General features: G+C 58.9%; 207 protein-coding genes, 5 tRNA genes, 3 rRNA genes, 1 other RNA gene and 8 pseudogenes (2 of these 224 running past the window's edge). 99 read left to right on the top strand and 125 right to left on the bottom strand.

Annotation, left to right across the window (positions count from 1 at the left end; all coding sequences use genetic code 11):
* The 9 genes from RHP75_RS11415 to RHP75_RS11455 form a co-directional block, all read right to left on the bottom strand.
* On the bottom strand, positions 1 to 730 hold the 5' portion of the coding sequence (locus RHP75_RS11415; protein ID WP_311088295.1) for a DUF4892 domain-containing protein. It extends 83 nt beyond the left edge of the window; the window shows 730 of its 813 coding nt (coding positions 1-730); the start codon lies at positions 728 to 730; its stop codon lies beyond the left edge, outside the window.
* A complete protein-coding gene (locus tag RHP75_RS11420) occupies positions 727 to 1389 on the bottom strand; it encodes a glutathione S-transferase N-terminal domain-containing protein (protein WP_311088296.1) in 663 nt (220 codons plus the stop codon). The genes RHP75_RS11415 and RHP75_RS11420 overlap by 4 nt, the downstream gene beginning before the upstream one ends.
* A 51-nt stretch (positions 1390 to 1440) precedes the next feature.
* Positions 1441 to 2304, bottom strand: coding sequence for an alpha/beta fold hydrolase (locus RHP75_RS11425; protein WP_311088297.1), 864 nt, complete (start codon positions 2302 to 2304; stop codon positions 1441 to 1443).
* Positions 2301 to 3110, bottom strand: coding sequence for an alpha/beta hydrolase (locus tag RHP75_RS11430; protein ID WP_311088298.1), 810 nt, complete (start codon positions 3108 to 3110; stop codon positions 2301 to 2303). The genes RHP75_RS11425 and RHP75_RS11430 overlap by 4 nt, the downstream gene beginning before the upstream one ends.
* Positions 3111 to 3256: 146 nt before the next feature.
* On the bottom strand, positions 3257 to 3703 hold the full coding sequence (locus RHP75_RS11435; RefSeq protein ID WP_311088299.1) for a hotdog fold thioesterase: 447 nt from the start codon (positions 3701 to 3703) through the stop codon (positions 3257 to 3259).
* A 67-nt stretch (positions 3704 to 3770) separates the two neighbouring features.
* Complete coding sequence (locus tag RHP75_RS11440; RefSeq protein WP_311088300.1) at positions 3771 to 5438, bottom strand: AMP-binding protein; 1668 nt, start codon at positions 5436 to 5438, stop codon at positions 3771 to 3773.
* Positions 5439 to 5552: 114 nt separating this feature from the next.
* Entirely contained in the window at positions 5553 to 6017 is a 465-nt protein-coding gene (gene sixA, locus RHP75_RS11445; protein WP_311088301.1) for a phosphohistidine phosphatase SixA, read from the bottom strand.
* Between the two features lie 25 nt (positions 6018 to 6042).
* The gene (locus tag RHP75_RS11450; protein ID WP_311088302.1) at positions 6043 to 6390 is read right to left on the bottom strand and encodes a DUF4389 domain-containing protein; all 348 of its coding nucleotides are present in this window, start codon (positions 6388 to 6390) and stop codon (positions 6043 to 6045) included.
* Between the two features lie 34 nt (positions 6391 to 6424).
* Positions 6425 to 7447 carry an NAD(P)H-dependent glycerol-3-phosphate dehydrogenase gene (locus RHP75_RS11455; protein WP_311088303.1) on the bottom strand — a complete coding sequence of 341 codons (1023 nt, stop codon included), beginning with the start codon at positions 7445 to 7447 and terminating at the stop codon, positions 6425 to 6427.
* 250 nt (positions 7448 to 7697) lie between these two features.
* Here RHP75_RS11455 and RHP75_RS11460 point away from each other — a divergent pair, with 250 nt between their 5' ends.
* The 3 genes from RHP75_RS11460 to fabB all read left to right on the top strand — a co-directional run bounded on the left by RHP75_RS11460 (position 7698) and on the right by fabB (position 11542).
* On the top strand, positions 7698 to 9620 hold the full coding sequence (locus RHP75_RS11460) for a response regulator (protein ID WP_311088304.1): 1923 nt from the start codon (positions 7698 to 7700) through the stop codon (positions 9618 to 9620).
* A gap of 173 nt (positions 9621 to 9793) precedes the next feature.
* Complete coding sequence (fabA, locus tag RHP75_RS11465; protein WP_233685071.1) at positions 9794 to 10309, top strand: 3-hydroxyacyl-[acyl-carrier-protein] dehydratase FabA; 516 nt, start codon at positions 9794 to 9796, stop codon at positions 10307 to 10309.
* A gap of 12 nt (positions 10310 to 10321) precedes the next feature.
* Positions 10322 to 11542 carry a beta-ketoacyl-ACP synthase I gene (fabB, locus tag RHP75_RS11470; protein WP_160087208.1) on the top strand — a complete coding sequence of 407 codons (1221 nt, stop codon included), beginning with the start codon at positions 10322 to 10324 and terminating at the stop codon, positions 11540 to 11542.
* Positions 11543 to 11619: 77 nt separating this feature from the next.
* Here the strand turns inward: fabB and RHP75_RS11475 are convergent, their stop codons facing one another.
* The 3 genes from RHP75_RS11475 to RHP75_RS11485 form a co-directional block, all read right to left on the bottom strand.
* A complete protein-coding gene (locus tag RHP75_RS11475; protein WP_311088305.1) occupies positions 11620 to 13245 on the bottom strand; it encodes a methyl-accepting chemotaxis protein in 1626 nt (541 codons plus the stop codon).
* Positions 13246 to 13432: 187 nt separating this feature from the next.
* On the bottom strand, positions 13433 to 13897 hold the full coding sequence (locus RHP75_RS11480; protein WP_311088306.1) for a DUF3859 domain-containing protein: 465 nt from the start codon (positions 13895 to 13897) through the stop codon (positions 13433 to 13435).
* Positions 13898 to 13959: 62 nt separating this feature from the next.
* Complete coding sequence (locus RHP75_RS11485) at positions 13960 to 14982, bottom strand: amidohydrolase family protein (RefSeq protein WP_311088307.1); 1023 nt, start codon at positions 14980 to 14982, stop codon at positions 13960 to 13962.
* Positions 14983 to 15058: 76 nt separating this feature from the next.
* On the opposite strand from RHP75_RS11485, the gene RHP75_RS11490 reads away from it, so the two are divergent.
* The 6 genes from RHP75_RS11490 (at position 15059) to RHP75_RS11515 (ending at position 19508) form a co-directional block, all read left to right on the top strand.
* Positions 15059 to 15958, top strand: coding sequence for a transporter substrate-binding domain-containing protein (locus RHP75_RS11490; RefSeq protein WP_311088308.1), 900 nt, complete (start codon positions 15059 to 15061; stop codon positions 15956 to 15958).
* Entirely contained in the window at positions 15955 to 16356 is a 402-nt protein-coding gene (locus RHP75_RS11495; RefSeq protein WP_310285806.1) for an OsmC family protein, read from the top strand. Before RHP75_RS11490 ends, RHP75_RS11495 begins: the two co-directional genes overlap by 4 nt.
* Positions 16353 to 17213, top strand: coding sequence for a pirin family protein (locus RHP75_RS11500; protein WP_311088309.1), 861 nt, complete (start codon positions 16353 to 16355; stop codon positions 17211 to 17213). The genes RHP75_RS11495 and RHP75_RS11500 overlap by 4 nt, the downstream gene beginning before the upstream one ends.
* Before the next feature lie 90 nt (positions 17214 to 17303).
* Positions 17304 to 17852, top strand: coding sequence for a sigma-70 family RNA polymerase sigma factor (locus RHP75_RS11505; RefSeq protein ID WP_170048813.1), 549 nt, complete (start codon positions 17304 to 17306; stop codon positions 17850 to 17852).
* Positions 17849 to 18562, top strand: coding sequence for an anti-sigma factor domain-containing protein (locus RHP75_RS11510; protein ID WP_311088310.1), 714 nt, complete (start codon positions 17849 to 17851; stop codon positions 18560 to 18562). The genes RHP75_RS11505 and RHP75_RS11510 overlap by 4 nt, the downstream gene beginning before the upstream one ends.
* A 154-nt stretch (positions 18563 to 18716) precedes the next feature.
* Positions 18717 to 19508, top strand: coding sequence for a DUF4394 domain-containing protein (locus RHP75_RS11515; protein ID WP_311088311.1), 792 nt, complete (start codon positions 18717 to 18719; stop codon positions 19506 to 19508).
* 40 nt (positions 19509 to 19548) lie between these two features.
* Here RHP75_RS11515 and RHP75_RS11520 read toward each other — a convergent pair whose 3' ends face one another.
* From RHP75_RS11520 to RHP75_RS11550, 7 genes are all read right to left on the bottom strand, one after another.
* Positions 19549 to 20334 carry a dienelactone hydrolase family protein gene (locus RHP75_RS11520; RefSeq protein WP_311088312.1) on the bottom strand — a complete coding sequence of 262 codons (786 nt, stop codon included), beginning with the start codon at positions 20332 to 20334 and terminating at the stop codon, positions 19549 to 19551.
* Positions 20335 to 20447: 113 nt separating this feature from the next.
* The gene (locus tag RHP75_RS11525) at positions 20448 to 21446 is read right to left on the bottom strand and encodes a two-component system response regulator (RefSeq protein ID WP_289240158.1); all 999 of its coding nucleotides are present in this window, start codon (positions 21444 to 21446) and stop codon (positions 20448 to 20450) included.
* Positions 21443 to 25009: a PAS domain S-box protein gene (locus RHP75_RS11530; RefSeq protein WP_311088313.1), complete on the bottom strand. Its 3567-nt coding sequence runs from the start codon at positions 25007 to 25009 to the stop codon at positions 21443 to 21445. Before RHP75_RS11530 ends, RHP75_RS11525 begins: the two co-directional genes overlap by 4 nt.
* A 250-nt stretch (positions 25010 to 25259) precedes the next feature.
* The gene (gene htpG / locus RHP75_RS11535) at positions 25260 to 27164 is read right to left on the bottom strand and encodes a molecular chaperone HtpG (protein ID WP_090253310.1); all 1905 of its coding nucleotides are present in this window, start codon (positions 27162 to 27164) and stop codon (positions 25260 to 25262) included.
* A gap of 87 nt (positions 27165 to 27251) precedes the next feature.
* Complete coding sequence (locus tag RHP75_RS11540) at positions 27252 to 28505, bottom strand: MFS transporter (RefSeq protein WP_311088314.1); 1254 nt, start codon at positions 28503 to 28505, stop codon at positions 27252 to 27254.
* A 54-nt stretch (positions 28506 to 28559) separates the two neighbouring features.
* Positions 28560 to 29006: a PaaI family thioesterase gene (locus RHP75_RS11545; RefSeq protein WP_311088315.1), complete on the bottom strand. Its 447-nt coding sequence runs from the start codon at positions 29004 to 29006 to the stop codon at positions 28560 to 28562.
* Positions 29003 to 29467 (bottom strand): PaaI family thioesterase, encoded by a 465-nt coding sequence (locus RHP75_RS11550; RefSeq protein ID WP_090253302.1) that lies wholly within the window; start codon positions 29465 to 29467, stop codon positions 29003 to 29005. The genes RHP75_RS11545 and RHP75_RS11550 overlap by 4 nt, the downstream gene beginning before the upstream one ends.
* A gap of 190 nt (positions 29468 to 29657) precedes the next feature.
* Between RHP75_RS11550 and RHP75_RS11555 the strand changes: the two genes are divergently transcribed.
* Positions 29658 to 29948 (top strand): hypothetical protein, encoded by a 291-nt coding sequence (locus RHP75_RS11555; protein ID WP_311088316.1) that lies wholly within the window; start codon positions 29658 to 29660, stop codon positions 29946 to 29948.
* Positions 29949 to 30006: 58 nt separating this feature from the next.
* Here the strand turns inward: RHP75_RS11555 and RHP75_RS11560 are convergent, their stop codons facing one another.
* The 12 genes from RHP75_RS11560 to sdhC form a co-directional block, all read right to left on the bottom strand.
* On the bottom strand, positions 30007 to 30399 hold the full coding sequence (locus tag RHP75_RS11560) for an MAPEG family protein (RefSeq protein ID WP_311088317.1): 393 nt from the start codon (positions 30397 to 30399) through the stop codon (positions 30007 to 30009).
* On the bottom strand, positions 30396 to 31130 hold the full coding sequence (locus tag RHP75_RS11565) for a DUF599 family protein (RefSeq protein WP_311088318.1): 735 nt from the start codon (positions 31128 to 31130) through the stop codon (positions 30396 to 30398). The genes RHP75_RS11560 and RHP75_RS11565 overlap by 4 nt, the downstream gene beginning before the upstream one ends.
* A gap of 114 nt (positions 31131 to 31244) precedes the next feature.
* Positions 31245 to 32558, bottom strand: coding sequence for a branched-chain amino acid transport system II carrier protein (gene brnQ / locus RHP75_RS11570; RefSeq protein ID WP_311088319.1), 1314 nt, complete (start codon positions 32556 to 32558; stop codon positions 31245 to 31247).
* Between the two features lie 295 nt (positions 32559 to 32853).
* On the bottom strand, positions 32854 to 33741 hold the full coding sequence (gene sucD, locus RHP75_RS11575; RefSeq protein WP_311088320.1) for a succinate--CoA ligase subunit alpha: 888 nt from the start codon (positions 33739 to 33741) through the stop codon (positions 32854 to 32856).
* Positions 33741 to 34907: an ADP-forming succinate--CoA ligase subunit beta gene (sucC, locus tag RHP75_RS11580; RefSeq protein ID WP_090253289.1), complete on the bottom strand. Its 1167-nt coding sequence runs from the start codon at positions 34905 to 34907 to the stop codon at positions 33741 to 33743. The genes sucD and sucC overlap by 1 nt, the downstream gene beginning before the upstream one ends.
* Before the next feature lie 208 nt (positions 34908 to 35115).
* Positions 35116 to 36552 carry a dihydrolipoyl dehydrogenase gene (lpdA, locus tag RHP75_RS11585; RefSeq protein ID WP_311088322.1) on the bottom strand — a complete coding sequence of 479 codons (1437 nt, stop codon included), beginning with the start codon at positions 36550 to 36552 and terminating at the stop codon, positions 35116 to 35118.
* A gap of 66 nt (positions 36553 to 36618) precedes the next feature.
* Complete coding sequence (gene odhB, locus RHP75_RS11590; RefSeq protein WP_311088323.1) at positions 36619 to 37842, bottom strand: 2-oxoglutarate dehydrogenase complex dihydrolipoyllysine-residue succinyltransferase; 1224 nt, start codon at positions 37840 to 37842, stop codon at positions 36619 to 36621.
* Positions 37843 to 37911: 69 nt separating this feature from the next.
* The gene (locus RHP75_RS11595; RefSeq protein ID WP_311088324.1) at positions 37912 to 40743 is read right to left on the bottom strand and encodes a 2-oxoglutarate dehydrogenase E1 component; all 2832 of its coding nucleotides are present in this window, start codon (positions 40741 to 40743) and stop codon (positions 37912 to 37914) included.
* 247 nt (positions 40744 to 40990) lie between these two features.
* On the bottom strand, positions 40991 to 41698 hold the full coding sequence (locus tag RHP75_RS11600; RefSeq protein ID WP_311091912.1) for a succinate dehydrogenase iron-sulfur subunit: 708 nt from the start codon (positions 41696 to 41698) through the stop codon (positions 40991 to 40993).
* Positions 41699 to 41724: 26 nt separating this feature from the next.
* Complete coding sequence (gene sdhA / locus RHP75_RS11605; protein WP_311088325.1) at positions 41725 to 43497, bottom strand: succinate dehydrogenase flavoprotein subunit; 1773 nt, start codon at positions 43495 to 43497, stop codon at positions 41725 to 41727.
* 3 nt (positions 43498 to 43500) lie between these two features.
* Positions 43501 to 43869 (bottom strand): succinate dehydrogenase, hydrophobic membrane anchor protein, encoded by a 369-nt coding sequence (gene sdhD / locus RHP75_RS11610; protein ID WP_160087252.1) that lies wholly within the window; start codon positions 43867 to 43869, stop codon positions 43501 to 43503.
* Complete coding sequence (sdhC, locus tag RHP75_RS11615) at positions 43863 to 44237, bottom strand: succinate dehydrogenase, cytochrome b556 subunit (protein ID WP_311088326.1); 375 nt, start codon at positions 44235 to 44237, stop codon at positions 43863 to 43865. Before sdhC ends, sdhD begins: the two co-directional genes overlap by 7 nt.
* A gap of 362 nt (positions 44238 to 44599) precedes the next feature.
* Between sdhC and gltA the strand changes: the two genes are divergently transcribed.
* Positions 44600 to 45874 (top strand): citrate synthase, encoded by a 1275-nt coding sequence (gene gltA / locus RHP75_RS11620; RefSeq protein WP_311088327.1) that lies wholly within the window; start codon positions 44600 to 44602, stop codon positions 45872 to 45874.
* A 67-nt stretch (positions 45875 to 45941) separates the two neighbouring features.
* Here the strand turns inward: gltA and RHP75_RS11625 are convergent, their stop codons facing one another.
* The 5 genes from RHP75_RS11625 to RHP75_RS11645 all read right to left on the bottom strand — a co-directional run bounded on the left by RHP75_RS11625 (position 45942) and on the right by RHP75_RS11645 (position 51997).
* Entirely contained in the window at positions 45942 to 46544 is a 603-nt protein-coding gene (locus RHP75_RS11625) for an START domain-containing protein (RefSeq protein ID WP_311088328.1), read from the bottom strand.
* A gap of 36 nt (positions 46545 to 46580) precedes the next feature.
* On the bottom strand, positions 46581 to 46841 hold the full coding sequence (locus RHP75_RS11630; RefSeq protein ID WP_311088329.1) for a YkgJ family cysteine cluster protein: 261 nt from the start codon (positions 46839 to 46841) through the stop codon (positions 46581 to 46583).
* An 88-nt stretch (positions 46842 to 46929) separates the two neighbouring features.
* Entirely contained in the window at positions 46930 to 48771 is a 1842-nt protein-coding gene (locus tag RHP75_RS11635) for a sensor histidine kinase (RefSeq protein ID WP_311088330.1), read from the bottom strand.
* A gap of 53 nt (positions 48772 to 48824) precedes the next feature.
* Entirely contained in the window at positions 48825 to 51038 is a 2214-nt protein-coding gene (locus RHP75_RS11640; protein WP_311088331.1) for an EAL domain-containing protein, read from the bottom strand.
* 89 nt (positions 51039 to 51127) lie between these two features.
* Positions 51128 to 51997, bottom strand: coding sequence for an NAD(P)-dependent oxidoreductase (locus RHP75_RS11645; protein ID WP_311088332.1), 870 nt, complete (start codon positions 51995 to 51997; stop codon positions 51128 to 51130).
* Between the two features lie 207 nt (positions 51998 to 52204).
* On the opposite strand from RHP75_RS11645, the gene RHP75_RS11650 reads away from it, so the two are divergent.
* From RHP75_RS11650 to rhtA, 3 genes are all read left to right on the top strand, one after another.
* Complete coding sequence (locus RHP75_RS11650) at positions 52205 to 52756, top strand: exonuclease domain-containing protein (protein ID WP_311088333.1); 552 nt, start codon at positions 52205 to 52207, stop codon at positions 52754 to 52756.
* 96 nt (positions 52757 to 52852) lie between these two features.
* Complete coding sequence (locus RHP75_RS11655; protein WP_090253248.1) at positions 52853 to 53134, top strand: pyrimidine/purine nucleoside phosphorylase; 282 nt, start codon at positions 52853 to 52855, stop codon at positions 53132 to 53134.
* A 75-nt stretch (positions 53135 to 53209) separates the two neighbouring features.
* Positions 53210 to 54082, top strand: coding sequence for a threonine/homoserine exporter RhtA (rhtA, locus tag RHP75_RS11660; protein WP_311088334.1), 873 nt, complete (start codon positions 53210 to 53212; stop codon positions 54080 to 54082).
* A gap of 93 nt (positions 54083 to 54175) precedes the next feature.
* On the opposite strand, the gene RHP75_RS11665 is transcribed toward rhtA, so the two are convergent.
* The 5 genes from RHP75_RS11665 to RHP75_RS11685 form a co-directional block, all read right to left on the bottom strand.
* Entirely contained in the window at positions 54176 to 55954 is a 1779-nt protein-coding gene (locus RHP75_RS11665; protein WP_311088335.1) for an ABC transporter transmembrane domain-containing protein, read from the bottom strand.
* A 27-nt stretch (positions 55955 to 55981) separates the two neighbouring features.
* A complete protein-coding gene (locus tag RHP75_RS11670; RefSeq protein ID WP_311088336.1) occupies positions 55982 to 56371 on the bottom strand; it encodes a DoxX-like family protein in 390 nt (129 codons plus the stop codon).
* Positions 56364 to 56798: a thiol-disulfide oxidoreductase DCC family protein gene (locus RHP75_RS11675; RefSeq protein ID WP_311088338.1), complete on the bottom strand. Its 435-nt coding sequence runs from the start codon at positions 56796 to 56798 to the stop codon at positions 56364 to 56366. Before RHP75_RS11675 ends, RHP75_RS11670 begins: the two co-directional genes overlap by 8 nt.
* A gap of 166 nt (positions 56799 to 56964) precedes the next feature.
* Positions 56965 to 57540 carry a DUF1287 domain-containing protein gene (locus RHP75_RS11680; RefSeq protein WP_311088339.1) on the bottom strand — a complete coding sequence of 192 codons (576 nt, stop codon included), beginning with the start codon at positions 57538 to 57540 and terminating at the stop codon, positions 56965 to 56967.
* A 24-nt stretch (positions 57541 to 57564) separates the two neighbouring features.
* The gene (locus RHP75_RS11685; RefSeq protein WP_311088340.1) at positions 57565 to 58680 is read right to left on the bottom strand and encodes an ATP-NAD kinase family protein; all 1116 of its coding nucleotides are present in this window, start codon (positions 58678 to 58680) and stop codon (positions 57565 to 57567) included.
* Positions 58681 to 58832: 152 nt separating this feature from the next.
* Between RHP75_RS11685 and RHP75_RS11690 the strand changes: the two genes are divergently transcribed.
* Positions 58833 to 58994 (top strand): PA1571 family protein, encoded by a 162-nt coding sequence (locus RHP75_RS11690; protein WP_311088341.1) that lies wholly within the window; start codon positions 58833 to 58835, stop codon positions 58992 to 58994.
* Between the two features lie 39 nt (positions 58995 to 59033).
* Here the strand turns inward: RHP75_RS11690 and pdxB are convergent, their stop codons facing one another.
* Complete coding sequence (gene pdxB, locus RHP75_RS11695; RefSeq protein WP_311088342.1) at positions 59034 to 60176, bottom strand: 4-phosphoerythronate dehydrogenase PdxB; 1143 nt, start codon at positions 60174 to 60176, stop codon at positions 59034 to 59036.
* A gap of 179 nt (positions 60177 to 60355) precedes the next feature.
* On the opposite strand from pdxB, the gene RHP75_RS11700 reads away from it, so the two are divergent.
* Together RHP75_RS11700 and RHP75_RS11705 are read left to right on the top strand one after the other, a co-directional pair.
* Positions 60356 to 61735, top strand: coding sequence for an MATE family efflux transporter (locus RHP75_RS11700; protein WP_311088343.1), 1380 nt, complete (start codon positions 60356 to 60358; stop codon positions 61733 to 61735).
* Positions 61735 to 62817 (top strand): DUF3080 family protein, encoded by a 1083-nt coding sequence (locus RHP75_RS11705; protein ID WP_311088344.1) that lies wholly within the window; start codon positions 61735 to 61737, stop codon positions 62815 to 62817. Before RHP75_RS11700 ends, RHP75_RS11705 begins: the two co-directional genes overlap by 1 nt.
* Here the strand turns inward: RHP75_RS11705 and RHP75_RS11710 are convergent.
* On the bottom strand, positions 62775 to 63230 hold the full coding sequence (locus RHP75_RS11710; protein WP_311088345.1) for a gamma-glutamylcyclotransferase family protein: 456 nt from the start codon (positions 63228 to 63230) through the stop codon (positions 62775 to 62777). The genes RHP75_RS11705 and RHP75_RS11710 overlap by 43 nt on opposite strands.
* Positions 63230 to 63481 carry a sulfurtransferase TusA gene (tusA, locus tag RHP75_RS11715; RefSeq protein ID WP_170048792.1) on the bottom strand — a complete coding sequence of 84 codons (252 nt, stop codon included), beginning with the start codon at positions 63479 to 63481 and terminating at the stop codon, positions 63230 to 63232. Before tusA ends, RHP75_RS11710 begins: the two co-directional genes overlap by 1 nt.
* Before the next feature lie 187 nt (positions 63482 to 63668).
* Here tusA and RHP75_RS11720 point away from each other — a divergent pair, with 187 nt between their 5' ends.
* Positions 63669 to 65210 (top strand): CocE/NonD family hydrolase, encoded by a 1542-nt coding sequence (locus RHP75_RS11720; protein ID WP_311088347.1) that lies wholly within the window; start codon positions 63669 to 63671, stop codon positions 65208 to 65210.
* Positions 65211 to 65214: 4 nt separating this feature from the next.
* Here RHP75_RS11720 and rlmM read toward each other — a convergent pair whose 3' ends face one another.
* Complete coding sequence (gene rlmM, locus RHP75_RS11725; RefSeq protein ID WP_311088348.1) at positions 65215 to 66270, bottom strand: 23S rRNA (cytidine(2498)-2'-O)-methyltransferase RlmM; 1056 nt, start codon at positions 66268 to 66270, stop codon at positions 65215 to 65217.
* 261 nt (positions 66271 to 66531) lie between these two features.
* Here rlmM and RHP75_RS11730 point away from each other — a divergent pair, with 261 nt between their 5' ends.
* Positions 66532 to 68097, top strand: coding sequence for a PAS domain-containing methyl-accepting chemotaxis protein (locus RHP75_RS11730; RefSeq protein ID WP_311088349.1), 1566 nt, complete (start codon positions 66532 to 66534; stop codon positions 68095 to 68097).
* 43 nt (positions 68098 to 68140) lie between these two features.
* Here RHP75_RS11730 and RHP75_RS11735 read toward each other — a convergent pair whose 3' ends face one another.
* On the bottom strand, positions 68141 to 70420 hold the full coding sequence (locus tag RHP75_RS11735) for a fatty acid cis/trans isomerase (protein ID WP_409079645.1): 2280 nt from the start codon (positions 70418 to 70420) through the stop codon (positions 68141 to 68143).
* Between the two features lie 162 nt (positions 70421 to 70582).
* Between RHP75_RS11735 and metH the strand changes: the two genes are divergently transcribed.
* Positions 70583 to 74305, top strand: coding sequence for a methionine synthase (gene metH / locus RHP75_RS11740; RefSeq protein WP_311091914.1), 3723 nt, complete (start codon positions 70583 to 70585; stop codon positions 74303 to 74305).
* A gap of 49 nt (positions 74306 to 74354) precedes the next feature.
* Here the strand turns inward: metH and RHP75_RS11745 are convergent, their stop codons facing one another.
* Positions 74355 to 74657, bottom strand: coding sequence for a DUF1883 domain-containing protein (locus RHP75_RS11745; protein ID WP_090256153.1), 303 nt, complete (start codon positions 74655 to 74657; stop codon positions 74355 to 74357).
* A 156-nt stretch (positions 74658 to 74813) separates the two neighbouring features.
* On the opposite strand from RHP75_RS11745, the gene RHP75_RS11750 reads away from it, so the two are divergent.
* Positions 74814 to 75851, top strand: coding sequence for an RNA methyltransferase (locus tag RHP75_RS11750; RefSeq protein WP_311088351.1), 1038 nt, complete (start codon positions 74814 to 74816; stop codon positions 75849 to 75851).
* Positions 75852 to 75947: 96 nt separating this feature from the next.
* Here the strand turns inward: RHP75_RS11750 and nfuA are convergent, their stop codons facing one another.
* Positions 75948 to 76532, bottom strand: a complete 585-nt coding sequence (gene nfuA / locus RHP75_RS11755; protein WP_090256151.1) for a Fe-S biogenesis protein NfuA — start codon at positions 76530 to 76532, stop codon at positions 75948 to 75950.
* A gap of 107 nt (positions 76533 to 76639) precedes the next feature.
* A complete protein-coding gene (locus tag RHP75_RS11760) occupies positions 76640 to 77320 on the bottom strand; it encodes an alpha/beta family hydrolase (RefSeq protein ID WP_311088352.1) in 681 nt (226 codons plus the stop codon).
* A 247-nt stretch (positions 77321 to 77567) separates the two neighbouring features.
* Here RHP75_RS11760 and ccoN (RHP75_RS11765) point away from each other — a divergent pair, with 247 nt between their 5' ends.
* The 15 genes from ccoN (RHP75_RS11765) to hemN all read left to right on the top strand — a co-directional run bounded on the left by ccoN (RHP75_RS11765) (position 77568) and on the right by hemN (position 91599).
* On the top strand, positions 77568 to 79007 hold the full coding sequence (gene ccoN, locus RHP75_RS11765; protein ID WP_311088353.1) for a cytochrome-c oxidase, cbb3-type subunit I: 1440 nt from the start codon (positions 77568 to 77570) through the stop codon (positions 79005 to 79007).
* Positions 79007 to 79615 carry a cytochrome-c oxidase, cbb3-type subunit II gene (gene ccoO, locus RHP75_RS11770; RefSeq protein ID WP_311088354.1) on the top strand — a complete coding sequence of 203 codons (609 nt, stop codon included), beginning with the start codon at positions 79007 to 79009 and terminating at the stop codon, positions 79613 to 79615. Before ccoN (RHP75_RS11765) ends, ccoO (RHP75_RS11770) begins: the two co-directional genes overlap by 1 nt.
* A gap of 3 nt (positions 79616 to 79618) precedes the next feature.
* Positions 79619 to 79819, top strand: coding sequence for a cbb3-type cytochrome c oxidase subunit 3 (locus RHP75_RS11775; protein WP_311088355.1), 201 nt, complete (start codon positions 79619 to 79621; stop codon positions 79817 to 79819).
* Positions 79816 to 80754 (top strand): cytochrome-c oxidase, cbb3-type subunit III, encoded by a 939-nt coding sequence (gene ccoP, locus RHP75_RS11780; protein ID WP_311088356.1) that lies wholly within the window; start codon positions 79816 to 79818, stop codon positions 80752 to 80754. The genes RHP75_RS11775 and ccoP (RHP75_RS11780) overlap by 4 nt, the downstream gene beginning before the upstream one ends.
* 377 nt (positions 80755 to 81131) lie before the next feature.
* A complete protein-coding gene (gene ccoN, locus RHP75_RS11785; RefSeq protein ID WP_257779456.1) occupies positions 81132 to 82574 on the top strand; it encodes a cytochrome-c oxidase, cbb3-type subunit I in 1443 nt (480 codons plus the stop codon).
* Complete coding sequence (gene ccoO, locus RHP75_RS11790; protein ID WP_257779455.1) at positions 82574 to 83182, top strand: cytochrome-c oxidase, cbb3-type subunit II; 609 nt, start codon at positions 82574 to 82576, stop codon at positions 83180 to 83182. Before ccoN (RHP75_RS11785) ends, ccoO (RHP75_RS11790) begins: the two co-directional genes overlap by 1 nt.
* A gap of 6 nt (positions 83183 to 83188) precedes the next feature.
* Positions 83189 to 83374, top strand: a complete 186-nt coding sequence (locus RHP75_RS11795; RefSeq protein WP_090256143.1) for a cbb3-type cytochrome c oxidase subunit 3 — start codon at positions 83189 to 83191, stop codon at positions 83372 to 83374.
* Positions 83371 to 84360 carry a cytochrome-c oxidase, cbb3-type subunit III gene (gene ccoP, locus RHP75_RS11800; protein ID WP_311088357.1) on the top strand — a complete coding sequence of 330 codons (990 nt, stop codon included), beginning with the start codon at positions 83371 to 83373 and terminating at the stop codon, positions 84358 to 84360. Before RHP75_RS11795 ends, ccoP (RHP75_RS11800) begins: the two co-directional genes overlap by 4 nt.
* Before the next feature lie 137 nt (positions 84361 to 84497).
* Complete coding sequence (gene ccoG / locus RHP75_RS11805; RefSeq protein ID WP_311088358.1) at positions 84498 to 85910, top strand: cytochrome c oxidase accessory protein CcoG; 1413 nt, start codon at positions 84498 to 84500, stop codon at positions 85908 to 85910.
* A 12-nt stretch (positions 85911 to 85922) separates the two neighbouring features.
* Positions 85923 to 86447: a FixH family protein gene (locus RHP75_RS11810; RefSeq protein WP_311088359.1), complete on the top strand. Its 525-nt coding sequence runs from the start codon at positions 85923 to 85925 to the stop codon at positions 86445 to 86447.
* An 8-nt stretch (positions 86448 to 86455) separates the two neighbouring features.
* Entirely contained in the window at positions 86456 to 88855 is a 2400-nt protein-coding gene (locus tag RHP75_RS11815) for a heavy metal translocating P-type ATPase (protein ID WP_311088360.1), read from the top strand.
* A 112-nt stretch (positions 88856 to 88967) separates the two neighbouring features.
* The gene (locus RHP75_RS11820; RefSeq protein WP_311088361.1) at positions 88968 to 89234 is read left to right on the top strand and encodes a hypothetical protein; all 267 of its coding nucleotides are present in this window, start codon (positions 88968 to 88970) and stop codon (positions 89232 to 89234) included.
* A gap of 3 nt (positions 89235 to 89237) precedes the next feature.
* The gene (gene ccoS / locus RHP75_RS11825; RefSeq protein ID WP_257779448.1) at positions 89238 to 89456 is read left to right on the top strand and encodes a cbb3-type cytochrome oxidase assembly protein CcoS; all 219 of its coding nucleotides are present in this window, start codon (positions 89238 to 89240) and stop codon (positions 89454 to 89456) included.
* A complete protein-coding gene (locus RHP75_RS11830; protein ID WP_311088362.1) occupies positions 89449 to 90132 on the top strand; it encodes a sulfite exporter TauE/SafE family protein in 684 nt (227 codons plus the stop codon). The genes ccoS and RHP75_RS11830 overlap by 8 nt, the downstream gene beginning before the upstream one ends.
* 84 nt (positions 90133 to 90216) lie before the next feature.
* Positions 90217 to 91599, top strand: coding sequence for an oxygen-independent coproporphyrinogen III oxidase (gene hemN / locus RHP75_RS11835; RefSeq protein ID WP_311088363.1), 1383 nt, complete (start codon positions 90217 to 90219; stop codon positions 91597 to 91599).
* A 26-nt stretch (positions 91600 to 91625) separates the two neighbouring features.
* On the opposite strand, the gene RHP75_RS11840 is transcribed toward hemN, so the two are convergent.
* Complete coding sequence (locus tag RHP75_RS11840; RefSeq protein WP_311088364.1) at positions 91626 to 92090, bottom strand: hypothetical protein; 465 nt, start codon at positions 92088 to 92090, stop codon at positions 91626 to 91628.
* 152 nt (positions 92091 to 92242) lie between these two features.
* Here RHP75_RS11840 and fnr point away from each other — a divergent pair, with 152 nt between their 5' ends.
* From fnr to RHP75_RS11860, 4 genes are all read left to right on the top strand, one after another.
* Positions 92243 to 92977, top strand: coding sequence for a fumarate/nitrate reduction transcriptional regulator Fnr (gene fnr / locus RHP75_RS11845; RefSeq protein WP_160014490.1), 735 nt, complete (start codon positions 92243 to 92245; stop codon positions 92975 to 92977).
* A 25-nt stretch (positions 92978 to 93002) separates the two neighbouring features.
* A complete protein-coding gene (locus RHP75_RS11850) occupies positions 93003 to 93551 on the top strand; it encodes an adenine phosphoribosyltransferase (RefSeq protein WP_311088365.1) in 549 nt (182 codons plus the stop codon).
* A gap of 111 nt (positions 93552 to 93662) precedes the next feature.
* Complete coding sequence (locus tag RHP75_RS11855; protein WP_409079646.1) at positions 93663 to 94463, top strand: ion transporter; 801 nt, start codon at positions 93663 to 93665, stop codon at positions 94461 to 94463.
* Between the two features lie 310 nt (positions 94464 to 94773).
* On the top strand, positions 94774 to 95601 hold the full coding sequence (locus tag RHP75_RS11860; RefSeq protein WP_090256130.1) for a metal-dependent hydrolase: 828 nt from the start codon (positions 94774 to 94776) through the stop codon (positions 95599 to 95601).
* A gap of 23 nt (positions 95602 to 95624) precedes the next feature.
* On the opposite strand, the gene RHP75_RS11865 is transcribed toward RHP75_RS11860, so the two are convergent.
* Both RHP75_RS11865 and RHP75_RS11870 read right to left on the bottom strand, forming a co-directional pair.
* Complete coding sequence (locus RHP75_RS11865) at positions 95625 to 97190, bottom strand: cation:proton antiporter family protein (RefSeq protein WP_311088367.1); 1566 nt, start codon at positions 97188 to 97190, stop codon at positions 95625 to 95627.
* 108 nt (positions 97191 to 97298) lie between these two features.
* A complete protein-coding gene (locus RHP75_RS11870) occupies positions 97299 to 98021 on the bottom strand; it encodes a TetR family transcriptional regulator (protein ID WP_311088368.1) in 723 nt (240 codons plus the stop codon).
* A gap of 115 nt (positions 98022 to 98136) precedes the next feature.
* Between RHP75_RS11870 and RHP75_RS11875 the strand changes: the two genes are divergently transcribed.
* The 5 genes from RHP75_RS11875 to RHP75_RS11895 all read left to right on the top strand — a co-directional run bounded on the left by RHP75_RS11875 (position 98137) and on the right by RHP75_RS11895 (position 103262).
* On the top strand, positions 98137 to 99690 hold the full coding sequence (locus tag RHP75_RS11875) for an NAD(P)/FAD-dependent oxidoreductase (RefSeq protein ID WP_311088369.1): 1554 nt from the start codon (positions 98137 to 98139) through the stop codon (positions 99688 to 99690).
* A complete protein-coding gene (locus RHP75_RS11880; protein ID WP_311088370.1) occupies positions 99687 to 100571 on the top strand; it encodes an SDR family NAD(P)-dependent oxidoreductase in 885 nt (294 codons plus the stop codon). Before RHP75_RS11875 ends, RHP75_RS11880 begins: the two co-directional genes overlap by 4 nt.
* A gap of 228 nt (positions 100572 to 100799) precedes the next feature.
* Entirely contained in the window at positions 100800 to 101249 is a 450-nt protein-coding gene (locus RHP75_RS11885) for a MarR family transcriptional regulator (RefSeq protein WP_311088371.1), read from the top strand.
* Between the two features lie 514 nt (positions 101250 to 101763).
* Positions 101764 to 102192, top strand: a complete 429-nt coding sequence (locus RHP75_RS11890) for an organic hydroperoxide resistance protein (RefSeq protein WP_311088372.1) — start codon at positions 101764 to 101766, stop codon at positions 102190 to 102192.
* A gap of 53 nt (positions 102193 to 102245) precedes the next feature.
* Positions 102246 to 103262, top strand: a complete 1017-nt coding sequence (locus tag RHP75_RS11895) for an alpha/beta hydrolase (RefSeq protein ID WP_311088373.1) — start codon at positions 102246 to 102248, stop codon at positions 103260 to 103262.
* 55 nt (positions 103263 to 103317) lie between these two features.
* Here the strand turns inward: RHP75_RS11895 and RHP75_RS11900 are convergent, their stop codons facing one another.
* Positions 103318 to 103641 carry a putative quinol monooxygenase gene (locus RHP75_RS11900; protein ID WP_409079737.1) on the bottom strand — a complete coding sequence of 108 codons (324 nt, stop codon included), beginning with the start codon at positions 103639 to 103641 and terminating at the stop codon, positions 103318 to 103320.
* A gap of 30 nt (positions 103642 to 103671) precedes the next feature.
* Positions 103672 to 103803, bottom strand: a pseudogene (locus RHP75_RS21300) (oxidoreductase); the annotation flags it as partial.
* A 297-nt stretch (positions 103804 to 104100) separates the two neighbouring features.
* On the opposite strand from RHP75_RS21300, the gene RHP75_RS11905 reads away from it, so the two are divergent.
* Positions 104101 to 105027, top strand: a complete 927-nt coding sequence (locus RHP75_RS11905; protein WP_311088375.1) for an AraC family transcriptional regulator — start codon at positions 104101 to 104103, stop codon at positions 105025 to 105027.
* A 343-nt stretch (positions 105028 to 105370) separates the two neighbouring features.
* Entirely contained in the window at positions 105371 to 105583 is a 213-nt protein-coding gene (locus RHP75_RS11910; RefSeq protein ID WP_069516724.1) for a cold-shock protein, read from the top strand.
* Between the two features lie 72 nt (positions 105584 to 105655).
* Here RHP75_RS11910 and RHP75_RS11915 read toward each other — a convergent pair whose 3' ends face one another.
* From RHP75_RS11915 to dnaX, 4 genes are all read right to left on the bottom strand, one after another.
* The gene (locus RHP75_RS11915) at positions 105656 to 106804 is read right to left on the bottom strand and encodes an acyl-CoA dehydrogenase family protein (RefSeq protein WP_311088376.1); all 1149 of its coding nucleotides are present in this window, start codon (positions 106802 to 106804) and stop codon (positions 105656 to 105658) included.
* Between the two features lie 108 nt (positions 106805 to 106912).
* On the bottom strand, positions 106913 to 107512 hold the full coding sequence (recR, locus tag RHP75_RS11920) for a recombination mediator RecR (protein ID WP_289238368.1): 600 nt from the start codon (positions 107510 to 107512) through the stop codon (positions 106913 to 106915).
* A gap of 140 nt (positions 107513 to 107652) precedes the next feature.
* The gene (locus RHP75_RS11925; protein ID WP_090385942.1) at positions 107653 to 107979 is read right to left on the bottom strand and encodes a YbaB/EbfC family nucleoid-associated protein; all 327 of its coding nucleotides are present in this window, start codon (positions 107977 to 107979) and stop codon (positions 107653 to 107655) included.
* An 18-nt stretch (positions 107980 to 107997) separates the two neighbouring features.
* Complete coding sequence (gene dnaX / locus RHP75_RS11930) at positions 107998 to 110088, bottom strand: DNA polymerase III subunit gamma/tau (RefSeq protein ID WP_311088377.1); 2091 nt, start codon at positions 110086 to 110088, stop codon at positions 107998 to 108000.
* 461 nt (positions 110089 to 110549) lie between these two features.
* Between dnaX and RHP75_RS11935 the strand changes: the two genes are divergently transcribed.
* Together RHP75_RS11935 and RHP75_RS11940 are read left to right on the top strand one after the other, a co-directional pair.
* Positions 110550 to 110771 (top strand): hypothetical protein, encoded by a 222-nt coding sequence (locus RHP75_RS11935; RefSeq protein WP_090256116.1) that lies wholly within the window; start codon positions 110550 to 110552, stop codon positions 110769 to 110771.
* 70 nt (positions 110772 to 110841) lie between these two features.
* Complete coding sequence (locus RHP75_RS11940) at positions 110842 to 111129, top strand: DUF3509 domain-containing protein (RefSeq protein WP_311088378.1); 288 nt, start codon at positions 110842 to 110844, stop codon at positions 111127 to 111129.
* Positions 111130 to 111315: 186 nt separating this feature from the next.
* On the opposite strand, the gene RHP75_RS21305 is transcribed toward RHP75_RS11940, so the two are convergent.
* Together RHP75_RS21305 and ffs are read right to left on the bottom strand one after the other, a co-directional pair.
* Positions 111316 to 111459, bottom strand: a complete 144-nt coding sequence (locus RHP75_RS21305; protein ID WP_409079647.1) for a DUF6538 domain-containing protein — start codon at positions 111457 to 111459, stop codon at positions 111316 to 111318.
* Positions 111460 to 111539: 80 nt separating this feature from the next.
* Positions 111540 to 111636, bottom strand: an RNA gene (gene ffs / locus RHP75_RS11945) — signal recognition particle sRNA small type.
* A gap of 155 nt (positions 111637 to 111791) precedes the next feature.
* Between ffs and RHP75_RS21310 the strand changes: the two genes are divergently transcribed.
* Positions 111792 to 112091: a transposase gene (locus RHP75_RS21310; protein WP_143511578.1), complete on the top strand. Its 300-nt coding sequence runs from the start codon at positions 111792 to 111794 to the stop codon at positions 112089 to 112091.
* 14 nt (positions 112092 to 112105) lie between these two features.
* A complete protein-coding gene (locus tag RHP75_RS11950) occupies positions 112106 to 112693 on the top strand; it encodes an IS3 family transposase (protein ID WP_311088379.1) in 588 nt (195 codons plus the stop codon).
* 53 nt (positions 112694 to 112746) lie between these two features.
* On the opposite strand, the gene RHP75_RS21315 is transcribed toward RHP75_RS11950, so the two are convergent.
* Together RHP75_RS21315 and RHP75_RS21320 are read right to left on the bottom strand one after the other, a co-directional pair.
* Positions 112747 to 113526: a methyl-accepting chemotaxis protein gene (locus RHP75_RS21315; RefSeq protein ID WP_409079738.1), complete on the bottom strand. Its 780-nt coding sequence runs from the start codon at positions 113524 to 113526 to the stop codon at positions 112747 to 112749.
* A gap of 126 nt (positions 113527 to 113652) precedes the next feature.
* Positions 113653 to 114381, bottom strand: a pseudogene (locus tag RHP75_RS21320) (MCP four helix bundle domain-containing protein); the annotation flags it as partial.
* Between the two features lie 160 nt (positions 114382 to 114541).
* Between RHP75_RS21320 and RHP75_RS11960 the strand changes: the two are divergent.
* A complete protein-coding gene (locus RHP75_RS11960) occupies positions 114542 to 114820 on the top strand; it encodes an HU family DNA-binding protein (protein WP_311088381.1) in 279 nt (92 codons plus the stop codon).
* 110 nt (positions 114821 to 114930) lie between these two features.
* Here RHP75_RS11960 and rrf read toward each other — a convergent pair.
* From rrf to RHP75_RS11985, 5 genes are all read right to left on the bottom strand, one after another.
* Positions 114931 to 115046, bottom strand: a 5S ribosomal RNA gene (rrf, locus tag RHP75_RS11965).
* 138 nt (positions 115047 to 115184) lie between these two features.
* Positions 115185 to 118075: ribosomal RNA gene (locus RHP75_RS11970) — 23S ribosomal RNA — on the bottom strand.
* Positions 118076 to 118319: 244 nt separating this feature from the next.
* Positions 118320 to 118395: transfer RNA gene (locus tag RHP75_RS11975), tRNA-Ala, on the bottom strand.
* A 31-nt stretch (positions 118396 to 118426) separates the two neighbouring features.
* Positions 118427 to 118503: transfer RNA gene (locus RHP75_RS11980), tRNA-Ile, on the bottom strand.
* 65 nt (positions 118504 to 118568) lie between these two features.
* Positions 118569 to 120105: ribosomal RNA gene (locus RHP75_RS11985) — 16S ribosomal RNA — on the bottom strand.
* The 16S, 23S and 5S rRNA genes sit together here with 2 tRNA genes alongside, the layout of an rRNA operon.
* Before the next feature lie 79 nt (positions 120106 to 120184).
* On the opposite strand from RHP75_RS11985, the gene RHP75_RS11990 reads away from it, so the two are divergent.
* From RHP75_RS11990 to RHP75_RS12040, 11 genes and pseudogenes are all read left to right on the top strand, one after another.
* On the top strand, positions 120185 to 120805 hold the full coding sequence (locus RHP75_RS11990) for a hypothetical protein (RefSeq protein ID WP_311088382.1): 621 nt from the start codon (positions 120185 to 120187) through the stop codon (positions 120803 to 120805).
* 72 nt (positions 120806 to 120877) lie between these two features.
* Positions 120878 to 121792: a LysR substrate-binding domain-containing protein gene (locus tag RHP75_RS11995; protein ID WP_311088383.1), complete on the top strand. Its 915-nt coding sequence runs from the start codon at positions 120878 to 120880 to the stop codon at positions 121790 to 121792.
* A gap of 268 nt (positions 121793 to 122060) precedes the next feature.
* Entirely contained in the window at positions 122061 to 123251 is a 1191-nt protein-coding gene (locus RHP75_RS12000; RefSeq protein WP_311088384.1) for an SRPBCC family protein, read from the top strand.
* A gap of 10 nt (positions 123252 to 123261) precedes the next feature.
* A complete protein-coding gene (locus tag RHP75_RS12005; RefSeq protein WP_311088385.1) occupies positions 123262 to 124707 on the top strand; it encodes an aldehyde dehydrogenase family protein in 1446 nt (481 codons plus the stop codon).
* Between the two features lie 5 nt (positions 124708 to 124712).
* Positions 124713 to 124877 (top strand): annotated as a pseudogene (locus tag RHP75_RS12010) (rubredoxin); the annotation flags it as partial.
* A complete protein-coding gene (locus RHP75_RS12015) occupies positions 124866 to 126134 on the top strand; it encodes an FAD-dependent oxidoreductase (protein WP_311091915.1) in 1269 nt (422 codons plus the stop codon). The pseudogene RHP75_RS12010 and the gene RHP75_RS12015, both read left to right, overlap by 12 nt.
* Positions 126135 to 126144: 10 nt before the next feature.
* A complete protein-coding gene (locus RHP75_RS12020) occupies positions 126145 to 127476 on the top strand; it encodes an FAD-binding oxidoreductase (RefSeq protein ID WP_311088386.1) in 1332 nt (443 codons plus the stop codon).
* Positions 127473 to 127844: an ethanolamine utilization protein EutQ gene (locus RHP75_RS12025; RefSeq protein WP_311088387.1), complete on the top strand. Its 372-nt coding sequence runs from the start codon at positions 127473 to 127475 to the stop codon at positions 127842 to 127844. Before RHP75_RS12020 ends, RHP75_RS12025 begins: the two co-directional genes overlap by 4 nt.
* Before the next feature lie 120 nt (positions 127845 to 127964).
* The gene (locus RHP75_RS12030) at positions 127965 to 129218 is read left to right on the top strand and encodes an MFS transporter (RefSeq protein ID WP_311091917.1); all 1254 of its coding nucleotides are present in this window, start codon (positions 127965 to 127967) and stop codon (positions 129216 to 129218) included.
* A 434-nt stretch (positions 129219 to 129652) separates the two neighbouring features.
* A complete protein-coding gene (locus RHP75_RS12035; protein ID WP_311088388.1) occupies positions 129653 to 131206 on the top strand; it encodes a BCCT family transporter in 1554 nt (517 codons plus the stop codon).
* A 172-nt stretch (positions 131207 to 131378) separates the two neighbouring features.
* Positions 131379 to 132520 (top strand): IS3 family transposase gene (locus RHP75_RS12040; protein WP_311088389.1). Its coding sequence is split into 2 segments (ribosomal slippage): positions 131379 to 131631 and positions 131631 to 132520, totalling 1143 coding nucleotides; the frame shifts between segments, so codons are not numbered across the junction.
* Positions 132521 to 132632: 112 nt separating this feature from the next.
* On the opposite strand, the pseudogene RHP75_RS12045 reads toward RHP75_RS12040, so the two are convergent.
* From RHP75_RS12045 to RHP75_RS12075, 7 genes and pseudogenes are all read right to left on the bottom strand, one after another.
* A pseudogene (locus tag RHP75_RS12045) lies at positions 132633 to 132815 on the bottom strand (nucleotidyl transferase AbiEii/AbiGii toxin family protein); the annotation flags it as partial.
* The gene (locus RHP75_RS12050) at positions 132799 to 133620 is read right to left on the bottom strand and encodes a type IV toxin-antitoxin system AbiEi family antitoxin domain-containing protein (RefSeq protein WP_311088390.1); all 822 of its coding nucleotides are present in this window, start codon (positions 133618 to 133620) and stop codon (positions 132799 to 132801) included. The pseudogene RHP75_RS12045 and the gene RHP75_RS12050, both read right to left, overlap by 17 nt.
* A 524-nt stretch (positions 133621 to 134144) precedes the next feature.
* Positions 134145 to 135404, bottom strand: a complete 1260-nt coding sequence (locus tag RHP75_RS12055) for a cyanophycinase (RefSeq protein WP_311088391.1) — start codon at positions 135402 to 135404, stop codon at positions 134145 to 134147.
* A 108-nt stretch (positions 135405 to 135512) separates the two neighbouring features.
* On the bottom strand, positions 135513 to 136277 hold the full coding sequence (locus RHP75_RS12060; protein WP_311088392.1) for a transporter substrate-binding domain-containing protein: 765 nt from the start codon (positions 136275 to 136277) through the stop codon (positions 135513 to 135515).
* A 169-nt stretch (positions 136278 to 136446) separates the two neighbouring features.
* Complete coding sequence (locus tag RHP75_RS12065) at positions 136447 to 137730, bottom strand: OprD family porin (protein WP_311088393.1); 1284 nt, start codon at positions 137728 to 137730, stop codon at positions 136447 to 136449.
* A gap of 78 nt (positions 137731 to 137808) precedes the next feature.
* A complete protein-coding gene (locus RHP75_RS12070) occupies positions 137809 to 138132 on the bottom strand; it encodes a hypothetical protein (protein WP_311088394.1) in 324 nt (107 codons plus the stop codon).
* Positions 138133 to 138199: 67 nt separating this feature from the next.
* Entirely contained in the window at positions 138200 to 139969 is a 1770-nt protein-coding gene (locus tag RHP75_RS12075; RefSeq protein WP_311088395.1) for a cyanophycinase, read from the bottom strand.
* A gap of 509 nt (positions 139970 to 140478) precedes the next feature.
* On the opposite strand from RHP75_RS12075, the gene RHP75_RS12080 reads away from it, so the two are divergent.
* The 6 genes from RHP75_RS12080 to RHP75_RS12105 all read left to right on the top strand — a co-directional run bounded on the left by RHP75_RS12080 (position 140479) and on the right by RHP75_RS12105 (position 145735).
* A complete protein-coding gene (locus RHP75_RS12080; protein WP_311088396.1) occupies positions 140479 to 141255 on the top strand; it encodes an ABC transporter substrate-binding protein in 777 nt (258 codons plus the stop codon).
* A 92-nt stretch (positions 141256 to 141347) separates the two neighbouring features.
* Entirely contained in the window at positions 141348 to 142037 is a 690-nt protein-coding gene (locus RHP75_RS12085; protein ID WP_311088397.1) for an ABC transporter permease, read from the top strand.
* A gap of 15 nt (positions 142038 to 142052) precedes the next feature.
* Positions 142053 to 142748: an ABC transporter permease gene (locus RHP75_RS12090; protein WP_311088398.1), complete on the top strand. Its 696-nt coding sequence runs from the start codon at positions 142053 to 142055 to the stop codon at positions 142746 to 142748.
* A gap of 9 nt (positions 142749 to 142757) precedes the next feature.
* Entirely contained in the window at positions 142758 to 143870 is a 1113-nt protein-coding gene (locus RHP75_RS12095; protein ID WP_311088399.1) for a M14 family metallopeptidase, read from the top strand.
* 20 nt (positions 143871 to 143890) lie between these two features.
* Positions 143891 to 144658: an ABC transporter ATP-binding protein gene (locus RHP75_RS12100; RefSeq protein ID WP_311088400.1), complete on the top strand. Its 768-nt coding sequence runs from the start codon at positions 143891 to 143893 to the stop codon at positions 144656 to 144658.
* 132 nt (positions 144659 to 144790) lie between these two features.
* Positions 144791 to 145735 carry a MurR/RpiR family transcriptional regulator gene (locus tag RHP75_RS12105; protein ID WP_311088401.1) on the top strand — a complete coding sequence of 315 codons (945 nt, stop codon included), beginning with the start codon at positions 144791 to 144793 and terminating at the stop codon, positions 145733 to 145735.
* A gap of 183 nt (positions 145736 to 145918) precedes the next feature.
* Here RHP75_RS12105 and RHP75_RS12110 read toward each other — a convergent pair whose 3' ends face one another.
* From RHP75_RS12110 to RHP75_RS12135, 6 genes are all read right to left on the bottom strand, one after another.
* The gene (locus RHP75_RS12110) at positions 145919 to 147403 is read right to left on the bottom strand and encodes a TolC family protein (protein ID WP_311088402.1); all 1485 of its coding nucleotides are present in this window, start codon (positions 147401 to 147403) and stop codon (positions 145919 to 145921) included.
* A 56-nt stretch (positions 147404 to 147459) separates the two neighbouring features.
* The gene (locus RHP75_RS12115; RefSeq protein WP_311088403.1) at positions 147460 to 152550 is read right to left on the bottom strand and encodes a putative Ig domain-containing protein; all 5091 of its coding nucleotides are present in this window, start codon (positions 152548 to 152550) and stop codon (positions 147460 to 147462) included.
* 106 nt (positions 152551 to 152656) lie between these two features.
* Positions 152657 to 154756 carry an HlyD family efflux transporter periplasmic adaptor subunit gene (locus RHP75_RS12120; protein WP_311088404.1) on the bottom strand — a complete coding sequence of 700 codons (2100 nt, stop codon included), beginning with the start codon at positions 154754 to 154756 and terminating at the stop codon, positions 152657 to 152659.
* Complete coding sequence (locus RHP75_RS12125; RefSeq protein WP_311088405.1) at positions 154757 to 156076, bottom strand: HlyD family efflux transporter periplasmic adaptor subunit; 1320 nt, start codon at positions 156074 to 156076, stop codon at positions 154757 to 154759.
* Positions 156073 to 156840 carry an efflux RND transporter periplasmic adaptor subunit gene (locus RHP75_RS12130; RefSeq protein WP_311088406.1) on the bottom strand — a complete coding sequence of 256 codons (768 nt, stop codon included), beginning with the start codon at positions 156838 to 156840 and terminating at the stop codon, positions 156073 to 156075. The genes RHP75_RS12125 and RHP75_RS12130 overlap by 4 nt, the downstream gene beginning before the upstream one ends.
* Before the next feature lie 544 nt (positions 156841 to 157384).
* Positions 157385 to 158683 (bottom strand): hypothetical protein, encoded by a 1299-nt coding sequence (locus RHP75_RS12135; RefSeq protein WP_311088407.1) that lies wholly within the window; start codon positions 158681 to 158683, stop codon positions 157385 to 157387.
* Between the two features lie 198 nt (positions 158684 to 158881).
* Between RHP75_RS12135 and RHP75_RS12140 the strand changes: the two genes are divergently transcribed.
* Together RHP75_RS12140 and RHP75_RS12145 are read left to right on the top strand one after the other, a co-directional pair.
* Positions 158882 to 159292 (top strand): hypothetical protein, encoded by a 411-nt coding sequence (locus RHP75_RS12140; protein WP_311088408.1) that lies wholly within the window; start codon positions 158882 to 158884, stop codon positions 159290 to 159292.
* Positions 159178 to 159666, top strand: a pseudogene (locus RHP75_RS12145) (site-specific integrase); the annotation flags it as partial. The gene RHP75_RS12140 and the pseudogene RHP75_RS12145, both read left to right, overlap by 115 nt.
* Before the next feature lie 31 nt (positions 159667 to 159697).
* On the opposite strand, the gene RHP75_RS12150 reads toward RHP75_RS12145, so the two are convergent.
* A protein-coding gene (locus tag RHP75_RS12150; RefSeq protein WP_311088409.1) for an IS3 family transposase occupies positions 159698 to 160839 on the bottom strand; the annotation gives its coding sequence in 2 pieces (ribosomal slippage) (positions 159698 to 160587 and positions 160587 to 160839; 1143 coding nt in all).
* A 70-nt stretch (positions 160840 to 160909) separates the two neighbouring features.
* Between RHP75_RS12150 and RHP75_RS12155 the strand changes: the two are divergent.
* Positions 160910 to 161611, top strand: a pseudogene (locus tag RHP75_RS12155) (tyrosine-type recombinase/integrase); the annotation flags it as partial.
* A 73-nt stretch (positions 161612 to 161684) separates the two neighbouring features.
* Here RHP75_RS12155 and RHP75_RS12160 read toward each other — a convergent pair.
* The 10 genes from RHP75_RS12160 to RHP75_RS12205 all read right to left on the bottom strand — a co-directional run bounded on the left by RHP75_RS12160 (position 161685) and on the right by RHP75_RS12205 (position 169458).
* Positions 161685 to 161761: transfer RNA gene (locus RHP75_RS12160), tRNA-Pro, on the bottom strand.
* A gap of 89 nt (positions 161762 to 161850) precedes the next feature.
* Positions 161851 to 162207 (bottom strand): MerR family transcriptional regulator, encoded by a 357-nt coding sequence (locus tag RHP75_RS12165; protein ID WP_090256190.1) that lies wholly within the window; start codon positions 162205 to 162207, stop codon positions 161851 to 161853.
* On the bottom strand, positions 162188 to 162490 hold the full coding sequence (ihfA, locus tag RHP75_RS12170; protein WP_003243414.1) for an integration host factor subunit alpha: 303 nt from the start codon (positions 162488 to 162490) through the stop codon (positions 162188 to 162190). The genes RHP75_RS12165 and ihfA overlap by 20 nt, the downstream gene beginning before the upstream one ends.
* Positions 162491 to 162493: 3 nt before the next feature.
* Positions 162494 to 164872, bottom strand: coding sequence for a phenylalanine--tRNA ligase subunit beta (gene pheT, locus RHP75_RS12175; RefSeq protein ID WP_311088410.1), 2379 nt, complete (start codon positions 164870 to 164872; stop codon positions 162494 to 162496).
* A 45-nt stretch (positions 164873 to 164917) separates the two neighbouring features.
* Positions 164918 to 165934 (bottom strand): phenylalanine--tRNA ligase subunit alpha, encoded by a 1017-nt coding sequence (pheS, locus tag RHP75_RS12180; RefSeq protein WP_090256188.1) that lies wholly within the window; start codon positions 165932 to 165934, stop codon positions 164918 to 164920.
* A gap of 95 nt (positions 165935 to 166029) precedes the next feature.
* On the bottom strand, positions 166030 to 166386 hold the full coding sequence (gene rplT, locus RHP75_RS12185; RefSeq protein ID WP_090505586.1) for a 50S ribosomal protein L20: 357 nt from the start codon (positions 166384 to 166386) through the stop codon (positions 166030 to 166032).
* A 25-nt stretch (positions 166387 to 166411) separates the two neighbouring features.
* Positions 166412 to 166606 carry a 50S ribosomal protein L35 gene (gene rpmI / locus RHP75_RS12190; RefSeq protein ID WP_079202156.1) on the bottom strand — a complete coding sequence of 65 codons (195 nt, stop codon included), beginning with the start codon at positions 166604 to 166606 and terminating at the stop codon, positions 166412 to 166414.
* A gap of 60 nt (positions 166607 to 166666) precedes the next feature.
* Positions 166667 to 167218, bottom strand: a complete 552-nt coding sequence (gene infC / locus RHP75_RS12195) for a translation initiation factor IF-3 (protein WP_169852835.1) — start codon at positions 167216 to 167218, stop codon at positions 166667 to 166669.
* Positions 167218 to 169140: a threonine--tRNA ligase gene (gene thrS / locus RHP75_RS12200; protein ID WP_311088411.1), complete on the bottom strand. Its 1923-nt coding sequence runs from the start codon at positions 169138 to 169140 to the stop codon at positions 167218 to 167220. Before thrS ends, infC begins: the two co-directional genes overlap by 1 nt.
* A 241-nt stretch (positions 169141 to 169381) precedes the next feature.
* A tRNA-Val gene (locus tag RHP75_RS12205) sits at positions 169382 to 169458 on the bottom strand.
* 186 nt (positions 169459 to 169644) lie between these two features.
* Here RHP75_RS12205 and RHP75_RS12210 point away from each other — a divergent pair.
* Positions 169645 to 170928, top strand: coding sequence for an FAD-binding oxidoreductase (locus RHP75_RS12210; RefSeq protein WP_311088412.1), 1284 nt, complete (start codon positions 169645 to 169647; stop codon positions 170926 to 170928).
* Between the two features lie 66 nt (positions 170929 to 170994).
* On the opposite strand, the gene RHP75_RS12215 is transcribed toward RHP75_RS12210, so the two are convergent.
* On the bottom strand, positions 170995 to 171684 hold the full coding sequence (locus tag RHP75_RS12215; protein ID WP_311088413.1) for a PA2778 family cysteine peptidase: 690 nt from the start codon (positions 171682 to 171684) through the stop codon (positions 170995 to 170997).
* A gap of 235 nt (positions 171685 to 171919) precedes the next feature.
* On the opposite strand from RHP75_RS12215, the gene dusA reads away from it, so the two are divergent.
* Positions 171920 to 172930, top strand: coding sequence for a tRNA dihydrouridine(20/20a) synthase DusA (gene dusA, locus RHP75_RS12220; protein WP_311088414.1), 1011 nt, complete (start codon positions 171920 to 171922; stop codon positions 172928 to 172930).
* Between the two features lie 41 nt (positions 172931 to 172971).
* Positions 172972 to 173898 (top strand): transaldolase, encoded by a 927-nt coding sequence (gene tal, locus RHP75_RS12225; protein WP_311088415.1) that lies wholly within the window; start codon positions 172972 to 172974, stop codon positions 173896 to 173898.
* 84 nt (positions 173899 to 173982) lie between these two features.
* Here the strand turns inward: tal and rssC are convergent, their stop codons facing one another.
* Together rssC and rssB are read right to left on the bottom strand one after the other, a co-directional pair.
* The gene (rssC, locus tag RHP75_RS12230) at positions 173983 to 174465 is read right to left on the bottom strand and encodes an anti-sigma factor antagonist RssC (protein WP_311091921.1); all 483 of its coding nucleotides are present in this window, start codon (positions 174463 to 174465) and stop codon (positions 173983 to 173985) included.
* An 8-nt stretch (positions 174466 to 174473) separates the two neighbouring features.
* Positions 174474 to 175658, bottom strand: coding sequence for a two-component system response regulator RssB (gene rssB, locus RHP75_RS12235; protein ID WP_311088416.1), 1185 nt, complete (start codon positions 175656 to 175658; stop codon positions 174474 to 174476).
* 215 nt (positions 175659 to 175873) lie between these two features.
* On the opposite strand from rssB, the gene RHP75_RS12240 reads away from it, so the two are divergent.
* Positions 175874 to 176173, top strand: coding sequence for a PilZ domain-containing protein (locus RHP75_RS12240; protein WP_311088417.1), 300 nt, complete (start codon positions 175874 to 175876; stop codon positions 176171 to 176173).
* A gap of 59 nt (positions 176174 to 176232) precedes the next feature.
* Here RHP75_RS12240 and RHP75_RS12245 read toward each other — a convergent pair whose 3' ends face one another.
* Positions 176233 to 176934 carry a VacJ family lipoprotein gene (locus RHP75_RS12245; protein ID WP_311091922.1) on the bottom strand — a complete coding sequence of 234 codons (702 nt, stop codon included), beginning with the start codon at positions 176932 to 176934 and terminating at the stop codon, positions 176233 to 176235.
* A 235-nt stretch (positions 176935 to 177169) separates the two neighbouring features.
* Between RHP75_RS12245 and RHP75_RS12250 the strand changes: the two genes are divergently transcribed.
* Positions 177170 to 177880, top strand: coding sequence for an HAD family phosphatase (locus RHP75_RS12250; RefSeq protein ID WP_311088418.1), 711 nt, complete (start codon positions 177170 to 177172; stop codon positions 177878 to 177880).
* A gap of 148 nt (positions 177881 to 178028) precedes the next feature.
* Positions 178029 to 178295, top strand: a complete 267-nt coding sequence (locus RHP75_RS12255) for a DUF4404 family protein (protein ID WP_311088419.1) — start codon at positions 178029 to 178031, stop codon at positions 178293 to 178295.
* A 48-nt stretch (positions 178296 to 178343) separates the two neighbouring features.
* Here the strand turns inward: RHP75_RS12255 and queF are convergent, their stop codons facing one another.
* The 3 genes from queF to RHP75_RS12270 all read right to left on the bottom strand — a co-directional run bounded on the left by queF (position 178344) and on the right by RHP75_RS12270 (position 180553).
* A complete protein-coding gene (gene queF / locus RHP75_RS12260; protein ID WP_311088420.1) occupies positions 178344 to 179174 on the bottom strand; it encodes an NADPH-dependent 7-cyano-7-deazaguanine reductase QueF in 831 nt (276 codons plus the stop codon).
* Between the two features lie 93 nt (positions 179175 to 179267).
* The gene (pyrF, locus tag RHP75_RS12265) at positions 179268 to 179966 is read right to left on the bottom strand and encodes an orotidine-5'-phosphate decarboxylase (RefSeq protein ID WP_311088421.1); all 699 of its coding nucleotides are present in this window, start codon (positions 179964 to 179966) and stop codon (positions 179268 to 179270) included.
* A gap of 353 nt (positions 179967 to 180319) precedes the next feature.
* Positions 180320 to 180553, bottom strand: coding sequence for a DUF1127 domain-containing protein (locus RHP75_RS12270; protein WP_311088422.1), 234 nt, complete (start codon positions 180551 to 180553; stop codon positions 180320 to 180322).
* 97 nt (positions 180554 to 180650) lie between these two features.
* On the opposite strand from RHP75_RS12270, the gene RHP75_RS12275 reads away from it, so the two are divergent.
* Positions 180651 to 181505 (top strand): LysR substrate-binding domain-containing protein, encoded by an 855-nt coding sequence (locus RHP75_RS12275; protein WP_311088423.1) that lies wholly within the window; start codon positions 180651 to 180653, stop codon positions 181503 to 181505.
* Here RHP75_RS12275 and RHP75_RS12280 read toward each other — a convergent pair.
* Positions 181495 to 182250, bottom strand: coding sequence for a sulfite exporter TauE/SafE family protein (locus RHP75_RS12280; RefSeq protein ID WP_409079648.1), 756 nt, complete (start codon positions 182248 to 182250; stop codon positions 181495 to 181497). The genes RHP75_RS12275 and RHP75_RS12280 overlap by 11 nt on opposite strands.
* Before the next feature lie 106 nt (positions 182251 to 182356).
* Between RHP75_RS12280 and RHP75_RS12285 the strand changes: the two genes are divergently transcribed.
* Positions 182357 to 183313: a LysR family transcriptional regulator gene (locus RHP75_RS12285; protein ID WP_311088424.1), complete on the top strand. Its 957-nt coding sequence runs from the start codon at positions 182357 to 182359 to the stop codon at positions 183311 to 183313.
* 144 nt (positions 183314 to 183457) lie between these two features.
* On the opposite strand, the gene efp is transcribed toward RHP75_RS12285, so the two are convergent.
* The 6 genes from efp to RHP75_RS12315 form a co-directional block, all read right to left on the bottom strand.
* Positions 183458 to 184030 carry an elongation factor P gene (gene efp / locus RHP75_RS12290; RefSeq protein ID WP_090385560.1) on the bottom strand — a complete coding sequence of 191 codons (573 nt, stop codon included), beginning with the start codon at positions 184028 to 184030 and terminating at the stop codon, positions 183458 to 183460.
* A 46-nt stretch (positions 184031 to 184076) separates the two neighbouring features.
* Complete coding sequence (gene earP, locus RHP75_RS12295) at positions 184077 to 185210, bottom strand: elongation factor P maturation arginine rhamnosyltransferase EarP (protein ID WP_311088425.1); 1134 nt, start codon at positions 185208 to 185210, stop codon at positions 184077 to 184079.
* 580 nt (positions 185211 to 185790) lie between these two features.
* Positions 185791 to 186525, bottom strand: a complete 735-nt coding sequence (locus tag RHP75_RS12300; protein ID WP_311088426.1) for a hypothetical protein — start codon at positions 186523 to 186525, stop codon at positions 185791 to 185793.
* 221 nt (positions 186526 to 186746) lie between these two features.
* Positions 186747 to 187733 carry an RES domain-containing protein gene (locus tag RHP75_RS12305; RefSeq protein WP_311088427.1) on the bottom strand — a complete coding sequence of 329 codons (987 nt, stop codon included), beginning with the start codon at positions 187731 to 187733 and terminating at the stop codon, positions 186747 to 186749.
* 41 nt (positions 187734 to 187774) lie between these two features.
* Complete coding sequence (locus tag RHP75_RS12310; protein WP_311088428.1) at positions 187775 to 188683, bottom strand: sce7725 family protein; 909 nt, start codon at positions 188681 to 188683, stop codon at positions 187775 to 187777.
* The gene (locus tag RHP75_RS12315) at positions 188644 to 189549 is read right to left on the bottom strand and encodes a sce7726 family protein (RefSeq protein ID WP_311088429.1); all 906 of its coding nucleotides are present in this window, start codon (positions 189547 to 189549) and stop codon (positions 188644 to 188646) included. Before RHP75_RS12315 ends, RHP75_RS12310 begins: the two co-directional genes overlap by 40 nt.
* Before the next feature lie 1136 nt (positions 189550 to 190685).
* Between RHP75_RS12315 and RHP75_RS12320 the strand changes: the two genes are divergently transcribed.
* The 3 genes and pseudogenes from RHP75_RS12320 (at position 190686) to RHP75_RS12330 (ending at position 193345) form a co-directional block, all read left to right on the top strand.
* A complete protein-coding gene (locus RHP75_RS12320) occupies positions 190686 to 191264 on the top strand; it encodes a recombinase family protein (protein ID WP_311088430.1) in 579 nt (192 codons plus the stop codon).
* 430 nt (positions 191265 to 191694) lie between these two features.
* Positions 191695 to 192477: a hypothetical protein gene (locus tag RHP75_RS12325; RefSeq protein WP_311088431.1), complete on the top strand. Its 783-nt coding sequence runs from the start codon at positions 191695 to 191697 to the stop codon at positions 192475 to 192477.
* A gap of 368 nt (positions 192478 to 192845) precedes the next feature.
* Positions 192846 to 193345: pseudogene (locus tag RHP75_RS12330) on the top strand (ribonuclease H).
* A gap of 86 nt (positions 193346 to 193431) precedes the next feature.
* On the opposite strand, the gene RHP75_RS12335 reads toward RHP75_RS12330, so the two are convergent.
* A complete protein-coding gene (locus RHP75_RS12335) occupies positions 193432 to 194040 on the bottom strand; it encodes a hypothetical protein (RefSeq protein WP_311088432.1) in 609 nt (202 codons plus the stop codon).
* 133 nt (positions 194041 to 194173) lie between these two features.
* Positions 194174 to 194860 carry an endonuclease I family protein gene (locus RHP75_RS12340; protein WP_311088433.1) on the bottom strand — a complete coding sequence of 229 codons (687 nt, stop codon included), beginning with the start codon at positions 194858 to 194860 and terminating at the stop codon, positions 194174 to 194176.
* A gap of 100 nt (positions 194861 to 194960) precedes the next feature.
* On the opposite strand from RHP75_RS12340, the gene RHP75_RS12345 reads away from it, so the two are divergent.
* Both RHP75_RS12345 and RHP75_RS12350 read left to right on the top strand, forming a co-directional pair.
* The gene (locus RHP75_RS12345; protein WP_311088434.1) at positions 194961 to 195398 is read left to right on the top strand and encodes a S24 family peptidase; all 438 of its coding nucleotides are present in this window, start codon (positions 194961 to 194963) and stop codon (positions 195396 to 195398) included.
* Complete coding sequence (locus RHP75_RS12350; RefSeq protein WP_311091926.1) at positions 195392 to 196663, top strand: Y-family DNA polymerase; 1272 nt, start codon at positions 195392 to 195394, stop codon at positions 196661 to 196663. Before RHP75_RS12345 ends, RHP75_RS12350 begins: the two co-directional genes overlap by 7 nt.
* A 154-nt stretch (positions 196664 to 196817) precedes the next feature.
* Here RHP75_RS12350 and RHP75_RS12355 read toward each other — a convergent pair whose 3' ends face one another.
* Positions 196818 to 198521, bottom strand: a complete 1704-nt coding sequence (locus RHP75_RS12355; protein WP_311088435.1) for a site-specific integrase — start codon at positions 198519 to 198521, stop codon at positions 196818 to 196820.
* A gap of 94 nt (positions 198522 to 198615) precedes the next feature.
* Positions 198616 to 198705 (bottom strand) — tRNA-Ser (locus RHP75_RS12360).
* 293 nt (positions 198706 to 198998) lie between these two features.
* On the opposite strand from RHP75_RS12360, the gene RHP75_RS12365 reads away from it, so the two are divergent.
* The 6 genes and pseudogenes from RHP75_RS12365 (at position 198999) to RHP75_RS12385 (ending at position 204576) form a co-directional block, all read left to right on the top strand.
* Positions 198999 to 199688 carry a crotonase/enoyl-CoA hydratase family protein gene (locus tag RHP75_RS12365; protein ID WP_311088436.1) on the top strand — a complete coding sequence of 230 codons (690 nt, stop codon included), beginning with the start codon at positions 198999 to 199001 and terminating at the stop codon, positions 199686 to 199688.
* A 171-nt stretch (positions 199689 to 199859) separates the two neighbouring features.
* A pseudogene (locus RHP75_RS21325) lies at positions 199860 to 200837 on the top strand (cache domain-containing protein); the annotation flags it as partial.
* A 201-nt stretch (positions 200838 to 201038) separates the two neighbouring features.
* Positions 201039 to 201743: a methyl-accepting chemotaxis protein gene (locus tag RHP75_RS21330; protein WP_409079739.1), complete on the top strand. Its 705-nt coding sequence runs from the start codon at positions 201039 to 201041 to the stop codon at positions 201741 to 201743.
* Between the two features lie 62 nt (positions 201744 to 201805).
* The gene (locus RHP75_RS12375) at positions 201806 to 202666 is read left to right on the top strand and encodes a transporter substrate-binding domain-containing protein (RefSeq protein WP_311088438.1); all 861 of its coding nucleotides are present in this window, start codon (positions 201806 to 201808) and stop codon (positions 202664 to 202666) included.
* Between the two features lie 70 nt (positions 202667 to 202736).
* The gene (locus RHP75_RS12380) at positions 202737 to 203459 is read left to right on the top strand and encodes a 1-acylglycerol-3-phosphate O-acyltransferase (protein WP_311088439.1); all 723 of its coding nucleotides are present in this window, start codon (positions 202737 to 202739) and stop codon (positions 203457 to 203459) included.
* A gap of 145 nt (positions 203460 to 203604) precedes the next feature.
* Positions 203605 to 204576 carry a magnesium and cobalt transport protein CorA gene (locus RHP75_RS12385; RefSeq protein ID WP_311088440.1) on the top strand — a complete coding sequence of 324 codons (972 nt, stop codon included), beginning with the start codon at positions 203605 to 203607 and terminating at the stop codon, positions 204574 to 204576.
* A 105-nt stretch (positions 204577 to 204681) separates the two neighbouring features.
* On the opposite strand, the gene RHP75_RS12390 is transcribed toward RHP75_RS12385, so the two are convergent.
* Entirely contained in the window at positions 204682 to 205410 is a 729-nt protein-coding gene (locus RHP75_RS12390) for an amidotransferase (protein ID WP_305589153.1), read from the bottom strand.
* Between the two features lie 221 nt (positions 205411 to 205631).
* On the opposite strand from RHP75_RS12390, the gene RHP75_RS12395 reads away from it, so the two are divergent.
* Together RHP75_RS12395 and ptrC are read left to right on the top strand one after the other, a co-directional pair.
* Positions 205632 to 205766 (top strand): hypothetical protein, encoded by a 135-nt coding sequence (locus tag RHP75_RS12395; RefSeq protein WP_305589155.1) that lies wholly within the window; start codon positions 205632 to 205634, stop codon positions 205764 to 205766.
* A 26-nt stretch (positions 205767 to 205792) separates the two neighbouring features.
* Positions 205793 to 205990 carry a type III secretion system co-regulatory protein PtrC gene (gene ptrC, locus RHP75_RS12400; protein ID WP_311088441.1) on the top strand — a complete coding sequence of 66 codons (198 nt, stop codon included), beginning with the start codon at positions 205793 to 205795 and terminating at the stop codon, positions 205988 to 205990.
* A 3-nt stretch (positions 205991 to 205993) separates the two neighbouring features.
* Here ptrC and RHP75_RS12405 read toward each other — a convergent pair whose 3' ends face one another.
* The 3 genes from RHP75_RS12405 to RHP75_RS12415 form a co-directional block, all read right to left on the bottom strand.
* A complete protein-coding gene (locus RHP75_RS12405) occupies positions 205994 to 206395 on the bottom strand; it encodes a lysozyme inhibitor LprI family protein (RefSeq protein ID WP_311088442.1) in 402 nt (133 codons plus the stop codon).
* A gap of 147 nt (positions 206396 to 206542) precedes the next feature.
* Positions 206543 to 208687, bottom strand: a complete 2145-nt coding sequence (locus RHP75_RS12410; RefSeq protein WP_311088443.1) for a 3-hydroxyacyl-CoA dehydrogenase NAD-binding domain-containing protein — start codon at positions 208685 to 208687, stop codon at positions 206543 to 206545.
* 16 nt (positions 208688 to 208703) lie between these two features.
* Positions 208704 to 209909, bottom strand: a complete 1206-nt coding sequence (locus RHP75_RS12415; protein WP_311088444.1) for an acetyl-CoA C-acetyltransferase — start codon at positions 209907 to 209909, stop codon at positions 208704 to 208706.
* Between the two features lie 818 nt (positions 209910 to 210727).
* On the opposite strand from RHP75_RS12415, the gene RHP75_RS12420 reads away from it, so the two are divergent.
* A complete protein-coding gene (locus RHP75_RS12420) occupies positions 210728 to 211087 on the top strand; it encodes a rhodanese-like domain-containing protein (protein WP_311088445.1) in 360 nt (119 codons plus the stop codon).
* Positions 211084 to 211896: a cytochrome c gene (locus tag RHP75_RS12425; protein ID WP_311088446.1), complete on the top strand. Its 813-nt coding sequence runs from the start codon at positions 211084 to 211086 to the stop codon at positions 211894 to 211896. The genes RHP75_RS12420 and RHP75_RS12425 overlap by 4 nt, the downstream gene beginning before the upstream one ends.
* Before the next feature lie 669 nt (positions 211897 to 212565).
* Here the strand turns inward: RHP75_RS12425 and RHP75_RS12430 are convergent.
* The 8 genes from RHP75_RS12430 to RHP75_RS12465 all read right to left on the bottom strand — a co-directional run bounded on the left by RHP75_RS12430 (position 212566) and on the right by RHP75_RS12465 (position 220736).
* The gene (locus RHP75_RS12430) at positions 212566 to 213363 is read right to left on the bottom strand and encodes a transglutaminase family protein (protein ID WP_311088447.1); all 798 of its coding nucleotides are present in this window, start codon (positions 213361 to 213363) and stop codon (positions 212566 to 212568) included.
* Positions 213360 to 214310, bottom strand: a complete 951-nt coding sequence (locus RHP75_RS12435; RefSeq protein ID WP_311088448.1) for an alpha-E domain-containing protein — start codon at positions 214308 to 214310, stop codon at positions 213360 to 213362. Before RHP75_RS12435 ends, RHP75_RS12430 begins: the two co-directional genes overlap by 4 nt.
* A 2-nt stretch (positions 214311 to 214312) precedes the next feature.
* The gene (locus RHP75_RS12440; protein WP_311088449.1) at positions 214313 to 215722 is read right to left on the bottom strand and encodes a circularly permuted type 2 ATP-grasp protein; all 1410 of its coding nucleotides are present in this window, start codon (positions 215720 to 215722) and stop codon (positions 214313 to 214315) included.
* A gap of 250 nt (positions 215723 to 215972) precedes the next feature.
* A complete protein-coding gene (locus tag RHP75_RS12445) occupies positions 215973 to 216680 on the bottom strand; it encodes a type 1 glutamine amidotransferase (protein WP_311088450.1) in 708 nt (235 codons plus the stop codon).
* A 254-nt stretch (positions 216681 to 216934) separates the two neighbouring features.
* Positions 216935 to 217270, bottom strand: a complete 336-nt coding sequence (locus RHP75_RS12450; protein WP_108490342.1) for a ribonuclease E inhibitor RraB — start codon at positions 217268 to 217270, stop codon at positions 216935 to 216937.
* A gap of 315 nt (positions 217271 to 217585) precedes the next feature.
* The gene (locus RHP75_RS12455) at positions 217586 to 218347 is read right to left on the bottom strand and encodes an SDR family oxidoreductase (RefSeq protein ID WP_311088451.1); all 762 of its coding nucleotides are present in this window, start codon (positions 218345 to 218347) and stop codon (positions 217586 to 217588) included.
* Entirely contained in the window at positions 218348 to 219277 is a 930-nt protein-coding gene (locus RHP75_RS12460) for an alpha/beta hydrolase (RefSeq protein ID WP_311088452.1), read from the bottom strand.
* On the bottom strand, positions 219261 to 220736 hold the full coding sequence (locus RHP75_RS12465) for an NAD(P)/FAD-dependent oxidoreductase (RefSeq protein ID WP_311088453.1): 1476 nt from the start codon (positions 220734 to 220736) through the stop codon (positions 219261 to 219263). The genes RHP75_RS12460 and RHP75_RS12465 overlap by 17 nt, the downstream gene beginning before the upstream one ends.
* 119 nt (positions 220737 to 220855) lie before the next feature.
* Between RHP75_RS12465 and RHP75_RS12470 the strand changes: the two genes are divergently transcribed.
* The 4 genes from RHP75_RS12470 to RHP75_RS12485 all read left to right on the top strand — a co-directional run bounded on the left by RHP75_RS12470 (position 220856) and on the right by RHP75_RS12485 (position 224935).
* Positions 220856 to 221878 carry an AraC family transcriptional regulator gene (locus tag RHP75_RS12470; protein ID WP_311088454.1) on the top strand — a complete coding sequence of 341 codons (1023 nt, stop codon included), beginning with the start codon at positions 220856 to 220858 and terminating at the stop codon, positions 221876 to 221878.
* Between the two features lie 1032 nt (positions 221879 to 222910).
* Positions 222911 to 223450: a methyl-accepting chemotaxis protein gene (locus RHP75_RS21335; RefSeq protein ID WP_409079740.1), complete on the top strand. Its 540-nt coding sequence runs from the start codon at positions 222911 to 222913 to the stop codon at positions 223448 to 223450.
* Between the two features lie 98 nt (positions 223451 to 223548).
* A complete protein-coding gene (locus tag RHP75_RS12480) occupies positions 223549 to 224433 on the top strand; it encodes a DNA-3-methyladenine glycosylase (protein ID WP_311088456.1) in 885 nt (294 codons plus the stop codon).
* Between the two features lie 4 nt (positions 224434 to 224437).
* The gene (locus RHP75_RS12485) at positions 224438 to 224935 is read left to right on the top strand and encodes a methylated-DNA--[protein]-cysteine S-methyltransferase (protein ID WP_311088457.1); all 498 of its coding nucleotides are present in this window, start codon (positions 224438 to 224440) and stop codon (positions 224933 to 224935) included.
* Between the two features lies 1 nt (position 224936).
* On the opposite strand, the gene RHP75_RS12490 is transcribed toward RHP75_RS12485, so the two are convergent.
* From RHP75_RS12490 to RHP75_RS12505, 4 genes are all read right to left on the bottom strand, one after another.
* Positions 224937 to 225467: a histidine phosphatase family protein gene (locus tag RHP75_RS12490; RefSeq protein WP_311088458.1), complete on the bottom strand. Its 531-nt coding sequence runs from the start codon at positions 225465 to 225467 to the stop codon at positions 224937 to 224939.
* A 26-nt stretch (positions 225468 to 225493) separates the two neighbouring features.
* Positions 225494 to 225685: a PLDc N-terminal domain-containing protein gene (locus RHP75_RS12495; protein ID WP_090385447.1), complete on the bottom strand. Its 192-nt coding sequence runs from the start codon at positions 225683 to 225685 to the stop codon at positions 225494 to 225496.
* Positions 225686 to 225760: 75 nt separating this feature from the next.
* Positions 225761 to 226309 (bottom strand): acireductone dioxygenase, encoded by a 549-nt coding sequence (locus tag RHP75_RS12500; RefSeq protein WP_311088459.1) that lies wholly within the window; start codon positions 226307 to 226309, stop codon positions 225761 to 225763.
* A gap of 40 nt (positions 226310 to 226349) precedes the next feature.
* Positions 226350 to 227199: the 3' portion of an MFS transporter gene (locus RHP75_RS12505; RefSeq protein WP_311088460.1), read on the bottom strand. 302 nt of this gene lie beyond the right edge of the window; the window shows 850 of its 1152 coding nt (coding positions 303-1152); the start codon falls outside the window, past its right edge; the stop codon is at positions 226350 to 226352.

Genomic DNA, 227199 nt, shown 5'->3' on the forward strand with positions numbered 1-227199 from the left:
GCGCATCGCGCCAGGCTTCAGCTTGTGCACCGCTGATGATGACGCGCAGGGTGCTGTCGAGCTTAAGGCTGCGTGCCAGCAGTTCGGCCCAGGCAGCGCTGGGTTCGACCTGCTTGGCCAAGCGCAGTTCACCGGTGCTTTTCAGCTGGCGCTGCAGGGTGGCTGGGGTCGGCAACACTTTCCCCAACGGCGCATTAGCGTTCAGCAACTCGGCATGCAGGTAAGCGCGCTTGTTACCACGAGTGATGCTGTACAGCGCCAACAAGCTGTCCTGACGTGGCTCAGCGAGACGCAGCAATGCGTACGTTTGCTGGTCATCCGAACCGGTCAGGGTAGCGTTATTGAATACCGCGTTAGCCCATAGACTGCTGGAACCGCACTCACGGCCCACGCACCAGTAAAGCAACTCGGCGTCCTGGGCTTGTAAATCACTGCGGGCCTTGGCGAACACTTCATTGGCCGTGTGAGTGCGCGGCAACTCATAGGTCACGGCGGTCAGCTGGCCCTGGGCGGCCACTTCTCGCTCGTAGCGCAGGGTGCCGCTGATACGGCGAATCGCCCCTTGAGGGTAGATGCGTTCCTGTTCGGCAACATCCTTGAAGCTGACAATCTTGCTCCCGGTAAAACGCGGCAGCACGTCCAGGTCCTGACTAGCGGCCACGTCGGCCCAGACAACTGCGCTGCTCAGCAGCAGACTCAGACCGAGGCAATAACGATTAAGGCGGCTCATTTGATCAGCATCGCTTGCGCCGCTTTGACGATTTTTTCGCCGTCTGCTTCACGCTGCGGCACCAGCAAACCACGCTGTATGGCAGGACGCTCAGCCAGCTCAGCCATCCAGCGCTGCAGATGCTCAAGGCCGTCAACAGAGACGCCGGCCCAGTCATGAATACGCACCCATGGGTAGGTGGCAATGTCGGCAATGCTGTAGTCATCAGCCAGGTACTGCGACTCGCCAAGGCGCGTGTCGAGCACTTCATAAAGACGGCGGGTTTCGTGCTGATAACGGTCGATAGGACCCTGCAGCTTTTCCGGAAAATAGCGGAAGAACACATTGGCCTGGCCCTGCATCGGGCCGACCCCGCCCATCTGGAACATCAGCCACTGAATCACCCGCGAGCGACCCTTGGCGTCACTAGGTAGCAGATGCCCGGTTTTCTCGGCGAGATACAGCAGAATGGCGCCGGACTCGAACACCGCGAAGTCATCGTTAGCGCGGTCGACAATCGCCGGAATACGGCCATTGGGATTGATTTTGAGAAAGGCCGCGGCCTTTTGTTCCTGCTTGTCGAAACTCAAAGCCTGCACGGTGTACGGCAGCTGTAACTCTTCCAGTGCGATGGACGCTTTATGGCCGTTGGGGGTGGCGGCGGTATACAGGTCGATCATGCGAATCTCCGTGGCTATCGCCCACACCTTTCCCCAGTTGCCTTTAGCAAGTCAAGGCGCAGCCAGGAATGCTTTGAAACAGTCTGCTACCAAGCGCGCACCCTCGTCATCATCCAGATGCAGATGATGGCCGCCAGGCAGCTGCGCCACCTCGATAGCCAGGCCCTCGACCAGTTGAGTCATACTCGGCTGCGCCAGCAGCATGCCCTGCTGCGCCATCACCAGTTTGGCCGGGCATTGCAGACTGCGCACAAACGCCAGCGCATGGGCCTGAGTCAGGCGCAGCGGCGATGGCAGTGTCAGGCGGCTGTCGGTGCGCCAGGTATAACCACCGGGCACCGGCATCAGGCCACGCTGAGCCAGTAATTCTGCGGCTTCACGGCTGACCGCCCCTACCCCGCGCATACGCGCCTCCACGGCGCGAGCAAACTCGGCATACACCGGTTTGCTCTTACCGGCCAGTGCGAGCTGCGCCTTGAGCGCTTCGCCGAGTTTCTGCGGCGCCGTGTCCGGCTCACCGGTGTAGGGAATCAGCCCATCGATCAGCGCCAGGCGTTCGATGCGTTCCGGCATCGCCCCGGCCAGTAACACCGAAACAATCGCGCCCATGGAATGCCCGAGCAGGGAAAAGCGCTGCCAGCCGAACTGCTCGGCGACCTGCAACACATCATGGGCATAATCCCAAATGGCGTAGCTGCCGCCTGCCGGGCGGTGATCGGAATGGCCGTGGCCGGCAAAATCCAAGGCGACGATGCGCAGCCCCGGCAGCAGTGGCGCAAGACGGGCAAAGCTGGCGGCATTGTCCAGCCAGCCGTGCAGGGCAATCACCGGCACACCGTCTTCGGGTCCATACAGGTGAGCGGCCAGCTCGATATGCGGCAGACGCAGACGGACTTCTTCGAAATTCAGGCTCATGCACTTTGCTCGCTTGCAGGTTGTCCGGCCCAGCGCTGGAACAGCTTTTTCAAGAGCTCAGCGGTGTCCTGCGGACGTTCCAGGGGAAACATATGGCCGCCGGGTAGTGTCAGGTACTCACCCTTCGGCACACGGCGCACCAGATGGGCGTGATGCGGCAGTACCACCCGACTATGACGGCCACGCACCATGGCCAGCGGCACTTTCAATTGTTGCGGCCGCCCCGGGCTGGTGTGCGGCACGCTGCGGTAGATGCTGATTTCCGTGGCCGGATCAAAACGCAGGCGCAGGTTATTGCCCGTTGCTTGCAGACCGTGTTGTACATAGGCATCCAGGCAGTCCGGATCAAAACGGCGGAACAGCCCCTTGCCGGCGAAATAACCACGCGCCTCGGCCAGGTCAACAAACTCCTCACGCCGCCCCAGGGTGCGCCCGGCCGGGGTAATGCGGTCGATAAAGCCAAAGCGTTTGGCCGCGCGAATCACCATTTTGTCCGCCAGGGTCAGCACCGGCGAATCCAGCATCACCACCCCCAGGTACAACTCGGGGCGCAGCAAGGCGGCGTGGTAATGCAGCACGCCGCCCAGGGAATGACCAACGCCCCATACCGGCTGCTGGTTGGCTTCGAGGTGATGGATCAGCTCATCGACCAGGTTGCTCCAGTTGTCGTTCACCGGAAAACGCGGATCATGGCCGTGCTGCTCCAAATGCTGCACCGAATAGTCAGGCGCCAGCGCGGCAAACAACTTGCCGTAAGTGGCCGAGGGAAAGCCGTTGGCATGGGCGAAGAATACGGACTGGGGCATGGCGACAGGCTTATCAGGAAAGTTGCGGATGATTGTCCGGCAGCCCTGGCGATGCGGCAATGACAAAACGGCCAGTGAATGACGGCACTATAGCCAAAGCTGATGGGAGGCCCGCCAGCCGGAGCGGCAATGGCGGGTTTTACGGATTAACGCAGCGCTGGGCCGTTCTCCCCAAGCGGCACAATGGCCATGGTTAGCCGAGAAATGCAGCTGGCCTTGCCATCTTCGCCACTCAGGCGGATATCCCAGACGTGGGTGGTCCGCCCCAGGTGCACCGGACGCGCTACTGCCGTAACCCGCCCATTGCGCAGACCGCGCAGGTGGTTGGCGTTCACTTCCAGACCAACGCAGTAGAACTTGCTGCTGTCGATGCACAGATGACTGGCGGTGGAGCCGAGGGTTTCCGCCAGTACCACCGAAGCGCCGCCATGCAGCAGGCCGTAGGGTTGGTGGGTACGTGCATCGACCACCATGCTGGCGGTCAGCGACTCGTCGTCGAAGGCGTCAAAGCGGATATCCAGTTGCTCGCCAATGGTGTTTTTCAGAAAGCCATTGAGCTGAGCCAGGTTCGGGGTTTGCTGCCAGAGGGCCATAGTCAGTCCTTTAGGGTCGATTCAGCCAGAACGTGGCCGGCGTGCTACATACCGGCCACACACCTGATCACTCGTGCCAGAGCACCGCTTCGCTGCGAGTGGTCCACTCGTCGAAACGTTCGCCATAGGTGCCTTCAACCACCGCACGCTTGATCTTCAGGGTCGGGGTGAGGAAGCCGTTGTCCACCGCCCAGACCTCCTTGACCAGCACCAGGCGTTGCAAGCGCTCATGCTTGTCGAGATTCTGATTAACCTCTTCCAGCAGTTTTTTCAGGCTGTTTTCCAACTCGCCACGAGCACCGTTGAGAGCTTCGCTGCGACCCACATCAGAAAGTACACACAGCGCCATGGGTTGGGCCATGCCATCGCCGACCACACACACCTGTTCAATGCGCGAGTGCTCACCCAGGCGGTTTTCAATCGGCGCCGGGGCAACGTACTTGCCTTTGCTGGTTTTGAAGATTTCCTTGATCCGTCCGGTCAGGCGCAGGTTGCCCTCGGCATCCTGCTCACCCTTATCGCCGGTGCGCAAAAAGCCATCCGGGGTGATAGTTTCCGCAGTCTTTTCCGGATCCTTGTAGTAACCCTGCATGGTCGCACCGCTGCGCACCTGCACTTCGCCATCCTCGGCAATCCGTACTTCGACGCCTGGACTGTTCTGACCGATCCAGCCCTGCTTGAACTTACCCGGCCGACATACGTGCGAGTAACCGCAGTTCTCGGTCATGCCATAGACCTCCAGCACATCCAGGCCCAGGCGCTTGTACCAGTTGAGCAGCGCTTCCGGTACCGGCGCCGCGCCGGACAACGCGTAACGCACGGCATCCAAGCCCAGGCCGACCAGCACCTTTTTGCCGACGATGCGGCCGATGATCGGCAGCTTGAGCAGGAAATCCAGCTTCTCAGCCGGCATCTTGCTGTAGACGCCCATCTGGAACTTGGTCCAGATACGCGGCACGCCGAACATCACCGTCGGGCGCGCGCGTTTGAGGTCTTCAAGGAAGGTGTCCAGGCTTTCGGCGAAGAAAATCGTCTGCCCGGCGTAGATCGACGCCAGCTCGACAAACATGCGCTCGGCCACATGGCACAGCGGCAAGTAAGAAAGCACTCGGTCATTCTCGCCAACGCCAAACAGCTCGGTGGCGTGGCTGGCGGCAAAGCCGAAGTTGCTGAAATGATGCATCACGCCTTTCGGCGTGCCGGTGGTACCGGAGGTATAGATGATGGTGGCGAGCTGATCGGAAGCCGCCTTGGGGTTGTCCTGAATCGGCGTGCAGGCCTGCAGGTCATCCCAGGTAAAGCTGAACTCGCCCTGCGGACGCAACGGCAGGCCAATGGTCGGCACATGCTGCGGCACACCGGGGGCCATGGCCGGCCAATCGTCCAGCTTGCCAACGAACACCAGCGCCGCCTCGGAATGGCGCAGCACCTGGCCGACCGACTCGGCAGTGAGATTGGGATAGAGCGGCACCGAGACGTGCCCGGCCATCCAGATCGCCAGGTCGGTGACGATCCAGTGCGCGCAGTTTTTGGAAATGATTGCAATGCGGCTGCCCTGCGGCAGTTCGCGGCTGCGCAACCAGTTGGCCGCACGGCGCGCCTGCTCGCCGACGTCAGCCCAACTCAGCTCCTGCAGCTGACCGCCCGGCAGCGGCTGCACCATGTAGCGTTTATTCGGGTGCCGAGCCTCGCGCTCATAAAACACCTCAAGCGGCAAACGGATTGCATCAGCCACAGGGCTTCCTCCTTTGTTGTTTTTGTGGAGCCAACCAAGCAATTGCTTGGTTTGACTATTCCACGCACAAAGGCGGCCCGCAAGAGGAGAAATGTTTCGGTGTGTAGTGAGGTGTCAGGAACGGGCTGGATGCTTATGGGCAGACAATTCCATCAACCCAGCGGCCAGGTCGTCGCCTTCCAGCAACGCTAGGCTTGCGGTACTCATCGACAGCGGTTGCTGGCGATGACCGTGAATCAGCAGGCCAGCCAAGGCGCCCACCAGCGGCTGATGGGTAACCAGCAACAGCTCGTCGAACGCATAGCCATCCAGCTCACGCAGCGCCTGGCGCAGATCACTCTCCGGCGTCAACCAGGGCACGGTCTGCCGGATACTGGCAAATGCCAGCACTTCGCAGACCAGATCCGCAGTCTGCTGAGCGCGCACATAGGGACTGACCAGCACGGCCTTTAACGGCCTTCCCTGCATCTGTGCAGCGGCCTCACGCACCTGCTGCCGACCATAGGCAGTCAGGTTGCGTTCGGCATCAGTGCGTGCAGTCGGTTCGGCTTCACCGTGGCGCAATAGCCAGAGCTTCACAGGCTTACCCCGATAAGCCGACGACTCAAAGCTTCGGCTCTTCGTCGCGCACCGGGTGGGCTGCCGGCGGGATGCTGTGCGGGGTCTCACCTTGTGGTGCTTGCGGGATTGGCCAGTCAGCAAACGGCCAAGGCTTTTCATCAGTGTTGAAGGTGCCAAAGCGGCCGATCTGCGCCAGGTACTGGCTCAGGCTGTCACCAAAACCCAGCAGGCCGGCATTTGGCGCGCCATAGAACATGCGATACCCAAGCTGCAGCAACACCACGGAGCCCAGGAGGATTTCCGCCAGTTGCCAGACGATGGTAAAGATCACCATCCAGAGGATGCGCAGCAGAATCGATTCGCGCTGCAGTTCCTGATTGCCATCACTCATGCTCATCTCCTTGCAGGGTCTATAAAGGTAAAACTCAGAAACCGGTTGTAGGGATAAAGTCGACGTCGGTTTTCGGCTCGCCGCTCATCAGTGCGCCGATCACCTGATTCAGCGTGCGCCCCTCGAACAGAATGGCATGCAGACCAGCGACTAACGGCATGTAGACCTGTAACTCTTCGGCCTTGGCCTTCAGCACCTTGATGGTGTTCACCCCTTCCGCCACTTCGCCCAAACGTTCAACCGCATCCTCTAGGCTCAAGCCTTCACCGAGGGCGAAACCGACCTGGTAGTTGCGGCTTTTTGCCGAAGAGCAGGTAACGATCAGATCACCCACCCCTGCAAGACCGAGGAAGGTCATAGGGTTGGCGCCCAGTTTGACCGCAAAGCGGGTCATTTCCGCCAGCGCGCGAGTAATCAGCATGCTTTTGGTGTTTTCACCCATGCCCATGGCTGCGGCCATACCGGCGATGATCGCGTAGACGTTCTTCAGCGCACCGCCCAACTCAACGCCAAAGCGGTCACCACTGGCATACACGCGGAAGGTGCGGCCGTGCAATGCCGACTGCACCTGCAGGCAGAGATCTTCGTCCTCGCTGGCAACGACCGAAGCAGTCAGCGCATGCTCGGCCACTTCACGCGCCAGGTTCGGCCCGGATAGCACGCCAATGCGTGCCTGCGGAGCAATGTCTTCGAGAATCTGGCTCATCAGCAGAAAGCTCTGCGCTTCGATTCCCTTGGTTGTGCTCACCAGCAATTTGCCGCTAAGCAGCTCGGCCACCGGCTGCAAGGCCTGGCGCAAGGCACTGGAGGGCAAGGCCACGAAAATAAGCTGACAGGCCTTCAGGGTCGCGGCCAGATCGGTTACCGGGTCAACGCCTGGGTGAATCTTGATGCCTTTGAGGTAACGCGGATTCTCACGGGTCAGCCGAATCGCCTGGGCCTGCTGTGGGTCGCGCATCCAGTGCAGGACGTGCTGGCCATTCTCGGCCAGCAAATTAGCAATCGCAGTGCCGAAGCTACCGCCGCCAAGCACTGCGATGGGGTGCTGATCAGTCATAAAGCATCCGTGGTAAACCATTGAAAGTGGCGAATCGCTCGCATTATACGGCGACACCTGTATGCAGCCAGCTTTTAGCAGGTTGCCTGGCACTGGCAAAGCCAGGCAGCTCAGTTAACATGCAGCCTTTCAAACGCAAACAAGGTTGTGGCGTGATCTATAGCACCCAAGCCCGGCTTCACCCTGAGGTCGTGAAAAATCGGCCAGTTCTCCAGCGCTCGCAAGGTCTGCGCAGCAGCGGAGTGGCCCGATGATCCTGCGCCGTGGCTGGAATATCCATACCCGCACGCAATTGATCAGTGTCGGCCCCGCCCTACTGCTGACCCTGCTGCTTACCGGGTTCTTCACCTTTGCCCGCTTGCAGGACCTGCGCCAGGAACTCAATCACTACGGACAGTTGATCGCCAGCCAGTTGGCGCCAGCCAGTACCTACGGGGTGATCTCCGGCAACCTCGACGTTCTCGATGCCCTGCTGCAAGCCACGCTGAAGACCCCGCATGTGCGCTTTCTAGAAGTACGCGACCACACCGGCAAGATTCTCGTCTACGTCGAACAGACACCCGGCAGCGGCCACGCCAGTAGCCAGGTTGAGGTATTCCAGGCGCCGATCCATCTGCAAAGCGCAGCATTGAACAATCCCACCCAGCAGACACTGGCCGATGACTACCTGGGTTATGTGGTGGTGGGCATGTCCAACGATGCCTTCAACACCCGCCAGCAGGAAATCCTGTTCAAGGCCACCCTGCTCGCCCTGTTTGCCCTGGCTCTGACCTTTATTCTCGCCCGGCGTTTGGCTCGCCACCTGTCGCAACCGCTGAGCGCCATGGGTGAAGCCGTCAGCGCGATTCAGGCCGGCAACTACCAGACCACCCTGCCCGAAGTCGGTGAAGGGGAATTGCAGGCTCTGGCGCGGCATATCAACAACCTCGCCCACGGTCTGGCCAGCGCCAGTGACGAACAACAACGGGCCATGGCCCTGCTGATTCAGGCCCGCGAGCAGTCCGAGCTGGCCAACCGCGCCAAATCCGATTTCCTGGCGATGATGAGCCACGAGTTGCGCACGCCGATGAATGGCGTACTGGGCATGCTGCAGTTGCTGGAAACCACGGAGATGACCCAGGAGCAGGCGGAATACGCCGCTCTGGCTACCGAATCCACCGAGCACCTGTTGAAAGTCATCAACGATATTCTCGATTTCTCGCGCATCGAACGCGGCGCGCTGGAACTGGAGCGCATCCCTTTCAGCCTACTCGATCTACTGCAAAGCTCGATTCAGGTGTTCCAGCACAGCGCCCAACAGCGCGGCCTGCAATTACTTTTGGAGACGCAGAGCGGTCTGGAGCAGCTGCAGGTACAGGGCGACCCGACGCGGATTCGGCAGATCCTGGTCAACCTGATCGGCAACGCCCTGAAATTCACCGAAACCGGCAGCATCCGCGTACACAGCACCTGGCAGGCGCTGGATAACCAGGTGCTGTGGTTCAGCTGCGCAGTACACGACAGCGGCATCGGTATCTCACCCGAACGGCTGGAACATATGTTCGATGCCTTCCAACAGGCCGACACTTCTATTTCAAGACGTTACGGCGGCACCGGGCTGGGTTTGCCGATTGCCCGCACCCTGGCCGAACGCATGGGCGGCACCCTGCGCGCGGTCAGTCAGGAGGGTCAGGGCTCGGTATTTACTCTGGAAGTGCCACTGCCCTTTTCCCAGCAGGCCGCACCTGCTCTCAGCGACACGCCACCGCCAGCTGACCAGGGTAACGGCCAGCCGGTGCTGCTGGTTGAAGACAATCCGGTCAACCAGACCGTAATTGAGGCCATGCTGCGCAGCCTGGGCTATCGGGTCAGCTTGGTCGGGGATGGCGCCCAGGCCGTGCATCAGGTCAGCCAGCAGCGTTATTCAGCGATTCTGATGGATTGCCGCTTGCCGATCATGGACGGCTACGAGGCCACCCGACAGATCCGTCGCCTGCCCGGCTGCGCCGAATTGCCGATCATCGCCCTGACCGCCAATGCCCTGCAGGGCGACCGCGAGGCCTGCCTGCAATCGGGCATGAATGACTACCTGGCAAAACCCTTCAAACGGGCCGATTTGCAGCGAATCCTGCAACGCTGGCTGCCCCCTCGACCTTCGACGGGTAGTCAAGACGGCTCAACTGCTGCAGGCTAGAGCCATAGGGCTATGACAGGCCAACAAGAGCGGAGTACAACTGTACTCACAAGGCTGTGACTTTCACCACAACGCAACAGTCTATGACTAGGCTGTTGGCAGGCGCAGAGGCTGCGTCGCCAGCCAGGACGATTCGCCCAGCCTTGGCGCATGGGACATATTGAGGAGCTCGCATGACCAAACAAAACGCCTTCACCCGGGAAGAACTGCTCGCTTGCGGTCGCGGCGAACTATTCGGCCCAGGTAATGCGCAACTGCCCGCGCCGAACATGCTGATGATCGATCGCATCACTCACATCAGCGACACCGGCGGCAAGTACGGCAAGGGCGAAATTGTCGCCGAGCTCGATATCACTCCTGACCTGTGGTTCTTCGCCTGCCACTTTGAAGGCGATCCGGTAATGCCAGGCTGCCTTGGCCTAGACGCCATGTGGCAGCTGGTGGGTTTCCACCTCGGCTGGCAGGGCAACCCCGGCCGTGGTCGCGCCCTCGGTTCGGGTGAAGTGAAGTTCTTTGGCCAGGTCCTGCCGACCGCCAAGAAAGTCACCTACAACATTCAGATCAAACGCACCATCGCCCGCTCCCTGGTCCTGGCCATTGCCGACGGCACCGTCAGCGTTGATGGCCGCGAAATCTACAGCGCCGAAGGCCTGCGAGTTGGCCTGTTCACCTCTACCGACAATTTCTAAAGGACTCTCTGCATGCGTCGCGTCGTGATTACCGGCCTGGGCATCGTTTCCTGCCTGGGCAATGACAAAGCCACCGTCTCTGCCAACCTGCGTGCTGGCAAATCAGGCATCCGTTTCAACCCTGCCTATGCCGAAATGGGCCTGCGCAGCCAGGTATCAGGTTCTGTTGACCTGAACCTGGAAGAACTGATTGATCGCAAGGTCTATCGCTTTATGGGTGATGCTGCGGCATTTGCCTACTTGTCCATGGAGCAGGCGATCAAGGATTCGGGCCTCAGCGCAGAAGAAATCTCCAACCCACGTGTGGGCCTGATTGCAGGCTCCGGCGGCGCGTCGACCTTCAACCAGATGGAGGCCATGGACATCCTGCGCGAGAAGGGCGTCAAGCGCGTTGGCCCGTACCGCGTGCCGCGCACCATGGGCAGCACCGTGTCCGCCTGCCTGGCTACACCGTTCAAGATCAAGGGCGTCAACTACTCGATCTCCTCGGCCTGCGCCACCAGCGCCCACTGCATCGGTAATGCCATGGAGCAGATCCAGTTGGGCAAACAGGACGTGGTGTTCGCTGGCGGCGGTGAAGAAGAACATTGGAGCCAGAGCTTCCTGTTCGACGCCATGGGCGCCCTCTCCACCCAATACAACGAAACTCCGGAAAAAGCCTCGCGTGCCTACGACGCCAAGCGTGACGGTTTCGTTATCGCCGGTGGCGGCGGCATGGTGGTGGTCGAAGAACTGGAGCACGCCCTCAAGCGTGGCGCCAAGATTTATGCGGAAATCGTCGGTTATGGCGCGACGTCCGATGGCTACGACATGGTTGCTCCGAGCGGCGAAGGCGCAGTGCGCTGCATGCAGCAGGCTCTGGCTACCGTCGACAGCCCAATCGACTACCTGAACACCCACGGCACCTCGACCCCGGTCGGCGACGTCGCGGAAAGCCGCGCAGTACGCGAAGTGTTCGGTGCCAAGGCGCCGGCCATCAGCTCCACCAAGAGCCTGTCCGGTCACTCCCTGGGCGCCGCCGGCGTACAGGAAGCGATCTACTGCATGCTGATGATGGAAGGCAATTTCATCGCCGGCTCGGTCAACATCGACGAAGTCGACCCGGAAATCGCCGACCTGCCGATCCAGCGCAGCACCGTCGAGAACGCCAAGCTCGACACCGTGATGAGCAACAGCTTCGGCTTCGGTGGCACCAACGCCACCCTGGTGCTCAAGCGCTGGGCAGGCAAATAAGCCTCACCCTGTGCTTGCAACATAAAAAAGGCCATCCCTCGGGATGGCCTTTTTGTTGTGGTTTAGGCCGAGCTCACTCAGATAGAGAAGCGTGCTACCAGCGCATTGAGATCCACCGCCAGACGTGACAACTCCTGGCTGGCCGCACTGGTCTGATTGGCCCCGGCTGAAGATTGCATCGACAGATCTCGGATATTCACCAGGTTGCGATCCACTTCGCGCGCCACCTGAGCCTGCTCTTCCGAAGCACTGGCGATCACCAGGTTACGCTCGTTGATCTGCGAAATCGCGGCCGCAATCTCATCCAGCGCCTGACCCGCAGCTTTGGCCACATCCAGAGTTGAACGGGCCCGGCTGTTGCTGTTCTGCATGGCGTTAACCGCCTTGTCGGTGCCCTGCTGAATGCCGCTGACCATTTGCTCGATTTCACGGGTCGACTGCTGCGTACGATGTGCCAGGGCCCGGACTTCATCGGCCACCACGGCAAAACCGCGACCGGCTTCACCGGCACGCGCGGCTTCAATCGCTGCGTTCAGCGCCAGCAGGTTGGTCTGCTCGGCAATCGAACGGATCACATCCAGTACTTTGCTGATATCGCGCACCTGCCCGGCCAACTGCTCCACTTCGGAAGCGGTATGGGTCACGTCGTCGGCCAGATGACTGATCGACTCAACAGTCTGGCGCACCTGCTCGCGGCCATGCTGGGCCGTACGGTTGGACTCACTGGAAGCCTCAGAGGTGCTGACGGCATTACGCGCGACCTCTTCCACGGCACTGGTCATTTCATTGACCGCTGTAGCCGCCTGCTCAATTTCATTGTTCTGCTGGTGTAAGCCGCGGGTCGAATCCTCGGTCACCGCACTGAGCTCTTCCGACGCCGAAGCCAGCTGCGTGGAGGAATCGGAAATGTTCTGGATGGTGCTGCGCAGGCTCTGCTGCATGCTTTTCAAGGCACCCAGCAAACGTGCAGGTTCATCACTGCCCTGCACCTCGATTGGCTGGGTCAGGTTGCCGCTTGCCACCACTTCTGCCACCCGTACCGCCTCGGCCAGCGGCGCGACGATGCTACGGGTCAGCAGCAGTGCCAGAATTACCGTCAGAGCAAGCGCCAGAGCAATCATCACGATTACCCACAACCGTGCACTTACAAATACTTCATCGGCACTTTTGGCAGCGGCGGTGGCGCCAACCCGGTTCAATTCAGACAGCTCCGCCAGCGCCTTGGCCATGCTGTCTGCGTGGCCGTTGAGCGGACCATTGGCGACCGCCAGTGCCGCGTCCAAGTCGTTTTGCTTTAACGCATCCACGATCTTGCTTTGCTCCTGCAGATAACTGCTCTCAGCCTGCTTGAAGCGCCCGTACAGACTTTTTTCCTCTGCACTAGAAATCAGCTTTTCATATTCGCCTTGGGCTTTATGCAAGAGGCTTCGGAATTCTTCCATCCTGGCGATGTTCTGCTTGGTCATTGACTCATCGCTGTTGAGCATTGAGCGCAGGGTCAATGCCCGTAGCCGCAGCAGATCCTGATTCATCTCTGCTAGGTTCAGGATACTGGGCAGCCAGTTGTCGTTTACCTGCTCCGACTGCCTATCCATTTCGGTCATCTGCAGCAGCGAAAAACTACCGAGCAGCAGAACCAGCAGCGCCACCAGGCCAAAGCCAAGTGATGCTCTGGGCGCAATATTAAGATTTCTTAGGGTCATCACGGCTGTCCTTTAGGGTTTTGAAGCAGCTTGCTAGATAGCATATGGCCATTATCCTTATGAGTTCCTTAAGACCTTCAGCCAATATCTACAGATTCCGTATCGACTCTAGCATCGGATTCTTGACCCCTTGAACATAAAAAACCCGAGCCAGGGCCCGGGTTTAGCGTTACGACTTAAAGTAGCTTTATCGTACGGTAAAGCGCTGTTCCAGCAGCTTGCGATCATCCTGGAACACCATAAAGTGCCACTCTCCAGGCACCACTTCGTGCCTTTCAGTGAATTCAAAGGCCATGACATCCTGCGGCGCGCCGGGGACCAATTTTTGCGTCACCACGAATTTGTCGTGACGCGTGCCTTGCGGGGTGACCACTCCAGGGGTGAGGTACAGCAAGGTCAGCGGCGAGTCTTCAGCCACCTTGCCAACCAATGTGTAACGCATGCCGAACTTGGTGCCGAGCTTGGCAGGAATCACTTCTCCCTGCTCGATCTGCTGGTTACTGCGGGTCAACACCCGCTCACCTTCCTGAAAGTCCTGATAATCGCTGGCGAAAACGCCGTACTCAACCGGGCCTTCTACCCGGACTTCGGCCTGCGCCAGGCTGCTGGTCAACACAAGTGCGGCCAGGGCACTAAAACGGGTGTATTGCATGTCGCGCTCCTTTTTTAGATGGCGCGAGCCTATGACACCCGTGTGACAGATCAATGACAGCCCTAATCCGCCAGATCGGCCTGAACCCGGCGCGGCAGCACCGCGAGGAAGTTATCGCGTGCCACCTGATGCGCGACATCCTCAGGCAAGGCATCAAGAAACGCCTTAAAGCCACTCATATAGTCCGCCAGGCTGGTGAAGCGTCCGACCACATCGGAGCCGAGCATAAAACGCGCCGAGTAACTGCTGACCAGTTTCACCCAGGCAGGATCAGGCTTGCCGTCGGCATCCAGCAGGTACGGCTGGAGCACAGTCCAGGAAAGATCGATATATAGATTGGGGTACTGTTTGAGCATCCGCTCAAGCGTGGGCAGGAGGAAATCCAGTTTCTCCTGATGGCGATGGATTTCCATGCTTGTTCCAGCGTGCGCCCAGATAAACCGCACATGCGGATGGTTACGCAGCGGGTCTTCGATCTCCTGCAAGTAGAGCGGATTGCGCTCACGCTTGGAGGTGATATTGGAGTGCAGCATCACCGGTAGATCGTATTCGGCGGCCAGGTGAAAAACCCGCGCCAGGGCCTCGTTGTTGGCCCGTGGCGCATCACCATGGATCAGCGCGGTGAGGTCGTCATGCCGGGTGAAAATCTCACCTATGCCTTGCCACAGTCCAGGATCGAGTTCGAGCATGCGCCGGATATGCGCATCGGCATTCTTATCATTCGGGTTGAAACCGGAGAGAAACGGATGCAGCCGCTTGCGCTGCTCTGCGGGCACCTGCTTGTAGGCATGCGCCACCAGAACATCGGTAGCGCTGTACCAGTAGGCATTGGCATCGTCACCGGCGTAGTAACGCGGACGCTTGGGCTCGTCCTCATGCCACTTCTTCGCCACCGGAATGCCCGAGAGCATCACGTGCTCGATATTGCCGGCGGCCATCTGTTCGAACAGTTCGGTCATGCCCGCGCTTTCCTGGAAGAAGTCGACGTAGTGCAAATGAGCATCGCTAAAGCGGTAATCGCGCGCCAACGCCAACGGGCTGCAGACAGTGACGAAAACAGCAAGACTCAACGCAAGTCGTTTCAAACCCCAACCCTCCGGAAGACGTGAGCACAATTGACTCACTACACTGAGGTCTAGTTCAGAAACCAGGATTGCAGTAATGGCTTCAGCTTCGACACACCGACCATGCACCTGGCCAAACTACCTGCAGGCATTGCTAGTCCTTGCCCTCCTCTTTCTGCCCACAAGCCAGGCGACGGAGCGCCTGAACTACCCGCTGCACTCAGACGGCATCGATCCCGAAGCCTATGCCCTGGCGCTGCTGACAGCAGCACTGGAGCGCACGCCCGGACGCTACCAGCTGCAGCCCACGCCCGTACCCATGGCACAAAGCCGCGCGTTGCTGGCCATCGAGCACGACAGCAAAAGCGTGCAGGTGATGTGGACCATGACCACCCGCGAGCGTGAAGTCCGCCTGCTGCCAATCCGTATCCCGATCTACCGCGGCCTTATTGGCTGGCGTGTGCTGCTGCAACGCAGCGCAGAAGCCGAGCAGCTGGCCACGGTGCGAAACCTCGATGAGCTCAAGCGTTTCAGCTTCGGTCAACGTCACGACTGGCCGGATACCGCGATCCTGCGTGCCAATGGTCTGAAAGTAGTCACCAGCCAGCACTATCGCGGGTTGTTCCAGATGCTCGCCGCCGGACGCTTCGATCTGTTTCCCCGCGAAGTGGTGGTGGCCTGGCAGGAACAGGTACACGCCTTAGAAAACGGGCTGGCGCTGAGTATCGATAATCACCTGCTGCTGCATTACCCCACCGCGTTCTACTTCTTCACCTCGCGCAACCGTGCGGACCTGGCCGCCGATATCGAACGCGGGCTGGAAGCGATGATTGCCGATGGCAGCTTTCAGCGCCTGTTCGAGCAATACCACGGCGACACACTGCGCCAGGCCAACTTGCATCAGCGGCGTATCATCGAATTGCACAACCCCGACCTACCGCCTGCAACGCCATTTGCCCGCAAGGAATTATGGTTTCAGCCCAAGGAGCTCAAATGATCAGCATCAGCAATGAGAAAGGCCTGCTGCAGCGCATCAGCATCGGCCCGCACACCCTGCACAGCGACGTGTCGGTGGAACTGGGCGGCGAAGGCTCAGCGCCTGAGCCCCATGACCTGTTCGATGCTGCGCTGGGCGCGTGCAAGGCGCTGACCCTCGCGCTGTATGCCAAGCAACGTGGGTTACCGCTGGAAGGGCTCGACGTGAAGCTCAACCGTGACGACAGCCAGGAACGCCAAGGCATCTACCACCTGAACGTCGAGCTGACCCTGCATGGTGCACTGGATGACGCGCAACGCCAGCAGCTGCTGCGCGTCGCCGATAAATGCCCGATTCACAAGCTGATGACCAGCAGCGAGGTTCAGGTCAGCACTCAGCTAAGCGAGGGCATGGAATGAGCGACCTTCTGCTGATCCAGCCGCGCCCGGAAAACCTCGGTGGGCAACCTATCCTGCGCCCCCTGCCCTCAGCCAAGTGCCGCAGCGTCGGGCCGTTCGTGTTCTTCGACCATATTCTGGAAAACACCTACCCGGCTGGCAGCGGCATGAATATCAACCAGCACCCGCATATCGGCCTGTCCACCCTCACCTACCTGTTCAAGGGGCAATTGCAGCACAAGGACAGCCTCGGCTCGAATCAACTGGTCAGCCCCGGCGAGGTCAGCTGGATGACCGCAGGCCGGGCCGTCGCCCATGTCGAGCGCACCCCGCAGACGCTGTGGGAAAGCGGCTCGCACATGCATGGCCTGCAGGTCTGGCTGGCCATGCCCGCCGCCGATGAGCAAGGCGAACCCCACTACAGCCATCACCCCGCCGACAGCCTGCCGCGCAGTACCAGCATGGGCGTGGACATCTGCCTGATTGCCGGCACTGGCTTCTGCCTGCAATCGCCGGTGCCGGTGCTGTCGCCCACTATCTATGCCGAGATCAAGCTGGCCACAGGCAGCGCACTGCAAATCCCCGCCGAGCATGCCGAACGCGCGCTGTACCTGATTGAGGGTGAGGCCACCCTAGATGACCAGCAACTACCGCTGCGTGGCCTGTTGGTACTGCCTGAGGGCGAGACTTACACCCTCAGCGCCTGCAGCGAGAGCCATCTGGTGCTGATTGGCGGCGAGCCGATTGGCCCCCGCCGGATTAACTGGAACTTCGTTGCCAGCGATCCGGCACTGATCGACCAGGCACGCCAACGCTGGGCCGCACAGGACTGGCCAACCGTGCCAGGGGAAACCGATCGCATCGAGCTGCCCCGCTGACGGAGAAAATTTGTTGCACTCCCGAGACATCCAAAGCGCAGGTGCTCGGGTATAACCCTTGGCACGCTCACACATTCAGGAACCCTGTGCATGGCGCAGCCGCTGTTTGATTACGAAAGCCATCTGGAAGCCTGTGCTCAGCAGGATAAACGCGCATTCCAGGCGCTCTACCAACAGGAGGCCGCGCAGATGCTCGGGTTGGCCATTACCCTGCTCGGCCGTCGTGATCAGGCTGAAGACTGTGTGCACGATGCCTTTGTGCAAGTCTGGCGCAACGCCCAGCGCTTTCAGCGGGCACTGGGCAGCGGCCGCGCCTGGATCTACAGCATCCTGCGCTACCGCGCGCTGAATCAGCTGCGCAGCCGTGGCCGTACAGTGGAGATGGATGACGACTTTATCGAGCGCGCGGCCGACGACACCCCACAGGCGGCAGAGTTATTAGAGCAGCAAGGTGAACACCAACAACTGCGTCGCTGCCTGCAAGGCATCGAACGCAATCGCCGCCACCCGATCCTGCTGGCCTTTTACCGCGGCCTGACCCATGAACAAATCGCCAACCGCCTGACCACCCCGCTGGGCACCATCAAGGGCCGTATTCGCGCTGGTCTGCGCGCACTGCAGGAGTGTTTGCAAGCATGATTCCGCAGCAACCTGCCGAACGCCGCGCCTTGATCGGCGAATATGTCCTGGGCTTACTTGATGAGGCCGAAGCCGCTGAAGTGCGCGAGTTGATCGAGCGCGACAGCGAAGCCGCGCAAATGGCTCTGCAGTGGCAACAGCACTTTCTCGAACTGAGCGATCAGCTACCGCCGCAAACACCGTCTACACAATTGTGGCAACGCCTGCAGGACAGCCTCGGCCTGACCCCAACCGTCAGCCGGGTGAATGTCTGGCTGACGTGGTGGCAGAGCCTGGCCACCTGGCGCCTCACCAGTGCTGCACTGGTACTTGCCTTGATCGTCGCGCTGATGCCTAACCTGTGGCACACAGAGATGCCTGGCAACAGCTACACCGTGGTGCTGCAAGCCCCTGGTGAAGCCGCCAAACCCGGCTGGGTAGTGCATGTGGACGGCACAGGCGGCCTGCGTTTGCAGCCGTTGCTGAACGATCAGATCCCAGCCGACCGCTCGGTACAGTTCTGGACGTTGATCGACCCAGCCATTGGCCCACGCTCCCTAGGCCTGGTCGAACCGGGTAAGCCGCTGCAACTGTCTGCCGAACAGATTGGCGCAGTGCAACCCGGCCAGCTGTTCGAACTGACCCTGGAACCGGCCGGCGGCTCGCCGAAGGATCGGCCTACCGGCAAGGTGCTGTATATCGGTCGCGCGGTGATGGCTTCGATCAACTGAAGCCATCAGCAAAAAAACTGAATTTATTTTCAGGCCGCGACATCCAGATGCGTTCTCGTGGGTATAGCTATCAGGTGTTTCATCGAGGCACCTGCAAGGCAGGCCTTAGCCGGCCTTGCATCGATGCTGGATAACCACAGATGAGAGAACGCATATGAACAGCTTCAATACCCTGCTGACCGCTGCCGTTACCACTGCCACCCTCAGCCTCGCCGCCGGCACTGCCAGCGCAGCGACCCTACTGGCCCTGGGCGCCGACGGTCAGCTGTTCAAGATCGACAGCAGCAGCCAGAAAGTCACCGCCACGATGGCAACCAACAGCCCAAGCCCGTTGCGCGGCATTGATGTGCGCCCGGCAAATGGGATGCTCTATGCCTTGAGCAATGACCATCAGCTCCACACCCTGGACCTGGCCACTGGCGCAGCCAGCAAGGTCGCCAGCCTGAACAAGCAACTGCCTGGCAACGGCCAGGCGGTCATCGACTTCAACCCAGTCGCCGACAAGCTGCGCATGCTCGCCGCCGACGGCACCAGCTTTCGCGTCAACGTTGAAACCGGTGAAGTGGTGGTAGACGGTTCAGTGGCTTACGCCGCCGAAGGCCCTTATGCCGGTAAAAGCGCCAAAGTAGTCGCCGGTGCGTATAGCAACGCCTACGCCGGCACTCAGGCCACCGCGCTGTACACCGTGGACCTGGCCAGCAGCAATCTGATGCTGCAAAACCCGCCAAACGATGGCATCCAGCAAGCCGTGGGCAAAATCGTTGATGGCCTGCAGAATGCGGCGCTGGACATCGCCAGCGACGGCAAAGGCGGCAACACCGCGTACCTGCTGACAGGCACCACGCTGCACACCCTGGACCTGGCCACGGGCAAGCCGACCACGCTGGGCGACATCGCCGGCCTGCCGGGCAATATTATTGATATCGCCGTACTGCCAGGCATGTAATCCGCATGCGGGAAGGCCACCCGGCCTTCCCGCTCACGCCTTACTCGGCGAAAGTTTCCGCAAACAGATCATCCATGGCCTTGAACGCTCGCGCGGCCACTACCGGGTGGTACTCATTGCGCCCCGGCACATTGGCCGCCGGGTTGGTAAAGGAATGCACTGCGCCACCGTAGCTGACTAACTGCCAATCGGCTTTCGCAGCTTTCATTTCCGCAATAAAGCCATCGACCTGCGCCTGCGGCACTGCCGGATCATCTGCACCATGCAGCACCAGGACTGGTGCCTTGATGTTCTGCGCATCACTTGGGTTGGGCGTATCCAGGTTGCCGTGGAACGAGACAAAGCCTTTCAAATCAGCGCCGGAACGCGCCAGCTCCAACACCGTACCGCCGCCGAAGCAGAAACCGATCGCCCCCAGTTTGCTGACATCCAGTGCCACCTGCGCAGTTTGCGCCTTGAGCACTTCAACGGCTGCTTGCGCACGTTTGCGCATCAGTGGTCGGTCGCCGCGTACCCGCGTCGCGGCAGCCTTGGCCTCGTCGGCATTGGTCGGACGCACCGCCTTACCGTACATATCGGCCATAAACACCACGTATTTGTCACTAGCAGCACGTGCGGCCTTCTTTGCCGAGTCATCGGTGACGCCTAACCAGTTGGGTACCATCAGCAGGCCTGGACGCGGCGTGGTGACCGTATCGTCGTAGATCAACAACCCTTCGAAGGCTTCGCCATCGATCTCATAGGGCACGGGCTTGAAGACCACTGCAGCTTCAGCAAAACCGATCATGCCGGCGCACAGCAGGGGCAACAGAGACTTGGTGGACATGGCGAGGCTCCTCAGGCGAGTTAAACGCAGCGCTCACCATAGACCGCTGCCACGGGATGACCAAGCACCGGAATCCCCGGCAGCATGCCCAAAGGTTTCAGTCTGTTTCCGCCTCAGCCCTGCTCTGCCCAGCGTTCCTTGATTTCCAGAATCGCCGGCAGCTGCTGGATAAAAAGCTCGACCAGTTGCGGGTCAAAATGCCGGCCACTCTCTTCACGCAGCAAACCGACCGCGGCCTCAACCGTCCAGGCCGCCTTGTAGGGCCGCACGCTGGTCAAGGCGTCGAACACATCGGCAATCGCCACGATGCGTCCTTCCAGCGGAATCTCCTCGCCGCTGAGGCCATTGGGGTAACCGCTGCCGTCCCATTTTTCGTGGTGGGTCAGGGCAATGCGCTGTGCGGTGCGCAGCAGGCCCGAGGCATGCTCACCAATAATCCGCGCGCCAATTTCGACATGCTGGCGCATCACCGCCCACTCCTGCTCATCGAGCTTACCGGGTTTGCGCAGCACCGCATCAGGAATGCCGATTTTGCCGATATCGTGCATGGGCGCAGCATTGAGGAGCTCCTCGGCAGCCGCCTCGCTAAAGCCCGCTGCCAAGGCGAGGACCTTGGAGAAATGGCTCATGCGGATGACATGCAAGCCGGTCTCATTATCTTTGTACTCCGCGGCCATGCCGAGGCGCTGAACAACCTGCAAGCGGGTCTGGCGCAGCTCATCCATACGCACCAGCGACAAATGCGTGCGCACGCGTGCGCGCACGATCGGCGGACTGACGGGCTTGGTGATGTAGTCCACGGCACCTACAGCAAAACCACGGGCTTCATCCTCAACATCAGCCAGCGCGGTGACAAATATCACCGGAATGGCCTCCAGCTCAGGTTGTGCTTTGAGTGCCTGGCACACCTCATAGCCCGTCATGCCCGGCATCATCACATCCAACAGGATCAGATTCGGCCGCTCACGCTCAGCCATTTCCAGGGCCTTGGCACCATCTTTGGCAAACAGCAGGCGGTAATCGTCCTGCAGGATGTGCCGCAGCACTTGTAGGTTCGTGGCTTCATCGTCGACCAACAGGAGCAGCGGACGAGCATCGGCTGGCGTGATCATGGTGTCTGGCTGTCCTCATCGTGCAGCTGATGCAGCAGTTCGTTCAGCGATTGCTGCGCCAGCTCAAAGTCAAAATCATCCAGCGCCTGGCGGATATTGGCCAGGGCCTTTTTCTGCTGCGCGCCTTGCAGTCCTAAAGTCAGGCAGCTCAGCGCCTGATCATCCAGGCCGCCACGACTGATCGCCTGCTGCAAACGCAGCAGTGCATCACGCAATTGCTCACGATCAACCGCCTGGGTCTTTTCAAGCGGCTTCGGCACCTGTGGCAGCGCCTCAGCCACCGCCGCTAAGGCACGGGATAGCTCCTGCAGCAAGCTGCGCAGATGCAAGCCTTCACGCTGATTGAACGCCTGCTCGATCGCTTGGCCAAGCCCCGCCAGGTGGGTAAGCGCCAGATTGTCGGCTGCCCCTCGGAAACGATGCGCCAGGCTGCGCCCCGTATCCCAGTCATTCTTTTCCAGCATGCAGGTGAGGTGTTCAACCAGTGCATCCTGCTCACTGAGGAAACGCTGAATCGCCTGGCTCATTTGTACCGGCCCGCCCCACAGGCTGGCGCCGCGCTGCCAGTCGAACATGCCGCCACTTGCCGTAACAGACTGTTGCAGTTCGCCGCCCTGCTGAGCAGTGCCCAGCAGCCTGGCCATTTCGGCCAGCAGGCCGGGCAGGTCGAGTGGTTTGGAAGCGAAACCATTCATCCCGGCATCAAGCGCCGCCTGACGATCCTGATCTAGCACGCTGGCGGTCAAGGCAATGATCGGCAGGGGCACACGCTGCCCGGCTGCTTCCAGCGCGCGAATACGGCGGGATGCTTCCAGGCCATCGACCAGCGGCATTTGCACATCCATCAGAATCAGGTCAAAGGTGCCGTGGGTAAACGCTTCAACAGCAGCCTGGCCATCCGCCACACAGGTCACCTGATGCCCTAACCGCTGCAAGTTGAGCTGCAGCAATTCCAGGTTTTGCGGCACATCGTCAGCGGCGAGAATGTGCAATGCCGCCAGTTGTGGCAGCGACTGACGCACCTGCGGCGCCAGCCGTTGCCCCGCACGCAGGGGCAACTCGACAATAAAACGACTGCCCTCACCCAGTGTGCTTTCCACCCGCAAACGGCCGCCCATCAGCTCGACCAGCTGGCGCGAGATGGTGGTGCCCAAGCCTGTACCGCCGAACCGCCGACTCATCGACGCATCGGCTTGAGCAAACGGCTCGAAAATCTTCTCAAGGCGGTTAGCCGCAATGCCGATGCCGCTGTCTTCGACGATCAAGCGGATCGCGCCGGGTTCACCCTGCACGTGCAGGCACACTCGGCCTTCACTGGTGAACTTCACCGCATTGCCCAGCAGGTTGGTCAGCACCTGCTGCAGGCGTAAAGCATCGCCCCGGTAGAACTCCAGTAACTGCGCCGGGTAATCGAGCTGCAAGGTAAGGCCTTTGTTCTCTGCGCTCAGACGTTGCGTGGCGCACACCTGTTCGCACAGTTCGCGCAAGGAAAAATCCAGGTCTTCCAGTTCAATCGCGCCCCGGTCCAACTTAGCGGTATCAAGGATGTCATTGAGCAAGCTGAGTAACGAGCGCGAGGCCTGCTGCACAGTCTGTAGATGACGGCGTTGATCATCGGCCAATGGCGTGCCGATCAGCAGCTCAGTGAAGCCAATAATGGCATTCATCGGCGTGCGGATTTCATGGCTCATATTCGCCAGGAAGCTACTGCGCGCAGCGGCAGCGGCTTCAGCACGGTCACGGGCGGCGCGGGTTTCCTGCTCCATGAGCCGGCGCGGCGTCAAATCGGTGGCCAGTTTCACCACTTTGAAGGGTTTGCCATCCGTGTTGAAAATGGGGTTGTACGTGGCCTGAATCCAGACTTCACGCCCGCCGTTACCAATGCGCCGGTACTCTCCGGCGGAGAACAGACCTTTGGCCAGGTCGACCCAGAATTGCCGGTAATCCTCGCTGTCGACATACAAAGGGTCACAGAACAGGCTGTGGTGCTGGCCCAGCACGTCTTCACGCTGGTAGCCAAACAGGTCCAGGGCGTTGTCATTGATCGCCAGCACATGGCCTTGCAGATCAAATTCAATCAGCGCCATGGCTTTGCTGATGGCGTTGACCTTGCCTTCGTACTCGGCGTTACGCAACTTGGTTTCAGTTTGATCAAGCAATACGCCGTCAATCCAACGCGGGATACCCTGTTCGTCGAACACGGCGCTGCCACTCTCCCAGATCCAGTGCTCTTCACCATTGCGATCAAACAGACGGTACTCAACGGTGTAGTTACGCCGCTCCTCGATTGCGGTCATGACCTCATCGGCCACCGGCTGCAGGTCATCCGGGTGGTACAGGCTAGCGATGGCCTTGCGCTTGCTGATGAAGTCATCTGCGCTCCAGCCCGTAAGAGCTTGCACTGCATCGCTGATGAAAATCATGGTCCAGTCGGCATCGAGCAGGCAACGAAATGACACACCCGGGATGTTGCTGATCAACGAGCGATACTGCTGCTCGCGCTCACGCAACGCCTGCTCCATTTCAATCCGCTCACTGATGTCCGTGACGAACACCACGAACAAGGGATGCTGGCCGGAACGAGTCACCCCGATACTGATGCGCACCGGTTTTTCCTGGCCGCTTCGAATAACGCACAGCAACTGCTGCTCAGCATTCGGAAGGCTAACCTGACCGGTTTTCACATACGTGTGTATGTGCTGCTCAAAAATGCGGGCCTCGGCAGGGTTAAGCAGTCTGGCCATCGGCATGCCGACCAGCTCATCCACTGACCAGCCAAACAGGCGCGCGGCGGCGCGGTTGACCGAACGGATCGTGCCGGTGTGGTCAATGGTCAGAATGGAGTCCAGCGCGGTATCGAAGATCGACCGCAGGTGATGCTCGTTGGCACGCAGTTGCTGGCTCAGGTAGCGATAGCGCAGCAGTGCATTGGCAGCTACCACGAACACGGTCAGGGCGACCGTGATCAGTGAAATCGCACTGCCCAGGTACAGGCTATCGACCATGGCAAACGGCTGCGCTGACTCTGCCACTCCAACAAAGCGGGCAGCCGCCATACCGGTGTAATGCATACCGCTGATGGCCAGCCCCATGACCACGGCACTCAACAACAACGCCATGAGCGATGGCAGACGATTCTCCAAGCCAAAACGCACCCACAAGGCAAGAATCGCCAGGGCAACCGCCACCAGAATCGACAGGGCAAACATCCAGGGGTCATAACGCAGCAAAGGCGCCATCTGCATCGCGGCCATGCCGCTGTAATGCATCGCACCGATGCCCGCCCCTACTAATAACCCGCCCACGCAGAGCTGCAACACGCTCAGATTTCGCCGCGCCAGAACGGTCAGCGCAACCCAGGATGCGCCCAGGCTTGGCAACATCGACAACAGGGTTACGCCCAGGTCAAAACGTACTTCGGCACACAGCTGGAACGCCAGCATGCCAATAAAATGCATTGCCCAAATACCGGCTCCCAATGCCAGCGAACCGGTGGCGATCGTGACCTGTCGCCACCAGGCTGAATCACTGTCACGGGCTACGCCGGCCAGTTGCAGAGCCATGCCCGACGTGAACACAGCAATGCACAACGACATGAGTACTAAGAGCGGATCATGATTGCTGAGGACCAGGACACTGGGGTCGGCGTTGACGATAAACAACTGATCAAAAAACGACATATCACCCCAGACTGCATTGGATGCGCACACACCACTGGCGCAATGACAGCATCACAAACGAGCCTGCCCAGCCTGTCAATCAAGCACCGACAAAAAAGCCCGCCAATGGCGGGCTTTTTTATATCCGCTTGGATTAGGCGGAGAGTTCAACCAGTAGCTTGTTTAACCGCTGCACATAAGCGGCTGGATCTTTCAGGTTGTCGCCTGCAGCCAGTGCCGCTTGGTCGAAGAGGATGTGGCTAAGGTCGGCAAAGCGATCTTCATCGGCCTCACCATCGAGCTTCTCGATCAGCGGGTGGCTTGGGTTGAATTCGAAGATCGGCTTGGAGTCCGGCACCTTCTGCCCGCTGGCTTCAAGGATCTGACGCATCTGCAAGCCCAGGTCCTGCTCGCCAATAGCCAGGATGGCGGGCGAGTCGGTCAGGCGATGCGATACGCGCACTTCGGCAACCTGCTCACCCAGCGCAGTTTTCAGACGCTCGACCAGGCCTTCTTTGGCCTTGGCAACTTCTTCCTGGGCCTTCTTGTCTTCTTCCGAATCCAGCTTGCCGAGGTCCAGATCACCGCGCGCCACGTCAACAAACTGCTTGCCGTCGAACTCGGTCAGGTAGCTCATCAGCCACTCATCGATACGGTCGGTGAGCAGCAGCACTTCGATGCCTTTCTTGCGGAACACTTCCAGGTGCGGGCTGTTCTTCACCTGAGCGTAGGATTCGCCAGTCAGGTAGTAGACCTTGTCCTGACCTTCGGCCATGCGCGCGATGTACTCGCCCAGGCCAACGCTCTGCTCGCCATCTTCGGTGCGGGTGGAAGCAAAGCGCAGCAAGCCGGCGATCTTCTCCTTGTTAGCGAAGTCTTCCGCCGGGCCTTCCTTGAGCACCTGGCCGAAGTTCTTCCAGAAGCTCTTGTATTGCTCAGGCTCGTTCTTCGCCAGTTTTTCCAGCATGTCCAGCACGCGCTTGGTCAGCGCCGATTTCATCGAGTCGATGATCGGATCTTTCTGCAGGATCTCACGGGAGACATTCAGCGACAGGTCGTTGGAGTCAACCACACCCTTGATAAAGCGCAGGTACAGCGGCAGGAACGACTCGGCCTGGTCCATGACGAATACGCGCTGCACGTAGAGTTTCAGACCACGCGGTGCTTCACGCTGATACAGATCGAATGGTGCACGCGCCGGGGTGTAAAGCAGCGAGGTGTATTCCAGCTTGCCTTCGACCTTGTTGTGGCTCCAGCTCAGCGGGTTCTCGAAATCGTGGCCGATGTGCTTGTAGAACTCCTGGTATTCCTCGTCCTTGATCTCGGTACGTGGACGGGTCCACAGGGCACTGGCGCGGTTGACGGTTTCCCACTCAACTTCGGCAGGCTTGTCCTTCTCTTCGCCGTGGAATTCCTTCGGCAGCTCGATCGGCAAGGCGATATGGTCGGAGTACTTCTTGATGATATTGCGCAGACGCCAGCCATCGGCGAACTCGTCTTCAGCCGCTTTCAGGTGCAGCACGATGCGGGTACCGCGCTCGGCTTTTTCAACGGTGGCAACTTCGAACTCGCCCTCGCCCTTGCTCGACCAATGGACACCTTCGCTGGCCGGGCTGCCGGCGCGACGACTGAACACTTCAACCTTGTCGGCAACGATAAAGGCCGAGTAGAAGCCCACACCGAACTGACCGATCAGGTGCGAGTCCTTCTTCTGGTCGCCGGAGAGGTTCTTCATAAAGTCGGCGGTGCCCGACTTGGCGATGGTGCCCAAGTGGGTGATCGCATCTTCACGGCTCATGCCGATACCGTTGTCTTCGAGGGTGACGGTCTTGGCGTCTTTGTCGAAGCTGACGCGAATTTTCAGCTCAGCGCCGCCTTCGAGCAGCTCAGGCTTGGCCAGCGCTTCGAAACGCAGCTTGTCGGTGGCATCCGATGCGTTGGAAATCAGCTCACGAAGAAAGATTTCCTTGTTCGAATACAGCGAATGGATCATCAGGTGAAGCAGTTGCTTCACCTCGGTCTGGAAGCCCAGGGTTTCTTTTTGAGTTTCCACACTCATGCTCTCTTACTCCACGTTGTTGACGAAGCCGCAGTACGGCGGATGTCATACAGGTGGGGGCATGTTGTGGGATTTCAAGTGCTTGGCTCAGGGCTCAAGCAACTCGATACGGGTAATCTCTTCCGGCTGCAGGCTGTAGCTGACCTCGCCCTGCCCGCTCATGCGCTGACGCAGGATGATCCGCCCGTCCTGATCAATACCATGGAAACGCCCTTCGGCACTGTTACCACGTTCGGTGGTTGCACGCATGCTGAGGTTTTCATAGCGGTTGGGGCTGCGCAGCAAGCCGTCGAGGCTGAAGCGCACGCGTCGATCCAGAGGCCGACTGACGCGCTCCGGAACAACCGCAGCTGCTACAGCAGGCTTGGCCTCGGCAACAGGCGGCACAACGGCGCTAGGTAACGGCGGAAAACTATCGGCAGCGACCTGCCAGCCACGCTTGTCATGCTTCTGCAGCAGGATCGGCAATTGCTGCAGCTCACCGTTGATCCGCGCCTGGACGTTCAGATCAACCCTCTGCAGTGGAAAATTCAGGTTACCTATTGGCAGCAATTCCACCCGGCGAGTGGCAAAGCGGCGCTCCAAGTAGTCCTGAATCACATGGCTGACGGTATCCACCGAGTCGAACTGGCGATCGACTTTATCGCCCTTATAACGCAGACCATTGCGGAACAGCTCAAGCTTGCCGCTCAGGGTGGTTTTGAACTGCGGCGGCAGTACCAGGTGGAAATCACCGGCCAGCTTGTTCGGTGGCACCGGCTGCAGGTCCAGATGCAAGGTGTAGCCGCGGCTCAAGCGCCGCGCTTCGGGCAACTCCTGCTCAGGCAATAACCAGCTGATTTCCACTTCCGGCAGTATGCCTTCATCGGCCGGCAACACATCGAACCGTACCGGGCCCTTGTCGACTTTCGGCAGACGAATCACCAGCTCGCTCTGGGCGAAGAAATCTTGCCCCTCCCGCAAGCTCAATACGCCATCGAGCAACTCAGCCTGTTGCGGTGCAAATGGCCGTCCGTTCAACTCACCGCGCAGATCAATAGCCAGCTCGGCTGGTGCCTGCACCTCAGGCTTGAGCCACTTGAGGCTGAGGATGGCTTCCAGACGTTGCGCATCATGGCTGGCCAGCAACGTCAGGCCGACCACCAGCGGAATAACCCCCAAACAGGCCAGGGCCAGCGCTGGTCGCGCCGAACGCCAATGGCGCAATACATACAGTAAGGTGAACGGCGGCAGAAAACTGGCCCAGCCCCACAACAGGCTGGTGGCAAAAGCGCGCATCACCAGCCAGACCAGCCCGGCGAGTATCAGCAGCAAGCCACTCAGAATCAGCAGCGCATCCATTCAGTAATCCTTAGCGATGGTTAAACGAGGGGTTATCCGCAGACCCGACTGCCCTCAAGGTTCATCGACCTTAAAGTGCGCCCGCGCCGTGGCAATCGGCTCGGTCTGTTTGGTTTGCCAGGCGGTGATGGCCACGTTGGCGACCCGGCGACCCTGGCGCCACACCTGGCATTGCACGAAGGTGTCACGATAATGGCCGGCGCGAAGGTAATCTATCGAGAAGTCGATGATTTTCGGCAAATGTGGAATGCCCATAAACATCAGCAGGTGAAGCATCGCCGAGTGCTCCATAAAGCCAGCGATCACCCCGCCGTGAAGTGCAGGCAAGGTCGGATTGCCGATATTGTCCTGGTTGGCCGGCAGGCGAAACACCATGTCATCGCCCAGGCGCAGGCACTCGATACCGAGCAACTTGGCGTAGGGAATCAGACTGATCAGTGGGTCGTAGTTATTCTTCTCGTGGGCTTCACGCACCAGCTGGTTGAGGTTCAGCGTGCTCATTGGCCAGCCCCCTTGGCAGTGCGTTGCAGATCGGCAGGTTTACCCATGCGCATAAAAGCCCCCACTACATGGGCAATCGGCTCGTCGGGGTTGTCCTGATAGGCATATCCACGGGTGAAGATGATGTTCTCGGTCACCCGGTAGCACTCGGCAAAACCAAATACATCCTTGTTCGGCTCAGCCGGGCGCATGTAATCAATGCGCAGGTCGAGGGTTGGGCAGATTTCGAACTCTGGCAGCACACATACAGTGGAAATACCGCATGTAGTGTCCATCAGCGTGGTGATCGCACCACCGTGAATCACACCGGTTTCCGGGTTACCAACGATCTGTGGGCTGTAGGGCAAGCGCAAGATCAGCCCCTGCGCATCAGCGCTGTGCACACTGATTCCGAGCACTTGGCAATGACGCAGGACCGACAGAAAACGCTGCGCCCGCGCAACAATAGGAGAATCGCTCATGACTTCAGACTCAGGACAACTGTACAAAGGGTGAGCATGATACTCGCAGACACCAGGCCCGGCACCACGGAGCCGACCTGCTGACGAGAACTGCCAGTAAATTAATAGGGAACTTCGGCGAAACTGCGCTGTTTAATGGCTATGCCCGGGCGACCCGGCATTGATTTCTACATTACAAGGAGTAATAACCGTGCAAAAGCCATTCACCTATGCCCTGCTTCTCGCCGCCATGCTCGGCCTGGCAGCCTGCGAGAAAACCCCGGAAGACAAAGTAGAGTCAGCCAAGGAGTCCGCTGCTGAAGCCATCGAATCCATGGGTGATGCCGTTGAAGAAACCGGCGAAGCCATCGAGCAGAAAGCTGATGAAGTGATGGGCACCGAGCCAACTACTGGCGAGAAAATCGAAGACGCTGCCAATGATGCAGCTGAGGCTATCGAAGATGCTGGCGATGAAGTCAAAGATACTGTTGACGGCCAATAAGCCTTCCAGCTGAAACAAACAGGCCCGCTTAATGCGGGCCTGTTTGTTTATGGCGCAATCAAAGCGCCGGGGTAAGCATGAGCAGCAGGCTACACAGCAGCCCAACCACCCAGACCAGACTGCGCTGCCAGTGCAGGTCGGCCCAGTAGAAAAACAGATAAAGCACCCGCGCCACAACGAAGGTCACGGCCAAGACATCCACCAGAACGCCGTGGCTATTGGTCACATGGGCCATCAGCACACCGACTGCAAACAGCGGAAACGCCTCGAAGCAGTTCAAGTGCGCCGCCAAGGCACGCGCGCCAAAACCGCTCAGACGCGCTTGCTGAGCACGCGGATGGTGGTTGTCATAATGACCGTCCCCCTCCTTCGCCATGGCCTTAGCCACTGGGGCCTTGGCGATAAAAATCAGTAATGCGCTGATAAAGATGCACCAGAACGGGATGCTCATTCGCTTTTCTCCTTGGGCGATTCGAACGCCGGGGTCTGGGTGTAGACCATCACTTCCAGCACATCGGAGTGAAACTCGCGGCGGTACAACACCAATACCACACCTGCGCTGACCAGCATGAAAAACCATGGGTTGATAAACCAGGCCAGGGTTGCCATACCGAAGTAATAGGCACGCAACCCCTGGTTGAACTGGTTGGCGGCCATCGAGATCACCCGCGCGGTACGCTCGGCAAAGGCTTTGCGCTCCTGCTCAGTGACGTGCCGCTCGCCCACCATCGGCGCAGACCCCACCAGCACGGCAGCGAAGTTGTACTGACGCATGCACCAGCTGAAGGTAAAGAAGGCGTAGACAAACACCACCCCCAGGCACAGCAGTTTGACTTCGGACAGTTCACGACTGGCTACCTGGACAAACGGCAGATCGGCCAACAGTGATACAGCGCGATCAGAGGCCCCGAGCACGGTCAGAATACCGGCGAGGATGATCAGCGTACTGGAGGCGAAGAACGAGGCGTTACGCTCCAGGTTGCCGATCACGTTGGCATCGGCGATGCGGTTGTCGCGCAGCAGCATGCGACGCATCCAGTCTTCGCGGTACAGGTGCAGCACGCTGGCCAGGCATGGTGTGGTGCGACCCTTGGCCTGGGCATAACGGGTATAACCGGCCCAGCAGACGACAAACCAGAGAACGGCCAGCAGGTGCGGTAGGTAGTAGTCACTGATTGGCATGCAAACTCCTTGTTAACCTGCGCCGATTATAGACAGGCCTGGCTTTCAGCTGGCCAACAAAAAGGCCGCTCAATGAGCGGCCTGGGGTAAACAACAAAGGCTAAACAGCAGAGCTTAGGCTGCGGCGGTTTTCGGTGCGCCTAGCGCGCGATCCACCACAACAGCCAGGGCCAGGGTCAGTAGCACAGGCAACAGCCAACCGAGGCTCTGGTCCGCCAAAGGCAGTTGGCTGAAGAAGTTCGGGATCAGCGCCTTGCCGCCGGCTGCGGCAATACCGTCAACCAGGCCAAACACCAGAGTCACGGCCATCACCGGGCGGAACACCCGCGCCGGCGAACACCACAGGTCATCCAGCAGGCTCAGCGCCACCAGCACAATGGCCAGCGGGTACAAGCCGACCAGCACCGGAATCGAGAAGCTGATCAACTGGGTCAGGCCCTGATTGGCTACCAACAGACTAAACAGACCGAAGGTGATCACCACTGCACGGTAAGAAACCGGCAACAGGCCGCTGAAGAACTCACCACAGGCCGTCAACAGCCCCACAGCCGTGGTCAAACAAGCCAAGGTAATAACCACGGCCAACAGCAGGCTGCCAGCCGTGCCGAAGGTGTGCTGCACATAGGCGGTAAGAATCTGCACGCCGTTCTGCGCCTCACCGGCAATCCCCTGGCTGGTCGCACCCAGGTAGAACAGCGCCAGATAGACCAGTGACAGGCCGATTGCAGCGATCAAGCCGGCAATCACCGAGTAACGAGTAATCAGCTTGCCGTCGGTCACGCCATGGTCACGAATCGCCGTGGCAATCACGATGCCGAATACCAGTGCGCCGAGGGTATCCATGGTCAGGTAACCCTGCAGAAAACCCTGCACAAAGGGTGCACTCTGATAATCCGCCGATACCTGGCCGATCTCCCCTGCCGGAACCAGCAGCGCCGCGCCACCCAACACCAGCAGCGCCGCCAGCAGCACCGGGGTGATGTACTTGCCGATGCGATCCACCAGTTGCCCGGGATTGAGGGACAGGAACAGCACCGCAGCAAAGTAGGCCAGGGTATAGAGCAGCAACGCCGTGCTGTTATTGCCGCTGAACGGGGCGACGCCCATCTCGAACGACACCACCGCAGTGCGCGGCGTGGCAAACAGAGGGCCGATGGCCAGGTACACCGCCACCGCAAATAACACGCCGGCGCGCTTGCCCAGTGGCGCGGTGAGCAGCGCCATACCACCACCGACGCGCGCCAGGGCGACAATGGTCAACAGCGGCAAACCAACGCCCGTGAGTAGAAAGCCCAGCGCTGCCAGGCCGATGTTCTCACCCGCCGCCATACCAGCGCTGGGCGGAAAGATGATGTTGCCGGCGCCCAGGAACAGGGCAAACGTCATAAAGCCGAGGGCCAGGAGATCCGAGCCTTTCAAACGAGTCATAGAAGGGAATACCACAGGCAGAAGTTGCAAGTTGAAAACCGAAAGTTCCGAGGGTTTCCCGATGGATCGGGGAAACGTCACCCAGCCGGTTAGGCGGAGCCACTGCAGCACCCTGAGCCGCTTGTGGCGGAGCGGGCGCTAATAGTTGCAAGCCTAACGAAATTGGCACGCCAGCGGCACTGGCACAGGTCAGGCTGTCGGACTGGTGAAAAAAGCTGTCGCATCGGCAACAGTTCATCCCTGGCCGCAATAAAAAAGGCCACCCGAAGGTGGCCTTTTCTCAGATCAAAAAGCCTTAGGCTTTTTTCACTTCCCAACCGGTCAGCTCGGCCAGGGCCTTGCCGATGTCAGCCAGGGAACGCACGGTTTTCACACCAGCGTCTTGCAGGGCTGCGAACTTCTCGTCTGCAGTACCCTTGCCGCCGGAGATGATGGCGCCGGCGTGGCCCATACGCTTGCCCGCCGGAGCGGTTACACCAGCGATGTAAGACACGACAGGCTTGGTCACGTTGGCCTTGATGTAAGCAGCGGCTTCTTCTTCAGCCGAACCGCCGATCTCACCGATCATCACGATCGCTTCGGTCTTCGGGTCTTCCTGGAACAGTTTCAGGATGTCGATGAAGTTGGAGCCTGGGATCGGGTCACCGCCGATGCCGACGCAGGTGGACTGACCGAAACCGGCGTCAGTGGTCTGCTTAACAGCTTCGTAGGTCAGGGTGCCGGAACGCGACACGATGCCTACTTTGCCTGGCAAGTGGATGTGGCCCGGCATGATGCCGATTTTGCACTCGCCCGGAGTGATCACGCCTGGGCAGTTCGGGCCGATCAGGACTACGCCCAGCTCGTCACACTTGACCTTGGCTTCGAGCATGTCGATGGTCGCGATGCCTTCGGTGATGCAGACGATCAGCTTGATGCCGCCCATGGCTGCTTCAAGGATCGAGTCCTTGCAGAACGGAGCCGGAACGTAGATCACGCTGGCGGTGGCGCCAGTCTGCTCAACTGCTTCACGCACGGTGTTGAACACCGGCAGATTCAGGTGAGTGGTACCGCCTTTGCCCGGAGTCACGCCGCCAACCATCTGGGTGCCGTAAGCGATGGCTTGTTCGGAGTGGAAAGTACCCTGCGAGCCGGTGAAGCCTTGGCAGATAACTTTGGTGTCTTTATTGATCAGGACGCTCATTATTTGCCCTCCGCAGCTTTGACGACTTGCTGAGCAGCGTCGGTCAGGCTGGTTGCCGCGATGATGTTCAGGCCGCTTTCTGCCAGGACTTTAGCGCCCAGTTCAGCGTTGTTGCCTTCCAGACGGACGACAACCGGGATTTTCACGCCGACTTCTTTCACTGCGCCGATGATGCCTTCGGCAATCATGTCGCAACGAACGATACCGCCGAAGATGTTGACCAGTACGGCAGCCACGTTGCTGTCGGACAGGATGATCTTGAAGGCTTCGGTCACGCGCTCTTTGGTTGCGCCGCCACCTACGTCGAGGAAGTTGGCTGGCTTGCCGCCGTGCAGGTTGACGATGTCCATGGTGCCCATGGCCAGGCCAGCACCGTTGACCATGCAACCGATGTTGCCTTCCAGCGCTACGTAGTTCAGTTCGAACTTGGCAGCGTGGGCTTCACGCGGATCGTCCTGGGACGGATCGTGCATGGCGCGCAGCTTCGGCTGACGGTACATGGCGTTGCTGTCGATGTTGATCTTGGCGTCGAGGCAATGCAGGTTGCCGTCAGCCTTGATTACCAGCGGGTTCACTTCCAGCAGAGCCAGGTCATAGTCCTGGAACAGCTTGGCCAGGCCGACGAAGATCTGGGTGAACTGCTTGATCTGATCACCTTCCAGGCCCAGCTGGAATGCCAGCTCGCGGCCCTGGAACGGCTGAGCGCCGACCAGCGGGTCGATGGTCGCCTTGAGGATCTTCTCAGGGGTATCGTGGGCTACTTTCTCGATGTCCACGCCACCTTCGGTGGAGGCCATGAACACGATGCGACGGCTGGAACGGTCAACGACCGCGCCCAGGTAGAGTTCCTTGGCGATGTCGGTGCAGGACTCGACCAGGATCTTGGTCACTGGCTGACCGTTGGCATCTGTCTGGTAAGTCACCAGACGCTTGCCCAGCCAGTTGGCGGCGAAGGCTTTGGCGTCTTCTTTGTTCTTAACCAGCTTCACGCCGCCCGCTTTACCGCGGCCACCAGCGTGGACTTGAGCCTTGACGACCCACTCGGTGCCACCGATTTTTTCGCAGGCTGCTGCGGCTTCTTCCGGGGTGTCTACCGCGAAGCCCTTGGATACGGGCAGGCCGTATTCAGCGAACAGCTGCTTACCCTGATACTCGTGGAGATTCATGCTTGTCTACCGTCTTCGTTTAGGTATTGCGCATACGGTGCTGCACTTGTGATGCCGCACCACCTGTGACTGCTTCTGGAGCAATCCGGCTAACGTTCCGCGCAGAACCTGAGGTGTACGCGGGCAGTCGGCCGTGGTTCTTCCTGTTGAGCTGCACCTTCACCGGTACACAACGCCGGTGAAGGCATCCGCTCAAACAAACAACGACTTAACGCTTCTTGCGGTTGGCGATGTGGATGGCGTGGCCATTCACTGCCAGAGCAGCTTCATGCAGCGCTTCGGACAGCGTCGGGTGGGAGAACACCATCATCCCCAGATCCTCGGCGCTGGTGCCGAATTCCATACCGATTGCACCCTGCTGCACCAGTTCAGCAGCGCTTGGGCCAATCACGTGTACACCCAGAACGCGGTCGGTGTTGGCGTCGGCGATCACCTTGACCATACCGCCGGTGTCGTTGGCCGCCATGGCACGACCGCTGGCTGCGAAGGGGAAGGTACCGACGTTAACGGCGACGCCTTCGGTCTTCAGCTGCTGCTCGGTTTTACCGACCCATGCGATTTCCGGGTGGGTGTAGATAACCGATGGAATCAGGTCGTAGTTCATCTGGGCCTTATGGCCGGCGATGCGCTCGGCAACCATGATGCCCTCTTCCGAGGCTTTGTGAGCCAGCATCGCGCCGCGCACCACGTCACCAATGGCGTAAACACCCGGTACGCTGGTGGCGCACTGGTCGTCAACGAAGATGAAACCACGCTCGTCCATGTCGACGCCGCTATCGGCCGCCAGCAGGTCGGTGGTCACCGGACGACGGCCGACTGCAACAATCAACTTGTCGAAGACGATCTTCTGCTCGCCTTCGGCGTCGGTGAAGTTGACGGTAACCTGTTTTTTCTTCACTTCCGAACCGGTCACGCGAGCGCCCAGACGGATTTTCAGGCCTTGCTTGGTGAAGGTTTTCAGCGCTTCTTTGGCGATCTGCTCATCGGCAGCCGGGAGGAACTTGTCCAGCGCTTCAAGTACGGTCACTTCAGCACCCAGACGCGCCCACACCGAACCCAGTTCCAGACCGATTACGCCAGCGCCGATCACGCCCAGCTTCTTCGGCACGCTCTGGAATTCCAGGGCGCCAGTCGAATCAACGATCACATCCTGATCAACCGGAGCTGGCGGAATGTCGATCGGTTTGGAGCCAGAGGCCAGAATCACGTTCTCAGCTTCGACGATCTGCGTCTTGCCGTCGGAGCCGGTGACTTCAACCTGCTTGTTCGCCAGCAGCTTGCCGTGACCTTCGAGCAGAGTCACACCATTGGCTTTGAACAGAGTGGCAACGCCGCCAGTGAGATTTTTCACGATGTTGGCCTTACGACCGATCATCGCAGGCACGTCGATGGTTACGCCCTTGGCTTCAATACCGTGAATGGCAAAGCCTTCGTGCGCTTCGTGGTACTTCCAGGAGCTGTCCAGCAGCGCCTTGGACGGAATGCAACCGACGTTCAGGCAAGTACCACCGAGCGCAACCTTGCCCTCTTTATCCTGGTACTTCTCGATGCATGCAGTCTTCAAGCCGAGCTGAGCTGCTTTGATGGCGGCTACATAGCCACCAGGGCCGGCACCGATGACTACCACGTCGAATTTCTGGGTCATAACGTATTCCTTCTCGAATAAACCGGACGGCCCTGATTAGAGGGCCGCCGTGGGAGAAACTGGCTTTTAGATGTCCAGCAGCAGACGCGCCGGGTCTTCCAGCAAGTTCTTGATGGTCACCAGGAAGGTCACGGCTTCCTTACCATCAATCAGGCGGTGGTCGTAGGACAACGCCAGGTACATCATCGGACGGATAACCACCTGACCATTCACGGCCATCGGACGCTGGATGATGTTGTGCATACCCAGAATCGCGGCTTGCGGTGGGTTGACGATCGGCGTCGACATCATCGAACCGAAAGTACCACCATTGGTGATGGTGAAGGTGCCGCCGGTCATTTCTTCGATCGACAGTTTGCCGTCTTTGGCTTTCTTACCGAAGCTAGCAATACCGTTCTCGATTTCAGCCAGGCTCATCAGCTCGGCGTTACGCAGCACAGGGACGACCAGGCCACGGTCGCTGGACACGGCAACACCGATGTCGGCGTAGCCGTGGTAAACGATGTCGGTGCCATCGATCGAGGCGTTGACTGCCGGGAAGCGCTTCAGCGCTTCGGTAGCGGCCTTGACGAAGAACGACATAAAGCCCAGGCGCACGCCGTTGTGGCTCTTCTCGAACAGGTCCTTGTACTTCGAGCGCAGTGCCATGACTTCGGTCATGTCGACTTCGTTGAAAGTGGTCAGCATGGCCATCGAGGACTGAGCCTCAACCAGACGCTCGGCGATCTTGGCGCGCAGACGGGTCATCGGTACACGCTTCTCGGTACGGTCGCCGGTGGCGAATACCGGTGCGGCAGCAGCAGGCGCGGCAGGCTTGGCGGTAGGTGCAGCAGCAGGCGCGTTCTTCTTCGCTTCAACCGCAGCCACCACGTCTTCCTTAGTTACGCGGCCACCTTTGCCGGTGCCGGCGATGCTGTTCGGATCGATACCGTTTTCCTCAGCGATCTTGCGTGCAGCTGGGGACAGGATCTGGTCATCGCCTGCAGCAGCTGGTGCAGCGGCCTGAGCCGGTGCGGCAGCAGCCTGAGCAGCCGGTGCTGGTGCAGCAGCGCCGCCCTCACCCAAGGTGCCGAGCAGTTCGTTGGACAGAACGGTGTCGCCTTCATTCTTGATGATTTGCGCGAGGACGCCGTCGGCCTCGGCCAGCACTTCGATCACTACCTTGTCGGTTTCGATGTCAACGATCAGCTCGTCGCGCTTGACCGCATCGCCCGGCTTCTTGTGCCAAGTGGCCACGGTGCCATCGGCAACCGATTCCGGGAAAGTAGGGGCTTTGATCTCGATAGCCATTGTGTGTGGTTCCTTAAATTCGGTTTCTTCTAACAGGCGACCCAGTTGGCCGCCTGTTGCGCGAAGGCGTTAAACAGTAAAGGCGTCTTGCAGGAGTTTTTCCTGCTGTTCGGCGTGCATCGATGCGTAACCACAGGCTGGTGCGGCAGACGCATCACGACCGGCGTACTCGAGGAACAGCGCTTTCTTGTGCGCTGTCGCCACGCGACGCATGTGATGCTGGCTGCAGTACCAGGCGCCCTGGTTCATCGGCTCTTCCTGACACCAGACGATATGCTTGAGGTTCTTGTACGGGGCAATTGCCTCGGCCAGATCATCTTCCGGGAACGGATAGAGCTGCTCGATACGCACGATGGCGATGTCTTCGCGGCCTTCGTTGCGGCGCTTCTCCAGCAAGTCGTAGTAGACCTTGCCGCTGCACAGAATCAGACGCTCGACTTTCTTCGGATCGATGGCATCGATCTCCGGAATCACGGTCTGGAACGAGCCTTCGGCCAGATCTTCCAGAGTCGAGATGGCCAATTTGTGGCGCAGCAGCGACTTCGGCGTCAATACGACCAATGGCTTGCGCAGCGGGCGAATCACCTGACGACGCAGCAAGTGGTAGATCTGCGCCGGAGTGGTCGGTACGGCAACCTGCATGTTGTGCTCGGCGCACAGCTGCAGATAACGCTCCAGACGCGCCGAGCTGTGCTCTGGCCCCTGCCCTTCATAACCGTGCGGCAGCAGCATGGTCAGACCGCACAGACGGCCCCACTTGTGCTCGCCACTGGAAATGAACTGGTCGAACACCACCTGGGCGCCGTTGGCGAAGTCGCCGAACTGCGCTTCCCAGATCACCAGCGACTGCGGCTGGGTGGTGGCATAGCCGTATTCGAAGGCCAGCACGGCTTCTTCCGAGAGGAAAGAGTCGTACAGGTCAAAACGCGGCTGCCCCTGGTAGAGGTTCTGCAGCGGCAGATGGGTGCCGGCGTCCTTCTGGTTGTGCAGCACCGCGTGACGGTGCGAGAAGGTGCCGCGGCCGATGTCCTGGCCGGTCATACGGATCGGGTGGCCTTCGAACAACAGGGTGGCGTAGGCCATGGTTTCGGCGTAGCCCCAGTTGATCGGCAGCGCACCTGCGCTCATCTTCTGGCGGTCTTCGAGAATTTTCGCGACCTGGCGCTGAACCACAAAGCCTTCCGGAATTTCCAGCAGCTTGTTGGACAGTTCCTGCAGGGTTTTCAGCTCGAAACGCGTGTCGTGACGTGCGGTCCAGGCGTGGCCCAGGTACGGACGCCAATCGACGAACAGCTCCTTGTTCGGCTCTTTGACCAGGCTCTTGACCACGTGCTGACCGTTATCCAGCGCAGTACGGTACTCGTCGATCTTGGCCTGCACCTCATCCGCAGACTGACGCGCCGCAGCGGTCAGCACTTCGGCATACAGCTCGCGGGTGGTGCGCTGCTTGGTGATTTGCTGATACATGATCGGCTGGGTGCCGCTCGGCTCGTCGGCCTCGTTGTGGCCGCGACGGCGGTAGCAGACCAGGTCGATGACCACGTCACGCTTGTACTGCATGCGGTAATCGACAGCCAGCTGGGTGACGAACAGCACCGCTTCCGGATCATCGCCATTCACGTGCAGGATCGGCGCCTGAATCATCTTCGCCACATCAGTGCAGTACTCGGTGGAACGCGAGTCCAGCGGGTTGCTGATAGTGAAGCCGACCTGGTTGTTGATCACGATATGGATGGTGCCGCCCGTCTTGAAGCCGCGAGTCTGCGACATCTGGAAGGTTTCCATAACCACACCCTGACCGGCGAATGCCGCGTCACCGTGCAGGGAAACTGGCAGCACCTTCTCGCCAACAGCGTCATTACGACGGTCCTGACGGGCACGTACCGAACCTTCGACCACTGGGGAAACGATCTCCAGGTGGGACGGGTTGAATGCCATCGCCAGGTGCACTTCGCCACCAGCGGTCATCACGTTGGAAGAGAAACCCTGGTGGTACTTCACGTCACCGGAAGACAGGCCTTCGGTTTTCTTGCCTTCGAACTCGTCGAACAGGTCGCGCGGGTTCTTGCCGAAAGTGTTAACCAGCACGTTGAGGCGACCACGGTGGGCCATGCCGATGACGATTTCCTTGGTGCCGTAGGAACCGGAACGCTGAATCAGCTCATCGAGCAGCGGGATCAGGCTCTCACCACCTTCCAGGCCGAAACGTTTGGTGCCTGGGTACTTGGTGCCCAGGTACTTTTCCAGACCTTCAGCTGCGGTCAGGCGCTCAAGCAGGTGGCTCTGCACCTCAACCGAGAATTGTGGACGACCACGAACGCTTTCCAGACGCTGCTGAAACCAGCTGCGCTGCTCGGAATCAACGATATGGGTAAACTCGGCGCCGATGGTGCGGCAATATGTCTGCTGCAACGCATCGCGAATTTCGCGCAGAGTAGCCTCTTCCTTGCCAATGAACAGCCCACCGGTACGGAAGGTGGTGTCCAGGTCGGCATCGGTCAGACCATAGTGGTTGATTGCCAGATCAGCCGGCACAGGACGCTTCCAGAGGCCAAGCGGATCGAGCTGGGCAGCCTGATGGCCGCGCATGCGATAAGCCTGAATCAGGCGCAGCACTTCGACTTGCTTCTTCTCGTGCTCACTGCTGACGCTACCAGCGGACACCGGTTGGGCGCGGCGCTGATTTTTAGCGAGCAGGACGAAATGATCGCGAATCGTTGAGTGCGATACGTCTGTGGCGGCGCTGCCGTCGGTCGGCAACTTCTGGAAGTAAGTGCGCCACTCTTCTGGCACAGCGTTGGGATCGTGCAGGTAAAGCTCATAGAGCTCTTCCACATAGGCAGCGTTACCACCGGATAGGTGGGCACTGTCCCACATGCGCTGCATCACGCTTTCTTGCATGCTTGGTCACCCTCGGTAAGGGGACACCACCGGCGAAGAAACCGCATGGCTGTCAGTCCTGAAGCAGCGACTGGTAAGCCACTACGGATCCCGCAGATAGTCCGGGCACCAGCCCGGATGCCCCTGCTGGTCGTCATATTTTTCAAATTAAGAACCACCGCTTTGTGAGCAGCAGCCCTGGCTAAAACTACGGCGCTGGGTTGAAAGCAGCGCCGCAGGTGTTACAGGTCTAGCAAACAACCGTGAATCAGGTACCGCTTTGCAGCAACATGTTACGTACGTGGCCGATTGCCTTGGTCGGGTTAAGACCCTTAGGGCAAACGTTCACGCAGTTCATGATGCCGCGGCAACGGAACACACTGAACGGATCATCCAGCGACGCCAGACGCTGTTCGGTCTGGGTATCACGGCTGTCCGCCAGGAAACGATAAGCCTGCAGCAGCGCAGCTGGGCCGAGGAACTTGTCTGGGTTCCACCAGAACGATGGGCAGCTGGTCGAGCAGCACGCGCACAGGATGCACTCGTACAGACCATCCAGCTTCTCACGCTCTTCCGGCGACTGCAGACGCTCGATGGCCGGCGCCGGGGTGTTGTTCTGCAGGTATGGCTGCACCTTCTCGTACTGCTTGTAGAAGATGCTCATATCAACAGCCAGGTCACGAATGACCGGCAGACCAGGCAGCGGGCGAACCACCAGCTTGCCGCCTTTCAGGCCAGCCGCCGAAATCGGCGTGATGCAGGCCAGGCCATTCTTGCCATTGATGTTCATGCCATCGGAACCGCACACGCCTTCACGGCAGGAACGGCGATAGGAGAAACCCTCGTCCTGTTCCTTGATCAGCGCCAGTACGTCAAGAACCATGATGTCCTTGCCGCCGGTGTCGACCTGGAAGTCCTGCATAAACGGCGCAGCATCTTTTTCCGGGTTGTAACGATAAACGCTTACTTGCAACAAATTGGCTTGCGACATATCAGGCACCCTTAATAAGTCCGGACCTTGGGTTCAAACGCTGGAACTGTCTTCGGCGAGAAATTGACCGAACGCTTGCTCACGCGCTTTTCACCTGGCATGTACAGGGAATGGCAGAGCCAGTTTTCGTCGTCACGTTCTTCGAAGTCTTCACGAGCGTGAGCACCGCGGGATTCTTTACGAACCTCGGCAGCGATCGCGGTGGCTTCTGCCACTTCGAGAAGGTTTTGCAGTTCCAATGCTTCGATACGCGCAGTGTTGAATGCCTGGCTCTTGTCCGCGATCTTGACAGTCGCGATCCGCTCACGCAGGTCGGCCAGTTGGGCAATGCCCTTCTGCATGTACTCGCCGGTGCGGAACACACCGAAGTAGTTTTGCATGCAGTTTTGCAGCTCTTTACGCAGTGGCGCGACATCTTCGCCAGTGGTGCGTTCATTGACGCCAGCCAGCCGCTTGAGCGAAAGCTCGATGTCGGTTTCGCTGGCACCACGGACTTCCACGCCTTCTTTCAGCGCTTTTTCCAGGTGAATACCGGCGGCACGACCGAACACCACCAGGTCAAGCAACGAGTTGCCGCCCAGACGGTTGGCGCCGTGTACCGATACGCAGGCCACTTCGCCGACGGCAAACAGACCTTCGATGATCTTGTCGTTGCCGTTGGCATCCTGAGTGATGGCCTGACCGTGAATATTGGTCGGCACGCCGCCCATCATGTAGTGGCAGGTCGGGATCACTGGAACCGGAGCCACCACCGGGTCAACGTGTGCGAAGGTCTTCGACAGTTCGCAGATGCCTGGCAGACGGCTGTGCAGTACGTCCTCGCCGAGGTGATCGAGCTTGAGCAGTACGTGGTCCTTGTCCGGGCCACAGCCGTTGCCGGCGAGTACTTCTTTAACCATGGAACGCGCGACTACGTCACGACCAGCAAGGTCCTTGGCGTTCGGCGCATAACGCTCCATGAAACGCTCGCCATGGGCGTTGATCAGGTAACCACCTTCACCACGGCAACCTTCAGTAACCAGTACACCAGCGCCGGCAATACCGGTCGGGTGGAACTGCCACATTTCAATGTCTTGCACCGGCACGCCAGCACGCAGGGCCATGCCCACACCGTCACCGGTATTGATCAGGGCGTTGGTGGTGGAAGCGTAGATACGACCCGCACCGCCAGTGGCCAGAACCACAGCCTTGGAACGGATATAAACGGTTTCGCCGTTTTCGATGCAAATGGCAATCACACCGACGATAGCGCCGTCCTGGTTTTTCACCAGATCCACGGCGTACCACTCGTTAAGGAACGAGGTACCCGCTTTTAGGTTGGCCTGGTACAGGGTGTGCAGCAGGGCGTGACCGGTACGGTCAGCAGCAGCACAGGTACGCGCAGCCTGAGTCGGGTTGTTCGGGCCTTTGGACTGACCGCCGAATGGACGCTGATAGATGCGACCTTGCTCGGTACGGGAGAACGGCAGACCCATGTGTTCCAGTTCAAATACGGCTTCTGGACCCACGGAACACATGTATTCGATAGCGTCCTGGTCACCGATATAGTCGGAACCCTTGACGGTGTCGTACATGTGCCAGCGCCAATCGTCGTTCGGGTCGGCCGAAGCGATGGCGCAGGTGATGCCACCCTGAGCGGAAACAGTGTGCGAACGGGTCGGGAAGACCTTGGTCACTACTGCCGTTTTATGACCACCCTGAGCCAACTGCAGTGCAGCGCGCATACCCGCGCCGCCGCCACCTACGATGATGGCGTCATAAGAAAGAGTGCGAATGCTTGTCATGGATCAGTTACCCCAAAAAATCTGCACGCCCCAGACGAAGAACGCGAACATGGCAACGCCACACGCAGCCTGGAACAGAAAACGCACGACTGTAGCCCACTTACCCAGGGCCATCGGCGTCAGGTAGTCGGTGGAAATTGTCCACATGCCAACCCAGGCGTGAACGCTGAGCGCTACCAGGGTCAACAGGCTGAAGATACGCATCGCGTTATTGGAGAACAGCGCCTGCCATTCGGCATAACCCAGACCTGGGTTACACACGACAAAGCCAAGCAGAAACAGCACATAAGCCGCGAGGACGACAGCAGATACACGCTGCGCCATCCAGTCATACAGACCCGAACGCGAGAAATTCGTGACGTTGGTTACCATACCCACACCCCCAGCAGCACGATCACGATCGTCGAAACGACGAGAACGATTTTCGAACCCAGCTTGCCGCCTTCCAGCGTCTCACCGATGCCCATGTCCATGATCAAGTGGCGAATACCGGCCACCAGGTGGTACAGCAGAGCGGACAACAGACCCCAAATCACAAACTTGGCCAGCGGGCTGGTCAAGCACTCCTTCACCTCGGCAAAACCTTCTGCAGATGCCAGCGACTTGTCGAGCCCGTACAGCAGCACGGCAATGCCGAAAAACAGAATGATTCCAGAAACACGGTGAAGGAATGACGTAACGCCAGTGATAGGAAGTTTGATCGTCCTAAGGTCGAGGTTTACAGGTCTTTGGCTATTCACGGCTTTTTTATCACACTGAGAGCCCCTAACTATCAGGGCAAAGTTGTCGGGAAGTGCACTGGTCAGGTACCCATCACCCAAGGAGTGACAACTACCAAAAGACAGGCTAAAGCCCTTGGTAGCTGGGCGCAGAGTATAGACAGTTAGGTTACTAATGACAACGCAAAGCCCCCTACCTAAAAGCGCATTGCACACCTCTAATAAATGGCGTAAAGAGCCGCTTTAAAAGCTCGAAAACAACCCGCAAACCCTTCTGCCGCCTGGGTTTTCGCAAATTGACATTCGAATTTATCTCACTATAGTGGTGCGGGCCCTGCGTGGGGGGCAGTCAGATGATTTCAAGCATAACTAGGAGGCCAAACATGGCTGACAAAAAAGCGCAGTTGATCATCGAGGGCGCAGCCCCCGTCGAGCTGCCCATTTTAACCGGCACCGTTGGTCCCGATGTAATTGACGTGCGGGGCTTAACCGCCACGGGCCGTTTCACATTTGATCCTGGCTTTATGTCCACCGCCTCGTGCGAGTCGAAGATCACCTACATCGATGGCGAGCAGGGCATCCTGCTGCACCGCGGCTACCCCATCGAGCAGTTGGCTGAGCAATCCGACTACCTGGAAACCTGCTACCTGCTGCTGAACGGCGAACTGCCGAACGCAGAAGAGAAAGCCAAGTTCGTCAGCACCATCAAGAACCACACCATGGTTCACGAGCAACTGAAGACCTTCTTCAACGGCTTCCGTCGTGACGCTCACCCGATGGCCATCATGTGCGGTGTAGTCGGTGCTCTTTCGGCTTTCTACCACGACTCGCTGGACATCAATAACCCGCATCACCGCGAAGTGTCGGCCATGCGCCTGATCGCCAAGATGCCAACCATCGCCGCCATGACCTACAAGTACTCCATGGGTCAGCCGATGATGTATCCGCGTAATGACCTGAACTACGCAGAAAACTTCCTGCACATGATGTTCAACACCCCGTGCGAGATCAAACCGATCAGCCCGGTGCTGGCCAAGGCCATGGATAAGATATTTATCCTGCACGCCGACCATGAGCAGAATGCCTCCACCTCTACCGTTCGTCTGGCTGGCTCCTCGGGTGCCAACCCGTTCGCCTGTATCGCAGCCGGTATCGCCGCCCTCTGGGGCCCGGCGCATGGCGGCGCCAACGAAGCCGTACTGAGCATGCTGGATGAGATTGGCGATGTTTCCAACATCGACAAATTCATCGCCAAGGCCAAGGACAAGAACGATCCGTTCAAGCTCATGGGCTTCGGTCATCGCGTTTACAAAAACCGCGACCCGCGCGCCACCGTAATGAAGCAGACCTGCGACGAAGTACTGAAAGAGCTGGGCATCAAGAACGATCCACAGCTGGAGCTGGCGATGCGTCTGGAAGAAATCGCCCTGACCGACCCGTACTTCAAAGAACGCAACCTGTACCCGAACGTCGACTTCTACTCGGGTATCATCCTCAAGGCTATCGGTATTCCGACCAGTATGTTCACCGTGATCTTCGCCCTGGCGCGGACCGTCGGCTGGATCTCGCACTGGAAAGAAATGCTCTCCAGCCCGTACAAGATTGGCCGTCCGCGCCAGCTGTACACCGGCTACCCGCAGCGCGACCTGAAGAAGTAATTCAGTTCTCGCCGCACAAAAAAGGCTGCCCAAGGGCAGCCTTTTTATTGCGCTGAACAAGTCAGCTTTACGGCTTTTCAGCCAACTCGCGCAGCCCCTGCAAGGTATTGAACGGCGCATCCACGACAAAGCTGTTGGCCAACCAGGCCGGTACGCTGCCACCCGGTTCAGAATGCACCTCGTAGATCACCTCAATTTCACCTTCGTGCGGTGTGAGGCTCCAGAAGCCTTCAACCTTGCTCACCCGCACAAAACCTTGCTGCAGCGGCAGATAATCGGCAACCCCACGCAGGACCCGGATCACCCGGCCATCGGTATCACGCGTAGTGGTTACCTGCAGGATCGAATCACGCGGCTGCACCGGCCAAGGTGTATGGAAGCGACTGTAGGCCCAGCTTAGGTCGCCCTCATGTTTGAGCAGCTTCTGCTCGCTGCAGGCATGAATCCAGGTGCAGGCCGCGCTGACATCATCCTGCAGGGCCAACAAGCGTGGCATATCCGCTCGTATGCGAGTGACACCGCGAAACGCCTGAAAACTTGAGCCCGGTATCTGCTGCAAATAGACCTGAATACCTGCCTCATCCTTGACCAGGCGCCATTGCGCCGCCTGAGCCCCACTCACCACCAGCAACACGGCAATTCCCAAGAGCAGCCCTGTAAACCGCACCATCACGCCTCCAGCAGCCAATAACGTTGCGCCACAGTATCAAACTGCAACGGTCGTGCTTTGCTCCAGCCAGCCAATCAACTGCAGCGCCTCTGCCGTGGTACTGCCGCATACATACTCGGCAGCATGAAATGCAGAGCACACCGCAGGTCGCTCAGGCCGGCCAAAAATCAGGCAGTAGTTGTTCGCATCCAGCTGCACACAGCGCACACCAGCCGGCTTGCCATCAGGCATACCTGGGATAGGGGAACTGATCGAAGGAGCGATGCAGCAGGCGCCGCAGCCGGCACGGCAATTCATGACAGGGAAACCTCAACATCACAGCACAGAGTACAGGCCGGCGATTCTACGTGGGTACAGATAGCTTGGCAGCCGTCCATCTATAGATTCAGGCAAGCGGTAGGCGCAGGCGAAACTGCGTGCCCTGCCCTGGCGCGCTGCGTACCTGCAGGTCTGCGCCGAGAATATCTACGGCCAACTGATGGGTGATATGCAGGCCAAGCCCGGTGCCGCCGCGCCCGCGCCGGGTGGTGAAGAACGGATCAAAGATTTTCCCCAGCACCTCCTCGCTCATGCCGTCGCCGTTATCGCTGACCTCAATCACGCACTCACGGCGCATTTCATCGTGCTCAACCCTGACCGTCACCACCCCGTTCATGCCCGAATCGAAGGCATGGACCAGTGCATTGTCGATCAGGTTCTGCAGAATCTGCCCCAAAGGCCCCGGATAGCTGTCGAGCATCAGGCTCTGCGGTAGCTCCAGCTGCACCCGATGGTTTGACTGCTTGAGCTTGGGAGTAAACAGCAACATGACCTCACCAACCAACTCGAGCAGATCAAAGCAGCGACGCTCGGTACTCGCACGGTCACTGGCCAGCTGCTTGAAGGCCCGGGTCAGCTGCGCCATACGCGTCAGGCTGTTGAGGATGATCGCCAGGCCTTCATCATTGCGCTGCACGAAGCGCTCCAACGCCGAACGCTGCAACCCTTCAGAGAGGCTCATCTGCAGCCCCTTATTACCCTTATCCAAGGTTGAGGCCGCCATGCTGGCGGCACCAATCGGCGTATTCAGCTCATGCGCCACCCCCGCGACCAACGTACCCAACGAAGAGAGCTTTTCCGCCTGGAGCAAGGCGCCGCGCATGCGCTGCAGCTGATCCACCGTGTCACGCAGCTCCGCATTACGCTGCAACAATGACTGACTACTGACCTCCAGCGCCTGGCGCACCTGATCACGCTCGAACTCCGCCAAGCCGAGGCGCAACACCACCAGCAGCCCAAGAGAAAGCATCACACAGACAAACAGCAATACCTGCCAAAATACTTGCTCGCGCAGCCCCTGAATTTGCTCCAGAGGCAGGTGCGAAACCAGTAACCAGTACTCACCTGTTGTCGCGTCCTGGCCACTGCCCTGGTAGGGATCGAACTTATTAAAGGCCCAATAACCACCACTGTCGCTGAACACGCCATCGTGGGCAGCCTGCATCCGCCGCCAGCTATCCGGAAAGCGGCTGGCCAGCGTTGCATCAGGTTTGCCCAGTGCAAAACCCCAGGCATCCTGCGCATCAGCGGCGAGCATCCAGTAGCCTTCATGGTCGACCAGAGTCAGGTTGTTGCCGTAACTCTTGGAAACTTCGCCCAGACGTTGCAACAGCACTTGCCCAAGGTAATTGAGGATCAGGATGCCGCGGCGCTTGCCCTCACCATCGAAAATCGGCTCGGCAGCTCGCAGAGTGGGCTTGAGTGGTTGTTCGACGCTGCCCAAATCAGCGTTCAGGTCAAAACGTGAGAGGTAGAACGCGCCCTGAGGCAGGTTCATGGTCTCGACGAAGTAATAGTGCTGCGCCTGGTTGTGCAATTGCGCCTGATCACTTGCCAGCGGCTCGCCATTGCGCCAATCAACCCGCACCTGCTCTGCACCGCGCTCATCCAGCCAGCGAATCTGGTCATAAACCATGCTGCTGCGAGCAAACTCGACAAACAGTTGACTCAAAGCGCGCCGGTTATCCGCACTAGGGTTCTGCAGCACCTCAGCCAATAGTGGCTGTTGAGTGAGAAACTGCAGATTGCCACGCAAGGTCGCCAGGTGCCGATTGAGCACGCCGACACCCTCGTTCAGGCTGACCTGCTGATCACGCAACAACGGTTCAAGTCGCGCATCCAACAAGCGCTCGTACAGCAGTGCCATCAGCAGCAGAATCAGCAGCGTCCACGGCACAAATAGCAGCAATAGGTTGCGCCTGACCGGTTGCGACAACAGCCTGTCGCGCCTGGATTGCTGCATCAGGCCATGCGCTCGGGCCAGTCACGCAGCCAGTTGAGTAAATCAGCGCAGGCCATCGGCTTGGCAAACAGATAGCCCTGCGCTTGCCGGCAGCCATGCTTGAGAATCCAGTCGGCCTGCTGTTGGGTTTCGACGCCTTCGGCAATGACCTGCATGCCAACCCGCGCGGCAATCTGAATCACCGCCTCGGCGATCATTTTCTGATCGCTGACTTCGCCGATTTCCAGAACAAAACTGCGGTCGATTTTCAAGCGATCGGCAGGCAACAAACGCAGGTAGCTGAGCGATGAGAAACCAGTGCCAAAGTCATCGATGGCCACCTCTACGCCCATGGCGCGTAGCGCACGGAGCTTTTCACAGACCGTGTCGAAGGTGCGCATGGCCACCGACTCGGTAATTTCCACTTCGATCTGCTCAGGCAATACCCCCGCCGCCTGCAGATGCGAATTAAAGCGCTCGATAAAGTCATGCTGCAGCAGTTGCGGCGCAGAAACGTTGACCGCCACGCGAATCTGCGGATAGCCGGCATCGGCCAGCTGCTTCGCCACCTGCAGGGCCAAACGCATGAGCAGATCACCCAGCGGCAGGATGTAGCCGGTGGCCTCGGCCAGGGGGATAAAACTCAGTGGCGGAACCATCTTGCCGTCGGCCTTGCGCCAACGCGCCAGCGCTTCCACACCGGTAACGCGATGGGTTTGCAGGTCGATCTGCGGCTGCAATTCGACGCTGATCTGCCCGGCGTCCACTGCATCACGCAGGGCCAGCAGCATGCGGTAGGATTCGGCGTGCGCCCCCAGCAGGCGCGGATCATAAACACCATGCTGGTCGTGGCCCAGGCGCTTGGCCTGTTTCAGGGTCAACAGCGCATCCTGCAGGGCCACACTGGCACTGCCGGTAAAGTCAGCCAGGTGCATGGTCACGCTGCTCAGGCTGTGCACCTGGCCCAACTCATATGGCCGTTTATGCCGGCGGAACAATGCCACCACGTCTGCGGCAGTAACCTGGGTTTGCGGGCCGAGGATGGCAAACAGGTCATCACGCACCCGGGCAATCAGCACCTCATGGGTGAAGGCGTCGCGCAGCTTCTTCGCCACCAGACCGAGAATAAAGTCGCCATAACCGGTGCCAAAGGCGGTGTTGGCACCGGAAAAATTGTCGATATCGATAAGCACCAGCACGCGCTGATCCTTGGTCTCGGACTTCAACGTCATGTCCAGCATGCGAATCAGCGCATTGCGATTGGGGATCTTCAGCAAGTCGTCCTGATAGGCCATTTCCTCCAGGCGGCTGAACAGCGCAACGTTATAGAGACCACGGCTGATACTGGCACTGAACACCTTAAGCAGTTCCAGCTCGGTGTCATCCAGCCTCCGCGCACTGTCGATATAGCAGGCGTAATCCGCGCCGGCCTGAAAGCGCGGAAAGAACAAGACCGTGCAATCGCTCAGACGCAGAGTCTGCTGCGCCTGCAGGCATTGGCGCACTGCCGCTGCGACCTGTGGCTGCAACACGTCCAGATTGGCGTCGATACAGTCAAAAAACCGTCCACTGGCGCTGACAATTCGCGCATTGGGTTCAGCCGTGGCGTCCCCCTCATCGGCGCGCACGCAGACAATGCCTTCGGTCTGCAGGTCAAGCAGCGAGGTGATTTCCGAGAGAATCTTGGCCGATAGCTCGCGGGTACTCTTCGAACAGAACAGTGCATTGCTCGATTCGACGATCATCTGCAAACCACGCCGCGCGCTGGCTACAGCCCTGAGCTGTGCATAACCGCGCACCGCTGCGGTGAGTACCGTCAGCAAGCGCTCAGCACTGAGTTCACTCTTGGTCCAATAATCGTTGATGTCGTAATCACGCATCACTTCATGGGCCGGCGCCAGGCCTGGCTCACCGGTGAGCATCACCACGCGGGTTTCGCGATTGCCGATCACCTCACGCAGCGCCTTGATCAGGCGCAAGCCGGCGTCTTCGGTTTCCATCACCACATCGAGCAACACCAGGGCGATGTCGTGATGCTTGGCCAGCAGCATCGAGGCTTCACGGCAGCTGAACGCCTGGATCAGCTCAATACGCCCGCCCAGCAGCTCCAGCTCGCTCAGGGCAAAGGCGGTGGCGCGCTGGAAGTCGGCGTCATCATCAACTGCCAGTACGCGCCATACAGGCTGGCTGGTGGTGCTGGGAAGGTCGTCGCTGAATGCAAATTGATCATCCATGAACAGTGCCCGCATGCCTGAAAAGTGAGAACAGCGCCGAATCCATACTGGCTTTGAACCCAGTATAGACGGCTGCTCTCAGCTGCCAGTTAGCGCTTGCTCAGGCGGGCAAACAGACTGGACGTATCCCAGCGGCCGCCGCCCATACCCTGCACATCGGCGTAAAACTGATCGACCAATGCGGTTACCGGCAACTGCGCACCATTGCTGCGGGCCTCGGCCAGCAGAATCGACAGGTCCTTGCGCATCCAGTCCACGGCAAAACCGTGCTCGAACTCGCCAGCCAGCATGGTCTTGTGGCGATTTTCCAGCTGCCAGGACTGCGCCGCGCCCTTGCTGATCACTTCCATCGCACCATGTGCATCGAGGCCAGCGCGCTCAGCGAAATGCAGCGCCTCGGATAGGCCTTGTACCAGGCCGGCGATGCAGATCTGGTTGACCATTTTGGTCAGCTGACCGCTACCGGCTTCGCCCATCAAGCGGGTCATGCGTGCATAGGCCTGAATAATCGGCTCGGCCTTGGCGTAGGTCGCAGCCTGACCACCGACCATGATGGTCAGCGCGCCGTTCTGCGCGCCGGCCTGACCGCCGGATACCGGTGCATCGAGAAAACCCAGTTGGTGGGCAGCGGCCTGTTCGGCCAGTTCACGTGCAACCTGCGCCGAGGCGGTGGTGTGATCAATCAGCACCGCACCAGCCTGCATGCCGGCAAAGGCGCCCTGCTCGCCCAGTACAACACCGCGCAGATCATCATCATTGCCCACGCAAACCATCACAAACTCGGCACCAGCGGCCGCTTCACGTGGGGTCGGTGCGTGGCTGCCGGCATATTCGGCGGCCCACTGCGCAGCCTTGGCGGCGGTACGGTTGTACACACACACCTGATGCCCGGCGCGCGCCAGATGCCCGGCCATCGGGTAACCCATTACACCCAGCCCGATAAACGCCACCTTTGCCATGCCAACACCTCTACGCTGATTTCAGTTACCGCTCGTACCGCCCAGCGCCGCATTACGCGCCGCTCAGCCCCTAGGCTGCAAGCATGCCCGCCACCTGCGGCCAATACCAGCACAGCCAAAGGGCAAAACTGTATGGATGCAGCCGACAGACAGGCTTTACCCGCAGCCGATTCCGCTTCCATACTCGCCACAGGCAAAGGAGGGCTTATGCAGCATTGGCTGGTAATCGACCTGGAAGCCACCACCGAAGACGGTGGCTGGCCAGTCGCAGAAATGGAAATCATCGAGATCGGCGCCAGCCTGGTGACCCGCGATGGCCATGAGGTTGAGCACTTTCAGCGCTTTGTCCGCCCTACCCGCCGTCCGCATCTGACGCACTTTTGCCGTCAGCTGACCCAGATCAGCCAGGCCGATGTGGATGCGGCCGCTCCGCTTTCAGTAGTCTGGGCGCAGTTCGAACGTTGGCTGCAGAGCCATCAGGCACAACTGGCCGGCTGGGCCAGCTGGGGTGACTATGACCGCCGTCAGTTCGAACAGGAATGGCTGGCCCATGGGCTGGACAGTTACCTGAGCCAACTCCCCCACATCAACCTGAAGAAATGCTTTGCCGAAGCCCGCCAACTGGCCAAGCCGATTGGCCTGAAGATGGCCCTCAACCTCGCGGGCCTGGCCTTCCAGGGTCAACAGCACCGCGCCCTCACCGATGCGCGCAATACTGCCCGGCTGCTGCCACTGGTTTTGCCTGCGCAAAGCAGATGACGAAGAAAAACCGCTTGGGCATACTGGCGGGCCTTTTTCCATGGCCTGCCGCAACTGGCAGCCAGCGCTTTTAATCCCTTTATCGAGGAACTGCAGATGTTCAAGGTCAATGAATACTTCGACGGCACCGTCAAATCCATCGCCTTCGGCATGGCTGAAGGCCCGGCCACTATTGGCGTGATGGCTGCAGGCGAATATGAGTTCGGCACCAACCAGCTGGAAATCATGCACGTGGTCGCCGGCGCCCTGACCGTGAAACTGCCAGGCAGCGACAACTGGGAAACCTTCACCAGCGGCAGCAAGTTCACCGTACCGGCCGACAGCAAGTTTCAGCTCAAGGTAGCGGCCGACACCGCCTACCTGTGTGAATACCGCTAAGCCCCGGCCAGGTGCCTGAAAGCCGGCCTCAGTGGCCGGCTTTTTTATTAACGAACAAAAAACCAAGGAACAGCCATGCCGCGCTCAACGCAATTTTCTCTGGTGATCCTGCCGATCCTGTTGCTGTTGATCGCCATGACCTCGATCCAGAGCGGCGCATCCCTGGCCAAGGGGCTGTTCCCGGAGATTGGCGCCAGCGGTACCACGGCCCTGCGCTTGAGCCTTGGCGCGCTGATCCTGTGCATCCTGATGCGCCCGTGGCAGGCCAAGCTGACGCTGAAGTCCAGCCGTTCGCTGCTGGCGTACGGGCTGTCACTGGGCGGTATGAACCTGCTGTTCTACCTCTCGCTGAAAACCATTCCGCTGGGCATCGCCGTGGCCCTGGAATTCACCGGCCCGCTGGGCCTGGCGCTGTTGTCGTCACGCCGCTTGGTGGATTTCGTCTGGATCGCCCTGGCAGTTTTCGGCCTCTGGCTGCTGCTGCCCACCGGCCAAAGCGAGGTGCCGCTGGACCCGGTCGGCATGGCCCTGGCCTTGGCGGCTGGGCTGTGCTGGGCGCTGTATATCGTTTTCGGACAACAGGCCGGCGCTGAGCACGGCAAACAGACTGTGGCACTCGGCACCATCGTTGCGGCCCTGCTGGTGTTCCCGATTGGCCTGTGGCAAGCCGGCAGCGGCCTTTTTTCCCTGGACCTGCTGCCCGTCGCCCTCGGCGTTGCCGTACTCTCCTCGGCCCTGCCCTACAGCCTGGAAATGGTCGCCCTGACGCGCCTGCCCGCACGCACCTTCAGTATTCTGATGAGCATGGAGCCGGCGATTGCCGCGCTCTCCGGCCTGCTGTTTCTCAGCGAGCGCCTGACCCTCAGCCAATGGTTGGCGATCAGCGCCATCATCCTTGCCTCGGCCGGTGCGGCGGCAACCATCAGGCCGAAAGCCAAGCCGCTTTAAGCTCCAACGCGGGCCTGCTCAAGTGGGAGGGGCTTTAGCCGCGACAAAGCAAAACCGCAGCCCCTAATCGCGGCTAAAGCCCCTCCCACAGCATCAATTAACCGTTTCAGCCTCATTGCTAAATTGCAACTCGGCCAGGCGCGCATACAGCGGACTGCTGCTGACCAGCTCGCTGTGCGTGCCAATCGCGGCCAGTTTGCCGTGCTCGATCACTGCAATGCGGTCAGCACTTTTTACCGTGGCCAGCCGATGGGCGATCACCAAGGTGGTGCGCCCTTCCATCAGCGGCGGCAAGGCTTGTTGAATCAAATGCTCGCTCTCGGCGTCCAGCGCACTGGTCGCCTCATCGAGCAGCAGAATCGGCGCATCCACCAACAATGCCCGAGCAATCGCCAAACGCTGACGCTGCCCGCCGGAAAGCCCCAACCCGGCATCGCCCAAGTGAGTCTGGTAGCCATCCGGCAGCTTCATAATAAATTCGTGGGCATGTGCCGCTTTGGCTGCCGCCTCGACCTCAGCCAGGCTGGCAGTGGTTTTGCCGTAACGGATATTGTCCTCCACCGAGCCGAAGAACAGCGCAGGGTTCTGCGACACCAGGGCAAAGCTACTGCGCAGTTCGCGAGGGTCGAGCTGTTGGATCGGCACGCCATCAATCAGGATGCGGCCCTGCTGCGGGTCGAAAAAGCGCAGCAGCAGATCAAACAGCGTCGATTTACCCGCACCGGACGGCCCGACCAACGCCAGGGTTTCCCCCGCTGCAACCTGCAGATCGATACCGTCCACGGCGAAACTGCCGGGGCGCGACGGGTAGGCGAAGCGCAGCCCTTGCAGTTCGATGCGGCCCTGCACCGGCTGTTGCAGATGCAACGCATCGGACGCCGGCGGGGTGATTTCATTGCGCGCCTGCAACAGCTCGGCGATGCGCTCGGCGGCACCGGCAGCCCGTTGCAGCTCGCCGATTACCTCACTCAGGGTGCCGAAGGCCGAGCCGACAATCAGGCTGTAGAACACGAACGCCGCCAGCTCACCGCCGGAAATCCGCCCCGCGATCACGTCCATACCGCCGACCCAGAGCATCACCCCCACCGCGCCGAGCACCAGCACGATCACCACAGTAATCAGCCAGGCACGCTGGGCAATGCGCTGACGCGCAGTATCGAAGGCCGCCTCGGCGGACAGGCCGAAACGGCGTTTGTCCTCATTCTGGTGGTTGTAGGCTTGTACGGTCTTTATCTGCCCCAGCACCTCGCCAACGTAGCTACCAACATCCGCCACCCGGTCCTGGCTCTTCCGCGACAACGCACGTACACGGCGGCCGAATATCAGAATCGGCGCGACCACCAGTGGCAGCGCCATCAACACGATGCCACTGAGTTTGGCATTGGTCACCACCAGCAGCACGCTGCCGCCAACCAGCATGATCAGGTTGCGCAGCGCCATCGACAGCGACGAGCCGATCACCGATTGCAGCAGCGTGGTATCGGCAGTCAGACGCGACTGAATCTCCGAGCTGCGGTTGCTCTCATAAAAGCCCGGATGCAGTTCGATCAGGTGGTTGAACACGCGCTTGCGGATATCGGCGACAAAGCGCTCGCCAATCCACGACACCAGATAGAAACGGGTAAAAGTACCGATGGCCAGCGCCAATACCAACACAAAGAACAGCCCAATCGACTGCTGCAAGGCCGCCGGCGATTGAGTCGCCAGTCCCTGATCGACCAACAGCTTGATGCCCTGCCCCATCGACAGGGTGATGGCGGCGGTAAACATCAGCGCCAGCAAGGCCCCAAACACGCGACCGCGATACGGCGCAATAAAGCGCCAGGCCATGCGCAGGGCATTGCGCTGACGGGAAGACAGGATCGAAAGCATGAAAGCTCGCTGGGGCGCTGACGCCCGTTAATGAGGAAGCGATTGCGGCGTTTCCGCCCGCCAAGCCAGCCAACACAGCGCCAAAGCAGCAAGGTTGGTCGACAGCGGATTGAACGCCTGCAGCAGTAGATGGGGACTGAATAGCGCCACATCAAGCAGCAGCCCAATCAACAGCAGGCCGGCCAGCAACAAGGGCCAGCGCTGACGCCGCCACAACAGCAATAAACCCAAGATGATTTCCGCCAGACCAGCGATGCGCGCCACCCATTCGGGAGCCGGCAGGTTGTGGACTTGGATCATCGCCAGCTCATCCGGACTTAGCCAGAGAATCTTCGGCACCAGGCCGTGCCAGATAAACACCAGGGCCAGGGCGATACGCGCTAGCCAGGCGATCTGCAGTAAACGGGGATCAGTCATGCAAGAAGCGTCGGGCATGATCAGCGTTTGGTATGAGGCAACTGTCGTAGCGACCAAATAGCCGGTAGCGATTTAGCGCAATACGGTCATAGCACCAGTCACGTATGGGCCGTGGAATCAGCCGCAGCCAGGCCAGCAAGCGCCATGGATTAGGCAGTTGGGCGACGATGCGCAGCACCGCATCCGAACGCAGCAGCATCTGGTCATTCTCGATCAAGGCCATGGTATCGAAACGCTCGGTGGGCAAGCCGCCCCAGGCCAATAGCGCCTGGCCCTCGGCCGATTGCACCGAAGCCAGGCGAAAGCGCTGCTCAGCGTCGTGGCGAATCAGAAACTTCGCCCAGCCGTTGCACAGCTTGCACACCCCGTCGAACAACACCACGCGCTCGCCTGGTTGGATAAGGGGTGGACGTGTTTGCTCCTGCATACCCAACTCCTTCAATGCAGCCCTAAGAGCCTGTTTACGATCTCGCGAGCTAGAGCCAGACAAGGCAAAAACAGCCGAGGAAGCGGAGTTTACTGGTTGTAAATGAGCATTCCGAGGCTGTTTTTAACGCAGGATGGCCGACGCGCAGCAGATCGTAAACAGGCTCTTAGGCGGCCGGGATACGGTAATGGCCGGTGATCTTAAAGCTAAAGAGGATGTCCTCTTCCTGAGTGCCACGGCCGATATTGTGCAGCACCAAGGGTACGCCGTTGCCGGCCTGGCGGTCGCTGATAATGCCGATATGGGTCAGGCCGCCGCCCAGATCCCAGGTGACGATATCGCCAGGACGATAGCGCGCGGTATCCTGGCCAGGCGCCAGTGCCCAGCCCTGGCGTTTGAACCAGGTCATCAGATTCGGCACGCGGCGATGATCGATATTGCTGTCGGGCCGGCTTAGCCCCCAGTTCTTGGGATACAGGCGAAAGTTAGCGCGCATGTCCTGATGCACCGCTTGCTGCAAATCCAGGCCTTGCTGGCGCAGCGCGCGGATCACCACATCGGTGCACACGCCGGTATTGAGCGGTACATCGCCATTGGGGTAGCTCAGGCGGCGGTAGGCAGGGTCATAACTCAGGGTTACACCGACCTGCTCGCGGGCCGCTGTGACCAGGGCATCGGCTTGCAGCGCCCAGACCTGGGCACTTAGCAACATGGCCAATGCAATCAGCAGAATCGCCCGCATAACGCCTCCTTGATCGCCTAGTTGCTACTTGCCCACGGGATAGAGCAGCTCTTCCTTATAACCGGCCCACACCCGTACGACATCGGGAAAGGCATCGTCCAGCGCCACATCGCCGCTGTCCACCAGCAACGGCCGGCCTTCAAGCGTACCGAGCTTACGTTTGGTGGCGACCACCCGCAGATTTTCCAGGCCAATCGCGCGCAACACCCGTGGGCTGATCTGCTGGTTGCCGCGACCGATAATATGGCCCTGGCCACCAATCGCAGTCACCAGCAAACGCGCTGGATGGCCATCAATCAGCTCGAACAGCTGCGCCTCGGTGACATCGAGGGCCAACAGCTGACCATTCTCGATCACATCGACGCCGAGCAAGGTGGTCTGCAAACCGAGGTTCTGCGCCAAGCCATGCAGGGTCGAACCGGGGCCGAACACATAGCGCACATCGGCTTCCCAGCTGTCCTGCAGCCAGTCGGCCAGATCATTCAGCACCAGCTCTTCGGACTCCACACCGCCCTGCTTGACCTGCTGCACATAGCCGCCTTCCTGCGGCACCGTCAGCTCGCCATACCAGCGAGCGGTCACCCGACCTTCACGCAGCGCGCTTTCGTCGATATCGCGCACCTCGCCACTGCTCAGGCGCACCAAGCCGCCTTCGATCAGCCGCGCGGTCAGTTCTCCTGCAGCACGCGGGCTGATGGCATAGACCCCGGACTGAATCTTCACCCCGGCCGGAATCCCCAGCACAGGTTGGCCTTCGCGCACAGCGGCGCAGATATCCCGCGCCGTACCATCGCCACCAGCGAACAGAATCAACGCCACGCCAGCATCCTGCAGCAGCTCAACAGCCTGCCGGGTATCGGCGGCGCTGCTCGGACCAGCCGGTAGCTCACCGACCACGCGATGGGCAAAGCCCATCTCGCTCAGCAGGTCAGCGCCCATGGCGCCGGGAAAGGTGACGAATTCCAGGCGCTCGCGTAGCGGCAACAGCACCTCAAGGGCAGTTTTCGTACGCAGCGCCGACTTGGCCTCAACGCCCAAAGCCAAGGCCTGCTCGGCCACGCCGTCACTGCCCTTGAACCCTGCGGGGCCGCCCAGCCCGGCCAGTGGGTTGATGATCAAACCAATATGGAAAAGCCCCATAACACCCTCTAATTCAATACCTGCTGGCCCTGGCACAGTGCCTGCAATAGCTAACTTGCCCTGTGTCTTGCGGCGGTTTTCTGCCGTCGCAGTTGTCATAGCGCCTTCATCTAACACTCATAAAATCGCGCTAACCGATGAGGAGACCAGCCATGCACAGCCAACAACAGAATTCGCCAAAAGCCCCGACAATGCCGATTGGTGGCTTTGTCATCGACGCCCAGGGCCGCGAAATCCCGATCACCGAAGAGATGATCCAGCAAGCCTGCAACGCACTGGAAAAAGCCCAGCAGCAAACCGCCGAACGTAAGTAAGCGTCCCATCAGGGCAGCATTCGCTGCCCTTCGCTACAGCTAATTCAATCTCGCGCCCAACGCCTGCAACAGGCTGACCAACGCCGGCGCATCACCTTTTACAGAAACCTTAAGCCCGTCGATTTCCCGGCGCATCGGGTAGTGTTTGCGCAGCCCGTCAAACGCCGCACGCCGGCTTGCGGCATCGCCCTGCAGGCTGCGGCGAAAATCCGCATCATCGCGGCGCGGGTCATACACGGCACGGCAGATACTGGCCAGGGCCCAGGCCGGATCAGCGCTCGCATCGATAGTCAGCTCACTCAGCCAGGCGGCCGGCATCAGTTCTGCCAGTTCAACGCTGGGCGCAACACCCAGGTGCTGACACAGCGCCTGATAGATCTGCGCCGTGCCGCGCAGCTTGCCGTCCAGGCTGTAGCCGGCAATATGCGGCGTGGCGATGCGGCACAACGCGGCCAGCTCGACATCGGCCTGCGGCTCGCCTTCCCAAACATCCAGCACCACCTGCAGATCACTGCGCTGGGGCAGCAACTCGCGCAATGCCTGGTTATCCACCACCGCGCCACGGCTTGCGTTGATCAGCCAGCTGCCTGGCTTGAGTGCGGCCAAACGCGCGCGATCGAACAGGTGATAAGTTGAGTGTTCACCCAGACGTTCCAGCGGCGTATGCAGGCTGATCACGTCACATTCATCCAGCACCTGCTGCAAGCTGACGAAATCACCGCCCTCAGCGGCCTGACGCGGTGGATCGCAGACCAGCACACGCCAACCCAGGCCACGCAGCACCTTGAGCAGACGGCTGCCAACCTGCCCCGCGCCGACTATCCCATAGGTGCGCGTCGCCAGATCAACGCCCTGCTGCTCGGCCAATACCAGCAGGCTGCCCAGCACATAATCGACCACGCCACGGGCATTGCAGCCCGGTGCGCTGGCCCAGGTGATGCCAGTCTGCTGAAAGTAGTCGAGGTCCAGATGATCAGTGCCGATGGTGCAGGTGCCGACAAATTTCACCGGCGAGCCATCGAGCAGCGCGCGATCAACCTGGGTCACCGAACGCACCAGCAACAGGTCAGCATCGGCGACCGCAGCCGCATCGATGCTGCGACCGGGCAAGCGGCGAATCTCGCCAAAACCGGCAAAGAACTCGTCAAGCAGGGGGATATTTTCGTCGGCAACGATACGCATAGAGGGTCTGTTCCCGTGCTCCGTAAATCAGGCCGGCATTCTAACCTGCCGGCAGCGCTTGGCTACGCTGACTCGTGTGATGCGCCGATTGCACTGAAACATCGCGCAACAAGGTTTCCTGACCAAGCCGTCAAGGCGTAGACTGCACGGTTTCCTGATATACAGCCGGATACACCTGAATGCTTGCCCAAACCCGCTTGCAACGCGTCAGCACCGAGTTCTACAGCCTGCTGAAGCTGGCAACGCCGATCATCATTGCCCAACTGGCCAACACCGCGATGGGCTTCGTCGACACCGTGATGGCCGGCCGGGTCAGCCCGCAGGATCTGGCTGCGGTGGCGCTGGGCAACTCGATCTGGGTGCCGGTGTTTCTGCTGATGACCGGCATTCTGCTGGCCACCACGCCCAAGGTTGCTCAACGCTTCGGTGCAGGCGCGCATACCGAGATCGGCCCACTGGTGCGCCAGGCCCTGTGGTTGGCCCTGGCGGTGGGCATCGCGGCAGCGCTGATTTTGTGGAACGCGGAAATCATCCTCAGCCTGATGAATGTCGACCCGGCGCTGATCAAGCCCGCCATGGGTTATCTGCGCGCCGTGGCCTGCGGCTTTCCGGCCGTGGCGCTGTACCACGTGCTGCGCTGCTTCAGCGACGGCCTCGGGCATACCCGGCCGAGCATGGTCATCGGCCTGTGCGGCCTGGCACTGAACATCCCTCTCAATTACATCTTTATCTACGGCAAGCTCGGCCTGCCGGCCATGGGCGGCGTCGGCTGCGGCTGGGCCACCGGCCTGGTGATGACATTTATGTTCCTGAGCATGCTCTGGTGGGTGAAGTGGGCGCCGTTCTATCAGCCGAGCAAAATCTTCAGCCACTTTGAATGGCCGCAGTGGCCGGTGCTCAAGCGCCTGCTCTCAGTCGGTCTGCCGATTGGTATCGCGGTCTTTGCCGAGTCGAGCATCTTTGCGGTGATCGCTCTGCTGATCGGCGGCCTGGGCGCCACCGTGGTGGCCGGGCACCAGATCGCCCTGAACTTCAGCTCCATGGTGTTTATGATCCCGTATTCCCTGGGCATGGCTGCAACCGTGCGCGTCGGTCAGGCGCTGGGCCGTGGCGAGCCGCGTGAAGCGCGCTTTGCTGCCGGGGTGAGCATGGCGGCGGCACTAGGTTACGCCTGCCTGTCGGCCAGCCTGATGCTGCTATTGCGCGAAGAGATTGCGCAGATCTATACCCCGGACGGTGCAGTGATTGCGGTGGCCACCACCCTGCTGGTGTATTCGGCGCTGTTTCAGTTCTCCGATGCCATACAGGTAACCGCAGCCGGCGCGCTACGTGGTTACCAGGACACCCGTGTGACCATGATCCTGACCCTGTTTGCCTATTGGGGCATCGGCCTGCCGGTGGGTTATGTGCTCGGCCTGACCGACTGGTTCGGCGAGCCCAGCGGCCCAAGCGGGCTCTGGCAGGGTCTGGTGGTCGGCCTGACCTGCGCCGGCGGCATGCTTGCCGTGCGCTTGGCCGGCAGCGCGCGCAAACGCATTCGAGCCGCTAAGATGGCCTGATGAACGCCCGCCTGCTGCTTCTGCTCACTGCACTTTGCCTGTGCGCCTGTACGCCCGCCGATGACGGCCTAGCGCTGCAGGCTGATTACCTGCAACGATTAAGCAATGCTCTGGACGTCGAACCGGCCAGTGCTTTCGACGCCAGCGAACTGACCCGTTACCGATTACCAGCACGCCGCGAACGGTTGATCGAGATTGCCGAGCTACGCATCAGCCTGCTCGATCTGCTGGTCGATGTGCGTCGCTGCCCGGCACTGCAACAGCAAATCAGCCAGCGCAACAACAGCCTCGGCAAACAACTCACGCCCAGCAGCCGTCTGGCTTATGAAGGCGACCTGCTGCGCGCCCTGGACGCCTGCAGCGCGCACCTGCGCAGCCAGGACCAACAACCCCTGCGCAATACCCTTGAACAAATGGCGCAGGAAAAGCGTGCGCAATTGCCCGGCGTATTCTGGAATGCACTGAATGCCAGCCCGGAAGTCGAACGCTACCTGCGCTTTGCCGAAAAGCCCCTGCCGCCGGATGCCGACGAAGATAACGCGGCGCTGGATGCCCTGGCGCAGCTGGCCGCCATCGGCAGCGCGCTGCCTGATGCGCTGCCACCGAGTGCAGAGCAGCTTGATCCATTGTTCTTTGCCCTGCACGCCAGCGACCAGGGCGGTCAGTTGATCAGCAGCCTGGCCAGCCTGACTCACAGCCTCAACCAGGGCAGCGACATGCTGGACAGCCGCCAACAGGGCCGACCGCTCTGCCCCACGGGCAAGGCCACAGAGCGTGCACGCATCGTGCAAAACATCTTCGTCAAGTATTACGCCGGCAGCCTGCAGCCCTACCTGGCGCGGGTGGACCAACGTGGCCAGACCTGGAGTAGCAGCCTGCGTAGCCTCAGCGGCGTGGCGCAGATACCGCCAGCGACGCGGGTGTATCTGCAGCAATTGAGCAGTGACGAAGCGTCGTTATGGGCGGACTTTCAGCAGGCCACCGCACGGCATGTGCGCAGCTGGCAAACGGTGCTGAACAGCTGCGGCCTGGCGCCTGGTCAGTCGGGATGGACCGACCAGGCCGCCAGCGTCGACCAGTAGGCTTCGGACAACAACTCACGCCCAGCCAGCAGATGGGCCAGGTAATCGGCGCTGGGCAGCAAGCCTTCTTCGCGAAACGCCGGGTTGGCGATATACACCCAGGCCGGTTGCACGCCGTGGGCCGCGACAATCGGCAGGCATTCGCGGCTGTAATAGATTGGCGTGCCTTCGAAGTGATCCAGCTTGGCGATCTCACCAGCGTCGGCCAGGCGATACAGCACACCTTCCACCCGCCCCTCACGCTGATGCCGGATATTGGCGTAGGCCCGACCCGGCGCTCGGTCCGCCGCCCGCTTGTTAAAGCACAGGCTGTAACCGGGAAGATGGCCCGGCAACGCCTCCAGCACCGTCATGCCGCGCGCCTGCATGCGTGCCAGATTCATATTCGAGCCGTAGGCGAAGTACCACTGCATCAGTCGAGCTTCTTGCGAATTAAGTACAGGTAGGTCGCGCCGTCCTCGGCCTGCTCCACCAACTCATGGCCGAGAAACACGCAGAATTTTGGAATGTCGCGGCGGGTCGAGGGATCGGTGGCAATCACCTTGAGTAGGCCGCCGGCCTGCAGGTCGCGCACCTTGTTGTGCAGCATCATCACTGGTTCCGGGCAGTTGAGCCCGGTAGCGTCGAGGGTGGCATCGGGAATGGCAGTGGTTTGCAAAGACATCGGCAGGCTCCAGTAGCAGGCCGCTATTCTCGCGCAAAGCTGACCCAAAGGTCATCTAGCGCCTGATGGAAAACCTCTGCGTAGCGCGATTGGCCCGACAACAGGTCAACACAACCTTGGATGGGCAGGCAGCCACGCCCTGATCAGGCAGGCTGCGCAGCGTCCACCATTCCAATAAGAGCCATTTATGCGCCTTGCCTTGCTACTTGCCACCCTGCTGCTCAGCGGTTGCGCCGCACGCGACCAATTACCGGACTTCAGCGCCACCGCGCAGCAGGATCTACCAGCCACCCACTTTGATGCAGTGATCCATGGTCGCGATGGCACACGGCTGTCGGCCACCGTATTCCAGCCTGCACTGAAGGCTGGCGAGCAGGCTCCGGTCATCGTGCACACCCACGGCTGGGGCGGCTGGCGCGTCACCCGGCCGAACGGCTTCTATGGCACGCAGATGATGTCCGGTCGCGCCGCATTAAAAGCCTGGCAGGCCGGCTACTGGGTAATCAGCTACGACCAGCGCGGCTGGGGCGGCAGCGAGGGCGATATCGAGATGATGGACCCTGAGTACGAGGTGCAGGATGCCCTGGCCGTGATCGACTGGGCCGCCGCCAATCTGCCACGCCTGAGCATGGACGGGCCGAACGATCCGAAAGTCGGCATGCTCGGTGAAAGCTACGGCGGCGCGGTGCAGCTGTTGGCCTCGGCGACCGATCCGCGCATCGACGCGATTGTGCCGATTGCCACCTGGTACGACCTAAGCGAAGCCCTGGCCCCGGACAGCCATCTGAAAATCGGCTGGACCAGCGTGTTGCTCAGCCTGGGCCTGTCCACCGGTTATGACATGGGCAAGTTCATCCAGGCGCCTTACCTGAAAAGCGCCGACGGCCGTATGCGCGAGCCGGTGCGCGACGAACTCAAGGCCCACAGCCTGACCAGCTACTGCGCTCGCGGTCAGCGCCCGCAAGCCGATGCTTTGCTGATCCAAGGCATGCGCGACACCCTGTTCCCACTCAACCAGGGCCTGGCGATTCGCGATTGCCTGCAACAAGGCGCGCGTGATGTGCGCCTGCTCGGCATGCAGGGCGGGCATATCCTGCCGCCACCCATGCAACGCTGGAGCGGCCTGCCGCCGTTCAATAATGAAGCGGTGCTGAACTGCGACGGTCGGGCGATCAACCTCTACCAGAGCATCATCGGTTGGTACGAAGACAAGCTGCGCGGGCGCACAGGCGTGGCAGCGAGCATTCCCGATTTCTGCGTCAGTCTCGATCTGGATCAGGGCGTGGCTCTGCAACAACTACCTGCCAATCAACGGATCGAACTGCCAGCCACCGCAATTCGGCCGCTCAGTAGCGGGCTGCTGCAACCGGCGCGGTTTATCCCGTTGCAACAGGTTCAGACGAGCAGCGCCCTGGTTGGCGTGCCACAGGTGCATCTGGAAAACGCCGAAGGAATGCCGACACTGTTTGCCGCCCTGGTGGTCAAGCGTGCCGATGGCAGCAGTGCAGTGCTCAGTGAACAGGTCACCCCGCTCAACGGGCAAGCCAGCACAGAACTGGCTGCCGTCAGCGCGCAGCTACAAGCGGGTGACACCTTGGGCCTGCGCATCAGCGGCTTTAGCGGCCAATACCTGTTCAACGGCTCCTGGCAGCTCTCCAGCAGCACGCTGCAAGGCAGTGTCGAGTGGCCGCAGTTGCTGCCATTGCAGCCGCAACTGGCCAGGCACTGAGGGGTTATTTACCTAAGCGGCGCAGGTGACAGGTGACTTCTTCACGGTCGTGATACAGCTGCTTGCAGGCGATCGACACCTTGATCTTGCGCGCAGCAAAGCCGTCTTCCAGGCGCTGCAGCAGGCGGCGCACCTCGGCGTAGCGCTGCTTCATCGGCAGCTTGAGGTTGACCACCGCCTCCCGGCAATGACCGTCGCCAATCCAGGTTTCCACCATCGCCGCAGTGCGCGCCGGTTTTTCGACAATATCGCAGACCATCCAGTCCACCGGCTGCTTGGGCGTCCAGGTGAAGCCATCGACCATCAGGTGATTGACCAGGCCGGTGTCCATCAGGCTTTCGGCCATCGGTCCGTTATCGATGGCAGTCACCAGCATGCCGCGCTTGACCAGCTGGTAAGTCCAGCCGCCCGGCGCAGCACCGAGGTCAACCCCGGTCATCTCATCAGACAGGCGCTCATCCCAATGCTCGCGGGGGATAAAGGTGTGCCAGGCCTCCTCCAGCTTGAGGGTCGAACGGCTCGGCGCTTCGCGGGGGAATTTCAGCCGAGGAATACCCATGGGCCAGAGCGCTGAGTTGTTCGCCTCGGCCATGCCGACAAACACTTCGCGACCGCTCTTGAAGGTCAGCAGCAGGCGCGGCTTGCGTGCATCGTCGACCAGCTTGCCGGCCTTGCTCAGGGCATTGCGCAGCGGCGCCTCGAACTTCTTGCAGAAATTCGACAGCTCCTTGCCGTCGTTGGTATCCAGCACCTCCAGCCACAGGCTGCCAAATACCGGAAAATCTGCCAGATGGCCGAGCAGCACGCTGATGCGATCCAGCTCTGGCAAGTTGATAAATACCCCGCGCGCCCACTGCCGCGGGAAGATCAGCTGGTTGAAGCGCACCCCGCGCATCAGGCGCTCGGCACCGTCCTCCTCGGTGCAGATAAATTCCGCGCAGGCGGTACTCGGCTTGGCCTTGGCATAACCGGCAACGTCCAGACGCGCGGCGTGCTCGGCGATTTCCGCGCACACCTCATTTTCAAAACCCGGACGGCAGTGCAACAACAACGTATTCATCAGCGACTCTCCTCAAGGCGCGCATCATAGCCGAGTCACCCGCCTGTGCTTACTTTGCATCGGCCTTTTACTGATCTGCAGGTTAGACTTGCGCCACTGCGCAAGGCTCTGGCCCTGCCAATCGATCATCGGCCGCCCTAGCAAAATAGCGGGGGTAAACGGCCACAACCTGCCTCTTGCCGGTTACGCCTGGATTCACGGGCTAAACTTCCGCCAGCAACGGCCGAAGTACCGGTAACGTTTAAAGGAATAAAGAACGCCATGCGCAATAACCAACCTATTACTCAGCGCGAGCGCACCTTTCCCGCGCAGCAACGACTGATCTCCACCACCGACCTCAAAGGCCAGATCAGTTACTGCAATGACGCCTTTGTCGAGATCAGTGGCTTTAGCCGCGATGAGCTGATTCGTGCGCCACATAACCTGGTGCGTCACCCGGACGTGCCTGCAGCGGTGTTCCAGCATATGTGGGACACCCTGAAAAAAGGCCGACCATGGATGGGTATCGTCAAAAACCGCTGCAAGAACGGTGACCACTATTGGGTTAACGCCTACGTCACGCCGGTGACAGAAAACAACCAGGTCGTGGGCTACGAATCGGTACGGGTCAAACCGACTGCCGAGCAGGTACGTCGCGCCGAAGCCCTGTACCAACGGATCAATAGCGGCAAATCGGCGATTCCCGGCAGTGACCGCTGGCTGCCAATCGTGCAGGACTGGCTGCCATTTATTCTGATCAGCCAGATCGGCTTCCTGATCGGCGCCTGGCTCGACTCCAGCTGGGGCTTTGCCCTGGCAGCGGCGCTCTCGGTGCCGCTCGGTCTGGCCGGCTTGAACTGGCAACAGCGCGGCCTCAAACGCTTACTGCGCCTGGCCGACCAGACCACCTCCGACCCGTTGATCGCGCAGATGTACACCGACAGCCGCGGCGCTCAGGGTCGCCTGGAGATGTCCATCCTCAGCCAGGAAGCCCGTCTGAAAACCTGCCTGACCCGTCTGCAGGACACTGCCGAACAGCTCACCCTGCAGGCCAAACAGGCCGACACCCTGGCGCACAACAGCTCTGCCGGACTTGAACGTCAGCGCAGCGAAACCGACCAGGTCGCGACCGCCATCAACGAAATGGCCGCCACCACCCTGGAAGTGGCGAGCAACGTCGCCCGCACTGCCATCGCCACCCAGGATGCCAACCGCCTGACCAGCGCCGGCCGTGGCATTGCTGCAGAAACCCGTCAGGCCATTCAGCGCCTGTCGCAATCGGTCGGTGATACCGGCGAAACCGTGACCCGCCTGGCCCAGGACAGCAATGAAATCGGCGGCGTGGTCGATGTGATCAAGGGCATCGCCGACCAGACCAACCTGCTCGCCCTCAACGCCGCCATCGAGGCTGCGCGCGCTGGTGAAATGGGCCGTGGTTTTGCTGTGGTCGCCGATGAGGTGCGTTCGCTGGCGCAGCGCACTGCCGAATCCACCGGGCAGATCCATCAGTTGATCGCCAAGCTGCAACGCACTGCCGAAGAAGCAGTGATGACCATGGAAGTAGGCCGCAAACAGGCCGATGAAGGGGTCGAACGCGTGCAGCAGGCCGATGAAGCGCTAGCCGGTATCAGCGACGCGGTGGCCAATATCACCGATATGGCCAACCAGATTGCCGCCGCTGCCGAGGAGCAGAGCGCGGTGGCCGATGAGGTCAATCGCAGCATCACCACCATCGCCGAGCTGGCCGACAAAACCGCTGGTGAAGCGCATGACACTGCTTTGCTCAGCGAGGCCCTGACGGCTACCGCCAATGGACAGTACGCGCTGGTAGAACGTTTCAACCGCTAATCTGTAACCGCGCACTGCTCTGCAGTGCGCGCCTCTCTCTCTGCTACAGGTTCTCGTAGCGATTCATATCCAGCACGCCCGCTTCCAGCGGCTCGGTTTGCTGTATATACGCCGACATATCGTGGAAGTAGCGCCAGAACTCTGGATGCGTACGGCGAATGCCCCAACGCTCGACGACTTTCTCGAAGGCCACTGCATCACGTGCCTGCTCCAGCGCCGCGACAAACTCAGCGGTCTGCTCAACCTGCACATTGAAGATAAAGTTCGGGTAGCTGCTGAGCACCCCCGGATATACCGTCAGGGTATCCAGCGCCGGCTGGTAGCGCAGTTCCTCACCGAGCATAAAGGCCACATTCGTGTGCGCACGATTGCGCAGCAGGCTGTACACCTCACGCTGACCACCGGCCATTTCCACCCGCAGCAAGGTTGCCTCTGGCAGTTGCTCGATCACCTTGAGGGTGCCCGCCGGTTTTGCCGTCAACCGACTCAGAGACTGCTCGGCACGCTGCAACTCGGCTTCCAGCCCTGGTCGATGACAGTGCGCACCCGTACAGCGGTTGATTGGGTCGGGCCGCACATTCAGGCTGCCGTATCGCTCCAGCAGCGTTTCGACAAAGCTGCGTTTGGGATCGCTGCCGGGCAGCCGCAGGGCGCTCGGGCTTTCGCTGTCGATGGCCTGGTAATCCAGCCAGACCTTCAGTTTGCCGCTGCTCTGGTACCAGTCGCTGAGATAGCCCTCGCGCGACGCGGCTGGCATCAAGCGCAGAAAGTTGACCTCGGCGCCGTTGCGGATCAAATCGAAGTACAGCCGCGTTTGCGCCTGGTGCGACACGTTACCGAACACATCGAAATTCACCACCAGCTGGTAGTAGGTGCGCTCCAGCAGCGGAAAGTCCAACCACCAGAGGGTTTGCGGCACCTCACCAATCAAGCCTTTGCGCACGGAGGCGCTGTCGTGCTGACGGAAGATCGACAGCAACGCATTGTCGTTACCGGCCCAGATATGCGACCAGCTCGGCGCAGGCGCATCGGCATAGCGCTGCATGCGCAGGGCTTCGTACTCATTGCGCTTATCGCGGTAGGTGCGCCACAGCCCTAGCAAGTCACTGATGCTGTCCAGTTGCCCAGGCATGGCCAACAACTCCTTGGCCTGCTCGCGGTACTCGGGGTCGGTGATGTACAGGTCGTGCTGCGGGTCCTGGAACACCGCCCAGAAGTTATCGCGAATCACATCCGTGGCGATCTGCCCACGGCACACCGGTCCGCGAATAAAGGTGCGCACGAAGTATTCGGCGTTATCCAGCATAAATTGGTAACGCGCTTGCGCCGGAATCGCGGCAAAGGTCTCGAACGGATTGGCACGGTGCAGCGGGCTATAACCCGGCACCGCGTCCGCCTGCCAGTCGCTGGCGAAAAACAGCTCTTTAACCCGAGCCAGCTTCGCCGCGCTCAATCCATAGGTGATATGGGTCTTATGCACGATCACGCCCTGCACCGGCCTCAGGCGGTAATAGAACTCGTTGCCTGGGTCCTCATTGGGCAAGCGCGTGGCGATGATATCCACCGGCTTACCGCTGGGTGTACGCGAACGCACCATCTGGAAGAAATGACCCGGATCGCCGCCGGCAAAATGCAGATGGGCGAGAAACAGATGCTCGTAAAGCCAGCGTGAAACCAGCGACTCGCGCGCGCCCGGGGCGTTCATAAAGGTTTCCCAGGCGGCGATCTGCTGCGCCTCGGAAGCACTGGCCTGCAGCGCTTGCTGATCGACCGGCGCGCCCTGCTCGATCCAGGCCTGCAGTGTCTGGTAGTCGGCCTCGCTCAAACCGGTCACCGCGAACGGCATGCCGGCTTGCGGGTTCTTGCGGGCAAATTCGTCGAACTCCTGCGGCAGCGGGCATTGGTTGACCCGGTTGATGCTGATATTTAGCTCCGACGGCAGTTTGCTGTTGGCGGCCAATGGCTGCTGATGGCCCAGCTCCAACATGCGCGCCATCAGCGCGGCCTGGCTGCCCTGCTGCTCCAGCACAGAAACAAAGTCCTTGCGCCGCCACGCGGCTTCACCATGGGCATCAACAAACAAGCGCGTGGTGGCCTGCGCCTCGGTGCGTGTGCCGTTGTACACCGTGGCTTTGCTGACGCCACGCTGTACACCTTCGCCACTGCCCAGATTGAGCTGGCAAGCGGCGTCGTAGCAGGCATGGCAGGCCACGCAGTTCTTGGTAAAAATCGGTTGGATATCGCGACTGTAGGAGATGGGTTCGGCCGCCTGTAGTGAGCCGATGAACATTAAACACACGCCAAGCAGTAAGCGGCAGACCATGGGAACATCTCTAAAATGGCTTAAGCGCCGATTCTAGCTGGCGCCGGCTGGCCAATGCCAATCCGCAAACATGAGCCAGATTCATGTAAAAGCGCAGCCCACTGCAAAAGCGTGCAGCTTTGTTATCATCGCGCATCTTTTTTTCACGCGTCCCAGGTAGTTATCTCCATGTCTCTGTCCGATCGCAGCGCCCGCCTTAACGCACTTCAGCAAGCCCTGAAGGAACGTATCCTGATCCTCGACGGCGGCATGGGCACCATGATCCAGAGCTACAAGCTGGAAGAAGAGGACTACCGTGGCGCGCGCTTCGCCGATTGGCCGCAGGATGTCAAAGGCAACAACGACCTGCTGATTTTGAGCCGTCCGGATGTAATCGGCGCCATCGAAAAGGCCTATCTGGATGCTGGCGCCGACATCCTCGAAACCAACACCTTCAACGCCACCCAGGTATCCCAGGCCGACTACGGCATGGAAAGCCTGGTGTATGAGCTGAACGTCGAGGGCGCGCGCCTGGCCCGTAGCGTGGCCGATGCCAAGACCCTGGAAACCCCCGATCGCCCGCGTTTCGTCGCCGGCGTGCTGGGCCCAACCAGCCGCACCTGCTCGATTTCCCCGGACGTGAACAACCCCGGCTACCGCAACGTCACCTTCGACGAGCTGGTGGAAAACTACGTGGAAGCCACCCGCGGCCTGATCGAAGGCGGCGCGGACATGATCCTGATCGAAACCATCTTCGACACCCTCAACGCCAAGGCAGCGATCTTCGCCGTACAGCAGGTGTTTGAGGACGACGGCATTGAACTGCCGATCATGATTTCCGGCACCATCACCGACGCCTCAGGCCGCACCCTGTCCGGCCAGACCACCGAAGCCTTCTGGAACTCGGTGCGCCACGCCAACCCTATCTCTGTGGGCCTGAACTGCGCCCTCGGCGCCAAAGACCTGCGCCCGTACCTGGAAGAGCTGGCAGCCAAGGCCGATACCCACGTGTCTGCCCACCCCAACGCCGGCCTGCCGAACGCCTTTGGTGAATACGACGAAACCCCGGCGGAAATGGCCGTGGTGGTTGAAGAGTTCGCCGCCTCGGGCTTTTTGAACATTGTTGGCGGCTGCTGCGGCACCACGCCGGCGCATATCCAGGCGATTGCCGAAGCGGTGAGCAAATACCCGCCGCGCGCCATCCCGGATATTCCCAAGGCCTGTCGCCTGTCGGGCCTTGAGCCCTTCACCATCGACCGCAACTCGCTGTTTATCAACGTCGGCGAGCGCACCAATATCACCGGTTCGGCCAAGTTCGCCCGCCTGATCCGCGAAGACAACTACACCGAAGCCCTGGAAGTCGCCCTGCAGCAGGTGGAAGCCGGCGCGCAGGTGATCGATATCAACATGGACGAGGGCATGCTCGATTCGCAGAAGGCCATGGTCACCTTCTTGAATCTGATCGCCGGCGAGCCGGACATCTCCCGCGTACCGATCATGATCGACTCCTCCAAGTGGGAAGTGATCGAAGCCGGCCTCAAGTGCATCCAGGGCAAGGGCATCGTCAACTCGATTTCCATGAAGGAAGGCGTCGAGCAGTTCAAGCACCACGCCAAGCTGTGCAAGCGCTACGGCGCCGCCGTAGTGGTGATGGCCTTTGACGAAGCCGGCCAGGCCGACACTGCAGCGCGCAAGCGCGAAATCTGCCAGCGTAGCTACGACATTCTGGTCAATGAAGTGGGCTTCCCGCCGGAAGACATCATCTTCGACCCGAACATCTTCGCCGTGGCCACCGGCATCGAGGAACACAACAACTACGCGGTCGACTTTATCGAAGCCTGCGCTTACATCCGTGACCAACTGCCCTATGCACTGAGCTCAGGCGGCGTGTCCAACGTGTCGTTCTCCTTCCGTGGCAACAACCCGGTGCGTGAAGCGATTCACTCGGTGTTCTTGTACTACGCGATCCAGAACGGCCTGACCATGGGCATCGTCAACGCCGGCCAGCTGGAAATCTACGACGAGATCCCCAAAGAGCTGCGCGACGCCGTGGAAGACGTGGTGCTCAACCGCCATGAAGGTGCCACCGAAGCGTTGCTGGCCATCGCCGACAACTACAAGGGCGACGGCAGCGTCAAGGAAGTCGAAACCGAAGAATGGCGCACCTGGAGCGTGGTTGAGCGGCTCAAGCATGCCTTGGTCAAGGGCGTGACCACGCACATCGTCGAAGACACCGAAGAGTGCCGCCAGCAATGCGCGCGCCCCATCGAAGTGATCGAAGGCCCGCTGATGGCCGGGATGAACGTGGTCGGTGACCTGTTCGGTGCGGGCAAGATGTTCCTGCCGCAGGTGGTCAAATCGGCCCGCGTAATGAAGCAGGCGGTGGCCCACCTGATCCCCTTTATCGAAGCTGAAAAAGGCGACAAGCCCGAAGCCAAGGGCAAGATCCTCATGGCCACGGTCAAAGGCGACGTACACGACATCGGCAAAAACATTGTCGGCGTGGTCTTGGGCTGTAACGGCTACGACATCGTCGACCTGGGCGTGATGGTGCCGGCTGAAAAGATCCTGCAAACCGCCATCGCCGAGAAGTGCGACATCATCGGCCTGTCCGGCCTGATCACCCCGTCGCTGGACGAGATGGTACATGTCGCCCGCGAAATGCAGCGCCAGGGCTTCCACCTGCCGCTGATGATCGGCGGCGCGACCACCTCAAAAGCCCACACCGCGGTGAAGATCGAGCCCAAGTACCAGAACGATGCGGTGGTCTACGTTACCGACGCCTCACGCGCGGTGGGCGTGGCCACTCAGCTGCTATCCAAGGAACTCAAGGCCGACTTTGTCGAACGCACCCGCCTCGACTACATTGAAGTGCGCGAACGCACCGCCAACCGCAGCGCACGCACCGAACGCCTGAGCTACGCCAAGTCGGTGGAAAACAAACCCAAGTTCGACTGGGCAACCTATCAGCCGACCGTGCCGAGCTTTACCGGCGTCAAGGTGCTGGAGAATATCGACCTCAAGGTGCTGGCCGAATATATCGACTGGACCCCGTTCTTTATCTCTTGGGACCTGGCCGGCAAGTTCCCACGCATTCTCACCGATGAGGTAGTCGGCGAAGCTGCCACTGCGCTGTACGCCGACGCTCAGGAGATGCTGAAAAAGCTGATCGATGAGAAGCTGATCAGCGCGCGCGCCGTGTTCGGTTTCTGGCCCGCCAACCAGGTCAACGATGACGACCTGGATGTTTATGGCGACAACGGCGAGAAGCTGGCCACCCTGCACCACCTGCGCCAGCAGACCATCAAACCGGACGGCAAACCGAACTACTCCCTGGCCGACTTTGTCGCGCCGAAAGACAGTGGTGTCACCGACTATGTGGGCGGCTTTATCACCACCGCCGGCATCGGCGCAGAGGAAGTAGCCAAGGCGTACCAAGACGCCGGCGACGACTACAACTCGATCATGGTCAAAGCCCTGGCCGACCGCCTGGCTGAAGCCTGCGCCGAGTGGTTGCACAAAGAGGTGCGCACCACCTATTGGGGCTACGAACCGGACGAGCAGCTGAGCAACGAGGAGCTGATCAAGGAAGCCTACAAAGGCATCCGCCCTGCTCCCGGCTACCCGGCCTGCCCCGATCACACCGAGAAGAAGACCCTGTTCACCTTGCTCGACCCGGCGGCGGAATTCAATAAGGCCGGCACCAGCGGTGTGTTCCTCACCGAGCACTACGCAATGTTCCCGGCCGCTGCCGTATCCGGCTGGTACTTCGCCCACCCGCAGGCGCAGTACTTTGCCGTCGGCAAAATCGACAAAGATCAGGTGGAAAGCTACACCGCGCGCAAAAAGCAGGATCTGAACGTCAGTGAACGTTGGCTGGCGCCTAGTTTGGGGTATGACAACTAAAACCAAAAAGGCCCGCTATTTAGCGGGCCTTTTGGCGAACTTCGATTATTTAGCTCAAACGCGAAGTCGATTTGCGTACGATCTTGATCGAATGCTTGAGCGTCGGCTTGCGTGTAACGCTGATGGCTTTGCGTGAGACCGTATCGATGGTGATATTCCAGAAACCGCTGCTCGGTACGGTGATCTTGGCCGGAAAGGTGTCGAATGCGCCACCGTGGTAGGTGTGCCGGCCACCATTCTTAAAGCTGCGGAAGTTGGCATCGCTCATCAGGCGAATGTTGCAGGTTTGCGAGCACTCGATCACGACGACGTCGTCTTCGTTGAGGTGTTCGCGCTGGTGTATAAATTTCATCTACCGCTCCGCACAGCTGGGTCAGGCCAATCAGGACGCTAGTATGAGTGCCCGGCGCGGCTTGAGCAAAGATTAAGCGGCGTGGTCTGCGCATCCGACGCCTGCCCACCGCCACACATACCACCGCAACCTGGCCGGTGGTAGCATGCGCGCCCCATGCATATTCACGACTTTCACCAACGCCTCACCGATCTCGGTGCCAAGCCCATGCACATCGGGCGGATTACCCGTGCCTGGCTGCGCGGCATGCCGCTGGATACCGGTACGCGCAACCAGAAGACCGAGAACTTCCTGCCGCTGGCGGTACGCAATGCCCTGCCCGAGATAAGCAGCGAACTTGATGGACTGGCGCGCCTCAGCTCTGAACACCCGGCGACGGACGGCTCGGCGCGTTTGCTGGTGGAGTTGGCCGACAAACAGATGGTGGAGAGCGTGCTGCTGCCGCGCGATGGCCTGTGCGTCTCCAGCCAGGTGGGTTGCGCGGTGGGCTGCGTGTTCTGCATGACCGGCAAGAGCGGCCTGCTGCGCCAGCTGAGCACTGCCGAGATCGTCGCCCAAGTGGCCCTGGCCCGGCGCTTTCGAGCGGTAAAGAAAGTGGTGTTTATGGGCATGGGCGAGCCGGCGCATAACCTCGATAACGTGCTCGAAGCGATCAACCTGCTTGGCACCGAGGGCGGTATCGGCCAGCGCAACTTGGTGTTCTCTACCGTCGGCGACCCACGGGTGTTCGAGCGTTTGCCGCAGCAGCAGGTCAAGCCGGCGCTGGCACTGTCGCTGCATACCACCGATGCCGAGCTACGCCAGACGCTACTGCCGCGCGCACCGCGTATCGATCCTGAAGAGTTGGTGGAACTGGGCGAAACCTACGCGCGGCAGATCGATTACCCGATCCAGTACCAGTGGACGCTGCTCAAGGGCATCAACGACAGCCAGGAGGAGATGGACGGCATCCTGCGCCTGCTCAAGGGCAAGTACGCGATCATGAACCTGATCCCCTACAACAGCCTGGAAGCAGACGAGTTTCAGCGCCCCGATGGCGACCGTATCGTGCAGATCGTGCGTTACCTGCACAGCCGTGGCGTGCTGACCAAAGTGCGCAACAGCGCCGGCCAGGACATTGATGGCGGCTGCGGGCAATTGCGTGCACGGGCAACTGAATTGCTCGACCGACGCAAGAAGCGCGCTGAATCCTAATCGCGCGGCACTGCCGCGAATTACCCCCCGCCCACACCCTCAGCTCCAATAAAAATGCCCGCAGAGCGCGGGCATTTTTATTGGAGCGCCTACTGATCAGTAGTAGGCATTTTCCTTGATGCTGTGGTCGGTCACGTCACGCACACCTTTGAGTTCGGGAATGCGCTCAAGCAGGGTTTTCTCGATGCCTTCCTTGAGCGTCAGGTCAACCTGACCGCAGCCCTGGCAGCCGCCACCGAATTTCAGCACGGCAATACCATCTTCGACCACGTCGATCAGGCTGACTTCACCGCCATGGCTGGCTAGACCGGGGTTGATCTCGGTCTGCAGGTAGTAGCTGATGCGCTCGTTGATCGGACTGTCTTCATTGACCATCGGCACTTTGGCGTTCGGCGCCTTGATGGTCAGCTGGCCCCCCATGCGGTCGGTAGCGTAGTCAACCACTGCGTCTTCCAGAAACGGCTCGCTGACGGCGTCGATCCAGGCGGTGAAGCTGGCCAGGCCCAGCGCAGTGTCTTCGGCCTTCTGCTCGCCCGGCTTGCAATAGGCAATGCAGGTTTCGGCGTACTGGGTGCCTGGCTGGGTGATAAATACGCGGATGCCGATGCCCGGGGTGTTCTGCTTGCTCAGCAGGTCAGCCAGATAATCGTGGGCAGCGTCGGTAATGGTAATGGTGCTCATGGCAACTCCTCGCAAACATGGGCGCAGTGTACGCCACTCACCCGCGCCGGCAAAGTCCTAGTGTTTTAGTAGGAATAGCAGTCATTCATAAACGCCAGCCCTGCCGCCTACGCGCAGAGGAACTGCGCAATCGCATCGGCCGCCGTCTGCAGATGCTGCTGATGAGTGAAGCCCGAGCTTTTTAGCGGCTTGAGGTCGTGATCCCCAGCGGTCAGCCAGCACAATTTGATCGTTTCAGAGAGTGTGTAGTCCGCCACTGCCTGGCGATCCCCCAGTGCATCGCGCTCGCCCTGAATGATCAACGTCTGCGTGCACAGCTCGGCTAAGTGCGCGACTCGTGGCTTTTCCGGTTTGCCGACGGCATAAAAGGGATAGCCCAAGCACACCAGCGCATCAGCGCCTAACTCATCGGCCAGCAGGCTGGCCATGCGCCCGCCCATGGACTTGCCGCCAATCGCTAGCGGCCCTGCGACCTGTTGGCGCACCGGGCGGTACACCTCGCGCCACTGTTCGAGCAGTTTGGCCTGGGGGTTAGGGGGGCGTTTCTTGCCGTCCAGACGCCGCGCCGCCATGTAGGCAAACTCGAAGCGCACTACAGCAATCCCACGTGCGGCAAGGCTTTGCGCCATGGTTTGCATGAATTCGCTGTCCATCGGCGCACCGGCGCCATGGGCCAGAATCAAGGTAGCGCGCGTCTCACCAAGCGGACGATCCCACAACCATGCGCTATGACTCTGCCCCTGCACGTATTGATCCCCGTCAATACCTGCCACCTGCCCTTTGCTCATGCTTGCCTCGCTTAAAACCTACTTACGATTTCGCGAGCTAGAGCCATGCAAGACAAAAACAGGCGAGGAAGCGGAGTGTACGAGTTGTACATGAGCATTCCGAGCCTGTTTTTAACGCAGCAGGGCCGACGCGCAGCAGATCGTAAGTAGGTTCTTGAAGAATCCGTTGGACTGCGGTGCAGATCGTACAAGCCCGCAGCCGCTGATTTTCGATGATCTGCCTATAACCGTGGATGGAAGCCCAGACATGAACACAACCAGCAGTTCCGCCTACAACTACAGGGTGGTTCGCCAATTCGCCATCATGACAGTGGTGTGGGGCATTGTCGGGATGGGGCTCGGCGTATTTATCGCCGCGCAACTGGCCTGGCCCGAACTCAACTTCAACCTGCCGTGGACCAGCTTCGGCCGCCTGCGCCCGCTGCATACCAACGCGGTGATCTTCGCCTTTGGCGGTTGCGCGCTATTCGCCACCAGCTATTACGCCGTACAACGCACCTCGCAGGCCACCTTGTTCGCACCCAAGCTTGCCGCCTTCACCTTCTGGGGTTGGCAACTGGTGATCGTGCTGGCGGCCATCAGCCTGCCATTGGGCTGGACCAGCTCGAAAGAATACGCCGAGCTGGAATGGCCGATCGACATTCTGATCACCATTGTCTGGGTCAGCTACGCCGTTGTGTTCTTCGGCACGGTGATGAAGCGCAACGTCAGCCACATTTATGTGGGCAACTGGTTCTTCGGTGGTTTTATCCTCACCGTTGCACTGCTGCACCTGGTCAACAACCTGGAAGTACCGGTCACCCTGACCAAGTCCTACTCGGCCTATGCCGGGGCCACCGATGCGATGATCCAGTGGTGGTACGGCCACAACGCCGTGGGCTTTTTCCTTACCGCAGGCTTTCTGGGGATGATGTATTACTTCGTGCCCAAGCAGGCCGGTCGCCCGGTGTACTCCTACCGGCTGTCCATCGTGCACTTCTGGGCGCTGATTGCCGTGTATATCTGGGCCGGCCCGCATCACCTGCACTACACCGCGCTGCCGGACTGGGCGCAGAGCCTGGGCATGGTGATGTCGCTGATTCTGCTGGCACCCAGCTGGGGCGGCATGATCAACGGCATGATGACCCTCTCAGGTGCCTGGCATAAGCTGCGCACCGACCCGATCCTGCGCTTCCTGGTGGTGTCCCTGGCGTTCTACGGCATGTCGACCTTTGAAGGTCCGATGATGGCGATCAAGACCGTCAACGCCCTGTCCCACTACACCGACTGGACCATCGGCCACGTGCATGCCGGCGCCCTTGGCTGGGTGGCCATGGTGTCCATTGGCTCGCTGTATCACATGCTGCCGAAAGTCTTCGGTCGCGATGAAATGCACAGCACCAGCCTGATCAACGTGCACTTCTGGCTCGCCACCATTGGCACCGTGCTCTATATCGCCTCGATGTGGGTCAACGGTATCGCCCAGGGCCTGATGTGGCGCGCAGTCAACGAAGACGGCACCCTCACCTACTCCTTCGTCGAAGCACTGGAAGCCAGCCACCCCGGTTTTGTGGTGCGGGTGATCGGCGGCGCGATCTTCTTCGCCGGCATGCTGGTGATGGCCTGGAACGTCTGGCAGACCGTGCGTCATACCAAAGCCGCTGAGATGGAAGCCGCCGCGCAGTTTTCGCTTGAGGGAGCCCACTGATGAGACACGAAATACTCGAAAAGAACATCGGCCTGATGGCGCTGATGATGGTGCTGGCGGTGAGTATCGGCGGCCTGACGCAGATTGTTCCGCTGTTCTTCCAGGACGTCACCAATGAACCGGTGGCCGGCCTAAAGCCCTACACCGCGCTGCAACTGGAAGGCCGCGACATCTATATCCGCGAAGGCTGCGTCGGCTGCCACTCGCAGATGATCCGCCCATTCCGCGCCGAAACCGAGCGTTATGGCCATTACTCGGTCGCCGGTGAAAGCGTCTACGACCACCCCTTCCTCTGGGGCTCCAAACGCACCGGGCCGGACCTGGCCCGCGTGGGCGGCCGCTACTCGGATGAATGGCATCGCGCGCACCTCTACAACCCGCGCAACGTGGTGCCGGAGTCGAAGATGCCTTCTTATCCCTGGCTGGTGGAAGGCACTCTGGACGGCCAAGACACCCCGGCCAAGATGAAAGCCCTGCGCCTGCTAGGCGTGCCCTACAGCGATGAAGACATTGCCGGCGCCAGCGCAGCTGTAAAAGGCAAAAGCGAGATGGACGCCATGGTCGCCTACCTGCAAGTGCTCGGCACTGCCGTGAAGAACAAGAGGTAAGCCATGTCATTCGAATTTATTGATATCGGCGCTCTGGATATTGGAACCATACGCGGCATCGGCACGGCACTGGTTCTGCTGTCGTTTGTTTGCGTGACCCTGTGGGCTTACAGCGGCAAACGTCGCGCAGCCTTCGATCAGGCCGCCCTACTGCCCTTTGCCGATGAACCCAAGCTGGCTGCACCTAGGAGCAAGACCCCATGAGCACTTTCTGGAGCTGGTACATCACCCTGCTGACAGTCGGCACCCTGATCGCGCTGTTCTGGCTGATTTTCGCCACCCGCAAGAGCGAAGTTCACAAGAGCCCTACCGATCAGACCATGGGGCATGCCTTCGACGGCATCGAGGAATATGACAACCCGCTGCCCAAGTGGTGGTTCATGCTGTTTCTCGGCACGCTGATCTTCTCGATTGGCTACCTGGTGCTGTATCCCGGCCTGGGCAGCTGGAAAGGCGTACTGCCGGGTTACGAAGGCGGCTGGACCCAGGTCAAGCAATGGCAGCGCGAAGTCGACAAGGCGGACGAACTGTATGGACCGATCTTCGCCAAATATGCAGCCATGCCCCTGGAAGAAGTGGCCAAAGACGAGCAAGCGCTGAAAATGGGCGGCCGCATGTTCGCCACCTATTGCTCGGTTTGCCACGGCTCCGACGCCAAAGGTGCGGTGGGCTTCCCCAACCTGACCGACAGCCACTGGCGCTGGGGCGGCGAACCTAATGTGATCAAGACCAGCATCCTCAATGGTCGCATCGGCGCCATGCCGGCCTGGGCTGCGGTGATTGGCGAAGAAGGCGTGCAGCAGGTCGCAGCTTATGTACGCAAGGATCTGGCCGGTTTGCCATTGCCAGCTGACAAGAGCTTCGACCTGGAAAAAGGCGCCGCCATCTATGCCACCAACTGCCTGGCCTGCCACGGTGCAGAAGGCAAAGGCATGGCCATGCTCGGCGCGCCCGACCTGACCAGCACGGCCGGCTGGATCTATGGCAGCAGCCTGGTGCAGCTGCAACAGACCATCCGTCACGGCCGCAACGGCCAAATGCCGGCGCAAGAGCAGTATCTGGGCAACGACAAAGTGCATCTGCTGGCAGCTTATGTTCTGAGCCTGAGCAAATCGCAGCAGAACGCCGCCGCCCAGTAAGGCGCCTGTAGCACACTGACTGGCGAGCTAGCCTCGCCAGTCAGTACAAAAACCCCACCCCTCGCGCTGGACAGTTGCTCCAGCCATGCGACCCAAGGTCGCACCCTTCCGACCAAGTGCACGCGCGATGTTTGACTTGAGCTAATCTTGTCGACAGTCGCCACCTGTCATAACTCCAAGGCGATTCCCATCTTTCGCGCTACGCCTGTTAGGCGTTTTTTGCTTGCGGCAATACCTTGCATACGCGGCCATGCATGCTTGCCGACAGCCCTGAAAGCCTTATCGCGCCGGCTTGTGTCGTTGCAATGAGCACCTGCTTTCTCCATACTTGCCGCCGATTTTTGCCCCTAAAAAATCCATTAACCGTGGAACCCATAATGAGCACAGCAATCAGTCCGACTGCTTATAACTACAAGGTGGTTCGCCAGTTCGCCGTAATGACGGTGATCTGGGGAGTCATTGGCATGAGCCTGGGTGTTTTCATCGCCGCACAGCTGGTGTGGCCTGAACTTAACCTGGGTATGGAATGGACGAGCTTTGGCCGTCTGCGTCCGCTGCACACCAACGCGGTGATTTTCGCCTTCGGTGGTTGTGCACTGATGGCCACCTCGTTCTACGTGGTGCAACGCACCAGCCAGGCACGCCTGATCTCTGATGGCCTTGCCGCGTTCGTATTCTGGGGCTGGCAAGCCGTGATCGTCGCAGCAGTGATCACTCTGCCGATGGGTTTCACCGGTTCCAAGGAATACGCCGAGCTTGAGTGGCCAATCGATATCCTCCTGGGCATCGTCTGGATCGCTTATGCCGTGGTGTTCTTCGGCACCATCATCAAACGCCAGACCAAGCATATTTATGTAGGTAACTGGTTCTTCGGTGCCTTTATCCTGGTTACCGCGATGCTGCACATCGTTAACAGCGCGGCCGTTCCGGTCAGCCTGTTCAAGTCGTACTCCATGTACGCTGGTGCAACAGACGCGATGATCCAGTGGTGGTACGGCCACAACGCAGTGGGTTTCTTCCTGACCACCGGCTTCCTGGGCATGATGTACTACTTCGTACCCAAGCAGGCTGAGCGTCCGATCTACTCCTACCGCCTGTCCATCGTGCACTTCTGGGCACTGATCACCCTGTACATCTGGGCCGGCCCGCACCACCTGCACTACACCGCGCTGCCAGATTGGGCTCAATCCCTTGGTATGGCCATGTCGATCATCCTGCTGGCGCCAAGCTGGGGCGGCATGATCAACGGCATGATGAGCCTGTCGGGCGCCTGGCATAAGCTGCGTACCGACCCAATCCTGCGTTTCCTGGTGGTATCGCTGGCGTTCTACGGCATGTCGACCTTCGAAGGTCCGATGATGGCGATCAAGACCGTCAACGCCTTGTCCCACTACACCGACTGGACCATCGGCCACGTACACGCCGGCGCGCTCGGCTGGGTAGCGATGATTTCCATCGGTGCGCTGTACCACCTGATCCCGAAAGTCTTCGGTCGCCCGCAGATGCACAGCGTTGGCCTGATCAACGCGCACTTCTGGTTGGCCACCATCGGCACCGTGCTGTACATCGCCTCGATGTGGGTCAACGGCATCACCCAAGGTCTGATGTGGCGTGCGGTCAACGAAGACGGCACCCTCACCTACTCCTTCGTTGAAGCGCTGGAAGCCAGCCACCCGGGCTACGTGGTGCGCATGATCGGCGGCGCCTTCTTCGTCGCGGGCATGCTGCTGATGGCTTACAACACCTACCGCACCGTGCGTGCCGCCAAGGCTTCTGAATACGAAGCCGCTGCACAGATCCCTGCTGGAGTAGCGCACTGATGAAACACGAAATCATTGAGAAGAATATTGGCCTGATGGCGCTGCTGATGGTTCTGGCCGTCAGCATCGGCGGCCTGACTCAAATTGTTCCGCTGTTTTTCCAGGACGTGACCAACGAGCCGGTAGAAGGCCTCAAGCCTTACACCGCGCTGCAACTGGAAGGCCGCGATGTGTACATCGCCAACGGCTGTGTCGGCTGCCACTCGCAGATGATCCGTCCGTTCCGTGCTGAAACCGAACGTTACGGCCACTACTCGGTAGCCGGTGAAAGCGTCTGGGACCACCCGTTCCTGTGGGGTTCCAAGCGTACCGGCCCGGACCTGGCGCGTGTTGGCGGCCGCTACTCGGATGAATGGCAACGTGCGCACCTGTACAACCCGCGCAACGTAGTGCCTGAGTCGAAGATGCCGGCCTACCCCTGGCTGGTCGAGAACAAACTCGACGGCAAGGACACCGCCAAGAAGATGGAAGTCATGCGTGGCTTCGGCATTCCTTACACCGATGAAGACATCGCCGGTGCCAAGGATGCTGTAAAAGGCAAAACCGAAATGGACGCCATCGTTGCGTACCTGCAGGTTCTCGGCACTTCCATCAAGAACAAACGGTAACGCGCGATGGATATCGGGACTATTCGCGGCATAGGTACAGCAGTGGTGTTCATCGCCTTTATCGGCGTTGTGCTCTGGGCCTACAGCAGCAAGCGTAAATCCAGCTTCGACGAGGCCGCTAACCTGCCCTTCGCCGACGATCCCAAACCCAACGAGCGTGACGAGCAATCTTCCAGGAGCAATAACCAATGACCACGTTCTGGAGTTGGTACGTAACCATTCTGTCTCTGGGCACCATCTTTGCCCTGACTTGGCTGATCTTCGGCACCCGCAAGGGCCAGCGCGAAGAAACCACCGAAGAAACTGTCGGCCACTCCTTCGACGGTATCGAAGAGTTCGACAACCCGCTGCCCAAGTGGTGGTTCATGCTGTTCGTCGGCACCATCATCTTTGCTCTCGGTTACCTGGCCCTCTACCCGGGCCTGGGTAACTGGAAAGGTTTGCTGCCGGGCTACGACTACCTCGACACCGAGGCCAAGACGCCGTTTGCCACCAATATCGAAATTGCTGGTGGTTTAGAACGCAACGCAGGCTGGACCGGCGTGCACCAGTGGGAAAAAGAGATGGCCAAGGCTGATGCCCAGTACGGCCCGATCTTTGCCAAGTACGCCGCCATGCCGATCGAACAAGTGGCCCAGGACGAGCAAGCGCTGAAAATGGGCGGTCGCCTGTTTGCCTCCAACTGCTCGGTCTGCCACGGTTCCGACGCCAAGGGTGCCTACGGCTTCCCTAACCTGACCGACAACGACTGGCTGTACGGCGGCGAGCCGGAAACCATCAAGACCACCATCATGGCCGGTCGTCAGGGCATGATGCCTGCGCAGCTCGATGCTCTGGGCGAAGAAGGTATCCGTAACGTGGCTGGCTACATTCGCAGCCTCTCCGGTTTGAAAAACCCGGAAGGTATCGCGGTTGACCTTGCCGCAGGTCAAGACATCTTCGCGACTACTTGTGCAGTCTGTCATGGCGCTGAAGGTAAGGGTCAACATGCCATGGGCGCACCCAACCTGACCGACAAAGTCTGGCTCTACGGCTCCAGCTTTGCTCAGGTGCAACAAACTCTGCGCTACGGCCGTAACGGCAAGATGCCAGCTCAGGCTGATTTCCTGGGCAACGATAAAGTGCATCTACTGGCGGCTTACGTGTACAGCCTGTCGCAAGGTAAAACCGAGAAGTGATTCTCCGGCTCTGGCAGGCGCGACCGCTGGTCGCACCTGCCGAGCAATCGTCAGGCGTACCATAGCGCAAGAGCCCGTATGACTTCGGCCGGCACGTATCGGTTGAAGCAGCCAATCAACCGCCGTGGTACGAACTGATGAGCGCACAGATTCCAGTCAAAGACGTCACCCCTGCCCCGGCCAAGGTCGAAGTTGTCGACCTGTACGCCAACCGCGAAAAAATCTACACCCGCTCCTTCACCGGCATCTTCCGTAACTTGCGCATGCTCGGTGGCGCAGCCCTGTTCCTGTTGTACTTCGGCACCGTATGGTTGAACTGGAATGGTCGTCAGGCCGTCTGGTGGAACCTGCCGGAGCGCAAGTTCTATATCTTCGGCTCAACCTACTGGCCGCAGGATTTCGTCCTGCTCTCGGCGCTGCTGATCATCGCCGCCTTCGGCCTGTTCTTTATCACCGTGTTCGCTGGCCGCGTGTGGTGTGGCTACACCTGCCCGCAGAGCGTGTTCACCTGGGTATTCATGTGGGCGGAGAAAGTCACCGAAGGTGACCGCAACCAGCGTATGAAGCTCGACAAGACCCCCATGAGCACCCAGAAATTCCTGCGCAAGCTGGCCAAACACGGCATCTGGGTCGGCGTTTCGCTGGTCACCGCGATCACCTTCGTCGGCTACTTCACGCCAATTCGCGAGCTGATACCCGAACTGTTCACCCTGGAGGCCAGTGGCTGGGCGCTGTTCTGGGTTGGTTTCTTCACCCTCGCCACCTATGGCAACGCCGGCTACCTGCGTGAGCAGGTGTGCATCTACATGTGCCCCTACGCGCGCTTCCAGAGCGTGATGTTCGACCAGGACACCCTGATCGTCTCCTATGACCCGCGCCGTGGCGAATCCCGTGGCCCGCGCAAGAAGGACGCCGACTACAAGGCCCAAGGCCTGGGTGACTGTATCGACTGCAAGATGTGCGTACACGTCTGCCCTACCGGCATCGATATCCGCGACGGCCTGCAGATCGAATGCATCGGCTGCGCGGCCTGTATCGATGCCTGTGACAGCATCATGGAGAAGATGAACTACCCGAAAGGGCTGATCAGCTACACCACCGAACACAACCTGTCCGGACAGAAAACCAACCTGGTGCGCCCGCGCCTGATTGGTTACGCGGTGGCGCTGACTGCCATGTTCTGCGTGTTCGCCTGGGCCATCGCCGAGCGTTCACTGGTGGAGCTGGATGTGCTCAAGGACCGTGTGCTCTACCGCGAAAACGAAGAGGGCCGGATCGAGAACGTCTACACCCTGAAGATCATGAACAAGGCCCAGCACGACGTGACCTACCTGATCGAAGCCGATGGCCTCGACGGTCTGGTGTACGAAGGCAAGCGCGAGATCAAGGCAATCGCTGGCGAGGTGTTGTCCTTACCGGTCGAGCTGTCCATCGAGCCGGAAAAGCTACCTTCAAGCACCAATGAAATCACTTTCCACCTGCACTCGGTGGATGACCCCAGTATCAAAACCGACGCCGCCAGCCGCTTTATCGGCCCGAGCGTGCGCTGATTAGAGAAGCCCATGTCTGAACCCATTGCTGAAAAGAACGCCGAAATCATCAAGCCCTGGTACAAGCAATTCTGGCCCTGGTTCCTGATTGGCCTGCTGGCCTATTCAGTGGTCCAGGGGTTAACCCTGCTGACCATCGCCACGAAGAACCCGCCAGGGCTGATTTCCGATGACTATTACGACGTCGGCAAGGGCATCAACCAGTCGTTGGAGCGGGAAAACCACGCCATCCGCCTCAAGCTGCACGCCGTTCTGGTGCTGGACGAGGAAACCGGCGTCGCCAGCCTGCAGCTGAGCGGCAACAGCCGGCCGCAGCAACTGGTGCTTAACCTGATCTCGCCGACCCAGCCGGAACGCGACCGTCGGGTGATTCTGCAACCGCAGGCAGATGGCAGTTACAGCGGGCAGATGATTGATGCGGTTGAAGGCCGTCGCTTTGTCGAGCTGATCGGCCAGGAAGGCGGCAAGGACTGGCGGCTGTTCGAAGAGGAAAACGTCAAGAGCGGAAAAACGATCAACCTCGGGGATGCCCAATAAGCACACCGATGGCCAGTCCGACTCCCTGCTATCACTGTGGCCTGCCGGTTCCTGCCGGCAGCCGTTTCCAGACCCAGGTACTGGGTGCAACCCGCGAGATGTGCTGCCCGGGCTGTCAGGCAGTGGCCGAAGCCATTGTCAGCGGCGGTCTGGAGCACTACTACAAGCACCGCAGCGAAAGCGCCGCCAACCCGCAAAGCCTGCCCCAGGCGCTGCCTGACGAGTTGGCGCTGTATGACCGCAGCGACGTGCAGCAGCCCTTTGTCGAACATGACGGCGAACTCAGCGAGACCTGCCTGCTGATCGAAGGCATCAGCTGCGCGGCCTGTGGCTGGTTGATCGAAAAACACCTGCGCAGCCTTCCAGGCGTCAGCGAGGCGCACCTCAACCTGTCCAACCACCGCCTGCAAGTGCGCTGGGCCGACAGCCAACTGCCGCTCAGCAGCCTGCTCAAGGCGCTGCGCAAGATCGGCTACGCTGCCCACCCCTGGCAGGCCGATGCCGCCGCCGAACAGCTGCACCGCGAGAACCGTCGCGCCATGCGCGAGCTGGGCGTGGTCGGCATGCTGTGGATGCAGGTGATGATGGCGACCATGGCCACCTGGCCGGAATTCAACATCGACCTCAGCCCCGAGCTGGACAAGATCCTGCGCTGGGTCAGCCTGTTTCTCACCACACCGATTGTCTTCTACTGCTGCGGCCAGTTCTTCCGTGGCGCGCTGCGCGACCTGCGCACCCGCCACCTGACCATGGATGTATCGGTATCCCTGGCGATTGGCGGCGCCTACATCGCCGGGATCTGGTCAACCGTCACCGGCCAGGGCGAGCTGTATTTCGATGCGGTGGGCATGTTCGCCCTGTTTCTGCTGGCCGGCCGCTATCTGGAGCGCCGCGCCCGCGAACGCACAGCTGCCGCCACCGCGCAGCTGGTCAATCTGCTACCGGCCTCCTGCCTACGCCTGGACGCAGCAGGTCAGAGCCAGCGCATTCTGCTCAATGAACTGCAGGTCGGCGATCAGGTACTGGTGCCGCCCGGCGCCCTGCTGCCCGCCGATGGTTGCATCATCCAGGGTCAGTCGAGCGTGGATGAGTCCGTGCTGACCGGCGAGTACCTGCCACAACCACGCAACGTCGGCGACAGCGTGACCGCCGGCACACTCAATGTCGAAGGGCCGCTGCAAATTGAAGTGCAGGCCCTCGGTGATGCCACGCGACTGTCGGCCATCGTTCGCCTGCTGGAGCGTGCGCAAAGCGACAAACCGCGCCTGGCGGTACTGGCCGATCAGGTTGCGCAGTGGTTCCTGCTGATTGTCCTGGTGGTGGCGGCTGTCGTCGGCCTGGTCTGGTGGCAGCTCGATCCCTCGCGGGCGTTCTGGATTGTCCTGGCCCTGCTGGTCGCCACCTGCCCTTGCGCGCTCGCCCTGGCCACGCCAACAGCACTAACCGCCGCCACGGGTTCTCTGCACAAACTGGGCATGCTGCTGACCCGCGGCCATGTACTCGAAGGGCTCAATCAAATTGACACCCTGGTGCTGGACAAGACCGGCACCCTCACCGAAGGTCGCCTGACCCTCAGCGCCATCCACCCCCTGCGCGAGCTGGATGCCGACACCTGCCTGGCCTTGGCCGCAGCGCTGGAAAACCGCTCAGAACACCCGATTGCCCGCGCCTTCGGCCAGGCCCCTGAGGCCGCCGAAGCGGTCGACAGCCATCCAGGTTTGGGCCTGCAGGGGCGTGTTGGCAAACGGCTGCTGCGTATCGGCGAGGCCAATTTTGTCTGCGCGCTGAGTACACAACCGGCGCCGACGATTAGCGGCGAACACGGCCAATGGCTGTTGCTAGGCGATGAGCAAGGGCCGCTGGCCTGGTTTGTATTGAATGACCGCCTGCGTGACGACGCGCCGCAACTGATCGACATGGCCAAGAGCAAAGGCTGGCAGATCATGCTGCTGTCCGGCGACAGCTCACCGATGGTCGGCGAAGTGGCGCGCCAGCTGGGCATCACAGACGCCCGTGGCGGCCTCACGCCGGATGCCAAGCTGGAGGTGCTCAAGCAGCTGCACAGCCAGGGCCGCCGGGTGCTGATGCTGGGTGACGGGGTTAACGATGTGCCGGTATTGGCCGCCGCCGATATCAGCGTGGCCATGGGCAGCGCCACCGACCTGGCGAAAACCAGCGCCGATGCCGTGCTGCTGTCCAACCGCCTGAGCAGCCTGGTGCAGGCGCTACACATGGCGCAACGAACCCGGCGCATCATCATCGAGAATCTAACCTGGGCCAGCCTGTACAATGGCCTGGTGCTGCCCTTCGCCGCTATCGGCTGGATCACCCCCATCTGGGCCGCGCTGGGCATGTCGGTAAGTTCATTGCTGGTGGTGATCAACGCTCTGCGTCTGACACGCACCTAGGGGGATCACGCTTCACCGCCCCACCACCGCGCCGTCGAGGTGGAAGTAACAACCGACATGCACAGGTCAAACAGTCCACTAATACGCTCGGCGAGGTCCTATGCGAAACAACATGACTGGCAAGGTTGCCGGGTGGGTGCGCTTACTGGCCGTGGTGCTGTTCAGCCTGCAGCTGTTTATGGCGTACCACGTTGCCACCGCGCTGATCAGCCAGCAGGCCACGCTTAGCAGCCTGTTTACTGACAGCCTGCCGGATATCCTGATCATGCTTTTCCTTAATGTTCTGTTTGCCTTCGTCGCGCTGACCGGCCGCAGCCCGGATAGACTCTTCCCAGTTGCCAGCCTCGATCTGCGGCAATTCTTGCGCCGGAGCCACTGAGCCATGCCCGCCCTCTATATCCTGATCCCGGTTGCCATCGCCCTGGTGGCCTTTGCCATCTGGCTGTTCTTCTGGGCGGTGGACAGCGGTCAGTACGACGACCTCGACGGCCCGGCCCACAGCATCCTGTTCGATGACGAAGACCCCAAGCACACTGCCGCCGTAAGCCAGGTTCAACAACTCGACGAATCTCAGCCCGACCAGGACAAGCCCGGTGCTTGAGCTGCTGCCGCTGCTGATCTCGGCACTGATTCTCGGCCTGCTCGGCGGCGGACATTGCCTGGGTATGTGCGGCGGCCTGATGGGCGCGCTGACCCTGGCCATTCCGCCCGAGCGGCGCGCACAGCGCTTTCAGCTGCTGCTGGCCTACAACCTGGGACGCATCTTCAGTTACAGCCTGGCCGGCCTGCTGCTTGGCCTGGCGGGCTGGGCATTAGCCAATAGCCCTTTGGTCATGGGCCTGCGGGTGATTGCGGCGTTGCTGCTGATCGCCATGGGGCTGTATCTGGCCGGCTGGTGGAGTGGCCTGACCCGTATCGAAGCCCTCGGCCATGGCCTCTGGCGGTATATCCAGCCACTGGCCCGGCGTTTTATGCCGGTCACCAGTTTGCCGCATGCCTTGATGCTCGGCGGCCTGTGGGGCTGGCTGCCCTGCGGCCTGGTTTACAGCACCCTGTTGTGGGCCGCCAGCCAAGGCAATGCAGTCGACAGCGCTGCGCTAATGCTTGCCTTTGGCCTCGGCACCTTGCCAGTGCTGCTAGCCACCGGCATCGCCGCCGAACGCCTGACCGCCTTGCTGCGCAAACAGGGTGTGCGCACGGCAGCCGGCATTCTGGTGATCCTCTTCGGCCTGTGGACAATGCCCGGCCCGCACCAGCACTGGCTGATGGGTCACTAGCAGGCCGCTTGATACAGGTCAAAACACCCCAGCCGCAGCGCTCATAGACTGCCCGGTATTGAAAGCCAAACCGGGAATACCCGCATGCTCAACGCCATCCAGTGGGACAGCACCCTGATCCGCCGCTACGACCAGGCCGGCCCGCGCTATACCTCCTATCCGACCGCCGTGCAGTTCCATGAGCGCATCAGCCAGTTCGACCTGCTGCACGCCCTGCGCGAAAGCCGCAAGGCGCTGCGGCCGCTGTCGCTGTATGTGCACATCCCGTTCTGCGCGCACATCTGCTACTACTGCGCCTGCAACAAGGTGATCACCAAGGATCGCGGCCGCGCCCAGCCCTATCTGGAAAAGCTCGAACGCGAAATCGAGATCATCAGCCGCCACCTCGATCCGCAGCAGAAGGTCGAGCAGCTGCACTTCGGCGGCGGCACGCCAACCTTTCTAAGTCACGATGAACTGCGCCACCTGATGGCCCACCTGCGCCAGCATTTCAACCTGCTGGATGACGACAGCGGTGACTACAGCATCGAGATCGACCCGCGCGAAGCCGACTGGTCGACCATGGGCCTGCTCCGCGAGCTGGGTTTCAACCGCGTCAGCCTGGGCGTGCAGGACCTCGACCCGGCCGTGCAACGGGCGGTCAATCGCCTGCAAACCCTGGAAGAAACCCGCGCCATCGTCGAAGCCGCACGCACCCTGCAGTTTCGCTCGGTCAACATCGACCTGATCTACGGCCTGCCGCTGCAAACCCCGGAGCGCTTCGCCCGTACCGTGGCCGAAGTGATTGCCCTGCAGCCCGATCGCCTGTCGCTGTTCAATTACGCCCACCTGCCCGAGCGCTTTATGCCGCAGCGGCGGATCAACACCAGTGACCTGCCCAGCCCCGCCGACAAACTGGCCATGCTGCAGGCCAGCATCGAGCAACTGAGCGCCGCCGGTTACCGCTATATCGGCATGGATCACTTCGCCCTGCCCGACGACGAACTGGCCAGCGCTCAGGAAGACGGCAGCCTGCAGCGCAACTTCCAGGGCTACACCACTCACGGTCATTGCGACCTGATCGGTTTGGGCGTGTCATCGATCAGCCAGATTGGCGACCTCTACTGCCAGAACAGCAGCGATTTGAGCCAATACCAGGAAAGCCTCGACCACAGCGAACTGGCTACCCGGCGCGGCCTGCACTGCGACCCGGACGACCGCTTGCGCCGCGCAGTGATTCAACAGCTGATCTGCCATTTTCAGTTGCGTTTTGCTGATATCGAGCAAGCCTATGCCATCGATTTTCGCAGCTACTTTGCCGATATCTGGCCGCAGTTGCAGCAGATGGCCAGTGATGGCCTGATTGAACTGAACGCTCAGGGCATTGCGGTGCTGCCGGCTGGTCGGCTACTGGTGCGTTCACTGTGCATGCTGTTTGATCGCTACCTGAATGAGCTGAGTCGGCAACGTTTTTCCCGAGTGATCTAGCAGACGGCGGACTGTATGGGCCGGGTTTATTTCATAACCAGGCTGGCCACTTCCTGCATCTGCTGATCGCTCAGATCCTGCTCACGCATAACCTTGATCAGCGTCGCATTGGCGCTGCTCAACGCGCCCTGCAGCGAGGCCAGCTCGCCCTGCAGCATTTCGATCTTCATACGTTTGGCCTCAGGGTCGAGGCTCTGATCCTGCATGACCTCTTTCAGCTCGGCTTTCTTCGCCTCAATCTGCGCCTTGATCTCACGGATTCGCTTAAGCAGATCCTTGACCACATCCGGCAGGCTGCTCTCATCAATATCGCGATTCTTCTCTGCGGCGGCAGAGCGCGCCTTGCCCAGTTCCGACAGGCTCACCCGCAGGCTGTCGCGCAGCGCCTGCTTCTCCTCCTCGCTGCTCGCCACAACGCCATCGGCCGCAGCACTCTTGCGCTCCAGCGCGAGGTTCATGCGGGCGCTCAACTGAGTCGATTCCAGACGCATACTGGTGCTCCTTGCCGATATTGAAAGTCGCCCGCACTATCGGCCACGCCGGCTAAAACTTGAACATTCGATCAGACTTGCGTCTTAGTGGCTCTACCCTGCGCCCTGCTGTAACCTTACGTCTATTGTGTGTTTAGCCAGGATCGCCAGCGATGTCCGAAAGCATCAAGTTGCATACCCCACACCAAGCCCATTGCAAGGATTGCAGCCTGGCGAGTCTGTGCCTGCCGCTGTCCCTGAACCTGGAAGACATGGATGCGCTCGACGAAATCGTCAAACGCGGCCGCCCACTGAAAAAGGGCGAATTCCTGTTCCGCCAGGGCGATGCCTTCAACTCGGTATTTGCCGTGCGCTCCGGCGCCTTGAAAACCTTCAGCCTGAGCGACAGCGGTGATGAGCAGATCACTGGCTTCCACCTGCCCAGCGAACTGGTCGGTCTGTCCGGCATGGACAGCGAAAGTTACCCCGTGTCGGCCATGGCTCTGGAAACCACTTCGGTGTGTGAAATCCCCTTCGAGCGCCTTGACGAGCTGTCGGTGCAATTGCCGCAGCTGCGCCGCCAACTGATGCGCATCATGAGCCGGGAGATCCGCGACGATCAGCAGATGATGCTGTTGCTCTCGAAGAAAACCGCCGATGAACGCATCGCCACCTTCTTGGTCAACCTGTCGGCGCGCTTCCGCGCCCGCGGCTTCTCGGCCAATCAGTTCCGCCTGGCCATGTCGCGCAACGAAATTGGTAACTATTTGGGCCTTGCAGTCGAGACCGTATCGCGGGTATTTACCCGCTTCCAACAGAACAAGCTGCTCGAAGCCGAAGGCAAGGAAGTGCATATCCTCGACCCCATCGAGCTGTGCGCCCTGGCCGGCGGTAACCTCGAGGGCTGATCGACCCGCCCTGAGGACCTAGCCGATGATCTTCGACGAATTCACTATCAAAACCCTGATCCGCCCGGTGGTGGACTTCCCCAAGCCAGGCGTGATCTTTCGCGATATCACCCCGCTGTTCCAGTCGCCACGCGCCCTGCGCATGGTCGCCGACAGTTTTATCCAGCGTTACGTCGAAGCGGATTTCAGCCATATCGGCGCCATGGATGCGCGTGGCTTTCTGATCGGCTCGATCATCGCCTATGAGCTGAACAAGCCGCTGATCCTGTTCCGCAAGCAAGGCAAGCTGCCCGCCGACGTGCTCAGCGAGAGCTACCAGACCGAGTACGGCGAAGCCAAACTGGAAGTGCACGCCGACAGCCTCTGCGAAGGCGATAAAGTGCTGATTTTCGATGACCTGATCGCCACCGGCGGCACCCTGCTGGCCGCCGCACAACTGGTACGGCGCATGGGCGCGAGCATCATCGAAGCCGCCGCGATCATCGATCTGCCCGAACTGGGCGGTTCGCAAAAACTACAGGACAGCGGTATCCCCACCTTTGCCCTGACCAGCTTCGCCCTCAACGACCAATAAATCCGCCTCAAGGCCCTGACGGCAGCGCTGCAGTCAGGGCCAGGCTGCCCCTCGCGAACAGATTCGCTCACCGCTTACACAAGAACCCCACAGACCATGAACGAAACACCCATGAACCCGCCATCCACTCATTGGCGTCTGCGCCTCGGCGCGCTGATGGAAAGCACAGCCATCACCCGCCTGGTCACCGCCCTGATCATTCTCAACGCCGCAATTCTCGGCATCCAGACCTACCCAGGCCTGATGGCCGAGTGGGGCAAATTGCTGCTAACGCTGGATCAGCTGATTCTCGCGGTATTTATCCTGGAGCTGGCACTGCGCTTTGTCGCCCGTGGCCTGGGCCTGCTACGTGACCCCTGGGCGGTCTTCGACTGTCTGGTGGTGGGTGTGGCGCTGGTGCCGGCCAGCGGCCCATTTGCCGTGCTGCGGGCGCTGCGCGTGTTGCGCGTACTGCGACTGATCTCGATCAACCCGAACATGCGCCGGGTGGTCGAAGCACTGTTATCTTCGCTGCCAGGTATGAGCAGTATCGCCATGCTGCTCGGCCTGGTGTTTTACGTAGCGGCGGTGATGGCTACACAGCTGTTCGGCGCAGCCTTCCCCGAGTGGTTCGGCAGCCTCGGTGCCAGCCTCTACACCCTGTTCCAGGTGATGACCCTGGAAAGCTGGTCGATGGGCATCGTGCGCCCGGTGATGGAGCAATTCCCGCTGGCGTGGATGTATTTCCTGCCGTTTATCCTGATTGCCACCTTTATGATGCTCAACCTGTTTATCGCCGTGGTGGTCAATGCCATGCAGACCACCCATGAGCAGGAAGCCAAACTCGCTCCGCCCTCGCCCACCGAGCAATTGCTACTCGATGAACTGCGCGCCCTGCGCACGGAAGTTGCCGAGCTGCGTCAGCAACGCTAAGCCACCCTACAGCATCAATAACCAGCAGCCCTGCCGCGCCTTCCTGGCGCAGCAGGGCTGTATCGAAGCGCCCCGCCCCGACCAGCCCACCCGCTGCTGACTCGCGCCCTTGACGGACCCGAGCCTGACGAACTGTCCGACAACTATCCATAAGTTGGCGCAATTCCGGCCGCCCTGGCCAGGAATGACCTCGCGCCTAAAACGCCCTCGGCTAAAGATTAATCACGGCCCAAGACAGCCCAGCCTGTCGTCCCAAGCCCCATAACAAGAGCGGTCGCGAACGCGATCAATATGCCGAGGAGTCGCCCTTATGACAGCCAAAACCAGCACCCCAACCGCCAGCTTTCCCGTGCGCCGCATGGACTTCACCTTCGATGAAAGCCAGAAGTTCTGGTTTGCCGGCGACCCCTTTATGAGCCACTTCATGAACAACCTGTCGTCGCTGTTTCCCTATGGCGAGAAGTTCTTTGTCGACAGCGTGCGCGCCGTGCGCGAAAAGGTCACCGAGCCGCAGCTGAAGAAGGACATCAGCGCGTTTATCGGCCAGGAAGCCATGCATTCGAAAGAGCACGCGGCCTATAACGACTACGCCGCCGAGCACAACATCGACCTAGAACTGCTGGAACTACGCATCAAGGTGCTGCTGGAGTGGGTGACCAAAATCACCACCAAGAAGCAGCGCCTGGCCGCCACCTGTGCCCTGGAGCACTTCACCGCAACCATGGCCGAGCAACTGCTGCAACGCGAAGACCTGACCACCCAGATGAATGACCCCAAGCTCTATCAACTGTGGATGTGGCACGCGATTGAGGAGAACGAACACAAGGCGGTCTGCTACGACGTGTACCAGAAGGTCTACGGCGGCTACTTCACCCGCGTTGGCATGATGGCGATTTCCACCGTGATCTTCTTCGGTGTGATCGGCTGGTTCCAGCTGCACCTGCTGCGCAAGGACGGCCAACTGTTCAACTGGCGCAGCTGGGGCAAAGGCCTGAAAACCCTGTTCGGCCCACGTAACGGCTTCCTGACCAAACTGATCCTGCCATATCTGGACTACTACCGCCCGGGCTTCCATCCGCTGGACCACGATAGCAAAGCGCTGGAAAAACGCTGGCGCCAGCGTCTGGGCTTCAGCTAAGCCCAACTTGCCGAGGCTGATCGCTAATCCGCGTCAGCCTCGGCACGGCTTTTCAGCGTGCGCAATACATGTTCAGCCAGACCGGCACCCGCCTCGCTCATGGTCAAATAAGTACGGTCGGCACCGGCCTGCTGAATACGCATGGCGATATCCTCGTACAGCGCATGGGACACCACCAAACCGTTAAAACCGCGCTCACGCAGCTTCTGCGTGGCAATCACCTTGGCCTCTTCATCGTTGAGCGCAAGGATCACCGCGTCAATATTGGGCATCTGCAGGTGCTGCCAGAACATCGGGTCCTCACCGTCGGCAAACAGCACGCTACGCCCCACCTTGTTGCTCTGCTCGATCACCACTGGGTCGGAATCCAGGCCCACCACCTGATAGCCCTTCTCCCGCAAGTAGTCATAGGCTGCACGTCCAGTACGCCCCATGCCCATTACCAGCACCTGGGAAAGGCCTAGAGAAACCGGCTGTTCATCCGGATGACGGATATTGCGCTCCAGGGCAGTCAGACGTTTAGCCAGGCGCTCGTATAGCGGATGAACAACCCGATTGAGCGGTGCGGAAATCACAAAGGACAGCGCAACGGTAATCGCCAGGGGAATCATCCACTCCGGCAGTACCACGCTGGCCATGATCAGGCCGAACTCGCTGTAGTTGGTCAGGCTGACACTGCTGAGAAAGGCACTGCGCGCGCGTAGGCGGAACAGCAGAAAGAGAAAGAAGAACAGCACGCCCTTGAGCGGCAACAGCACGGCCATGACCAGGGCAAACTTCAAGGCAGCGGCATCCGGCAGGCCGCCAATGCCGATCTGCAGAAAGAAGCCGACCAGAAAGATTTCCTTGATGCCCCACAGCGAGTTGGCCAGCTCGGTGGCGCGCTTGTGCTTGGCCAGCATGGCACCAAAGGCCAACGCGCCCAGCTCGGAACTCAGCCCCAGTTGCTCGAAGCCGTAACCGCCCAGTACCAGAGCCAGTAGCAGGCCGAGCAGCACCATCAGCTCCTCGTGACCGCTGACATCGAGCAGCTTAAACAGCAACGGCCGCAGCAATGGCAAACCAAACAGCAGCAATGCCCAGGCCGAAGGCACCTTGCCGCTGGCCAGACTCATCACCACTAGGGCAATCAGGTCCTGGATGATCAACACACCAATCGCCACCCGCCCGTGGAAGGCGCGCAGCTCGCGCTTGCCCTCCAGCACCTTGGCCGCCAGCACCGTGCTGGAAAACGACAGGGCAATGGCCAACAGCAACCCCTGCTGCCAGGGCAGCTCCAGCAGCAACAGAATCGCCGGGAGGAAGATCAGACTGGAAATAGCGAAATGCAGCAGACCACCGCCGATCACCTCGCGCCGCACCAGATTGCCGATTTTCAGCTTGAGGCCCACGGTAAACAGCAACAGCAGCACACCTAGATGGGCGATGTGATCCAACGCCACACTGTCACGCGGGCCAACCCCGATATGCTCGCCAAAACCGGCTAGAGCAAAGCCAGCTCCCAGGTAACCTACCAGCGGCGGCAGACCAATCCCCCGCGCCACCAGCCCCATGAAAAAGGCAAAAGCAATCCAGGTGGCTTCAATCATAGGGGGTCCTTAATGGGCAAACGTCGGGACAGCACGGTAGCACTATGCCGATCTAGCATAACGCCCGCAGATGGCACCGCCATTGATTCGCCTCAGTTGTAGCCGCGTTTATTCGGCGGGCAACTTCAACTGCCCCAGACTTTGCAACACGCTGGCCCCGGTAAACAGCATGACTATCTGCTCTTCGGCCAGTGCACAGATCGCTGCTTGCCGTTCAGGCTGCTCGATATAGTCCAGCGACAGCTGGAACAGGTTGCGGCTGATCAGGTTCGACACCTGCCGTACCACTGCCGGGTTGACCATGTCCGGCAGCAGCTTGAAGGCGATAATGTCCTCAGCCATGTCCGCACCAAATTCATCCATCACCTCCTGCAGGGCCGCGCGCAACACCGCAGAAGCACCATGCAGTTCGCGCACGCCGATGATGAAGGCTTCGGGGTTCTGCGCAACGAAATCGAAGAACAGCTGCACGGTTTCATGGCACACCCGCCGACCGCGCTGCAGGTCGATACCAAACAGCATGGGCAGGCTCTTGCCGCTCGTCTGCACGGCCCGCTCGGCGGCTTCACGGCGCAGGTCGCGCAGCGGTTGGCGCAGCTGGGTGGAGATCTGCCGGATCACCGTCAGCCCCAGGTCATCCACATCCTTGAAGTGCCGGTAAAAGGTATTGGGATTGAGCCCCGCCTCACGCGCCAACTCGCGCAAGCCCAGGTTGCTCAGGCTGCGGCTGGTTGAGGTGAGACGTAACGCGGCCTCCAGTAACAGGGTCTTGCCGGGGGCCTCGGTGGCTTTTTCTGCGCCTGGCTGCTGCTCGCTGGCGTCTGCCTGCATGACGAACCCTACCTAAAAGTTGGCTTGTGAGAATGCTGCTTGCTGGCGAGTATACATTTGTCTACCTTGGTATACAGCTGTATACGCCAGCAATAAACATAACAGGAGCTTGGCCATGAATGCACCCGTCTCACCCCCTACTGCCACCCGCCACTGCAAGGTGGCCATTATCGGCACGGGCTTCTCCGGCCTGGGTATGGCCATCCGCCTGAAGCAGGCCGGTGAGCATGACTTTCTGCTGTTCGAGAAAGAAGCTGGTGTCGGCGGTACCTGGCGGGTCAACAACTACCCGGGCTGCGGCTGTGACGTGCAATCGCACCTGTATTCCTTTTCGTTCGAGCAGAACCCCAACTGGACGCGCATGTTTGCCAAGCAGCCAGAAATCCAGGGTTACCTGGAAGGCTGCTGGAACAAGTACCGCCTGCAAAATCACACCCAACTGAACACTGAAATCACCCGCCTGGCCTGGGATGAACAGCAAGAGCTGTGGCAGATCAGCGACAGCGCCGGCAACAGCTATACCGCGCAGTTCGTGGTCTCCGGCATGGGTGCGTTGTCCACCCCATCGATTCCGGCGCTCAAGGGCCTGGGCGATTTCACCGGCAAGATCTTCCACTCGCAGCAGTGGGATCACAGCTATGACCTTACCGGCAAGCGCATTGCGGTAATCGGCACCGGCGCCTCGTCGATTCAGTTCGTGCCGCAGATCCAGAAGCAGGTCAGCCAGCTCGATCTGTACCAGCGCACCGCACCGTGGATCATGCCCAAGCCCGACCGTGCCATCAGCGAGCGCGAGCGCAACCGCTTCAAACGCTTCCCGCTGCTGCAGAAGCTCTGGCGCGGCGCTATCTATGCCCTGCTGGAAAGCCGGGTGATCGGCTTTGCCATGCTGCCCAAGGTGATGACCGTCGCGCAGAAAGTCGGCAAGTGGTACATCAACAAACAGATCAAGGACCCGATCCTGCGCGCCAAAGTCACCCCGGATTACCTGATGGGTTGCAAGCGCGTGCTGATCTCCAACGATTACTTCCCGGCACTGACCCAGCCTAACGTCGACCTGATCACCGACGGCATCGAGGAAATTCGCAGCGGCAGCATCCGCACCGTGGACGGTAAAGAGCGCGAGATTGACGCAATCATCTTCGGCACCGGCTTCACCCCGAGCGACCCACTGCCACGTGGCGTGGTGTTCGGCCGTGGCGGCGCTGACCTGCTCGATACTTGGCCAGAAGGCCCGCAGGCGTACAAAGGCACGCTGACTGCCGGCTTCCCCAACCTGTTCTTCCTGATGGGCCCGAATACCGGCCTGGGCCATAACTCGATGGTCTACATGATCGAGTCGCAGATCCATTACGTACTCGGTGCGCTCAAGCTGGTGGATGAGCAAGAGCTGCAGAGCCTGGAAGTCAAACAAGCGGTGCAGGACAAGTTCAACGGCAAACTGCAGGGCAGCCTGGGCAACACCGTGTGGAATGCCGGCGGCTGCAAGAGCTGGTATCTGCACCCGGTCAGTGGCCGTAACTGCACCGTTTGGCCTGGTTTTACCTGGCGTTTCCGCCTGCTGACGCGCAACTTTGACCCAGCGGCCTATCATTTCAGCCGCAAGCACGCGGCACACCCGGCGCAGAACAGCGCTATCCAGTTGACTGCCCAGGAGGCCAGCGCATGAAGTCGTTTGAAAACAAGGTAGCCGCCATCACTGGCGCAGGTTCCGGTATTGGCCGCGCCCTGGCCTTCGGTCTGGCTCGCCAGGGTTGCCAGCTGGCGCTCTCCGATGTGAATGCCGAAGGGCTGGCGGAAACCGCCGCCCAGGCGCGCAAGCTTGGCGTGCAGGTCAGCGAAACCCTGGTCAACGTCGCCGACCGCGAGGCCGTGCATGCCTGGGCCGATCAGGTAGTGAGCGAGTTCGGCCGAGTCAACGCAATCTTCAATAACGCCGGCGTGGCCCAGGGCGGCACCGTGGAAGGCAACGACTACGCCGACTACGAGTGGATCATGAACATCAACTTCTGGGGCGTGGTCAACGGCACCAAGGCCTTCCTGCCGCATATCAAAGCCAGCGGCCAGGGCCATATCGTCAACGTCTCCAGCGTATTCGGCCTGTTCGCCCAGCCGGGCATGAGCGCCTACAACGCCAGCAAGTTCGCCGTACGCGGCTTCACCGAGTCGCTGCGCCAGGAGCTGGACATGGCCGATTGCGGCGTATCGGCCAGCTGCGTGCACCCCGGCGGGATCAAGACCAATATCGCCAAGACCGCGCGGATGAACGCCAGCCTAAGCAGCGTCACCGGTCAGGATGCCGACAAGGCGCGTCAGCAATTCAACGACCAGTTGCTACGCACCACGCCGGAAAAAGCCGCCCAGGTCATCATCAACGGCGCGCTGGCGAACAAGCGGCGCATCCTGATCGGCCCGGACGCCTACGCCCTGGATGGCATGCAACGCCTATGGCCGGCTTTCTATCAACGCCTGGTAACCGCCTCCATGCGCCTGGCTGCCCGCTTTGCACCGAAAGGCTCAAGCAAGAAAGCCCAGGCGGCCGTGGAGTAATCGACCAGCCCACAAGCCCCAGCGCCGCCGGTGCCTGGGGCTTTTTTATGCCTGCCATCCCTGGCAGCCACCCTGCGGGGCGTCGCTATGCGACGTCAAAAATGGCTCCCGGCCATTTTTAACGCCTAACGTTTGTCTGGCCGGATGAACACCGCACGCATTCAATTGGCATAACAGTAGTTGGCGCGATAAATTGTCGGCACCTGTCCTGTGCCGCTGGAGAACGCCATGACTACGCAAGACCCTTGCGACGAACTGCTACTCGATAACCAGCTGTGCTTTGCCCTGTATTCGACTTCGCTGCTGTTGACCAAGGTCTACAAGCCGCTGCTGCAGGAGCTGGGCCTGACCTACCCGCAATACCTGGCGATGATGGTGCTCTGGGAAGGCGATGGCATCACCGTGGGCGATATCAGCAGCCGTCTGCTCACCGACCCAGGTTCCGTCACCCCGCTGCTCAAACGCCTGGAAGCCGAAGGTCTGCTCAAGCGCACCCGCAGCAGTGTTGACGAGCGTGTGGTCGAGCTGTTCCTCACCGAGAAAGGCCGCAGCCTGCGCGAACAAGCCAAGCGCATCCCCGGTTGCATCCTCACCGCCACTCAGCAATCCGCTGCAGAACTCGGCGCCCTCAAAGCTGAACTGGTCACCCTGCGCAGCAGCCTGCAGCAAGCCGTATAAGTCACCTGGGCGACAGATATGTCGCCCGCCCCAGCGGTCTGGTTAAACAGATCGCGTCACGTAACCCCGTCATTTCCTTGCTCCGTACAATAATTTCGCCCTGCCGCCACGCTCAAAAAATCGCGCAATCGCCCGCCAATCCTCGCTTATGCCCGAACCAAGCAGCACTTATCGCTAAATGATCAAAAAAATATCTTGCGCGCAAAATTAATGCACTCTAGAGTTCGCCCCATGGAACTGATTAGCGCACAAAACATTAGCGCGAAAAGACCACGAAAACCTGCAGTTGTCTTCACCTAACCCAACAACCTGACTGTCGTGGAGAACCGTTATGAAAACCCTGATCGCTTTCACCGCCCTGCTCGCCCTTTCCGCCCCAGTTCTGGCTGAAGACAGCCAGAAAGACGGCAAAGGCCTTTACCCGAACTGGCTGATCACCCACGAAGGTTGATCACCGCCTGACACCGCAACGCCTTAAACAAACCAACCCAAACAGTTCCAGAGGATTACCGCCATGTCGATTCAAACCATTGCTTACCGTGCCTATGCAGAAGCCACCGGCGGCCGTGACGGCCGTGCCATCTCCTCCGACGGCATACTCGACGTCGCCCTGACCACCCCGAAAGAGCTCGGCGGTGCAGGCGGTGCGGGCACCAACCCTGAGCAGCTGTTCGCTGCGGGCTACTCAGCCTGCTTTATCGGCGCGATGAAGTTCGTCGCGGGGCGCGACAAGCTGGCGATGCCTGCGGACGCTTCGATCGAAGGTGTGGTGGGTATCGGCGCAATCCCCAACGGTTTCGGCATCGAAGTCGAATTGCGTATCAGCCTGCCAGGTATGGACCGTGAGCAAGCGCAGACCCTGATTGAGCGTGCGCACATCGTCTGCCCTTACTCCAATGCCACCCGCGGCAATATCGACGTCACCCTGACGCTGCTCGACTAACTCACTACTCATCCGGCCGCTGCCAGTCAGCGGCCCGCCCCAGGAGGCTGCACATGAACATCAAACAAGGTTTGTCGATCGCCGTACTCGCCCTTGCCGTCAACAGCGCGTTTGCCGCTGGTAGCCCCGGGGTGGAGCGTACTACTCAAGGTTTCCTCAATGCCCTCGCCGCTGGCGGTGGCAAGCCCCTCGAACAGCTGAGCCCTAAAGAGGCCCGCGCTGTATTGGTTGGCGCACAGGCTGGGGTCAAGGTCGATGTATCGGGCATCAAGGTGGTCGACAAGACCATCGAGGTCGATGGTCAGTCGATCCAGCTCAAAGTCGTGCGCCCATCCGATGCCAAAGGCACGCTGCCGGTCTTTATGTTCTTCCACGGTGGCGGCTGGGTGCTGGGCGACTACCCGACCCACGAACGCCTGATCCATGACCTGGTGGTGGGCTCCGGCGCGGCAGCGGTGTATGTCGATTACACCCCGTCACCCGAAGCCAAGTACCCGACTGCAATCAACCAGGCCTATGCCGCAACCCAATGGGTGGCACAGAACGGCGCGCAGATTGGTGTCGACGGCAAGCGTCTGGCTGTGGCCGGCAACAGCGTGGGCGGCAATATGGCCGCAGTGGTCAGCCTGATGGCCAAAGACAAAGGCACCCCGGCGATCAAGTTCCAACTGCTGCTGTGGCCGGTGACTGACGCCAACTTCAACAACGCCTCCTATAACCAGTTCGCCGACGGCCACTTCCTCAGCAAGAGCCTGATGCAGTGGTTCTGGGATAACTACACCACCGATCCGAAACAGCGCGCCGAAATCTACGCCTCGCCGTTGCAGGCTTCGGTGGAGCAGCTGAAAGGCTTGCCACCGGCCCTGGTGCAAACCGCCGAGTTCGACGTGCTGCGTGACGAAGGCGAAGCCTATGCACGCAAGCTGGACGCAGCTGGGGTCAACGTCACCTCCGTGCGTTACAACGGCATGATCCATGACTTCGGCTTACTCAATGTGATCAGTCAGATCCCCGGCACGCAAAGCGCCATGCAGCAAGCCGCAGCAGCGCTGAAAGCCAACCTCAAGTAACTTGCGTTACAACAAAACGCCCCGACACGCTCAGCGTGCCGGGGCGTTCTGCTGTTCAAGCGGCCTGACATTGCAGGCTTTGCAGCAGGCCTTGCTGCAAAGCCTGGTCGAGCACCTGCTGCAACAGCGGCGCGGCGAAAAATGCCTGCAACGCCGCCGTCGATTGCCAGCGACTCTGCAGCAGCCACTGCGCCGCATCATCCGGCAGCTGCTGCACCTCAACATCCAGGCACCCGGGAAGGGTCTGCATGGATTCACCCAGGTTGTGCAGACACAACCCCAATTGCTCGGTGCGTCCCGCCCTCGCATGCAGCACTGCGGTATGACTCAGCATCGGTTTGCTCTCCAGCTCAGTAAGGACTCCCGTCAGCCGCACCATCAGCTCGCTGAGATCGATATCCACCGGTTGTTCCAGACGCTCGGTACACCGCACGCCGCGTAACAACCGCGCGCCCTTCTCGGCCAACAAGCGTGCACAAATCTCGCCGATACCGCTGCTGGCGCCGGTGCTCAGAATGGCTTGGTCTTGGATATTCAACACGGCCAAATCCTCTGCAGGTAAGCGACAAAGGCTGCCGTGACAGCAACAGATTCGGCGAAATGATGTACTTGGGGTTAGACGATTTCTGGCGGATTATTGCCTAAAGCTGCAATCACAAAATGAGGCACACCTAACCAGATGAAGCCAACCACCAATTCAGCAATACACTGATAACCGACAGTACTTTGCTGTTTGCCTATTGCTAGCAAATCCTTGCCTGATCCTGCAGCTCTTTATGTTTGGCACAGACTTGCCTGAAAAACCGAGCTAGCCTGCGGCCAGCAACAGGAGCATCTCATGACATCGCTCGTAAACTCCGTAGCCCTCGATGACAACCTTGCCCTGCGCCAGGCAGAGTTGGCCGCCCTGATCCAGCGCCAGTGCCCTGGCGACGGCCTGCACCGCAGCGCCATTAGCGGCCTCGACCTGGCCTGCGCGACTCAGCCCAGCTTGCCCATACCGGTGCTGTACCGGCCATGTCTGGGCATCATTGCCCAGGGCCGCAAGAATGTGCGCCTCGGCGATGAACAGTACACCTATGACCCGCTGAACTATCTGGTCGCCTCCGTGACCCTGCCAGTAACCAGCCAGGTGATCGGTGCAACTCCAGAATTGCCGTACCTGAGTCTGCGCCTGGAGATTGATCCGGTGCTGATCACCAGCCTGATCGCTGAGATCGGCCCGATTGGCGTTCCCAATACCGGCCAGCGCCGGGCGCTGTACCTGGATCGTCTGGACACTCAGTTGCTCGACGCGGTATTGCGCCTGCTGCGTCTACTGGAGACTCCGCGCGATATCGCCATACTTGCGCCGCTGGCGGTGCGCGAAATTTTCTACCGCCTGCTACACAGCCCGCAGGGCCATCGTCTGCACGAAATCGCCATCGCAGATAGCCAGAGCCAGCGCATCAACCGCGCCATCGAATGGCTGAATCTGAATTTCGACCAACCGCTACGCATCGAGGACCTGGCCCGCGAAGTCAACCTCAGCACCTCAACCCTCCATCACCGCTTCAAGGCCGTCACCGCCCTCAGCCCTTTGCAGTATCAGAAACAGCTACGCCTGCAGGAAGCGCGACGCCTAATGCTTTGCGAAGGGCTGGAAGCAGCTTCGGCCAGTTACCGGGTCGGCTATGAAAGCCCTTCGCAGTTCAGCCGTGAATACAGCCGCTTGTTCGGTGCGCCGCCGCTACGCGACCTGGCCCGCCTACGCAGCTCGGCATAACACGGCTAAAAATCTCTGGCGACAGACTGAAAAACAAACGCCCCGACGCTTTTCAAGAGCACCGGGGCGTTTTACATGGGTCAAGCTCACGCTTAAGCAGGCAAAACTGGCCAGAATTCATTATCAGCAACAACATCTGGCAGACGCCCAAATGCCTGCAGCCCAGACTGACAGGGACTTTGCAGGTCATGAGCAGAGAAAAATATGAATAATTAACGTTAAACCCAACACTTCCCGTGAAAACGGCCTATTATGGCTGAGCTGACTTGTAGTTATCAGCAAAACCGCATAGGTGCTATGAGCACTCTGGCACCGCACTTCGTATCGATTTAAGAGACACACCATGGCAAATCGCGAAACTGGCACCGTCAAATGGTTCAACGATGAGAAAGGCTTCGGCTTCATTACCCCGACTAACGGCGGCGATGATCTCTTCGTTCACTTTAAAGCCATCCAAAGCGACGGTTTCAAAAGCCTGAAAGAAGGCCAGACTGTTACCTACGTGGCCGCTCGCGGTCAGAAAGGTATGCAAGCTGAAGAGGTACAGGTGGCCTAAGCCCCTGTCCTGCTTTAAAACAAACCCCGCGCTCGCGGGGTTTGTTTTATCTACCGTTTGTAAACCTAGGCTCTATAAACCCATCTGCTTGCTGATGATCTCGTTCATGATTTCACGCGAGCCACCACCAATCGACAGAATACGGTTATCGCGGTACAGCCGCTCCACCAGGCTTTCGCGCATATAGCCCATGCCACCCATAATCTGCACCGAGTCATAGGTCAGGCGATCGGCAATATCAGTGGCAAAGTTCTTGGCCATGGATATCTCCTTGATCACGCCTTTACCTGCCGCCATCTTCGCCGCTTGCCTATAGGTAAACTCACGCGATACCTCAAGCTGGGTCGCCATCTCCGCCAGACGATGTTTGAGCACCTGAAACTTGCCGATCGGTTTGCCGAACGCTTCGCGCTCTTTGGCCCATTTCAATGCTTCCTCGAGCGATAGCTGCGCAGTCATATTGGCCATGATCGCCAGCGACAACCGCTCGCTCTGGAAATTCGCCATGATGCAGGCAAAGCCCATGTTCTCGGCGCCAATCAGGTTGCCTACCGGCACCTTGCAGTCATCGAAGAACAACTCCGCCGTATCCGATGCCCACCAACCCATTTTCTTCAGCTTGCGCCCTACGGTGAAGCCAGGCGTACCCTTCTCCACCAACAGCAGACTGACACCGCCAAAGCCATCGCCCCCGGTACGCACGGCAACCGTGTAGTAATCCGCGCGCACGCCACTGGTGATAAAGGTTTTACTGCCGCCGACACGATAGAAATCGCCATCACGCACCGCACGGGTTTTCAGATTGGCCACATCCGAACCACCGGACGGCTCGGTCACAGCCAGGGCCATGATCTTTTCGCCTGCGAGCACCTGCGGCACGATGCGCTCGCGCAGCTCCGGCTTGGCCCACTTCACTACAGGCGGCAAACCGATGTCCAGGGAGCCAAGCCCTGCCACCAAGCCGCCAGAACCTGAGCGCATCAACTCCTCGCTAGCCGCAACCTTGGCAAAAACGTCACCCTCATGGCTGCCGCCAAAAGCTTCCGGGTAACCGATGCCAAGAATGCCTGCAGCACCGGCCTTGAGATAGAGCTCGCGAGGAAACTCCTCAGCCTCCTCCCAGTCATTGATATGCGGCAGAATTTCACGCTCGACAAAGCGCCTGACCGAATCGCGCACCATCTGGTGCGATTCGTCGAAGTATTCCTGAAAGGCAGACATGAGGTATTCCCACTGAGGTTTCAGGGAAATTACCAAGCGCTTGCTTGGTTTACAAGAAGAGGATTACGCCATGCACAAGGGCGATCAAGCCGACAGCTAGCCGCGAGCTTAGAGCTGGATAGGTCGGCGCCCGGCAATCGAATGCGCCAGAGTGCCACCGTCCACCAGCTCCAGCTCACCGCCAAGCGGCATACCATGGGCAATGCGCGAGGCAATCAGCCCCTTGCCCGCCAACAGCTGAGCGATGTAGTGCGCGGTGGCCTCACCCTCAACCGTTGGATTTGTGGCCAGAATCACCTCGGTAAAACTGCCTGCTGCGATACGCGCTAACAGCTCAGGAATGCCGATGGCTTCCGGGCCGAGACCGTCAAGCGGCGACAGATGCCCCTTGAGCACAAAGTAACGCCCGCGAAACCCGGTGTGCTCAACCGCATACACATCCATCGGCCCTTCGACCACGCACAGCAGGCTGTCATCACGCCGCGGATCCAGACACAGCTGACACACCTCGTCCTCGCTCAGGCTACGGCACTGTTTGCAGTGGCCAACCCCCTCCATCGCTTGGGTCAGCGCCTGCGCAAGACGCAAGGCGCCGGAGCGATCACGCTCAAGCATCTGCAATGCCATACGCTGTGCAGTCTTCTGCCCAACACCCGGAAGGATGCGTAGAGAGTCGATCAGGTGGCGAATCAGCGGGCTGAAACTCATGGGAAATACTCGATGGCTACTAACGCTTACCAACAAAACCCTACGGGCTATTGAGCCCTGAGAAATCAGGGCTCAGCAGGCGCGGGCTGAGGATACCCACACCTGCCGCAGCGCCGCTATGTGCGCTGATCCGATGCTTTTTAGAACGGCATTTTGAAGCCTGGTGGCAACTGCATACCGGCAGTCATACCGGACATCTTGTCCTGGCTATTCTGCTCGACCTTGCGTACGGCATCGTTTACCGCTGCGGCAATCAGGTCTTCAAGGATTTCCTTGTCTTCCTGCATCAGGCTGTCATCCAGGCTGACACGCTTGACGTCATGACGCCCAGTCATGACCACGCTGACCAGCCCAGCACCGGATTGACCGGTTACCTCGGCGTTCGCCAGCTCTTCCTGCATCTTCTGCATTTTTTCCTGCATCTGCTGAGCCTGCTTCATCAGGCCGGCCATGCCACCTTTCATCATGGTGTAAGTCCTCGGTAATTAGGGGTTAACGGGAGTATCCAGGGGTTCAATGCTGTCCGCGCGGATAACTGCCGCGAACTGCTGAATCATTTGTTGAATAACCGGATCCTGGTGGATCGAGGCCTCAGCTTCACGCTGGCGATTGGCCCGTTTACGCGCAGCCGCCTGAGCCGGCGTCTCCTGCTCAGGTTTGCACAACTCGATCAGCACCTTGAGCTCACGCCCATGAAACTGATTGAGCGCGTCATTCAGGCGCCGTTGCTGGGTCAGGTTGAACAGCGCCGAATGCGCAGGGTCCAGGTGGAGCAACCAGTTATCGCCCTCTGTACTTATCAACGTGCAATTGGCCCCGATGCTGCCGGTCATCCCAGACAAGCCAAGTTTCGGGAACAGTTCCAGCCAGTCAGCCGCCAGCCCGGTCGCCGGCTGCGCCGCTGGCAAGACCTCTGGCTCGACAGATGCTGTGCGCTCTACTGCATCAAAGTCGTAGTCAAACGATTCGGCGTCCATTTCGACATAATCGTAATCGCCCAGCGGCGGCTCATCGTCATCCGAATCGGCGGATGGAACCGGTGGCTCAATCAGTTGCGGCTCAGGCAATACCGCTTGCGGCGGTTCGGCAGTTGTCGTGATGGACGCTGTCGCAGCAACGGCAGGCTCAGCGACTTCTGTAACGGGCTCAGGCGTTTGAGCAACTGGCGCATTAACCTGCTCTTCCCAGGGTAGATCCACCGCAGGCGCGGATGCTTCAGAGGAGACGGCCGTTTCAGTCAGCGAAGGCTGCTCAGCGGGTACGCTGACCGCCTCCGGTGCGGGCAGCACTAATCCCACAACTGCTTCAGGCTCAGCTACCGGCACTACAGGTGCAGCTTCAACTACAGGAGTCGGCAGCATAGGCGGAACAGCAACAGGAATGCTCACCGGTGGCGGTACAGCCGCACCGGCCACTGGGTGAGTCGCGGGATCAGCAGTGGCCTGACTAATCCCCAGCGGCTTTAGCGCCACCCTCGGCGCATCATGGGTATCCGCCGGGCGGAAGGCCAGCATGCGCAACAAAACCATCTCGAAGCCACTGCGCGGTTCAGGAGACAACGGCAGATCGCGGCGCCCGATCAAACCCATCTGATAATAAAACTGCACATCTTCGCTAGGCAGAACCCTGGCCAGTTCAAGTACCCGCTCACGATCACCCTGGCCGTTATCCACCGCCTCGGGCAGCGCCTGGGCAATGGCGACTCGGTGCAGCACATTAAGCATCTCGGACAGCACGCCATTCCAGTCCGGCCCCTGCTCAGCCAGATGCCGCACCGCTTCGATCAAAGCGCGCGCATCGCCCTCCAGCAAAGCGTGCAGCACACCGTAGACCTGACCATGATCGAGGGTGCCAAGCATGGCGCGCACATCGGCGGCCAGCACCTTACCCTCGCCAAAGGCAATCGCCTGATCAGTCAAGCTCATGGCATCGCGCATCGACCCATCGGCCGCGCGGCCGAGCAACCATAACGCGTCATTCTCGAACGGGATGTTCTCCGCAGCCAAAACATGGGTGAGGTGATCAACCACCCGCTCCGGCGGCATGTTCTTCAGTGAAAACTGCAGGCAGCGCGACAACACCGTGACCGGCAGTTTCTGCGGATCCGTGGTAGCCAGGAGAAATTTGACGTGGGGCGGCGGTTCTTCCAGGGTCTTCAGCAGCGCATTGAAGGAGCTGGTTGAGAGCATATGCACTTCGTCGATCAGGTAGACCTTGAAGCGTCCACGGCTAGGCGAATACTGCACGTTGTCGAGCAACTCGCGAGTGTCCTCAACCTTGGTGCGGCTGGCAGCATCGACTTCGATCAAGTCGATAAAACGGCCTTCATCAATCTCTTTACAAATCGAACAGACACCGCAGGGCGTCGAGCTGATGCCGGTCTCGCAATTCAGGCACTTGGCAATAATTCGCGCAATCGTGGTCTTGCCCACACCGCGGGTGCCCGTGAACAGATAGGCATGGTGCAATCGCTGGCTATCGAGCGCATTAATCAGCGCCTTGAGCACATGCGTCTGGCCAACCATTTCGTTGAACGAGCGCGGACGCCACTTGCGTGCAAGAACCTGATAACTCATCGAAACCCGTCACGAGAGGAAAGCAAAAGTGGGGCTAATCCTAACGGAGCATGGGGCAAATTGCATCCGATGCGCAGCCCACTAATGGCCAACCTGCAGCATTGCCTGCAAATAAACTGGCGAAAAATTAACCAGACGGGTATCATCCTCGCCGTTCGTACCACGCTGTAAGTCAATCAGGCCTTTTGGCCCCCTCGATGGTTTCCAGGTAAGAGCGCATCACCCAAGGGTAATGCCGCACAGCTCTAACCCATATCCCAACCTGCTGACTGATCTGGCTGTCCCGCGCAAGCGCTGACTCAAGCCCGCCTCCGACGTACCGACCCGCACACCGTAACCACTATTGGAACTTGTGCGCGCAGTCCAGCTCCTATCTGCACATGCAATCGACACATTAGGTCGACAGCCTGGAGCTCTATTTAGCGCAATGACGCGCCCGATGTTTTAGGAAACACCAAAAAATGAACACTCAACACCAAATTCAGGATGCTATTCGCACCCTTTCAAGTGCATTTGCACCCTTTGATTGCCGCATCCTGGCCGCCCGCAAAGGCAGCTTCAGCTTCACTATTGTCAACGACGCTGGCATCGCCAAACACAGCCAACGCCTGTACCCCGGCCAGTACAGCGGCGCTCACCTGGAACAGGTCATCGAGCGCGCCCGGCAGTCACTGACAGCCTGATTAACGAGGTCCGCGAACCATTGTGCATCTTTGGGGTCTGAAGCTATCACCCTCAGGATGGAGCATGGTCATGGATAACATCAACCGCGAACTCGTTGAACAGCTGTTTGCCCCGCTGCGCGCTACATTCAGCCCACCTCGCCCCGACGGCGGGGTTGTTCTATCTCTACTGGATGCCAGCGACGCCACCGCATACAGCCGCGTACTCAGCTCAGCTCAACGCACAGACCCACAAGCCTTCGCCCAAAGCCTTGAAGACATCCGCCTGGAACTTGCCATGCGCTCCGGCAGCATCCCAGCGGATATGCGCAAAGCCTTGAAGGAGCAGGACAGCGTGCTTAGCTACCACACAAGCTAAGATCGCTCAGCGCCCTGCCAGCCAGCAGGGCAGCTATCCAACACCTGCACAGTTGCCTGCATACAGGAACACCCCACTAGCGAGTCTTTCCCTCCCGCACCACGTAGACGCTCAACCGACGACTTATGTCTTGGAAAGCTTCGGTGAGAAGTCGCTGAACTTGCAGCAAAAGCTCGAGCCCACGCATCAGGGTTCACGTCTGCAGCGGGTCTGAAGGGAGCGCCGTATCTCCCTGCGATGAAACAACGGGCGAATGACGTCAGGCACCACGATTCGGAAGTAATAGACCGAGTGGCGAGATAACAGGAGGTAGGTTGGGACGGTCGACACGGTTGTATCACTCCTTGTACCACCGCGTGGCTTGGAGTGAAAAACCTTTATAAATCAACCAGATAAAATACTGGAGGCAACCCCACCAGCCGCACCTCGGCACACAATGTCACCGCTGCGGCTGCTCCCTTCCAGGCCTGACCGGGTTCACGGCTGATCGTTGCGAGGGGACCGGTAGGGTCACCATAACGCGACTCGCCAGAAGCGAGCCGCGCCATTGTACCGGCTTGGATCGAAGTTACAACCGTTTCAAACACTTAGCCCTGTTGTGGCTCAATGATTCTGGACACCCCGATAGGGCGTTAAGCTTCGCCCAGCAATGAGGTGTTTACGTGACCAGAAGATCTTTCAGTACAGATTTCAAACTCGAAGCAGCCGGCCTGGTTCTGGATCAAGGTTATTCAATTCCCGAAGCATGCAAGTCAATGGGCGTAGGCCCGACGGCATTGCGCCGATGGGTAGAGCAACTGCGCAGTGAGCGTGGTGGCACAACCCCGCCGCGCAGTAAGGCCATGACTCCCGAGCAGAAACGCATACAAGACCTTGAGGCCCAGGTTCGGCGTTTAGAGCGGGAGAAAGAGATCCTAAAAAAGGCTACCGCTCTCTTAATGTCGGACTCCCTCGATCAATAAGCCTGATCGAGGTATTGGGCGAGCGATATCCACGAGCCGAGCTGTGCCGCGTATTTGGCGTACATCGCAGCAGTGTCTACGACGCCTGCAAGCGCCGCCGCCGGATAGATCATCGGCGGATTGTATTGCGCCAGCTGGCCACTGAGCTTCATCTACAAAGTCGAGGCTCAGCTGGGGCAAGAACATTGTCAGCGGCGCTGCGGATACAGGGTGTCGCGGTGGGTCGTTTCCTTGCCGGACGCCTGATGAAAGAGGCCCGGCTGTTCAGTTCGCAATTGCGCAAGCATCGTTATCGGCGGGCTGATGGTGAAAATGCCATCGCGGCGAATGAGCTGGATAGGCAGTTCACAGTGAGCGGCCCCAACCAAGTGTGGTGCGGCGACGTGACCTACATCTGGGCGGGTAATCGCTGGATCTACCTGGCGGCGGTGATGGATCTATATGCGCGCCGCATCGTGGGCTGGGCGTTGTCCAATCGACCAGACTCGCAACTTACGACGCGCGCTTTGCGCGTGGCGTTTGAGTCCCGTGGTTGCCCGCAGCGGCCACACAGCTACAACGGATACAAAACGCCAGTGGAGGCCGAATTACTGGCCGGATAGACCTAAACCCGTGTCCAGAATTCGTTGACCACAACAGCCCATCGAAACGCGCACTACACACGAAACCGACCAACCAACGCGCTCAAACCATGCGACAACTCAGATAGACGCTGACTAGCCTGGGCACTCTGCTCGGAGGTTTGTGCGGCCTCGTTGGAAAGATCACGAATATCGCTGATATTGCGCGCGATTTCCTCGGTAACACTGCTCTGCTCTTCGCAGGCTGTTGCGATCTGCGCAGTCATATCGTTTATGCGCTGCACCGAGTCACTGGTGTCAGTGAGAGCCTGATCCACTCCGGCAGCCTGTTCGACGCTTTGCCTTGCCTTACTGCTCCCCGAATGGGTGGCCTTCACGGCGTTCTGCACTCCAATCTGCAAACGCTCGATCATCACCTGGATGTCCTTGGTCGACTCCTGCGTACGGGCTGCTAATGCACGCACCTCATCAGCCACAACCGCAAAGCCGCGCCCTTGCTCTCCGGCACGCGCAGCCTCAATGGCCGCATTTAGTGCCAGTAGGTTGGTCTGCTCTGCAATGCCTCTAATAACAGCTAATACCGCACCGATATTAGCGGCCTCTTGCTCAAGGGTCTGAATGGTTACCGAAGCACTTTCAACTTCTTGTGCTAACTGGCGAATCGAGTTGATCGTGGCGCCTACCACTTGCGCGCCCTCTCGTGACTGAGCCTCAGCACTACGAGCAGCATCAGCAGCATTCTGCGCATTACGCGCTACTTCATGCACCGCAGAACTCATCTCCGTTGCAGCTGTGCTGACCTGATCGACTGCTGCATGCTCACTGCTAATCAACCGATCATTTGCTGCGGCCATTCCGGCCAGACTTTGCGCAGAACTTTCAACCTCTCCAGTAACGCGTCCAACTTCCTTGATCAGCGGCTGTAATTTATCGAGGAAGCGGTTGAATGCGTGACTGAGTTTACCTAACTCATCATTAGACAAAACGTCCAAGCGCACTCGCAGATCACCATCACCATCAGCTATCTGCTCGATACGATTAAGCAAATTATGCAAAGGCCCGGTGACCAGAATTGGAAAGCCGACCACTAACACAAGGCAAACGCCTAAGCCGATGGCAATAATCACCCCCTGCTGCCAGCTCAAGGTCTCACCCAGCTTAATAGCTGCCACCCCTTCAGCATTAGCCGCCGCATCATCCATTTCACCCAGCTTATCGATAGCAGTACGCATTACCTCAAACTGCTCTTCACTGCCACCAAAGCTCAATAAACTGGCCGCTTGCGGGTCACTAACAGCCAACTGCAAGACCTTTTGTGAAGTGGCCTTCCACCGCTCAAAACCCACATCGAACTGCGCGACTAGCTGCATCGCCTCGCTACCAGGCTGCATATCAGCAAATTTATGTACGCGGTCATAAGCCTGCTGCAAATTTTCTGCATGCGCAGCAACCAAAGATTCAGCATGCACACTCGCCCCTTCATCAAGCAAGCTGCGCTCCGCAACAAAGGCTTGATAAAGATCACGATCGGCATTCAGCAGCAGACTAATGCCTGGCAAGAATCGATTTGTCAGCTTCGTGCTTGAATCTGCCACCTGGGTGATGCCTCGCATCCCCAGAACCCCCATAGAAACCAACAAAACCGCCAGCAGCATAATCGGTAGCGCAATCTTCCAACGAAACCCTAAATCAGCGAAGGCACGAAGCATGCTGGCTCTCCAGGACAATGGCCAAGTAGCATCAGCATAGACTACCGAACGAAGTACTGAATAAAGCCCTACACCGCGGATACGCTTCAGCTCAGCCGCTTATGACACACTTGCAGCACAACCTCTATCGACCTCCATATCCGACCCAAGGAGCAGCATCATGGCGATGACCAAAGACCAACTGATCAGCGATATTGCAGAAGCTATAGACACACCCAAAAGCACTGTACGCGCAGCACTTGAACAACTGAGTGAAATAGTCAGTGATGCACTGGAAAACAGTGACGAAATCACCCTACCAGGGATTGGCAAATTCAAAGTAAGCGAACGACCAGCCCGCACTGGTCGAAACCCTAAAACAGGTCAAGCCCTGCAAATCGCCGCAAAGAAAGTCGTTAAATATGTGCCGGCAAAAGCCTTGAGCGACGCAATCAACTAAGTATTCTGGAGTGATCTTGCAGGCACGTTTTGCTGCAAGATCATTTTTGAATTATCGCGTGCAAAGTAAAACCCCCGATCGTTTTCACGATCGGGGGTTTTGGTATAGGTGCTTGACGATGACCTACTCTCACATGGGGAAACCCCACACTACCATCGGCGATGCATCGTTTCACTTCTGAGTTCGGGATGGGATCAGGTGGTTCCAATGCTCTATGGTCGTCAAGCGATTCAGCTGAGATGTCGCGCTGCTTTCGCGGCTCGCTACCTCGAATTGGGTATGTGATGTGTTTTGTAGTTGTGCAAATTTTCGGCTGTTGCAGTCTTCATAGAGACACACAAACATCAAATTGTTTGGGTGTTATATGGTCAAGCCTCACGGGCAATTAGTATTGGTTAGCTCAACGCCTCACAGCGCTTACACACCCAACCTATCAACGTCGTAGTCTTCGACGGCCCTTTAGGGAACTCAAGGTTCCAGTGAGATCTCATCTCGAGGCAAGTTTCCCGCTTAGATGCTTTCAGCGGTTATCTTTTCCGAACATAGCTACCCGGCAATGCCACTGGCGTGACAACCGGAACACCAGAGGTTCGTCCACTCCGGTCCTCTCGTACTAGGAGCAGCCCCTCTCAAATCTCAAACGTCCACGGCAGATAGGGACCGAACTGTCTCACGACGTTCTAAACCCAGCTCGCGTACCACTTTAAATGGCGAACAGCCATACCCTTGGGACCGGCTTCAGCCCCAGGATGTGATGAGCCGACATCGAGGTGCCAAACACCGCCGTCGATATGAACTCTTGGGCGGTATCAGCCTGTTATCCCCGGAGTACCTTTTATCCGTTGAGCGATGGCCCTTCCATACAGAACCACCGGATCACTAAGACCTACTTTCGTACCTGCTCGACGTGTCTGTCTCGCAGTCAAGCGCGCTTTTGCCTTTATACTCTACGACCGATTTCCGACCGGTCTGAGCGCACCTTCGTACTCCTCCGTTACTCTTTAGGAGGAGACCGCCCCAGTCAAACTACCCACCATACACTGTCCTCGATCCGGATAACGGACCAGAGTTAGAACCTCAAGGTTACCAGGGTGGTATTTCAAGGATGGCTCCACGCGAACTGGCGTCCACGCTTCAAAGCCTCCCACCTATCCTACACAAGTAAACTCAAAGTCCAGTGCAAAGCTATAGTAAAGGTTCACGGGGTCTTTCCGTCTAGCCGCGGATACACTGCATCTTCACAGCGATTTCAATTTCACTGAGTCTCGGGTGGAGACAGCGCCGCCATCGTTACGCCATTCGTGCAGGTCGGAACTTACCCGACAAGGAATTTCGCTACCTTAGGACCGTTATAGTTACGGCCGCCGTTTACCGGGGCTTCGATCAAGAGCTTCGCGTTAGCTAACCCCATCAATTAACCTTCCGGCACCGGGCAGGCGTCACACCCTATACGTCCACTTTCGTGTTTGCAGAGTGCTGTGTTTTTAATAAACAGTCGCAGCGGCCTGGTATCTTCGACCGGCATGGGCTTACGCAGTAAATACTTCACCCTCACCGGCGCACCTTCTCCCGAAGTTACGGTGCCATTTTGCCTAGTTCCTTCACCCGAGTTCTCTCAAGCGCCTTGGTATTCTCTACCTAACCACCTGTGTCGGTTTGGGGTACGGTTCCTAATTACCTGAAGCTTAGAAGCTTTTCCTGGAAGCATGGCATCAACCACTTCGTCATCTAAAAGATAACTCGTCATCAGTTCTCGGCCTTGAACGCCCGGATTTACCTAAGCATTCAGCCTACAACCTTAAACACGGACAACCAACGCCGTGCTGGCCTAGCCTTCTCCGTCCCTCCATCGCAGTAATTAGAAGTACGGGAATATTAACCCGTTTCCCATCGACTACGCATTTCTGCCTCGCCTTAGGGGCCGACTCACCCTGCGTCGATTAACGTTGCGCAGGAAACCTTGGTCTTTCGGCGTGGGAGTTTTTCACTCCCATTGTCGTTACTCATGTCAGCATTCGCACTTCTGATACCTCCAGCAAGCTTCTCAACTCACCTTCACAGGCTTACAGAACGCTCCTCTACCGCTCAACTTACGTTGAACCCGTAGCTTCGGTGTATGGTTTGAGCCCCGTTACATCTTCCGCGCAGGCCGACTCGACTAGTGAGCTATTACGCTTTCTTTAAAGGGTGGCTGCTTCTAAGCCAACCTCCTAGCTGTCTAAGCCTTCCCACATCGTTTCCCACTTAACCATAACTTTGGGACCTTAGCTGACGGTCTGGGTTGTTTCCCTTTTCACGACGGACGTTAGCACCCGCCGTGTGTCTCCCGTGCTGACACTTGCTGGTATTCGGAGTTTGCATCGGTTTGGTAAGTCGGGATGACCCCCTAGCCGAAACAGTGCTCTACCCCCAGCAGTGATACACGAGGCGCTACCTAAATAGCTTTCGAGGAGAACCAGCTATCTCCGAGCTTGATTAGCCTTTCACTCCGATCCACAGGTCATCCGCTAACTTTTCAACGGTAGTCGGTTCGGTCCTCCAGTTAGTGTTACCCAACCTTCAACCTGCCCATGGATAGATCGCCCGGTTTCGGGTCTATACCCAGCGACTAAACGCCCTATTAAGACTCGCTTTCGCTACGCCTCCCCTATTCGGTTAAGCTCGCCACTGAATATAAGTCGCTGACCCATTATACAAAAGGTACGCAGTCACCCAACAAAGTGGGCTCCCACTGCTTGTACGCATACGGTTTCAGGATCTATTTCACTCCCCTCTCCGGGGTTCTTTTCGCCTTTCCCTCACGGTACTAGTTCACTATCGGTCAGTCAGTAGTATTTAGCCTTGGAGGATGGTCCCCCCATATTCAGACAAAGTTTCTCGTGCTCCGTCCTACTCGATTTCATTGATAAGAGAATTTCGTGTACGGGGCTATCACCCACTACGGCGGCACTTTCCAGAGCCTTCCACTATTCTCAAATCAACTTAAGGGCTAGTCCCCGTTCGCTCGCCACTACTAAGGGAATCTCGGTTGATTTCTATTCCTCAGGGTACTTAGATGTTTCAGTTCCCCTGGTTCGCCTTACACACCTATGTATTCAGTGTGTAATAACCAGCTTATGCTGGCTGGGTTCCCCCATTCAGAGATCTCCGGATCAAAGTCTGTTTGCCGACTCCCCGGAGCTTATCGCAGGCTACAACGTCTTTCATCGCCTCTGACTGCCAAGGCATCCACCGTATGCGCTTCTTCACTTGACCATATAACCCCAAGCAATCTGGTTATTGTCTCTAACGTGAAGACGACATTCGCCGAAAATTTGCAATTGAGAACTACAAATTTTACCTTGACCAAATTAATTACCAGTGAAAGTAATCAATCAGTCACTTCTATCACATACCCAAATTTTTAAAGAACGATTTTCTTACTGGTCAAAGACCAGAAATCAACATTCATCTGCTTTAGCAGGAACGCTCATTTCTGAACTCTCAACGAGGCTGTATATGGTGGAGCCAAGCGGGATCGAACCGCTGACCTCCTGCGTGCAAGGCAGGCGCTCTCCCAGCTGAGCTATGGCCCCATATTCTTACAAGGCCAAACCCCACAACAATTGGTGGGTCTGGGCAGATTCGAACTGCCGACCTCACCCTTATCAGGGGTGCGCTCTAACCAACTGAGCTACAGACCCAATCGTCTTTCTCAATGAATCAAGCAATTCGTGTGGGAACTTATGAAGAAGCTGAAGTCTTCGATTAAGGAGGTGATCCAGCCGCAGGTTCCCCTACGGCTACCTTGTTACGACTTCACCCCAGTCATGAATCACACCGTGGTAACCGTCCCCCTTGCGGTTAGACTAGCTACTTCTGGTGCAACCCACTCCCATGGTGTGACGGGCGGTGTGTACAAGGCCCGGGAACGTATTCACCGTGACATTCTGATTCACGATTACTAGCGATTCCGACTTCACGCAGTCGAGTTGCAGACTGCGATCCGGACTACGATCGGTTTTATGGGATTAGCTCCACCTCGCGGCTTGGCAACCCTTTGTACCGACCATTGTAGCACGTGTGTAGCCCTGGCCGTAAGGGCCATGATGACTTGACGTCATCCCCACCTTCCTCCGGTTTGTCACCGGCAGTCTCCTTAGAGTTCCCACCATAACGTGCTGGTAACTAAGGACAAGGGTTGCGCTCGTTACGGGACTTAACCCAACATCTCACGACACGAGCTGACGACAGCCATGCAGCACCTGTGTCTGAGTTCCCGAAGGCACCAATCTATCTCTAGAAAGTTCTCAGCATGTCAAGGCCAGGTAAGGTTCTTCGCGTTGCTTCGAATTAAACCACATGCTCCACCGCTTGTGCGGGCCCCCGTCAATTCATTTGAGTTTTAACCTTGCGGCCGTACTCCCCAGGCGGTCAACTTAATGCGTTAGCTGCGCCACTAAGAGTTCAAGACTCCCAACGGCTAGTTGACATCGTTTACGGCGTGGACTACCAGGGTATCTAATCCTGTTTGCTCCCCACGCTTTCGCACCTCAGTGTCAGTATCAGTCCAGGTGGTCGCCTTCGCCACTGGTGTTCCTTCCTATATCTACGCATTTCACCGCTACACAGGAAATTCCACCACCCTCTACCGTACTCTAGCTCAGCAGTTTTGAAAGCAGTTCCCAGGTTGAGCCCGGGGATTTCACTTCCAACTTACTGAACCACCTACGCGCGCTTTACGCCCAGTAATTCCGATTAACGCTTGCACCCTTCGTATTACCGCGGCTGCTGGCACGAAGTTAGCCGGTGCTTATTCTGTCGGTAACGTCAAAGTAGCAACGTATTAAGTTACTACCCTTCCTCCCAACTTAAAGTGCTTTACAATCCGAAGACCTTCTTCACACACGCGGCATGGCTGGATCAGGCTTTCGCCCATTGTCCAATATTCCCCACTGCTGCCTCCCGTAGGAGTCTGGACCGTGTCTCAGTTCCAGTGTGACTGATCATCCTCTCAGACCAGTTACGGATCGTCGCCTTGGTGAGCCATTACCTCACCAACTAGCTAATCCGACCTAGGCTCATCTAATGGCGCGAGGCCCGAAGGTCCCCCGCTTTCTCCCGTAGGACGTATGCGGTATTAGCGTCCGTTTCCGAACGTTATCCCCCACCACTAGGCAGATTCCTAGGCATTACTCACCCGTCCGCCGCTCTCAAGAAAAGCAAGCTTTTCTCTACCGCTCGACTTGCATGTGTTAGGCCTGCCGCCAGCGTTCAATCTGAGCCATGATCAAACTCTTCAGTTCAATACTGCTTGGGTTTTGAAAAAACCCTAAACTTAGCTCAGCAATCGACAAAAAACTCTCAAATTAACGAGTGTTACTTGTGATGCTGATAATCTTGCGACTAGCAGTCTTACCTCACAAGCACCCACACGAATTGCTTGATTCAGTTGTTAAAGAGCGGGTGGTTAAGTCTTTCGTCTCAACCGAGGCGCGCATTCTACAGCAGCCTCATCTTCCGTCAAGTGATTTCGAAAATTTCTTTTCAATCTCAACCACTTGCGCCTTCGATCAACATCTAGCTTCTCGTCAGCGGGAGGCGAATTCTACAGCGTTTCAAACCGCTGTCAACCGCCTCTTTTTACCGCCTCCGATCATCTCGACCGAACCTCTCCAGACTCAAACACTGCCTCCTGAAGAGGAGGCGCATTCTACGCAGCTTTCGCTGCTTTGCAACCCCTATTTTAAATATAACTTCTTGTTTTATAAGAAGTTTAAGGAGCTGCTTACGCCTGAAGAGGTGCGCATTATAGGGACAAAAAAACCAAGATCAATCGATTGTTATGCTTTTTTTTCAACACCCGCGAACTCACGGGCTGCAGCCACACAAACCACTAGCGCGCCGCCTGCAGAAACGAAAAGGCCCATCGCTGATAGCGCGGTGCTGCTCATTCGGCCACATCACTCTGCCCCCCAGTCTTCTCGCGATTCAATCAGCCTTTGACAGCAAGCGTTGCTGCTGACTGAATAAGTGCAAAGCATCTCTACAACAACAATAAACGACCTTGGTTGCCTGATGAAAATTCATCCACTGCCCCCCTTGAACAGCCTCGTTGCCTTCGAGTCAGCCGCCCGCCACCTGAGTTTTACCCTGGCGGCGCAGGAACTCAGCGTGACTCAGGGAGCCATCAGTCGTCAGGTGCGCTTGCTCGAAGACTATCTGGGCAAATCGCTATTTGAACGAACTACTCGCTCGATGAACCTGAGCCCAACAGGGGCTCAATATTATGAGGTAGTGCGTGAGTCGCTGCTGCAACTGGCCAGCTCAACTGGCGAAATACGCCATTGGCGCGGCGCACAGCAAGTTACCGTGGCGACCAGCACTGCCATGGCCTCACTGTGGTTGCTGCCCAAGGTGGCCGAGTTCCAGCGTGACCATGAAGATGTCGACCTGCGCATCATCGCCTACGACCATGTGAAAGACTTCACTCGCCTGGACTGCGACCTGGCACTGTATTACTGCCGCACACTACCCAAGGACATGCACGTAACACCGCTGTTCACCGAAGAGGTGTTTCCCGTCTGCAGCCCAGGCTACCTGGCAAAACATCCAGAACTCAGCGGCATCAACGATTTCGCCAATTGCACCCTGCTCTGGCTGGAAGACCCCCAGCGTGACTGGATTGGCTGGAACGAGTGGTTCCAGCGTCAGGGACACAAGCTGATTGAGCCGCGTCACCGCATCAACATCAACAGCTACGCCATGCTGCTGCAGTCAGCAATCAGCGGACAGGGAATCGCCCTGGCCTGGTCAAATCTGGTGGGCAACCACCTGCAGACCGGCACCCTGGTCAGGCCAGTGGCTGCGACGCTGAACACAGACGGCCAGTTCTGCTTACTCGAACCCAACAACCGGCCAGCCACGCGGCAAAGCGTAAAGAAATTCCGCGCCTGGTTATTAGGTGAGCTACCCGGCCTCAGTGGCAGCTGAACAACACCGACCTACTCTCACCCGCCTTGCAGCAGCGCTACGCAAGACCAATAGGCCACCTATATTGATGATTTTTAATCATCAATATAGGTGGCATTTCAGACATTTACTCAGAATAAGAACAAAAATTAGTGAGTAAATATCATCAATCTGCCGCCAAAAAATCGTTTGTCGGACAACCCTGACTTTCTCGAAACTCGCAGCCAACGGACCTTGGCTTGCGAGCCTGCCGCATCACGTCATACATGCCCAGCAGGGGAGAAAAACAATGAACAACTCCATCTCTCAATGCATTCCCGTTCAGCAACTGGAAAGCGTACTCAACCCGATTCACGAAGCCACTGGACTCAGTAATGAGTTTTACACCGAACAGCACTATTTCGAGCTAGAGCGCGACCAGGTCATGGGCAAGACCTGGGCCTGCGTCGGTTTCGCCAGTGATCTGACCCAGAATGGTTCGGTCAAACCCGTCGACTTCATGGGCCTGCCTTTGCTGCTGATGCGCAACCGTGAAGGCCTGGTGCAGGTTTTCCACAACGTGTGCAGCCACCGCGGCATGAAGCTGGTGCAGGAAGAAGGCACCGTTCAGGGCGTGATCCGCTGCCCTTACCATTCCTGGACCTATGACCTTAACGGTGGTCTGCGTGGCACTCCGCATATCGGTGGCATCGATCAGCACAAGGATGAACGCTTCGCCTGCGAAAAGCATGGCCTGAAAGCCATCCGCAGCAGCATCTGGATGGACATGGTATTTATCAACCTGTCCGGCGATGCCCAGCCGCTTGAAGCAATGCTTGCGCCACTGACCGAGCGCTGGAGCCAGTTCCTCGGCGCTGATGGCATGGGTTTGCTGCGCCGCCGCCCGCATATGGATGCCACCACCCTGGACATCAACTGCAACTGGAAGCTGGCGGTAGAGAACTACTGCGAGGCCTACCACCTGCCGTGGGTGCACCCGAGCCTGAACACCTATTCGCGCCTGGAAGACCACTACAACATTCTGTTCGCCGAGCACTTCGCTGGTCAGGGTAGCTACGCCTACAACCTGTCCGATGTAGCGGGCACGCATCTGCCGAAATTCCCAGCCTGGCCGCAGGATCGTTTGCGCAATGCCGAGTACGTGGCGTTCTTCCCTAACGTACTGCTCGGTATCCAGGCCGACCATGCCTTTGCCATGCAACTGGAGCCGGTAGCGCCTGGCCGTACTCTTGAGCACTTGCGCGTGTTCTATGTAGGCGATGAAGCGTTGAGTGATGAGTTCGCGGCCTGCCGCAATGCGGTACTCGAATCATGGAAGGTGGTGTTTGCCGAAGACATCAGCTCGGTTGAAGGCATGCAGAAAGGCCGTCACTCGCCTGGCTACAAGGGCGGTGCGTTCTCACCGGAAATGGACATTCCCACGCACTTCTTTCACCAGTGGGCCGCACGCCAACTGTTGAGCGTTGAACAGACTGCCTGAGGACGTTGCCATGTATCCGATTGCCGCCCACTGGTTGAACCATATTGATGGGGAATGGGTAGACAGCACCCAGCACCTAAACATTCATAACCCAGGTACCGCCGCGCACCTGGCCACGATTGCCCAGGCTACCGTGGCAGATGCCGAGCGCGCAGTGCAAGCGGCCAGGCGTTGCGCCGACAGCGGCGCGCTGAGTCGCGTTCGCCCAGCACAACGGGTCACCTGGTTGCTGCGTATTGCCGAAGAGATTCGTGCAGTAGCGGACGAAGGCGCCTGGGTTCTGTGCCAGGAAAATGGCAAGAGCCTGAATGATGCACGCGACGAATTCACTGAAGCTGCGCGCTACTTCGAGTACTACGCCGGTATGGCCGACAAGATCGAGGGTACCTCGATTCCTCTGGGCAATGGCTACATGGACTTCACCGTCTACGACCCTATGGGGGTCTCCGCGCAGATCGTGCCATGGAACTTCCCTGTCTCGATTTGCGCCCGCTCACTGGCACCGGCCCTGGCCGCTGGCAATGCCGTGGTAATCAAGTCGCCAGAACTATCCCCCCTGGGCATGTGTGTGCTGGTACGCGCCATTGCCAAGGCGGGCCTGCCCAAGGGCGCAGTCAACCTGATCTGCGGTCGTGGTCGCGAGGTAGGCAGCCATCTGGTCAGCCACTCAGGGGTTGATCAGATTGTCTTCACTGGGTCGGTGCCGACCGGACAAACCATCCTGCGTGACGCCGCTGCGCATGCCATTCCCAGCGTCATGGAGCTCGGAGGCAAATCAGCGGCAATCGCCTTCGCCGACGCAGATCGCAAGCAATTGCTAGCCAGCGTCAAGAGCGGAATCTTCTTCAATGCCGGACAGGTTTGTTCCGCCATGTCGCGCCTGCTGGTGCAACGCGACATTTATGAGGAAATCGTCCAGGCCGTCGTCCAACTGGCTGAAGGGCTCAGTGTTGGCCACGGCCAGGACAACCCAGACCTCACCCCGGTGGTTAGCGCAGGTCAATTGGCCAGCATCGAGAAATTGTGTCGGCGCGCAATCGATGAAGGTGCAGTTGCGGCCACCGGCGGCGAGGCTTACAGCGACCTGGCAGGGCACTTTATGCGCCCGACGGTATTTCGCGATGTAAGCCCAGAGATGTGCATCGCCCAGGAAGAAGTGTTCGGCCCGGTACTGGCGATCATTCCTTTCGACAGCGAAGAAGAAGCCCTGGCAATCGCCAATGGCACCGCATTTGGCCTGGTAGCTGGTGTATTCACCCAGGACATCAACCGTGCCATGCGCTGCGCACGGCAACTCAAAGCGGGCCAAGTGTTCGTCAACGAATGGTACGCCGGCGGCATCGAAACGCCGTTTGGTGGCGTCGGTTTGTCTGGCTTTGGCCGGGAAAAGGGTCAAGAAGCCTTGTACAGCTACGTGCGCACCAAGAACGTGGCTATTCGCGTGGCTGGGGAGTAAACGACATGTTCAAGACTTGGCTCTGTGTAGTGTGTGGTCTGATATATGACGAGGCACTCGGCTGGCCGCAGGACGGCATCATTGCCGGCACCCGCTGGGAAGATGTTCCTGAAGACTGGAAGTGTCCCGAATGCGGGGTTGGCAAGAGCGACTTCGAGATGCTCGATATCAGCCCCGTAGTCGCTGCAACGGTCAATGCCGCTGATCGCGCACCGCTGCCCGTCCCGCCTGCGCCCTTACCACAACATCTCCCGGAAGCAGCTGTGGCAGGCCAGCCAATCGTCATTATCGGCAGCGGCTATGCCGGTTATGGTCTAGCCCAAGCACTGCGTAAGGCAGACCCCAAGGTTGAAATCCGCGTGCTGACTCAGGAATCTGGCCACCTCTATTCCAAGCCGGCCCTGTCCGTTGGCCTGGCCAATGGTAAGAATGCCGACGCACTGGCGAGTGAAACGCCCCTGGCGATTGAACAGCGCCTGAACATTCGTATCTATCCGCACTGCACCGTTGAACGTATCAATAGTGCAGCACGTCGTTTGATCACCAACTTCGGTGAAATGGAATACGGCCAACTGGTACTGGCCAATGGCGCATCACCGATCAGGCTGAACATTGAGGGCGCAGGCCAGGATGCCATGCTCAGCGTCAACAATCTTCACGACTACCAAGGCTTCCGCCAGCGCCTGCTCGGCGCAAAACGTATCGCGATCCTCGGCGATGGGCTGATCGGCTGCGAGTTCGCCAATGACTTGGCCGTCAGTGGCTTCGACGTCAGCGTCATCGGGCTGGGCCAGTGGCCAATGGCTCGCCTCTTACCTGCAGAAGCAGGTCAACACCTGCAAGCCGCATTGGCCGATCTGGGCGTGCGCTGGCACCTGCAGAGCTCCGTACAGCGCATCGAACAGGGCGCAGATGCCTACCACTTGCAGCTGACCTGCGGTCAACACCTGGAGGCGGACCTGATCCTCAGCGCCATCGGTTTGCGTCCAAACCTGGAGCTGGCGGCAGCGGCCGGGCTGGCGGTAGACCGGGGCATCAAGGTGGATGCCCACCTGCAGACCTCGCAACCCGGAATCTACGCTCTCGGCGACTGCATTGAGATTGAGGGGCAATTGCTGCCCTACCTGGCGCCGATTAACCAAGGCATTCAGGCCCTGAGCCAGACCTTGCTCGGCAAGCCTACGACCGTCAGCTACCCGCTGATGCCAGTAACGGTGAAAACTCCAGCAGCTCCGCTGTGCATCCTGCCACCCATGCCTGGCATTGCTGGGGAATGGCGCTGCACACCAACCGACGACGGTCTCTGCGCCGGATTCTTCACCGCAAACGAGGCACTGGGAGGTTTTGTCCTGCTAGGCCGCCAAGCACAAGTACAACGCAGCAACTGGCTGCAATCCTGCCAGCTTGCTCAACGGGCCGTAGCCTGAGGGCGCCACTATGCATAACAAGAAAATCAATTTGCCATATGACGATGCGACTTGCGGCTGGTACAACGCCTTGCCGCAACAACCAGCCTGCCAGCGCCTGCAAGGCGAACAACGAGCTGACTACGCGGTAATCGGTGCTGGATTTGCCGGGCTGGCTGCCGCCCGCCGACTGGCCGAACACCATCCCGATGCACGTATTCTGCTGGTCGATGCCCAACGTGTAGGCTACGGCGCCTCGGGACGCAATTCGGGCTTCGTTATTGATCTGCCGCACAAGTTTGCTCTGGAGCACCCGGACCCTGCCCATAAGCAGCGTTTGCTAAGCCTCAATCGCGCGGCCATTGGGCAGTTGCAAACCCTGGTGCAACGTCATGGCATCGACTGCCAGTGGTCCCACGCCGGCAAATATCAGGGCGCAGTCGGGCCGCGCGGCATGGCTTACCTTGCCCATTTCGAGAAGCTGATGAGCGACCTCGGAGAACCCTTCCGCCGTGTCGGTTCCGACGAACTGGCCAAGGTGGTCGGTAGCCAGCACTACAGCGGCGCAATCTACACACCTGGTTGCTACCTGATGCAACCTGCCGCCCTGGTCACGGGGCTTGGCCACTCCCTGCCTGGCAATGTCGAGTTGCTAGAAGAGTCGCCCATTGAACGCCTGGAACAGGACAGCCAGGGCGGTTGGATGCTGCACGGCCGCCAAGGCAGTATCCGCACCCCACAGCTGTTGCTCGGCACCAGCATCTTTACCCAGGAATTTGGTTACCTGCGCAACCGCCTACTGCCAGTGATGACCTTCGCCAGCTGGACTCGCCCCTTGAGCGATGCCGAACTGCAAGCCTACGGCGGACAGATCGACTGGGGACTGACCCCAGCCGATCACGCAGGTACCACAGTGCGCATGACTCAGGATCGTCGGCTGATCATCCGCAACACCTATAAGCACGTCCCCAAGTACGGCCAAAGCACCAGCGATGCCATGCGTGCCAGCGTACGCGACGATCACCGCAAAGCATTTCTGACACGCTTTCCGCAATTGGCCGATGTGCCATTCACCCACACCTGGGGCGGGGTCTATGCAATCTCGCGCAACTTCACGAATTTCTTCGGCGAACTGGCGCCAGGTGTACACGCATCTGCTTGCGACAACGGCGTGGGTGCGGCTTGGGGCACAATTTCCGGCACTTTGCTGGCCGACCTCGCAGTAGGCGCAGACTCGGCACAACTGCGTGATATCCAGGCAGTCACGGGCATGCCATCACTGAACCCACCCGAGCCTTTTCTGGGCCTGGGTGTGCGCTCGCGTATCCGCTTGGCGGCATGGAACAGTCGGAGCGAGATATGAGCGAGGTCGTTTCCGGCAATGGGCCGGTGTTACTGGTCGATCACCATGATCTGGATTTTCTCCCACGCGGTGGCCCTCCGGGAGCGGCCTTTGTGGCTCGAGCCATCAGCAATGAGATCTCGCCCAACATCGGCATCGGCTTTGCACGCTGGGAAGGCGCAGAGGTTCACTGGACGCTGCTGTATGACGAAGTGATCTTCGTCATTGAAGGTTGTTTCGAGCTGCAGGCTAACGGCCAGTCGTACCACGTCACACCCGGTCAGCTGCTGTGGATACCCGAAGGTACTGCACTGGTTTATGGCGGTCATGCGTTGTTCGGTTATGTGGTTCACCCCGGCGACTGGAAACAGCGTCATGGAATGGCCTGACACGAAGCCCCCATATGGGCTGCCGCACCAGTACTTGCTCGCACACTATAAAGAGGCAGCACCATGCTGGGCCTGACCAGAACCTTTGGGGCGCTATACCTGGCCAGCCTGCTGATGCAGATGGGCTCAACGTTGCTAATGACTTACCTAGCTCTTCGTTTGAGCGCAGACGGTGTAGCAACGTTCTGGGGCGGAGCCCTGATGGCAGCCAATGCGCTGGGCATGGTGATCGGTGGCAAAGTCGGCCAGATTCTGATCGAGCAGGTTGGGCACATCCGCACCTATGTCGCCAGTGCAGGACTGATCTCCGCTGCCGTACTGGCGCATGAGTTCAGCAATGCCCTGCCCCTCTGGCTGGGCCTGCGCGTGCTGGTCGGCGTAGCCATGATGTGTCAGTTGATCGTACTGGAAAGCTGGCTGAACGACCGCGCCGGCAGCCACGAGCGCGGTAAGGTATTGGGCCTCTACATGCTGGCAACCTACGTGGGCATGGTGCTCGGCCAACTGGCCTTGAGTCTCAATGGCGATCTGGGTATCCACGCGCTGCTGGGTGTCGCTATGGCCTTCGCCCTGTGCATGATCCCTGTAGCCCTGACGCGCAGCATGCACCCGGCGGCGTTGAAACCGGCACGGATGGATATCGGCCTGTTTATCCGCCGTGTTCCGCAGTCGCTGATCACCGTACTGATGGCCGGCATGATCTATAGCGCCTTCTTCGGCCTGGCAGCCATATACAGCAGCCGTCAAGGCCTGAGTACCGCCCAGATAGGGCAGTTCATGGCATTGTCCATCGGCGCAGGGCTGCTCGCACAGTTACCTCTGGGCTGGCTTTCGGATCGGTTGCCACGTGCCAGCCTGATTCGCGGTATCGCCGTGCTGTTGGTCCTGGTCTTTCTTCCCTTGGGTTTCTACCAGACCGTGCCTTTTACTCTTCTACTTTTGCTGGGGGCCTGCATCGGTTTTTTACAGTTTTGCCTATATCCGCTGGGCGTAGCATTAGCCAACGACAATGTTGAACCTGAACTGCGGGTTTCCCTGGCAGGCCTACTGCTGGTGGCCTATGGAGTTGGAGCCTGCATTGGCCCCTTATTGGCCGGCGCGGCAATGGAGCATTTCGGCGCGGCGAGCTTGTACTACTTCTCTGCTGCATGCGCCGCGCTGCTGGCCCTGATGGTTGGACAAAGCAAAGTGACAGGTGCCCACCTGCAAAGTGACGCGCCGCTGCATCACCAGGCGACTCCGATTGGCCTCGCTTGCTCACCACTCACAGTTGCTATCGAGCCCGTCGAGCTTAGTGAAAACTCCGAAGATATAACCGGCAGAGTGTCCGTAAAGGAAGCCACCAATGGCATGCCACCAATCGGCCTGCACTAAGTGAAAACGCCGGAGACCCACCTGCCCGATGAGCTGTAAATACCCCCATTACTTAACGTGTCAGTGGTTATTACACGCCGGTTAAATATTGGCCACCAAAGGCTTTTCTATATAAAAACTCATAAATCCGCCCGCATAAAGCATGCAAGGAAAGGCTTAACGCAAAACGCCAATTTCAATCAAAACACCTATTAAAAATAGCCTTACTCGGCATGCAAAGCATCTGCCGAGCGCTTTTTGTGGGCGTATTAACATCTTATTTTTAATGAGAAAATTTCACTAATACAAGAAATAAAATGGTTTGTCAGGTGCAGGCCGCTAACTGACTATCGAGTCTAGGGACGGTTCCGCCTTTAACTGCCTTGTGGAATGTTTACGCCAGTAAACATTCGCCGGAACCGCCTTCAAATACAAAAACAATATAGCGAGGCTCCATGAAAAACATTGCCGTAGATGGTCCTTCACCCAGCACACTCAATATACGGATGATGGGAATGAACGTTCACCCGATCATTTTTCCCGCATCCGTCCTGATAGTCCTTGCGCTGGTATTGGCAGCGCTTTATGACCCAAGCGAATTTGGTAAAGCTCTGGAAGCGACAAAAGGATGGATACTGCAGAACTGCGACTGGTTCATCATGATAATGGGCAATTTGGCGGTGCTGTTCTGTGCAGGCATCGCTTTGTCGCCATACGGCAAGATTCGCTTGGGCGGAAAAGACGCCAAACCCGAATACAGCACACACTCCTGGTTCTCTATGATGTTTGCTGCCGGCATGGGAGTGGGTCTACTTTACTGGGGGGTCGCCGAACCCGTAGCGCAATACACCGAATGGTGGAAAACCCCACTCAACGTCGCTAAGAACACCCCGGAAGCTGCCCATGCGGCCATGGGTGCAACTATCTTCCATTGGGGCTTCCACCCTTGGGCGATCTACCTGACTACTGCGTTGGTAGTTGGCTTCTTTGCGTTTAACAAGGGTTTGCCGTTCTCCCTGAGTTCTGGTCTCAAACCACTGATTGGCAAAGCGCATGCTGGCGTAACGGGACATATCGTCGACACGTTCACCGTGGTGCTAACCGTGTTCGGCTTAGCCACCTCGATGGGGCTCGGCGCGATGCAGGCAACAGCTGGCATCACCCATGTTCTCGGCATTCCCAATTCGTTTCTGTTCCAACTGGTTTTTCTCGTTACTGTAACGGGGCTGGCAGCCATTTCCCTTTGGCGTGGTATGCACGCTGGGGTCAAGCTGCTTAGCAACATCAACATGCTGCTGGCGCTTGCCCTACTATTGCTTGTGGTATTCGGTGTTGGCGCCGCGAGCTTTTTCTCCGGGGTACTGAGCAGCACACTCGACTACGCCACCTACTTTGCGCCACTCAGCAACTGGGTTAGTCGCCCCGATCAGGACTGGTTCCATGGCTGGACCGTATTCTATTGGGCGTGGTGGTGCACCTGGGGACCGCTAGTGGGTGTATTTGTCGCTCGAGTGTCACGAGGCCGCACGCTGCGTCAGATGGTTGGCGTGGTTATGTTGGTCCCAACACTTGCTACGATTCTTTGGTTCAGCGCGTTTGGCCTGGGCGCCATCGAGCAAGTCATTGCCGGTAGCAGTAGCCTGGCAAAAGGGTTGACCGATGTGAACATGGCGATCTTCCAGTTCCTCGAAGTGCTGCCCCTTCCAGCCATCTCGTCGCTGCTCGTAGTGGCACTACTGGTCATCTTTATGGTGACCTCCGTGGACTCCGGCGCACTGGTTGTAGATAACCTGGCAGCTGGCGGTGACCCGGAAACCTCGCCAGCTCAACGCATCCTTTGGCTCATTCTGATTGCACTGGTGACCATTACCTTATTCGTGATTGGCGGCGACACCGCTCTAAAAGGCATTCAGGCCGGCGCAGTTGCCATGGGGCTGCCGTTCATGGTGCTGATGTTGGCCATGATGATCGGCTTCATCAAAGCACTGGCCAACGAACCAAAAGGCTAATAAGCCCACACGACTGACTGCACATGCCCGTACCTTGCTGTACGGGCATTCTCTTTCTATAAACTCCCTCCAGTAGACATTTCCCGACCACGGTCCTGCAGTATTGTTGTGGCTCAATGATTCTGGACACCCCGATAGGGCGTTAAGCTTCGCCCAGCAATGAGGTGTTTACGTGACCAGAAGATCTTTCAGTACAGATTTCAAACTCGAAGCAGCCGGCCTGGTTCTGGATCAAGGTTATTCAATTCCCGAAGCATGCAAGTCAATGGGCGTAGGCCCGACGGCATTGCGCCGATGGGTAGAGCAACTGCGCAGTGAGCGTGGTGGCACAACCTCGCCGCGCAGTAAGGCCATGACTCCCGAGCAGAAACGCATACAAGACCTTGAGGCCCAGGTTCGGCGTTTAGAGCGGGAGAAAGAGATCCTAAAAAAGGCTACCGCTCTCTTAATGTCGGACTCCCTCGATCAATAAGCCTGATCGAGGTATTGGGCGAGCGATATCCACGAGCCGAGCTGTGCCGCGTATTTGGCGTACATCGCAGCAGTGTCTACGACGCCTGCAAGCGACGCCGCCGGATAGATCATCGGCGGATTGTATTGCGCCAGCTGGCCACTGAGCTTCATCTACAAAGTCGAGGCTCAGCTGGGGCAAGAACATTGTCAGCGGCGCTGCGGATACAGGGTGTCGCGGTGGGTCGTTTCCTTGCCGGACGCCTGATGAAAGAGGCCCGGCTGTTCAGTTCGCAATTGCGCAAGCATCGTTATCGGCGGGCTGATGGTGAAAATGCCATCGCGGCGAATGAGCTGGATAGGCAGTTCACAGTGAGCGGCTCCAACCAAGTGTGGTGCGGCGACGTGACCTACATCTGGGCGGGTAATCGCTGGATCTACCTGGCGGCGGTGATGGATCTGTATGCGCGCCGCATCGTGGGCTGGGCGTTGTCCAATCGACCAGACTCGCAACTTACGACGCGCGCTTTGCGCGTGGCGTTTGAGTCCCGTGGTTGCCCGCAGCAGCTGATGTTTCACTCTGACCAAGGCAGCCATTACACCAGCATCGAGTTCCGCCAGATGCTGTGGCGTTACCAGATCAAACAGAGCATGAGCCGCCGTGGCAACTGCTGGGATAACGCCCCAATGGAACGTTTCTTCAGAAGCCTGAAAACGGAGTGGATGCCGGAGCACGGCTATACCAGTCAAGGCCACGCTGAGGCGGACGTGCTGCGCTATCTGACGGACTACTACAACCATCAACGGCCACACAGCTACAACGGATGCAAAACGCCAGTGGAGGCCGAATTACTGGCCGGATAGACCTAAACCCCTGTCCAGAATTCGTTGACCACAACACCTGAAGATTCAGTGGAGGTGCGCTAAGCAGTTGAGCCAACTGCTGCAAAGCATCTGATATCTGCGTGACGTCCTGAACAAAGTCCTGCACCGGTAGCCAGGTCAGGTCAATGTCTACTGACAGTCTGGGCAGGTCGTGCTCAAAAAGGTTGATTGCGGTGCCACCCTTAAGAGCAAAACGGGTTTCTTTCGCCAGAGTTGGAAGGATATCCACCAGCAACTGAACGCGGTCGGTGTAACGTTTATCCCAGGTGCTCATCCAGATCCCCCGGTAAGGTTATTTGGTAGGTTGGGTTCAAGCGTCCACCCGGAACTAAGCATCGCTTTCCCTTACCGAGATATACGCCATCCAACGAGACATGAGCCAACCAGGCATGCTGGTGACGCTCGGCAAGAGCCAGAAACAACCGTTTGGCCTTTATGCTGGTGCAATGCCGAAGCAGCATGCTGACCCGCAGAGGACGTAACGTATCTGCACCTTGCATTAGCGCATCAACCTCATAGGCAAGTGAGGCATCGGATACGCCATCACAAAGCTCAAGCAGCGCACGCTCCGGCGTAGAAAACACCATGCGGCCAAAGTCACCATCGGCATCGACCCACTCAAGGCCTATTGCTCGTAGAGCCTCGTCTGTCGTCTCTGCATTGAATTTGGGTGATTCCAGATCAAAGGGACTTCTTCCACAAAGCATCACCTTGGCCTTAAGCGGGAGCTTACTCACCCATCCGGGGAGGTATTCAGAACCATAAAGCGTGACGGTCTCGGATTCCCCCAAGCGCAAGTAGTGCTCGTGCCCGTGCCAAGCCAGCGCAAAACGCCCACCTACATGCAGTTGAAGTCCGTCACCGCTCTGTAGTGCCCGCACCACGCCAGCCCAGGTCAGGCGCCCTCCCCGTCGTTGATAAACACCTCGCGCAGGTGAATCCAACCAACCGCTGGCGATATACCTCGATACGAGACTGCTGCTATAGCCGCGCTCCTTTAACCAGGCGGTAGAGACCAGATCTCGGTCACCTAACCCAACTAGCAAAGAGTTTAGCTTTTCTGATTTTTGCGCATTCATAATGAGCAAATTAGACGAAACTTAAACCAGCGGCAAGCATATGGTTTATAGAATCACGAAATTAGAACCCGATGGTGAGCTTTTTTCAGATTCAATAAACCTTACACACCAGGCATACCCATCCATGAGCTTATGGGGCCAGAATCAACACGTGGGAGACGCCTCCCATTTTTGTAACCCTTGAACTACACGCGTACCGGCCATTGAGCCGAATAGAGGCGTTAATCGGCTCATTTCTAACGAATTGCGCAGTTGCCCCCATCTGACCAGTCAGTTGCATCTGTACTGACCACCCACGGATTAAAAAGCCGAATTGACCAGAAGGCTACATCCCGCGATCGGCAGAAAACGGCCAGAAGCGGACGTGCCCGAGGAACCGCCCCTGGCCGGTTGCTGCCCCTGACGATGAGCGGGAACCGGCCAAAAGAAGTCGCTTGCAGGGACTTTCAGTGAATCCAATACAACGTCGCCCCCTGTTTCAGCTGCCACGCATCGCGGCCCATTACATTAGCGCACAATTATTTTCAGTTCGGGCGGAAATCCATCAAAAGACGTAGGTACGAGGTCATGTTCTTGCCTGCGATTGTGCCTTGATAACCGTGGCTATCGAACTGGCTGCTTTTGAACAGGTCGACGCGAAAGCGCGGATTGGTTTCATAAGTACGTCCCAGGGTGCTGGCCACACGGCTGTCGAACAGATCGGCGCTGACTTTGACGAACTCGCGCGGTTTGCGCCGGCCATTCGCGCCACTGTTGTTGGGGCTGCTGAAGATATCGGTGGTCACGGTCATCGCCGAGCTGTAGCGCTCGCGGCCGCGCAGGCTGGACTTGCCGCTGGCGATGACAAACTGACCGGTTACCGGGCGATAGCGATCCCCCGCTGTCAGGTAGCTGCCCAGCACGTCATACAGGGCGTAGCTGCTGCCGGTACCACGCTCTTTGTTACGCAGGTCGAAGATAAACACGCCGTTTTCACCGATGACCTCCATTTCCATCTGACCCAAGGTCGGGTTGTTCTGCACCAGCAAAGCGGTATTTTCATCCACGCCGAAGGCGAATGGCACCTGAGTATAGTCGGCCAGGCGAACAATCCGGCCCTGACGGCCACGCTCGCTGAAGTGGGTATCGAGCAAGCCGTAGTTGAAGAAGCCGAAACCGCCCTGCATGTCGTACGCCAGGTCATCTCCGCTTGGGGTGGTGTAAACGCCATAACGCAGGCCGTCATAGCTTTCACCGCCGGTGACCATTGGCCCTTGCACCATGATCGCAGTGCCGGCGCTGGTACCCGCCAATACCGCACCAGCATTATGCCGCGCACGAATCGCCGCCAATGCCGGGCTGTCGGCACGGGTCGCGGTTTGCAGGGTCTGGGTCAGGCGCGACTGGTCGCCACCGCCGAAAAAGAAGCCGGTCATGCTGTTGATCTGCGCGACCACCTGCGGATTGCTGTTATTGCCGATCTGATCCAGGTCAATGGGGATCCACTGCGCATCAGCCGCGCCATAAGTCTCCAACAGCTGGGCATAGAACTCGCCATTGGCTTTGGAGTTGGCGGCATCGGCAGTGCCGGCATCCGGGTCGTCACTTTCCGGGATCGAGGCGGCGGTGATCACCCCAATCCGCGCCTGACCGTTGCCACCGGCCAGTTGAATCAGGCGCTGATAGATCGCCGTGTTGTCATCCTTGAGGCCGCCGCCAATCAATATCAGCGGGCCGGCGCTGTAGCCGGTGACGGGTAGAAGGGCGAGCAGCAACGCGCTGCACCGCATAAATGATCTGATCATGGTTCGAGTTCTCCGATGTGCGCTCGGCGCACGCTTGTTGTGAGAGTTGTAAAACGGGAACTGCTGCAGATAACGCCGCGTGGCTCTCTGGGTGGCTGACTCCTTCGGCTAATACACCGTGAATTGTTTGAAGTACTGCTTCTCGATGCGCTTGTAGACGCCGTTGCTGAGAATCACGCTGAGGGCTCGGTCCAGCCGCTCACGCAGCACGTGATCGCCCTTGCGCACGGCGATGCCCTGGCCTTTGCCAAAGTGTTTGGGCGCAACCACCTTGTTGCCGACCTGCTCGAAACCCTGGCCCTGGGCCGTGTCGAGAAAGCCGAAATAGCCGGACACCGCGTCATCCAGCACCAGATCGACGCGCCCTGCGCCGAGCGCCTGGTACATGCCCTCGGCGGAATCGAAGCGCAGCACCTCGGTATGCTGCTGGTATTTGTCAGTCAGGAAGCGGTCATAGGTGGTGTCGCGCTGCACGCCCAGGCGTTTGCCGGCAATGCGCCTTGGAGTGATGATCACCTGATTGACCAGGCCCTTGCGGGAGAAGAAGAACGCCGGGGTTTGCGCATATTTGGCGGTGAAATCGACCAGCTCGGCGCGCTGCGCGGTGATCGACATGGACGCCAGAATCAGGTCCGCACGCTGCTCATTGAGCGCCGGAATCAAATCGTCCCAGGCAAACCTGACCAGCTGACAATCGGCCGCCATGGCCTGACACAGGGCCTGGGCGATATCGACATTGAAGCCGCGCAATTGGCCGCTCGCATCGATTTGCTCGAAGGGCGGAAACTGCCCTTCCATGGCGATACGCAGGGGCTGCGCCTGAGCACTGCTTAGCAGCATCAAGCCCAGCATAAATAGGGTTGCTCGTAGCATTTCGGTGCCCCTTGCAAGCGCTGTCAAAGAAACAGCCTGGGGTCAGAGGCCAGGCTCCAAGCCGAGAAAAGAGGCGCCGCACAGGGCGCCTTAAGGCCAAAGGAGCAATGGGAGCTGACCTTGAATAAACAACCGGCCGCTTCACCAGCATGAGCGGCCGGCGACTGCCTTACAGAATGCTCAGCGGGTACTCGACGATCAGGCGTACTTCGTCGAGGTCGCTGTCAAATGCGGTGGAGCGGTGCGTGGCCTGACGCAGGCGCAGGGACAGGTCCTTGGCGGCGCCGGACTGCACCACGTACTTGGCTTCCAGATCGCGCTCCCAATGCTTCTCGTCATCGCCCGCCCAGCCGGCGAAGGCGCCATTCGGATCGGCCTTGGTGCCGTCGATGTCATCACCCTTGATGTAACGCGCCATAAAACTCAGGCCCGGTACGCCGAAGGTCGCCATGTTCAGGTCGTAACGCACCTGCACGGAACGCTCGTTGGGGGCGTTGAAGTCGGAGTACTGCACGGAGTTGGCCAGCCAGATCGAGTCGCCGCCGATGTAGTCGAAGAACTCGTCGCCGTTGACCTTCTGGTACGCCAGGCTGAGCTTGTGCGCGCCGAAGCTGTAGGCGGCTTTCAGCGAGTAGGTCAGGGTATCCAGCTCACCTGCCAGGGCATCGCCCTGGTCATCGGTCTTGTAGGCCACCAGGTCGAAGTTCAGCGCCTGATCGTCAGCCAACGGGATGGTGTAGTAGACGTTGGCGAAGTACTGACGCCAGATGTCTTCGGCTTCGCTGCCGTAGAGCGCCACGCTGAGGTTGTCGGTGAAGTTGTAGGTGCCGCCGACGAAGTCGACACTGCGTGCTTCGACTTCCGCGTATTCACTGGTCAGCTCGCCATCGGAGTTGCTCGAGTTGCGGCGATTGATCGCGGTGAAATGGCCCGCTTCGAGGGAGAGTGCATCGAACTCACTGCTCGACAGCTGGAAGCCAGTTGCGGTTTCCGGCAGCAGGCGCGAGTCGCCAGTGGCGAAAACCGGGGCGGTGGGACGCTGCTCACCGAACTTCAACACAGTGGAGGAAACCCGTAGCTTGACCGCGCCGCCCAGCTCGCCGGTGTTGTCTTCGATGCGGCCATCGCCGTCCACCGGCATGATGCCGTTGCCCACGCTGCCGCGCCCGCCATCGAGCTTGATGCCGCCATAACCATGGGCATCGACACCGAAGCCGACGGTGCCCTGGGTAAAGCCGGACACATAATGCGCCTGGATACCGTGGGCCCACTCATCGCGAATATTGCGTGTGGAGTTACGGTAATCGCGGTGCATCCAGAAATTGCGATTGAGCAGGTTCAGCGTGCTGTCGGCAATAAAGCCCTTGGACTCTTGCTGCTCGCCGGCGACTGCCAGTTGCGAGCTGGCCGCGGCAACTGCCAGGGCGATCAGGCTCAGTTTTACAACGTTCATGGCTTACTCCATTGGTTTTTTATTGAACATTTTGAAAATCCGTCGCCGGGCAGCGACGCATTCCTTCCAGCACTGCCGCTAGGCAAACTGCTCCAGCGACAGCTCGGGCGGACACACGCCCTTGCTGATCACCGCCTCCAGGCACAGGGTCGCTGACGACTCCGCCCAGCAAACGAAATAACCCTTGGCTTTCAGGCGCTTGAGCTTGAATGACCACTCCAGCTCGTGGTTCTGTGGCAACGCCGCGATGCCGGTCGGCAGTTGGATAATCGAGTAGAAGCCGGCGCTGGTTTGCACCCGCTGCAAGACCTGCAGCGCTGGCTGCACGGCAGCCAACTCGGCGCGCTGCAGCGGCTGCAGGAGTTTTTCCAGGGCGAAGGATTCCAGCCTGCTCAGTTGCATACAGGGACTCACGCTCTTCATCGGTGATTGGGGCGCCGCGGATAAGCGCGGCGCTTGGCGGTTTAGCTCAGAGCTTGAGCAAGCCACTGACCTTGGCCAGGGTCTGCGCCACTTCGGCTCGACTGACCGGAGCATCCGGGTTGAAGCGACCCTTCTCGGCCTGCAACCAGCCCTCGCCCACCGTCAGGCTGGCAGAGTCGGCATAGGCTTTATCGACGCCAGCGAGATCCGTCAGCGCAGCGGTTTTCGCCAGGCTGATGCCCTGATAGCGCTCGACCAGTGACTTGCAGGCCAGCGCCCATTCCTTGCGGGTGACCGGCTGGTTACCGGCGAACGCCTCATCGCTGGTCATCCAGCCATTGGAAAGCACCGCATTGAGCTGATCGCGCATCGGATCATCCGCGCCGATGTCGCTGAGCTTGGGCAGCGCGTCCAGCTTGGGCTCGGCGGCCAGGGTCATCTGCAGGGCGTTGGCCAGTTCCAGACGGCTGATCGGCCGTTGCGGCTCGAAGGCGTTCTGCTCATTGAGGGTCATCAGGCCGCGGAAGCTCACGGCGCGAATCGCATCGCCCGCTGCGCCATTGCCAGCATCTTTAGGCGCGCTGCTCGCCGGGTCGCCAAGGGTGGCGTTGACCGGGCGAATATCCAGGCGCACACCGTTGACGCTGTAGTTGGTCAGCGAATCGTAGAACTGGCTGTGGGCACTGAAGTCCGCAGTTTTGCTGAACTCGAAACGATAGCCGTAGTGGTAGCCGTTGAGCGGGTTGTAGCGGGTCATCAGGCCGACCTGACGCATCGCGGTGTTGTCCGCCAGGCCATAGAGCACCGCGCGGCCAATTGCCGAAACGGCCGACAGATCGGTGATCAGCTGGTTGCCCACCAGGTATTCGTTGCCGGCCTCGATGGCGGCTTTGCCTTCGGCAGGCTGCACCTTGCCGTTGGCCAGGTCATAACGGTCGCCGTTGCCGAGCATGGCCAGCCGCACATTGCTCAACTGGGTGCCGTACACACCGAATTTTTTCTCGGCCTGGCTGGCGTCCATCACGGTCAGGTAGCCCTCGCCCAGCACCTGCACCTGGCCCTCGGGGTTTACCCACATGGCGGTGTTGGTATCCAGGCCGAAGCCGCGTGTGGACTTCTGATCGGCGAGGTAGGTAGCCATGCGCGCAGCGCGGCCGGTACTGGTTTCCTCGATCTGGTCGAGGTGCTGATCGATGATGCCACCGCTGAACAGGCCCGAACCTTTCAGCACCGCCGCGCCGCGCTGGTCGGCCTTGCTGGCCACGCCGAAGTCCAGGGTATCCATGACCACGCCATAAGCGGTGGGCATCTGCGCGCCGAGGATGCTGGCACCAGCGCTGGTACCGGCGACCACGCCGCCCTTGTCATACACCTTGCGCACTTCCTGCATCAGCAACGACGGGCTGCCATCGGCATTGAACAGCGCGCGGGCGATACGCGCCTGATCGCCACCGACAAACCACACCGCGCTGGCCTCGCGCAGCGGCTTGACCACGGCAGCATCGTTCATGGTTGTCTGGTAGTTGCTCTTGTCGATACCGACGATGCTGATGCGCTCGGCCGGGATGCCGAGGGCCACCAGCTCGCTCATAAAGCGCTTGCTCGAACCCTGGCTGCCGCTGGCAGTTGGCATGATCACGATGCGCGCATCTTTCTGGCCACCGGCCAGTTCGATGAACTTGGCGTACACCGGCGAGTTGCTCGCGCGCAGCATGCCGCCGACGGCCAATAAATGACCTTCAGCCAGGGCTGCAGAGCTTGCACAGGAAAGGATCAGGGCGGCCACCGCCACGCGCTTGTTCAGCTGCTTTTTCATTCTTATTGCTCTTGTTATGAGAACTCTTGCGAGCCGGTGTTCCGGTCCCGTCAGCGCCTCCCTGCAGCAGGTAAAACACCGTGCCAGTCCTGGCTTTTCGGCTGTGAATTTAAATTTTCACAATCTCGCTTTGTGAAATTTTATATACCAACAGGAAAACCCGATCAAGCCTTTAGCGCCGACAGCTTGTCGCTCCAACAGCGCCAAAAAAATCTTCACCAGCAGCTATCCGCCGTGCTAGAGCGGATTGAGCCATTTATCCGACAGAACGCATTTGACACAAATATTTCTAATAAGTAGCTTTATGAAAATAAACGTGTCACACATATCCACACTCAAACCCCAGGCCAGGCCTACTTAGCCCGGCCGAAACGAACAGAAGCCCACAAGGCTTCAGGTTGTATGCCGCGCCATCTGGCGAGGCCATTGCTGCAGGCAGTACCTGCTGATCGCAGGCCCAGGCATGACGATCAGCGCAAACCCAAACGCCCCATCAAGGAGTCAATAAGATGAACAAGATCGTACTTCTCGGCGCTCTGGCGCTCAGCGCCGTCAGCACATTCAGTGTCGCCAGCCAGGACAACCTACGCATCGGTATCGAGGCGGCCTACCCACCCTTCGCCTTCAAAACCCCGGACGGCAAAATCAGCGGTTTTGACTACGACATCGGCAACGCCCTGTGTGCGGAAATGAAGGTCAAATGTGAGTGGGTCGAACAGGAATTCGACGGCCTGATCCCCTCGCTGAAAGTACGCAAGGTCGACGCCGTGCTGTCGTCCATGTCGATCACCGAAGACCGCCTGAAGTCGGTGGATTTCAGCAAAAAGTACTACCACACCCCCGGCAAGCTGGCGATGAAGGCCGGTAGCGAAATCAAGGACCCACTGGTCGATCTCAAAGGCAAGAAAGTCGGCGTACAGCGCGCCTCCACCTACGATCGCTTTGCCTCGGACCAGTTCGAAGCCGCCGGCATTGAAGTCGTGCGCTACGCCTCGCAGAACGAAGCCTTCCTCGACCTGGCTTCCGGTCGCCTGGACGCCACCCTGGCGGACATCATCAACATCGATGAAGGCTTTATCAAAACCCCAGCCGGCAAGGGTTTCGCCCTGGTCGGCCCGGACTTCAACGACCCGAAATACTTCGGCAAGGGTGCCGGAATCGCGGTACGCAAAGGCGACAGCGAAAACGCCGCCCGTATCAGCGCCGCCATCGACGCAATTCGCGCCAACGGCACGTATCAGGACGTGCAGGCCAAGTACTTCGAGTTCGACATCTACGGCAAGTAAGTACAGCTAATGCCTCATGGGTGCCTCCACTGAGAGGCACCTTTTTCTCGTTGTAGCGCAGGCCATTCGGCCTCTGCGTGAGGAACCCCATCATGCTCCACGGCTACGGCTCAACCATTCTCGAGGGCGCCTGGCTGACCCTCAGTCTGGCCCTGACTTCCATGACCCTGGCAATTGCCCTGGGCCTGGTTGGCGCAGCGTTTCGCCTGTCACCACTGAAATGGCTGGCACTACTCGGCGAAGGCTACGCCACGGTTATTCGCGGCATCCCTGATCTGGTGCTGATTCTGTTGATCTTTTACGGCGGGCAGGACCTGGTAAACCGCGTGGCTCCGCTACTCGGCCATGATCAGTACATCGACATCAACCCCTTTATCGCCGGGATCTGCACCATGGGCTTTATCTTCGGTGCCTACCTCTCGGAAACCTTCCGCGGCGCCTTTATGGCCATCGCTAAAGGTCAGGCCGAAGCCGGTGCGGCCTACGGCATGAGCGGCATGCAGGTGTTCTGGCGGATTCTGGTACCGCAGATGATCCGCTTCGCCATCCCCGGCTTTACCAATAACTGGCTGGTGCTGACCAAGGCCACCGCGCTGATTTCCGTGGTCGGCCTGCAGGACATGATGTTCAAAGCCAAGAACGCCGCCGACGCCACCCGCGAACCCTTCACCTTTTTCCTCGCGGTTGCCGCGCTGTATCTATTGCTCACCACCGTGTCCCTGCTGGCCCTACGCCTGCTGGAAAAACGCTATTCCGTGGGCACCCGCCTGGCCGAACTCTAAGCGAGACCTTCTACCGTGCTCGATTTCCAACTGATTGCCGACAGCCTGCCGCTCTACGGCAGCGGCGTACTGGTGACCTTCAAGCTGCTGTTTATCGCCCTCGCGCTCGGTCTGGCGCTGGCCATTCCATTGGCGCTGCTGCGCGTTTCACGCGCGCCATGGCTCAACGGCCCGGCCTGGCTCTACACCTATGTAATCCGCGGCACGCCAATGCTGGTGCAGCTGTTCCTCATCTATTACGGCCTGGCGCAGTTCGAGGCGGTGCGAGAGAGCGTGCTGTGGCCGTATTTCTCCAGCGCCACCTTCTGCGCCTGCCTGGCATTTGCCATCAACACCAGCGCCTATAGCGCGGAGATCCTCGCCGGCAGCCTTAAGGCGACGCCCCATGGCGAGATCGAAGCCGCTAGAGCCGTGGGCATGTCGCGCTTCACCCTGTACCGCCGCATCCTCCTGCCGTCGGCACTGCGCCGGGCGCTGCCGCAGTACAGCAATGAAGTGATCATGATGCTGCACACCACGTCGCTGGCCTCGATCGTCACCCTGATCGATATCACCGGCGCGGCGCGCACCGTCAGTTCGCGCTACTACATGCCATTCGAGGCCTTTATCACCGCAGGGCTGTTCTATCTGTGCCTGACTTTTATCCTGGTGCGCCTGTTCAAGCTGGCCGAAGGCCGCTGGCTGGCCCACCTGGCCCCGCGCAAGAATTAAGGGAACGCCATGGAACATATTCAGCACCGGTTGCCCTGGAGCACGGCGGGCACGGAACGCCGGCTCTCGGTGTTTCGTTTTGGCAGCGGCCCGCGCAAGGCCTATATCCAGGCTTCCCTGCATGCCGATGAGCTGCCGGGTATGCGCGTGGCGGTGGAGCTCAAACAGCGGCTACTCGAACTGGAACAGCAGGGCCGCCTCAACGGGGTAATCGAACTGGTGCCGGTAGCCAACCCGATTGGCCTGGGGCAGATGTTTCAGGCCACTCATCAGGGCCGCTTCGACCTGGCCAGTGGGCAGAACTTCAACCGCGACTTTCCCGCGCTGGCCGAGCTGATCGCGCCACAACTGGAAGGCCGCCTGGGCGACGACGGGCAAGCCAACGTGACGCTGATTCGCCGCCTGATGCGCGAGGCCATTGCCGAGCTGCCATCCGCCAGATCGGAGCTGGACGGTTTGCGCCACCTACTGCTGCGACAGGCCTGCGACGCTGATCTGGTACTCGACCTGCACTGTGATTTCGAATCGATCATGTTGCTCTACGCCCTGCCCCAGCATTGGCCAAGCCTGCAGCCATTGGCCGCCCGCCTGCGTGCCGGCGCGGTGTTGCTGGCTGAAGACAGCGGCGGCAACTCCTTCGATGAAGCCTGCGCCGTACCCTGGCTGCGCCTGGCCGAGCGCTACCCGCGGGCCCCTATTCCGCTGGCCTGTATGGCTACCACCATCGAGCTGCGCGGCATGGCCGATACCGATCGCACGCAGGCGCAGCACAGTGCCGACGATATTCTCGGCTTTCTCGCAGACCAAGGGCTGATCAGCGGCGACTGGCCCGCCGCGCCTTTCACCTGTTGTGAAGCCACGCCCTTTGCCGGCGCGCAGTACGCCTACGCGCCGCACCCCGGCGTGGTGAGCTTTCTGCAACCGCTAGGCGCGCGGGTAAAGCTCGGCGACCCGCTGTTCGAGGTGATCGACCCGCTGAGCGATCAGCACTCCGTGGTACACGCCACAACCTCAGGAATCCTCTACGCCCGCGAGCGTCTGCGCTATGCCCAACCCGGCCTGTGGCTGGCCAAGGTCGCAGGCGCGCAGCCGATTCGCCAGGGCCGCCTGCTTACCGACTAACAACAAGAGAATCCGCTGCCATGTACACCTTGCAAATCGACAACCTGCACAAACGCTATGGCACCCATGAAGTGCTCAAGGGCGTGTCCCTGACCGCCAAGGCTGGCGATGTCACCAGCATCATCGGCTCCAGCGGCTCGGGCAAAAGCACCTTCCTGCGCTGCATCAACCTGCTGGAGCAGCCGCACAGCGGACGCATCCTGCTTAATAACGAAGAGCTGAAACTGCAACCGAGCCTCGCCACCGGCGCACTTAAGGCCAGCGACGCCAAGCAGCTACAGCGCATGCGCTCGCGCCTGGCCATGGTCTTTCAGCACTTCAACCTGTGGTCGCATATGAGCGCCCTGGACAATGTGATGGAAGCGCCGGTGCATGTACTGGGCATGAACAAGAAAGAAGCCCGCGAGAAAGCCGAACACTACCTGGCGAAAGTCGGCGTCGCCCATCGCAAGGATGCCTACCCCGCGCACATGAGCGGCGGTGAGCAGCAGCGCGTGGCCATCGCCCGCGCCCTGGCGATGGAACCTGAGGTGATGCTGTTCGATGAGCCGACCTCGGCGCTGGACCCGGAGCTGGTCGGTGAGGTGCTCAAGGTCATGCGCGACCTGGCCGAGGAAGGCCGCACCATGGTGGTGGTCACCCACGAAATGGGTTTTGCCCGCGAGGTGTCCAACCAGTTGCTGTTCCTTCATCAGGGCCGCGTCGAAGAAAGCGGCTGTCCGCGCGAAGTTCTGGCCCAGCCCAAGTCTGAGCGTTTGCAGCAGTTTCTCGCGGGTAGCCTTAAATAGACGGCGCCTACAGGCCGACCGTGCGCAATGCCACAGCCGCGGTCGGCTTCGGATACACTTCAGCCGCAACGACCCAGGCCCGCCCCGACCCGGCGTGCACGCCCAACCCTTCAACGTGCTGAAAGCCCATCCATGCCGACTTCTGCCAAGAACGTAACCGTCTACTCCGCCCCGGTGATGCGCAAACTGGCGGAAATCGCCCCGCACCTGCAGCCCTCGCTGCGCAAGGTGGCCGACTTTATCCTGCGCCACCCGTTGAAAGCCGCGACCCTGACCATCGAGGAAATGGCGGTGGAGACCGCCACCTCGGCGGCCGCCGTCAACCGCCTGGCCAAGGCCATCGACCTGGGCGGCTATACCGGGCTGAAAGCCGAACTGGTCAGCACCCTGCAGCAGATGGTGTCGCCGGTGGACAAGCTGCGCAACGAGTTGGCCCATCGTCCAGACGGCGCCTTCGGCCTGCACGAGCAGGTGCAAATCGCCAGCAGCAACCTGGCCACCGCCGGCACCAACAACAGCGCAGACACCTTCGAGGCCTTCGTCAGCTGCCTGACCCAGGCGCGCAAGATCTATATCTTGGGCTTCGGCAACAGCGCCTATATGGCCGGCCTGGCAGCCGCCAACCTGGTGCCGTTCTGCGCCGATGCCACGGCGGTGAGCATGGAAGGTGGCAACGAAAACGCCGCCTATCGCCTGGCGGCAATAACCGAACATGACGTGCTGCTGTCGATCTCCCTGCCGCGCTATTCCCTCGATACCCTGCAGCTGTCGCGCTTTGCCAGCGAACGCGGCGCGACCGTTCTCGCGATCACCGACTCGCCTGCATCTCCGCTGACCACCATCGCCAAACATGCATTGTTCGCCCCTGCAGATCACCCGGTGCTGATCAGTTCCAATACCTCTGTACTGGCATTGATCGAAGGCCTGGTCGCCGGCGTGATGGCGCGCAACAAAGAAGCCGTACAACTGGCCGCTGAGCTGACTGAAAGCGTGATGTCCTATCTGCATGTGCCGAGCAGCGATAAGCCAGAACGCAAGCCAAAGAAACGCCGAACAGTTATACGCCGCGATAAATGAATCTTTACGTAAACAGTGCAGAGAACTAGGAGGCGGTACTGCTTGCTGAAATAATTGATAGCGCGATTTGTGGCCGAGAATCGCCACTAACATCGGGCTCAAATCGGCCAAAAGCAGACGCTTAGGGGCAAACCTCTAATATGAATCTCTGCGAGTTGACTCAACGACGGTTAAGGCTTACAGCTACAGCTCTCCGGCATGCCAGCGGGCCTCTTGGTTAGCTAGCGCCTGTGAAATTGCAATCAGCTCATTTGATGGCAGTTGTTCCGGCAGCGGGTCAAGCCCCGCGCTGGCGAACAGTTGGCCGTAGCTATTGCGCAATTCGGCATATGCCAGGTCACGGCGCAGGTTGGCCTGTAGTGCATTCAGTTCGCCCTGAATCAGCTCCAGTTCGCCAATGTCCTGGGCTTTATAGCGGTTACGCAGTTGCTCGACGATTTGGCTATCGAGCCCGGCCAGTTGTTGGCTGGTCTGGAACTGGCGCTGGGATTCGTTGAAGTTGGCGTTGGCTACATAGAGCTGCGCCAGAATCGCCATGGACATGGCCTGACGGCGTGCTTCGGCTACTTGCTCACCGGCTTTGGCGACATTGATGGAGGCAGGGGCCGACAGCACATTGAACAGGTTCCAGGTGATCTTCACGCCATAGTCGGCCCAGCTCTGGTTAACCAGAAAGCTGTTGCTGTCGTAGTGGCCGCCGGCCGAGAACTCCAGACCTGGCAACAGACGCAGCATCGCCTTGCGTGTTTCTGCGGCGCTGATGCGCGCCTGGTAGTCCTGCTCACGCAGCTCCGGGCGGGTAGCCAGGGCTTCCTGCTCTAGTACGCCAAGGTCGACTTTGAGCTGGGGCACTGGGTAATCATCGCTGGCCGCCAGGCTGACAGTACTGCCGATTGGCAGGTTGATCAGCGTAGCCAGCTCGGTTTTGGCCAGGGATAAGGCGCGGCGCTGATCTTCCAACTGGCGGGTGGCTTCGATCAGCGCGCGTTGATAGCTGAGGGCTTGAATCGGGTCGCCGATGCGTTGCTCACTCAGGCGTTGGCTGTTATCGCGGGCCTGGTTGACCCGCACCATCAGGCTGTCGATCTGGCTGAGCAGGCGCTCTGCCGCCAGGGCTCGCCAATAAGCCGAGCGCACATCTTGGATGATTGTATTGAGCACTTTGCGGCGGCGTTCTTCAACTATCAGGCGTTGATCGCCTTGCTGCTTAGCGCTGACGTAGGCCACGCCAAAGTCCAGCACGTTCCACACCATGGTCAGGTCAGCTACTCCACGGTCGCGATCCTGCGAGGTGGAGGGCTCAAGCGACTGGGTTCCGGTCTGAATGCTCTCACTGCTGGAGGCGCTGACATTGTCGCGCCCAGCGTAGCCTGCAGAGAGCGCCATGCGCGGCAGCATGTCGAAGGTGGCGAGGTCGACCTGGCGCTGCGCCAGGGCTTCTTCCATCACCTTAAGGCGGCTTTCAAGGTTGTACTTGACCGCGCGGGCCATGGCGTCATGCAGGGTCAGCGGGCCATTGAGCGGCTCCTGATCCTTGAACATGTTCTGCAGGTCAGTTTGGGCGCGTTGTTCGCTGACGCTGCGGTCGATGGGCTGACTGGTGACGGCGCAACCGCTGATGGCCAGCGCAAGCAGGCTTACGCCGAGCATTTTTTGGTTTTTATTCATCCTTGGCCGCCCCCTAAAAACGGCTTGAATCTTGTTATTTAATTTTGTCGTCGTATTCAGGCTTGTGCTTGTACGTTCTCAAGCTGACCCAGTGCCTGGGCCAGTTCGCGCACCTGGCGTTGCTCGTCCTCGTGCAGCTCTTGCAGTTGTTGGCTCAGCGTTGGTGCGCCCAATACACCTCTTCCTGTTTGGGCACTGCTTTCAGTGCTGCCCCATTGTTTGCCGTCGAAGACTTCCAATTGCTCAGACTCCTGCATGCTGTCCTGGCCGAATAGGTTGGACAGGCTGCTGGAACCGAAGACTCCGCCATCACCGCCGCCAAAGCCGAGGAAACCGCTTCCCGAACCATCGCCGCCGGCATCGCTGGAGCTACTGGCGAAGACCTGGGCAATAAAGCTCGGCGCCAGGGCGTTCTGGTTGATGAAGATATTGCCCAGGGTCGGAATACCGCTGCCCAGGGTGGGCACCTCGAACAAGGGCGGCGGAATGAGTGGCGAAAGAGTCGGCGCTGGTATCACCAACGGCAGCGTTGGCTGCAGGGGTGCAGCGGGCGGTGTCGGTGGCAGGCTCGGCGTGTTGGTACGGAATTCCGGGTCGCCGGCGACATCGGGCGTTGGCGTTACTGCGGGAATACCTATGGTGTAAGCCTGACCGGTAAAGGCTCCGGCAGTGGCATTGTTGACGCTATCGATGATTGCAGTGCCATTGGCATTGAGGTTCAAGCCCAGGCTGCCAAGCCCGGTAATGGTGTCGACCGTTACTTGATAGGTGCGTGGATCAATCTGTGTCAGCGATTGCAGGTTGGCGCTGACGCTGCCGCTGGTTGCCAGGCTGAAGTCACTGATATCGACACCGCTGACATCTTCAGTGAAAGTCACGGTAAAGGTGACGCTGGATGCATTGGTGGGCGAGGCAGCGTCCAGGCTGATGGCGTTTACTTGCGGAGCAACGGCATCGACCAATACGCCGGTCGTGCTGCCTACTGCGTTCAGCGTGGTGGTGCTGTTGTTGCCAGCCGTATCGCGCAGATTGCCGCCATTGGCATCAATGCTGCTGCCCAGACTGATGCCGTTGCTGTCCATCTGACCGCTAACCACTGTCAGGCGGAAGACCAGTGCGCTTGTGCCTGAGCCCGATAGGTAGCTGGCATAGGCAGTGCCACCGGTATCCAGGGTGATCGCTATGCGGGGCGTGCCCCCGCTGGTATCGACTGTTACGTTCTCCGACAGATTGACGGTGAAGTCCAGGTTGTCGCCCGCTACATAAACGCCATTGGCCGGTACCGATACCGAGCTGACAGTGGCTGCAACCCCATCGATGACAATGGCTTCATTGGCGGCCAGGGAGCCAGCAGTGCCCGGAGTCGGCAGGGTGAGTACGGCATTGTCGGCGGTGATGTTCTGGATGGTCGCGCCATTGAGCGACAGGGCTGCAGTGGACTGGTAGTCCAGGTCGGCGCTGAGGTCGCCGGGTTGCACGGTATAACTGAAGGTCAGTGTGTTGCTGCCGGAGCCGGATACATAGGTCGCGATGCGGTCGGTGAGGCCTGTCTCCAGCAGCAGTGTGGGCGTGCCGCCAGTGGTGTCGACCGTCACTGCCTGGTTGAAGGTGGTGGTGATGGTAATGGTATCGCCCACTTTGTAGCTGCCATCCGGTGTGGAGGCGCTGACATCGGTTATCCGCGGGTTGAGGCTGTTGACCGTGATATTGACGTTATCGGTATCGGTCTGTGTACCACCGCTGCCGCTGCTGCCCAGGTCACTGGTGGTGATAGACAGGACAGCTGCACCGTTGTAGCCGCTGGTAGGCGAGTACGTCAGGGTGGCCAGGGCGGCGTTAATATCGGTAATGCTGCCGCTAAAGACCAGGCTGGAGTCCGCGGTGCCATCGCCAGTGGTGAATGACAGACCAGCGGTGCCGGCGAGTATCAGCACGCCATTGGTGACACTGAGCGTCACTTCGACACTATTGGCGCCAGCATCCACGTCGCCGATGCTGATCTGGTTGCCGTTGCCATTACTGAATACCAGGTTGGCATCCTGGTCAACGCTCTGCGCCGCAGGTATCGAGTTGACCGGGGCATCGTTCACCGCGGTTACATCCAGGGTCAGCGTGGTGCTGTCGGTCAGTGCGCCGCCGCTGCCGGAGTTGCCGCCATCGTTGATCTCGATGGTCAGCGTGACGTCCGAAGTGACGCTGCTGGCGGTGGTGAATACAACGCCAGCAGCCGAGATAAACGTGTTGATGTCGCTGATGCTGCCGGTCAGGGTCATGGCGCTGCTGGTGCCGCCCACGGTGACGCCAGCGGCGCTGGTTGCGCTCAGGCTACCGCTGGGGACCGACAGGGTCACGGTCACCGGCGAAGTGCCGGCGTCGACGTCACTGAAGCTGATGCCGCTCAGGTCGCCCGGCTCATCCTCGAAAATGGCGATGGATGGGGGCGCGCTGATCACTGGCGCATCGTTGACGGCGCTGACCACGATATCGAAGGTGTCGCTAACGTTGCCGCCATTGCCGTCGCTGGCGGTCACTTCAATGCTCAGCGTGCCGGCATCGGCGTTGCCCGGCGTGCCGCTGAAGGTGCGGGTGGCGGCATCGAAACTGAGCCAGGCGGGCAGAGCGCCGCCACCGGCCAGTTGTGCGGTATAGGTCAGCGTGTCGCCGGCATCCACGTCGCTGAAGGTGTTGGCGGCGAATTGGAAGTTGAAGGCCGTGTCTTCGCTGGCATTCTGGTTGGCAATGGCATTGGCCAGTGTGGGGGCATCGTTGGTATTGGCCACGACGATGCCGAAGGTATCGGTAACGCTGCCGCCGTTGCCGTCGTTGGCAATGAGATCGATGCTCAGCGCACCAACATTGGCATTGCTCGGCGTGCCGCTGAAAGTGCGGGTGACTGGGTCGAAGCTGAGCCAGGCGGGTAGGAGGCCGCCACCGGCCAGTTGCGCGGTGTAAGTCAGGGTGGCACCGGCATCCACGTCGCTGAAGGTGTTGGCGGCGAACTGGAAGCTGAAGGCCGTGTCTTCGCTGGCATTCTGATCGGGGGTCGCGTTGGCCACAGTGGGGGCATCGTTGGTATTGGCCACGACGATGTCGAAGGTATCGGTAATGTTTGCGCCGTTGCCGTCGTTGGCGATGACATCGATGCTCAGCGTGCCGACATGGGCGTTGAGTGGCGTGCCGCTGAAGGTGCGGGTCAGTGCATCGAAGCTGAGCCAGGCGGGCAAGGCGCCGCCGCCGGCCAGTTGCGCGGTATAGGTCAGGGCACCGGCATCCACGTCGTTGAAGGTGTTGGTGGCGAACTGGAAATTGAAGGCCGCATCTTCGCTGGCATTCTGGTTGGGAATGGCATTGGCCACAGTTGGGAGGTCGTTGACCGGTGTGACATTCACCGTGACATCGGCATTGCTGCTGGTGCCGCCATCGCCGTCGCTGACGGTGATTCGTACGGTACGCTCTGCGCTACTGGGGTTGTCGTTATTGCTGTTGGAGTAAGTCAGGTTGCGTACCAGCGCCTGAACGGCAGCAGGCGTGGCGTCGCTATCGAGGGTGATGACCAGGTTGCTGCCGGCAGTGCCGCCGCTGAACGTGCCGATCTGGATCCCGCCGTAAGTAATGGCAGCGCCGGATACGCCGATCTGGCCGGCGCCTGTGCCCTGGTTGCGGATGGACAGTACGTCCTCCGCACTCACTCCGTTGCCTGTGATGGATACGGTGACATTGCCCGTGTCGAAGTTGGCCGAGTCGCTGTCGGTCACCGTGGCAAGGGTACTTGTGTCCAACAGCACGGGGCTGCCGCCTTCGGTGAAGGTCACGGAGTCGCTGTTGAGGCCGCTGACTACGGGAGCTGCATTGGAGCTGCCAATCACGACATTGTTGAATCCGTAGTGCATGCCGTTGTTGGCACCGGCATATCCAAAAACGATCTTGTCGGCTGACTGAAAGTCTATGTCGCTGAGTACGTTTGTCTGGTTGATAGTGTAGATGCCGCTAGCGGTGTTCAGCGGTATGAAAAACTCCGCGTAGGCAACCTGTGCTCCATCCCTGTAAGCCGTGACGGTCTGCAGAATGTCATTGCTGGTCCAAGGGGAGCCGGGATAGGAAAACCACTGATGGTCGACGAGGGTGATACTTTCGAAGTTGAATTGACTGCCGTCGGCAGACTCTATGACCATGCGATCAGGACGGGCATTGGCTTGTCCATTCCAGTAGACATCCGATGCAAGCGTAGGTGTTTCAGGATATTGGCCAGGATAGTCGTTTGGATGCCAGCCGATCACGTTGCCAGTGGTGATTCCAGTCGAGTCGATGAAGTAGATGTTTAGATCAAGTCCCGACAGGTTCAGGGTGCCGCCCTCGCCGTCGTTGAATACTGATCCGAAGTTTTGGTCGCCCGTCATGCTGTAGGCAAGTGTGCCGCCGTCGAGCTTTGCCTGATAGGACTCCAGCGACAGCGCTGCCGCTTCCACCCCACCGATGTGCACTTCCAGTTCGCTATCGCCGCCAACGCTGCTTGAGCCTGAGTCATCGTTGCTCGCCGCCACGTCGGTGCCCGTAGCGCTTGCCAGGCGTTGAATGAAGTCGGCGCCCTTATCGCCGCTGGCGACATCGCATCCGTAAAGCAGCAGGTCGCCCTGTTCGCTGAACACGCTTCCGAGCTGGGCCAATACATCGCTGCGGGCATCGAGGGTGCCTGCATCGATCCAGGTGTTGCCAAGCAATAGCTTGCCTGCGCCGCCGTGGCTGAAAATATGGATCGCATCGATGCCTTCACGCCCCTCCAGGTAGTCGGCGATCTGCTGCAAACCATCCTGGCTGCTATCGAGCACGACCACTTCGGTGCCTGGTGCGAGGCCGTCGATCAATTGCTGCTTATTGGTTACCTGGCCATCGATGAACACCACTTCCTGGCGCTGGTCGGCGGTGCCGGCGGTAGGCGTGGCTGCCAGTCCGTCGTGGTTGGAGGCATCGGTGGGGGTGCTTTCCTGAGCGTCGGGAGTCGCGGTGGGCTGATTCGCGGCGGCATCGGCCACGGTGGCAGCCACGGCGCCGTCGAACAGCATGCGTGGTTCGAGGGACAGAGCTAGGGGCGAGCGGCTAGGTGCTGCGTTGGTACTGGTAGAGGCGTTCTTATTCTTGTTCCAGAACATGGCGCAGTTCCCTGTGATTGCATACGGCCACTAAATTAATAAGTAAAGTTCGCTGGCTTACGCCGCTGTTGTCAATGGCCGCGCGCGACCAATCTGACCGAACGGACTAGAAACCGCTTTCGCGCACCCCCAGGGCGGCGACTCGGCGCCAGATGGCGGCGAGGATGGATTCGCGGCGGCCGTCAAGTATGACTATGCCCAGCTGCGGCTGCGCGGGGGCCGTTAGCGCCTGTTGCGGGGCCAGATGCACACCGTACTGGGCCTGTAGTGGCTGCGCGCGTTGCTGCTCGTCGCGACGCACCGCAATTGGCCCGCCGTGATCCGAGGCCAGCGCGGCTTGGTCGAGATAGGCAGCACCGGTGGTGTCCACCTCGCTGAGCGTCACCGCCAGCGCTGGGCGCAACGGGTCGGCACTGGCGATAAAGTGGCCGCTGCTGCCGGGCTCAACACGCCACAATGATTCTTCTGCCAGGTAGCCGCGCAGACGTACCTGCTGAGCGACGACGCGCAGCAGCGGCTGCTGCGGCGACAACCACAGCCCAGAGATCAGCTCTGTCGGCAGGTCACGCACCACGCCGTCGTGCGGCGCGCGCAGTTGCAGGCGTTGGCGCTGAGCGGCGAGCCCGCGGTATTCGGCGACGGCGGTGGCCAGGTTCTGTTCGAGGATGGCGCTATCGGCCGCCGTCTCGCTACGCCCGGCCTGGCGCTTGAGCTGCAACTGGAGAATCTCGATTTCACTGCGGACGATGGCCAGGCGCGACTCAAGGTCAGGGGATTCAAGTTCCAAGAGCAGATCGCCACTGCGCACCGCTTGGCCATTGTTGGCGTGTCGCTGCTTGAGGCGCGCAGCTAGCGGCGCATGTAGCGCACTGACTCGGCTGGCTTCAAGTAACGCTGGAACTTCCACGGCGCTACGCCAGGGCACCAGCAGAATGCCCAGTAACCCCAGCAGTGCTATGCCAAGCAGCAGGCTTTTGCCTGGATGCGCCTGTTCACGGCGTTGCCACCACTCCTGCATCTCACGCCAGATTGGCAGGCCGATAAACCAGGCCAGTTCTACCAGCATCAGGAAGATGCCCAGTAGTTTGAAAAACATGTGGTACACCGCCACGGCGATGCCGATAAACAGCGCGGCGCGCCATAACCAGGAGCCATAGCCCCAGATCAGCAGTTTGCGCTGCATGGCCGGCGACCAGGGTTCTGGCGCGGGTTCGCCGTAGCCGAACAAAGTCTCGCGCAGGTGCCAGCGGCACAAGGCAAAGCCGCGACCTTGCAAGTTGTCTACGTCCCACAGGTCACTGAGCAGGAAATAGCCGTCGAAGCGCATAAAGGGGTTGAGGTTGATCACCAAGGTGGTAATCCAGGTGGCGCTGGCCAGCATAAAGGCCGCTGTACGTGCTGGGCCATCTGGCAGCAGCGACCAGGCAAGCAGGGCGATGCAGGCCAGCAACAGTTCGGCAAGTACGCCACCAGCGCCGATCAGCAGGCGCGAACGACGGTCGTTGACGCGCCATGCGTCGCTGACGTCGGTGTAGAACATCGGCAGCATGACCATAAAGGCCAGCCCCATGCTCTGTACCCGGCAACCGGCGCGCTTGGCCATATAGGCGTGGCCAAACTCGTGGCAGAGCTTGGCAAAGGTCAGGGCGATGGCAAAGGAAACCGCTCCGCCGAGGCTGAACAGGTGCGGGAAGGTGGCGATAAAGCGTTCCCAGTCGCGTGCTGCAAGAAATACCCCCAGGCACAGCAGCACGGGCAACCCATAGCGCAGCAGGCCTGGGCCGTGACGATTGAGCCAGGGCCATGTGCGGTCGAGAAAGGTATCTGGCCGCCACAGCGGAATACGGAAGAACAGATATTGATGCAGCAGCTTCTGCCACAGCCCTTGGTGCTGTTGGGCAGCCTTGCCGGCATAACTCTCCCGTTGTTCGCTGTCGAGGGCGGCAATCAGGTCGTGGCCACGGAGAAACCGCAGCAGCTCCTCCAGTTCGCTGTTTCCCAGCGGCAGGCCGGGCTCGCGATTTGCGGCGTGCAGCACGCGCTCGGTATCGCCCAGTTGCCAGTGCCGCAGCAAGCGCATAGCGACAGCGCCGAGTTTGAAATAACGACCACGCAAGGGGTCGGCGAGGGTCCATTGCGGTGCGCCGTCCAGCGTCGGGCTGGCGGGAGACAATTGCAGATCAGCACGCAGGGCGGGCAGTTGCATTTACAGACCTACCGTCTGGCGCAGCGCGGCAAGCGGACGACGCAATAAATAGAACGCCAGTGGGCCGCGTTCGCCATAGATTTTTGCCGTGCCGCGCAGACCGATCCGCGGTGGAGACTGATCAAACGTGGCATCCAGACGATAGGCAAGCTGGCCGCTGGTTGTCTGCTGCGCTTCGTAAGCACTGCGTTGCAGGCGCGCGGAGTGGCTATGCAGGGGGGCGCTGTCGAGGAATAGATCGATTTCGGTGCCCTGTTGGAAGTCCAGGGCATCGGCCACGGCCAGCTCGATGCGCAGTTCGGCCTGATCAGGAGCGGCGATCTCCATCAGTCGCTCGCCGGTTTGTACCGGCTTGCCGGTCCAGCGCTGGGCATCGGCGAATACTGCAATACCATCGCGTTCGGCGCGTACATCACTGCGTGCCAGCAACTCACGGGCATAGTCGCGCTCGGCACGTTTCTGTTCCACACGGGCGGCGTACAGGTCAATCCGTGCGCTCGAGTCGGCGTCGGTAAAAGCCCGCTGGCTATTGGCTTTTAGCTCCGCCTCGGCAACATTCAGGCTGCGTTCGGCTACATCAGCCTGGGCCTTGATGCTGGTGGCATCGAAGCGCAACAGGATGTCGCCTTTACTCACCGCCTGGTTGGGCTTGACCAGGAACTCGGTAATCACCCCGTCCAGCGGCGCGGCTACCACCTGGCCGCCCAAGGGAACCACTTGCGCCGGGGCCAGGACTGATTGGCGCACCGGTAGTAATAACAGCAGCAAGGTAGCGAGCGTGGCACCTATGACCTTCTTGCGCGGCCAGCGCAAACGCCAGGGTTTACTAGATTGCAATGCCAGCCAGGCATGGCTGTAGGCATCGCCCAATTGCATCAGCAGCGCCTGTTCGGCGTCAGTCCAGGGGGGGTCGCGGGCAATCCACAGCCCGCCATATGGTTGTTGCTGTTTATCCACTAACGGCAACCAGAACACGGCTGCCGCCGACAGGCTCTGCCAGTCAGCCTGGGATTGCGCATCCAATGACTGCGCAGGAATGACCTGCGCCTGTGTCGAGCGCTCCTGTGCAAGAAGCTGACTGGCAGCGTGTTCGACAAAGGCAACAAACGGAGCGTTAGGCTCAACCACGCTGACGCCGGTCAGGGCACGCACCTTGCCGGCAATCAGCAGGGCTGCATGGCGATAGCCGAATAGGCCTTGGGCGTCATTGGCCAGAACATAGGCCAGGCTATCGATGTTCTTTGCCGCGCGGGCCTGGCGTTCGAGTTGCAGGAACTGCGCGAAGACCCGTTCAGCCAGACCTGGTAATGCCGCGCTCATTGAGCCTCCGCAAACTGTGCGCTGCCACTCATGCCGGCGAGCAGACCCTGAGTCTCCGGCGGCAGGCTGCCGATCAGCTGCAGGGTCTGGCTGCCTTCGTCGATGCGTGCTCCCAGACGTTTGATTTCGACCTGTAAGGGCTGACCGGTTTCATCCGGAGTGAACTGAAATGTCGCACCGGGTTTCAGACGGCCGAGCCAACTCGACGGCACCAGCAGATGGACTTCCAGCGTGCGGTTGTCGACGATCTCCAGCAGGGCCGTGCCGCCTGCGACACTTTCGTGGGGTTGCACTCGTCGCTGCACCACGCTGCCATTGAAAGGGGCGGTGACGCTGCAACGTTTGACCTGCACCTGATAAACCTGTGTTTCCGCGAGTGCCTGGGCCTGCTTTGCTTCGGCAAGCGCCACTTCAAAACGGCCAACCGAGTTCAGGGCTGCCAATTGCTTTTTGTGAGCGAGCTCTTCACGCGCGGCCCGGCCCGCCGCTTGGGCAGCATTGAGCTGGGCCTGATAGGCACTGCAGTCAAAGCGCACCAGAACATCACCCTTCTTGAAGTCCTGACCATCGGTGTAGGGCATTTCGATGATGCGTCCGGCCAGCTCGCTGGAGAGCACTGCCTGATCGCGGGCACGTAATACGCCGCGAGCGGCACGCTCTGTACCTACTGAAGTTGAAATGTCGAGCAGAGGGTCATCCAGTGGCTCCTCCGCCCACGCTGAAGTGGCCATTAGGCTTAGCAGTGCCCAAAGCATAATTTTCATACAGACTTCCCTAAAGTCGACGCCTCACGGGAGTTTACTAGAGAACAGCTGAGCAATAGGGACGTAGTTGAGAAGTGAGTCGCCCCTCGCTTTGTAGGTGCATCCGAGTGGCTGCTTTTGGCCGATTCTGTTGAAAAAGTCCCGTCGCGATTTTTGCTCATGAAAGAGCGTTAGAGACGTTGAAATCTGGTTCACTCAGAAGCCGAAGCTGTCTTGGTTTTCACGTAGCAACGTCGAAATCGAGCGATTTTTGAGCTGCCGAAAAGCAGCGCTCTCAAAACCCGACTTTTTCAACAGAATCGGCCGGAAGCAGCCGGTTGCCCGCATCCCCTACTGGCCAGCAGACCGTCCACTGTCCCTGGACAGTGGACGGCGAGCATCGATAATCATCTCCGCGATGAAGTGGCTCACTTCAATCGGCAAACCTAAAACCAGCCAGTTTTAGTCGCGTTGGGAGACTCTCCAAGGCTCGCAGCAACCTCTGCTCAAGAACGGTCATCTCTGACTATGTGGCAGCAACTCAGTCGAATGACTAGCCCCCCGCTCAACGCTCAGTTGGCCCTTTCCAATCCCTCAGCACCCTGACTGCATCCATCTCCCCAATAAGCTCCCGTGCCTGCGCGAGCTTATCCATTGCCAGGCCTCGATCCTCACCTGATAGCCCCGAAACTGATGCCTCCGCATCGCGGAAGAAAGTCTGAATCCGCCTGATTTCATCCCACTGATGAATCACGCTCAACAGATCCGCACGAGCCTGCTTCCTGGCCTCAGTCTGCCGCCTGAGCCTGTCCCTCTCCTCAAGGCGGACCATCTGCTCTTGCCATTCCTGGCGACGGATTCGTGCGAGCTCTTCACCTTCCGCCACCAGGCCAGCAACTACAGGAGCAGCATCTGTGATTTGCTGAACGATATCGTCCAACTGAGTCTGCAGCCGGATCTCTTTGGTTTCCTTCCAACTGCTCGTCCAATCTACATTCGGATAAGGGCAAAAAGCCCTTAAGCACAGGCGTCCCGTGGCGAAATCCATGTGAGTAGTCCAGTTGAGCGTCGGATAGAGTCGACGCAACTGCTTCGCTGGAATCTTGGAAACAGGAATGTAGTCGCCATCGATGTAGCGAGCTTCAAGCTCCTCAGTCATCTCGTACAGGGTCAACCCAATGGCTACCGTACCGACGAACACAACTGTCGGCTTGGAAGGTGACCACAACGCTGGATAACGATGTCGCTGTTTCTTGGGTGGCTGCTCATGCTCATCAAATGGAGCGCGCGAATAAATGCGATCGCTGGGCGCAAACATAACGCGATGACCTGCGGCCTCAAGCTTCTGGAACAGTTTACTCATCAGTTTCAGGGCTGACCTGAGTTGCTGCTTGGTTACCACGACATCAACAAGGCGCTGCTTCCCTGGCTTGAGAAAGCCCTGATCAATCACCCGTCCCTGCTCAAAAACTTCATAAGCGCCCGCAACAACAGGATGGATACCAGAGCGTGACACAGACCGTTTCTGTGGACGCGTCGCACGAAGACTCGGTGCCTTCGGAAGTGGTTGAGAGATAGCTCCCAAGACCACACCACGATGCCAAACCTGCAGATCACCGGGGCCGGCCTCAGGTAATGGCGGCTGGGGACTGTGCTTACCACTCTCCCGCTTCACCCAGTGTCCCCGCGGTGGACGTGGAACATTCATTCGCGTGCAAACACGTGCCATAAAACTTGAGGAGACGCCCAAACGCTCAGCGACTTTGGTCATCGGCCACTGCCAGACCTCTGCATACAACTCTTCACGGGTCACAGGCACGTTTTGCTTTGAATCAGATTGCTTGAACACCTCAACAGACGACATACATCGATCCCTATGTCCTGCATAGCCAACTCCACAACGCCTGCGGTTAGCAAAACAGGCCTGTGCGAGTGGCTACCCAATACAAAAATGGCCATTGTTGTACCAAAACCTCCCCGGCCCTCTCCACTGCGTTGTTTGCCCAGTAGGTAAAAGCCAGCATCTGCAGCATGGACCTGAGCCACAAGTAGGAAGCCCGCCATGCCAGCAACAGCCGAGCAACGCCCTGCCCGTTCGAGTCCTTGTGCGCCACGAATCCTTAGAGCGAATGCGGCCCCCGCCTACCTCGGCATGTGCCGCACCGAGTTCAACAAAACCGTTCGCCCCTACGTGCGGGAATTCCAAATTGGGATACAGGGGGTCGGCTTTGATCGAGAGGAACTGGACGCCTGGGTCGACGCTTACATCGATCGGGCCATCATTGAAAAGGAAGGTGCCAAGGGCGATGATCACTCCCGCAGCGAGCGCCAAGGAGAAAAACCATGGCGCGAAAAACCATTAGCGGCCTCTACCAAAGGAACGGGATCTGGCACATCGACAAGATCTTCAGAGGTCAGCGAATTCAGGAAAGCACTGGATCAAGCGACAGGAAGGAGGCGGAGCAGTACCTGATACACAAGCTGGAAAAACTGCGTGAGCAGCGGATTTATGGCGTACGCAGGATCCGGACCTGGCGGGAAGCGGCAACTCGTTACCTGGTGGAGTACAAGGATCAGCCCTCTATTAGCCTGACTGCCATCCATTTGAAGCAGCTGGACTCATACATTGGGGATATCCCGCTGACTCATATCGATGATGAGACGCTAACTCCGTTCATCAAAGATCGCCTGAAAGCCAGCAGGACGCTATGTGGCAAGGTAAAGCCTGGGGTTTCCTTCAGGACGGTGAACATCGCCCTAGAGCGGGTTATACGTATTCTCAATCTTTGCGCCAGGAAATGGCGTGATGAGCAGAAACGTCCTTGGCTCGACGTAGTACCGATGTTGTGGTCAACGAATTCTGGACAGGGGTTTAGGTCTATCCGGCCAGTAATTCGGCCTCCACTGGCGTTTTGCATCCGTTGTAGCTGTGTGGCCGTTGATGGTTGTAGTAGTCCGTCAGATAGCGCAGCACGTCCGCCTCAGCGTGGCCTTGACTGGTATAGCCGTGCTCCGGCATCCACTCCGTTTTCAGGCTTCTGAAGAAACGTTCCATTGGGGCGTTATCCCAGCAGTTGCCACGGCGGCTCATGCTCTGTTTGATCTGGTAACGCCACAGCATCTGGCGGAACTCGATGCTGGTGTAATGGCTGCCTTGGTCAGAGTGAAACATCAGCTGCTGCGGGCAACCACGGGACTCAAACGCCACGCGCAAAGCGCGCGTCGTAAGTTGCGAGTCTGGTCGATTGGACAACGCCCAGCCCACGATGCGGCGCGCATACAGATCCATCACCGCCGCCAGGTAGATCCAGCGATTACCCGCCCAGATGTAGGTCACGTCGCCGCACCACACTTGGTTGGGGCCGCTCACTGTGAACTGCCTATCCAGCTCATTCGCCGCGATGGCATTTTCACCATCAGCCCGCCGATAACGATGCTTGCGCAATTGCGAACTGAACAGCCGGGCCTCTTTCATCAGGCGTCCGGCAAGGAAACGACCCACCGCGACACCCTGTATCCGCAGCGCCGCTGACAATGTTCTTGCCCCAGCTGAGCCTCGACTTTGTAGATGAAGCTCAGTGGCCAGCTGGCGCAATACAATCCGCCGATGATCTATCCGGCGGCGGCGCTTGCAGGCGTCGTAGACACTGCTGCGATGTACGCCAAATACGCGGCACAGCTCGGCTCGTGGATATCGCTCGCCCAATACCTCGATCAGGCTTATTGATCGAGGGAGTCCGACATTAAGAGAGCGGTAGCCTTTTTTAGGATCTCTTTCTCCCGCTCTAAACGCCGAACCTGGGCCTCAAGGTCTTGTATGCGTTTCTGCTCGGGAGTCATGGCCTTACTGCGCGGCGGGGTTGTGCCACCACGCTCACTGCGCAGTTGCTCTACCCATCGGCGCAATGCCGTCGGGCCTACGCCCATTGACTTGCATGCTTCGGGAATTGAATAACCTTGATCCAGAACCAGGCCGGCTGCTTCGAGTTTGAAATCTGTACTGAAAGATCTTCTGGTCACGTAAACACCTCATTGCTGGGCGAAGCTTAACGCCCTATCGGGGTGTCCAGAATCATTGAGCCACAACACGATGATCACCAAGCTTGAAGAGAAGAAAACGAGTCGATCCCCCTACCCGATGTCTTGGGAGGAACAATCGATTCTTTTCGCCGAGCTACCCGATCATTTGCGTCGCATGGCCCTGTACAAGGTCAACAGCGGCTCTCGCGAGCAGGAAGTCGTAAAACTTCGTTGGGACTGGGAAATACCGGTGCTAGAGCTCAAGACCAGCGTGTTTCTCATACCTGCTGACTTTGGTGGAAGACATGAGAACTCTGGGGTCAAAAATGGCGACGAACGATTGGTGGTGCTCAACAACGTGGCGAGATCTGTCATCGAAGGGCAACGAGGGCTGGACCCCGTCTGGGTATTCCCTTACGGAAAACCCGACGAAGATGGCACAGCGAACCCAGTTCATCGGATGAACGACTCGGCATGGAAGAAAGCCAGGGTTCGAGCGGCTAAGCGGTTTCAGGAGCAGTTCCTGCGCCCCGCTCCCGCTGGCTTCGCCTCGATACGCGTCCACGACCTGAAGCACACCTTCGGGCGCAGGTTAAGGGCTGCTGGGGTCACTGAGGAAGACAGGAAGGCCCTTTTAGGCCACAAAAACGGCAGCATCACCAGCCACTACTCGGGCGCAGAACTGGGCAAGTTGATTGATGAAGCCAACAAGATTTCGGCTACTGACTCACGCGGGCCGGCGCTGACAATACTGAGGAGGAAGGCAGGATGAAAAAAGTCCCGCAAAAGTCCCTGACACAAAAAAGCCTGGTCATCACTGACCAGGCTCTAATGCTTGAATTATATGGTCGGGACGGAGTGATTCGAACACTCGACCCCTAGCACCCCATGCTAGTGCGCTACCGGACTGCGCTACGCCCCGACTAGGCGTGAATCCATTTTCAGAGATCTGAAAACGTCGCGAACTATACATTAAGCTTCTGAAATGTGGAAACTTTTTCAGTAACGAGACTATTTTCTAAGTACTAACAAGACATCTTCAAGCTCAGTAATCATTTGCTTGATCAGCTGTTTGTACTGGGTGCTGTCATCTTTCGCTTCATCACCAGAAAGGCGCTGGCGCGCCCCTCCAATGGTAAAACCCTGATCGTACAAGAGTGCCCGGATCTGCCGAATCATCAGTACATCCTGGCGCTGATAATAGCGGCGGTTACCACGCCGTTTAACCGGGTTGAGTTGTGGAAACTCCTGCTCCCAGTAACGCAACACGTGCGGTTTTACAGCACAGAGTTCACTAACTTCACCAATGGTGAAGTAGCGCTTGCCGGGTATGACGGGCAGTTCGTCGTTATGACTTGGTTCCAGCATACGCCTCGACCCTGGCTTTAAGTTTCTGGCCTGGACGGAAAGTTACGACACGGCGAGCCGTGATCGGAATTTCCTCTCCTGTTTTTGGATTGCGACCGGGGCGCTGACGCTTATCGCGCAGATCAAAGTTACCGAACCCCGAGAGCTTGACCTGTTCGTTGAGCTCCAGCGCTTGGCGGATCTCCTCAAAGAACAGCTCCACCAACTCCTTGGCTTCCCGTTTATTCAGGCCCAGCTCTTCATACAGACGTTCCGCCATCTCAGCTTTCGTCAGAGCCCCCATACGCTACTTCCTTAACGTGGCGTTGAACCTTTGTTCCAGGGAGGTGAGAATATTTTGCGTTGTGGTACTCACCTCATCGTCATTAAGAGTGCGCGATGGATGCTGCCAGGTCAAGCCAACGGCAAGGCTTTTTCTATGAGGATCAATACCTTTACCGTGATACACGTCAAATAGCTTGAGGTCGGTCAGCCACTCACCTGCAGTTTCACGAATCGCACCGAGCAAATCCTGCGCAGGTACGTCCCGATCGACCAGCAAAGCCAGGTCGCGCCGCACCTCTGGGAACTTCGACAGCTCCTGGAACTTCGGCATAACACCCTGAGTGATCTCACCCAGCACCAACTCAAACATAAAAACAGCCTGATCCAGACCCAGCGCCTTCGACAATTCAGGGTGAATGGCGCCGAGGAAACCGACGACACGCCCTTCACGCTCAATGCGCGCCGTTTGCCCAGGATGCAGCGACGGATGCTCGCCCGGTACAAATGCAAAGCTGTCGCCCGCACCTGCACTAGCCAGCAACGCTTCAACATCGGCCTTCACATCATAGAAGTCGACACCATCACGAGCGTGCGCCCAGCCTTCAGGCAAGCGACCACCACAAATAACGCCCGCCAACATCGGCTCTTGCCTCAACCCCTCCAGCTGACCAACAAAGCGCAAGCCGCTCTCGAACAGGCGCACACGCGATTGCTGACGATTCAAGTTGTGCTCAAGCGCTTTGATCAGGCCTGGCCACAGAGACGAACGCATCGCCGCCATATCTGCGGAGATTGGGTTCGCCAGCATCAGCGGCTCAACACCTGGATTGAACAGCTCGAACAACTTAGGATCGATAAAGCTGTAGGTGATCGCCTCCTGATAACCGCGAGCAACCAGCAAACGGCGCAACGCAGGCAGCTCTACTGCGGCTTCAGCCTTGGCCTGCGGAGCCAGACGCGCTTGCGGATAGCGAACCGGCAAACGGTTATAACCATACAAACGAGCGAGCTCTTCGATCAGGTCAACTTCCAAACTGATATCAAAGCGGTGACTTGGCACACCCACCTGCCACTGCCCTTCGCCATCGGCACGAATATCCAAACCCAAAGCCGCCAGCAAACGGACAATTTCCGCATCATCCATCTTCAAGCCGAGCATCTGCTCGATACGCTCAGCACGCAGCGTGACCGGCGCAACGCTCGGCAAGTGCTCTGGATTGACAACTTCGATAACCGGCCCGGCTTCGCCACCGACGATTTCCAGCAACAACGTAGTCGCCCGCTCCATCGCCTCACGCGCCAGCTGCCAGTCCACGCCACGCTCGAAGCGGTGCGACGCATCTGTATGCAAACCATAAGAGCGAGCCTTGCCAGCGATGGCAATAGTGTCGAAGAACGCACTTTCAAGGAACAGATCGCGGGTCTTTTCGTTGACACCGCTGTGCTCGCCACCCATTACACCGGCAATCGCCAAGGCACGGCTGTGATCGGCGATTACAAGCGTATCGCTACGCAGGCTGACCTCCTGACCATCAAGCAGGACAAGTTTCTCGCCCTCCTCGGCCATACGCACACGGATACCACCGTTGATCTCGGCAAGGTCAAACGCATGCATTGGCTGCCCCAGCTCAAGCATCACGTAGTTGGTGATATCGACAGCCGCATCGATACTGCGCACATCGGCGCGACGCAGACGCTCAACCATCCACAGCGGCGTAGGCTTGGACAAATCGACATTGCGTACAACCCGGCCGAGGTAACGCGGGCAGGCTTGCGTAGCCAGAATTTCAACTGGGCGTACTTCATCATGGCTCGGCGTAACTGCAGAAACTACCGGGCGGATGACAGGCGAGGCGTACAAAGCACCGACTTCACGCGCCAGACCAGCCAACGACAGGCAGTCACCACGGTTCGGGGTCAGATCCACCTCGATGCTGGCGTCATCCAGGTCCAGATAGATACGAATATCCTGCCCCACCGGCGCATCAGCCGGCAGCTCCATCAGACCGTCATTTTCTTCACTGATCTGCAGCTCAGAGGCCGAGCAGAGCATGCCGCTGGACTCAACGCCGCGCAGCTTGGCTTTCTTGATCTTGAAGTCGCCGGGCAGTTCGGCACCGATCATGGCGAACGGAATTTTCAGGCCGGGCCGCACATTGGGCGCGCCGCACACTACCTGAAAGGTTTCCGCGCCACTGCTAACCTGGCACACGCGCAGTTTGTCCGCATCGGGGTGCTGCTCGGTGCTCAGCACCTCACCCACCACCACGCCACTGAATACACCAGCGGCCAGCGATACGCTATCGACTTCAAGGCCGGCCATGGACAGGCGGGCAACCAAGTCGTCGCGGGAAACCTGCGGGCTTACCCAGCTACGCAGCCATTGTTCACTGAATTTCATACTGTCTGTTCTCCTGAACCAATTCGATTACGGAATGCGAGGGCGCTAGCGAAATTGCGCCAGGAACCGCAGGTCGTTATCGAAGAACAGCCGTAAATCGTTGACGCCGTAACGCAGCATGGCCAGACGCTCAACCCCCATACCGAAGGCGAAGCCGGAGTATTTTTCCGGATCGATGCCAGACATGCGCAGCACATTCGGGTGCACCATGCCGCAGCCCATGACTTCCAGCCAGCCGGTCTGCTTGCAGACGCGACAGCCCTTGCCGCTGCACATCACGCACTGCATATCGACTTCGGCCGATGGTTCGGTGAAAGGGAAAAACGAAGGACGGAAACGCACACCCAGCGGTTTTTCAAAGAACACCCGAAGGAACTCCTCGATGGTGCCCTTGAGGTCAGCAAAACTCACTCCCTCATCGACCAGCAGGCCTTCTACCTGGTGGAACATCGGCGAGTGCGTGATATCCGAGTCGCAGCGGTAAACGCGGCCGGGGCAAACAATGCGGATCGGCGGCTGCTGCGATTCCATGGTGCGCACCTGAACCGGAGAGGTGTGGGTGCGCAGCAACATATTCGCGTTGAAATAAAAGGTGTCGTGCATCGCCCGAGCCGGATGATGGCCTGGGATATTGAGTGCTTCAAAGTTGTGATAGTCGTTTTCCACTTCCGGGCCTTCGGCAATGCCGTAGCCAATACGGGTGAAAAACTGCTCAACGCGCTCCAGCGTCCGGGTGACTGGATGCAGACCACCAGAAGTCTGACCACGGCCCGGTAGGGTCACGTCGATTTTTTCGGCGGCGAGCTTAGCGCTCAGCGCAGCCTGTTCCAGAGTTGCCTTACGGCTGTTCAGCGCATCCTGAACCTGATCCTTGGCGGCATTGATCAACGCACCGGCTTGCGGGCGCTCTTCTGCCGACAGATTGCCCAGGGTCTTCATCACCTGAGTCAATTCGCCTTTCTTGCCCAGATAGTGAACCCGCAGTTGCTCTAGGGCATTCACATCGTCGGTGTGGCTAACGGCCTCAAGCGCTTGCGAGACCAGCACATCCAGATTTTCCATTTACAGACTCCAGATACGAAATAGGGGAAGAGCTTAAAGGCTCTTCCCCTATTGGTGACGTTTAGCACCGGGCGAGCCCGGTGATTGTCGGGGACTTAAGCCAGTACGGCTTTCGCTTTCTCGACAATCGCAGCAAACGCCGCTTTTTCGTTCACTGCCAGATCAGCCAGAACCTTACGGTCGATCTCAATGGACGCTTTTTTCAGACCGGCAATGAAACGGCTGTAGGACAGACCGTTAACACGAGCACCAGCGTTGATACGAGCGATCCACAGAGCGCGGAACTGACGCTTCCGCTGACGGCGGTCGCGGTAGGCGTACTGGCCTGCCTTGATCACAGCCTGCTTGGCAACGCGGAACACGCGCGAGCGTGCGCCGTAGTAACCTTTAGCGAGTTTCAGAATTTTTTTGTGACGCTTGCGAGCGATAACGCCGCGCTTAACACGAGCCATGAGTAATTTCCTCTATCTTGACCGATTAACGAACGCGCAGCATGCGCGCCACTTTTGCTACGTCAGACGGATGCACCATGGTGCTACCGCGCAGTTGACGCTTACGCTTAGTGGACATCTTGGTCAGGATGTGGCTCTTGAAAGCGTGCTTGTGCTTGAAGCCGTTAGCGGTTTTAAGAAAACGCTTGGCTGCACCACTCTTAGTTTTCATCTTTGGCATGTTCGGATACTCCGCATTCAGTTGATAAACATAACCGCAAGGCCTGCCGTGCCCTGGTGGTTATTTCTTCTTTTTGGGGGCGATGACCATTATCAGCTGGCGTCCTTCCATCTTTGGATGCTGTTCAACGGTGCCGTATTCAGCAAGGTCACCTTCAACCCGCTTCAACAACTCCATGCCCAGTTCCTGATGCGCCATCTCACGACCGCGGAATCGAAGCGATACCTTGGCCCTGTCCCCATCACTAAGGAAACGTACCAGGTTGCGTAGTTTTACCTGGTAATCCCCTTCCTCCGTCCCTGGACGAAACTTGATTTCTTTAACCTGAATCTGCTTCTGGTTTTTCTTTGCAGCAGCAATCTGCTTCTTCTTTTCGAAGATCGATTTGCCGTAGTCCATCAGCTTGCAAACAGGTGGCACTGCATCGGCAGAAATCTCTACCAGATCCAGCTTGGCCTCTTCGGCCTTAAGAAGCGCGTCTTCAATTGACACAATCCCAAGCTGCTCACCTTCAGCGCCAATTAACCGAACCTCGCGTGCCGAGATATTCTCGTTGATCGGGGCCTTCGGTGCAGCTCGTTTATCTTGTCTCATTTCACGCTTAATAATGATTACTCCAAATCTTGGCGACCACGCCGGGAAACCGCCTGCGTAAGAAATTCAGCGAATTGAGTGACGGGCATTGAGCCCAGATCAGCACCTTCACGGGTACGCACGGCGACAGTTTTCGTCTCAACCTCCCGATCTCCGATAACCAAGAGATAAGGAACCTTGAGCAAAGTATGCTCGCGGATTTTAAAGCCTATCTTCTCGTTCCTCAAGTCAGACTTGGCACGAAATCCGCTTTGATTGAGCGTTTTTTCTACTTCGAGGGCAAAATCGGCCTGTTTATCCGTGATATTCATCACCACAGCCTGAGTCGGCGCCAACCACGCCGGGAACGCACCTTCGTAGTGCTCGATTAAAATCCCGATGAAACGCTCGAACGAACCAAGAATCGCGCGATGCAACATGACCGGCACTTTGCGGCTGTTGTCTTCGGAAACGTAGCTCGCCTCCAGACGCTGCGGCATGTTCGGATCGTACTGCAGTGTACCGCACTGCCAAGCGCGACCAAGGCAATCAAGCAGCGTGAACTCGATCTTCGGACCGTAGAATGCACCCTCGCCTGGCAGATACTCCCAAGGCAGACCGGCTTCATTCAGCGCATTGGCCAGCGCCTCTTCGGCACGATCCCAGAACGCATCATCACCTACACGCTTGGCTGGGCGCGTGGAGAGCTTCATCTTGACGTCGCTAAAACCGAAGTCTGCGTAAACCTGCAAGGTCAGCTTGATGAAATCCGCAGCCTCTTTCTTGACCTGCTCTTCCGTGCAGAAGATATGCGCGTCATCCTGAGTGAAGCCACGCACACGCATGATGCCGTGCAGAGCCCCTGAGGCTTCATTGCGGTGACAGGAACCAAATTCAGCCAGACGCAATGGCAGCTCGCGGTAGCTCTTGAGCCCCTGATTGAATATCTGCACGTGGCACGGGCAGTTCATCGGCTTGATCGCGTAATCGCGACTCTCCGACTGAGTGGTGAACATGTTGTCGGCGTAATTGCCCCAGTGCCCGGATTTCTCCCACAGCACACGGTCAACCACCTGCGGCGTGCGCACTTCCTGATAGCCATTCTCGCGCTGCACACCACGCATGTACTGCTCAAGCACCTGATAAATGGTCCAGCCATTCGGGTGCCAGAACACCATGCCCGGCGCTTCTTCCTGTGTATGGAACAAGTCGAGGCGCTTACCGATCTTGCGATGATCGCGCTTCTCGGCCTCTTCAATGCGCTGGATATACGCCGCCAGCTGCTTCTTGTCAGCCCAGGCCGTGCCATACACGCGCTGTAACTGCTCGTTCTTGGCATCGCCGCGCCAGTAAGCACCGGACAATTTGGTCAGCTTGAACGCCTTGAGGAAGCGCGTATTCGGCACGTGCGGACCACGGCACATGTCGACGTATTCTTCGTGGTAGTACAGACCCATAGCCTGCTCGTCCGGCATGTCTTCAACCAGACGCAGTTTGTATTCCTCGCCACGCGCGGTGAACACATCAATAACCTCGGCGCGCGGAGTTACTTTCTTGATGACGTCGTAGTCCTTTTCGATCAGCTGCTGCATGCGCTGCTCGATCGCCGCCACATCATCTAGAGTGAAAGGACGCTCAGAGGCGATGTCGTAGTAAAAACCCTCTTCAATGACCGGACCGATCACCATCTTGGCAGCGGGAAACAGTTGCTTGACCGCATGACCAATCAAATGCGCACAGGAGTGGCGGATGATTTCCAACCCTTCCTGATCTTTTGGCGTAATGATTTGCAGGGTTGCGTCGCTTTCAATCAGATCACAAGCATCAACCAACTTGCCATTGACCTTGCCAGCTACCGTGGCCTTAGCCAGGCCAGCACCAATAGATTGCGCCACCTCGAGTACGGATACCGGGTGATCGAACGAACGCTGACTGCCGTCGGGAAGAGTAATGATGGGCATGGCGCCTCCTCTCCTAGTGGTGACCTCTACCAAAGGCCACATGGGTTGGGATGAGCCAGTAAGCGATTCGGCGGTATACCCGCCATACAGTGGCAGGAGCTTTTCAGCCAACCAAAACCAAACCGGGGTCACTGGAGGTTTTAAACAGCAATTAACCGCAGGAATGCTTGCAGAAAGCCGGGCTTGCTGGCAAGAACCCAATAAAAAAGGGCCGCCTAAGCGACCCTTTTTCTACCAAATCTGGTAGGCACGATTGGACTCGAACCAACGACCCCCACCATGTCAAGGTGGTGCTCTAACCAACTGAGCTACGTGCCTACGATGGGTGCGCATTCTACGGCCGCGCAAAAAACTGTCAACCTATTTTTTGCGCTAACTGCCTGAATAACTGAATTTTTTACTGTTCTGCAGCGCGTTTAATATTTCGCACAGGCCACTAGCCGGGCATTTTCAACTCAGGTAGCATCTGCCCATTCGTAAAAAATAAAGAACAGAGGTTGCAAAATGGCGCACACAGCTTATCCACAATCCTATTACGCGGCCTCCGCCAATCCGGTACCGGAGCGCCCAGAATTGAATGGTGAAGTCGAGACTGACGTGTGCATCGTCGGCGCTGGCTACACCGGCCTGTCTACGGCCATCGCCCTGCTCGAGAATGGCTTTAAAGTCAGCATCGTCGAAGCCGCCAAGGTCGGTTTCGGTGCATCGGGTCGCAACGGCGGGCAGATCGTTAACAGCTATAGCCGCGACATTGATGTGATCGAACGCAGCGTCGGCCCTAAGCAGGCAAAATTGCTGGGAGACATGGCCTTCGAAGGCGGCCGCATCATTCGCGAACGCATCGCCAAGTACAATATCCAGTGCGACCTCAAGGACGGTGGCGTCTTCGCCGCCAATACTCCGAAGCACATGAAACACCTGGAATCGCAGAAAAAGCTTTGGGAACGCTACGGCCATACTCAGTTGGAACTGATGGACGCCAAACGCATCCGTGAGGTGGTGGACAGTGACGTTTACGTGGGCGGCATGCTGGACATGAGCGGCGGCCATATCCACCCGCTCAACCTGGCCCTGGGCGAGGCGGCAGCCGTCGAATCGCTGGGCGGCGTGATTTACGAACAGTCCCCCGCCATCCGCATCGATCGCGGCGCAAGCCCTGTCGTGCACACCCCGAACGGCCGAATCAAAGCCAAGTTCGTGGTCGTCGCCGGCAACGCTTACCTGGGCAACCTGATCCCTGAGCTGTCGGCCAAGTCGATGCCGTGCGGCACCCAGGTGATCACTACCGAACCTCTATCCGCTGAGCTGGCGAAAAGCCTGCTACCGCAGGACTACTGCGTCGAGGACTGCAACTACCTGCTCGACTACTACCGCCTGACCAGCGACAAGCGCCTGATCTTCGGTGGCGGCGTGGTCTACGGCGCCCGTGACCCAGCGAACATCGAAGCCATCATTCGCCCGAAAATGCTCAAGGCCTTCCCGCAGTTGAAGGATGTGAAGATCGACTACGCCTGGACCGGCAACTTCCTGCTGACCCTGTCGCGCCTGCCGCAAGTCGGTCGCTTGGGTGACAACATCTATTACTCGCAAGGCTGCAGCGGCCACGGTGTGACCTATACCCACCTGGCTGGCAAGGTGCTGGCCGAAGCTCTGCGCGGGCAGGCAGAACGCTTCGACGCCTTCGCCGATCTGCCGCACTACCCCTTCCCCGGCGGCCGCCTGTTCCAGGTGCCATTCAGCGCCCTGGGTGCCTGGTACTACACCATGCGTGACAAGCTGGGCGTCTAAAGCACTGCTCGCAAACAGAAACGGCACCTTAATAGGTGCCGTTTTGCATTCTATCTTTCGACGGTTTTACAGCTGCGCATCCGGCCAAAGCTGATGCGCCGTACGCAACGCCCGCTGCGCTGCCGCCGTACGACCTTGATCTTGCAGTTCTTGCGCAGCCGTCATCCACGTCGGTTTTAGCGGCTGCGCCGGCAATTGATTGGTTGGCATGACCAACACCGCCCAACGCCCCGCCTCGCCCCAGGCATCGTCGAAGCTGGCAAAGCTGGTGTACCAACGCCGGGTATTGCCCGAACGCAGCACCAGTGTGCGCTCGCGCTGGTCATAACCGACCAGCAGCGCAAACTGCGAGCCCGGCCCGCCAAACAGACGATCCTGCATCACCAACACCGGATGCCCTGCCGACACCTGTTGCATCAGCGCATCCATATTACCGGGCAAGGGGTAGACCAGCAGATCATAAGAGCGCGCCACCGTTTCAAGCCCGGCTTGCGCGCTTTGCCCCTTGGCTAATTGCTGAATGCGCTCATCCACCAGACCGGGGCTACTGATCACGCCATGATGATTGAGTAACGCCGCCAACGCCGAAGGCCCGCCCTGCGCATCACTGAGCTGAAAAAACGGCACATCGGCCAGCTCGACCCGCTCAGGCAGTCGCTTGGTCTCAGGCAGCAGCTGCGGCCCACTGGAGCAGGCGACGAGCAGAAACGACAGAGCAAACGGCAGAAGTTTTACTACGCGCACAAACTGAAACATCACTCACCCATTGGCTTGTTTATGGCGCAGAGCATAACGATGAAGTGCCGATGACCCAACCTACCTGCGCAAAATGCCCAAACGCCCCAGTGAGCAGCGGCCAAGTCATGTGCAAAACCGAAAACCCTCTCCAGGCTGATAAACTGCCAAGCATTGCACCCAACTCTGCCCGCACCCGCAACAGCCACCGAATTACGACCGCCGCCTGCACCTGCCGTCAAACAGACAGATCCCGATGACCGATAACTCTGCACTTACTGCCAACACGCCCCCAACCACGCTTTCTCGGCGCTTCTCCGTAGCGCCGATGATGGATTGGACAGATCGGCACTGCCGATTTTTCCTGCGCCAATTGTCGCAGCACGCCCTGCTGTATACCGAGATGGTCACTACTGGTGCGATATTGCACGGTGACGCAGCACGCTTTCTGCGCCATAGCGTGGCGGAATATCCGCTAGCCCTGCAGCTGGGTGGTAGCGTGCCAGCGGATATGGCAGCCTGCGCTAAATTGGGCGAAACCGCCGGCTACAGTGAAATAAACCTGAATGTCGGCTGCCCCAGCGATCGGGTGCAGAACAATATGATCGGCGCCTGCCTGATGGGCCATCCGCAACTGGTCGCCGATTGCGTGAAAGCCATGCAGGATGCGGTGGATATCCCGGTAACGGTAAAGCACCGCATTGGTATCAACGGCCGCGACAGCTATGCCGAGCTGTGCGATTTCGTCGGCACGGTGCGCGATGCCGGCTGCCGCAGCTTCACCGTGCATGCGCGCATCGCCATTCTCGAAGGGCTATCGCCCAAGGAGAATCGCGAGGTACCGCCGCTGCGTTATGAGGTGGCGGCGCAGCTTAAGCAAGACTTCCCCGAGCTGGAAATCATCCTCAATGGCGGCATCAAAACCCTAGAAGATTGCCAGCAGCACCTGCAGACCTTCGATGGCGTAATGCTGGGCCGCGAGGCGTACCACAACCCTTACCTGTTGGCGCAGGTTGACCAGCAGTTGTTTGGCTCCCCCCGCACCGTCATGAGCCGCTTCGAGGCCATGCAGAGCATGCGTGGTTATATCGCCGCACACCTCGCTGAAGGCGGCAGCATGCACCACATCACCCGCCATATGCTTGGTCTGGGTCAGGGTTTCAATGGCGCACGGCGCTTTCGCCAGCTGCTCTCGGTGGACATTCACAAGACCAACGAGCCACTGGCGCTGTTCGATCAAGCGGCGCAATTGCTGCAAGGCCGCTGACTCGGGTAAGGTCGGTGCATCTGCAACGACAAGGCTGTGTCATGACCTCCAAGCTGGATCAACTCAAGCAGTTCACCACCGTGGTCGCCGATACCGGCGACCTCGACGCCATCACCCGCCTGAAGCCGGTTGATGCCACCACCAACCCTTCCCTGCTGCTTAAAGCCGCTGCCATGCCGGGTTACAGCGCACTGCTGAAAAGCGCAGTGACTGCCGGCAAAGGCGATCTAGGCCTGGCCAGTGACCATTTTGGCGTCGCTGTGGGCGGTGAAATCCTCAAGATCATCCCCGGGCGCATCTCCACCGAAGTGGATGCACGCCTATCCTTCGACACCCAGGCTACCCTGCGCCGCGCAGAACGCTTGATTGGTCTTTACGAAGAAGCTGGGATAGGTCGTGAGCGCGTGCTGATTAAGATCGCGTCGACCTGGGAAGGTATTCGCGCCGCTGAGCAACTGGAAAAAGCCGGCATTCAGTGCAACCTGACGCTGCTGTTCTCTTTCGCCCAAGCCCAGGCCTGCGCCGATGCCGGGGTATTTCTGATTTCGCCCTTCGTCGGACGCATCTACGACTGGTACAAGAAGGCCGATGGCCGTGATTTTGCCGGCGCAGAAGACCCCGGCGTGCAGTCGGTCACGCGCATCTACAACTACTACAAGGCCAACGCCTACCAGACCGTGGTGATGGGTGCGAGCTTCCGCAACATTGGCCAGATCGAACAACTGGCTGGCTGTGATCGCCTGACCATCAGCCCGGAACTACTGCAACAATTGGCTGATGATCAGCAGCCATTGGCGCGCCTGCTCAGCCCAGGCAAAGCTGCCGAAGCCAAGCAGAGCCTCGGCGAAAGCCAGTTCCGCTGGGCCATGAATGAAGACGCCATGGCCACGGAAAAACTTGCCGAAGGCATTCGCCTGTTTGCCCGCGATCAGGAAAAGCTGGAAAAACTGCTGACCGCTCAAGCCTGAATGGCTTGAGTGACCTAAATGGCTTAAATGACCTAAATGCAAACGGGGCGCTCAATGAGCGCCCCGTTTGTTTAGCCAGACCCATCAATGATGCTCGAGGGCATTGACCAGATCGTGGAAGGCTTCGCGATTGGAGTCGTTCAACCCCATCAGGATGCGATGCGCTTCCAGCACCTTGGCGCGTACCAGCTCTTCCGATTGATCCTGCGACGGCAGATCATCCAGGCAATCCGGGCACGGCACCGGTGTATCGACGATATTGAATACCTGATCAAAACCCATCGACTGCAGCAGCCGAGTGATATCGGCGTGAGTCGTCACCACCGTCGGCAACAGACCAACCTTCTGCCGCGACAGAATCGACAGCTTGGCCAGCAGCCCGAGAGTCGTGCTATCGATACTGCGGGTCTCGGTCAGATCAATCACGATGGCTGAGAAATTCAGCGCGGTGAAGATTTTCTCGATGGTCGAATCTAGGGCCGAACACAGCGTCAGACGCACTTCACCGACAAACTTCAAAATGAAGGTGCCGTCTTGTTCAGCAAACTGGATTCTACCGGGGCTTATCCCAGGGTTCATGCAAGGTTCCTGCTTAACACCAGCAAGGCAATATCATCCGGCATATCCCCCAGATTGGCCAGCCCAAAAGCCTTACGCAGGCCATCAAGGGTGCCACCCGCAGAGCTGATCAGCTGCGGCAACAGGGTTTCCTTGTCTTTCAAGGTATCGCCCGGCAACAGATCGAGAATGCCATCAGAAAGTAGCGTGAGACTGAAGGCCTCTGGCAGCTCCAGCTCCAGGTCGTTGTACTCGGCCTCGACAAACAGCCCAACCGGCAAACCACGACCTTCCAGGTAACGTGCCTGGCCTTCGCTGTAAAGCACCGGCAGCGGTAGATGACCGCCAATGCTGTAGGTCAGACGGTTGTTGGCCTGGTCGATCACACCGCCGAGCATGGTCACGTGCTTGCCCAGCTTGCAGTTGATCAGGCCACGGTTGATATGGCCGAGCACTTCAGAGGGTTTGAAATCTGGCAGGTTGCCACCGCGCCGCGACTCGTACAGCAGGCGTGTGGTCATAAATTTCAGCAGCACGGTGATAAATGCCGAAGAAGCGCCATGCCCGGAAACATCAGCCAGATAAAACGCGATACGACTGTCATCGACACGGAAATAATCGACAAAATCGCCCGATAGATACAGTGAAGGAATGATCTGGTGGGCGAAGTTCAGGCCATCAGCCTGCCACGGCGTTACCGGCAGCATGTTCATCTGCACTTGGCGGCCGGCGTTCTGATCTTCCTGCAGCAGGTGCAGGCTGGCTTGCAGCTCGCGGTTGGCGGTTTCCAGCTCGTCGCGATAGCGCTGGTTTTCCAGGCGCAAATTGGCACGATCCAACGCACGACGCACTGAATGCTCAAGCACGGCGAGATCGGCCAGAGGTTTGATCAGGTAATCGGCTGCGCCCAGACGCAAGGCTTCGACAGCATCGCTCATCACACCAGCACCAGACACCACGATTACCGGGGTTTCCACTTGCAGGGCGTTGATGCGGCGGATCAGCTCGAGACCATCGACTTGCGGCATGCGCAGATCACAGATCACCAGATCCGGCGACTCAGCATGAAAGACTTCCAGCCCCTGCAAGCCATTGGCGGCCTGCAGCACATGAAAACAACTGTCTTCCAGGTAGGCTGCGAGACTCGCGCGCACTACGTCGTCGTCATCGATTATCAGCAGCGTGGCACTGGTTTTGTGCATGAGGTATCCAGGCAAACTGCGCCGGGTATGGGTTGGCTTATGCGTCAGGACAAGCGCCTGGACGCGCGAACTCGGCTTGCTTCAAGGCGCAGACGGTACTCCCATCCGTAACGTGATTCAAGCGCATGCCGGTCGTCGCCGTACGACTTTACACCTCAAATCAGCCAAGGTTATAAGAGCTGCAGGACAGCCCCCATAACAAGAGGAAAAAGCCCATGAGCCAAAATGATCGTGCCTACAGTGAGAAACGCGATTACATCCGCATGCGGCTAGAGGCCCCCGTTACCCTGCACCATGACGGCAAGGAAATTCCTGCACTGTGTCTCGACCTGTCCAGCACAGGCATGCAGCTGGAAGCCGAAAGCGCAGTAAAGATGGGCGACAAGGTACGCGTGCACATCGCGTCTGATCACAACGAATTACGCGGCCTGGATGCCCAAGCCGAAGTGATGCGCGTCAGCACACTGGAAGACGGCCGCCAGGCACTAGGTTTAGCAATTATTTCCATGAGCTGAAATGCTCGGACAACAAAAAAGGCGGCCCGCACGGCCGCCTTTTTGTTTACCCAACAAATTCAGAAATCGTCTTCAACCTCACCGTCACGCACTTTGAATTCGCGATTCTGCAAGTAGGCGTTACGGATAAAGATGTATTTGTCACCGCTGACCATGCGCTCGGCCTTGAGCAAACTGGCCCGCAGGTCAACCGCCTGAACGCCGCGCACCACATTGCGCGTCGGCACATGATCGATAAACGCAGGTGCGGTCAGCATGCTGTCAGGCACCTTGCCGAAGGCATCACGTACGGTGCTTGGCCCCAACAATGGCAGCACAACATAAGGCCCGCTGTTGAGCCCCCAGACGCCCATGGTCTGACCGAAATCTTCATCGCTGCGCTGCAGGCCCATAGCACTGCCAACATCGAAGAAGCCCAGCAGGCCGAAGGTGGTATTGAAGATCAAGCGACCGCCATCAACTCCAGCGTCATGCAACTTGCCTTGTAGCAGGTTGTTGGCCAGGTTGCCGACATCGCCAATGTTGCGAAAGACATTGTGCACGCCATCTTCAAGAAACTGTGGCGTCACCGCCTGATAACCCTTGGCCAACGGCTTGAGGGTATAGGTATCAACGTTATCGTTGACCCGAAACATAAAGCGGTTGTAACCCTGCCAAGGGTCTTCTTCGTTGGCTTGCGCCAGCGCAGGCAGCAACAGCGCGCCGGTACAGGCAATCAACAGGCTCAATCGTTCAATCCAGCTCGCACCGGTCACACGCATCATAGTCGCTCCTTGAAAATACTCAGGCTGCCATAGGCGGCCAAATCAGGCCGCGCAGTATAAGACGGCAGCCCTATAAATAGGCAGCATAGCGGACGAACAAATAGCTGAAAAAATCTTACCGCCTGTTGCCGTACAGCCCAGTGATTGCCGGAGGTGCAGACGGAAATAAAGCCTTCATCTGCCTGTAACCTGAATGCACTAGCCTGGACTAGATCATTTTCAAGGACGGCCCATGCAAACGCCCGCCACCTCGCCCGCCTTCACCGCCATCCTGTTTAGTCTTTCCGGCTGCCTGGTTGATTTCGGTGCACGCACCATCCCGCTGACCCTGCAACGCCTCTACCCAAAGGCAGCCAATCACCAAAGCCTGCAGCAGGCCCTCGGCCGTGAACCCTTAACTGAAGAGTGGCAGGCTTACCAGCAGACCCTCTGCGAAACCGCATGCGAACATGCCGAGGCCACCCATGCCGCCCTGCCCTTGCTTGAACAGCTGCACCAACAGAGCGTGCCCTGCGCCTGGCTGGATGAACTGCCACGCGACGCCAGCATCAGCATGGCCAGCGCACTCCCGGACTGGTTGCCAGGCATATCCAGCCACAGCACGCGCCCATGGCCGGCACCTGACGCCATCTGGCGGAGCCTGATAGAGCTACAGGTTGATCAGCTCGAAGGCTGCGTCCTGGTCAGTGGCGAACCACGCCTGTTGCAGGCGGCGTTAAATGCCGGCATCTGGACCATCGGCCTGGCCATCAGCGGTCCGCTTTGCGGCCTGGCGCCGGCTGACTGGCAAAGTCTGCCGATGAGCGAGCGTGATCGACTGCGTAGCCAGGCCACCCTCAGCCTGTACCGCCTTGGCGTGCATTCGGTGATTGACCAGCTCAGCGACCTGCCCACCTGCCTGGCGGATCTCAGCCTACGTCGGCACAAGGGTGAAAAGCCCTGAGCAAGCGCCAGAATGCCGGCTGAATCCATGCCTCACGCTTGATCCAAAGCAAGCAAAGCCTGCTGGCTTGGATTAATCTGAAGGCATGCAGAACCTTTCGCCCCTGCGTAAGGTCAGTCAATCTGTCGACTACCAAAGGGAGAACTCCATGCCTGCAAGCCGCCTGCAGCAACAACTGCAAGATCTGCGCAACCAACTGGCTGAACAGCCACCGTTGACTGAAGAGGAACGCGCCGAGCTGTTTGTACTGACCCAGGAAATTGAACTACAGCTGGCCCGCCAGGCAGCAGCTGCACCTGACGCAACGCTGATCGACGGGGTTAACCTCGCGGTGGAGCGCTTCGAAGCCAGCCACCCAACCCTCGCCGGCACCCTGCGCAATATCGTGCAGAGCCTGGCCAATATGGGTATTTAAACGCACACAGCACTAACGAAAACCCCAGCACTTAGCTGGGGTTTTGCATTACTGGCGCACCAAACGCTGATTATCTGGGCTGATGGGCCCGCTGCTGCGATAGGGATTGATATCCAACCCACCACGGCGCACATAACGCGCATACACCGTCAGGTGCTCAGGCTTGAGCAGGCGCTGCAGGTCGAGAAAGATCCGCTCCACGCACTGCTCATGAAAATCCGCATGCTGACGAAAGCTCACCAGATAGGCCAACAGACTGGCGTGATCCAGCGCCAGGCCACGGTACTGCACCACCAGCGTGCCCCAATCCGGCTGGCCGGTGACCGGGCAATTAGATTTGAGCAGATGACTGTGCAGGCTTTCCTCGACCACTCGCGCGGCATCACAGCGCAGCAGCTCAGGCTGCGGCTGCTCATAGTTGCTGATGGCTACATCCAGCTCGTCGATACAGACGCCTGGTGCGGCCTGCACACCTTCAGCCGTTACCTCAGCCAGGCTGCGCACGCGCACGCCAACCGGCTTGCCGGCGGCTGCCGAGAGGTCCTGCACCAGTACCGCCACCAGCTCGTCAGCACTGTTGAACACCGACTGATTCAGCGAATTGAGGTACAGCTTGAAGGATTTCGACTCGATGATATTTGGCGAGTCGGCCGGAATGGCGAACTCGCCCATGGCCACCACCGGCTTGCCGGATGGCAACAACCAGGACAGCTCAAAACAGTTCCAGAAATCCACACCCTGATACGGCAGCGTTTCGGCACTCAGGCCCAGCTCGGCCCATTTCGCGGCACGCGGAATGGGGAATAACAAAGACGGGGTGTAGGTCGCGATGTACTCACTGGACTTGCCCAGTGGCGAATCTTCGGCGGCGGGATGCATGGAGAAAACCTGGCTAGTCGAAATACAGCGATTGTATACAGCTCTTCAGACAAATTCAGGCGGCAAGCGCAAAGCCGAGCTTGCCGCGTAGCATCAGGTCAGCTCCGCCACTACAGCAGCCAACGCCTGGCCAGGATCAGCAGCCTGGCTGATCGGTCGACCAATAACCAGATAATCGGAACCGACATCCAACGCCTGACGTGGCGTCAGAATGCGGCGCTGGTCATCCTGAGCGCTGCCGGCCGGACGAATGCCGGGCGTCACCAGTTGCAGCGCCGGGTACGCGGCCTTCAGCGCCTGCGCTTCCTGGGCCGAACACACCAGGCCATCCAGACCGGCCTGTGCGGCCAGCCCGGCCAGACGCAGCACCTGCGCCTGCGGCTCTAGATCCAGACCAACGCCCGCCAGATCTTCGCGCTCCATACTGGTCAGCACGGTTACGCCGATTAGCAGTGGTTTGGTCCCCTCCAGCTTGTCCAGGGTTTCGCGGCAGGCTGCCATCATGCGCAGGCCGCCCGAGCAGTGCACATTGACCATCCACACGCCCATCTCCGCCGCAGCCTTGACGGCCATGGCCGTGGTATTGGGGATGTCGTGGAATTTCAGATCGAGAAACACCTCGAAGCCCCTGCCGGCCAGCACATTGACGATCTCCGGCCCGCAACGGGTGAACAGCTCCTTGCCTACCTTGACCCGGCACAGCCTGGGATCTAGCTGATCAGCCAATGCCAACGCGGCATCACGGGTCGGGAAATCCAGGGCAACGATGATCGGGGTCTGGCAGGCGGACATGGGCGGGCTCTCGGGCAAGACAAATTCGGCGCGCATTGTAGCGGATGCGCCACAGGCTTGCCGCTCCGGTGATCCGCCCGTATCGTTCAGGGTTCAAGCCAAGCCGCAACAACTAAGGCTTACCGCTATTCGTCGGACTCAGACACAAGCGCATGCGGCGCCGCAAACGCCTGGCGATAACAGAACGCCAGACGCCCGACGATCGTCTGCATCAAAGGCCAATGCCCCGTAACCTCCTATGTCGCTCATTGCCCCTGCTTAACCACTCCTGACCACGCTTAAGCATTTCGGCATCAGTGGACTGCTAAATACACCTGACCGGGCATGCAGCTCCGTCGTACATAGTCCGCCAATCAGCGCGCCAACGGGTCATCCCAGAATGAACGTTCGCTTTCTTGGATAACATCCGCACGGCTTAAACCCAGATCCTTCAACGCCGCATCATCAAGCATGGCCAGGCGCCGCCGTTGCTCGGCCAACTGCCACCAGCGGGCAAACTGGCGACCAAGCGCACGCAGTATTTCAGTCGGCCGACGGCTCTTTAAGCGCCCAGCACTGGCTATTGCATAACCTTTTTGACCTTTCATCTCGTCGCCCTCCTTGTGGGGTTGGCGACAGTCTCGCGCTCGACTTATGATCAATCCAACGAATGTTACTTATGCAATGCATCTCGGAGATTGATGTATGGCCAGTTACCCGAGCATCGACAGCGAACTGCTGCGCACCTTTGTCGCGATTGCAGATCACGGGGGTTTTACACGCGCAGCGGAAATGGTCAACCGCACCCAATCAGCGGTCAGCATGCAGATGAAGCGCCTGGAAGAAGACGTGGTGCAGCGTCCACTGTTCATTCGCGACGGCCGCCAGTTCAGTCTTACGGCCGAAGGTCAGTTATTGCTCGGTTATGCCCGTCGCATTCTCAAATTGCACAGTGAGGTGATGAGCAGCATGCGTGCCCCGCATATGGTTGGCACCGTGCGCATTGGCACGCCGGACGATTATGTGATGCGCTTTATGCCAGGCATCCTGTCGCGCTTCGCTCAGGCCTATCCACTGGTGCAGGTCGAGTTGCACTGCGAACCGTCGTTCCAGCTGTTGCAGCGCCAGGACCTTGACCTGACCATCGTCACCCGCGAGCCCGGCACCGAAATTGGCCAACTGCTGCGCCAAGAACGCATTGTCTGGGCCGAAGCCCATGGCTTCAGCCCGCATGAGCAGGAGCCTTTACCACTGGCGATGTTCAATGCCCAGTGCTTCTGCCGCTCCTGGGCCTGCAACGCGCTGGACGCCATGGAGCGCGAATACCGTATCGCCTACACCAGCCCAAGCCTGTCGGCGATCATGGCGGTAGTCAGCGCAGGCCTGGCGGTTACCGCTCAACTGCAAAGCCTGATTACCCCAGATATGCGCATCATCGGCACGGCCGAGGGCCTGCCGGTGATGCCCTCCGCCAGTATCGTACTACTGCGTAACAGCCAAACTCAGTCGCAAGTCACCGAGACCCTGGCCGAACAGATCGTCGAAGGCTTCAGACTTTAAACCCCAGCAGTACTGCGCAGAGCAGCAGAAAGCCGGCAAACAACCCGCGCAACACCCGCTCAGGCAACGCATGGGCGAACTTCACTCCCCAACTGATACTCAGCAAACCGCCTAACGCCAGGGGCGCGCCCAGCAACCAGTCGACGTGATCATGTGTAGCGTAAGTTGCCAGGGTAACAGCCGTGCTTGGGGCCGCCAGCGCCAGAGAGAGCCCCTGCGCAACTACCTGACTGGTGCCAAATACCGTGGTCAACACTGGCGTCGCCAACACTGCGCCGCCCACACCGAACAATCCACCGAGCAAACCGGCGCCACTGCCTAGCAGCGTCAGCCAGGGCCAGGGATAGCGCAGGCCAACCGAGAGCATGGCCGGTTGGCTGTACAACCGAGAGAGGTTGTAGGCCGCCAGCAACACCAGAAAAACCACAAATCCCAGGCGCATGTGCTCGGCATCTACAGTGACTGCCCAGCCCGCGCCCAGCACAGCAAATATCAGGCTAGGCACCGCCAAGGCCAACGCATGGCGCCAGTCGATACGGTTGCGCTGGTGATAACGCCACAGCGCCAACAGCACATTGGGCACCACCATCACCAGCGCCGTACCCTGAGCTAACTGTTGATCCAGGCCAAACAACACGCCAAGCGCAGGAATGGCGATCAGCCCACCGCCAATCCCAAACAGACCGCCCAGAGTGCCGAGGGCCAGTCCGAGCAGAAGGTTCAGGGCAAAATCGAGCAAGGTCATCAGCGGGCTCCGAAGTGATGCCGCACAGCCTAGACATTCGTCACTAGCCGCGAAACGCACAGCAACGCAAAATGGCTATGCATAAACCGCACAGCAGGGCCTGACCATGAACCCCGATAGCCTGACTGACCAACTCAGTTTATTTCTAGACGTACTGGAGACCGGCAGCTTTTCTGCCGCTGCCCGCCGCCACCCACTGACGCCCTCGGCAGTGGCCCGGCGCATTGATGCTCTGGAACGCTCGCTCGGCAGCAGCCTGTTCAGCCGCAGCACCCATGCAGTGCGCGCCACCTCCGCAGGCCTGGCATTTGCCGAACGCGCGCGGCGCATCCTCGCCGAGCTGCACCTGGCTCGCGCCGAAGCCGTATCACTGAGCAGCGCGCCGGAAGGGCTAATCCGCATCGACGCGCCGGCACCCTTCGGTCGGCGGCATCTGGCTCCGGCGATTGCCGAGTTTCTGGCCGCCTATCCCGGGCTGGATGTGCAGTTGCGCCTGATCGACAGCTTCGTCGATCTACATGGCACCCACCTGGGTGAAGTCGACCTAGTGCTGCGCATCGGCCCTCTGGCTGACACCCGTCTGGTCGCCACCGCGCTATCGCCGATGGTTCGGGTCGTCTGCGCCAGCCCCGAATACTTGGCGCGGCGCGGCGTACCGCGCAGCCCTGATGAACTGCTGGAGCATGATGGTCTCGATTGGGACAGCTTGGCCCCGCCCTATGCCTGGCGGTTCGAGCAAGACGGCAAACTGCAACTGTGTCGCCCCAAACGCCTGCGCATGACCGCCAACAACGCCGAAGCACTGCTGTTCAGCGCCCTCGCCGGCTTGGGTATTGCCCATTTGCCAACCTGGCTGATCAGCGACTACCTGCTACGCGGCGAACTGCTGCCGCTGTTCTGCGAAAACGGCCTTCCCGCCCCCGAGCCCAGCGGCATCTACGCCCTGCGCCTGGAACGTGAAACCGACTCGCGCAGCCGCTTGTTGCTGGAGTTCCTCAAGGCCCGTTTCGGCCCGGTAGCACCCTGGGACCTGGCGCTGCAAAGTGGCCTGCAACGTAGCTAGAGGCTGAAACAGCAGGCATAAAGAATAATCGCGCATCATTTTTAGCGTCGCGAGCGACGGCCCTAAGGTAGGCCGCCATGAATGGCGGCCCACAAAAAAGCCCGACTCAAGGTCGGGCTTTTCTTCTCGCCGTTAAAGCCGGTCTTAGACCGGAGCTTTAGCGCGGGATTTGTACTCACCGGTACGAGTGTCGATTTCGATCCAGTCGTCGATGTTGCAGAAATCAGCGACTTTGATCTCAGTACCGTTGCTCAGCTTGGCTGGCTTCATCACTTTGCCGGAAGTGTCGCCACGGGCGGAACCTTCGGTGTAAGTGATCTGGCGAACGATGGTGGTCGGCAGGTCAACCGAAACCACTTTGCCTTCGAAGAATACGGCTTCGCAGACGTCGGTCATGCCATCGACGATGTACGGCATTACGCTTTCCAGATCGTCTTTGTTCAGTTCGTACTGGTTGAATTCAGCGTCCATGAACACGTAGTTCGGCTCGCTGTAGTACGAGTAGGTCACGTCAACGCGGTCCAGAATAACTGGCTCCATTTTGTCGTCGGCCTTGTATACGGTTTCAGTCGAGGAACCGCTCAGCAGGTTCTTCAGCTTCATTTTAACGATGGCGCTGTTACGACCGGACTTGGTGAATTCGGCCTTCTGGATCAGCCAAGGTTGGCCATCAATCAGGGCCACACTGTTGGGCTTCATTTCTTGTGCGGTTTTCATACGAATATCCGGGTTTGGATGGAATTACAAAATTCTTGGCCGCGTATCATAGCCAATTTAGGTAAAACTTCACCAGCGCCTCGGCAAGATCAGCCTGAGAAGCCCGCTGTAGACACCACTTCTCAGCATGTAGCCGCTGTTCTGGCCAGTGATTTAGCAGCTGAATCCAACTTTCTTTGACCGACTGACCGGTATTCCAGGCATGCCATAACTCGACCAAGGCACGCTGCCCATCCACTGATAAGCCTTCCTTATAGAGAGCCAGAAAAGCGTCGAGCTTTTCCAGATGAGCGTTGTCCGCCTGCTCATAGATATGCCAGAGCAATGGCCGCCCGGCCCATTGCGCACGGACGAAGGAATCCTCCCCACGCACCGCATTGAAGTCGCAACTCCATAGCAATCGGTCGTACTGGTCCTGCTGAATAAACGGCAGAACCTGAACATGCAGTTGGCCACGCTGCTGCACATCCCCAGCGCGCATAGCTGTGCAACCCAGCCAAGCCTGCAGATCCGCCAGAATGCGCCCTTCTGGCACCAGTAACTGGCTGGCTTGCGCGTCGACAGCCAGCACATCCAGCCAGCTGGCCAGCGCAGCGTTCTCATAGGCAAACAGGGAGATCAGTCGCGCACCCGGCACCGACGTTACGCCGATGCTGCTCAGAAATTCATCGCGGGCGCCGCTATCCGCCTGAAACGCCCGGCGCTGTTGCAGCAGCTCGCGCTCACGCAATAAGCCGCCGCTGCCTGCAGTAAAGCCGGGAAAGAAGAAGAACTTCGACAAGCCATTGGACTGCAGCGAAGGCAAACCATGGCAGCCCTCAACCCACTCCTCGGCGCTGAGGTACTCCAGATTGAGCCAGAGCACTTTCTGCTTACGCGCCGCCATTGCCGCGATATAAGCGGCCGGCAACTCACAGGCAAACGCCTCGATCACCACATCCGCAGGCTCGATAGCCTGCCACTCGGCCCGCCATAAACAGACCTCAACGCCCTGCTGGATTTGCCGCAGCGCCAGTGCATCTGCCTGCGGACACAGGCGCACAAACGCCCCCAGATCATCGACCCACAGCCGCACCGCCAAACCATGCTCGGCCACCAACTGCCGCGCCAGGCGCCAGGTCACCCCGATATCGCCGTAGTTATCAACAACGCTGCAGAAAATGTCCCAGGTTGCGCGCATGCGCTGCTCCATCAAATCCTAAACACACCATAAAGGCCGCCGAGCCAACCGCAAACGGCAGAAACGAAAAAGCCCGACACTGGGTCGGGCTTTCTCGTGAATCTATCTGGCGGTGAAGGTGGGATTCGAACCCACGAGTCTACATTCGCCGGGACTTCCCCGCTGAAACCCTTATAAATCAAGGGGTTCAAGTCTCCAATGAATTGCAGTCTGTACCAGTGTTCTGTACCAGTCAAGAGCAAGGAGGATCAATCCTACACCCAGCCACAACACACCCAATTACGATGCTGGCTGTGAATAAAGGCTTCATTATGGCAAGCCACAATAAAATGAAGCTGGTGGTGGACCACTGTCATTCAATCGGGCTCTGGGTCTTTTGAAAGACTACGAGGAGACACTACAACGTGCACTCAGCTATCTACGGGACAATGCCAGCTACCCAAGCCAGGTCGTTTGATGGACGTACTGGAGTCGAACCGCCGATACACCAGTCAAACCCTACACTCCAGCTTTCCTGGGCTATAGCTGCCAATAAGCACGCGCAATCTACGACCTTCTTGTGCGACTCATAAGACTTGGATTATCGGGCAATCTTCACCCACTCGTATTGAAGGGAGAGGTTGTCTGCTTTGTGGACTTTGAAGATGTTGCCCTTGATACCGACAACGGTGGGGCTTCCATCGAAGTCGAAGGTGAATTCACGGGAGTCGCTCATGCCAGGAGAGACCTCCTGCCAAGTGAAGTGCAGTTGGCCGCTAAAGTAGCCATCAAAGGCGATGCGCTTCAGATTCTTCACACTGAAAGGTGTCTTGGACTTCACAGGGTAAATGGCTGAGGACTGTTCGCTTGATAGTGATTTAGTCCAGATGGTGCTCATCCCGTTGTGGTTTGAGTTGTCTACGACCCACTCCTTCTTGGAGGAGTTGGTGGTGGACACTCGAACGCCTACGCAGTCACCGTCGGCAATCACGCTCCCTAGACCAGGAAACGATGCTGAAACGCTCTCGGGTTCCCCGCAGAAGTACTTCCAGTCTGGTGTGATGTGAGTCAGTGACAGCTCTCCGGCACCGATATGGGCAGGGAAAGGAATCATCATAGACCCCGGAATCATGAGGTCGGTGTCTTGCTCAATGGCAATCTTCTCGCCCTGTATAAATGCTCCTTCAACGAAGAGGTCTTCTCCGGTCCCAGTGCTTAGGGGTTTGCCTATCGGGGCTGTAAAACTTTGAAAGCTGACCGGGGCCTGCTTCGGGTGCGTTGCCGCGCAGCCTGTGAGGGTGAGAGCAATCCACAGGGTAGCTATGGGGCGAGTCATGAATCATCCTTGTGCTTGGGTATCTATATAATTTTCAACTAGATGTCAGAGATATTGCCATTCGCTGTGGACTGAATAACTTCCAGTTTAGTAGACACTTAGAGCGTTCACTTATGGACGGGAGCTTTCTCTGACCAAGGGCTGCAACTAGCCAAAAACAGAAATAAAAGCAGGGAGAACAGATCTTCCCTCTTTACTCTTGGCTTGAAAAAATCAGCATTTTAGCCCAGCTCATATTCGTGAACAGTCCTGTTAACTATATACATCTTCGGCTTCGCAGGAACTAAAGTATCGCCATCAAAGAACACGAAGTTTTTCCCATTCCCGAATGAGCTGTTGAAAACAAGGCCATCGAATTTTGCTTCACTCTTGATGAACTCACAAAGAAATTGAGTAGGAATATAATCCAAGCTCCCATTTTCCGGCCTGATAGGTTTGGATAGTTCTTCGGAGAACAGCTCAAGAAGCTCAAGGAATCCTAACGCAGCGGATAATTGTTCCTCTTCGAAAGCAGAAGCGGAACACAGTTTACGGGGAGAGGTTAAGTCTAGAACAGAGAGCTCCCGGATTGGTGTAATCTCAGACACATATACACAACTTGAGTTGCTAGGTCTTACTTCGCTAATACAGGTTTGTAACGTGTCGGCAACATAGAGGTAAGGAATCCCAAGTGGATTCGCCCTTCCACCTGTAACCCGCTCGCGTGGTGGACAGCCCATTTGGCTGGCATCCAAAGGAGCTTCAGATATTCTGGCCCTGAAGAAACTTTCTTTCTCATTAACAGGAATTTTTAACTGTTCCAGAAGTTGAAACAGGACCGCTTCTGTGCCGTCGGTAGTTGACCGGCTGAACAGAGATGAGTGAATGGTGGCCTTTGGGAAGAAACGATTTTTATGCTTAAGTTCAAGCTTGAATTCTTCCCACTGATCTGTATATGTTGCAACATTAAAGTCAAGCTGAAATCGCTGGCAAGCCGCTCCATCTCCAAATATATCATTGATTAATGAAATCGGCTGGCGGACTTGTTCGCTAAATAGCCCATAAAACTCAAGAATCTGAGAAAATGGACGTCCATTTTCATCTTCAGATAATCCATAAGTAAACAGTTCTAGCTTATCGGTCAGGATCGCCGGATCTATGCAGGATACTTGGTTTTCACCACAGTAACTGCACCGACTGATCGCTCCTTCGGAAATTATCTTAGCCACAATTACTGAATCTTGAAAGCATCTAGCGCAGCATCTAGGCATCATTCACCCCGAACGAATTCGCAGGTGGTCTCAATGTGGTGTTTCATTGAGTACTTCTTCACTTGCCCTAATCCAGGGAATGGGTTTCCACGAAGATTCAATAACTCGTTAAGCCCTCGGGTCTCAACAAAAACCCCTGGATTTTCAATTATATAGTCGGAAACCTTGTCAAGCGCAGACTTGAATTTACCGCCCGGGTTTGCAGGCGAATCATCATTAAAAGACGAGAAGTGTCGAACATACATCGCATCAAATTCATCATCATCAACATAACTAAGATGAATGGTTACCACATACGCGGGACCGCCAGCCTCACTATATTCCTCACTAAGAATCGTATAGTCGCCAAACCCTATTGCATTCTTATAAGTCCTCCACTCAGTGTGAAGGGAAGAATAAAATGACTTTTCCTTATAGTCAGCATTTCGGACCTTTTTTTCAAAAAAGTCGCCATAAAGCACAACATTATTTAAGCGAGATATTGCACCTGAGTGGGCTTTGTCTTTGTTTACAAGAACGCAGCTCGCTTCTTTTAATTGGCCTAGCAATTCTTTATCAATTCCGCCCTCAATAAAGATCGCACTATCAGACAGAGAAAGCCCAAGCTTGGCCAACAAAGATAAATCTTCAGCGCTTCTTACTTTTATGCAGGGAGTGAAATTCTCTGTGGTTTTAAAAAGCTCAAGCAACCCATCAGAGCCCTTGGCAAAATCACCTATGGTTGGATTAATTATCACCAATGGGACTATCCCCGATTCGGATAGTACTTCGACTGTCTTGATGAGGGGGGCTAGATTACCTCTCACGGGCTCAATCACAGGACGAATAACGTCAGGTTGAATATGTCCCGCCAGTTCCCTTAGAGCTATTAGCTCAAATTGTTTGCCTCGTAGAATCGGGTAGTACATATAGCATCCTTACTAAAGATTTTGTTTAAATTCTCTACAAGCCCACGCCTCTGATCGGTTCGCAGTTTGAACCCTATCCCTGCCATTAATAATGAACGAGGAAGTGAAAGCACATAGTTTTTCTCGACTTTCCTGCTCTGTTTCAACGTGGAGCAAAATGCTTCTCGAACATCTTCTGACCGCGAGCTTTTAAGTATCTTCTCACAGACGGAAAAGATTTCCGTATTGGGGTAATCAATGCTCGCACTAGAGACTTTTGACGCAATCTCCTTGTACTCGTTTACTCGCAAAGAGCGCATTAATACCGGAATATCGACCGGATCTTTAGACGTTTCTGCCTCTCGAATTACGCGAAGGCTTTTTTTAGGTGTTAGCTCGATAATTCCAATATCATCCCGGCAAAGACTTTGTACTTTATCTATGTGGACTTTACCTACAACGACATAAGTTTTATCAAAAATCTTCCGATAAAAGGATAATTGTTCTGGCAGCCTGTCTAAATTATCAAAATCTGACTTTATTTCGTAGCAGGAAGAGCTGCCATTTAGTATCACACAGTCAGCCTTGCTCCGCCCAACCCTGAACTCTGGTAAAACTGTTGCAGTGTTAACTGAGTGCCGCCCAAGCAACAGTCTTTCAGCGACAGTATTCTTATAAAAATACTCGCTTCTGTAATTTTTTGAAATTTCGGCATATGCATTATCAATAACTTCAGCCACCGTGAAACTGTCTTTAAGAGAGTCTCGGTAGAGTGCTGCAATTTCCAATAGATAGGAAAAGTCTCCAGATGCAATCTCAGCAATACGCTTGCTTGAGAAAAGCCTTGCTGCATCCCTTGTGGTTAACAATCTATTAGCCTCATACACTGTTATTGCTGCAGTCTACAACCATGTTCATCATCTCCAAGTACGCCCCGTTGTGTGTCTGTTCAAGTGGGCGAGTAGGCAAAGCTGACGAGAAAGCTAAATGCAAAGCGTGCTGCTTTTCTGATGCAGGCAGCTTTCCCAAAATTGGAATATACCAGCCGAGGCATCACGATGGGCAGGAGCGAGGCCTCTGCCAATTGCAAATTATGTTGAGGCTAGCTTGCTGAAGTGACGCCTAGCAAGGAGTACCAAGCTCCTGCTAAAGGGCACGAATTATTTTCCCTACTCTAAAACGCCCGCTCCTGGCCGATAGCCGTCACACCTGCAAGGCAGCTTCCGGCCAGCAGCAGGCAACGACACGCACCAAGGCAGCGGCCATTAGTTACTAGCGGGAAGTTAGTATCTGGCCTCCAAAGCGATGCGAATCCACCTACGGGCCTGCTGACCTAGCCAAAGCCACTGCTAGAGATGACGCTGGGCTGTTTCCTAGCAAAAAATCTGCATGACCTTTGTATATAGGGACGTCGAGCACCTTCCCCCCTTCCCCCCCCTCAGGCTCATCAGACGGCTGGCATAGACATGACACAGCTACGGCGCACCCCGCCCCGAGATTCACACACTTAGTAGAAACCACGCTCGCGTAGCGATTTGGGTATACCTCAGCGACAACGACAACAGCCGCTTGGCTTGTTTCCGTTTGCAAGGGTGCTGACCATTTTTACGACAACACGCACAGTGACAGGACCTTCACGACAACAGGGAGCTGTCACACATGTTTGTCCGCGCATGCCTAAGGGAGTGTTCGGTCAAGGCTTAAAAATGCGAAAAATCTGAGCGCCACTTAGTAAGTAACGCAGCAGCAATAATCCCCCCCGCCCCCTGGCAGTCCATCCACTAGAACCAACTTGACCGCTACCGCTTGAGGCAGACGAGCAAGGTGCTACACCTGGCTCCTGTTTCGATTGTGGTAAAGCACTCCCGGCCTGGCTCATTAAGTACACCCTGTGAGCCAGGCTGGATGGCTAGCAGCACCCACGGAAGAATGCGGCCCGCAGCATGGCTCACAACTGTTGACAACAATTGAGCCATGCAGCAGCATTGTGACCCAACACAATGAGCCACCCTGGAGCCGTCCTATGCACGCCACCCTTGCCTATACCCGCGTCAGCACCGACGGCCAGACCATCGAGGCACAGCGCCACGCCATCGCCCAGCGCTACAACATCAGCGAGGACGGCTGGTTCACCGACGAAGCCACCAGCGGCACCACCAAGGCACGGGAGCGCAAGGGCTTCGCTGCATTGTTCAGCTTCGCGAGGAAGGGAGACACCGTCATCGTCGCAGCCATCGACCGCTTGGGTCGTAACACCATCGACGTACTGGAAACAGTCGAGGCGCTGAAGGCGAAGGGCGTCACTGTCATATCCATGCGTGAGGGCTTCGACCTTTCTAACCCAACCGGCAAACTGATGCTGACCCTGCTGGCCGGCGTGGCCGAGCTGGAACGGGAGAACATCAAGGCACGGCAGATGGCAGGCATCGAGAAGGCCAAGGCGGACGGTCGCAAGCTAGGTGCACCAAAGCAGCATGACGACGCAGCCATCGCCGCCTGGAGGAAGGAAACCGGCTCCAGCATCGCCACCACTGCCGACCACTGGGGCGTCTCACTGGCCACCGTCAAACGGGCTTGCAAGGCCATGCAGGACAACGCCTAACCGCCACGGCGCGCCTATACGGCCATACCTAGTATGGCTGAGGGCGAACCAACTCAGCGATTTGCCCACAGTCTTCAGACAAACCACACCCTCAACGAAACGACCACAACACCCTGCCCGGAAACCTCCAGGCGGGGCGCTGGCGTTCACCTATCAAAACAAAGGACTTCGATCCAATGAACCACACCCACAAACTGGTGCGCCTCAACCTGCACCTACGGCCCGAACATCTTGACCGACTGACCACACTTGCTATCGCTCTAGGCAAGCGGAAGTGCCGCGACACACGCCTTGCTGAAGCCCTGGAGCTTGCCCTTATTGCGGGGCTGTCTTGGCTTGACCGCGACCTGTTAGACCTTGCAAAGCCTGACAAGGAGGAGCCCCACTGGCTCGTCCTCGGCCCAATCATACGGACGAGGTGAAGCAGGCCATGTTCTATCGCCCCAAGGAAATTGCTTCCCCTGACCAGATGCTATCCGCAGCCCAAATTGCAGCTCTATCAGCAAGGGTCGGCTCGAATGCTGACCGGGCAATCCAAACGTTACTGGCAAAGTCAGGGCAACCTGCGCCCAGAGTGAAGAAGCAGCCCGCCAAGCCTCCTAAGACTACGCGAAGAGGACGGCCAGCTAAGAGGATACTCAACCCGTTCTGCGAACTTCTTGGCCCAACCACCGCCTACGGCCGCTATCCATTCTTCACTCAGGAGATTATCGAGGGTATTGCCCGTCTCGATTGGCACGACCGGCCAATTGGCATGGGAGGCTCATCCAAACCACTATCAGTGCGCTCCCTCATGGTCATCCTAGAGACAGCTGAGGAAGTTACTGCGGATAACGTTGCCGCAATCATCGGGACTCAGACTCGGCAGGCACAGCGCTACGTCAAAGCCATCGAGCTGGCTATGCCCTTCTTGATGAAGTCTCGACCAAAGAGGTTGGTCTTCGAAATGGATCTACCAGAGGACGAATTTGTTAACGCAATCTACCGACAGAAGCTCCGCGAAACTTGTTCGGAGTTGCTGGATGACCTGCCCCCGCCATCACTGGAAGACCTCGCCAAGCTACGCCAAGACCTGGGCGAAGATGCCTTCTATCCAGACCGGGGAATTAACGCCGCATACTATAAAGAAGATGCACCTACTGGTGACCACAGAAGCCGATTGAAGCAACAACTAAGACCACCAAGGGAGGGCGTGGTTCTGGCTGTCGCGTAGCGGCAGTCTGAAGCCGTAGAGCCTGACCAAATCAAAGATATTGAGATGGAATGAATATTTAGGAGTTAGGAGCTGGAGCTCCTACTTCCACGACCACCCTCAGCAATCCTCATTAACCGTTACTGGGCTTGGTCTCTGCGGAAAGCCGACAGCCGCTGCGCGACTGCACGCCTTCCACGACCGCCCTGACCTATATCCCCATGAGATGAGTTGGTCAGTCGCCATAGCGAACCACCTATATCTATGCCGAGAATTGGTCCGCCCTAGCCCAGCGCCCATCGCTTAACCAACCCACTACCTATCACGCGCCCTCGAACCCGAGGCTGCGGGACACCCCACACCCAAAAATCACCTTTAAGGAAAACAACATGACCACGAATACCTATATCGCCTACGTCGACGGTGCTTGCATCAACAACGGCAAGATCAATGCACGAGGGGGCTGGGGAGCGTTAATCCTCAACCCCCAAGAAGCCATCTTAGAAATTGCTGGTCCATTGGAAGGCGAACGCCAGACCAACCAGCGGGCCGAGCTGACAGCCGCCATCATGGCTTTGAAGGCCACCCCTCAACCTGCTCAGTTCGACCTCTACTCCGACAGCCAGTACGTCGTGAAAGGCATCAATGAATGGATGAAGGACTGGAAGGCCCGTGGCTGGAAAACGTCGTCTAAGAAGGCCGTGGAGAACCTGGACCTATGGCTGGAGGTCGAAGCATTGCTGGCCTTCATAAAATCACCGTCACATGGGTGAAAGGCCACAGTGGTCACCCCGGAAACGACAAAGCTGATGCACTGGCGGAGAACGCCGCGATGTTCCAGAAACCCCATCGTTTGTTGACCAGCGCATCGCCGGCCGTGACCGCGTAGTTTAGTTTCCCTGGGGCCCCTGAAGGGGCTCCTTATCCCTGCACCCCTGGTTTTTTCATGCCAGGGTCACGTAGACAGCTAAGTACTTAACGCATCCGCTTTGTAGAGTGGCCATCGTAAATCTTTCCTAAGGCAGATTCCCTTTGGGATTCAAAGTGCCGAAGTTCCGTTTCAAATGCAGAAAGCTGGGCCTGAAACTCTAACGTCTTTTCGCTGAAGTCGGTCGCGACAAATCTACCTGCAATAGCCTTTAGGCTTTGGGCTGTAGCGTAGAGACGGTGCAGTCTCTCACGGACCCTGAGCGCAGCCGTTACTGACCTGTAGTTGAGCAGCGAATGGACCGGAAAATCATCCAGGGTTCTCAGGTTGCGCTCGATGCTCTCCGTCGGAAAGTTGTTTAGGAGAAACCCTATTGAATTCTCGCCTTTGAGCTCCTGCTCGATTTTCCCGAAGGGAGTCAAAGCACCCATTGCGTAGGCGCTGAACGCCCCATAAAACTTCGCAACGTCTTCTTCCTTTTGTCTCGACACCTGAGTAAGCAAATGCCGGTTCTGCCGGCTAGCAATCGCGATAGCCGCAAGAATCGCGACAACGGAGCCAACAGCCTGCGCCCAGCTAGCTATTCCGGAATGGCTATCCATCCAACTCAGAATTGGCGCAATAGCGCTGGAAATGCTGCTGTAAAACTCCGTCATGACACTCACTTGCAAACCTTACTTAATGTGGAGGAAAGCATTTTGCCACGCGTGTTCCGCAATAACGATGCTGTTGAGTTGAGCGTACCCCCTCGCACCACTGGCTGACCAAGCGTGGCCATGTGGGCACTAATTAACGGCACGCCTTCAGGTCAACAGGCCCGACATAACGGTTCCCCTGCCCCGTCACACAGGCAATCTTTTGATTCCTGGCCAACTCCCACTGCTGCACAGGGTAGGTCTTGTTCCATGCGGTATAGAGCTGCTGGTCCTGCTTGGACAGCCTAAGGGCGTACCGTTCGGCCATGTAGAAGTAGGTCCTTGCGACCATCCCACGCACAGCCTTTCGGGGCATCGCCTTACGCGCCTTGAAGTCGACCACCATAGGGCATGCGCCGTACTGGCTAGGCTGTTGCGGAAGCCAACCAAAGCCAAAGTTGCTCCTGTCTCCATTCAACTCCCCGATGCTCGGGATGAGGTTATGCAGGTCAGCTTCAGCACGACGAAACGTGAGGTCAGTCTTGGCACAGTGAGAGCGCCCGCCTTTCCGCCAGCACTGGCGCTGATGCCCGATGGTCCAGGCCGGGACAATGTGCTCCCACTCAATACGAGCGGCACGCTCCGGGTTCTTCCTAGGCACGTACCCGCAGCTATTGAGGTCAACCTTGTTGCCGCTGAATCGGCAGCCGCAGTAGAACTCAACGGGGTTCTTCGCATACAGCTTCCAGGCCACCTTCTTGGCTTCATTGAAGGTCCTGGGGGCGCTTGCATGGGCAAGACTAGTGGTCAGAAGGCATAGCAAAAGCAGGTAGCGGAGCATCAACACATCCCTGTCACGGTTGCAGATTATCGGTTGGGAGTTGCCAGCGAGAACGGCAGGCATATACTGTACATAAATACAGTACAGAGCAACCTGAACCATGTCACTAACCCTCCTTGGCCGCTTAGACCAGCTTCACAAACTTAGCCGCGAGTGCAAGGAACTGCGCATCACAGGCTTCCAAAGCCCCGCCGAAGACGAGAAGGAAAAGACCTTGTCCTTTGACCTAATCGTGGGCCTGGGAAAGCCCCAGGTGTGGGTGTTCAAAGTCGACGACGACAGCCTCCTTCGTTTTGGCCTGTTCCCCGGAGACCGCATTGCTGTCGACAGGTCGATTGACTGCAAGCCCGATTGCCTTGCCGTCGTGCACATGGACGGCGATAGCCAATACCGCCTCCGCCTCCTGACCAAGGATGACAACGGCGAGCGCTTACTGAAAGCACCTGACAAAGAGGTTGCCCCCGTGAATATGCACTCAGGCACGCAGGTAGAAGTATGGGGACAAGCAAAGTGGGTACTCAGCCAGCTTGGATGGTGAAGCGGGTTATTGCGCTAGTCGACTGCAACGCCTTCTATTGCTCCTGCGAACGTGCCACACAGCCGGCTTTGAAGTCGAAGCCAGTTGTCGTCCTGTCGAACAACGATGGCTGCATCATCGCGAGGTCAGCAGAGGCAAAGGCATTGGGTATTCCAATGGGAGCCCCCTACTTCAAGATCAAGGATGAGCTTCGCAAGCTAGGGGTCGTAGTCCGTTCGAGCAACTACCCGTTATACGCCGACCTATCAAACCGGGTAATGGAAGTCCTGGCGGATATGGTCCCGGCGATTGAGGCCTACTCCATCGATGAAGCCTGGGCTGACTTCAGCGGTCTGCAAGGGGACCCTGCCGTACTTGGTCGTCAAATCCGACAGCGCCTACTGCAATGGGTCGGCATGCCCGTCGGCGTTGGAATCAGCACAACCAAGACATTGGCAAAGCTGGCCAACTGGGCGGCTAAGAAGTGGCCCGCTACAGGCGGCGTGGTCGACCTCACATCCCCTGAACGCCAGGAAAAGCTCCTACGCATAGCCCCCGTCGAAGAAGTCTGGGGCATTGGCGGACGCCTAGCCGTGAAGCTAAGTACCATGAACATCACCACCGCATGGGAGCTGGCCCACTTCGACGCAGCTACCCTACGGAAGACATTCGGGGTCACGGTCGAGCGGACAGCACGCGAGTTACGCGGTGTGAGTTGCCTTGGATTCAGTGACGGCCCACCACCAAAGCAGGCTATCTGCAGCAGTAAGATGTTCGGCGACAAGTTGAAAGACCTGGCCCCTATACGTGAAGCGATGGCGTCCTACGTCACTAGGGCAGCAGAAAAACTCCGGTCGCAGCAGTCCCTTTGCGGGGCACTGCAGGTCAGCCTTCAGACCCAGCTCCACAGCCCCCATTTGCCGCGCTACGCCAACGCAATGACCGTGGCGCTGCCCTTCCCTACCGACGACACAAGAGACCTTCTAAGCCCAGCACTGAAGGCCCTGGAGCGCATCTACAGGCCAGGGTATGCGTACTCGAAGTGCGCAATCTTGCTGATGGACCTGAGCCAAAGGGGCGAAGTAACTCCCGACCTATTTGCACCACCGCCACGCCCTGGCAGCGACCGGCTGATGAAGGTCATCGACACAATCAACCAGCGCGAAGGTCGAGGCACAGTGCGCCTGGGGTTGATACCTGCCGCGCCCGACTGGGCCATGCGCCGGGACATGAAAAGCCAGTGCTTCACGACACGCTGGGATGAGCTGCTGACCATCAGAGGCTGAGGGCCGCTTCAACCGCCGGTAACTCGGATGCCAGGAGATGCAAGTTGCAGGTATCCTGACTGAATGCTCTAAGTTCAACTTAGTCCAACTATGGCTGGCCTCAGTCGGAGCAATCTAAGTAGGTATCTTCAGGGGGGGGCTGATACTTACTTCGCTATATGAGCGGCCTCGCCTCGCTAGCCTCCAGAAGCCCAGCCATACGGGCAATACTCGGAAACTTCTTCAGCTCCAAAGCCATTCGTCCTAAGGGGTTACGCCCATATGTGTCCCCGACGTTGCCGGAAGAGTGCCCTGTAAGCCAATCGTGGACCTCACCTGGTATCTCCGATTCACGACACAGCGTCTTAAAGGCATGGCGGAAGCCGTGCGCTGGGGATGCCCCCGAACGTAGCCCGACTACCTTGTCGAGGTACTTCGACCACATGCGCCCAAAACTGTGCCCGTACCCATTGGCTTTGTGCATAGGTAGCTTGGGGAAAGCCCGACCACCAGTCGGAACCGTCTGAAGATACTCAATAAAGCCCAGTTCTAGGAGGTCACTATGAAGCGGGACCTGACGTCGACTGCTCAGGGTCTTCAGGGACTGCCCCTCACCTTCCTGCAAGTCAAGAAACCAAACCTCACCCTCTTGCTTCACGTCAGACACTAGCAACTGCGCCAACTCCTCACGGCGGGCACCGGAGTAAGCCATGAGTAACGGTATCCAGTAGAGCGCCTGGCCAAAGTCGGCTTGTGCTGGTTTCCACTCACCACGGAACAATGGACTGGAGAAAATCTGGCGTAGTTCTTGGAGGGTGTAGCCCTTGTCTTCGCTAGCTCCCTGCTTCCGCTCCGCTTTCTTGGAGCGCTGGATAAGGCCCGACGCAACAATCGGGTTTTCGTGGATGACACCCAACACCTGATGGGCAAAGCCCAGCACAGCTGACAAGGCCCTCAGTTGCTTGTTCACGGTCGCTAACTCGGCAGTAGGCAGACCTTCGGCAGCCGCTTTTTCAATAAGTGCTGGGGCCGTCATACCACGTATTCCCTGGCCCCTCGTGGGGATCTTGAACAGGTTGGCGCGGAAGTCCCGGCAGACGATACGGTTGACTTGATCCACGGGTAGGTCGCGGTGGAGTTCGATAAAGCGAGTGACCGCCGAACCAAACTCACTAATTGTTTTCCTGGCGCTGCGAGTGTCGCCGTCGTTCAGTAGCTTGTCCTCAGACCAGTTGCTGAACACCTGCGAAAGCCGGGGAACGTCCGACGCTAGCGATGCGGCCTTATTTTCATGGGCTAGTAGCTGTGACGCCGCTTCACGTAAGGGCATATCCCGCCAATTCCCCTTATGACGGGATAGTGCTACACGGCAAAGGTCGCGCCAAGCACGGTAGAACTCTTGGGTAAGACGCTCCCAAACGGGATCTGCGCGATCCGGGAGCGGTAGCATGGCCTTAGCCAGCGCAGAGCGGATGTAGACCTCAACCGCTTTGAAGCAACTATCAGAGTCTTCAACATCCACCATGTCCGTGGCTGTTGACACCTCATCCCCCTGAAAGACCAGGAAATCTTTCGGGGCTTCTGCGTCCAACTCCCACTCAGCGATGACCTCCGCAGACCAACGGTCCGCTAGTTTGTGGACGTCAGAGTGCAGCAACACCAAACGCCCAGCCTTTTGTTCGCGTGCATTGAGGAAGGCTTGTTCACACTTAGCCGATTCATGGGCGAAGCGCGGGCGGGCCTGGACAAGCTCCTTGGTTTTCAGCGACAGCTTCCACTCCCGCTTACCGATGACACTACGAATGTCTTCGGGGACCTCACGGCGGAAGTAATAAACGCCACTGACGGGATGCTTCCAAGGTTGGGCCATGACTGTCATCTGTACCACTCCGCTGTACCAATTTGGCGGAGACTTGCAGGGCCTAAAACGAAAAAACCCCCAGAAAGGCTGCTCTCTGGGGGTTTTCTATGTCTGGCGGTGAAGGTGGGATTCGAACCCACGATACGATTTCTCGTATACACACTTTCCAGGCGTGCTCCTTCAACCGCTCGGACACTTCACCGGGTCTCAACAATCATTGCTGTCTGTCGAGGCGCGCTAATCTAGCCGAACAGTCCCGCAAAGGCAAAAGCTTTTTTCAAAAGATTCATGCGCTTATGCCAAATGCAGGGATCAATCGCGATGTTTGCCGGTCTTGCTCGAATCGCCGCAAGCTAAGTAGAAGGGCGCGCGGTAAACAAACAGGCTAACGGCAGCAAGCTGCAACGCGCACTGACCAGCCAGTCAGCCATCGTGCTTTACCTGACCGGTGCGGATGAGTAACGTCTGCTGCACTTCAGCACAAGGAACCCGACCATGAGCGATCTGATCAGCTACCAACTCGACGATGGCATTGCCACCCTGACCCTGTGTAATGGCAAGGTGAATGCCATCTCCCCGGATGTGATCACTGCTTTCAACGCCGCTCTGGATCGCGCCGTGCAGGACAAGGCCATCGTGATTATCACCGGCCAGCCGGGCATTCTTTCGGGCGGCTACGACCTCAAGGTGATGACTTCCGGCCCGCAGAACGCCATCAACCTGGTGGCGTCCGGTTCGACCCTGGCGCGCCGAATGCTCGCCCACCCCTTCCCGATCATCGTCGCCTGCCCAGGCCATGCGGTAGCCAAGGGTGCCTTTATCCTGCTCTCGTCCGACTACCGCATCGGCGTCGAAGGCCCGTTCAGTATCGGCCTCAACGAAGTACAGATCGGCATGACCATGCACCACGCTGGCATCGAACTGGCCCGTGACCGCCTGCGCAAATCGGCCTTCCACCGCTCCGTGATCAACGGTGAGATGTTCGACCCACAAGGCGCGGTGGATGCCGGTTTCCTCGACAAGGTGGTGCCGGCCGAACAACTGCACGCCACTGCCCTGGCGGTTGCCCAGCAGATGAAGAAGATCAACATGACTGCGCACAAGAACACCAAGCTGAAAGTGCGCAAGGCGCTGCTCGAGGCCCTCGACCAGGCGGTAGAGCTGGACAAGCAGCACATGGTGTAAATCCCCACAGCAACACCGCAAAGCCCGGCCCATGTGCCGGGCTTTTGCATTTAATGGCAAAACAGTGGCGAATCGGCAAGCAATCTGCCCAGGCTGTATTACTTTTAACAGGTAAGGCCAGGGAGCAGAGGCACTCACCGATCTATTCGAAATTGCCGTCGGGAGCGTGTTATGAAGATTGCCCATAAGGTTGGTCTGGCCGCGGCCATCGTTCTGTTCCTCACCACCAGCCTGCTGTCACTGGCACAAGTCAGCCAGGTTCGTGAAACCCTGCATAATCAGGTTGCAGCGAGCATCGCAGAGTCGAGTAACGCATTGGCCCGACAGATCGAGAACTGGCTCAACGCCAAGCTCAAGCTGATGGATCTGATGGCACAAAGCATCGACAGCAATTACAGCCCCGAAGAAACCCAGCGCATCGTTAACACGCCCATGCTGAAGAACGAGTTCATCCTGGTATTCGGCGCGTTGCAAAGTGATGGCAAACCGATCAAGAACACTGACGAATGGCAACCCGCGCCTGAATGGGATGGTCGCCAGCGCCCTTGGTATGACACTGGCAAAGCCGGCAGCCAGGCCGTGCTCACCGAGCCCTATGTGGACTCCACCACCGGTGAAATACTGATCTCCGCCGTGACCCGCATTACCAATGCGGGCGAATTTCTCGGTGTACTCGGCGGCGACATTCGCCTGAAAACCGTCGCCGATGCGGTCAACACCCTGGATTTCAATGGTGCCGGCTACGCCTTTCTGCTCACGCGCAACGGCAATATCATCTCCCACCCCAACACCGAGCTGAACGGCAAAAGCTACAGCGAACTGTTCGGCGGCCAGAGCCCGGCGCTGGATAAGGAGCTGCAGGAAACCAGTGGCGGTGACAAGGACCTACTGGTGTCCTTTACCCCACTGCCGAATCTCAAAGGTATGGACTGGTATATCGGCGTGGTGCTGGACAAGGGCGTCGTCATGGCCGAAGCCAATGCCTTGAGCTGGCGCGCAGTGATCGGCACCGTACTTGGGGTGATCATCAGCCTGATCGTGCTGGGCGTGCTGATGAACAGCTTGCTCAAGCCCCTCGATCACCTGCACAACTCGTTGCATGAAGTGAACAGCGGCGAAGGCGACCTGACCCGCCGCCTGCCCGCCACTGGCAACGATGAAATTGCTCTGGTCTCCAAGGAGTTCAACAGCTTCCTGCAAAGTTTGCAGAGCCTGATCAGCGAGGTGATGGGCAGCTCCAGGCAGGTGCGTGAAAGCACCACGCTGACCTCCAGCGAAGCCAACCAGGCGGCCAATCGCTTGCAGCAACAGCTGCAGGAGCTGGATCAGCTGGCCACCGCCATGCAGGAAATGGCCTCCACCGCCGAGGAAGTCGCACGCAACGCACAGGCGGCGGCGCAGGCTGCACTGGCAGCTAATCAGGAGACTGAAAATGGCGTGCGCGTGGTTTCGCGCTCCACAGAGGCGATCAAGCACCTGGCCGAGGAAATGGACGAAACCAGCCATGCGATCAACGAACTGGCCAAACTCAGCCACAACATCGAGTCGATCCTCTCGGTGATCACCAGCATTGCCGACCAGACCAACCTGCTCGCTCTCAATGCCGCCATCGAAGCCGCGCGCGCGGGTGAGTCCGGCCGAGGTTTTGCCGTGGTTGCCGATGAAGTACGCTCACTGGCTTCGCGTACCCAGCAGTCGACCCAGGAAATCCGCCAGATGATCGATCAGCTGCAATCCGGGGTGAAGCAGGCCGAATCACGCATGCAGCAAAGCCGCGATACTGCCAGCAAAACCGCAGAAGAAGCCGGTGCGGCAAACGACATGCTCGGACGCATCAGTGATGCGATCACCCGGATTAACGACATGAACCTGCAAATTGCTACCGCCGCCGAGCAGCAGAGCGCCACCACAGAGGAGATCAACCGCAACACCACCAATATCCGCGACATCAGCCATGAGGTAGCCGCCGGCGCCGAAGAACAGGTGCGCCAGTGCGCCGTAATGGTCGAACAGGTCGGCCAGCAGGACCATCTGCTCGGACGCTTCAAAGTCTGAGTTCCCATACATAGGGCTGCACCTGCGCGTGCAGCCAGCGCCAACCGATAAGGAGATTGGGCATGCGCATACTCGTAACGTGGTTACTGTGCCTGGCCATTCACAACATCGCCCAGGCGCAAACGCCCGTCAGTGTTACGGTGTTGTGTGACGCCAGTTATCCGCCCTACAGCTACGCCGAAAACGGCGAAGCCAAAGGTCTGTACAGCGACATTCTGCGTGCGGCCTTCGCGCGCATGCCGGGTTATCGCGTAAGTATCCGCCCGGTGCCCTGGCCACGCGGGCTGGCAGCGCTGGAAAAGGGTACAGCCTTTGCCCTGTTCCCGCCTTACCACCGCCCTGTGGAACGACCGTGGATGGATTATTCGCGGCCGATTCTGGAAGAAAGCGTGGTGGCCTTCGTGCGTGCCGAGTTGGCTCAACAACGTGCCATCGAAGATTTCCCAGCGGCTTATACAGGGCTACGCATTGGCCTCAACCGCGGTTTCAATATCATCGCCGCGCCGGGCTACAAAACCATGCTCGCGGCCGGTGAGGTCAAACAGAGCTACGCCACAGACAACCGCACCAATCTGCTGCAACTCAGGCGCAAGCGCATCGATGTGTATGTCAATGATCGCCTGTCGATCCTCTGGGAGCTGCAGCAGATGCGCAGCGAAGGCCTGTTTGCCAGCAGTGGCCTGGACTGGCTGGTTGAAGGGCCGACGCTGTCCAGCGAGCACGGTCATCTGGGCTATACCCGCATCAATGAACAGGCCTACCCCTACAAGCAGGACTTCAAGCAGCAACTGGATCAAGCTCTGCTAACCCTTGAGCAGGATGGCAGCATCACCCGCCTGGCCCAGCGCTACAGCTCGATTGATCTGCTACCCGCTACTGGCAAAGGCTCTAGCGAGGACGCAACAAGCGCTAACGACCTCTGATCAGCATCAATTGCCGAAAGCAGTGCACGCCCGTACACTGCGCGCCTTTTTCCTATGACGGGCGTACCAAATGCTTTTTCTTCTGCGCATGCTGGCGATGGGCGTGCATTTTATCCTCGCCGGCATTCTGGGCCTGTTGCTTGGCCTCTGCCGCCCGTTCAACCCGGATAACAGCCGCTTGTGCGCACGCCTCTACAGCGTCCCGGCGCAATGGCTGTTGCGCTGGAAGCTGAAGACCGACGTGCACACTCTGGAACACCAGCACTCCTGCGTGATCATCGCCAACCACCAATCAAACTATGATCTCTACGTGCTTGGCCGCGTGGTGCCCAAGCGCACCGTGAGCATCGGCAAGAAGAGCCTGAAGTGGGTGCCGTTCTTCGGTCAGCTGTACTGGCTGGCCGGCAACGTGCTGCTCGACCGTGGCAATGCGATTCGCGCCAAGCAGGCCATGCTCACCACCACCGACACCCTAAAACACAAGGACACCTCGATCTGGGTGTTCCCGGAAGGCACGCGCAACCTCGGCAAGGGCCTGCTGCCGTTCAAGAAAGGCGCATTTCAGATGGCAATTGCCGCTGGTGTACCGATTATCCCAGTGTGCGTCAGCACCTACGTCAACCATATCCAGCTCAACCGCTGGCATAGCGGCGAAATAATGATCCGCTCGCTGCCGGCCATCCCCACTGCGGGTCTGAGTCAGGATGATCTGCCGCAGCTGGTCGAAACCTGCCGCACGCAGATGCAGCACTGTATCGAGGCCATGGATCAGCAGCTTAGCCAAAGCGCCTGAGTCAACCCGTCCGCCAATAAAAAGCCCAGCCACGCGCTGGGCTTTTTATTGGCGGATGCAGCCCGCATAACAACCGTTTCAGTCACACCGGCAGCGAGCAAGCCGCTAAGCTGCGTGCTGAGGTCACCGATAATAAGGAAACACCATGGGTCGCGTTGTTGCTGCCGCCGTCTACAGCAAGGGCAAGAAAGTCACCAATATCAACCTCGACGAAGGCAAGCCATGGTCAAAGAAACCGGGGCATTTCGTCTGGATCGGCCTGCATGACCCCTGCTCCGAAGAGCTGACCAGCCTGCAGCAGCAATTCGACCTGCATGAACTGGCACTGGAAGACGCCCTGCAGCGGCACACCCGGCCCAAGTTGGAAACCTTCGGCGACGCGCTGTTTCTGGTGCTCTACTCACCCATTCTGGTTAATGACGAGCTGACCTTTGTCGAAACCCAGCTGTTCGCCGGCAGCGGTTACATCATCAGCGCACGCTATGGCGAATCCGCGCCCTATTCCCAGGTCCGCCAACGCTGCGAGGCGCGTCCGTTGCTGCTTGAGCACGGCGAAGATTTCGTGCTCTATGCCCTGCTCAGCTTCGTGATCGAGAACTACCGCCCGCTGATGGACAACTACCACGTCGAGCTTGAGGAAGTGGAACAGCACGTGCTGAAAAACCCACTGAGCCAGGCCGATGTCGAGCGCATCCAGGGCCTGCGTCGCGATCTGCTGCGGTTGCGTCGTTATATCGGGCCGCTGGCAGAAATCTGCAAAGAGCTGCAGCGCCTCGACTTCCCGTTTATCGACAAGAACATGCGCCCCTACTTCCGCGACGTGGCGATTCACGTCAACCGTTTGCTGGAAGACCTCACCGGCCTACGCGAGATGGCCGACCACGCCATCGAAATCGGCCTGCTGCTGGAATCCTCACGACAAAGCGTCACCCAGCGCAAGTTTGCCGCCTGGGCGGCGATTCTGGCCTTTCCCACGGCAGTGGCGGGAATATACGGGATGAACTTTCAGAACATGCCAGAGCTCGCCTGGCAGTACGGCTACTTTGGCGTACTCGGTCTGATCACCACAGGCTGCATCGGACTCTACGCGAGCTTCAAGCATTACGGCTGGCTATAGAGCGATGTTTAACGTCGCGTAACGGCAGCCTGCAGAATGGCGGCCACGGATGGCACGCCATAAAAAAGCCCGGTCACTGACCGGGCTTTTTCGTGCAACTGCAAGTTATTCAGCCAGGCCGGCACGACCCTGGGCGACAAAGCGCATCATCCACTCGGCCACGGTGTGGCCCTGGTGGTCATGCTGCAGGCTGTCGACGCCCTTGGAGTAGGCCGGCTCACCAATATGCTTTTGGCGCAGATCAAGCAGCGCGCGCGAGTAGTCATGCACAAACTCGGGGTGGCCCTGGAAGCACAGCACCTGATCACCGATGCAGTAGGAGGCGATTGGGCAGAACTCGCTGCTGGCCAGCAACGTGGCGTTTTCCGGCAGTTGGGTCACCTGATCCTGGTGGCTGATCAGCAGGGTCAGGTCCTCCAGGTCAGGACTCATCCAGGTCGGCTTGCTCGCCATGCGGTACTGATGGATACCCACCCCCCAGCCCTGCACCGCGCGCTCAGCCTTGCCGCCCAGCAACAGCGCCAGCAGCTGATGACCGAAGCACACACCGAGCAGCTTGTCGCCCCGGTTGTAGCGCTCCAGCAGGTAGGTTTTCAGCGTCTGGATCCAGGCATCGCTACCGAAGGAATCTGCCTTGCTGCCCGTCACCAGATAAGCATCGTAGCGCTCGCTGTCCGGCGGGTAATGCCCCTCCATCACGTTGTACACCTTGAACTCGGCAGCAATTGGCTGACGGGCGAACAACTGCTCGAACATACGGCCATAACTGTCGTATTGGTCGACCAATTCAGGGCGAAGAACATCGGTTTCCAGGATGCAGATCTGCAGCGGCATATGGGCGGTTACCTAGGGCGCAGGAGGGTTGTTTTTCCAGCGCGCAAGCGTGCCTGCTGACAGGCTGCAAGGCAATAGCTACGGGCTAAACCCGACCAATTACCCGGGGCCCATCAGCGCCCTCGATAGTCACCATAAGCACCATTCACTTCTGTCGATAGCGGCACGCGCAGATGATCTGGCCATCGGGCACTGCGCCCCACTTACCAGAGGACATGACCATGACCAGTTTTTCCGCCATCGCCAGCCTGCTTGCCGCATCGGCCTTTACCAGCAACCACAGCGCGAGCAGCCAACGCCAAGCCGAGAAAGTGCAAGCCGCACAACTCAAGGCCGACCAGAACGCCGGTAAATAACTGCACCCCGCAATCAGGAGAACGCCATGAGCATCGCCCAATCACTGAGCAACCAGAACGTCTATGGCGTGACCTATGCCACTGTCGACAGTAGCGGCATCCACTTTGAGTCAGAACTGGCCATCCAGCTTAGCGATGGCACCCTGACCACCTTGCATATGCCCACTCACCTGAGCGAGCGCCAGGCCATTCAACAGTTGCTCTGCGGTCGCCCGGCCTGCTGAACGCTACTGCGCTGGCATTGGGCAGCTCAGGTCGCCTTCTTCACAGACGGCCAGCTGCTCCAGCTCCTTGACCCGTGCGGCGGTCTTTTGCGTCAGGCAGCCGTTTAGCACCATCGGATAGGCCGAACCACCCTCCACCGACGCTGACTCGAACGCGCAAGCCAGATCACGGAACTTGATCCAGGCCAGCTGCACGTCCTTGAGTTGCTGTTTCTGCCCATCATCCAGACGCTTGCGGTAATCGCCGTAGAGCTGATTCAGACGTTTATCCTGAGCGGCATACTCTGCCGCCGCGCATTGATTGAGGGTGAGTTGATCCATGGCATTGGCGCAATCATCCGCCCACACCGGAGTGGCCAGTAACCCCAAGTTTATTGCCAGCACACTGCGTATCCCGATTGTCATAACACCTCCCTTGCGCCACACCGTCGTGGTCATTGCAGCAGTCTAGTGCTGTAGCCATAAATAGGCTGGTCTTCCACACACTACAGGCGATAAAAAACCGGCTCACAGGGAGCCGGTTTTCAGTATCTCTGCCTTAACGCGACGGCGTTAGAAACTTTCGTTCTTCGCCGCCTTCTCCAGCAACAACGCCGGCGGCAGGAAGCGCTCGCCGTACTGCTCAGCCAGGTACTGGGCGCGGGCGACAAAGTCCTTCACTCCGTACTGGTTGATAAATTGCAGCGCACCGCCGGTCCAGGCTGCAAAGCCGATGCCCATGATCGAGCCGATGTTGGCATCGGCTACCGACTTGAGCACGCCCTCTTCTACGCAGCGCACGGTTTCGATGGCCTGGATAAACAGGATGCGATCACGCACGTCAATCTGCGAAATCTGCGCATCGCTCTTCTCGAAACGCGCCTTGAGTTCCGGCCACAGGTGCTTCTTGCCACCCGCCGGGTAATCGTAGAAGCCCGCACCCGCTGCCTTGCCCGGCCGCTTGTACTCGTTGAGCATCATGTCGATCACGGCAAATGCCGGGTGCTCGGGGATCTGCTTGCCTTCGGCCGCGAGGTCCTTGATGGTCTGCTGACGGATATGGTTCATCAGGCTCATCGACACTTCATCGCTGATCGCCAGCGGGCCAACCGGCATGCCGGCCTTGCGCGCTTCGTTCTCGATCATCGCCGCGCTCACGCCCTCACCCAACATGGCCAGACCTTCATTGGTGAAAGTGCCGAACACCCGCGAGGTGAAGAAGCCGCGGCTGTCGTTGACCACGATCGGGGTCTTCTTGATCTGCATGACGTAGTCAAAACCACGCGCCAGGGTCTCGTCGCTGGTCTGCTCGCCCTTGATGATTTCCACCAACGGCATCTTGTCCACCGGGCTGAAGAAATGCAGACCGATAAACTTGTCCTGCTTCTGCACCGCCGTAGCCAGGCCGGTGATCGGCAGGGTCGAGGTGTTGGAAGCGATCACCGCATCCGCCAGCGCTGCACGTTCGGCTGCCGCGGTGACATTGGCCTTGAGGTCACGATCCTCAAATACCGCTTCGATGATCAGGTCGCAGCCCTCGAAATCAGCGTCACTGACCGTGGGTTTGATCCGCGCCAGGATGCCATCGCGCTTCTCGGCGCTCATCTGGCCACGGCCGACCTTTTTCTCCAGCAGCTTGACCGAGTAGCTCTTGCCCTTCTCAGCGGCTTCGATGGAGATGTCCTTGAGCACTACGTCGATACCGGCCACAGCCGACACATAGGCAATACCGGCGCCCATCATGCCGGCACCAAGCACACCAACTTTCTTGGTCACGTAAGGCTCGAAGCCCTGTGGACGCGAGCCGCCGGCGTTGATTTCATTGAGCTGGAACCAGAAGGTGCCAATCATGTTCTTCGCCACCTGGCCGGTGGTCAGCTCGGTGAAGTAGCGCGCTTCGATGATCTGCGCGGTGTCGAAGTCGACCTGCGCCCCCTCAACGGCGGCGCACATGATCTTCTCCGGCGCCGGGAAGCAGCCCTTGGTCTTGTCACGCAGCACGCTCGGGGCGATGGCCAGCATCTGCGCCACATTCGGGCTGGACGGCGTGCCGCCGGGAATTTTGTAGCCTTTCACGTCCCACGGCTGCACGGCGCTCGGGTTGGCGGCGATAAAGGCGCGCGCCTTGGCCAGCAGGTCATCACTGTCGCTGGCCAGTTCATGGATCAGACCAGCCTTGAGCGCCGCATCAGGGCGCACCTTCTTGCCTTCAGCCAGATACGGCAGGGCTTTTTCCAGGCCGAGGATGCGCACCATACGCACTACACCACCGCCGCCCGGCAGCAGGCCGAGGGTCACTTCCGGCAGGCCGAGCTGAATGCTGGAATTGTTCAGGGCGATACGGTGATGGCAGGCCAGAGCAATTTCCCAGCCGCCGCCCAGGGCTGCACCGTTGATCGCCGCCACCACCGGCTTACCCAGAGTTTCCAAGCGACGCAGTTGGCCCTTGATGTTGAGGATCATCTGGTAGAAGGCCGGCGCGTCGGCCTTGGTGACCTTGATCAGCTCATTGAGGTCGCCGCCGGCGAAGAAGGTCTTCTTCGCGGAGGTGAGGATGACCCCGGCAATGGAATCCTTCTCGGCTTCCAGTCGGTCGACGATCTTGCCCATGGCTTCGCGGTACACCGCGTTCATGGTGTTAGCGCTCTGGCCAGGCATGTCCATGGTCAGAACGACGATATTGTCCTGGCCTTTTTCGTAACGGATGGCGTCAGTCATTTTTCTTATCTCCGCCTCAAACTCGTTCAATGATGGTGGCGATGCCCATGCCACCACCTACGCACAGGGTGGCCAGGCCGTAGCGCAGCTGGCGCTTCTCCAGCTCGTCGAGCAGGGTGCCGAGGATGGCGCAACCGGTTGCACCCAGCGGGTGGCCCATGGCGATGGAGCCGCCGTTGACGTTGACCTTGTCCTCGCTGACGCCCATGTCCTTCATAAACTTCATCACCACCGAAGCAAACGCCTCGTTGACCTCGAACAGGTCGATGTCATTGACGTTCAGCCCCGCCTTGGCCAGCGCCTTGCGCGTGGCCGGTGCCGGGCCGGTGAGCATGATGGTCGGGTCGGTGCTGGTCACGGCAGTGGCGACGATGCGTGCACGCGGCTTCAGACCCAGCTCGCGGCCTTTGGCCTCGGAGCCGATCAGCATTAGGGCCGAGCCATCGACGATGCCCGAGCTGTTGCCTGGGGTGTGTACGTGGTTGATCTGCTCGACATGGCTGTAGACGCGCAGCGCGGTGCTGTCGAAGCCCATCTGGCCCATCATCTCGAAGCTCGGCTTGAGCTTGCCCAGGCCTTCGAGGGTGGATTCGCCACGGATAAACTCATCGTGATCGAGCAGGACGATGCCGTTCTGGTCCGCTACCGGAATCAGCGACTTGCTGAACGAGCCGTCCTTGCTGGCACGGGCGGCCTTCTGCTGCGAGCGCAGAGCGAAGCTGTCGACGTCCGTGCGGCTGAAACCTTCCAGGGTGGCGATCAGATCGGCGCCGATACCCTGCGGAGTGAAATGGGTGTGCATATTGGTCGCCGGGTCCATCACCCAGGCGCCGCCATCGGAGCCCATGGGAATGCGCGACATCGACTCGACACCGCCAACTACCACCAGGTCCTCGAAACCGGAACGTACCTTCATCGCGCCGAGGTTCACCGCTTCCAGGCCCGAGGCGCAGAAACGGTTGAGTTGCACGCCCGACACGCTGACATCCCAATCGGCAACCATGGCGGCCGTTTTGGCAATGTCCGCGCCCTGATCACCCACCGGCGTTACACAGCCGAGCACGATGTCATCGACCTGGCTGGTGTCCAGGTTATTGCGCGCTTGCAGCGCCTTGAGCAGGCCGGCGATCAGGTCGACAGGCTTGACGCTGTACAGCGCCCCGTCCTTCTTGCCCTTGCCGCGTGGCGTGCGCACGGCATCGAAAATATATGCTTCGGTCATGGCGTCCTCAGACCTCCAATGGAGGGTGGCTGATGGCGCAGGTGGGGCCCACGCCTGTTTTTGTTGAGTGGTAGGCCGTTGAAAAACGTCGGCGAGGCAGGAAAGACAAGGCAAAAACAGGCGAGGAAGCGGAGCTTACGAGCTGTAAATGAGCATTCCGAGCCTGTTTTTAACGCCGTATTGCCAACGTAGGTAGTTTTTCAACGGCCTGCGGGGCCTACCATACGCCGGGCGGGGGCAGTCTCAATGACCGAAGTGCTCAGGCCTATTGACCGCTCAGCTCAGACAAACGGTCAATCACTGGGCAAAAGGCAACAAGCGCGTCTAGCTCAAGGCCCGCTTGCCTGATGCGGGCCAGGCGTCATAACCGCTGGCAACTAGCCTGCGCACCTTAGTAATCAAGGCATCTATAGCCAGGCGCTGCGCGCCCCTACAGTTGAATCAAGCCACCGGCAAATAGAGCGCAGGTCGGCTGTTGTAGGCGTCGTCGCCGGGTTTTGCCGGGACGGCTTGAATGATCAACACGAGGCGTGGCGTCGCATCCGCGTATTAAGCAGGACAGCGACGACCACCCGCAAAAAACAACAAGGCCAACCGCCATGTTCAATCCAGTGAAAATGCGTCAGGCAGGCATGATCGTGTTTGCCACCACCGTCATTCTGATTCTTCCCAACCTGACCCGCTTGGTCAGCTAAACCCCTGATTTCCTGCCCTGCCTGCCACCGTGGAGTGAGCCGGCAGCGGCAGCGCTAACTCAACAAACACGTGCAAAGCAGCGCCTGTGCTAGGGTGATTTCAATCAACCCAAGGAGCACACCATGCGCACCCTATTTGCCACCCTCAGCCTGCTGGTCAGCCTGCCTCTGCTGGCCGGCGAAGCCGAACTCAGCGCCGCCGTTGTCGCCCTGCAATCACCGGAAAGCGTGCTGATCGATGTGCGTACCGCCGATGAATTCGCCGCCGGCGCACTGCCAGGTGCAGAGCAGATCGAGCATGAACAGATCGCCAGCCGCATCAGCGCTATTGCCCCGGACAAGGACACCCCCATCGTGCTGTATTGCCGCAGCGGCCGCCGCTCCAGCATCGCCGAAGAAAGCCTGCGCGCCATGGGCTACAGCAACCTGATCAACGCGGGCGGCTATGACGAACTGAAACTCGCCCTGGAGTCGCAGGATTGAATAAGCGCACCCTCTGCATCGCCCTGCTCGCCCTCCTACCCTTCAGCCACCTGCACGCCGCCGAATTGACCCTGGAACTGGGCAACGGCAGCCAGCGCCTGAGCAGCGCGCAACTTCTCGCCCACCCGCAAGCGCAAAACGTCGCGATCAGTGACGACGTCAGCTACAAACGCAGCATGCGCTACCGCGCCGTACCGTTGGCCGCGCTGCTGGAAGGAGTACAACCGGGTGATCACCTGCAACTGGTGGCCAGCGACGGCTTTGCCGCCGAACTCTCCGCCGCCCCCGCGCTCAGCCAAACTGGCAGCAAAGCCTGGCTGGCCATCGAAGACCCAGCGCAACCCTGGCCCGACCTAGGCAACGGCAAACCCAGCGCCGGGCCGTTCTACCTGGTCTGGCAAAACCCGGCCGCCAGCCAGATCGGCCCGGAGCAATGGCCCTTCCAACTGGCCACCATCCGCAAACTGGCTCCGGTAGCGCAGCGCTTCCCGCAGCTACTGCCCGCCGCCGAAGCCAGCCCGGCGGTGCAGGCCGGTTTTGCCCAATACCAGAAGAACTGCATGGCCTGTCATCGGTTGAATGGCGCCGGAGACTCACAGTTCGGCCCGGACCTGAATATTCCGCATAACCCGACGGAGTATTTCAGCGGCGACTTTCTAACCCGCTATATCCGAGACCCACAAAGTTTGCGGCGCTGGCCGCAGGGGAAGATGCCGGGGTTTGCGGTTGAGGTATTGAGTGACAAGGAATTGGGGGAGTTGGTTGAGTATTTACGGCACATGGCGGGGCGCAAAGTGCAGCCTTTGTAGGAGCGGGCTTGCCCGCGAATCGAGGTGAATACAAAAACATCGCGGCCAATAACTAGGCGTTCCCGCCGCTCCTACAGGTTTCGCAGAGCCCGCCAGTTCGTAGGATGGGTCGGGCCACGCAGGTTGAGCAACGTGATGCTCATCAAATCGTCTTGGTGGCAGGCATCTGCTTTGGCTTTTAGTCAATCCACACAAAACGTGCAGACGACGCCAAACGCCCCTTCAGGAGGGTGAACAGAATCGTTGTGTAGAGGGGTGAGCCGCATGGATGCGGCGAAAGGCGTAAAGGGCCAGGGACGGCCCTTGTACGCCGACCCTCGGAGCAATGATGGCGTGAACGAACCCTGCCGCAGGCAGGGCCGGATGTCGGGGCTAGACCTTTTGGTTCCTTTTGGGGCAATTGCCAAAAGGGACTCGCCCGTAAGGGGCGAAACCAAAATCAAAACTCACCACGCTAATGAACTTGTCGCAGAACCTGGACATAAAGCATCAAAAGCACGCGGCTAAAGCCCCTCCTACAAAACTGGCGCTATGTATCAAAACGTGAATGAACCGAATCGCGATGCGATGGCATCCATCACATCGGCAGCATGGGTATCGCTGTACTCAATCTGCGCGGCCCGCCCCATCCTACGGACTAGCACACCCCACGAAGCCAGCGCAGCGCCTTTACTGCTGTTGCACCCGCACCAGCGGTGCAACCTCCACCTGCGCATGCATCTGCTCGATGCCACCGCCCCGGCGCATGCCACGCACCGGGCAGGCATCCAGGTAGTCCAGGCCCACGGCCAACTTCAAATGCCGCTCCGGCTTGGCCAGACAGTTAGTCACATCAAAGCTGTACCAGGCGTCGTCCAGCCAGGCTTCGGCCCAGGCGTGGCTGGCCAGGTGGTCTTCGCTGTCGGTAAACAGATAACCCGACACATAACGCGCCGGCACACCCAGGCTGCGTGCGCAGGCCAGGAAGGCATGAGCGTGATCTTGGCAAACGCCCTTGCCGCCGGCGAAGGCTTCACTGGCGCTGGTTTCCACGGCGGTGCTGCCCGGCTGGTAACGGATATGCGCATTCAACGCATGCATCAGGTCGATCAGGCCGCTGCGGTCCGTGCGGCTGCGGCTCTGCAGCTTAGCGAACTCGCGCAGAGCTTCGTCGGCGTCGGTCAGGCGGGTAAAGCGCAGAAACGGCAGCGCCGACTGGCTTTCGTGCTCGGCCTCGCGCGCCTCGTCGATTTCCACCTGGCCACGAGCACCGATAACGATGGATTCGTGCGGCTCGTCCATCGTCAGCACATGCAGAATATTGCCGTAAGGGTCGAGTTGCGCACGCACCGGGCGCGGCAGAGTCAGCTGCCAGCTGAGCACCTGCTGGCGTTCGCTGTCGTGCGGCGTCATACGCAGATACTGGATGCTGGTGCGCACCTGGTCTTCATAGTGATAGGTAGTGTCGTGGCTGATTGACAGTCTCATGCGACCTCCAGGTAGGAACTTTGGATGGCTTGGCCCAGCTGGCGAACCAGCAGGATGAAATCGGTGAGCCAGGCGTGCAGGCCCTCGTCGAGTACTTCTTCGATGCTGGTATAGCGCAGCCGCGCTTCCAGTTCGGCGGCCAGGCGCTGGGCCGGGCGGCCGTTGTCGCCAGGCAGGCTGGCGAGCATCAGGCTCAATTCGTCCATGCAGGCGCGCAGCGAGCGCGGTACATCGGCACGTAGCAGCAGCAGTTCGGAGACTTTGCGCGTACCCGGTGAGCCGCGGTAGATCTCGGCGAATGCCTCGAACGAGGACAGTGCGCGCAGCAGCGCGGTCCACTGGTAATAACTGCGTGCCGGTCGGCCGTCGATTTCGTCGATGTCTTCGCCAAGCATTTCGTAGCGCGCATCGAGCAGGCGCAGGGTGTTGTCGGCGCGCTCGATAAAGGTGCCCAGACGGATAAAGCGATACGGGTCGCCGCGCATGATGGTGCCGAAGGTGGCGCCACGGAACAGATGCGAGCGCTCCTTGACCCATTCGCAGAAACGGCTGATGCCGTAGCGACTCAGGCCTTGCTGCGCGATGCCATGGATTTCCAGCCAGGTGGCGTTGATGTTTTCCCACATGTCGGCGGTGATCCGCCCGCGCACGGCGTGGGCGTTGCTGCGCGCGGCCTGCAGGCAGCAGTAGATGCTCGCCGGGTTGGTCGCATCGAGGGCGAAGAAGTGCAGCATGCGCTCGGCGTGCAGCGGGCCGTGGCGCTCCAGGTAATCGTCGAGGGTGCCGGTAATCAGCAGCGGCAGAGCCAGCTCTTCCAGGCCATCGCCGCGGCCGTCCTGTGGCATCAGCGACAGCGAGTAGCTGACTTCAAGCATGCGCGCGAGGTTTTCCGCGCGCTCCAGGTAGCGTGACATCCAGTACAGATCAGAGGCAGTTCTTGAAAGCATGGTTAGTCCTCCACCACCCAGGTGTCTTTAGTGCCGCCACCCTGGGACGAGTTGACCACCAGCGAGCCTTCGCGCAGCGCGACGCGGGTCAGGCCGCCGGGGACGATGCGGGTTTCCTTGCCGGACAGAACGAACGGCCGCAGATCGATATGGCGAGGCGCGATGCCGCGCTCAACAAAGGTCGGGCAGGTCGACAGGCACAGGGTCGGTTGGGCGATATAGGCCTCGGGGCGGGCAATCAGGCGGGCGCGGAAGTCTTCGATTTCGGCCTTGGTGGCTGCCGGGCCAACCAGCATGCCGTAGCCCCCGGAACCTTGGGTTTCCTTGACCACCAGATGCTCCAGGTTGGCCAGCACATGGGACAGCTCGGCCGGTTTGCGGCACTGGAAGGTCGGCACGTTTTTCAGGATCGGCTCTTCGCTGAGGTAGAAGCGGATCATGTCGTCGACATAGGGATAGATCGATTTATCGTCCGCCACCCCGGTGCCGATGGCATTGGCCAGCACCACGTTACCGCTGCGGTAACAGGCCAGCAGGCCAGGCACGCCGAGCATGGAATCGGGGTTGAACGCCAATGGATCAAGGAAGGCGTCGTCAAGGCGACGGTAGACCACGTCCACCTGCTTGGCCCCGGCGGTGGTGCGCATAAACAGCTTGTCGTCACGCACAAACAGGTCCGCACCTTCAACCAGCTCCACGCCCATTTCGCGGGAAAGAAAGGCGTGTTCGAAATAGGCGCTGTTGAAACGCCCCGGCGTCAGCACCACGACGTTGGGGTTATCCAATGGGCTGGAAGATTTGAGCGTGTCGAGCAGCAGGTTCGGGTAGTGATCGATCGGCGCCACGCGCTGGGCAGCAAACAGCTCGGGGAACAGGCGCATCATCATCTTGCGGTCTTCGAGCATGTAGCTGACGCCGCTGGGCGTGCGCAGGTTGTCTTCCAGTACGTAGTAGCTGCCGTCACCGTCGCGCACCAGGTCTACGCCTGCAATGTGGGCGTAAAGGTCGCGGTGCAGGTTGAGACCCTGCATGGCGATCTGATAGCCCTCGTTGGCCAGCACCTGCTCGGCGGGCACGATGCCGGCCTTGATGATGCGCTGGTCGTGGTAGAGGTCGGCGAGGAACATGTTCAGCGCCTGCACGCGCTGGATGCAGCCGCGCTCGACGATGCGCCATTCACTGGCGGGGATGCTGCGCGGGATGATGTCGAACGGAATCAGCCGCTCGGTGCCCTGATCGTCGCCATACAGGGTGAAGGTGATACCCGCGCGGTGGAACAGCAGGTCGGCTTCCCGGCGGCGCTGGGCCAGCAGTTCATCCGGTGTATCTGCCAACCAGCGGGCAAAGGCTTGATAGTGCGGGCGGACAGCACCGCTCGCGTCGTACATCTCGTCATAAAAGGTGCGGGCCATGCCGTACTCCTTGTCACCCGGACATGGAGACAGCTTTGCAAGGCCCGCGCCATACAACAAAAATGTTTTAAATCAGTTACTTGAGCATTGGCGATACGAGCAACGCACCAAGCCGGGGCGCAATGGTGACCGCCAGGTCGCAAGGCGCGCCATTTTAAGGCGGCCAGTCCGTAGGGTGGATAACGCTCTTTTTATCCACCGCACGGCAACCACTGGTGGATGGGAAAGCGTCATCCACCCTAGCCGAGCATCAGAACCCGGCCAGTTGCAGCCAATGGCGATAGAAGCCTTCGGCTACGCGGTTCAGTTCGGCAACTTTGTCGGGTAGTTGGTCGAGCATCTGCGCCCTGCTCTGCTGGCTCGGTTGGCTTTCATCCAGCAGGTGGTGCCAGTCGCCGAGCCACTGGCGCACCAGGGCTTCGTCCATTTCCGGGTGGCCTTGCAGGGCCAAGACTTTATCGCCCCAGGCAAACGCCTGGTTACTGCACCAGGGGCTGCGGAGCAAAGGCTGTGCGCCCTCGGGAATAGCAAAGCTGTCGCCATGCCACTGGAAGATCGGGAACTGCTCAGGCACATGCTGTAACCAGGGGCTGGGCGCCGCCTGGTCAAGACGGGTCAGCGGCTGCCAGCCACTTTCGGTGTAAGGCATGCGGCTGATATCCGCGCCTAGCGCCTTGGCCAACAGCTGGCCGCCCAGACAGTGGCCGATCAACGGAATATCGCGGCGGATAAAGTGCTGCAGCGCGGCGACTTCGGTGGCCAGCCAGGGCAGCTGATCATTGACGCTCATTGGTCCGCCCATGATGGCCACGGCCTTGGGTCGGTCCAGATCAATGCCGTCCAGCTCACCGAGGTCAGCGCGTAACACGGTATAGGGGTGGCCAGCCTGCTCAAGCACCTTGCCCAGGTGGGCCGGCGGGCAGTAATCAATGTGGGTGAAAATCAGAATGTCGGTCATGCGCCAAGTCTGAAGCAAAGCACGGGCTGGGGTCGAGGGGCGATTGGCTGGGCGCGCGCAGGCGAGGTAGAAATGACACGGGCCAGCTTATGGCCGGCCCGTGTTTGGATTGCAGAACCTGTTTACGATCTCGCGAGCTAGAGCCATGCAAGGCAAAAACAGGCGAGGAAGCGGAGTTTACGGGCTGTAAATGAGCATTCCGAGCCTGTTTTTAACGCAGCAGGGCCGACGCGCAGCAGACCGTAGACAGGTTCTCAGGGCTGCCTTACCTCCTGGGTAACACCCCACCCATCCAGTTTGCCGCCAAGCGGCGCCACGACTGACTCCAGGTCATGCTCGAAGTCGTCGATGCCGTGGTATGTCGCGAACATTACTTTACTGACTTGCAGGTGCCAGACACCGTCATCACGCTCGGTCACCAGGGCGTGTAAAGACTCACCTCGAAATTTGCGGGTGGCCATGCGGGCCCGCTCTTCATCAGGGAAAAGGGCGTAGAACTCGATGGGATGGAAGCTGGCAAAGTCGAAGCCACCCTCCTTCATCCGCCGTAAAACCCCGTTACTGACATCATCGTGCAAGGCTGTGCTCATGAAGTGACCTCCTCAGGCGATGGACAAATTTACAGGACGCTAAAGAACCAACTAGGTGTCGATACTGCAGTGCTACGACCTGGTAAACGCTTTCCCATTGCTACCGCCAGAGCCTCAGCGGTGTTGCGGCACCGATTGCAGTGCCGCCCGAGAATCAAGCGATGTGCTGCTTGATATGTCATAAGCCAGACCTGAAACCAGGGCTGGTCAACGCAGGCTTGTTCAGAGCGAACAAGTCAGAAGCGTCAGTTGCAGACTAGTCCCATCAACGCGCATTTGCCCAGCGAAAGTTGTTTCAGCCACACATCTAGCCCATCAGTCGCGACTAAGCCAGGCCATGATGCGCCGGCTCAGCCAGGCGGGCGTCAGCTGGCCGGACCAGTACAGCAGCTTGAATTGTCGGCTGATCGGCCGGTGTACCGCACGGCTGCGGGTTTGCGCCAAAGCGGCCTGAGCCACGGCTTCAGCCTCAAGATTGACGCCCAGACGGCGCAATACCGGGGCCTGGAAGCGTTGGTTGTTAAGCATCGGCGTGCTGACAAACGGCGGCATCAGGTCGCCGACGCGGATGCCGTGCTTGGCCCACTCGAGGTCCAGCGCCTCGGTCAGACCGCGCACGGCGAACTTGGAGGCCGAATAGCTGGCCAGATGCGGCACGCCATAGAGCCCGGAGGCCGAGCCCATATTGATCACCTGGGCGTCGGGCGTGGCTTTCAAATAGGGAAAGGCCGCGTGGGTCATATTTAGCAGCCCCTGCACGTTGATCTGCAGAATGCGCGCATGCTCGCTGAGCTCGATGTCCTCGAAGTGCCCGCATTGCAGAATCCCGGCACTGTTGAACAGCAGGCGCAACTGACCGCCATGCAGGGCGCAGAAGTCGGCCAGGGCGACCTTGACTGCCGCCGGGTCGGCCACATCCAGCTCGGCATGCCAGACGTTACCCAACTCACCGGCCAACTGAGTCAGCGCCTGGTGGTTGATATCCAGCAACCCAACCTGCCAGCCGTGTTGATGAAACAACCTCGCGGTGGCGGCGCCGATCCCTGACGCGGCGCCGGTAATCAGAATATTGTTCACTCAGCAGCCCCGCTCACGCAGAAAACTCACCACTTCAGCCAAGGCAAAATCGGCGGCTTTGAGCATGCCCGCGTGGGCCTGAAACACATGCCACAGGTCCGGATAACGCTGCAGGCGCACATCCACACCCGCCGCCTGGGCCTTGTCGGCAAAGCGCAGGCTGTCGTTACGCAAAATCTCGTCTTCACCGACCTGAATCAGTACAGGGGCCAGGCCATGCAGATCGGCAAACTGCGGCGATAAACCGGGATCGTCATGGGCTAGTCCGGTCGGGCAATACAGCGCCAGCGCCTGCTCAACCCATTTGCGGTGGATCAGCGGGTCACCGGCGGGCGGTTCGTGTAGCTGGGTGCCGGTAAAGTCGGTGACTGGGGAGAAACACACCAGCGCCGCTGGTTGCGGCAGCCCTTGGTCACGCAGGCGCAGGCTGGTGATCAGGCTCAGGTTGCCACCGGCCGAATCGCCGCCAATCACGATCTGCTCAGGCTTGTAGCCTATCTTTATCAATTCCTGAAACGCAGCCAGGGCATCCTCGCGGGCCGCCGGGTATTGATGCTCGGGTGCCAGCCGGTAATCCAGCGCGCACACATCCATCTGTCCGCGTTTGGCCAGGGTCGAGCAGATCGTGCGGTGGGTGTTCGGCCCACCAATCAGATAAGCCCCGCCATGCAGGTACAGCAGCACAGTGCCGCGACCACTCTGTGGTTTGTGCCACTCACAGAATCGCCCGCCCAAGGTACCGGCGCTACGGGTAACGCCACTCGGCGCCGGGCTGGCGGCTGTTAGCAGGCGCAGCACCGCACGCTGGCCGGCAATCGGCATCGGCGGGCGCACCAGACCACGGAACAGTAGGCGCAGGCTGGTACGCAAAACGCTGCGCAGCAGCGCCTGATCGGCCGCCGGTGCGGCGAATTCAACGGGTGCATTCATAGTCATCAAGCTCCGGTGCGCGGGTCTGCTGGCGGTAAGTGAAGGTATAGCCCGGCCAGTTATTGGTGCTTTTGCCGGAGGCGGTTTTGTACCAGCTTGAGCAGCCCTGCTCCCATATCGTTCGATGTGAGCTGGCCTGAATTTGCTGGTTGTAGCGCTGCTGTACTGCAGCTTTTACGTCGACATAACGGGCGCCTTGCTGACGCAGCAAATCGATGCAGCCGAGCACATAGCGGAACTGGCTTTCCAGCATATAGATGATCGAGTTATGCCCCAGGTTGGTATTGGGCCCGTAAAGGATAAACAGGTTGGGGAAACCGCTGACGCTGACGCCCTTGTACGCCTCGGCCCCGTCTCGCCAGGCCTGGTTCAGCTCCTGTCCACCGAGCCCACGAATCTGCATCGGCGCAAGAAAATCCGTGGCAGCAAAGCCGGTGCCGTAAATCAGTACATCGCACGGATGCTCGCGGCCATCGGCGGTGATGATTGCCGTCTCGCTGACGCGGCTGATCGCCTCGCTGATCACCGTCACGTTGGGCTGCGCCAGTGCTGGCAGGTAGTCATTGCTGATCAGGATGCGTTTGCAGCCCATGGGGTAGTTCGGCTGCAGCTGGCTGCGCAGTTGCGGATCACTGATGTGCTGTTTGAGGTGGCGCTCGAAGCTGAAGCGAAACAGCTTCATCAGCCACGGCATGCTGATAAACGCCAGGCCGCGCACCTCGTGCTGCACATACTTGAAGCCACGGTCGAGGCGCTGCAACCACGGTAGTCGGCGCATCAACGCCAGCTCCCAGGGCCGATAGGCACGATCCGGCTTGGGCAACACATAGGCCGCCGAGCGTTGAAACAACTTGAGTTCGCCCACCTGCGGCTGAATCTGCGGAACAAACTGGATCGCCGAAGCGCCGGTGCCGATCACCGCCACACGCTTACCGTTCAGGTTCAGGTCATGCCGCCAGCGCGCCGAGTGAAAGGCCTCCCCGGCGAACTGCTCGATCCCTGGTAACGCCGGATAAGCCGGCTGATTGAGCTGGCCGCAGGCGCTGATCAGCACCTCGGCGCTGAGTTCCTCACCCGTGCTCAGGGTCACCCGCCACAACGCTGCCGCCGCATCGAAAGCCGCCGAGGCCACTTCGGCATTGCAGCGAATACGCGAGCGCAGCTGGTACTTGGCCACGCAATGCAGCATATAGCCGTGGATTTCCGCCTGGGGCGCGAACTTGCGGCTCCAGTCGGTTTTCGGCTCAAAAGAAAACGAATACAGGTGCGACGGCACATCGCAGGCCGCCCCCGGGTAGCTGTTATCGCGCCAGGTGCCACCGACTTCTGCGGCCTTCTCAAGGATCAGAAAGTCCTCGACTCCAACCTTCTGTAACTGAATGGCCATGCCCAAGCCGCCAAAGCCGCTGCCGATAATCAGCACGCGTAAGGGAGCCAGATGCAGGGAGTTGTTATTCATTGTTCGATCCCCAACCGCAAACAGTGCGGATGCCAGGATGCTACTGGCCCGGCGCGTGAGAGGTTATGGCATAGTCGGCCAATCGGTTGTGACTTTCGGACAAATCAGCGGATAACTGCATGTCGACCATTCCCTACAGCCTGCCACGACGCAGTATCACCAGTGCGCAACTGCTGACCCAGTTAGGCCTCGATCACGGTTTGAGTGTCGAGCAGTGCCTGCGCGACACCGGCCTCAGCCCCCTGCAACTGGCCGAGTTGCACAGTGAAATCGAAGGCGCGCAGGAACTGCAGCTGATCCGCAACCTGATCGAAGCCCTGCCCACACAGGACGACCTCGGCCTGCAAGCCGGTCTGCGTTATCAACTGACCACCTATGGCATCTGGGGTTACGCCCTGCTCAGCAGTCAGAGCTTCCGCCAGGCTGCCGACCTGGGCCTGCGCTACCTGGACCTGACCTTTGCCTTTAATCGCATCAGCTTGCGTGAAGACGCCGACCAGGCGCATCTGCAGTTGGACGGCAGCCATTTGCCGGATCAGGTGCGCGACTTTCTCCTGCTGCGCGACACCGTGGCAGTGATGGTGATTCAGCGCGAACTGACCGGCAACCGCATGCCCCTGGATCGCGTACAACTGAGCATGCCGGCGCCGGCTGACACTGCACGCTTTGTCGAGCAATTCGGCCTGCTGCCGGAGTTTGCCTGCGCAGAGAACCGCATCAGCTTTTCCCGTCACCTGCTTGATCTGCCACTGCCCCGCGCCAATCCGCACAGCGCTCAGCTCTGCGAGCAGCAATGCCAGGCTCTGCTGGCCAAACGTCAGGTGCGCAGCGGCCTGGCCGGGCAGATTCGTGATCGCCTGTTGAGTACACCGGGTCGGCTGGCAGATATGGAAGTCATCGCCAGCGAGCTGAACATCAGCAGCCGTACCCTGCGCCGTCGTCTGGAAGAACAAGGCAGCAGCTTTCGCCAGTTACAGGAAGAAGTGCGCCAGGCCCTGGCCGAAGAACTGCTGGCCATCGCCAGCCTGAGCCAGGAGGAGATTGCCGAGCGCCTGGGTTATAGCGAGGTGTCGAATTTCCTGCATGCCTTCAAGCGCTGGAAAGGCCTCACGCCTGGGCAGTATCGTCAAACTCTGGCCTGAAAATACGACTGACAAGTCGTCGGTGCATATGGCACTTTGCCATTTCATCCGCCAAATTGGCACTTTCCACCCTCAAGCCAGCGGCCATTTGCGCCGATACTGCTGTACAACCAACTGACTGGAGTTTTCATGCGACAGGGTTTCCTTGGGCAGTTCCTGCCACATGATTTGACCGACCAGGCTAGCGTTCTGTTGGCTCGTACTCTCGCCTTCAGTGCCCTGTGCAGCGTGGTCATTGGCCTGTACAGCTGTATCAAATGGGGCCGCCTGGGTAACGACGCGCTGATGTATGGCTCGTTGCTGCTGGTACTCGGTATGCCGCTGATGCTGCTGGTACTGCGCAGCGCCGTGCTGCCGCTGGCGGTCGCCGCGAACATGGCCCTGGCCTGCATGGCCAGCTACTCGATGCTGCTGATCTACCAATTGGGCGGCCTGCATTCGGCGCATATCTACTGGCCGGCGGTAATCATCGTCTTCGCCTACCTGCTGGCCGGTGCGCGCAGCGCCATGGTCTGGAGCCTGGTGCAGGTGCTGTTCGTGTTCTGGCTGATCCGCCTGGAACGCAGCGGTGCCAGCCTGCCGGTATTCGAACTGAGCCCGCGCGATGCGGCGGTGAACACCTACTCCGGGTTTATCCTGCCGGTGCTGACCGTCTGGTTGGCGCAGTGGTACAGCGCGCAACTGCGTAACCAGGCGCTGTCCGATGCCGAACAGGCGCTCAATGAATCTCGCGAGTTCGGTCAGCGCGCCGCGCGCAATCAGGATCAACTCGGCGGCATTGTCGATGACGTGCGCAGCACCGCCAGCGACCTGCTGCAAATGGCCGGCCAGTTGCAACAGACCCTCGGCGGTATCCGCCAGCGCTGCCAGAGCATCGACACCGATGTGCAACAGCAGGCCGATGCCATGCACCAACTGGATCTGGCGCTGCATGAAGTGCTCGACAGCCTCGCCGCCAGCACCGGCCATATGCAGCAGCTCAGCCAGGACACCCAGCACAGCAGCAGCCAGGTGAATACCTGCGCACAGCGCATGGAAGATGCCCAAGCCAGCATGCAGGCCATTCAGCAGAGCAACCAGCGCATTGCCGAATCCATGCAGATGATCAGCGCTATCGCTCAGCAAACCAATCTACTGGCACTTAACGCCGCCATCGAAGCGGCGCGGGCTGGCGAGCATGGCCGCGGCTTTGCGGTGGTGGCCGATGAAGTACGCAACCTCTCACAACGCAGCAATGAAACCGCCGACACCGTACAGAACGTACTGGGCCAGTCGCAGCAGATCATCGATACCGGGGCGATGCAGGTCAGTGAAGTAGGCAGCGCGCTGAGCAGCAACGCCGGGCTGACTGACAACCTCTCCAGCTCGATTCTGCAACACAGCCAGGCGCTTACCCAGGCGCACCAGCAACTGTTGCATGTGCGCGACAACAGCGCCGCGCAACGCGATGCCAGCCAGCGCCAGCGTGCCGCCAGTGCCGAACTGCTGGATGCTCAGGAGTCGCTGGTGCACCTGGGCCAACAGCTGGAGCAGCTGTCGCATCAGTTGCATCAGCGCGTGGCCAGCGCTTAGCGAGCACGCCCCCTCTCCCAAGCCTGGGAGAGGGTAAACGTCAGTTTGAAAGTCAGTTCTGCGCTGACAGCCAACCGAACGGCGGTTATTGTTCGGCCATGAACCCATCACCCCACACCCTGTTACTGAGCTACCAGCCGCCCTGGCAGTGGCAACAATTCCACGCGCACTTTGCTCTGCGTGCCCTTGCAGGAGTGGAAAACCTGCAACCGCAAAGTTATGCACGCAGCGTGCTACTGGGTGGCCAACGTGGCTGGTTTCGCGTGCAAGCGCTGGCGGATCAACACGCCCTGCAACTGCAGTACAGCGAATCGCTGCAGCCCTGCCTGGCAACACTTACCGCGCGGGTGCGCAAGATGTTTGATCTGGACTGCCAGCCGCAGCAGATCAGCGCACACTTTGCCAACGATACGCAGCTCGGCCCGCTGGTGGCGCGTAATCCCGGTTTGCGTTTGCCGACTGCTTTCGAGCCCTTCGAGCAGGCCGTGCGCGCCATTGTCGGCCAGCAGGTCACGGTCAAGGCGGCAGTAACCATCACCGGCCGCCTGGTTACCCGTCTGGGCGAGGAGCTGCAGTGTGCCGATGCGCCCGCTATTCAACGGCTGTTCCCTAGTCCTAGCGCCATCGCCGACGCCAATCTGGATGGCATCGGCATGCCCGGCAAACGCGTGCAGACCTTGCAGCACTTCGCTGCGCAGGTAGCCAGCGGGGCTCTGCGTCTGGATTTGCAAGACGGTTACACGGCCTTTGTCGAGCAGCTGTGCGCCCTGCCCGGCATTGGCCCGTGGACGGCGGAATATATTGCCCTGCGCGCCTTCGGCGAGGTTGATGCCTTTCCTGTCAGTGACTTGGGCCTGCTCAAAGCGCCGGTGTGGGGCGCGAATGGCATCGACGCCAAACAGCTCAAGGCCCGCGCCGAAGCATGGCGACCCTGGCGCGCCTATGCCGCCGCGCACCTGTGGCACAACTACTCGGAGGGTTGAAGCGATGTTCTACCGCTACCACGACAGTCCAATCGGTCGCCTGCTGTTGGTCGCTGACGAAACCGGCTTGCAGCAATTGCTGATGGATATCGACGGCAAGCCCTGGCATATCGGCGAACACTGGCGCAGCGCCGCCGATGAACTGGATGAGGTGTGCAGGCAACTGGATGAGTATTTTGCTGGGCGTCGACAGCGCTTCGAAGTGCGCTTGGCGCCGCAAGGCACGGCGTTTCAACAGGCCGTATGGCAGGCGCTGCAGGCCATCCCGTTTGGCAGCACCAGCTGCTACAGCGCCCTCGCCGCCGAAATCGCACGGCCCAAGGCAGTGCGCGCCGTCGGTGCAGCCAATGGCGCCAACCCGATTGCCATCATCATTCCCTGCCATCGGGTGATCGGCCGTGACGGCAGCCTCACCGGTTATGCCGGCGGCCTGCCGCGCAAGGCGCTTTTGCTTAAGCTCGAAGGGGCGCAGCTACCGGAACAGCGCTTGCTGAGCATTTAGCCTAGGGTTGAACCCGCGCCAACACGCGCGCCGGAGCCTCAAGCGGCAATGCCAGAATCAGACCCTCGCCAGATGCTGGGTAGATGCCGGTCAGCGCGGTGATATTGACCTGATGGGAGACCAGCACCAACGACGCACCACGCGGTTGTGCATTGATCTGCTCGATCAGCGCGGCGGTTTGCTCACGGGCGGTGTTGGGTGTTTGAAAGAATGAATCCAAAGCAGGCAGCGCTTCGACTGCGCCCAAGCCCATTTCGCGGGCCGTATCCTGAGCGCGGCACCAGCGGCTGCTGAGCAGACGCGGCTCGATCCACTGGCTACGCAACAACTGTCCCCAGCGCTGCGCCTGCTCACGGCCAACTTGATTGAGGTTGCGCTGGGTGCGGCAATCATTCAGCTGGAAATTCGCCGGATCACCCGTACCGGGCGCTGTGGCATGGCGCAACAGCAGCACGGCGCGGCCTTCACGCAGCGCAGCCCAGGCGTGCTTATCGCTGGCCTGAACCGCGCCACTCAGCAGACAAAGCGCCATTAACCATGCGCCTGCCCGCAGCATGGCTAGAACTTGACCGTGCCACGCGGCCCCATCAACGCCCAGATGATCAGACCGATCACTGGCAGCAAGACGATCAGCAATATCCACAACACCTTGATGCCCGTCTCGGCGTTGCTTTTGATCACGCTGAGAATCGCCCAGATATCCAGCGCCAGAATGACCAGACCCAGTAAACCGTTGAACATTGAACCCATATGGTGTCGCTCCTATGCGAAGGAATCGCCTAGCTAGGATAGCCGCTCGCCGCAAGAGTTCAGCAGATTGATTACTCAGCAATCATCCAAGCCAGCAAACGCGGCGGCAAAATCACCGGCTAGCGGGGTAAAAACCGGCACGTGTGGGCTGGCAAACAGGCGCAACACGGCAAAGCGCGGATGCTCGCCGCCGTCGAACCAATGCGCAGTACCAGCGGGGATCAGAACCAGATCGCCCCTCTCGCACAACAGGCTGTAGACGTACTCGCCGATATGCAGCGCCAGCAGGCCACGCCCGGCCAGGTAGTAATGCAGATGAGCCGCCTGACAAGATTGCTCTGCGCGCAGGCTTCGGACCAGCTCACTGCCCTCACCGCGCTCATCACACAGACTCAGCACCTCGGCGCAGGCATAACCATGCTGGCTCAGCAACTGGTCGACCTGCACTCGGCTGACCGCCAGCAGCTCGTCACTGGCTATACCGGCCGTAACCGGCTGCTGAACCGGCACCTGACTGAATTGCACGCCAACAGCAGCCAGGGTACTGGCGATGTCTTCGACGTGGGTCAGCAGCTTGTTCGGGTACTCGGGCGAAGACTGGTGGTAGACGGTCAGGCTGCTCATGGTCAGGGCTCTCGTACGGTTTCAATTCAGATAATCAAGTCTAGGGTCGCTCATCGCGCATATAGCGCGCGGTAATCACCGCAGCCGCCAGGGCAATCAGGCTGGCGATGGCAAAGGTCCAGGCCGCACCGAGGCTGTGCCAGCTATAGCCCGAATACAACGCGCCCAATGCACCGCCCACGCCCGCCAGCGCGGCATACAGGGCTTGGCCTTGCCCCTGCTGGCGATCGGCAAAGCTACGCTGAACAAAATGCATGGCCGCCGCATGGAAGCTGCCAAAAGTCGCCGCATGCATCAGCTGAGCGAACAGCAGTACCGGCAAGTGCCCAGCCAGATTACCCAGCAACAGCCAGCGCACGGCAGTAATCAGAAAGCTCGCCAGCAGCACGGTACGCAGGGAATAGCGCGCCAGCAACCGGGCCATAAACATAAACAGCACAATTTCGGCCAATACGCCCAGCGCCCACAGCTGGCCGATCACCCCGCGCGAATAGCCGAGCGCTTCCAGGTGCAAACTGAGAAAGGTGTAGTACGGGCCATTGCTCAACTGCATCAGCCCGGCGCTGAGGTAGAAGGCGAGAATCCCCGGCCGCCGTAGTTGCTGGAGAAAGCCGCCCTGCTCCAGGGTGTTGGGACGCAACTGCGGCTGTGCATTAGGCACCCACCAACTGCTCAAGACGATACCGCTCATGATCAGAATCAGCGCCCAGGGATAGGCATCCAGGCTGAGCAACTCGAACAGCTTGCCGAGGCCCACCACGGCGACGATAAAGCCGATGCTGCCCCACAAGCGAATCTGGCTGTAGCGCGCCGCCTGCTCTTTGAGATGGGCAAAGGTGATGACTTCAAACTGCGGCAGCACCGCGTGCCAGAAGAACGCATGCAGCGCC

The organism is Pseudomonas sp. SG20056 (assembly GCF_031764535.1).
Taxonomy (GTDB): domain Bacteria; phylum Pseudomonadota; class Gammaproteobacteria; order Pseudomonadales; family Pseudomonadaceae; genus Aquipseudomonas.

What these genes read in the sequence shown, in the direction of transcription:
- RHP75_RS12255 (WP_311088419.1), top strand. Translation starts at nt 178,029, where the DNA reads ATGCCTGCAAGCCGCCTGCAGCAACAACTGCAAGATCTGCGCAACCAA.
- RHP75_RS11505 (WP_170048813.1), top strand. Translation starts at nt 17,304, where the DNA reads ATGGCGCAGCCGCTGTTTGATTACGAAAGCCATCTGGAAGCCTGTGCT.
- RHP75_RS11820 (WP_311088361.1), top strand. Translation starts at nt 88,968, where the DNA reads ATGACTGGCAAGGTTGCCGGGTGGGTGCGCTTACTGGCCGTGGTGCTG.
- RHP75_RS11710 (WP_311088345.1), bottom strand. Translation starts at nt 63,230, where the DNA reads ATGCAGTGGTACTTCGCCTACGGCTCGAATATGAATCTGGCACGCATG.
- RHP75_RS11425 (WP_311088297.1), bottom strand. Translation starts at nt 2,304, where the DNA reads ATGAGCCTGAATTTCGAAGAAGTCCGTCTGCGTCTGCCGCATATCGAG.
- thrS (WP_311088411.1), bottom strand. Translation starts at nt 169,140, where the DNA reads ATGCCCATCATTACTCTTCCCGACGGCAGTCAGCGTTCGTTCGATCAC.
- RHP75_RS12065 (WP_311088393.1), bottom strand. Translation starts at nt 137,730, where the DNA reads ATGAACGTTGTAAAACTGAGCCTGATCGCCCTGGCAGTTGCCGCGGCC.
- RHP75_RS12490 (WP_311088458.1), bottom strand. Translation starts at nt 225,467, where the DNA reads ATGGCGCTTTGTCTGCTGAGTGGCGCGGTTCAGGCCAGCGATAAGCAC.
- brnQ (WP_311088319.1), bottom strand. Translation starts at nt 32,558, where the DNA reads ATGACTCGTTTGAAAGGCTCGGATCTCCTGGCCCTCGGCTTTATGACG.
- RHP75_RS11490 (WP_311088308.1), top strand. Translation starts at nt 15,059, where the DNA reads ATGGCTTCAGCTTCGACACACCGACCATGCACCTGGCCAAACTACCTG.
- RHP75_RS12275 (WP_311088423.1), top strand. Translation starts at nt 180,651, where the DNA reads ATGGCCAGTTACCCGAGCATCGACAGCGAACTGCTGCGCACCTTTGTC.
- RHP75_RS11735 (WP_409079645.1), bottom strand. Translation starts at nt 70,420, where the DNA reads ATGGTCTGCCGCTTACTGCTTGGCGTGTGTTTAATGTTCATCGGCTCA.
- RHP75_RS12390 (WP_305589153.1), bottom strand. Translation starts at nt 205,410, where the DNA reads ATGCCGCTGCAGATCTGCATCCTGGAAACCGATGTTCTTCGCCCTGAA.
- RHP75_RS12345 (WP_311088434.1), top strand. Translation starts at nt 194,961, where the DNA reads ATGTCACTAACCCTCCTTGGCCGCTTAGACCAGCTTCACAAACTTAGC.
- RHP75_RS11860 (WP_090256130.1), top strand. Translation starts at nt 94,774, where the DNA reads ATGACAGCCAAAACCAGCACCCCAACCGCCAGCTTTCCCGTGCGCCGC.
- RHP75_RS11480 (WP_311088306.1), bottom strand. Translation starts at nt 13,897, where the DNA reads ATGCAATACACCCGTTTTAGTGCCCTGGCCGCACTTGTGTTGACCAGC.
- RHP75_RS11595 (WP_311088324.1), bottom strand. Translation starts at nt 40,743, where the DNA reads ATGCAAGAAAGCGTGATGCAGCGCATGTGGGACAGTGCCCACCTATCC.
- RHP75_RS11760 (WP_311088352.1), bottom strand. Translation starts at nt 77,320, where the DNA reads ATGAGCAAAGGGCAGGTGGCAGGTATTGACGGGGATCAATACGTGCAG.
- RHP75_RS12095 (WP_311088399.1), top strand. Translation starts at nt 142,758, where the DNA reads ATGGAACATATTCAGCACCGGTTGCCCTGGAGCACGGCGGGCACGGAA.
- RHP75_RS11680 (WP_311088339.1), bottom strand. Translation starts at nt 57,540, where the DNA reads ATGCGGGCGATTCTGCTGATTGCATTGGCCATGTTGCTAAGTGCCCAG.
- RHP75_RS11705 (WP_311088344.1), top strand. Translation starts at nt 61,735, where the DNA reads ATGAACGCCCGCCTGCTGCTTCTGCTCACTGCACTTTGCCTGTGCGCC.
- ptrC (WP_311088441.1), top strand. Translation starts at nt 205,793, where the DNA reads ATGAGCATCGCCCAATCACTGAGCAACCAGAACGTCTATGGCGTGACC.
- RHP75_RS11545 (WP_311088315.1), bottom strand. Translation starts at nt 29,006, where the DNA reads ATGAGCACGCTGAACCTCAACCAGCTGGTGCGTGAAGCCCACGAGAAG.
- RHP75_RS12105 (WP_311088401.1), top strand. Translation starts at nt 144,791, where the DNA reads ATGCCGACTTCTGCCAAGAACGTAACCGTCTACTCCGCCCCGGTGATG.
- RHP75_RS11900 (WP_409079737.1), bottom strand. Translation starts at nt 103,641, where the DNA reads ATGGTGCGGCTGACGGGAGTCCTTACTGAGCTGGAGAGCAAACCGATG.
- fabA (WP_233685071.1), top strand. Translation starts at nt 9,794, where the DNA reads ATGACCAAACAAAACGCCTTCACCCGGGAAGAACTGCTCGCTTGCGGT.
- RHP75_RS12215 (WP_311088413.1), bottom strand. Translation starts at nt 171,684, where the DNA reads ATGTTTCAGTTTGTGCGCGTAGTAAAACTTCTGCCGTTTGCTCTGTCG.
- RHP75_RS11450 (WP_311088302.1), bottom strand. Translation starts at nt 6,390, where the DNA reads ATGAGTGATGGCAATCAGGAACTGCAGCGCGAATCGATTCTGCTGCGC.
- RHP75_RS12365 (WP_311088436.1), top strand. Translation starts at nt 198,999, where the DNA reads ATGAGCGATCTGATCAGCTACCAACTCGACGATGGCATTGCCACCCTG.
- RHP75_RS11625 (WP_311088328.1), bottom strand. Translation starts at nt 46,544, where the DNA reads ATGGTGCGGTTTACAGGGCTGCTCTTGGGAATTGCCGTGTTGCTGGTG.
- pheT (WP_311088410.1), bottom strand. Translation starts at nt 164,872, where the DNA reads ATGAAATTCAGTGAACAATGGCTGCGTAGCTGGGTAAGCCCGCAGGTT.
- RHP75_RS11995 (WP_311088383.1), top strand. Translation starts at nt 120,878, where the DNA reads ATGAAAATTCATCCACTGCCCCCCTTGAACAGCCTCGTTGCCTTCGAG.
- RHP75_RS11905 (WP_311088375.1), top strand. Translation starts at nt 104,101, where the DNA reads ATGACATCGCTCGTAAACTCCGTAGCCCTCGATGACAACCTTGCCCTG.
- tal (WP_311088415.1), top strand. Translation starts at nt 172,972, where the DNA reads ATGACCTCCAAGCTGGATCAACTCAAGCAGTTCACCACCGTGGTCGCC.
- RHP75_RS11560 (WP_311088317.1), bottom strand. Translation starts at nt 30,399, where the DNA reads ATGAGCATCCCGTTCTGGTGCATCTTTATCAGCGCATTACTGATTTTT.
- sdhA (WP_311088325.1), bottom strand. Translation starts at nt 43,497, where the DNA reads ATGACAAGCATTCGCACTCTTTCTTATGACGCCATCATCGTAGGTGGC.
- RHP75_RS11540 (WP_311088314.1), bottom strand. Translation starts at nt 28,505, where the DNA reads ATGGATGCGCTGCTGATTCTGAGTGGCTTGCTGCTGATACTCGCCGGG.
- RHP75_RS12245 (WP_311091922.1), bottom strand. Translation starts at nt 176,934, where the DNA reads ATGCGTGTGACCGGTGCGAGCTGGATTGAACGATTGAGCCTGTTGATT.
- RHP75_RS12000 (WP_311088384.1), top strand. Translation starts at nt 122,061, where the DNA reads ATGAACAACTCCATCTCTCAATGCATTCCCGTTCAGCAACTGGAAAGC.
- gltA (WP_311088327.1), top strand. Translation starts at nt 44,600, where the DNA reads ATGGCTGACAAAAAAGCGCAGTTGATCATCGAGGGCGCAGCCCCCGTC.
- RHP75_RS12030 (WP_311091917.1), top strand. Translation starts at nt 127,965, where the DNA reads ATGGGCTCAACGTTGCTAATGACTTACCTAGCTCTTCGTTTGAGCGCA.
- queF (WP_311088420.1), bottom strand. Translation starts at nt 179,174, where the DNA reads ATGCATCCCGCCGCCGAAGATTCGCCACTGGGCAAGTCCAGTGAGTAC.
- RHP75_RS12485 (WP_311088457.1), top strand. Translation starts at nt 224,438, where the DNA reads ATGTTCTACCGCTACCACGACAGTCCAATCGGTCGCCTGCTGTTGGTC.
- RHP75_RS12005 (WP_311088385.1), top strand. Translation starts at nt 123,262, where the DNA reads ATGTATCCGATTGCCGCCCACTGGTTGAACCATATTGATGGGGAATGG.
- RHP75_RS11855 (WP_409079646.1), top strand. Translation starts at nt 93,663, where the DNA reads ATGAACCCGCCATCCACTCATTGGCGTCTGCGCCTCGGCGCGCTGATG.
- RHP75_RS12025 (WP_311088387.1), top strand. Translation starts at nt 127,473, where the DNA reads ATGAGCGAGGTCGTTTCCGGCAATGGGCCGGTGTTACTGGTCGATCAC.
- RHP75_RS11940 (WP_311088378.1), top strand. Translation starts at nt 110,842, where the DNA reads ATGGATAACATCAACCGCGAACTCGTTGAACAGCTGTTTGCCCCGCTG.
- rpmI (WP_079202156.1), bottom strand. Translation starts at nt 166,606, where the DNA reads ATGCCAAAGATGAAAACTAAGAGTGGTGCAGCCAAGCGTTTTCTTAAA.
- RHP75_RS12450 (WP_108490342.1), bottom strand. Translation starts at nt 217,270, where the DNA reads ATGAGCACAGCCTTGCACGATGATGTCAGTAACGGGGTTTTACGGCGG.
- RHP75_RS12055 (WP_311088391.1), bottom strand. Translation starts at nt 135,404, where the DNA reads ATGATCAGATCATTTATGCGGTGCAGCGCGTTGCTGCTCGCCCTTCTA.
- RHP75_RS12115 (WP_311088403.1), bottom strand. Translation starts at nt 152,550, where the DNA reads ATGTTCTGGAACAAGAATAAGAACGCCTCTACCAGTACCAACGCAGCA.
- RHP75_RS11910 (WP_069516724.1), top strand. Translation starts at nt 105,371, where the DNA reads ATGGCAAATCGCGAAACTGGCACCGTCAAATGGTTCAACGATGAGAAA.
- RHP75_RS12075 (WP_311088395.1), bottom strand. Translation starts at nt 139,969, where the DNA reads ATGAAAAAGCAGCTGAACAAGCGCGTGGCGGTGGCCGCCCTGATCCTT.
- RHP75_RS11630 (WP_311088329.1), bottom strand. Translation starts at nt 46,841, where the DNA reads ATGAATTGCCGTGCCGGCTGCGGCGCCTGCTGCATCGCTCCTTCGATC.
- ccoP (WP_311088356.1), top strand. Translation starts at nt 79,816, where the DNA reads ATGAGCACTTTCTGGAGCTGGTACATCACCCTGCTGACAGTCGGCACC.
- RHP75_RS12020 (WP_311088386.1), top strand. Translation starts at nt 126,145, where the DNA reads ATGCATAACAAGAAAATCAATTTGCCATATGACGATGCGACTTGCGGC.
- RHP75_RS11885 (WP_311088371.1), top strand. Translation starts at nt 100,800, where the DNA reads ATGACTACGCAAGACCCTTGCGACGAACTGCTACTCGATAACCAGCTG.
- RHP75_RS11430 (WP_311088298.1), bottom strand. Translation starts at nt 3,110, where the DNA reads ATGCCCCAGTCCGTATTCTTCGCCCATGCCAACGGCTTTCCCTCGGCC.
- odhB (WP_311088323.1), bottom strand. Translation starts at nt 37,842, where the DNA reads ATGGCTATCGAGATCAAAGCCCCTACTTTCCCGGAATCGGTTGCCGAT.
- RHP75_RS11510 (WP_311088310.1), top strand. Translation starts at nt 17,849, where the DNA reads ATGATTCCGCAGCAACCTGCCGAACGCCGCGCCTTGATCGGCGAATAT.
- ccoP (WP_311088357.1), top strand. Translation starts at nt 83,371, where the DNA reads ATGACCACGTTCTGGAGTTGGTACGTAACCATTCTGTCTCTGGGCACC.
- RHP75_RS12460 (WP_311088452.1), bottom strand. Translation starts at nt 219,277, where the DNA reads ATGAATGCACCCGTTGAATTCGCCGCACCGGCGGCCGATCAGGCGCTG.
- RHP75_RS12355 (WP_311088435.1), bottom strand. Translation starts at nt 198,521, where the DNA reads ATGACAGTCATGGCCCAACCTTGGAAGCATCCCGTCAGTGGCGTTTAT.
- RHP75_RS12250 (WP_311088418.1), top strand. Translation starts at nt 177,170, where the DNA reads ATGCAAACGCCCGCCACCTCGCCCGCCTTCACCGCCATCCTGTTTAGT.
- RHP75_RS11675 (WP_311088338.1), bottom strand. Translation starts at nt 56,798, where the DNA reads ATGCAGGAGCAAACACGTCCACCCCTTATCCAACCAGGCGAGCGCGTG.
- RHP75_RS11515 (WP_311088311.1), top strand. Translation starts at nt 18,717, where the DNA reads ATGAACAGCTTCAATACCCTGCTGACCGCTGCCGTTACCACTGCCACC.
- RHP75_RS12405 (WP_311088442.1), bottom strand. Translation starts at nt 206,395, where the DNA reads ATGACAATCGGGATACGCAGTGTGCTGGCAATAAACTTGGGGTTACTG.
- nfuA (WP_090256151.1), bottom strand. Translation starts at nt 76,532, where the DNA reads ATGAGCACCATTACCATTACCGACGCTGCCCACGATTATCTGGCTGAC.
- RHP75_RS11745 (WP_090256153.1), bottom strand. Translation starts at nt 74,657, where the DNA reads ATGAAATTTATACACCAGCGCGAACACCTCAACGAAGACGACGTCGTC.
- RHP75_RS12110 (WP_311088402.1), bottom strand. Translation starts at nt 147,403, where the DNA reads ATGAATAAAAACCAAAAAATGCTCGGCGTAAGCCTGCTTGCGCTGGCC.
- fabB (WP_160087208.1), top strand. Translation starts at nt 10,322, where the DNA reads ATGCGTCGCGTCGTGATTACCGGCCTGGGCATCGTTTCCTGCCTGGGC.
- RHP75_RS12495 (WP_090385447.1), bottom strand. Translation starts at nt 225,685, where the DNA reads ATGGGTTCAATGTTCAACGGTTTACTGGGTCTGGTCATTCTGGCGCTG.
- RHP75_RS12445 (WP_311088450.1), bottom strand. Translation starts at nt 216,680, where the DNA reads ATGACCGACATTCTGATTTTCACCCACATTGATTACTGCCCGCCGGCC.
- RHP75_RS11690 (WP_311088341.1), top strand. Translation starts at nt 58,833, where the DNA reads ATGCACAGCCAACAACAGAATTCGCCAAAAGCCCCGACAATGCCGATT.
- RHP75_RS11810 (WP_311088359.1), top strand. Translation starts at nt 85,923, where the DNA reads ATGTCTGAACCCATTGCTGAAAAGAACGCCGAAATCATCAAGCCCTGG.
- RHP75_RS12470 (WP_311088454.1), top strand. Translation starts at nt 220,856, where the DNA reads ATGTCGACCATTCCCTACAGCCTGCCACGACGCAGTATCACCAGTGCG.
- RHP75_RS12340 (WP_311088433.1), bottom strand. Translation starts at nt 194,860, where the DNA reads ATGCTCCGCTACCTGCTTTTGCTATGCCTTCTGACCACTAGTCTTGCC.
- RHP75_RS12465 (WP_311088453.1), bottom strand. Translation starts at nt 220,736, where the DNA reads ATGAATAACAACTCCCTGCATCTGGCTCCCTTACGCGTGCTGATTATC.
- efp (WP_090385560.1), bottom strand. Translation starts at nt 184,030, where the DNA reads ATGAAAACCGCACAAGAAATGAAGCCCAACAGTGTGGCCCTGATTGAT.
- RHP75_RS12120 (WP_311088404.1), bottom strand. Translation starts at nt 154,756, where the DNA reads ATGCAACTGCCCGCCCTGCGTGCTGATCTGCAATTGTCTCCCGCCAGC.
- RHP75_RS11795 (WP_090256143.1), top strand. Translation starts at nt 83,189, where the DNA reads ATGGATATCGGGACTATTCGCGGCATAGGTACAGCAGTGGTGTTCATC.
- tusA (WP_170048792.1), bottom strand. Translation starts at nt 63,481, where the DNA reads ATGTCTTTGCAAACCACTGCCATTCCCGATGCCACCCTCGACGCTACC.
- RHP75_RS12395 (WP_305589155.1), top strand. Translation starts at nt 205,632, where the DNA reads ATGACCAGTTTTTCCGCCATCGCCAGCCTGCTTGCCGCATCGGCCTTT.
- ccoN (WP_311088353.1), top strand. Translation starts at nt 77,568, where the DNA reads ATGAACACAACCAGCAGTTCCGCCTACAACTACAGGGTGGTTCGCCAA.
- RHP75_RS12435 (WP_311088448.1), bottom strand. Translation starts at nt 214,310, where the DNA reads ATGCTTTCAAGAACTGCCTCTGATCTGTACTGGATGTCACGCTACCTG.
- RHP75_RS12270 (WP_311088422.1), bottom strand. Translation starts at nt 180,553, where the DNA reads ATGAAAGGTCAAAAAGGTTATGCAATAGCCAGTGCTGGGCGCTTAAAG.
- RHP75_RS21335 (WP_409079740.1), top strand. Translation starts at nt 222,911, where the DNA reads ATGGAAGATGCCCAAGCCAGCATGCAGGCCATTCAGCAGAGCAACCAG.
- RHP75_RS11645 (WP_311088332.1), bottom strand. Translation starts at nt 51,997, where the DNA reads ATGGCAAAGGTGGCGTTTATCGGGCTGGGTGTAATGGGTTACCCGATG.
- sucC (WP_090253289.1), bottom strand. Translation starts at nt 34,907, where the DNA reads ATGAATCTCCACGAGTATCAGGGTAAGCAGCTGTTCGCTGAATACGGC.
- RHP75_RS11500 (WP_311088309.1), top strand. Translation starts at nt 16,353, where the DNA reads ATGAGCGACCTTCTGCTGATCCAGCCGCGCCCGGAAAACCTCGGTGGG.
- RHP75_RS12380 (WP_311088439.1), top strand. Translation starts at nt 202,737, where the DNA reads ATGCTTTTTCTTCTGCGCATGCTGGCGATGGGCGTGCATTTTATCCTC.
- RHP75_RS11935 (WP_090256116.1), top strand. Translation starts at nt 110,550, where the DNA reads ATGAACACTCAACACCAAATTCAGGATGCTATTCGCACCCTTTCAAGT.
- RHP75_RS11495 (WP_310285806.1), top strand. Translation starts at nt 15,955, where the DNA reads ATGATCAGCATCAGCAATGAGAAAGGCCTGCTGCAGCGCATCAGCATC.
- rplT (WP_090505586.1), bottom strand. Translation starts at nt 166,386, where the DNA reads ATGGCTCGTGTTAAGCGCGGCGTTATCGCTCGCAAGCGTCACAAAAAA.
- RHP75_RS11880 (WP_311088370.1), top strand. Translation starts at nt 99,687, where the DNA reads ATGAAGTCGTTTGAAAACAAGGTAGCCGCCATCACTGGCGCAGGTTCC.
- RHP75_RS11850 (WP_311088365.1), top strand. Translation starts at nt 93,003, where the DNA reads ATGATCTTCGACGAATTCACTATCAAAACCCTGATCCGCCCGGTGGTG.
- ccoN (WP_257779456.1), top strand. Translation starts at nt 81,132, where the DNA reads ATGAGCACAGCAATCAGTCCGACTGCTTATAACTACAAGGTGGTTCGC.
- RHP75_RS12135 (WP_311088407.1), bottom strand. Translation starts at nt 158,683, where the DNA reads ATGTCGTCTGTTGAGGTGTTCAAGCAATCTGATTCAAAGCAAAACGTG.
- sdhD (WP_160087252.1), bottom strand. Translation starts at nt 43,869, where the DNA reads ATGGTAACCAACGTCACGAATTTCTCGCGTTCGGGTCTGTATGACTGG.
- earP (WP_311088425.1), bottom strand. Translation starts at nt 185,210, where the DNA reads ATGCGCGCAACCTGGGACATTTTCTGCAGCGTTGTTGATAACTACGGC.
- RHP75_RS11895 (WP_311088373.1), top strand. Translation starts at nt 102,246, where the DNA reads ATGAACATCAAACAAGGTTTGTCGATCGCCGTACTCGCCCTTGCCGTC.
- dnaX (WP_311088377.1), bottom strand. Translation starts at nt 110,088, where the DNA reads ATGAGTTATCAGGTTCTTGCACGCAAGTGGCGTCCGCGCTCGTTCAAC.
- RHP75_RS11865 (WP_311088367.1), bottom strand. Translation starts at nt 97,190, where the DNA reads ATGATTGAAGCCACCTGGATTGCTTTTGCCTTTTTCATGGGGCTGGTG.
- RHP75_RS12335 (WP_311088432.1), bottom strand. Translation starts at nt 194,040, where the DNA reads ATGACGGAGTTTTACAGCAGCATTTCCAGCGCTATTGCGCCAATTCTG.
- RHP75_RS11420 (WP_311088296.1), bottom strand. Translation starts at nt 1,389, where the DNA reads ATGATCGACCTGTATACCGCCGCCACCCCCAACGGCCATAAAGCGTCC.
- RHP75_RS12210 (WP_311088412.1), top strand. Translation starts at nt 169,645, where the DNA reads ATGGCGCACACAGCTTATCCACAATCCTATTACGCGGCCTCCGCCAAT.
- RHP75_RS11960 (WP_311088381.1), top strand. Translation starts at nt 114,542, where the DNA reads ATGGCGATGACCAAAGACCAACTGATCAGCGATATTGCAGAAGCTATA.
- RHP75_RS11875 (WP_311088369.1), top strand. Translation starts at nt 98,137, where the DNA reads ATGAATGCACCCGTCTCACCCCCTACTGCCACCCGCCACTGCAAGGTG.
- RHP75_RS11925 (WP_090385942.1), bottom strand. Translation starts at nt 107,979, where the DNA reads ATGATGAAAGGTGGCATGGCCGGCCTGATGAAGCAGGCTCAGCAGATG.
- recR (WP_289238368.1), bottom strand. Translation starts at nt 107,512, where the DNA reads ATGAGTTTCAGCCCGCTGATTCGCCACCTGATCGACTCTCTACGCATC.
- RHP75_RS12500 (WP_311088459.1), bottom strand. Translation starts at nt 226,309, where the DNA reads ATGAGCAGCCTGACCGTCTACCACCAGTCTTCGCCCGAGTACCCGAAC.
- RHP75_RS11640 (WP_311088331.1), bottom strand. Translation starts at nt 51,038, where the DNA reads ATGGATGATCAATTTGCATTCAGCGACGACCTTCCCAGCACCACCAGC.
- ihfA (WP_003243414.1), bottom strand. Translation starts at nt 162,490, where the DNA reads ATGGGGGCTCTGACGAAAGCTGAGATGGCGGAACGTCTGTATGAAGAG.
- RHP75_RS12415 (WP_311088444.1), bottom strand. Translation starts at nt 209,909, where the DNA reads ATGACCGAAGCATATATTTTCGATGCCGTGCGCACGCCACGCGGCAAG.
- RHP75_RS11435 (WP_311088299.1), bottom strand. Translation starts at nt 3,703, where the DNA reads ATGGCCCTCTGGCAGCAAACCCCGAACCTGGCTCAGCTCAATGGCTTT.
- rhtA (WP_311088334.1), top strand. Translation starts at nt 53,210, where the DNA reads ATGCCGCGCTCAACGCAATTTTCTCTGGTGATCCTGCCGATCCTGTTG.
- lpdA (WP_311088322.1), bottom strand. Translation starts at nt 36,552, where the DNA reads ATGACCCAGAAATTCGACGTGGTAGTCATCGGTGCCGGCCCTGGTGGC.
- fnr (WP_160014490.1), top strand. Translation starts at nt 92,243, where the DNA reads ATGTCCGAAAGCATCAAGTTGCATACCCCACACCAAGCCCATTGCAAG.
- RHP75_RS11550 (WP_090253302.1), bottom strand. Translation starts at nt 29,467, where the DNA reads ATGAGCGATTCTCCTATTGTTGCGCGGGCGCAGCGTTTTCTGTCGGTC.
- RHP75_RS12280 (WP_409079648.1), bottom strand. Translation starts at nt 182,250, where the DNA reads ATGACCTTGCTCGATTTTGCCCTGAACCTTCTGCTCGGACTGGCCCTC.
- rssB (WP_311088416.1), bottom strand. Translation starts at nt 175,658, where the DNA reads ATGCACAAAACCAGTGCCACGCTGCTGATAATCGATGACGACGACGTA.
- RHP75_RS12240 (WP_311088417.1), top strand. Translation starts at nt 175,874, where the DNA reads ATGAGCCAAAATGATCGTGCCTACAGTGAGAAACGCGATTACATCCGC.
- RHP75_RS12300 (WP_311088426.1), bottom strand. Translation starts at nt 186,525, where the DNA reads ATGACTCGCCCCATAGCTACCCTGTGGATTGCTCTCACCCTCACAGGC.
- RHP75_RS11455 (WP_311088303.1), bottom strand. Translation starts at nt 7,447, where the DNA reads ATGACTGATCAGCACCCCATCGCAGTGCTTGGCGGCGGTAGCTTCGGC.
- htpG (WP_090253310.1), bottom strand. Translation starts at nt 27,164, where the DNA reads ATGAGTGTGGAAACTCAAAAAGAAACCCTGGGCTTCCAGACCGAGGTG.
- RHP75_RS12325 (WP_311088431.1), top strand. Translation starts at nt 191,695, where the DNA reads ATGTTCTATCGCCCCAAGGAAATTGCTTCCCCTGACCAGATGCTATCC.
- RHP75_RS11685 (WP_311088340.1), bottom strand. Translation starts at nt 58,680, where the DNA reads ATGGGGCTTTTCCATATTGGTTTGATCATCAACCCACTGGCCGGGCTG.
- RHP75_RS11650 (WP_311088333.1), top strand. Translation starts at nt 52,205, where the DNA reads ATGCAGCATTGGCTGGTAATCGACCTGGAAGCCACCACCGAAGACGGT.
- RHP75_RS11915 (WP_311088376.1), bottom strand. Translation starts at nt 106,804, where the DNA reads ATGTCTGCCTTTCAGGAATACTTCGACGAATCGCACCAGATGGTGCGC.
- RHP75_RS12080 (WP_311088396.1), top strand. Translation starts at nt 140,479, where the DNA reads ATGAACAAGATCGTACTTCTCGGCGCTCTGGCGCTCAGCGCCGTCAGC.
- RHP75_RS11870 (WP_311088368.1), bottom strand. Translation starts at nt 98,021, where the DNA reads ATGCAGGCAGACGCCAGCGAGCAGCAGCCAGGCGCAGAAAAAGCCACC.
- ccoO (WP_257779455.1), top strand. Translation starts at nt 82,574, where the DNA reads ATGAAACACGAAATCATTGAGAAGAATATTGGCCTGATGGCGCTGCTG.
- RHP75_RS12385 (WP_311088440.1), top strand. Translation starts at nt 203,605, where the DNA reads ATGGGTCGCGTTGTTGCTGCCGCCGTCTACAGCAAGGGCAAGAAAGTC.
- RHP75_RS11730 (WP_311088349.1), top strand. Translation starts at nt 66,532, where the DNA reads ATGCGCAATAACCAACCTATTACTCAGCGCGAGCGCACCTTTCCCGCG.
- RHP75_RS12285 (WP_311088424.1), top strand. Translation starts at nt 182,357, where the DNA reads ATGAACCCCGATAGCCTGACTGACCAACTCAGTTTATTTCTAGACGTA.
- RHP75_RS11520 (WP_311088312.1), bottom strand. Translation starts at nt 20,334, where the DNA reads ATGTCCACCAAGTCTCTGTTGCCCCTGCTGTGCGCCGGCATGATCGGT.
- RHP75_RS12410 (WP_311088443.1), bottom strand. Translation starts at nt 208,687, where the DNA reads ATGACTGACGCCATCCGTTACGAAAAAGGCCAGGACAATATCGTCGTT.
- RHP75_RS12060 (WP_311088392.1), bottom strand. Translation starts at nt 136,277, where the DNA reads ATGCTACGAGCAACCCTATTTATGCTGGGCTTGATGCTGCTAAGCAGT.
- RHP75_RS11670 (WP_311088336.1), bottom strand. Translation starts at nt 56,371, where the DNA reads ATGACTGATCCCCGTTTACTGCAGATCGCCTGGCTAGCGCGTATCGCC.
- hemN (WP_311088363.1), top strand. Translation starts at nt 90,217, where the DNA reads ATGCTCAACGCCATCCAGTGGGACAGCACCCTGATCCGCCGCTACGAC.
- RHP75_RS12480 (WP_311088456.1), top strand. Translation starts at nt 223,549, where the DNA reads ATGAACCCATCACCCCACACCCTGTTACTGAGCTACCAGCCGCCCTGG.
- pyrF (WP_311088421.1), bottom strand. Translation starts at nt 179,966, where the DNA reads ATGTCCGCCTGCCAGACCCCGATCATCGTTGCCCTGGATTTCCCGACC.
- pheS (WP_090256188.1), bottom strand. Translation starts at nt 165,934, where the DNA reads ATGGAAAATCTGGATGTGCTGGTCTCGCAAGCGCTTGAGGCCGTTAGC.
- RHP75_RS12015 (WP_311091915.1), top strand. Translation starts at nt 124,866, where the DNA reads ATGCTCGATATCAGCCCCGTAGTCGCTGCAACGGTCAATGCCGCTGAT.
- RHP75_RS11565 (WP_311088318.1), bottom strand. Translation starts at nt 31,130, where the DNA reads ATGCCAATCAGTGACTACTACCTACCGCACCTGCTGGCCGTTCTCTGG.
- ccoS (WP_257779448.1), top strand. Translation starts at nt 89,238, where the DNA reads ATGCCCGCCCTCTATATCCTGATCCCGGTTGCCATCGCCCTGGTGGCC.
- RHP75_RS12440 (WP_311088449.1), bottom strand. Translation starts at nt 215,722, where the DNA reads ATGGCCCGCACCTTTTATGACGAGATGTACGACGCGAGCGGTGCTGTC.
- dusA (WP_311088414.1), top strand. Translation starts at nt 171,920, where the DNA reads ATGACCGATAACTCTGCACTTACTGCCAACACGCCCCCAACCACGCTT.
- RHP75_RS11530 (WP_311088313.1), bottom strand. Translation starts at nt 25,009, where the DNA reads ATGGCTCTGCAACTGGCCGGCGTAGCCCGTGACAGTGATTCAGCCTGG.
- RHP75_RS11720 (WP_311088347.1), top strand. Translation starts at nt 63,669, where the DNA reads ATGCGCCTTGCCTTGCTACTTGCCACCCTGCTGCTCAGCGGTTGCGCC.
- RHP75_RS12130 (WP_311088406.1), bottom strand. Translation starts at nt 156,840, where the DNA reads ATGAAAATTATGCTTTGGGCACTGCTAAGCCTAATGGCCACTTCAGCG.
- RHP75_RS12375 (WP_311088438.1), top strand. Translation starts at nt 201,806, where the DNA reads ATGCGCATACTCGTAACGTGGTTACTGTGCCTGGCCATTCACAACATC.
- RHP75_RS12165 (WP_090256190.1), bottom strand. Translation starts at nt 162,207, where the DNA reads ATGCTGGAACCAAGTCATAACGACGAACTGCCCGTCATACCCGGCAAG.
- RHP75_RS11840 (WP_311088364.1), bottom strand. Translation starts at nt 92,090, where the DNA reads ATGCGTCTGGAATCGACTCAGTTGAGCGCCCGCATGAACCTCGCGCTG.
- RHP75_RS12320 (WP_311088430.1), top strand. Translation starts at nt 190,686, where the DNA reads ATGCACGCCACCCTTGCCTATACCCGCGTCAGCACCGACGGCCAGACC.
- RHP75_RS11775 (WP_311088355.1), top strand. Translation starts at nt 79,619, where the DNA reads ATGTCATTCGAATTTATTGATATCGGCGCTCTGGATATTGGAACCATA.
- RHP75_RS11655 (WP_090253248.1), top strand. Translation starts at nt 52,853, where the DNA reads ATGTTCAAGGTCAATGAATACTTCGACGGCACCGTCAAATCCATCGCC.
- RHP75_RS11665 (WP_311088335.1), bottom strand. Translation starts at nt 55,954, where the DNA reads ATGCTTTCGATCCTGTCTTCCCGTCAGCGCAATGCCCTGCGCATGGCC.
- RHP75_RS21330 (WP_409079739.1), top strand. Translation starts at nt 201,039, where the DNA reads ATGGCCTCCACCGCCGAGGAAGTCGCACGCAACGCACAGGCGGCGGCG.
- RHP75_RS11750 (WP_311088351.1), top strand. Translation starts at nt 74,814, where the DNA reads ATGCATATTCACGACTTTCACCAACGCCTCACCGATCTCGGTGCCAAG.
- RHP75_RS11700 (WP_311088343.1), top strand. Translation starts at nt 60,356, where the DNA reads ATGCTTGCCCAAACCCGCTTGCAACGCGTCAGCACCGAGTTCTACAGC.
- RHP75_RS12430 (WP_311088447.1), bottom strand. Translation starts at nt 213,363, where the DNA reads ATGAGACTGTCAATCAGCCACGACACTACCTATCACTATGAAGACCAG.
- RHP75_RS12350 (WP_311091926.1), top strand. Translation starts at nt 195,392, where the DNA reads ATGGTGAAGCGGGTTATTGCGCTAGTCGACTGCAACGCCTTCTATTGC.
- RHP75_RS11890 (WP_311088372.1), top strand. Translation starts at nt 101,764, where the DNA reads ATGTCGATTCAAACCATTGCTTACCGTGCCTATGCAGAAGCCACCGGC.
- RHP75_RS11475 (WP_311088305.1), bottom strand. Translation starts at nt 13,245, where the DNA reads ATGACCCTAAGAAATCTTAATATTGCGCCCAGAGCATCACTTGGCTTT.
- sucD (WP_311088320.1), bottom strand. Translation starts at nt 33,741, where the DNA reads ATGAGCGTCCTGATCAATAAAGACACCAAAGTTATCTGCCAAGGCTTC.
- RHP75_RS21315 (WP_409079738.1), bottom strand. Translation starts at nt 113,526, where the DNA reads ATGGCCGCAGCAAATGATCGGTTGATTAGCAGTGAGCATGCAGCAGTC.
- RHP75_RS12100 (WP_311088400.1), top strand. Translation starts at nt 143,891, where the DNA reads ATGTACACCTTGCAAATCGACAACCTGCACAAACGCTATGGCACCCAT.
- rlmM (WP_311088348.1), bottom strand. Translation starts at nt 66,270, where the DNA reads ATGAATACGTTGTTGTTGCACTGCCGTCCGGGTTTTGAAAATGAGGTG.
- RHP75_RS12140 (WP_311088408.1), top strand. Translation starts at nt 158,882, where the DNA reads ATGCCAGCAACAGCCGAGCAACGCCCTGCCCGTTCGAGTCCTTGTGCG.
- RHP75_RS11525 (WP_289240158.1), bottom strand. Translation starts at nt 21,446, where the DNA reads ATGATCACGCCAGCCGATGCTCGTCCGCTGCTCCTGTTGGTCGACGAT.
- RHP75_RS12125 (WP_311088405.1), bottom strand. Translation starts at nt 156,076, where the DNA reads ATGAGCGCGGCATTACCAGGTCTGGCTGAACGGGTCTTCGCGCAGTTC.
- RHP75_RS11460 (WP_311088304.1), top strand. Translation starts at nt 7,698, where the DNA reads ATGATCCTGCGCCGTGGCTGGAATATCCATACCCGCACGCAATTGATC.
- RHP75_RS12310 (WP_311088428.1), bottom strand. Translation starts at nt 188,683, where the DNA reads ATGTACTACCCGATTCTACGAGGCAAACAATTTGAGCTAATAGCTCTA.
- RHP75_RS11815 (WP_311088360.1), top strand. Translation starts at nt 86,456, where the DNA reads ATGGCCAGTCCGACTCCCTGCTATCACTGTGGCCTGCCGGTTCCTGCC.
- RHP75_RS12085 (WP_311088397.1), top strand. Translation starts at nt 141,348, where the DNA reads ATGCTCCACGGCTACGGCTCAACCATTCTCGAGGGCGCCTGGCTGACC.
- RHP75_RS12420 (WP_311088445.1), top strand. Translation starts at nt 210,728, where the DNA reads ATGCGCACCCTATTTGCCACCCTCAGCCTGCTGGTCAGCCTGCCTCTG.
- RHP75_RS12035 (WP_311088388.1), top strand. Translation starts at nt 129,653, where the DNA reads ATGAAAAACATTGCCGTAGATGGTCCTTCACCCAGCACACTCAATATA.
- RHP75_RS12070 (WP_311088394.1), bottom strand. Translation starts at nt 138,132, where the DNA reads ATGCAACTGAGCAGGCTGGAATCCTTCGCCCTGGAAAAACTCCTGCAG.
- pdxB (WP_311088342.1), bottom strand. Translation starts at nt 60,176, where the DNA reads ATGCGTATCGTTGCCGACGAAAATATCCCCCTGCTTGACGAGTTCTTT.
- ccoG (WP_311088358.1), top strand. Translation starts at nt 84,498, where the DNA reads ATGAGCGCACAGATTCCAGTCAAAGACGTCACCCCTGCCCCGGCCAAG.
- RHP75_RS12050 (WP_311088390.1), bottom strand. Translation starts at nt 133,620, where the DNA reads ATGAATGCGCAAAAATCAGAAAAGCTAAACTCTTTGCTAGTTGGGTTA.
- ccoO (WP_311088354.1), top strand. Translation starts at nt 79,007, where the DNA reads ATGAGACACGAAATACTCGAAAAGAACATCGGCCTGATGGCGCTGATG.